At 65.6% G+C, this 228451-nt stretch carries 211 protein-coding genes, 1 tRNA gene and 7 pseudogenes (2 of these 219 only partly in view); 111 read left to right on the forward strand and 108 right to left on the reverse strand.

Annotated features, from left to right (window positions below):
- Nucleotides 1-746, forward strand: partial view of an HFX_2341 family transcriptional regulator domain-containing protein gene (locus tag EA472_RS01175; protein ID WP_124189687.1) — the 3' portion only. 79 nt of this gene lie to the left of the window's left edge; the window shows 746 of its 825 coding nt (coding positions 80-825); the start codon falls outside the window, past its left edge; it ends in the stop codon at nt 744-746.
- Between the two features lie 36 nt (nt 747-782).
- Here the strand turns inward: EA472_RS01175 and EA472_RS01180 are convergent, their stop codons facing one another.
- Complete coding sequence (locus EA472_RS01180) at nt 783-1391, reverse strand: hypothetical protein (RefSeq protein ID WP_124189688.1); 609 nt, start codon at nt 1389-1391, stop codon at nt 783-785.
- Nucleotides 1392-1573: 182 nt separating this feature from the next.
- On the opposite strand from EA472_RS01180, the gene EA472_RS01185 reads away from it, so the two are divergent.
- Nucleotides 1574-2761 (forward strand): 3-dehydroquinate synthase II, encoded by a 1188-nt coding sequence (locus tag EA472_RS01185; RefSeq protein WP_124189689.1) that lies wholly within the window; start codon nt 1574-1576, stop codon nt 2759-2761.
- A gap of 19 nt (nt 2762-2780) precedes the next feature.
- On the opposite strand, the gene EA472_RS01190 is transcribed toward EA472_RS01185, so the two are convergent.
- The 3 genes from EA472_RS01190 to EA472_RS01200 form a co-directional block, all read right to left on the reverse strand.
- A complete protein-coding gene (locus EA472_RS01190; protein ID WP_124189690.1) occupies nt 2781-3236 on the reverse strand; it encodes a zinc ribbon domain-containing protein in 456 nt (151 codons plus the stop codon).
- Between the two features lie 61 nt (nt 3237-3297).
- On the reverse strand, nt 3298-3903 hold the full coding sequence (locus tag EA472_RS01195) for a hypothetical protein (protein WP_124189691.1): 606 nt from the start codon (nt 3901-3903) through the stop codon (nt 3298-3300).
- Nucleotides 3904-4028: 125 nt separating this feature from the next.
- The gene (locus tag EA472_RS01200; protein ID WP_124189692.1) at nt 4029-5678 is read right to left on the reverse strand and encodes a hydroxysqualene dehydroxylase; all 1650 of its coding nucleotides are present in this window, start codon (nt 5676-5678) and stop codon (nt 4029-4031) included.
- Between the two features lie 151 nt (nt 5679-5829).
- On the opposite strand from EA472_RS01200, the gene EA472_RS01205 reads away from it, so the two are divergent.
- Complete coding sequence (locus tag EA472_RS01205) at nt 5830-6882, forward strand: phytoene/squalene synthase family protein (protein ID WP_124189693.1); 1053 nt, start codon at nt 5830-5832, stop codon at nt 6880-6882.
- 96 nt (nt 6883-6978) lie between these two features.
- On the opposite strand, the gene EA472_RS01210 is transcribed toward EA472_RS01205, so the two are convergent.
- From EA472_RS01210 to EA472_RS01220, 3 genes are all read right to left on the reverse strand, one after another.
- Complete coding sequence (locus EA472_RS01210; protein WP_124189694.1) at nt 6979-8184, reverse strand: MFS transporter; 1206 nt, start codon at nt 8182-8184, stop codon at nt 6979-6981.
- Nucleotides 8185-8360: 176 nt separating this feature from the next.
- The gene (locus EA472_RS01215; protein WP_124189695.1) at nt 8361-9041 is read right to left on the reverse strand and encodes a type I 3-dehydroquinate dehydratase; all 681 of its coding nucleotides are present in this window, start codon (nt 9039-9041) and stop codon (nt 8361-8363) included.
- Between the two features lie 134 nt (nt 9042-9175).
- Nucleotides 9176-10156 (reverse strand): transcription initiation factor IIB, encoded by a 981-nt coding sequence (locus EA472_RS01220; protein WP_124189696.1) that lies wholly within the window; start codon nt 10154-10156, stop codon nt 9176-9178.
- A gap of 220 nt (nt 10157-10376) precedes the next feature.
- On the opposite strand from EA472_RS01220, the gene EA472_RS01225 reads away from it, so the two are divergent.
- The 3 genes from EA472_RS01225 (at nt 10377) to EA472_RS01235 (ending at nt 12134) form a co-directional block, all read left to right on the forward strand.
- Complete coding sequence (locus EA472_RS01225; RefSeq protein WP_124189983.1) at nt 10377-10904, forward strand: DUF84 family protein; 528 nt, start codon at nt 10377-10379, stop codon at nt 10902-10904.
- 228 nt (nt 10905-11132) lie between these two features.
- On the forward strand, nt 11133-11366 hold the full coding sequence (locus EA472_RS01230; protein ID WP_124189697.1) for a DUF7123 family protein: 234 nt from the start codon (nt 11133-11135) through the stop codon (nt 11364-11366).
- A gap of 117 nt (nt 11367-11483) precedes the next feature.
- Nucleotides 11484-12134, forward strand: coding sequence for an HAD family hydrolase (locus EA472_RS01235; RefSeq protein WP_124189698.1), 651 nt, complete (start codon nt 11484-11486; stop codon nt 12132-12134).
- Nucleotides 12135-12205: 71 nt separating this feature from the next.
- Here the strand turns inward: EA472_RS01235 and EA472_RS01240 are convergent, their stop codons facing one another.
- The 4 genes from EA472_RS01240 to EA472_RS01255 all read right to left on the reverse strand — a co-directional run bounded on the left by EA472_RS01240 (nt 12206) and on the right by EA472_RS01255 (nt 16124).
- Complete coding sequence (locus tag EA472_RS01240) at nt 12206-12823, reverse strand: winged helix-turn-helix transcriptional regulator (RefSeq protein ID WP_124189699.1); 618 nt, start codon at nt 12821-12823, stop codon at nt 12206-12208.
- Between the two features lie 322 nt (nt 12824-13145).
- Nucleotides 13146-14321 (reverse strand): SPFH domain-containing protein, encoded by a 1176-nt coding sequence (locus EA472_RS01245; protein ID WP_124189700.1) that lies wholly within the window; start codon nt 14319-14321, stop codon nt 13146-13148.
- A 90-nt stretch (nt 14322-14411) separates the two neighbouring features.
- On the reverse strand, nt 14412-14993 hold the full coding sequence (locus EA472_RS01250; RefSeq protein ID WP_124189701.1) for an NfeD family protein: 582 nt from the start codon (nt 14991-14993) through the stop codon (nt 14412-14414).
- A 159-nt stretch (nt 14994-15152) separates the two neighbouring features.
- Nucleotides 15153-16124, reverse strand: a complete 972-nt coding sequence (locus tag EA472_RS01255) for a sugar phosphate nucleotidyltransferase (RefSeq protein ID WP_124189702.1) — start codon at nt 16122-16124, stop codon at nt 15153-15155.
- Between the two features lie 153 nt (nt 16125-16277).
- On the opposite strand from EA472_RS01255, the gene EA472_RS01260 reads away from it, so the two are divergent.
- The 3 genes from EA472_RS01260 to EA472_RS01270 all read left to right on the forward strand — a co-directional run bounded on the left by EA472_RS01260 (nt 16278) and on the right by EA472_RS01270 (nt 18330).
- Nucleotides 16278-16568 carry a transcriptional regulator gene (locus tag EA472_RS01260; protein WP_124189703.1) on the forward strand — a complete coding sequence of 97 codons (291 nt, stop codon included), beginning with the start codon at nt 16278-16280 and terminating at the stop codon, nt 16566-16568.
- 241 nt (nt 16569-16809) lie between these two features.
- Entirely contained in the window at nt 16810-17172 is a 363-nt protein-coding gene (locus EA472_RS01265) for a DUF7344 domain-containing protein (protein WP_124189704.1), read from the forward strand.
- A gap of 75 nt (nt 17173-17247) precedes the next feature.
- A complete protein-coding gene (locus EA472_RS01270) occupies nt 17248-18330 on the forward strand; it encodes a saccharopine dehydrogenase family protein (RefSeq protein ID WP_124189705.1) in 1083 nt (360 codons plus the stop codon).
- Between the two features lie 115 nt (nt 18331-18445).
- On the opposite strand, the gene EA472_RS01275 is transcribed toward EA472_RS01270, so the two are convergent.
- The 4 genes from EA472_RS01275 to EA472_RS01290 are packed head-to-tail and all read right to left on the reverse strand — an operon-like array spanning nt 18446 to nt 22679.
- Entirely contained in the window at nt 18446-19345 is a 900-nt protein-coding gene (locus tag EA472_RS01275; RefSeq protein ID WP_124189706.1) for an aminotransferase class IV, read from the reverse strand.
- Nucleotides 19338-20126, reverse strand: a complete 789-nt coding sequence (locus EA472_RS01280) for an anthranilate synthase component II (protein ID WP_124189707.1) — start codon at nt 20124-20126, stop codon at nt 19338-19340. The genes EA472_RS01275 and EA472_RS01280 overlap by 8 nt, the downstream gene beginning before the upstream one ends.
- Complete coding sequence (pabB, locus tag EA472_RS01285) at nt 20119-21801, reverse strand: aminodeoxychorismate synthase, component I (RefSeq protein ID WP_124189708.1); 1683 nt, start codon at nt 21799-21801, stop codon at nt 20119-20121. Before pabB ends, EA472_RS01280 begins: the two co-directional genes overlap by 8 nt.
- Nucleotides 21802-21848: 47 nt before the next feature.
- Entirely contained in the window at nt 21849-22679 is an 831-nt protein-coding gene (locus EA472_RS01290; RefSeq protein WP_124189709.1) for a DUF7847 domain-containing protein, read from the reverse strand.
- Between the two features lie 319 nt (nt 22680-22998).
- Between EA472_RS01290 and EA472_RS01295 the strand changes: the two genes are divergently transcribed.
- A complete protein-coding gene (locus tag EA472_RS01295; RefSeq protein WP_124189710.1) occupies nt 22999-23445 on the forward strand; it encodes a GtrA family protein in 447 nt (148 codons plus the stop codon).
- A gap of 66 nt (nt 23446-23511) precedes the next feature.
- Nucleotides 23512-23586 (forward strand) — tRNA-Met (locus tag EA472_RS01300).
- A 460-nt stretch (nt 23587-24046) separates the two neighbouring features.
- Here EA472_RS01300 and EA472_RS01305 read toward each other — a convergent pair.
- On the reverse strand, nt 24047-24271 hold the full coding sequence (locus tag EA472_RS01305; RefSeq protein ID WP_124189711.1) for a hypothetical protein: 225 nt from the start codon (nt 24269-24271) through the stop codon (nt 24047-24049).
- 83 nt (nt 24272-24354) lie between these two features.
- Nucleotides 24355-26160 (reverse strand): SagB/ThcOx family dehydrogenase, encoded by a 1806-nt coding sequence (locus tag EA472_RS22860; RefSeq protein ID WP_243637742.1) that lies wholly within the window; start codon nt 26158-26160, stop codon nt 24355-24357.
- 81 nt (nt 26161-26241) lie between these two features.
- Between EA472_RS22860 and EA472_RS01320 the strand changes: the two genes are divergently transcribed.
- Nucleotides 26242-28302, forward strand: coding sequence for a MutS-related protein (locus EA472_RS01320; protein ID WP_124189712.1), 2061 nt, complete (start codon nt 26242-26244; stop codon nt 28300-28302).
- A 30-nt stretch (nt 28303-28332) separates the two neighbouring features.
- Here the strand turns inward: EA472_RS01320 and EA472_RS01325 are convergent, their stop codons facing one another.
- Nucleotides 28333-34341: a DUF6531 domain-containing protein gene (locus EA472_RS01325; protein ID WP_124189713.1), complete on the reverse strand. Its 6009-nt coding sequence runs from the start codon at nt 34339-34341 to the stop codon at nt 28333-28335.
- 6 nt (nt 34342-34347) lie between these two features.
- A complete protein-coding gene (locus EA472_RS01330; protein WP_124189714.1) occupies nt 34348-36867 on the reverse strand; it encodes a hypothetical protein in 2520 nt (839 codons plus the stop codon).
- A gap of 175 nt (nt 36868-37042) precedes the next feature.
- Between EA472_RS01330 and EA472_RS01335 the strand changes: the two genes are divergently transcribed.
- Complete coding sequence (locus EA472_RS01335) at nt 37043-37210, forward strand: DUF1059 domain-containing protein (RefSeq protein WP_124189715.1); 168 nt, start codon at nt 37043-37045, stop codon at nt 37208-37210.
- Nucleotides 37211-37259: 49 nt separating this feature from the next.
- Nucleotides 37260-38390 carry an ORC1-type DNA replication protein gene (locus EA472_RS01340; protein WP_124189716.1) on the forward strand — a complete coding sequence of 377 codons (1131 nt, stop codon included), beginning with the start codon at nt 37260-37262 and terminating at the stop codon, nt 38388-38390.
- Between the two features lie 131 nt (nt 38391-38521).
- On the opposite strand, the gene EA472_RS01345 is transcribed toward EA472_RS01340, so the two are convergent.
- From EA472_RS01345 to EA472_RS01355, 3 genes are all read right to left on the reverse strand, one after another.
- The gene (locus EA472_RS01345; protein WP_124189717.1) at nt 38522-39682 is read right to left on the reverse strand and encodes a site-2 protease family protein; all 1161 of its coding nucleotides are present in this window, start codon (nt 39680-39682) and stop codon (nt 38522-38524) included.
- 206 nt (nt 39683-39888) lie between these two features.
- Nucleotides 39889-40128, reverse strand: coding sequence for a DUF7123 family protein (locus tag EA472_RS01350; RefSeq protein WP_124189718.1), 240 nt, complete (start codon nt 40126-40128; stop codon nt 39889-39891).
- A gap of 275 nt (nt 40129-40403) precedes the next feature.
- The gene (locus tag EA472_RS01355; protein WP_124189719.1) at nt 40404-41252 is read right to left on the reverse strand and encodes a molybdopterin synthase; all 849 of its coding nucleotides are present in this window, start codon (nt 41250-41252) and stop codon (nt 40404-40406) included.
- 277 nt (nt 41253-41529) lie between these two features.
- Between EA472_RS01355 and pyrH the strand changes: the two genes are divergently transcribed.
- From pyrH to EA472_RS01375, 4 genes are all read left to right on the forward strand, one after another.
- Nucleotides 41530-42255, forward strand: coding sequence for a UMP kinase (pyrH, locus tag EA472_RS01360; RefSeq protein ID WP_124189720.1), 726 nt, complete (start codon nt 41530-41532; stop codon nt 42253-42255).
- A complete protein-coding gene (gene lysS, locus EA472_RS01365) occupies nt 42252-43952 on the forward strand; it encodes a lysine--tRNA ligase (RefSeq protein WP_124189721.1) in 1701 nt (566 codons plus the stop codon). The genes pyrH and lysS overlap by 4 nt, the downstream gene beginning before the upstream one ends.
- Before the next feature lie 130 nt (nt 43953-44082).
- On the forward strand, nt 44083-45915 hold the full coding sequence (locus tag EA472_RS01370) for a site-2 protease family protein (RefSeq protein WP_124189722.1): 1833 nt from the start codon (nt 44083-44085) through the stop codon (nt 45913-45915).
- Nucleotides 45916-46188: 273 nt separating this feature from the next.
- Nucleotides 46189-47391: an inorganic phosphate transporter gene (locus EA472_RS01375; protein WP_124189723.1), complete on the forward strand. Its 1203-nt coding sequence runs from the start codon at nt 46189-46191 to the stop codon at nt 47389-47391.
- A gap of 80 nt (nt 47392-47471) precedes the next feature.
- Here EA472_RS01375 and EA472_RS01380 read toward each other — a convergent pair.
- The 3 genes and pseudogenes from EA472_RS01380 to EA472_RS01390 form a co-directional block, all read right to left on the reverse strand.
- Nucleotides 47472-48783: pseudogene (locus EA472_RS01380) on the reverse strand (RNA-guided endonuclease InsQ/TnpB family protein).
- 145 nt (nt 48784-48928) lie between these two features.
- Nucleotides 48929-49360 carry a universal stress protein gene (locus EA472_RS01385; RefSeq protein WP_124189724.1) on the reverse strand — a complete coding sequence of 144 codons (432 nt, stop codon included), beginning with the start codon at nt 49358-49360 and terminating at the stop codon, nt 48929-48931.
- 92 nt (nt 49361-49452) lie between these two features.
- Entirely contained in the window at nt 49453-49977 is a 525-nt protein-coding gene (locus tag EA472_RS01390) for a PadR family transcriptional regulator (RefSeq protein ID WP_124189725.1), read from the reverse strand.
- 172 nt (nt 49978-50149) lie between these two features.
- Here EA472_RS01390 and EA472_RS01395 point away from each other — a divergent pair, with 172 nt between their 5' ends.
- A complete protein-coding gene (locus EA472_RS01395; RefSeq protein ID WP_124189726.1) occupies nt 50150-51649 on the forward strand; it encodes a heme-binding protein in 1500 nt (499 codons plus the stop codon).
- A gap of 49 nt (nt 51650-51698) precedes the next feature.
- On the opposite strand, the gene EA472_RS22315 is transcribed toward EA472_RS01395, so the two are convergent.
- From EA472_RS22315 to EA472_RS01405, 3 genes are all read right to left on the reverse strand, one after another.
- Nucleotides 51699-51872: a hypothetical protein gene (locus EA472_RS22315; RefSeq protein WP_165874789.1), complete on the reverse strand. Its 174-nt coding sequence runs from the start codon at nt 51870-51872 to the stop codon at nt 51699-51701.
- 187 nt (nt 51873-52059) lie between these two features.
- Nucleotides 52060-52443 carry a DUF5611 family protein gene (locus EA472_RS01400; RefSeq protein WP_124189727.1) on the reverse strand — a complete coding sequence of 128 codons (384 nt, stop codon included), beginning with the start codon at nt 52441-52443 and terminating at the stop codon, nt 52060-52062.
- 140 nt (nt 52444-52583) lie between these two features.
- Complete coding sequence (locus EA472_RS01405) at nt 52584-53525, reverse strand: DUF7093 family protein (protein WP_124189728.1); 942 nt, start codon at nt 53523-53525, stop codon at nt 52584-52586.
- Between the two features lie 164 nt (nt 53526-53689).
- Between EA472_RS01405 and EA472_RS01410 the strand changes: the two genes are divergently transcribed.
- The 9 genes from EA472_RS01410 to argS all read left to right on the forward strand — a co-directional run bounded on the left by EA472_RS01410 (nt 53690) and on the right by argS (nt 63421).
- Nucleotides 53690-53989, forward strand: a complete 300-nt coding sequence (locus EA472_RS01410; protein WP_124189729.1) for a DUF6432 family protein — start codon at nt 53690-53692, stop codon at nt 53987-53989.
- Nucleotides 53990-54110: 121 nt separating this feature from the next.
- Nucleotides 54111-55229 (forward strand): CAF17-like 4Fe-4S cluster assembly/insertion protein YgfZ, encoded by a 1119-nt coding sequence (gene ygfZ, locus EA472_RS01415; protein WP_124189730.1) that lies wholly within the window; start codon nt 54111-54113, stop codon nt 55227-55229.
- 197 nt (nt 55230-55426) lie between these two features.
- Nucleotides 55427-55750 (forward strand): HalOD1 output domain-containing protein, encoded by a 324-nt coding sequence (locus EA472_RS01420; RefSeq protein ID WP_124189731.1) that lies wholly within the window; start codon nt 55427-55429, stop codon nt 55748-55750.
- A gap of 153 nt (nt 55751-55903) precedes the next feature.
- On the forward strand, nt 55904-56860 hold the full coding sequence (locus EA472_RS01425; RefSeq protein WP_124189732.1) for a succinylglutamate desuccinylase/aspartoacylase family protein: 957 nt from the start codon (nt 55904-55906) through the stop codon (nt 56858-56860).
- Between the two features lies 1 nt (nt 56861).
- Entirely contained in the window at nt 56862-57965 is a 1104-nt protein-coding gene (locus tag EA472_RS01430; RefSeq protein ID WP_124189733.1) for a pyridoxal-phosphate dependent enzyme, read from the forward strand.
- A gap of 193 nt (nt 57966-58158) precedes the next feature.
- The gene (locus EA472_RS01435) at nt 58159-59910 is read left to right on the forward strand and encodes a glycoside hydrolase family 3 protein (RefSeq protein ID WP_124189734.1); all 1752 of its coding nucleotides are present in this window, start codon (nt 58159-58161) and stop codon (nt 59908-59910) included.
- A 147-nt stretch (nt 59911-60057) separates the two neighbouring features.
- Entirely contained in the window at nt 60058-60594 is a 537-nt protein-coding gene (locus EA472_RS01440) for an NUDIX domain-containing protein (protein ID WP_124189735.1), read from the forward strand.
- A 159-nt stretch (nt 60595-60753) separates the two neighbouring features.
- The gene (locus EA472_RS01445) at nt 60754-61593 is read left to right on the forward strand and encodes a DUF7344 domain-containing protein (protein WP_124189736.1); all 840 of its coding nucleotides are present in this window, start codon (nt 60754-60756) and stop codon (nt 61591-61593) included.
- Between the two features lie 40 nt (nt 61594-61633).
- Nucleotides 61634-63421: an arginine--tRNA ligase gene (argS, locus tag EA472_RS01450; RefSeq protein ID WP_124189737.1), complete on the forward strand. Its 1788-nt coding sequence runs from the start codon at nt 61634-61636 to the stop codon at nt 63419-63421.
- A 177-nt stretch (nt 63422-63598) separates the two neighbouring features.
- Here argS and EA472_RS01455 read toward each other — a convergent pair whose 3' ends face one another.
- Both EA472_RS01455 and minD read right to left on the reverse strand, forming a co-directional pair.
- Nucleotides 63599-64111 carry a hypothetical protein gene (locus tag EA472_RS01455; protein WP_124189738.1) on the reverse strand — a complete coding sequence of 171 codons (513 nt, stop codon included), beginning with the start codon at nt 64109-64111 and terminating at the stop codon, nt 63599-63601.
- A 346-nt stretch (nt 64112-64457) separates the two neighbouring features.
- Nucleotides 64458-65378: a MinD/ParA family ATP-binding protein gene (minD, locus tag EA472_RS01460; protein WP_124189739.1), complete on the reverse strand. Its 921-nt coding sequence runs from the start codon at nt 65376-65378 to the stop codon at nt 64458-64460.
- 157 nt (nt 65379-65535) lie between these two features.
- Between minD and prf1 the strand changes: the two genes are divergently transcribed.
- Nucleotides 65536-66795 (forward strand): peptide chain release factor aRF-1, encoded by a 1260-nt coding sequence (prf1, locus tag EA472_RS01465; protein ID WP_124189740.1) that lies wholly within the window; start codon nt 65536-65538, stop codon nt 66793-66795.
- 184 nt (nt 66796-66979) lie between these two features.
- Here the strand turns inward: prf1 and EA472_RS01470 are convergent, their stop codons facing one another.
- The gene (locus EA472_RS01470; RefSeq protein WP_124189741.1) at nt 66980-67225 is read right to left on the reverse strand and encodes a PRC-barrel domain containing protein; all 246 of its coding nucleotides are present in this window, start codon (nt 67223-67225) and stop codon (nt 66980-66982) included.
- 237 nt (nt 67226-67462) lie between these two features.
- On the opposite strand from EA472_RS01470, the gene EA472_RS01475 reads away from it, so the two are divergent.
- Nucleotides 67463-68218, forward strand: a complete 756-nt coding sequence (locus EA472_RS01475) for a hypothetical protein (RefSeq protein WP_124189742.1) — start codon at nt 67463-67465, stop codon at nt 68216-68218.
- 79 nt (nt 68219-68297) lie between these two features.
- Here the strand turns inward: EA472_RS01475 and EA472_RS01480 are convergent, their stop codons facing one another.
- The 3 genes from EA472_RS01480 to EA472_RS01490 form a co-directional block, all read right to left on the reverse strand.
- Nucleotides 68298-68624, reverse strand: a complete 327-nt coding sequence (locus tag EA472_RS01480; RefSeq protein WP_124189743.1) for a DUF7577 domain-containing protein — start codon at nt 68622-68624, stop codon at nt 68298-68300.
- A gap of 74 nt (nt 68625-68698) precedes the next feature.
- Entirely contained in the window at nt 68699-69598 is a 900-nt protein-coding gene (locus tag EA472_RS01485; RefSeq protein ID WP_124189744.1) for an acyltransferase, read from the reverse strand.
- Between the two features lie 102 nt (nt 69599-69700).
- On the reverse strand, nt 69701-69910 hold the full coding sequence (locus EA472_RS01490) for a hypothetical protein (RefSeq protein ID WP_124189745.1): 210 nt from the start codon (nt 69908-69910) through the stop codon (nt 69701-69703).
- A gap of 145 nt (nt 69911-70055) precedes the next feature.
- On the opposite strand from EA472_RS01490, the gene EA472_RS01495 reads away from it, so the two are divergent.
- Nucleotides 70056-71111 carry an aldo/keto reductase gene (locus EA472_RS01495; protein ID WP_124189746.1) on the forward strand — a complete coding sequence of 352 codons (1056 nt, stop codon included), beginning with the start codon at nt 70056-70058 and terminating at the stop codon, nt 71109-71111.
- Nucleotides 71112-71186: 75 nt separating this feature from the next.
- Here the strand turns inward: EA472_RS01495 and EA472_RS01500 are convergent, their stop codons facing one another.
- Together EA472_RS01500 and EA472_RS01505 are read right to left on the reverse strand one after the other, a co-directional pair.
- Nucleotides 71187-72869 (reverse strand): sensor histidine kinase, encoded by a 1683-nt coding sequence (locus tag EA472_RS01500; RefSeq protein WP_124189747.1) that lies wholly within the window; start codon nt 72867-72869, stop codon nt 71187-71189.
- 471 nt (nt 72870-73340) lie between these two features.
- A complete protein-coding gene (locus EA472_RS01505; protein WP_124189748.1) occupies nt 73341-74123 on the reverse strand; it encodes an SDR family oxidoreductase in 783 nt (260 codons plus the stop codon).
- A gap of 85 nt (nt 74124-74208) precedes the next feature.
- On the opposite strand from EA472_RS01505, the gene EA472_RS01510 reads away from it, so the two are divergent.
- Together EA472_RS01510 and EA472_RS01515 are read left to right on the forward strand one after the other, a co-directional pair.
- Nucleotides 74209-74892 (forward strand): helix-turn-helix domain-containing protein, encoded by a 684-nt coding sequence (locus tag EA472_RS01510; protein WP_124189749.1) that lies wholly within the window; start codon nt 74209-74211, stop codon nt 74890-74892.
- Between the two features lie 87 nt (nt 74893-74979).
- Complete coding sequence (locus EA472_RS01515) at nt 74980-75438, forward strand: NUDIX hydrolase (protein ID WP_124189750.1); 459 nt, start codon at nt 74980-74982, stop codon at nt 75436-75438.
- 21 nt (nt 75439-75459) lie between these two features.
- On the opposite strand, the gene EA472_RS01520 is transcribed toward EA472_RS01515, so the two are convergent.
- Nucleotides 75460-76902, reverse strand: coding sequence for a DUF402 domain-containing protein (locus tag EA472_RS01520; protein ID WP_124189751.1), 1443 nt, complete (start codon nt 76900-76902; stop codon nt 75460-75462).
- A complete protein-coding gene (locus EA472_RS01525) occupies nt 76899-77273 on the reverse strand; it encodes a DUF7532 family protein (RefSeq protein WP_124189752.1) in 375 nt (124 codons plus the stop codon). The genes EA472_RS01520 and EA472_RS01525 overlap by 4 nt, the downstream gene beginning before the upstream one ends.
- A gap of 154 nt (nt 77274-77427) precedes the next feature.
- Here EA472_RS01525 and EA472_RS01530 point away from each other — a divergent pair, with 154 nt between their 5' ends.
- Nucleotides 77428-78435 carry a PrsW family intramembrane metalloprotease gene (locus EA472_RS01530; protein ID WP_124189753.1) on the forward strand — a complete coding sequence of 336 codons (1008 nt, stop codon included), beginning with the start codon at nt 77428-77430 and terminating at the stop codon, nt 78433-78435.
- 211 nt (nt 78436-78646) lie between these two features.
- Here the strand turns inward: EA472_RS01530 and EA472_RS01535 are convergent, their stop codons facing one another.
- Nucleotides 78647-79960: an MATE family efflux transporter gene (locus EA472_RS01535; RefSeq protein WP_124189984.1), complete on the reverse strand. Its 1314-nt coding sequence runs from the start codon at nt 79958-79960 to the stop codon at nt 78647-78649.
- 238 nt (nt 79961-80198) lie between these two features.
- On the opposite strand from EA472_RS01535, the gene EA472_RS01540 reads away from it, so the two are divergent.
- Nucleotides 80199-80606 carry a hypothetical protein gene (locus EA472_RS01540; RefSeq protein ID WP_124189754.1) on the forward strand — a complete coding sequence of 136 codons (408 nt, stop codon included), beginning with the start codon at nt 80199-80201 and terminating at the stop codon, nt 80604-80606.
- Between the two features lie 152 nt (nt 80607-80758).
- The gene (locus tag EA472_RS01545) at nt 80759-81817 is read left to right on the forward strand and encodes a sensor histidine kinase (protein ID WP_243637743.1); all 1059 of its coding nucleotides are present in this window, start codon (nt 80759-80761) and stop codon (nt 81815-81817) included.
- A gap of 61 nt (nt 81818-81878) precedes the next feature.
- Here EA472_RS01545 and EA472_RS01550 read toward each other — a convergent pair whose 3' ends face one another.
- Complete coding sequence (locus EA472_RS01550) at nt 81879-82904, reverse strand: BtrH N-terminal domain-containing protein (protein WP_124189755.1); 1026 nt, start codon at nt 82902-82904, stop codon at nt 81879-81881.
- Nucleotides 82905-83435: 531 nt separating this feature from the next.
- Between EA472_RS01550 and EA472_RS01555 the strand changes: the two genes are divergently transcribed.
- Nucleotides 83436-83900 carry a universal stress protein gene (locus EA472_RS01555; protein WP_124189756.1) on the forward strand — a complete coding sequence of 155 codons (465 nt, stop codon included), beginning with the start codon at nt 83436-83438 and terminating at the stop codon, nt 83898-83900.
- A 172-nt stretch (nt 83901-84072) separates the two neighbouring features.
- On the opposite strand, the gene EA472_RS01560 is transcribed toward EA472_RS01555, so the two are convergent.
- Complete coding sequence (locus EA472_RS01560; protein WP_124189757.1) at nt 84073-84813, reverse strand: SDR family oxidoreductase; 741 nt, start codon at nt 84811-84813, stop codon at nt 84073-84075.
- Nucleotides 84814-85066: 253 nt separating this feature from the next.
- Between EA472_RS01560 and EA472_RS01565 the strand changes: the two genes are divergently transcribed.
- Nucleotides 85067-85975: an HFX_2341 family transcriptional regulator gene (locus EA472_RS01565; protein WP_124189758.1), complete on the forward strand. Its 909-nt coding sequence runs from the start codon at nt 85067-85069 to the stop codon at nt 85973-85975.
- Between the two features lie 3 nt (nt 85976-85978).
- Nucleotides 85979-86554, forward strand: a complete 576-nt coding sequence (locus EA472_RS01570) for a hypothetical protein (protein WP_124189759.1) — start codon at nt 85979-85981, stop codon at nt 86552-86554.
- 121 nt (nt 86555-86675) lie between these two features.
- Here the strand turns inward: EA472_RS01570 and EA472_RS01575 are convergent, their stop codons facing one another.
- The 4 genes from EA472_RS01575 to EA472_RS01590 all read right to left on the reverse strand — a co-directional run bounded on the left by EA472_RS01575 (nt 86676) and on the right by EA472_RS01590 (nt 90531).
- The gene (locus tag EA472_RS01575) at nt 86676-87752 is read right to left on the reverse strand and encodes a hypothetical protein (RefSeq protein ID WP_124189760.1); all 1077 of its coding nucleotides are present in this window, start codon (nt 87750-87752) and stop codon (nt 86676-86678) included.
- A gap of 62 nt (nt 87753-87814) precedes the next feature.
- Entirely contained in the window at nt 87815-89488 is a 1674-nt protein-coding gene (locus EA472_RS01580) for an ABC1 kinase family protein (protein WP_124189761.1), read from the reverse strand.
- Nucleotides 89489-89554: 66 nt separating this feature from the next.
- Nucleotides 89555-89989 (reverse strand): Hsp20/alpha crystallin family protein, encoded by a 435-nt coding sequence (locus tag EA472_RS01585; protein ID WP_124189762.1) that lies wholly within the window; start codon nt 89987-89989, stop codon nt 89555-89557.
- 167 nt (nt 89990-90156) lie between these two features.
- Nucleotides 90157-90531, reverse strand: a complete 375-nt coding sequence (locus tag EA472_RS01590) for a hypothetical protein (RefSeq protein WP_124189763.1) — start codon at nt 90529-90531, stop codon at nt 90157-90159.
- Nucleotides 90532-90628: 97 nt separating this feature from the next.
- Between EA472_RS01590 and EA472_RS01595 the strand changes: the two genes are divergently transcribed.
- Entirely contained in the window at nt 90629-91915 is a 1287-nt protein-coding gene (locus EA472_RS01595; protein ID WP_124189764.1) for a molybdopterin molybdotransferase MoeA, read from the forward strand.
- Between the two features lie 17 nt (nt 91916-91932).
- Here the strand turns inward: EA472_RS01595 and EA472_RS01600 are convergent, their stop codons facing one another.
- The 5 genes from EA472_RS01600 to EA472_RS01620 form a co-directional block, all read right to left on the reverse strand.
- Nucleotides 91933-92361, reverse strand: coding sequence for an SHOCT domain-containing protein (locus EA472_RS01600; protein ID WP_124189765.1), 429 nt, complete (start codon nt 92359-92361; stop codon nt 91933-91935).
- 85 nt (nt 92362-92446) lie between these two features.
- Nucleotides 92447-92791, reverse strand: coding sequence for a hypothetical protein (locus EA472_RS01605; protein WP_124189766.1), 345 nt, complete (start codon nt 92789-92791; stop codon nt 92447-92449).
- Complete coding sequence (locus EA472_RS01610; protein ID WP_124189767.1) at nt 92784-93671, reverse strand: hypothetical protein; 888 nt, start codon at nt 93669-93671, stop codon at nt 92784-92786. The genes EA472_RS01605 and EA472_RS01610 overlap by 8 nt, the downstream gene beginning before the upstream one ends.
- Before the next feature lie 20 nt (nt 93672-93691).
- Nucleotides 93692-94375, reverse strand: a complete 684-nt coding sequence (locus EA472_RS01615; protein ID WP_124189768.1) for a TetR/AcrR family transcriptional regulator — start codon at nt 94373-94375, stop codon at nt 93692-93694.
- 52 nt (nt 94376-94427) lie between these two features.
- On the reverse strand, nt 94428-94706 hold the full coding sequence (locus EA472_RS01620) for a hypothetical protein (RefSeq protein ID WP_124189769.1): 279 nt from the start codon (nt 94704-94706) through the stop codon (nt 94428-94430).
- A 171-nt stretch (nt 94707-94877) separates the two neighbouring features.
- Between EA472_RS01620 and EA472_RS01625 the strand changes: the two genes are divergently transcribed.
- Together EA472_RS01625 and EA472_RS01630 are read left to right on the forward strand one after the other, a co-directional pair.
- Nucleotides 94878-95273: a 30S ribosomal protein S6e gene (locus tag EA472_RS01625; protein ID WP_124189770.1), complete on the forward strand. Its 396-nt coding sequence runs from the start codon at nt 94878-94880 to the stop codon at nt 95271-95273.
- 24 nt (nt 95274-95297) lie between these two features.
- Nucleotides 95298-95735: a DUF7112 family protein gene (locus tag EA472_RS01630; protein ID WP_124189771.1), complete on the forward strand. Its 438-nt coding sequence runs from the start codon at nt 95298-95300 to the stop codon at nt 95733-95735.
- A 72-nt stretch (nt 95736-95807) separates the two neighbouring features.
- Here EA472_RS01630 and EA472_RS01635 read toward each other — a convergent pair whose 3' ends face one another.
- Nucleotides 95808-96299 (reverse strand): helix-turn-helix transcriptional regulator, encoded by a 492-nt coding sequence (locus EA472_RS01635; protein WP_124189772.1) that lies wholly within the window; start codon nt 96297-96299, stop codon nt 95808-95810.
- A gap of 446 nt (nt 96300-96745) precedes the next feature.
- Between EA472_RS01635 and EA472_RS01640 the strand changes: the two genes are divergently transcribed.
- From EA472_RS01640 to solA, 3 genes are all read left to right on the forward strand, one after another.
- Nucleotides 96746-97189 (forward strand): DUF5807 family protein, encoded by a 444-nt coding sequence (locus EA472_RS01640; protein WP_124189773.1) that lies wholly within the window; start codon nt 96746-96748, stop codon nt 97187-97189.
- A 134-nt stretch (nt 97190-97323) separates the two neighbouring features.
- Nucleotides 97324-97725: a hypothetical protein gene (locus EA472_RS01645; RefSeq protein WP_124189774.1), complete on the forward strand. Its 402-nt coding sequence runs from the start codon at nt 97324-97326 to the stop codon at nt 97723-97725.
- A 35-nt stretch (nt 97726-97760) separates the two neighbouring features.
- Nucleotides 97761-98891, forward strand: a complete 1131-nt coding sequence (gene solA / locus EA472_RS01650) for an N-methyl-L-tryptophan oxidase (protein WP_124189775.1) — start codon at nt 97761-97763, stop codon at nt 98889-98891.
- A gap of 67 nt (nt 98892-98958) precedes the next feature.
- On the opposite strand, the gene EA472_RS01655 is transcribed toward solA, so the two are convergent.
- Together EA472_RS01655 and EA472_RS01660 are read right to left on the reverse strand one after the other, a co-directional pair.
- Entirely contained in the window at nt 98959-99879 is a 921-nt protein-coding gene (locus EA472_RS01655) for a TIGR03571 family LLM class oxidoreductase (RefSeq protein ID WP_124189776.1), read from the reverse strand.
- 246 nt (nt 99880-100125) lie between these two features.
- On the reverse strand, nt 100126-102093 hold the full coding sequence (locus EA472_RS01660) for an aconitate hydratase (RefSeq protein WP_124189777.1): 1968 nt from the start codon (nt 102091-102093) through the stop codon (nt 100126-100128).
- 213 nt (nt 102094-102306) lie between these two features.
- Here EA472_RS01660 and EA472_RS01665 point away from each other — a divergent pair, with 213 nt between their 5' ends.
- The 6 genes from EA472_RS01665 (at nt 102307) to EA472_RS01690 (ending at nt 106314) form a co-directional block, all read left to right on the forward strand.
- Nucleotides 102307-102789: a deoxyuridine 5'-triphosphate nucleotidohydrolase gene (locus tag EA472_RS01665; RefSeq protein ID WP_124189778.1), complete on the forward strand. Its 483-nt coding sequence runs from the start codon at nt 102307-102309 to the stop codon at nt 102787-102789.
- A gap of 231 nt (nt 102790-103020) precedes the next feature.
- The gene (locus EA472_RS01670) at nt 103021-103575 is read left to right on the forward strand and encodes a metal-dependent hydrolase (RefSeq protein WP_124189779.1); all 555 of its coding nucleotides are present in this window, start codon (nt 103021-103023) and stop codon (nt 103573-103575) included.
- Nucleotides 103576-103707: 132 nt separating this feature from the next.
- Entirely contained in the window at nt 103708-104172 is a 465-nt protein-coding gene (locus EA472_RS01675; RefSeq protein ID WP_124189780.1) for a CopD family protein, read from the forward strand.
- A gap of 196 nt (nt 104173-104368) precedes the next feature.
- Nucleotides 104369-104803 carry a hypothetical protein gene (locus tag EA472_RS01680; protein WP_207891108.1) on the forward strand — a complete coding sequence of 145 codons (435 nt, stop codon included), beginning with the start codon at nt 104369-104371 and terminating at the stop codon, nt 104801-104803.
- 73 nt (nt 104804-104876) lie between these two features.
- On the forward strand, nt 104877-105776 hold the full coding sequence (gene gnd, locus EA472_RS01685; RefSeq protein ID WP_124189782.1) for a phosphogluconate dehydrogenase (NAD(+)-dependent, decarboxylating): 900 nt from the start codon (nt 104877-104879) through the stop codon (nt 105774-105776).
- Between the two features lie 232 nt (nt 105777-106008).
- A complete protein-coding gene (locus EA472_RS01690) occupies nt 106009-106314 on the forward strand; it encodes a HalOD1 output domain-containing protein (RefSeq protein ID WP_124189783.1) in 306 nt (101 codons plus the stop codon).
- 237 nt (nt 106315-106551) lie between these two features.
- Here the strand turns inward: EA472_RS01690 and EA472_RS01695 are convergent, their stop codons facing one another.
- The 4 genes from EA472_RS01695 to EA472_RS01715 all read right to left on the reverse strand — a co-directional run bounded on the left by EA472_RS01695 (nt 106552) and on the right by EA472_RS01715 (nt 114027).
- Nucleotides 106552-110397, reverse strand: coding sequence for an Eco57I restriction-modification methylase domain-containing protein (locus EA472_RS01695; protein ID WP_124189784.1), 3846 nt, complete (start codon nt 110395-110397; stop codon nt 106552-106554).
- Nucleotides 110398-110596: 199 nt separating this feature from the next.
- Nucleotides 110597-110983 (reverse strand): pyridoxamine 5'-phosphate oxidase family protein, encoded by a 387-nt coding sequence (locus EA472_RS01700; protein WP_124189785.1) that lies wholly within the window; start codon nt 110981-110983, stop codon nt 110597-110599.
- Nucleotides 110984-111058: 75 nt separating this feature from the next.
- On the reverse strand, nt 111059-111787 hold the full coding sequence (locus tag EA472_RS01705) for a glycosyltransferase (protein WP_124189786.1): 729 nt from the start codon (nt 111785-111787) through the stop codon (nt 111059-111061).
- Between the two features lie 650 nt (nt 111788-112437).
- Nucleotides 112438-114027, reverse strand: a complete 1590-nt coding sequence (locus tag EA472_RS01715) for an HTTM domain-containing protein (protein WP_124189788.1) — start codon at nt 114025-114027, stop codon at nt 112438-112440.
- Between the two features lie 472 nt (nt 114028-114499).
- Here EA472_RS01715 and EA472_RS01720 point away from each other — a divergent pair, with 472 nt between their 5' ends.
- Together EA472_RS01720 and EA472_RS01725 are read left to right on the forward strand one after the other, a co-directional pair.
- A complete protein-coding gene (locus EA472_RS01720; protein WP_124189789.1) occupies nt 114500-115546 on the forward strand; it encodes an NAD(P)/FAD-dependent oxidoreductase in 1047 nt (348 codons plus the stop codon).
- A gap of 260 nt (nt 115547-115806) precedes the next feature.
- On the forward strand, nt 115807-116895 hold the full coding sequence (locus tag EA472_RS01725) for a Vms1/Ankzf1 family peptidyl-tRNA hydrolase (protein ID WP_124189790.1): 1089 nt from the start codon (nt 115807-115809) through the stop codon (nt 116893-116895).
- 159 nt (nt 116896-117054) lie between these two features.
- Here the strand turns inward: EA472_RS01725 and EA472_RS01730 are convergent, their stop codons facing one another.
- Nucleotides 117055-117699, reverse strand: coding sequence for a metal-dependent hydrolase (locus EA472_RS01730; protein WP_124189791.1), 645 nt, complete (start codon nt 117697-117699; stop codon nt 117055-117057).
- A 162-nt stretch (nt 117700-117861) separates the two neighbouring features.
- On the opposite strand from EA472_RS01730, the gene EA472_RS01735 reads away from it, so the two are divergent.
- Both EA472_RS01735 and EA472_RS01740 read left to right on the forward strand, forming a co-directional pair.
- Complete coding sequence (locus EA472_RS01735; RefSeq protein ID WP_124189792.1) at nt 117862-119142, forward strand: hypothetical protein; 1281 nt, start codon at nt 117862-117864, stop codon at nt 119140-119142.
- 224 nt (nt 119143-119366) lie between these two features.
- Nucleotides 119367-119699 carry a DUF5789 family protein gene (locus EA472_RS01740; protein ID WP_124189793.1) on the forward strand — a complete coding sequence of 111 codons (333 nt, stop codon included), beginning with the start codon at nt 119367-119369 and terminating at the stop codon, nt 119697-119699.
- Nucleotides 119700-119855: 156 nt separating this feature from the next.
- Here EA472_RS01740 and EA472_RS22320 read toward each other — a convergent pair whose 3' ends face one another.
- The 9 genes and pseudogenes from EA472_RS22320 to EA472_RS01780 all read right to left on the reverse strand — a co-directional run.
- Nucleotides 119856-120017 carry a hypothetical protein gene (locus EA472_RS22320; protein ID WP_165874790.1) on the reverse strand — a complete coding sequence of 54 codons (162 nt, stop codon included), beginning with the start codon at nt 120015-120017 and terminating at the stop codon, nt 119856-119858.
- A 125-nt stretch (nt 120018-120142) separates the two neighbouring features.
- Complete coding sequence (locus EA472_RS01745; RefSeq protein WP_124189794.1) at nt 120143-121108, reverse strand: transcription initiation factor IIB; 966 nt, start codon at nt 121106-121108, stop codon at nt 120143-120145.
- Between the two features lie 306 nt (nt 121109-121414).
- Nucleotides 121415-121609, reverse strand: coding sequence for a cold-shock protein (locus EA472_RS01750; RefSeq protein WP_097009945.1), 195 nt, complete (start codon nt 121607-121609; stop codon nt 121415-121417).
- A 172-nt stretch (nt 121610-121781) separates the two neighbouring features.
- Entirely contained in the window at nt 121782-122606 is an 825-nt protein-coding gene (locus tag EA472_RS01755; RefSeq protein ID WP_124189795.1) for a TrmB family transcriptional regulator, read from the reverse strand.
- A gap of 515 nt (nt 122607-123121) precedes the next feature.
- On the reverse strand, nt 123122-123451 hold the full coding sequence (locus tag EA472_RS01760) for a hypothetical protein (protein WP_124189796.1): 330 nt from the start codon (nt 123449-123451) through the stop codon (nt 123122-123124).
- 161 nt (nt 123452-123612) lie between these two features.
- Nucleotides 123613-124827, reverse strand: a complete 1215-nt coding sequence (locus EA472_RS01765; protein ID WP_124189797.1) for an MFS transporter — start codon at nt 124825-124827, stop codon at nt 123613-123615.
- Between the two features lie 115 nt (nt 124828-124942).
- On the reverse strand, nt 124943-125674 hold the full coding sequence (locus EA472_RS01770; protein ID WP_124189798.1) for a hypothetical protein: 732 nt from the start codon (nt 125672-125674) through the stop codon (nt 124943-124945).
- Between the two features lie 307 nt (nt 125675-125981).
- Complete coding sequence (locus EA472_RS01775) at nt 125982-126263, reverse strand: hypothetical protein (RefSeq protein WP_207891114.1); 282 nt, start codon at nt 126261-126263, stop codon at nt 125982-125984.
- A 10-nt stretch (nt 126264-126273) separates the two neighbouring features.
- Nucleotides 126274-126385 (reverse strand): annotated as a pseudogene (locus EA472_RS01780) (IS5/IS1182 family transposase); the annotation flags it as partial.
- Between the two features lie 338 nt (nt 126386-126723).
- On the opposite strand from EA472_RS01780, the gene EA472_RS01785 reads away from it, so the two are divergent.
- Entirely contained in the window at nt 126724-127923 is a 1200-nt protein-coding gene (locus EA472_RS01785; RefSeq protein WP_124189799.1) for a hypothetical protein, read from the forward strand.
- A gap of 493 nt (nt 127924-128416) precedes the next feature.
- Here EA472_RS01785 and EA472_RS01790 read toward each other — a convergent pair whose 3' ends face one another.
- Nucleotides 128417-129010, reverse strand: a complete 594-nt coding sequence (locus tag EA472_RS01790) for a class I SAM-dependent methyltransferase (RefSeq protein ID WP_243637744.1) — start codon at nt 129008-129010, stop codon at nt 128417-128419.
- A 496-nt stretch (nt 129011-129506) separates the two neighbouring features.
- On the opposite strand from EA472_RS01790, the pseudogene EA472_RS01800 reads away from it, so the two are divergent.
- Nucleotides 129507-129663, forward strand: a pseudogene (locus EA472_RS01800) (IS5/IS1182 family transposase); the annotation flags it as partial.
- Between the two features lie 483 nt (nt 129664-130146).
- On the opposite strand, the gene EA472_RS01805 reads toward EA472_RS01800, so the two are convergent.
- Nucleotides 130147-130917: a methyltransferase domain-containing protein gene (locus tag EA472_RS01805; RefSeq protein ID WP_124189801.1), complete on the reverse strand. Its 771-nt coding sequence runs from the start codon at nt 130915-130917 to the stop codon at nt 130147-130149.
- Nucleotides 130918-130927: 10 nt separating this feature from the next.
- A complete protein-coding gene (locus tag EA472_RS01810) occupies nt 130928-131101 on the reverse strand; it encodes a DUF1059 domain-containing protein (RefSeq protein WP_124189802.1) in 174 nt (57 codons plus the stop codon).
- A 552-nt stretch (nt 131102-131653) separates the two neighbouring features.
- On the opposite strand from EA472_RS01810, the gene EA472_RS01815 reads away from it, so the two are divergent.
- The gene (locus EA472_RS01815) at nt 131654-131911 is read left to right on the forward strand and encodes a hypothetical protein (RefSeq protein ID WP_243637745.1); all 258 of its coding nucleotides are present in this window, start codon (nt 131654-131656) and stop codon (nt 131909-131911) included.
- 132 nt (nt 131912-132043) lie between these two features.
- Here EA472_RS01815 and EA472_RS01820 read toward each other — a convergent pair whose 3' ends face one another.
- Nucleotides 132044-132271, reverse strand: coding sequence for a hypothetical protein (locus EA472_RS01820; protein WP_124189803.1), 228 nt, complete (start codon nt 132269-132271; stop codon nt 132044-132046).
- Between EA472_RS01820 and EA472_RS23205 the strand changes: the two genes are divergently transcribed.
- Both EA472_RS23205 and EA472_RS01825 read left to right on the forward strand, forming a co-directional pair.
- Nucleotides 132261-132392, forward strand: a complete 132-nt coding sequence (locus EA472_RS23205) for a hypothetical protein (RefSeq protein ID WP_279387166.1) — start codon at nt 132261-132263, stop codon at nt 132390-132392. The genes EA472_RS01820 and EA472_RS23205 overlap by 11 nt on opposite strands.
- Nucleotides 132393-133067: 675 nt before the next feature.
- Nucleotides 133068-133856: a hypothetical protein gene (locus EA472_RS01825; protein WP_243637746.1), complete on the forward strand. Its 789-nt coding sequence runs from the start codon at nt 133068-133070 to the stop codon at nt 133854-133856.
- Nucleotides 133857-134163: 307 nt separating this feature from the next.
- Here EA472_RS01825 and EA472_RS22865 read toward each other — a convergent pair whose 3' ends face one another.
- The 5 genes from EA472_RS22865 to EA472_RS01850 form a co-directional block, all read right to left on the reverse strand.
- Nucleotides 134164-138252 carry a hypothetical protein gene (locus tag EA472_RS22865; RefSeq protein WP_243637747.1) on the reverse strand — a complete coding sequence of 1363 codons (4089 nt, stop codon included), beginning with the start codon at nt 138250-138252 and terminating at the stop codon, nt 134164-134166.
- Nucleotides 138253-138495: 243 nt separating this feature from the next.
- Complete coding sequence (locus tag EA472_RS01835; RefSeq protein WP_124189804.1) at nt 138496-139263, reverse strand: LamB/YcsF family protein; 768 nt, start codon at nt 139261-139263, stop codon at nt 138496-138498.
- Nucleotides 139264-139418: 155 nt separating this feature from the next.
- Nucleotides 139419-139667, reverse strand: a complete 249-nt coding sequence (locus EA472_RS01840; RefSeq protein WP_124189805.1) for an acetyl-CoA carboxylase — start codon at nt 139665-139667, stop codon at nt 139419-139421.
- A gap of 182 nt (nt 139668-139849) precedes the next feature.
- A complete protein-coding gene (locus EA472_RS01845; RefSeq protein ID WP_124189806.1) occupies nt 139850-140821 on the reverse strand; it encodes a 5-oxoprolinase subunit C family protein in 972 nt (323 codons plus the stop codon).
- Nucleotides 140818-141720, reverse strand: a complete 903-nt coding sequence (locus tag EA472_RS01850) for a 5-oxoprolinase subunit B family protein (RefSeq protein ID WP_124189807.1) — start codon at nt 141718-141720, stop codon at nt 140818-140820. Before EA472_RS01850 ends, EA472_RS01845 begins: the two co-directional genes overlap by 4 nt.
- A 379-nt stretch (nt 141721-142099) precedes the next feature.
- Here EA472_RS01850 and EA472_RS01855 point away from each other — a divergent pair, with 379 nt between their 5' ends.
- The 4 genes from EA472_RS01855 to EA472_RS01870 are packed head-to-tail and all read left to right on the forward strand — an operon-like array spanning nt 142100 to nt 146504.
- Nucleotides 142100-142711, forward strand: a complete 612-nt coding sequence (locus tag EA472_RS01855; RefSeq protein ID WP_124189808.1) for a CoxG family protein — start codon at nt 142100-142102, stop codon at nt 142709-142711.
- A 34-nt stretch (nt 142712-142745) separates the two neighbouring features.
- A complete protein-coding gene (locus EA472_RS01860) occupies nt 142746-143240 on the forward strand; it encodes a (2Fe-2S)-binding protein (protein ID WP_124189809.1) in 495 nt (164 codons plus the stop codon).
- A gap of 1 nt (nt 143241) precedes the next feature.
- Complete coding sequence (locus EA472_RS01865) at nt 143242-145605, forward strand: xanthine dehydrogenase family protein molybdopterin-binding subunit (protein ID WP_124189810.1); 2364 nt, start codon at nt 143242-143244, stop codon at nt 145603-145605.
- Nucleotides 145605-146504 carry an FAD binding domain-containing protein gene (locus tag EA472_RS01870; protein WP_124189811.1) on the forward strand — a complete coding sequence of 300 codons (900 nt, stop codon included), beginning with the start codon at nt 145605-145607 and terminating at the stop codon, nt 146502-146504. Before EA472_RS01865 ends, EA472_RS01870 begins: the two co-directional genes overlap by 1 nt.
- A gap of 52 nt (nt 146505-146556) precedes the next feature.
- Here the strand turns inward: EA472_RS01870 and EA472_RS01875 are convergent, their stop codons facing one another.
- The 3 genes from EA472_RS01875 to EA472_RS01885 form a co-directional block, all read right to left on the reverse strand.
- Nucleotides 146557-147102: a desampylase gene (locus EA472_RS01875; protein WP_394341335.1), complete on the reverse strand. Its 546-nt coding sequence runs from the start codon at nt 147100-147102 to the stop codon at nt 146557-146559.
- Nucleotides 147099-148187 (reverse strand): ABC transporter substrate-binding protein, encoded by a 1089-nt coding sequence (locus EA472_RS01880; RefSeq protein ID WP_124189812.1) that lies wholly within the window; start codon nt 148185-148187, stop codon nt 147099-147101. The genes EA472_RS01875 and EA472_RS01880 overlap by 4 nt, the downstream gene beginning before the upstream one ends.
- A gap of 112 nt (nt 148188-148299) precedes the next feature.
- Nucleotides 148300-149028, reverse strand: coding sequence for a helix-turn-helix domain-containing protein (locus EA472_RS01885; RefSeq protein WP_124189813.1), 729 nt, complete (start codon nt 149026-149028; stop codon nt 148300-148302).
- A gap of 88 nt (nt 149029-149116) precedes the next feature.
- Here EA472_RS01885 and EA472_RS01890 point away from each other — a divergent pair, with 88 nt between their 5' ends.
- Nucleotides 149117-150526, forward strand: coding sequence for a cytochrome P450 (locus EA472_RS01890; protein WP_124189814.1), 1410 nt, complete (start codon nt 149117-149119; stop codon nt 150524-150526).
- Nucleotides 150527-150571: 45 nt separating this feature from the next.
- Here EA472_RS01890 and EA472_RS01895 read toward each other — a convergent pair whose 3' ends face one another.
- The 4 genes from EA472_RS01895 to EA472_RS01910 all read right to left on the reverse strand — a co-directional run bounded on the left by EA472_RS01895 (nt 150572) and on the right by EA472_RS01910 (nt 154183).
- Nucleotides 150572-151231: a hypothetical protein gene (locus EA472_RS01895; RefSeq protein ID WP_243637748.1), complete on the reverse strand. Its 660-nt coding sequence runs from the start codon at nt 151229-151231 to the stop codon at nt 150572-150574.
- Between the two features lie 147 nt (nt 151232-151378).
- Nucleotides 151379-152125, reverse strand: a complete 747-nt coding sequence (locus EA472_RS01900; RefSeq protein ID WP_124189815.1) for an SDR family oxidoreductase — start codon at nt 152123-152125, stop codon at nt 151379-151381.
- Between the two features lie 83 nt (nt 152126-152208).
- Entirely contained in the window at nt 152209-152517 is a 309-nt protein-coding gene (locus tag EA472_RS01905; RefSeq protein ID WP_124189816.1) for a hypothetical protein, read from the reverse strand.
- A 94-nt stretch (nt 152518-152611) separates the two neighbouring features.
- Nucleotides 152612-154183, reverse strand: a complete 1572-nt coding sequence (locus EA472_RS01910) for a carboxypeptidase M32 (protein WP_124189817.1) — start codon at nt 154181-154183, stop codon at nt 152612-152614.
- Nucleotides 154184-154447: 264 nt separating this feature from the next.
- Here EA472_RS01910 and EA472_RS01915 point away from each other — a divergent pair, with 264 nt between their 5' ends.
- The 3 genes from EA472_RS01915 to EA472_RS01920 all read left to right on the forward strand — a co-directional run bounded on the left by EA472_RS01915 (nt 154448) and on the right by EA472_RS01920 (nt 156173).
- Nucleotides 154448-154804 carry a hypothetical protein gene (locus EA472_RS01915; RefSeq protein ID WP_124189818.1) on the forward strand — a complete coding sequence of 119 codons (357 nt, stop codon included), beginning with the start codon at nt 154448-154450 and terminating at the stop codon, nt 154802-154804.
- Nucleotides 154805-154874: 70 nt separating this feature from the next.
- Nucleotides 154875-155045, forward strand: a complete 171-nt coding sequence (locus EA472_RS22325) for a hypothetical protein (protein WP_165874791.1) — start codon at nt 154875-154877, stop codon at nt 155043-155045.
- A gap of 123 nt (nt 155046-155168) precedes the next feature.
- The gene (locus EA472_RS01920; protein WP_124189819.1) at nt 155169-156173 is read left to right on the forward strand and encodes a DUF7351 domain-containing protein; all 1005 of its coding nucleotides are present in this window, start codon (nt 155169-155171) and stop codon (nt 156171-156173) included.
- Between the two features lie 42 nt (nt 156174-156215).
- Here EA472_RS01920 and EA472_RS01925 read toward each other — a convergent pair whose 3' ends face one another.
- Nucleotides 156216-157193 carry a hypothetical protein gene (locus EA472_RS01925; protein ID WP_124189820.1) on the reverse strand — a complete coding sequence of 326 codons (978 nt, stop codon included), beginning with the start codon at nt 157191-157193 and terminating at the stop codon, nt 156216-156218.
- Nucleotides 157194-157459: 266 nt separating this feature from the next.
- On the opposite strand from EA472_RS01925, the gene EA472_RS01930 reads away from it, so the two are divergent.
- Nucleotides 157460-157894, forward strand: coding sequence for an ester cyclase (locus EA472_RS01930; RefSeq protein ID WP_124189821.1), 435 nt, complete (start codon nt 157460-157462; stop codon nt 157892-157894).
- 203 nt (nt 157895-158097) lie between these two features.
- Here the strand turns inward: EA472_RS01930 and EA472_RS01935 are convergent, their stop codons facing one another.
- The 4 genes from EA472_RS01935 to ubaA all read right to left on the reverse strand — a co-directional run bounded on the left by EA472_RS01935 (nt 158098) and on the right by ubaA (nt 166421).
- Nucleotides 158098-162858 (reverse strand): outer membrane protein assembly factor BamB family protein, encoded by a 4761-nt coding sequence (locus tag EA472_RS01935; protein ID WP_124189822.1) that lies wholly within the window; start codon nt 162856-162858, stop codon nt 158098-158100.
- Nucleotides 162851-164152: a GLUG motif-containing protein gene (locus tag EA472_RS01940; RefSeq protein WP_124189823.1), complete on the reverse strand. Its 1302-nt coding sequence runs from the start codon at nt 164150-164152 to the stop codon at nt 162851-162853. The genes EA472_RS01935 and EA472_RS01940 overlap by 8 nt, the downstream gene beginning before the upstream one ends.
- Nucleotides 164153-164302: 150 nt before the next feature.
- Complete coding sequence (locus EA472_RS01945) at nt 164303-165388, reverse strand: M20 family metallopeptidase (RefSeq protein ID WP_124189824.1); 1086 nt, start codon at nt 165386-165388, stop codon at nt 164303-164305.
- A gap of 184 nt (nt 165389-165572) precedes the next feature.
- Complete coding sequence (gene ubaA, locus EA472_RS01950; protein WP_124189825.1) at nt 165573-166421, reverse strand: SAMP-activating enzyme E1; 849 nt, start codon at nt 166419-166421, stop codon at nt 165573-165575.
- A 224-nt stretch (nt 166422-166645) separates the two neighbouring features.
- Here ubaA and EA472_RS01955 point away from each other — a divergent pair, with 224 nt between their 5' ends.
- From EA472_RS01955 to EA472_RS01965, 4 genes are all read left to right on the forward strand, one after another.
- Entirely contained in the window at nt 166646-166831 is a 186-nt protein-coding gene (locus EA472_RS01955) for an HVO_0416 family zinc finger protein (RefSeq protein ID WP_124189826.1), read from the forward strand.
- Between the two features lie 138 nt (nt 166832-166969).
- The gene (locus EA472_RS22330; protein ID WP_165874792.1) at nt 166970-167128 is read left to right on the forward strand and encodes a DUF7563 family protein; all 159 of its coding nucleotides are present in this window, start codon (nt 166970-166972) and stop codon (nt 167126-167128) included.
- Between the two features lie 74 nt (nt 167129-167202).
- Complete coding sequence (locus EA472_RS01960; RefSeq protein WP_124189827.1) at nt 167203-169104, forward strand: UvrD-helicase domain-containing protein; 1902 nt, start codon at nt 167203-167205, stop codon at nt 169102-169104.
- On the forward strand, nt 169101-170252 hold the full coding sequence (locus EA472_RS01965) for a M24 family metallopeptidase (RefSeq protein WP_124189828.1): 1152 nt from the start codon (nt 169101-169103) through the stop codon (nt 170250-170252). The genes EA472_RS01960 and EA472_RS01965 overlap by 4 nt, the downstream gene beginning before the upstream one ends.
- 67 nt (nt 170253-170319) lie before the next feature.
- Here EA472_RS01965 and EA472_RS01970 read toward each other — a convergent pair whose 3' ends face one another.
- Both EA472_RS01970 and EA472_RS01975 read right to left on the reverse strand, forming a co-directional pair.
- On the reverse strand, nt 170320-171393 hold the full coding sequence (locus tag EA472_RS01970; RefSeq protein ID WP_124189829.1) for a hypothetical protein: 1074 nt from the start codon (nt 171391-171393) through the stop codon (nt 170320-170322).
- A 74-nt stretch (nt 171394-171467) separates the two neighbouring features.
- A complete protein-coding gene (locus tag EA472_RS01975) occupies nt 171468-171713 on the reverse strand; it encodes a DUF7533 family protein (RefSeq protein ID WP_124189830.1) in 246 nt (81 codons plus the stop codon).
- A 128-nt stretch (nt 171714-171841) separates the two neighbouring features.
- Between EA472_RS01975 and EA472_RS01980 the strand changes: the two genes are divergently transcribed.
- Nucleotides 171842-172444 carry a riboflavin synthase gene (locus EA472_RS01980; protein WP_124189831.1) on the forward strand — a complete coding sequence of 201 codons (603 nt, stop codon included), beginning with the start codon at nt 171842-171844 and terminating at the stop codon, nt 172442-172444.
- A gap of 48 nt (nt 172445-172492) precedes the next feature.
- Here the strand turns inward: EA472_RS01980 and EA472_RS01985 are convergent, their stop codons facing one another.
- From EA472_RS01985 to EA472_RS01995, 3 genes are all read right to left on the reverse strand, one after another.
- Nucleotides 172493-173203 carry a hypothetical protein gene (locus EA472_RS01985; protein ID WP_124189832.1) on the reverse strand — a complete coding sequence of 237 codons (711 nt, stop codon included), beginning with the start codon at nt 173201-173203 and terminating at the stop codon, nt 172493-172495.
- 159 nt (nt 173204-173362) lie between these two features.
- On the reverse strand, nt 173363-174940 hold the full coding sequence (locus tag EA472_RS01990; protein WP_124189833.1) for a sodium:solute symporter family protein: 1578 nt from the start codon (nt 174938-174940) through the stop codon (nt 173363-173365).
- Nucleotides 174937-175206 carry a DUF3311 domain-containing protein gene (locus tag EA472_RS01995; protein ID WP_124189834.1) on the reverse strand — a complete coding sequence of 90 codons (270 nt, stop codon included), beginning with the start codon at nt 175204-175206 and terminating at the stop codon, nt 174937-174939. Before EA472_RS01995 ends, EA472_RS01990 begins: the two co-directional genes overlap by 4 nt.
- Before the next feature lie 174 nt (nt 175207-175380).
- Here EA472_RS01995 and EA472_RS02000 point away from each other — a divergent pair, with 174 nt between their 5' ends.
- On the forward strand, nt 175381-176355 hold the full coding sequence (locus EA472_RS02000) for an ArsR/SmtB family transcription factor (RefSeq protein ID WP_124189835.1): 975 nt from the start codon (nt 175381-175383) through the stop codon (nt 176353-176355).
- Between the two features lie 192 nt (nt 176356-176547).
- A complete protein-coding gene (gene dnaG / locus EA472_RS02005; protein ID WP_124189836.1) occupies nt 176548-177876 on the forward strand; it encodes a DNA primase DnaG in 1329 nt (442 codons plus the stop codon).
- A gap of 4 nt (nt 177877-177880) precedes the next feature.
- Here the strand turns inward: dnaG and EA472_RS02010 are convergent, their stop codons facing one another.
- Nucleotides 177881-179212, reverse strand: coding sequence for a DUF92 domain-containing protein (locus EA472_RS02010; RefSeq protein WP_124189837.1), 1332 nt, complete (start codon nt 179210-179212; stop codon nt 177881-177883).
- Between the two features lie 159 nt (nt 179213-179371).
- Between EA472_RS02010 and EA472_RS02015 the strand changes: the two genes are divergently transcribed.
- Nucleotides 179372-179977, forward strand: coding sequence for an undecaprenyl diphosphate synthase family protein (locus EA472_RS02015; protein ID WP_124189838.1), 606 nt, complete (start codon nt 179372-179374; stop codon nt 179975-179977).
- A gap of 159 nt (nt 179978-180136) precedes the next feature.
- Complete coding sequence (locus EA472_RS02020) at nt 180137-180922, forward strand: hypothetical protein (RefSeq protein ID WP_343205497.1); 786 nt, start codon at nt 180137-180139, stop codon at nt 180920-180922.
- Between the two features lie 38 nt (nt 180923-180960).
- Here EA472_RS02020 and uppS read toward each other — a convergent pair whose 3' ends face one another.
- The gene (gene uppS / locus EA472_RS02025) at nt 180961-181944 is read right to left on the reverse strand and encodes a polyprenyl diphosphate synthase (RefSeq protein ID WP_124189840.1); all 984 of its coding nucleotides are present in this window, start codon (nt 181942-181944) and stop codon (nt 180961-180963) included.
- A gap of 126 nt (nt 181945-182070) precedes the next feature.
- Here uppS and EA472_RS02030 point away from each other — a divergent pair, with 126 nt between their 5' ends.
- The 8 genes from EA472_RS02030 to EA472_RS02065 all read left to right on the forward strand — a co-directional run bounded on the left by EA472_RS02030 (nt 182071) and on the right by EA472_RS02065 (nt 194371).
- Entirely contained in the window at nt 182071-182487 is a 417-nt protein-coding gene (locus EA472_RS02030; RefSeq protein ID WP_124189841.1) for a DUF5778 family protein, read from the forward strand.
- Nucleotides 182488-182682: 195 nt separating this feature from the next.
- Nucleotides 182683-184020, forward strand: coding sequence for a Trk system potassium transporter TrkA (gene trkA, locus EA472_RS02035; RefSeq protein WP_124189842.1), 1338 nt, complete (start codon nt 182683-182685; stop codon nt 184018-184020).
- A gap of 151 nt (nt 184021-184171) precedes the next feature.
- A complete protein-coding gene (locus EA472_RS02040; protein ID WP_124189843.1) occupies nt 184172-184465 on the forward strand; it encodes a DUF7518 family protein in 294 nt (97 codons plus the stop codon).
- 86 nt (nt 184466-184551) lie between these two features.
- Nucleotides 184552-188124: a chromosome segregation protein SMC gene (gene smc, locus EA472_RS02045; protein WP_124189844.1), complete on the forward strand. Its 3573-nt coding sequence runs from the start codon at nt 184552-184554 to the stop codon at nt 188122-188124.
- Nucleotides 188125-188311: 187 nt separating this feature from the next.
- Nucleotides 188312-189451: a segregation/condensation protein A gene (locus EA472_RS02050; protein ID WP_207891110.1), complete on the forward strand. Its 1140-nt coding sequence runs from the start codon at nt 188312-188314 to the stop codon at nt 189449-189451.
- 131 nt (nt 189452-189582) lie between these two features.
- Nucleotides 189583-190083: a hypothetical protein gene (locus EA472_RS02055; protein WP_124189845.1), complete on the forward strand. Its 501-nt coding sequence runs from the start codon at nt 189583-189585 to the stop codon at nt 190081-190083.
- A 184-nt stretch (nt 190084-190267) separates the two neighbouring features.
- On the forward strand, nt 190268-191725 hold the full coding sequence (locus EA472_RS02060; RefSeq protein ID WP_124189846.1) for an MATE family efflux transporter: 1458 nt from the start codon (nt 190268-190270) through the stop codon (nt 191723-191725).
- A 69-nt stretch (nt 191726-191794) separates the two neighbouring features.
- On the forward strand, nt 191795-194371 hold the full coding sequence (locus tag EA472_RS02065) for a heavy metal translocating P-type ATPase (protein WP_124189847.1): 2577 nt from the start codon (nt 191795-191797) through the stop codon (nt 194369-194371).
- Nucleotides 194372-194458: 87 nt separating this feature from the next.
- Here the strand turns inward: EA472_RS02065 and EA472_RS02070 are convergent, their stop codons facing one another.
- Entirely contained in the window at nt 194459-195157 is a 699-nt protein-coding gene (locus EA472_RS02070; protein ID WP_124189848.1) for a phosphoribosyltransferase, read from the reverse strand.
- A 204-nt stretch (nt 195158-195361) separates the two neighbouring features.
- Between EA472_RS02070 and EA472_RS02075 the strand changes: the two genes are divergently transcribed.
- From EA472_RS02075 to EA472_RS02105, 7 genes and pseudogenes are all read left to right on the forward strand, one after another.
- A complete protein-coding gene (locus EA472_RS02075; RefSeq protein ID WP_124189849.1) occupies nt 195362-195916 on the forward strand; it encodes a hypothetical protein in 555 nt (184 codons plus the stop codon).
- 138 nt (nt 195917-196054) lie between these two features.
- Entirely contained in the window at nt 196055-197491 is a 1437-nt protein-coding gene (gene thiC, locus EA472_RS02080) for a phosphomethylpyrimidine synthase ThiC (RefSeq protein ID WP_124189850.1), read from the forward strand.
- Between the two features lie 60 nt (nt 197492-197551).
- Nucleotides 197552-198451 (forward strand): PhzF family phenazine biosynthesis protein, encoded by a 900-nt coding sequence (locus tag EA472_RS02085; protein WP_124189851.1) that lies wholly within the window; start codon nt 197552-197554, stop codon nt 198449-198451.
- A gap of 279 nt (nt 198452-198730) precedes the next feature.
- The gene (ppsA, locus tag EA472_RS02090; RefSeq protein WP_124189852.1) at nt 198731-201064 is read left to right on the forward strand and encodes a phosphoenolpyruvate synthase; all 2334 of its coding nucleotides are present in this window, start codon (nt 198731-198733) and stop codon (nt 201062-201064) included.
- A gap of 129 nt (nt 201065-201193) precedes the next feature.
- Nucleotides 201194-202279, forward strand: a complete 1086-nt coding sequence (gene mfnA / locus EA472_RS02095) for a tyrosine decarboxylase MfnA (protein ID WP_124189853.1) — start codon at nt 201194-201196, stop codon at nt 202277-202279.
- Nucleotides 202280-202284: 5 nt separating this feature from the next.
- On the forward strand, nt 202285-202620 hold the full coding sequence (locus EA472_RS02100) for a hypothetical protein (RefSeq protein WP_124189854.1): 336 nt from the start codon (nt 202285-202287) through the stop codon (nt 202618-202620).
- A 27-nt stretch (nt 202621-202647) separates the two neighbouring features.
- Nucleotides 202648-202860 (forward strand): annotated as a pseudogene (locus tag EA472_RS02105) (magnesium transporter); the annotation flags it as partial.
- Between the two features lie 234 nt (nt 202861-203094).
- Here the strand turns inward: EA472_RS02105 and EA472_RS02110 are convergent.
- Entirely contained in the window at nt 203095-204462 is a 1368-nt protein-coding gene (locus EA472_RS02110; RefSeq protein ID WP_124189855.1) for a sodium-dependent transporter, read from the reverse strand.
- 251 nt (nt 204463-204713) lie between these two features.
- Between EA472_RS02110 and metG the strand changes: the two genes are divergently transcribed.
- Nucleotides 204714-206837: a methionine--tRNA ligase gene (gene metG, locus EA472_RS02115; RefSeq protein ID WP_124189856.1), complete on the forward strand. Its 2124-nt coding sequence runs from the start codon at nt 204714-204716 to the stop codon at nt 206835-206837.
- Between the two features lie 277 nt (nt 206838-207114).
- Here the strand turns inward: metG and EA472_RS02120 are convergent, their stop codons facing one another.
- Nucleotides 207115-209220, reverse strand: coding sequence for a serine hydrolase domain-containing protein (locus EA472_RS02120; RefSeq protein ID WP_124189857.1), 2106 nt, complete (start codon nt 209218-209220; stop codon nt 207115-207117).
- A gap of 81 nt (nt 209221-209301) precedes the next feature.
- On the opposite strand from EA472_RS02120, the gene EA472_RS02125 reads away from it, so the two are divergent.
- The gene (locus tag EA472_RS02125) at nt 209302-210219 is read left to right on the forward strand and encodes a winged helix-turn-helix domain-containing protein (RefSeq protein ID WP_124189858.1); all 918 of its coding nucleotides are present in this window, start codon (nt 209302-209304) and stop codon (nt 210217-210219) included.
- 124 nt (nt 210220-210343) lie between these two features.
- Here EA472_RS02125 and EA472_RS02130 read toward each other — a convergent pair whose 3' ends face one another.
- Nucleotides 210344-210631, reverse strand: a complete 288-nt coding sequence (locus EA472_RS02130) for a GYD domain-containing protein (RefSeq protein ID WP_124189859.1) — start codon at nt 210629-210631, stop codon at nt 210344-210346.
- A 166-nt stretch (nt 210632-210797) separates the two neighbouring features.
- On the opposite strand from EA472_RS02130, the pseudogene EA472_RS23365 reads away from it, so the two are divergent.
- Nucleotides 210798-210932 (forward strand): annotated as a pseudogene (locus EA472_RS23365) (pyruvate kinase); the annotation flags it as partial.
- On the opposite strand, the pseudogene EA472_RS22870 reads toward EA472_RS23365, so the two are convergent.
- The 3 genes and pseudogenes from EA472_RS22870 to EA472_RS02150 form a co-directional block, all read right to left on the reverse strand.
- A pseudogene (locus tag EA472_RS22870) lies at nt 210910-211008 on the reverse strand (GYD domain-containing protein); the annotation flags it as partial. The pseudogenes EA472_RS23365 and EA472_RS22870 sit on opposite strands and share 23 nt — an antisense overlap.
- Before the next feature lie 30 nt (nt 211009-211038).
- Nucleotides 211039-211863: pseudogene (locus EA472_RS02145) on the reverse strand (IS5 family transposase).
- Nucleotides 211864-211970: 107 nt separating this feature from the next.
- On the reverse strand, nt 211971-212327 hold the full coding sequence (locus EA472_RS02150) for a hypothetical protein (RefSeq protein WP_124189860.1): 357 nt from the start codon (nt 212325-212327) through the stop codon (nt 211971-211973).
- Between the two features lie 242 nt (nt 212328-212569).
- Between EA472_RS02150 and EA472_RS02155 the strand changes: the two genes are divergently transcribed.
- The 4 genes from EA472_RS02155 (at nt 212570) to EA472_RS02170 (ending at nt 216674) form a co-directional block, all read left to right on the forward strand.
- Nucleotides 212570-213247 (forward strand): hypothetical protein, encoded by a 678-nt coding sequence (locus EA472_RS02155; RefSeq protein WP_124189861.1) that lies wholly within the window; start codon nt 212570-212572, stop codon nt 213245-213247.
- 299 nt (nt 213248-213546) lie between these two features.
- Nucleotides 213547-215304: a pyruvate kinase gene (gene pyk, locus EA472_RS02160; RefSeq protein ID WP_124189862.1), complete on the forward strand. Its 1758-nt coding sequence runs from the start codon at nt 213547-213549 to the stop codon at nt 215302-215304.
- Nucleotides 215305-215357: 53 nt separating this feature from the next.
- Nucleotides 215358-215885 carry a DUF7312 domain-containing protein gene (locus tag EA472_RS02165; RefSeq protein ID WP_124189863.1) on the forward strand — a complete coding sequence of 176 codons (528 nt, stop codon included), beginning with the start codon at nt 215358-215360 and terminating at the stop codon, nt 215883-215885.
- A gap of 99 nt (nt 215886-215984) precedes the next feature.
- A complete protein-coding gene (locus tag EA472_RS02170) occupies nt 215985-216674 on the forward strand; it encodes a hypothetical protein (protein ID WP_124189864.1) in 690 nt (229 codons plus the stop codon).
- Nucleotides 216675-216698: 24 nt separating this feature from the next.
- Here EA472_RS02170 and EA472_RS22875 read toward each other — a convergent pair whose 3' ends face one another.
- Entirely contained in the window at nt 216699-216872 is a 174-nt protein-coding gene (locus EA472_RS22875; RefSeq protein ID WP_243637749.1) for a DUF892 family protein, read from the reverse strand.
- 137 nt (nt 216873-217009) lie between these two features.
- Between EA472_RS22875 and EA472_RS02180 the strand changes: the two genes are divergently transcribed.
- Complete coding sequence (locus EA472_RS02180) at nt 217010-217813, forward strand: shikimate dehydrogenase (RefSeq protein WP_124189992.1); 804 nt, start codon at nt 217010-217012, stop codon at nt 217811-217813.
- 138 nt (nt 217814-217951) lie between these two features.
- Nucleotides 217952-218680 (forward strand): helix-hairpin-helix domain-containing protein, encoded by a 729-nt coding sequence (locus EA472_RS02185; protein ID WP_124189866.1) that lies wholly within the window; start codon nt 217952-217954, stop codon nt 218678-218680.
- Between the two features lie 39 nt (nt 218681-218719).
- On the opposite strand, the gene EA472_RS02190 is transcribed toward EA472_RS02185, so the two are convergent.
- On the reverse strand, nt 218720-218986 hold the full coding sequence (locus EA472_RS02190; protein ID WP_124189867.1) for an HAH_0734 family protein: 267 nt from the start codon (nt 218984-218986) through the stop codon (nt 218720-218722).
- Between the two features lie 268 nt (nt 218987-219254).
- Between EA472_RS02190 and EA472_RS02195 the strand changes: the two genes are divergently transcribed.
- Genes EA472_RS02195 through EA472_RS02215 form a run of 5 tightly spaced genes read left to right on the forward strand, consistent with a single transcriptional unit; the run spans nt 219255 to nt 221465 of the window.
- A complete protein-coding gene (locus tag EA472_RS02195; protein WP_124189868.1) occupies nt 219255-219536 on the forward strand; it encodes a 50S ribosomal protein L44e in 282 nt (93 codons plus the stop codon).
- Between the two features lie 5 nt (nt 219537-219541).
- Nucleotides 219542-219715 (forward strand): 30S ribosomal protein S27e, encoded by a 174-nt coding sequence (locus tag EA472_RS02200; protein WP_117364935.1) that lies wholly within the window; start codon nt 219542-219544, stop codon nt 219713-219715.
- Nucleotides 219712-220512 carry a translation initiation factor IF-2 subunit alpha gene (locus tag EA472_RS02205; protein ID WP_124189869.1) on the forward strand — a complete coding sequence of 267 codons (801 nt, stop codon included), beginning with the start codon at nt 219712-219714 and terminating at the stop codon, nt 220510-220512. Before EA472_RS02200 ends, EA472_RS02205 begins: the two co-directional genes overlap by 4 nt.
- On the forward strand, nt 220509-220688 hold the full coding sequence (locus EA472_RS02210; protein ID WP_124189870.1) for an RNA-protein complex protein Nop10: 180 nt from the start codon (nt 220509-220511) through the stop codon (nt 220686-220688). Before EA472_RS02205 ends, EA472_RS02210 begins: the two co-directional genes overlap by 4 nt.
- A 6-nt stretch (nt 220689-220694) precedes the next feature.
- Complete coding sequence (locus tag EA472_RS02215; protein WP_124189871.1) at nt 220695-221465, forward strand: proteasome assembly chaperone family protein; 771 nt, start codon at nt 220695-220697, stop codon at nt 221463-221465.
- A gap of 120 nt (nt 221466-221585) precedes the next feature.
- On the opposite strand, the gene EA472_RS02220 is transcribed toward EA472_RS02215, so the two are convergent.
- Entirely contained in the window at nt 221586-222365 is a 780-nt protein-coding gene (locus EA472_RS02220) for a DUF7839 domain-containing protein (RefSeq protein WP_124189872.1), read from the reverse strand.
- Nucleotides 222366-222613: 248 nt separating this feature from the next.
- Between EA472_RS02220 and EA472_RS02225 the strand changes: the two genes are divergently transcribed.
- Nucleotides 222614-223852: a digeranylgeranylglycerophospholipid reductase gene (locus EA472_RS02225; RefSeq protein WP_124189873.1), complete on the forward strand. Its 1239-nt coding sequence runs from the start codon at nt 222614-222616 to the stop codon at nt 223850-223852.
- A gap of 75 nt (nt 223853-223927) precedes the next feature.
- On the opposite strand, the gene EA472_RS02230 is transcribed toward EA472_RS02225, so the two are convergent.
- Complete coding sequence (locus EA472_RS02230) at nt 223928-224554, reverse strand: cysteine hydrolase family protein (protein ID WP_124189874.1); 627 nt, start codon at nt 224552-224554, stop codon at nt 223928-223930.
- 294 nt (nt 224555-224848) lie between these two features.
- Nucleotides 224849-225589, reverse strand: coding sequence for an SDR family NAD(P)-dependent oxidoreductase (locus EA472_RS02235; protein WP_124189875.1), 741 nt, complete (start codon nt 225587-225589; stop codon nt 224849-224851).
- A gap of 315 nt (nt 225590-225904) precedes the next feature.
- Here EA472_RS02235 and EA472_RS02240 point away from each other — a divergent pair, with 315 nt between their 5' ends.
- Nucleotides 225905-226363, forward strand: coding sequence for a universal stress protein (locus EA472_RS02240; protein WP_124189876.1), 459 nt, complete (start codon nt 225905-225907; stop codon nt 226361-226363).
- 147 nt (nt 226364-226510) lie between these two features.
- Here EA472_RS02240 and EA472_RS02245 read toward each other — a convergent pair whose 3' ends face one another.
- Nucleotides 226511-226927, reverse strand: coding sequence for a hypothetical protein (locus EA472_RS02245; protein WP_124189877.1), 417 nt, complete (start codon nt 226925-226927; stop codon nt 226511-226513).
- Nucleotides 226928-227065: 138 nt separating this feature from the next.
- Here EA472_RS02245 and EA472_RS02250 point away from each other — a divergent pair, with 138 nt between their 5' ends.
- Both EA472_RS02250 and EA472_RS02255 read left to right on the forward strand, forming a co-directional pair.
- On the forward strand, nt 227066-228043 hold the full coding sequence (locus EA472_RS02250; protein WP_124189878.1) for an ROK family protein: 978 nt from the start codon (nt 227066-227068) through the stop codon (nt 228041-228043).
- Between the two features lie 85 nt (nt 228044-228128).
- Nucleotides 228129-228451, forward strand: partial view of an LVIVD repeat-containing protein gene (locus EA472_RS02255; protein WP_124189879.1) — the 5' portion only. 1237 nt of this gene lie beyond the right edge of the window; 323 of the gene's 1560 nt are visible here — the first part of the coding sequence; it begins with the start codon at nt 228129-228131; its stop codon lies beyond the right edge, outside the window.

A 228451-nucleotide genomic window follows, 5' to 3' on the forward strand; every position in this document is an offset into this window, starting at 1 on the left:
GAGCCGACCTCGTCTACCTGCTCGAGGACGAAAGCGCGCCCGCGGAACCCGACTATCACGAGGAGCTCCGCGAGGAACTCGAGTCGATCGTCCCCGAGGTGAGACGTCACAGCTGCGATCTGACGGACGTTTACGCCGTCCTCGGCGCGGTGACGACGATCGCGTCCGAACACGCGGCGGACAACGTCTACGTCAACGTCTCGGGCGCGGGGACGATTCCCGCGATCGGGGCGACGATCGCGTGCATGGACGTCTCGACGGACGCGCGTCCGTACTACGTCGAGCCGGAGACGTACGCCCACGACGGACGGGACGAACCGGCGTCGGCCGGCGTCGAGGAGACCGCCGAAATCCCGATCTATCCCATCGATTCGCCGACGCCCGATCAGGTCGCGATCATGGAGTTTCTCGCGGAACCGACCGCCTGGGACGGCTTTCACGACGACCGCACGTCGCCGCCGAAAAAGAAGGACCTCATCGAGTACGCCAGGGACCGAAACCTCTCGTTCATGGCCGACCGACGGCCGCCGGAGGAACGGGCCGGCGAGGACAAGGGCGCGTTTCGCGTCCTCGACGCCCACGTCCTCGAGCCTCTGTGCGACGACGGCTACGTCACGATCGAGACCGTCGGTCGCCGCCGAGTCGTCGAGCTCACCGAGCGCGGAGCGAACGCCTACCGCGCGTTCAGACACAAACTGACTCGGCTCGGCTCGCGCGACGACGGCGGCGAAGCCGACCGTCGGTAGCGGCTTCGCGCTCGACGATTCCGAACGTCGGCGTCGCTAGCGCTTCTCGCTTCCCACCGAAGGAGCCACCGGCTCGTCACGAACCCGCGCGTACAGCGTCGTCCCTAGCCGGGCGAGCTCGAGGTCGGCCTCGAGTCTGTCGGCGTGCGCTCGCAGCTCGGCTTCGTCGAACGCCAGCCGACCGTCCGTCGAGCGCTCGTGCGAACGGACCGCTCGTCCGAGCAACCACGGGGCGGCATCGGCGAGGTACGAGCCCGGAAAATCGAGACCGGGACGGCCGCGTTCGACCGCGGCGAGGAGCTCGCTTGCGACGATGAGGGTTCGGCGGAGGGACCGAACGTCGTCCGCGTCAGCGGGTGGGGCCAGGTGGCTCGCGATGTCGCAGTCCGCTTCGACGACGTCCTCGTAGCCGACGTCGAACGCGGCGGCGATCCGGTCGCGGGTGAGCGTCTCACCGCGGCCGCGACGGCTCGCGAGCCGACACGCACCGAGGACGGCCGCGGTGCGACCGTACTCGAGCGCCGCCAGTTCTCCCGCGTGGTCGTATGCGGCCCGGGCGACGTCGGCGACGTCCTCGACTCCGAGGCGACGGGCCGCTCGCTCGATCGTCAGTGCGTCACGCGGTTCGTTTCGGCGCTGACCCATACGGAACGATAGCGGCCGGTGTATATTATTCGCTATCGAGAAAGTGTCGTTACTATCGATACTAACGTTACTAGTGGGAATTTCGAATTCGACGGGATGGTTCCGTCCGCACACGGCGGAGCCGTCGATTCGGGGCTGTCCGATTCGCCACGTTCAAGCCGGTCCCCTTCGACGGTCGAGATATGAGCCGATCCGTTTGGATTAAAGCCGACGACGCAGTCGGCGACTGGGACGATCGACGGGCGCGGATCACCGCCGCGCTCGAGGCGGGCGTAGACTGGGTACTGGTCGACGAAGCCGACGTCTCCCGGGTGCGCGAGCTGGGTGAGATCAACGTCGCGGCGTTTCGAACCGACGGCGACGTCACGCTCGTCGACGACGCCGAGGGTGACGAAAACGGGAACGCGAGAGCGGACGCCGTCGTCGTCGGCAAAGACGGCGAGGGCGACGGAACGATCGAGTTTCCGGACGACCTCTCGGGGTCGGCAGACCTCTCGACGCTCCGACGGGAAGGGACAGACGACCTCGAGCGCGGCGCGTACGTCCACATTCTGGGCAAACAGTACGAAGGGTTCGCGGAGGCCGCAGCGACGGCGGCCGACCACACGATCGTCATCGGCGAGGACTGGACGATCATCCCGCTCGAGAACCTGATCGCCCGCATCGGCGAGGAGACCGACCTCGTGGCGGGCGTGACGAGCGCCGAGGAAGCCAAGACCGCGTTCGAGACGCTCGAAATCGGTGCCGACGCGGTGTTGCTCGACTCGGACGATCCGGACGAGATTCGCGAAACCGTCGAGGTACGCGACCAGGCCGAACGCGAATCGCTGGACCTCGAGTACGCGGAGGTGCTCGACGTCGAACAGATCGGAAGCGCCGACCGCGTCTGCGTCGACACCGGCAGCCTGCTCGAACACGACGAGGGGATGCTCGTCGGTTCGATGGCCCGCGGTCTCGTCTTCGTCCACGCCGAGACGGCCGAGTCGCCGTACGTCGCCTCGCGGCCGTTTCGGGTCAACGCCGGGGCGGTCCACGCGTACGTCCGAACCCCGGACGGCGGCACGAAGTACCTCTCGGAGCTACAGAGCGGCGACGAGGTGCAGGTCGTCGACACGAACGGCAACACCCGCGAAGCGATCGTCGGCCGCGTCAAAATCGAAAAGCGGCCGATGTTCCGGATCGCCCTCGAGACCGACGACGGCGACCAGATCGAGACGCTGTTGCAGAACGCCGAGACGATCAAGGTCGCGACCGCGGCGGGACGGACGGCGGTGACCGATCTCGAAGCGGGAGACGAACTGCTGCTGTACTACGAGGACACGGCCCGTCACTTCGGCGAGGCCGTCGAAGAGAGCATCATCGAGAAGTAACGACGCGCCCCGGTCGCGATCAGTTTCTGGCTTCGGCCGGACCCGCAGTCGGCTCGGATTCGCCCGGTTCCTCGGGCTCTTCCGGCTCGAGTCGGGTCGTACACCAGTGACAGAACGAGAGGTCCTCGTCGAGTTCCTTGCCGCAGTGGGGACAGGACGGCCCGTCAGCCGAATCCCCGTTCGATCCCGGTGGGAACCCGAGCGCGCGGAAGGTGGCGTCGATCGCCGCGAAGAGGACGATAAACGAGAGCACGAACTGCCCCATCGTGTCGATCTCGCTGGCGACGAACTCCATACTTTCGGTGAGCGAACCGACCGCGGCGATCTCGTTCGGCGGCGGCAAAAAGAGCACGACGGCGGTGAAATACAGCCCGGAGAACACCAGCATCCGGAGCCAGTCCTTGATGAGAGCGTGGCCCGCACCCGGCAGGAGCACCGAAAGACCGGCCGCGGCGAGTGCACGGAGCCATGTCATACGTATACGCTAGGAGAGCCGACTGGTTAACATTCCGATTTTGAAGCCACCGTCCAGCCGATCACCGATCGCGCTCGCTGACCAGCAGCGAGCCACAGCGGACGCACTCGAGTCGTACCGTCGACCCGTCTCCACCCCCGACGTCGGTCGGCGTCGTCTCTCCCACCAGCTCCCCGTCGCAGTTCGGACACCACTCGAGAAAGAGCCGAAGCGCGGTCAGCACGATCCGCCGCTCCCGCGATTCGAGCGTCTCCCAGGTCGGGTCCGACTCCTCGAGCACCGCGGTCGACGCGAGATCCGCGAGGAACGCGCCGTCGGACGGCCAGCACCCGACCCGGTCGCGACCGCGGGTCGCGGCGAACCCCTCGTCGGTCACCTCGAGTGCGAGCCGGTCGGAACGGCCGTCCAGGCGAGTCGCCAACTCCGTCAGTCGACTGTTCGTCTCGCGGATCTCGCGCATGCGGTCGTGCCACGCGGTCCGAAACGTCGACTCGAGCCGGAGGCCGTCGTTCCCGCCGACGACGGCGCTCGTCGAGCGCAACAGCGCCTCCGCGTCGATAGCCGAGTCGGGCTTCCCAGCCGGTTCGGACGGCGTCTGCGGCGGATCCGGTCCGACCTCTGCGGATCGCCCCCATCCGCGGATCGACTCGAGGACGGTCGATGCCATGGCGTACATACGTCGTCGATCCGACGGACCTACTCATTGGTATGAAGTGATTACCGGGTGTGTCCCGACGGCTCGCGGTCGCGTTCGTACCGGTTCGGTCGCGGACGCGACGCGAGCGGCGTCGGTCAAAAGAGGGACCTGAGCGCGCTGTATCCCGACCACACGGTCGGCGACACCGCGCCGGGATGCGGGAATCCGCCGCGGTAAATCAGTTCGTCCACGCGCTGGAGGCCTTCGATGCTTCGCGGAAGCGTCAGTTGCCAGAGCCGGCAGGGCTCGGCCGACCAGTCCGAGCGGGCGAGGATCGCGTTGACGGCCCGCCGTGCGGCCTCGTTGGCCGACTCCATGCAGGCGAGTTCGCTGTTCGTTCGGGCGTAGTCGGTAGCGACCGTCAGATTTTCGGCGGCGGTCGCCGGTTCGGGACGGTGTTTGAGCGAACCGACGCTGTTGATGAAAAGCGGTTCGCGGTTTCCATCGACGGTACCGTCCTCGCCGAACGTGATCGCGGGATCGAGACACCAGTCCCGGACCAGGTCGGCCGAAAACCCCACGCCGCGGTCGGCCGCGAGGTGTCGCTCGAGTTGTGCGAGCACTTCGGTTTTGATCTCGTCGCGGGTGCACTCCCGCGCGGGTTTGTCGTAGACGATCCCCGGATCGTTCCAGTTCGAAACGCACACCGAGAGGATACCCTCGACGCCCTCGTGATCGTCGAAATCGTAGCCGTCCCAGAACTGCCGCTGTGAGATGGTCGTGATGGCCCACGGCGAATCGTAGTAGATGCCGTGGCCGTGGACGAGGTCGACGTCCTCCTCGAGGTAGAACTGGATCCCGTTCATCCACGCCTCGTCGAGGTGGGAAACGCCGGCGACCGACGGCGCGGCCGCCTCGAGTTCCGGCGTCAACAGCGATTCGAGGACGCCAAGCGGCAGCCCGACGACGTAGTACTCCGCGGTGATGGTGCGTTCGGTACCCCCGTCGTCGACTCGAACGCCGGTGACGACCTCGCCGTCGCTCTCGATGGCCGTGACGGGCGTGTTCGGTCGAAAATCGACGCCTAGCGACTCGAGGTAGGTCGTCCAGGGATCGATCCAGACGTCGCTGGTCGGTCCGTTGAGCACCAGATCGGACTCCTTGGACTCGTCGAACATCCCCTGGAGCAACTGGAGGTAGATTCGCCCCATCGTGCGGGTGCTCGCTCGCCTCGGCTGGAGGGCGACGAACGACTGCGAGAGGCCGTACGCGAGGTTCTGCCTGTACTTGTGAGACATTCGGTCGGCGTCGATGAACTCCCACCAGCTCACTTCGTCCAGTTCGCCGGCGAGTCGCTCCTCGGAGCACGTCAACAGCTGTCCGATCCGGTTGAGAAAGTACGCCTTCTCGTCTCCGGACACTTCCGGACCGCCGAACAGGTTGGACGTCGCGGTCCGAAATCCGCCGATCGTGGTCGGGACGTTCGTCGACATCGTCCACTGTCGCTCGGCGCTTGCCTGCAGGACTTCGGTCGTCTCGACGAGGTTGTCGAGCACCGATCCGTCGTCGAACGGGATCCGCGACATCGTGTCGGTGACGTGCTGGTAAAAGCCCGGGAAAAACCGAAAGCCGTGCTCGGCGGGCAACGGCGTCGCACAGGAACTGCAGGGGCCGGGAAAGCTGCGCGCCTTCCCGCCCATTCGATCTCCCGACTCGTACACGGTAACGGAGACGCCGCGCTCTGCGAGTTCGTGTGCCGCACTCAGCCCCCCGACGCCACCGCCCAGTACTGCTACCTCGACCATTCTTTCACCGGCGTCCGTTCGAGTACCATCGATCGGTCACCGAAATGACTTCGTGAGAGTGGTATAATCTTTTCGAAGTACTATACTTTAGATTCTTATGAGATAGAGCATTTTATGTTGGAGTGGTTGTGATGTTGAAGGGAAATCGCGCATGGACGGAAGAACGAACCCTCTCGCTTCGGTAGCCGCGGACGACCGGAAGTGGTGTCACGAGACCGTCGGCTCGGTATCCAGAACGTTCGCGATCAGCATCGAGCTGCTCGAGGAGCCGATGTCGACGACGCTCTGTGTCGGCTACCTCCTCTGTCGAATCGCCGACACCGTCGAGGACGAATCGACCCTTTCGGCCGAGGAGAAGAGTCGGCTCCTCTCGACGTACCGACGGGCGCTCGATCCGGCCGACCCGTCGACGACAGCGGCGTTCGCCCGTTCGATCGAATCCGTCGTCAGCGAACCGGACGGCGACGACTGGTATCTGGTGGCCAACGCGGAGCGCGTGGTCCGCACGTACGAGAGCTTTCCGCCGGGCGCGAGAGACGCGATCACGCCGCCCGTACTCGAGCTCGTTGCGGGGATGGGGGCGTTCGTGAAACGCCACGCCGACGAAGCGGGAGTTCGGATTCAGACGGAGGCCGAACTCGAGGAGTACTGTTACTACGTCGCCGGCGTCATCGGCCGGCTGATCACCAACCTGCAGCTCTGGAACGGCGACGTCGACGGCCGTCCCGAGCGGATGCGAGAACTCTCGGAGTCTTGCGGACAGCTCTTGCAGCTCGTGAACATCGCGAAAGACGTCCACGCGGACTACGTCGACGAGGGAAACGTCTACCTCCCCGCCAGCTGGCTGGCCGACGTCGGCGTCTCCCAGGAGAATCTGCTCGCGGACGGCAACGAATCCGACGTGGTCGCCGTCGTCGAACGGACGGTCGAGCGCGCCAGGGGATACGTCGACGACGGACAGCGCTGGCTCGAGGCGCTCGGCGCGAACGACGAATCGATGCTGAAAGCCTGTACGGTCCCGTTTTTGCTCGCGGTCGCGACTCTGCGTGAACTCTCCGAACGTCCCGAAGCGGTCCTCACCGACGGCGGCGTGAAAATCTCGCGGACGGAGGTGATGACCATCGTGGCCTCGGTCACGACCGACTTCGACCGGTCGTCGATCGGCCCGCTGCGCGAGTCGGTCCGCCGCGGCGAGCTGACCTGAAATCGCTTCGACTGGAACGCCCGTCCGGATCGCCGTCCGGCTCCGGTGTGATCGCGAACCGGACAGCGTACCGACGTGCGGTTTCGGCAGTCCGTCTCAGTCGGCGTCCGGCATCCGAACCGTGAACGCGACGACGAGCGCGACGATCCCGGCGAGGACGAAATACCCCTCGTCGAAGTAGCCGTAGTCGGCGATCACGCCGAAGAGAACCGGCCCGCCGGAGGCGAGCGTCAGCGTGATGGTTTTGACGGTTCCGAGCCCGGTTCCCTTCACCTCGTTCGAGAACGAATCGGCGAGATACGGCTGCGTGACCGCGCCCGAACCGAGCATCGTGCTCACGAGTGCAGTGACGCCGACGAGGAGCCAGACGTTGTCGACGAACGGGAGGAGGGCAAATCCCGCGACCGGCGGGACGAGGATGGCGATGAGCGAGACTCGCGCGCCGATGCGATCGTAGGCAGCGCCGGCGAGCGGCTTGATTATCACGCCCGCCGCGAAGAAGGATCCGAAGAGGAGGCTCGCGACCGACGGCGAGAGTCCCTTCTCGGTCGTCAGGTACGTTGGATAGAACGCCGTGAACGACTGCCAGATGAAAAAGTAGAGAAACAGGATGACGGTCATGTACGCCATCGCCGGCGTGCGAAACTCCGGCAGAACGTCGAGCGCGTCGCGAAGCGATCCGGCACCGGCCGGCCGGTCCGTTCCGTCCCGATCGGGAAGGACGACCGAGAGGCCGATTCCGGCGAGGACCAACAGCGGAATCATGAAGCCGAGCCCGGCCTGCCAGGCGATCGCCACGGCGAGTACGGTTGCGATCGGTGGGAACACGGTCTGGCCGACGTCCGCCGTCGCCATCGTCAACCCGAGCGCGCTCCCGAGTCGCTCGGTGTAGAGACTCGAGAGAAACGTGATCCGGGCGATGGGATACAGCGACGAACCCAGCCCCCACAGCGCCGTTGCGAGAAACAGAACGAGCGGCGTGGGGGCGGTGATGACCAGCGCGAGCGACACCGCGACGACGATCACGCTCCCCGCCATGATCGTGCGTTCGTCGTATTTGTCCGCGAGCACGCCGCCGGGTAGCTGGCCGACGGACGCAAAGAGCCACAGGACGCTTACCAGTAGGCCTGCGGCCGTGAGGCTCAGTCCGTGAACGGTCTGGAGGTACGGGATGATGACCGGGAGAACCATCCGGCTTCCCATGAGCAGTCCCCAGCCGATCGCGATCGTCGAAAGCGAGATTCCCCGCCCGTCTCCCCACACCGCCTGCAGTTCCCGCCCGACGACTGTCCGGACCTTCATCGAAAGTGCGACCGAGCGTCGGTTCCACGGGGTCAAAGCGCTGGTTTTCCCACCAGTATTTTCCTCCTTTACTCCCAATGAGCGATCGACAACCGCGATCGACGACGGCCCCTTCGACGAACGGACGATCTGGAGCAGGGCGTCGAATTGGACGGACCGCAGTTCCGTACTCGAGGTTACTCGAGGTCCGCGACCAGCCGCGAGAGCGTCTCGAGATCGTACTGGCCGGGTGCGGTCGCCTCGTCGGGGTCGACGGGCGCGTAGCCGATCGTCGAGCCGTAGACGGGCGCGACCGCACGGGTGTGGCTGCCGGCCTCGCCCATCGCCATCGTCGCGACCGTCCGTCCGTCCGACGCGAGCCGGTGGGTGACCGCAAGCAGCGCGAGCGTGTCGGCTCGCGTCTCGGCCGTCACGGCGAGCTTTCCGACGTCCGCGCGCTCGCAGGCGTCCGAGAGGGTGTCGAGCAACTCGATCTCGTCGGGCGTCCCCTCGAAGTCGTGGGCGGAGGCGACGACCGAGACGTCGCGGTCGCGCGCCGCCGCGCGGAGTTCCGTCGCCGCGCCGGAACGCAGCGACTCGAGTTCGACGTCGACCGCCTCGACGGCGTCGACCGCGAGAGCGTCCTCCAGGACCGCGAGGCGCTCGTCGTCGTCGCCGTCCCACTCGCCGCCCTCCCAGACGGCGCGGTTGGTGACCAGAATCGGCAACTCACCGTCGTAGGCCCGAAGCTCTGCGAGCGGGTCGGCGGCGAGGTCCATCCGGAACTCCACGGCGTCGGCGTGTTCGCGAGCGGCGGACTCGTCGGAGAGATTCGCGGTCGCGGCGACGAGAACGAACGAGTCGAAATCCAGACCCATAGCTGTGCGACTCGAGGACGGGGAGTCGAAAAACGGTGTCGCTTCGTCGGCTGCGTCGAACGGTCCGTCGTACGGCGGTACCGCCACACCCCAGGCCCGTCACGTGTGGCGGGAAACGGGTACAGCGGTCCGTCTCAGGCGACGCCGAGGGTCTCTTCGGCCTCGAGCAGCTCGTGGTAGCGGTTCCGAATGGTGACTTCGGAGATGTCCGCGACGTCCGAGACGGCGGCCTGGGTGGTCTTCTCGTTGGTCAGCAGGGCGGCGGCGTACACCGCTGCGGCGGCGAGGCCGACCGGCGACTTGCCGCTGTGGACGCCCTTTTCCTTGGCGTTCTGGAGGAGACCCCGCGCGCGGTGTTCGGCCTCGTCCGAGAGCTCGAGTCCCGAGGCGAACCGGGGAACGTAGCTCTCGGGGTCGGCGGGCTGGACCTCGAGGCCGAGTTCGCGGACCACGTAGCGGTACGTGCGGGCGATCTCGTTTTTCTCGACGCGGGAGACGTCGGCGATCTCGTCGAGCGAGCGAGGGACGCCGGCCTGGCGGGCGGCGGCGTAGACGCACGCGGTCGAGACGCCCTCGATCGAGCGGCCGGGCAACAGATCCTCGTCGAGCGCGCGCCGGTAGATGACCGATGCGGTCTCGCGGACGTTGGTCGGCAGGCCGAGCGCCGAGGCCATGCGGTCGATCTCGCCGAGGGCCTGCTTCAGGTTGCGCTCTTTGGAGTCGCGGGTGCGAAAGCGCTCGTTCCACTTGCGAAGACGCTGCATCTTCTCTCGCTGGCGCGATCCCAGCGAGTTACCGTAGGCGTCCTTGTTGCGCCAGTCGATGTTCGTCGACAGCCCCTTGTCGTGCATCGTGTTCGTCGTGGGCGCACCCACGCGGGACTTCTCGTTCTTCTCGGCGGCGTCGAACGCCCGCCACTCGGGGCCGCGATCGACAGAGTCCTCTTCGACGACGAGGCCGCACTCCTCGCAGACGGTTTCGCCGTGTTCGTCGTCGACGACGAGGTTTCCCGCGCACTCGGGGCACGCGAGGTCGTTCTGTTCGCTCTCGGTCCGTTCGGCCGTCCGTTCGGGTTCGCTACGTCGTACTCTCGTGTTCGATGGTGCGTTGGTCATACGATGGCATACGCTGTCCGGACGAGGGGGCCGCAAAAGCCCGGACAGATTCGTTATCTACTGCGTTCCTAGACTCGAGATATAAGGGTTTCGGAATCGGAATCGAACATCGCCCGAAAACCGGTATTTCGGAAGATCTGGCATGATAATCCAAAACATTCAAGCGTGGGACTGCGCCGCACATCGTGAGCCCCAAATGCGTACCGGCCGTACGCGGACCGTGAAGTTCGCGGTCGGTAGCTCGAACCCGGTCAAAGTCGACGCTGTCGAGCGAGCGCTCGCGCGGTACGATCCGACGGTGATCGCCGTTCCCGTAGACTCGGGCGTCGCCGAACAGCCGCGGTCGATCGCCGAAACCGTCGACGGTGCCGTCACTCGCGCCCGGCGGGCGCTCGAGAGCGTCGAGACGACGTGCGACTACGGCGTCGGACTCGAGGGCGGCGTCGCTCGTTACGAGGACGTTCCCGGTCGCTACCTGATCATGTGGGCTGCGATCACGGACGGCGATCGACTGGAACGGGCGAGCGGTCCGTCCCTCCGGCTTCCCGACGAAATTGCGGTCAGACTCGAGGAGGGGGCCGAACTCGGGCCGGTAATCGACGACGCGCTCGGAACGGACGGGGTGGCTCGAGGCGACGGTGCCGCGGGCGTGTTCACCGACGGGCTCACCGATCGGACGACGGCGCTCAGCCAGGCGGTCGCCTGCGCGTTCGGCCCATTTCGCACGCCGCACTACGACGGCTCCTGACTCGTCGGCGTTCGGTTTTTCGCGAACGAGCCGCCGATCAATCCCGGCTTTCCTCCGAAACGGTCACGAATTCCTGACACTCGTCAGTTCGGAAGGATTAACCGGTCGTACCAAGACGAGGTTTCCGCGGGTTTATTGTCGGATTACTCGGCGTGAAAATCGCAAGAAGGCGGCGCGTTAACCGCACGTACCAAACCCCCTAAGGGCGATCCGGTCGTCCGTTCGGGTATGAGCACTGCAACGACGCCCGACCTCACGACCAAACAGCGCCAGATTCTCCGATACCTGCGCCAGAACGCGGCGACGAAGACCTACTTCAAGTCCCGCCTCATCGGCAAGGAGCTCGGAATGACGGCCAAAGAGGTGGGCTCGAACATTACAGCGCTCCAGGAAGGCGACTACGACATCGAGATCGAAAAGTGGGGATACTCCTCCAGTACGACCTGGAAGGTCGACGCCTAGAGCCGTCGGTTTACAATTTCCTTCGCGGCGGATTCCGCGACGTTGCGGTCGGCGGCCGCGTTCTCGGCCGACCACAGTCGACAGAATATTCACCACACAGCTGCATCGTCCCGACGAATGACACCGCCGATTCTCTTCGACATGGACGGGATCGTCCTCGAGGGGCCACGCACGCCCCAGGAGGTGTACGCGAGCGCCGCCCACGACGCGCTCTCGGAACTCGAGGTCGAACCCACCGTCGAGCAACGTCGGGATTTCGAACGACACGACCTCGAGACGATCGCCAACCGTTGCGACGAACTCGAAATCGATCCCGCACGGTTCTGGGACCTGCGCGAGCGGTACGCGTCCGAGCGAACGCACGACCGGATCCAGTCGGGTGACCGAGGGCGGTACGACGACGTCGACGCGATCGGCGACCTCGCCCGCCACACCACGATCGCGCTCGTGACTAACAACCGCCACCGGACGGCGACGTTCGTCGACGACCACTTCGGGCTCGAGTTCGACGCCGTTCGCGGACGCGATCCGACGTTCGAGGGATTCAGGCGCCGAAAGCCGGACCCCTACTACATCGAGGAGACGCTCGTCGAACTCGGGACCGACGAGGGCATCTACGTCGGCGACTCCGAGTCGGACGTCGTGGCGGGACGGGCGGCCGGCCTCGAGACCGCGTTCGTCCGCCGACCCCACAACGCAGATCTCGAGTGTTCGGTCGAGGCGACCTACGAGATCGAGTCGCTCCGGGAGTTGCTCGAACTCGTCTAGCGGGCGAGTGCCGGAGCCGTCGTTCGGCGTAGATTCGACACCGCAGTGGTCGTGGCGTCCCCGAGGGTTTCCTACCCGTTGTACTCGAGGAACTGATCCGCGTTCTGGGCGAGTTCGATCGCGCGCTCGCCGAAGGAGTCGGCGTGACGAACGACGAGCAACAGAACGGTCTCCGGCTGCTCGAGCGCGTAGCCGTCCTCCCGCGAGAGGAGTCCGGCCTCCTCGAGTTCGTTCGCGTACTTGCTGACGGTGGGCGCGGAGACGTCGAGTGCGTCCGCGAGGTCGCCGGCGCTCGCGTTCGGATCGGAGAGAAGCGTCATCAACATCCCTCGGGGCGTATCGCGACGGAGGTATCCCAGCGCCTGCTTTTCGAACTCGTCGAAGCGTCCGGTGGGGACGAATCGCTTGTAATCCCCGTCGCGATAGCGTTCGATAACGCCGAGGTCTTCGAGGCGTCGGAGGTGGTGTTGGGTCTCGCCGGTGCCGAGCTGGAGGTCGTCTCGAATCTTCGAGAAGTGGGCACCGGGAGTCGTCGAGAGGTATCCGGCGATCGCGTCGCGGGCGTCGCTTTCGCCCGCGTCGGCGGATGCCGACTCGGAAAAGCCTGCGATCGGCGTGGCAGCGCCGAGGGCTGCGAATCGGCGCAGGGTCGCTCGTTTGTCGTCGTCGACCCCGTCGGACGGTGTCATGTCTACCTACCGTTCGAAAAGAGGCGGTGGGTAAAACAGGTTTCGCTCCAGTTCGTTTAGCGGTAACAGAAACTCGCGGTTCCTTACGAGTGTCGGCGTAGATCGGCAACAGCGTCGCCGACGGCGTCGTCGACGACGCTCCTGGCCACTCGGCTTTCGGCTCGCCTCGTCGAACTCGAGGCTCTCGAGTCGAGAGGACAGCCGACGATGGGAACCGGCGCGAACGAATCGGCGATTCCGTCGGGACGAGTCGCGTCAGAGTCGACGGGCGGTACGGTATCGGCCGAAAAGCGAGAGGGGGGATCCGAAGCGACGTGTCGCGTCAGTTCGTCGAGTCGTCGTCGTCACCGAGGGCCGCGTCGGTGCCGCCGTCCGTCTGTCCCTGGAAGTCCTGATCCATCTCCTCGATGACCTCTTCGGGATCGGATATCGTCGCCGGATCCTCGCCTTCCTTGATCGCCTGTGCCTCCTGTTCCATCGCCTCGACGTCCATCTCGGCTTCCTGGTCGATTTCGCCGATGATCTCGGCGATGTCGTCGAGACCGATCAGTTCGCGCGTCTCCTCGTCGAACTCGAGGCTCTCGAGCTGGTCGCCGTCTTCTTTGACGTCGCTGCCCGAGAGGTGCTTGCCGTAGCGGCCGACCATCGACGTCAGCTCCTGGGGCAGGACGAACGTCGTCGACTCGCTCTGGCCGATCTCGGTCAGCGCGTCCATTCCCTTATCGATGACTGCCCGTTCGCCCATCGACTCGGCCGATCGAGCGCGCAGCACGGTCGAGATGGCGTCACCCTGGGCCTCGAGGATCTGGCTCTGTTTCTCACCCTGGGCGCGGATGATCTCACTCTGTTTGTCACCTTCGGCCTTCTCGACAGCGCTGCGGCGTTCACCCTGGGCCTCGAGAATCATCGCCCGGCGTTTGCGCTCGGCGGACGTCTGTTGTTCCATCGCGCGCTGGACGTCCTTCGAGGGGTTCACCTCGCGGACCTCGACGCTCTCGACGCGGATGCCCCACTCGTCGGTGGGTTCGTCGAGCTCCTGGCGGATCTTGGCGTTGATCTCCTGGCGCTTGTTCAGCGTGTCGTCCAGTTCCATGTCGCCAAGCACCGCCCGCAGCGTCGTCTGGGCGAGGTTGGAGACGGCCTTCTTGTAGTCGTCGACCTCGAGGAACGCCTTCTTGGCGTCCATCACCTTGATGTAAACGACGGCGTCGGCGGTCACCGGCGAGTTGTCTCGCGTGATCGCTTCCTGTCGGGGGACGTCTAACGTCTGCGTTCGCATGTCGAACCGATAGGTGTTCGAAACGAACGGTGGAACGAAATTGATCCCCGGCTCGAGGAGTTTGCGGTACTCCCCAAAGACGGTGAGGGCGCGTTTTTCGTACGCGTCGACGATCTCGATCGCGCTGAGTAACGCGGCGATGACGACGACCAGGACGAGCGCACCGATGAACAACAGTGCACCGCCCGTGGTCTGCATGGGCAGCAGTTCTAGGACCATAACTCGTTCTTGTGGCGGTGACGGGAAAAACGTTCCCTTACCTGAACGACATGTGAACGACAGAATTCCCACGACCGACGACAGGCGACCTCAGCTCGATTTTTCGGTTTCGCGTTCGGTCGTCGGCTCCACCGACTCGTCGTCGTCAGCGTCGGCGTCGGAGGCTGCGCCTTCTGCGAGTGCGCGATCGATGTCGTCCTCGCCGAGCGACTCGAGCGACTCGACGGTCAACACGTTCCCGCCACCGGGGTCGAGGACGATGATCTCCTCGCCCTCGTCGATCGTTCCGCTGGTCGTTCGCGCGCTGTAGTAGGGAGCGAACCCGCCTTCGTCGAGCTTCACCTCTCCCTCGCGCGTCGTGATCGTCTCGGTAGCGTAGCCGGTCGAGCCGGCCAGGGAGCCGGAATCTTTCGTCTGGGCGGTTCCCTTCCCCCCGTAGAAGTCGAACTCGCGGTAGACGTACGTGGCGACGAGCCCGACGAGAAGCGTCAGCGCCGCTAGAACGAACGGGCTAGCGGCCGGCGGAAAGAGCACGCCGACCAGGCCCGCGCCGACCAGCGCGACGCCGATGACGATGAGGTGTGCACCCGGCGAGAGGGCCTCGAGCGCCATCAAAATGAGCCCCGCCGTCAGGAGGACCAGCGGCATGTTCCCGAAGAGGACATCGAGCATAGTCGACGGTTAGGGCTCTGCCCGATTAAATGTTTACTCGACGGTCGTATCAGCTTTGTTCCAGCCAGACGTTGACCGAACGGATACTGTTTCGTGTCGAATCCGAACGGGGTCGAACGGATGGCGTTCCACGCCGAGCGCGGACGACGAGACGACGGATCAGGGCGATCCGTTCGTGATTGTCGTGTGCGCGCCGATCAGCGCACCGGCGAGGTCCAGTTCCTCGAGGTGGGTTCCCTCGTCGATGATCGAGCGCCTGATGTCGCCGTTTCTGACCGTCGCATCCGGAAAGATCACCGCGTGATCGAGGGTCGTCTCCGCTACGGTGACGCCGTCCATGACGTGAACGTTCTCGCCGATCGTTGCGTTTTCGAGGATGGCGGAGTCGGAGACGAGCGAGTTACCCTCGAGGTGCCACGAGACCGCGTCCAGGTAACTTTCCGGGGTGCCGATGTCGAACCAGGCTCCCTCGAACGTGTAGGCGTACGTCGGTTCGCGGTTCTGGAGCCACTGGACGAACCAGCCGGGTTCGTCGGGATTGTTGCCCTCTTCGAGGTACGTCGGGAGCAACGAGAGCGAATCGCGGGGAAACGCGTAACAGGCGATCGAGACGAGCGTGCTCTTGGGATCGTCCGGCTTCTCCTGGAAGTCGACGACGCGGTCGCCCTCGAGTTCGACCAGTCCGTACGATTTCGCCTTCTCTCGCGAGCCGACGTCGTAGGCGGCGAGCGTCGGTGCGTCCACTTCCCGAAAGTAGTCCAAAAAGTCGGAGACGGCGAAGCTAATGAGGTTGTCACCGGCGATCACCAGCAGGTCGTCGTCGACGTCCTCGCGGTCGATCAACTGTGCGAGCGCGCCGACGACGCCGAACTTGTCGTCTTCCTCCGACGTCTCCTCGATCGAGAGGCGGGGTTTGTCGAACTCGCTCTCCGCCAGGTGCGCCTCGAAATCGGCGGCAAAACGCTCGTTGGTGCTGACGTATACCTCGTCGATCCGTTCGTCGGTCTCGAGTTCCGCGAAGATCCGGTCGATGACGGTCGACTCGCCGATGGGGAGAAACATCTTCGGCCGGTGCTTCGTGATCGGCCACATTCTGGTCGCATACCCGCCTGCAAGAACGACGGCTTTCATGCCCTCGCGTTCACCTCGGTGCGGTAAGTCACTTCCCCTTTCATTCGAGTCGAATCAGTTATTACGAAAACGAAGAACGTACACGATTCAAACGCTGTCGACGAACCCGATTCCGTCCAACAGGGTAATGTTCGGGGCAGTCCCAGATCGGATATGCGAGAAGCCGACGAAACGACGCGAACGCGACTGACCGAGGCGCTGCGCTCGGAGCCGGCGTCGCCGGGCGAACTCGCGACCCGGTTCGACCTGACGCCCCACGCGGTCGTCGACCACGTCGAACACGTCGCACGATCGGTCGACGGAACCGACGAACAGTTGCTGGTCGCCCCGCCGACGTGTCGCGACTGCGGGTTCGACGAGTTCGACCGCCTGCTGAACATTCCGTCGCGATGTCCCTCCTGTAAGAGCGAATCGGTTTCCGAGCCGACGTTTACCATCGAGTGACGCGTCCGGGAGACGCGACGGCTCGCTGAGGTTTGTGACGCTCCGGCGAACGACAGTACCCCGAGCCGGACAGTCAGCAAAACTGGCATCCGTGCGGGATTTCGATACTAATATTTATCGTGGAGGCGAGAACTCGGTAGAACCCCTCGAGCAGGTACCGCCGCCCGCACCGACGGACGTCGATTCTCGTCTCAGCCTCCGACTGCCCGCCACCTGTGACTCGGGGGACCCAAGGATACGAATGACTACCTCGTCCGATTCCGGATTCGACTGCGCCGAGTTCGCACTCACGGTTCTCGACTGGCTCGACGACCGCGAGACCCCGTCCGAGAGCGTCGACGCGACGCTCGAACTGCTCGCGAACGAGCGTCGGCGGCTGTTCCTTCAAGTGATGCGAACCTACGGAGAGCCCCTGACGCTGCCGGACGTCGCCGAAGAGGTTGCGGTGCGAGAGACCGGCTCGAGCGTCACGGAGCTGTCGGCCGAACGCGTCGCGAACGTCTACATCTCGCTCTATCACGACCACCTGCCGCGACTCGTCGACACGAACCTGCTCGAGTACGATCAGGAGCGAGACCTCGTCTCGCCGGTCGCGATCGACTGAGACGCGACTCCGTTCGCGGCGTATCGTCCCGTACGTCTGACGGAGATTTAACACGGCGAGCGATCAACGACGGGTATGGATTCCCTTCTCGTCTACGGCTCCTACGGCTACACCGGTAGGCTGATCGTCAGCGAAGCCGTCTCGCGGGGGGGATCGCCGGTCGTCGCGGGTCGAAACGGCGAGTCGGTGAGACGGCAGGCCGGCGCGCTCGGCCTCGATTCCCGGACGTTCGATCTCGAATCCGCCGATCTCGTCGACTCTCTCGCGGAGTTCGACGCCGTGTTGAACTGCGCGGGGCCGTTCGTCGAGACGGCCGTTCCGATGGTCGAGGCCTGCCTCGAAGTCGAGGTGGACTACCTGGACGTCACCGGCGAGTTCCCGGTGTTCCAGCGGCTCACGGGGTACGACGAAGCGGCCCGCGACGCCGGGATCACGCTGTTGCCCGGCGTCGGCTTCGACGTCGTTCCGACGGACTGTCTGGCGGCGTTTCTCCACGAGCAGCTTCCGTCGGCCGACCGGCTCGTCCTGGCCGTCAGCGGGTCGGGCACTCCCTCGAGCGGAACGGCACGCTCGTTGCTCGAGATCGCGGGAGACGGCGGCGTCGTTCGGCGGAACGGCCGGCTCGTCGAGGTGCCGGCGGCGTTTCGGTCCCGCGAGATCGACTTCGGCGACGGACCGGAACACGCCGTGACGATCCCCCTCGGCGACGTCGTCACCGCGGCGGAGAGTACGGGGATCGGATCGATCGAAGTGTACGCGGCCATGCCGCCGTGGGCCGCGCGGGCGATGTCCGCCGTGGATTCGCTCGGACGACTGCTCGAGGCGAGTCCCGTCGAACGAGCGGTTTCACGCCTGATCGACGCGGTTCTCGACGGACCCGACGATCGCGAGCGGAGAGAATCGAGCATCGACGTCTGGGGAGAGGTCAGCGAAAGCGAGTCGGACGGACGCCGCGTGCGTGCGACGATGCGAACGCCGAACCCGTACGCGCTGACCGCGGAAACTGCGGCCGTCGCCGCCCAGCGGGTGGTAGACCGACGATCCAGGGACGACCGCGTACCGCCGGGATTCCAGACGCCGGCGACCGCGTTCGGATCCGAGTTCGCCCTCGAGTTCGGGGGCGTCGAGCGGACGGTGCTCGAGACGCCGGACGACTGATCGGGAGGGACGCCGGGAGTCGACTCCAGCGGAACCCGCCGTTTCTCCCGATCGCCGCCGCCTCGACGAGTGGTCGGAGATCGCGGAGGGGGTCAACGGACGGCGATCGGGAACGCTATCGACGGTAGCACGTCGTCTCGACGTACTCGTCGTACAGCCGCGAGAGGCGATCGGTGATCGGTCCACCGCCGATCGATCGTCCGTCGATCGCGGCGACCGGACGAAGCTCCCAGGTTCGGTTCGTGAGGAACGCCTCGTCGGCCTCGAGAACGTCGTCGAGTTCGTACCGCCCTTCCTCGGTCGGGACGTCCGCCGCCTCGGCCAGTTCGAGGACCGTCTCGCGGGTGATCCCCGGCAGCACGGGACCGTCGATCGACGGCGTGTGCAGTCGACCGTCGTCGACGAAAAACAGGTTGCTGGTCGCGCCCTCGGCGACGCCCCCCTCGAGATCGAACATGAGTGCTTCGTCCGCGTCGCTCGCGTCGCCCGCGGATCCGGACGCCGCGAGTTCGATCCGAGCCAGAATGCCGTTCAGATAGTTGTGGGTCTTCGCGGCGGAGGGAATCGCCTCGTCGGGAATCCGGCGGATCTCGACGGAGCGAACGGTCGCCGGCCCGTCCCAGACGGGACTCCCCTCGAGCCCGCCGCGAGGAAGCGGTCTGACGACGATCACGACGGTGGGATCGACCTCGGGACGGGGCGTCAACTTCCCCGGCTGGACGCCGCGGGTGATCGACAGGCGCACGTACGCGTCAGTGAGGTCGTTCGCCGCGAGCGTCTCGTCGATCCGTTCGCGCAGGTCGTCGAGCGAAACGCCGTGTGCGAGCGAGAGCGCCTCGCAGGTTCGCTCGAGCCGCGCCGCGTGGGCGTCCCACTCGAGGATCGTCCCGCCGTAGGCTCGCATGGTCTCGAACGCGCCGTCGCCGTAGCGAAAGCCGCGGTCGTCGACGCTGACCGTCGCCTCCGTGGCTGGAACGACCTCGCCGTCGACGTGGTAGTATCGCTCGTCAGTCACGGTCGTCTCCGTCCGACTCGTTCGCCCGACGGTTGCGCTCGATCGACGGTTCGCCGCCTTCCTCGCGGTTGCTCGACGGGCCGGCGCTCTCGGTTCGTGCCAGTCGACAGAAGTTCGCGATCATCCGCTTTCCCACCTCGAGCGAGATGTCCTCTCCGCGGCGGGGTCGTTCGCTCGCGTCGGACTCTCCGTCCGCGCGGCGAGCGGCGGTCTCCCCGTCCCGGCGACGCGTCAGGATGCTCTCGGGGTGGAACTGGACCCCGACGTGAGGTTTCTCGCGGTGGCGAACGGCCATCAACACGCCGCGCTCGTCGACCGTCCGGGCGGTCTCCTCGAGCGAGTCGGGCAGATCGCGGCGTTCGACGGCCAGCGAGTGATAGCGCCCGACCTGAAATCGTGAGGGTAACCCCGCGAAGAGCCCGTCGCCGTCGTGGCCGACGACCGACGGTTTCCCGTGGACGACCTCGGGGGCGTGGACGACCCGCGATCCGTTCGCCGCACAGAGGGCCTGGTGACCCAGGCAGACGCCCAGCGTCGGATACGACGTTCGTTCGAACAGCGGAATCGAGATTCCCGCTTCCTGGGGCGTTCCCGGGCCGGGAGAAACGACGACTCCCGTCGGATCGAGGTCGCGGACGGCCGCGAGATCGACCTCGTCGTTTCGGCGGACGATCACCTCGTCCGCGACCTCGCCGACGTACTGGACGAGGTTGTAGGCGAACGAGTCGTAATTGTCGACGACGAGGATCCTGGTCGGCGCGGGTTCGTCGGCGTCACTCATTCGACTCACCACCGCGACGGTCGCTCGAGGTCGGCGTCGAATCGCCCCGCTCGACGGTCGCTCCGCCTCTCGCATCGTCCGAACCGGCCGCCGGTTCGTCGGCGGAGTCGCGGGACCGCTCGTCGGGTCCAGCCTCGAGGCCCATGCCGGCCCGCTCACCGAGCGCCTCGTCGACCGCGGTCAGCAGCGCTCGCGCCTTGTCGAGCGTTTCCTCGTACTCGCGTTCGGGCTCGGAGTCGTGGACGATGCCGGCGCCGACCCGGAGGTGGTACTCGTCGTCGTGGCGGACGAGCGTTCGGATGACGATGTTGAGCGTCGCGCGGCCGTCGAAGCCGAAGATGCCGACGCTTCCGGTGTATGGCCCGCGACGGGTCGCTTCCAGTTCGTCGATGATCTCCATCGTCCGCGGCTTCGGCGCGCCGGTGATCGTCCCGCCCGGAAAGACAGCGGCGACGACGTCGGCGAGCGTCGCCGTCGAACGCAGCCGCCCGGTCACGTTCGAAACGAGGTGCATCACCTCGGAGTAGCGGTCGATGCGGCGGTACTCGTCCACCTCGACGGAGCCGAACGCACAGACTTTGCCGAGATCGTTTCGCTCGAGGTCGACCAGCATCGCGTGTTCGGCGCGCTCTTTCTCGTCGGCGAGTAAGTCCGCCTCGAGTTCGTCGTCCGCGGCCGGCGTCTCGCCGCGGGGCCGGGTTCCCGCGATCGGTTCCGTCCGAACGAACGCGCCGTCTCGCTCGAGCAGCAGTTCCGGGCTGGCGCTCACCAGGTCGACGGCGCGAAACTCGAGCAGACACGAGTACGGCGCGGGATTGACGCGCCGCAGGGCGTCGTAGGCGGCGACCGGGTGGACCGCAGCGGGAGCGACGAGCCGCTGGGAGACGTTCGTCTGAAACGTGTCGCCGTCCCGGACGTACGCTTTCACCCGCCGCACCCGGTCCGCGAACGCCTCGCGACCGCAGTCGCTTTCGAACGTCGCCTCGGCGGTTCTGACCGGCGGATCGCCGACGTCGACGTCCCCCTCGAGCACACGTTCGGCGAGCTCGAGCGCGCGGTGTCGGCCGCGTTCGTAGGCCGCCCGTAGCTCGGCGGTCGCCTCGTCGTCGCCGGGTAGCTGGAGTCGCGGACAGGCCGTAATTCGCAGTTCGACCGTTCCGTCCGTCGGCTCCGCCCAGGACGCGAGACGGTCGTAGACGGCGACCTCGAGCCGGGGGAGATCGCGATCGTCGACCGCGGAGTCGGGGAGGTCCTCGAGTTCCCGCGCCACGTCGTAGGAGAGCCAGCCGATCGCACCGCAGGGATAGGGGACGTCGCAGTCGCCGCGAGCGAGGCGTTCTCCCGCGAGCAATCCCTCGAGTGCGCCGAGCGTCGGCGAGCCGTCCCGGTCGCGCGCGACCGCCTCGGCCCCGACGGAGAGGCGCTCGACCGGATCGACGCCGAAGTGTCCCCAGCCGGGCTGGCCGCCGGTCGTCTCGAGAAACGCACCGTCCCGGTCGGCTTCGCGCGCCCGCCGGTACGCGACGAACGGATCGTCGACGGGTACCCGGACCTCGACGGGGATGCGAACGAACCGGGACGGTGCGGCGTCGTCGGTCTCCGACGGGTTCTCGAGGGCGTCTCGGGCGGCGGCTCGAAACGACTCGAGCGTCGTGACGACCCGCGAATCGTGCATGTGTCAGGTGAGGCGGTCGGAGCCTAATCCTCTTGCGGTTTCGGCGGTCAGCGGCGGCCCGGCGTCGGGCTCGAACGTGGCGAGTCGTCCAGACCGGTGACGGATCGATAGAAGAGCACCGAGTACACGAGAAAGACGGTACCGAAGAGCGTGCCGACGACGACCGTGGCGGCGGTTCCGACGAGCGCGGGCCCGAGATCCAGCGCCGGCGCGGGTTCGCCGGGAGTCGGTTGCGGAAACGTCGAGAGCATGATCGCGACGTACGCCACACCCATCACCATCCCGCCGACGAACAGGATCGCGAAGTAGCCGAGCACTTGCTTGAGATTGGTTCTGACGACGTCGACGCTTCGTTTCAGGCTCTCGAACGCTCGCGCACCCTCGATGACGATCGCGTGGCCGTAAAACTGAAAGAGCGCGACCACGGCGAGAAAGAGGAGCGCGATCAGGAGATAGGCGAGGCCGACGACGATCAGCCCCGACGCGCCGCCGTTCGTCAGGACGATGCCGAACACTCCCACGAAGACGATCAGAATCGAGACGACGCCGAAGACGATCGAGATGCCGACGAACACCAGGTACGCACCCAGCATCGAGAGGTAGAACGCCTTTCCGTGTTCGAGGAACCGGCCGAACGACGTCGCTCCGGACGTCGCCGCGTCGTTGGCGATGGCGATCGCACCGCCGAATAAAAACGGCAGCACGAACACGAACAGGCCGCTCATGCCGATCGAGACGAGCGACGAAACGATCGGATCGAACGTCTGTGCGAACAGCTGTGGCGTCTGGAGGATCGCGATCAGCAGCGGCGGAACGAACAGGACCGGCTGGTCGCGGAGGAGTCCGGGCGTACGCTTGAGGGACCTAATGACAGCCATAATGTATCTTCGGACAGCGAACATAAGTGTGTTTGCAAACCTCTGGCTGAAGAAAATCGTCGCATTCGATCCTCGGGCGGCCGGTAGACGACCGGTCGCTGGAGAAGCGACGAACCGCCGGTTTCAACGCGTTTTTCGGTGGTGGCGAGCGTACCGGGACGTAGATGGACCGATCGAGTCAGTCACGGACTGCCGCGCGTTCGACGCGATGCACGACGCGACGATGGCAGCGGCGGGCCCGACTCGCGAAAACGGTTACTCGAGGCGACGTCCGCGAAACGACTCCCCTCGAGTCAGAATCCCGACGAACGCAGAACCGATGATCGACTCCGTACTCGAGGCGGTGCAGCTTCGAACCCGTGCGTTGCTGTCGACGACCCGGTTCACCCAGTTCGCCGGCGTCGGCGTCGCCGGTGCGACGGTCGACAACGTCGTGCTCGTGGCGCTGGTCGAGCTAGCTGGACTCGAGCCGTTCGTCGCCAAGATACTCTCCTGGGAGCTGTCGATCGTCGTCATCTTCGCGATCAACGAGCGCTGGACGTTCTCGAACTTCGGCGCGGTTGGGCCTCGAGCGCTCGGAAAACGGTTTCTGCGCTCGAACGCGGTTCGGTTCGCCGGCTTTCTGGTCACGCTGTCCGTGCTGACGATGCTGGTGTACGGCTTCGGCGTCTGGTACCTGGCCGCGAACCTGATCGGACTCGTGATCGGGTTCTTCGTCAACTACACCTGCGAGAGTCTCTACACCTGGAAGGTACACCGTGACTAACGGGAGGTACCCCCACACTGTACCCGAATCACAACCCTTAACTACCGTACTGGGTTACGATGTGATAGCGGGATGGGATAGCCAGGAGATTCCGGCGGGCTCATAACCCGCAGACCGGTAGTTCAAATCTACCTCCCGCTATACTTCTGCCGCGAGCAAACGCGCGAGCGGCAGGAATAGTACGAGTAGAGTTGAGCCAGACGAGACGCGCACAGCGCCAGCGAGCACGTCTCGGCGTGGTTCAACTCTACCTCCCGCTACTTTTCAGGGATTCAACGACGAACGAAGAGCGGACCGAACCGCAACTCGAGGGCTTCGAGACGGACGACCCGTCCGAGGCGGCGGATCACTTTTTCCGTCGGCTCGGGGTTTCCGCCGGAGAACGTCACCGACCTCGAGTCCGGTCGTCGACCCAGGCGACGATCTGAACGAAACCACATTCAGTACGGCGAAAGCGCCGACCGCGTCGTCAGTGCGGTCGAGAATCTGGAGACGAACTCGCGAACAAACTCGTAGAGACGACCGACGAACTCACGAACGAACAGTTCGAAGACGCGGAGTTCGGAGAGGAAGTCGGTTACCGACGCCGAACCTTCGGTCGCTACGCCGGTTTCGAACCCGACGCTCCGCCGCCACGAAGCACTTTCACGACGCCCTGGGCGGCCAGTCCGATCACGGTCCACTTCCAGGCGAGGACGGCGACGCCGAGCAGGACGAGCCCGCGCGTTCGTCGGCCGCGGGCGAACGCCCGCTTGGCTTCGGCCAGCACCGAGATGACGGTCAGCGATCGAGTCGCTTTCGATCCCAGCAGTTTCTTGAGCACCATATCTGACCTTGCGGAGTCGACTGGAAAACGGGTCGGCCGGAGGGCGCAAGGTCGAGTCCGACCGAGCGACGGGTACGATCCGATCAGGCGGGCCGTCCGATCGTGTAGAGGAACATCGGCGTCTGGCCCTCGCTGCGCGGCGCGAAGAAGTCCGAGACGAGGTCGTCGTAAAACGTCAGTCCGGTCCCGCCGAGGGCCCGGTGGGCGTAGGTCGCGAGGTAAAGCCGTCCCGCCGTGACCGCCGCCTCGAGCTGGGCGATCCGGTAGCCCCGGTCGCCGTAGGCGTCGACGATTTCCTCGAGATCCGAGAGGAAGTAGAGACAGACCGCCGCGTCGCCACCGAGGCGCTGATCCAGCGCGAGGTGGCTCGCCTCCTGACGAAACTCCCCCGACCGGAGTCGTTCGAGTTCGCCGGCCGCGGGGTGGTAGTGGTAGGTGCCGGACTCGAGTCCGTCGACGCCGGTGACGATCAGATACGGGTCGACGAACGAGAGCGGCGGTTGGTTCTCGCTGCTGACGTGTTGCTTTTCCGAGGACTCGCTCCGCTCGTCCTCGCGGCTCGCGGATTCACCGCTCGCTTCATCGGCCACCTCACTTCGTTCGGGTCCCGCAACTCCCGCTCGCTTTTCCGAGGGCTCGCTCCGCTCGCCCTCGCGGCTCGCGTGTCCCGCAACTCCCGCTCGCTTTTCCGAGGGCTCGCTCCGCTCGCCCTCGCGGCTCGCGTGTCCCGCAACTCCCGCTCGCTTTTCCGAGGGCTCGCTCCGCTCGCCCTCGCGGCGCACGTCCATCGGAACCCCGCGAACGGCCCGGTCGAGCACGGTCGACAGTTTGCGGAAGCTGATCGGATCGCGGTCGTACTCCCGGCAGGAGCCCCGGTGACGGATCGTCTCGTGGAGCGGTCGGCTCGAGGCCGTCTCGGCGTCGACCGGCTCGAGGGAAATCCGTTCGCCGTCGCCGCCGGCTCTGATTCCGACGGTGGGGACGCCCGTCGACGTGTCGGTTCGCCACGATCGCACGGCGGAGCCGTCCTCGAGCCGACCGGCGCGCCAGGCCCCGTGAATGCGCGGAAACGACTTTTCGTTCGGCGACAGGGGTGCGGTGTCCGGATCGATCGGGTCGAGTTCGGGCGCGTCGAACGCGGCGGCTCCGTCGGAGTCGCGCCCGACGGGAACGATCTCGAGCGGCGCTTCTCGCTCGGGATCGACGCCCAGGAGGGTCGCGACCCGTTCGTCCGCGAACCCGGTGACGATCTCCGCGCGGTAGTCGAGGGCGTGTGCGACCGCGAGCAGGTTGGCGAGCGTCGTCCCCGAGTCCCACCACGCGTGACGAAACGTGCGGTCCTCGTACTTCCAGGCGTTTCGCCACCACGTCGAGGTCGCGACGATCGACAGCGGCGCGTTCGCGACGTCGTCGTGGTTCGTCGCCGCCGCGAGCAGGGACCGGTACTCGCCGGTCCTGAGCACGTCCAGCGAGAGCGTCTGCGGATCGAAGTGGTAGACCCCTGCCTCGAGTCCGTCGAGAGCTGTGCAGACGACGTAGAGGTCGACGTGGTAGAGCGCGCCGGTGGTCGCCGCGGCCCGGAACGCGACCGACCGACCGCCGACGTCGAACGTTTTCGTGATCCCCGCCGCGTAGTAACAGAGGCACGTCAGCGCCTCAAGGTCGGGTCGTCCGCGCCTCGGCGAACCGTCGGACGTCGGCTCGGCGACCGCCGCGAGCGCCGGCTGCTGTGGCGGGCGAATTCGGTCGGCCATCGCGACCGTCGGGAGATCGAGGTACTCCTTGGAGGGCGTCGGTTTGTTCTCGAAGTCGAGTCCGCGACCCCCCGCTCGAACGCTTCTGGGGGAGTGTTTCGTCCGGTCGTGGTATTCGAGGGCGTCGTTGGGCATGCTCGAGGGTAGCACGCGGAAGGCGAAAAAGCCGGGCGGGAACTTTTTCTCGCTGCGGTTTGATACGCCGCTCGAGAAGAGATGGATCTCGAGTCGATCCCGGGCGTCGGGGAGAAGACCGCGCGGGCGCTGGCCGAACTCGACGACCCCGAGCGAGCGCTTCGGACGGGCGACGTGGCGGCGATCGCGGACGCGCCGGGGATCAGCCAGGGGCGCGCGGCCCGCATCGCACGCGGAGCGATCCGGCGCGAGCACGACGATCCGGGCGGCTTCCTCGCGACCGATCGCGCCCGCGAGGTCTACCGCGAACTCCTCGGCCTGCTCACCGAGCGGACTGTCACGGAGTACGCGGCCCAGCGACTCGAGACGATCTATCCGAGTCGACGACGGTCGCGAATCGAGGAGGTTCGGGAGTTCGCCCGCGGAGCGCTCGAGCGCGAGCCCGAACCCGACGTGCTGGCCGCGCTCGAGGACGTCGAACCGCTCGAACGACCGAACGATGTCCGCGTGCGCGAGCGCTGTCTGGCGACGACCGACGCCGAGCGCTACTCGGCCGCCCGCGAGGCGATTCCCGAACTCTCCGTCGAAGTGGTCGAAGACGCCCAGGGGCTGGCCGAACTCGCCCGCGGCTACTCGACCGTGGTCGCGCTCGACGAGTCGTTCGCCGGCGTGACGGTCGAGGGGGACGTGCGGGTGAGACCCGACGCGCTGGAGAATCCCGCGGAGATCGTTCCCGAGCGGCCGCTCTCGTTTTTCGCCCGAAACCGAACCCGGATCGCCGCCGCGATCGAGGTTCACAGAGCCGCCGAACTCGAGGTCGGAGGCGACTGTGACCTCGACGCCCTCGAGGACGCACTTACCCGGCTCGAAGACGACGGGACCGTCGCCGGCGACGCGGAACTCGATCGGCTCGCGGCCGCGGCGGACGACCTCGACGCGGCCGTCGGGACGGCCGAGAGCGTCGCGAACGACCACCTTCGGGAGGCGATCCGCGAGGAGGACGTGACGATCGAGGGATCTGACCTGCTCTCGCTGGTCGAACGCGGAGCGGGCGTCGACTCCCTGCTCTCTCGGGAGCTTTCCGACGAGTACGCGGCGGCCGTCGACGCCGCCCGCGAACACCTGATCGACGCCCTCGACCTCGAGAGCGGGGAGGCCGAGATCGCGCGCCGGATCTTCGGCGACGAGCCGACGTTTCCGGTCGAACGGGACGAGAACGCGCTGGGGCGGTTGCGCGAGGAGCTGACCGCCGCCAGGGAGCGCCGCGCCGGTCGGCTCAAACGCGACCTCGCGGAGGAGCTGGCCGGTCAGCGAGGGCCGGTTCGCCGTCTCGTCCGCGCCGCGCTCGAGCTGGACGTCGAACTCGCGATTTCCCGGTTCGCGGCCGACTTCGACTGTGCGATGCCGGCGTTCGTCCCGGACGACACCGACGGAGACGACAGCGGCGACGAATCGGGGATCGAAACCGGATTCGCGATCGAGGCCGGTCGGTCCCCGCTTCTGGACGAGCCGCTCGAGGCGATCGATCCGGTCGACTACGAGGTCTCGGGAGTCACCCTGCTGTCGGGCGTCAACAGCGGCGGGAAGACGTCGACGCTCGATCTGGTCGCGAGCGTCGTCGTCCTCGCGCACATGGGGTTGCCGGTTCCCGCGGACCGGGTTCGGCTGCACCGGTTCGACGCGCTTCACTACCACGCGAAGACCCAGGGGACGCTCGATGCGGGCGCGTTCGAGTCGACGGTCCGGGAGTTCGCGGCGCTCGCGGAACGCGGCGCGGGCTCGCTCGTCCTCGTGGACGAACTCGAGAGCATCACCGAACCCGGCGCGTCGGCGAAGATCATCGCCGGAATCCTCGAGGCGCTGTCGGAAAACGGCGCGACCGCGGTGTTCGTCTCACACCTCGCCGAAGAGATTCGCCAGATGGCCGACTACGACGTCACCGTCGACGGCATCGAGGCCGTCGGGCTGGTCGACGGCGAACTCGAGGTGAACCGTTCGCCGGTGAAAGACCACCTCGCGCGGTCGACGCCGGAGCTGATCGTCGAAAAGCTGGCGACCGACGCCGTCGCGGCCAACGGCGGCGAGGTTCCCGGCGAGTCGGCTCCGCAGTTTTACGACCGGTTGCTCGAGAAATTCGAGTGAGCGGGCGGTCGATCGCCGGGTTCGTCGACCTCACCACATCCACTCGTCGTACTGACGGCCGAGCGCGCCGCCCGCCTCGTGGCCGGCGATGCCGCCCCCGACCGCGCCCGCGCCGATGATACCGAACCCGACGACAACACCCACGCCACCGGTCAACACGCCCGCGCCGATCGCAACGCCGACGAGCGCGCCGGCAGCTTTTCCGCCGATCCACCCGCCGGCGAGGCCGCCGATGTGCGCTCCACCGACTTCGCCGCGTCGTTCGACGGGCGTCGACCAGGTTTCGTGAACGCCCCAGCCGGCACCGCCTACCGACAGTGCGCCGCCGGCGAACCGTACTCGCGAATCCGCCATCGCCCGTGAGACGAGGGTTTGGTTCATCGTCGCGCTGCTGAGACCGACCCGGTGCGTCGCCTGCGCGCGGCCCAGTCCCCGCTCGTCCACGTACCACTGCCGTCGCCCCTGGAAGGTATTCGGATCGTGTCCGGCCCGACGAATTTTCGCATTGCTGGAGAGAACCTCGTCGAACAGTTCCGCGGAGGCTCGAGCGGGCTGTGGCGATCGGGCCCGAATGTCCGCTTTGATGTTGTTCCGTCGCATGGAGAGGTACAGCGACTCCCCCGTCGAGAACCGCCCGCCGCTCCAGAGCCGGCGTTGCTCCGTCGCGAGGCCCTCGAGCTGATCTGCGTACCGTCCTCTGAACGTAGCGGTGTTGTACACCCCTCGGCCCGTGTTCGCCGCAAGATCGGCCGACAGAGTCGCTTCGGTGGAGGAAAACCAGCGATCGGGACCGAACTGTCCGTCCGTTCCGTCGGCTCCGACGTCTATCGACGGTCCCGGGTCGACCTCACCGACTCCCGCTCCGGTTCGACTCGAGACCACGTCGTCGCTCAGAAAGCCGTCGCCGCGCTCTGCGTCCGCGGCGTCGTCGGCGGGGGTGCTCCAGTGGTCCTCCGAGGATTTGTACCCCCAGACGTCGGTCATGGCCATCGGCGCGTGCCGGGCGTAGGCGTACTGGTTCGTTCCGTCGGCGAAGCCGGCAGGGTCGCGCTGGAGGAACCGACCCAGCTCCGGATGGAGCACCCGAGACGGCAACACGTACAGTCCGTCCGTCGTCTCGAGATAGCCTCGAAACCCCAACGGCGCGGGCCAGGCGCCGTCTTGCTCCCGAACGCTCCCGAACGGGTCGTACGTTCGGCGAGCGGACAGGCCGTCGTCCGAACCGGTGACGTCGACCCATCCCAGAACGGTTCCGCCGAGGTCCGATACCGGGACGTAATCCCTGTCCCCCGTCGAAACCTGGCACGGGCCCGATCGCCCGGGGACGACGTGTGTCTCGGGATCGAGAGTGCCCGGCGCATGCCACCCGAGAGTGCGTTCGCCGGCGTACACGAGTCGCCGATCCCTTCCGGGCTCGTTCCACGCGAGCATCCGCCCGAGCGGACCGTATTCGAACGTCGTCGTCTCGCCGGATGCGGTCACCGCCGCGAGCCGACCGCGGGCGTCGTACGTGTACTCCATCGCGGAGTCTCCCAGCAGGTTACCCGTACGATCGTACGTCACGTTCGCCGACCCAACATGGTCGTACCGATTGTACGGACCGACGTCGTAGTTCGTCGTTTCCGAGGAGCCGGCGGACGTGGTGCTGACCGATTTCCGGTTCGTGTTGTCGTCGAGGTCGTACTCGAGGAGATGGTCGGGAAGTCCCGACGGCGCTGGTTCGAGGTCGGACTCGAGTTCCTGGCCATCTCCGTCGAGATCTGCGGGGTCGCTCGCCGACTCGAGCGACGAGACGTCCACGAGTTCGACGTCGGCGTACTCCGACGTGGCCGTCTGGCGCCGTCTACCGTCGAACGAGCTCAAACGGAGTCGTCCGTCGAACTGTTCGACCGTACACTCGCGTCTCGGACCGAACAGCCGGCGCTCGCGAAGGATCGCGTCGTCGTCGATCGTCCAGTCCGCTCCGACGGGAAGCCCCCTCGAGTTGTGGGTGACGTCGACGTCGACGCCGTCCAGCGCGAGCGTTTCGACCCATCCGCCCACGTGATTTGCCGAGAGCAGCGATCTGATCGACTGTCGCGTCCCGTCGCCGGGGTAGGCGCTTCCGGCCGCGGTCTGTTCGACCGACTCGAGTACGCCGGCGGGGCTGTATCCGTACTCGATCCGCCGTCCGCCCGGGTACGTGAGCGCAGAGAGCCGGTCCGCGTCGTCGTACGCCATCTCCACTCGGCGCCCGTCCACCTCCTCCGAGCGAAGTCGGCCGAGAGAGTCGTACGTGCGGGTTACGGTCGCGACGTCGTTGCTCGCCCGTTCGAGAGCGCCGTGGGGCGTGTAGGTGAACTCCGTTTCTCCGACGGTCTCGGGCTCGTACCCCGGATCGTCCGAAGGTGGCTCGAACCCCTCGAGGTCCGGCCTCTCGGTCTCGAGATCGCCGCCGGGCGTGTACTCCCGGTGAAAGACGACGCCGTTTTCGTCCGTTTCGCGAACGGGGAGTCCCTCACCGTCGTACTCCAGCTCTCGTCGATCGTCGCCCCGTTCGACGGCGGTTCGGCGGCCGAGCGCGTCTCGCTCGACGTCGGTTCGGTTCCCGAGCGGGTCGACGACGCCGACGATCGCGCCGGCGGGGTCGCGCTCGTAGACCGTCCGGACGTCGTCGATCTCCGCCGCGACGATTCGTCCGAACGCGTCCCGTTCGATCGTCCGTTCGGTTCCGGCCTCGTCCACCTCCAGGACGGTCTCTCCGCGGCTGTCGTACGCCACGCTGCGGCTGTTTCCGGCTTCGTCGGTTCGTTCGATCGGACGACCCTGATCGTCGAATCGGATCCGCGTCCGGGCGACGCGGGTCACCGCGGATCCGTCGTTGGCCGAGCCGGTTCGTTCGACCGTGGTCTCGAGTCGCCGGTTCGCGTCGTCGATGTCACGAGTCGTAACCGTTCCGTCGGCGTCGCGGAGTTCGATCCGACGCCCGAGCGCGTCGTAGTCGAACGTGCGCTCCGCGCCGGTGGGATCGACGGTCCGCTGCAGTCGGCCGCGGTCGTCGTAGAACCGCGCCGTCGAGAGCGATCGATCGTCGGCGGCGTCGTCGCCGGGCACGAACAGGTGTCGGTGACGTTCGACGAGACGACCGAGGGCGTCGTACTCGTACGTGTCTCGGGTCCAGCGGATCGGCCCGTCTCCGTCGGGCGACGAACCGACGAGACGCTCGTCCAGCACGTGACCGGCGGCGTCGAAGGCCGCAACTCGACGCTCGTTACCGTCGGGGTCGCGGACGACCGCCCGACGGCCGAACGCGTCGTACTCGTAGGCGGTCGTCGCCCCCCGTCCGTCGGTCCGCTCGAGCGGATCGCCCGCCGAGTTGTACCGAACTGTCCGCACCGACTCGGACGGCGTATCCGCCGCTCGAACCGTCGCCGTCTTTCGCAGTCGGGCATCGTACTCGTACGCCGTATCCGTCCCCCGCCAGTCGCGCTCGCGCCGTAGCCGCCCCGAGGGACCGAACGAGCGGGTTCGGACGTCCCTTCGTTCATCCTCGCCGGTTCCCCGTGTCTCCTCGGTCAGCCTTCCGTAGGCGTCGTGGTCGAACGTCCGAACCAGCGGCCCGTTCGGATGGCGTTCGCCGTCGGCGTCGAGGAGTTGCTCGACGATCCGGACGAGACGCCGCTGGTCGTCGTACTCGTACTCGACGGTCGCGCGCTCGTCGGTTTTGCCGATCACCGGTCCGGTGATTCGCTCGGGAGTGTCGAAGGGGGTGAACGACCGGTCGATCGTCGCGCCGTACGGGCCGACCGTTCGCGTCTTCCGTCCGAGCTCGTCGACCTGAAAGGTCGTTTCGAGCCCGATCCCGTCCGGATCGTGGACGATCCGGCTGACGAATCCCGACCGGAGTTCGTCGTCGAAGTAGTCGAATCGAACGTGGACGCCTCCCTGGTGAAGGTCCACCAGCCGTCCGTCGTCGTAGTCGAACTCGATCGGCTGCGGAGAGATCTCCGACCCGTCCGGCCGCTCGACGTCCGGCAGCACGATCGACGACAGGTTCCCCGAATCGTCGTACTCGTAGCTCGTCGTTCCGACCCGCTGGTCGGGGAGTTCGTTCCCCTCGAGCGTCGCGTAGTAAGGGCCGCGAACGGCCGAGACTCGCCGTCCCGAAACCTGCGTTCGATCCGCGTACTCGTACGTCGTGACGATTCGCCGATTCTCGTCGACGTCGGGCCGCGGATGGCGGACGACCCGCAGCAGGTTCCCGAACGCGAGTTGCTCGCCGGGCGTCGCGCCGTCGGTCGATCCGCCGTGAACGTCGGCGTAGCGTTCGCGCTCGTAGACGTACTCGGTTCGACGACCGTCAGCAAGCGTCTCCGCGATCCGGCGGGCGTCCTCGTCGTACCGGTACGTCGACTCGAGGACCTCGAGATCCGACGACTCGACGGCGCGTTCGCGCCGCCGAACCACGTTCCCCTGTCGATTGAACTCGTGAACGACGTCGTGGCCGTTCGGATAGGTTACGCGGGTCCATCGGCGCGGAACGTTTACCGGATCCTCGGCCGGATCCACCTCGTGTTCCTCGACGATTCCGTACTCGTACTCGTACTCGCCGCCGTTGGCGAACTGGCCGACCACGCGGTTGTACCCCCACGTCCCCGGCTGCTGGCCGTACCTGTTTTCCACGACGGTCCGGCCGCGGGCGTTGACGATCTCCTCGAGGTTGTGCTGTAACTGCGGCGGTCGGTCGGGACCCGAGTACCGGTAGTCGGTCGTCGAGACGCGGTCGCCGAGGTGGAGGTCGACCTCCTCCAGGTCGCCGTTGTCGGTGTACGCGAAGTGAACGCGCCGCTCGCCGACCTCGTCGATCAACCATCGGATTCTGGCTCGTTCGTCGTACTGGAACCGAAGCGACTTGCCGACGGGATCGACGACGCGTTCGAGCCGTCCCGCGGCGTCGTACTCGAACGTCAGTTCGTTCCCGTTGGGATCGACGATCCGATCGGCGTAGCGATCCTCGTTGTAGTAGTACCTGAGACCCTCGACCGTCTCGAGAACGTACGTTCCTCCCCGCTTCTCGAGACGGTCGAAGTAGCCGTCGGGCGGGTCGAAGGTCGCGTCCTGCCACTCCTCGAGCGGCGGAAGGTCGCCGGACGGCTCGTCGATGCGCTGGACGTAGGGGTCCTCTCTGAGCGTTCCGGTCGATCGGTACACCACGTTGCGCCAGTTTCCGTCGTCGTCGAGTTCGCGCTCTTCGCGAAGCCAGAGGTTGTAGTTGTGGTCCCAGTTGTGCCCGAGCGGTCCGTCGTACGTCGCACCGCTCAGGTAGGTGCGGGTAAACGACAGGGCGAGTCCGCGTCCGGCGAGTTCGAGATCCGTCACCCGATGGAAAAACTGGCCGCTGGCCAGCAAGAGCGGATCGCCGCCCGTTTTCGACCGCTCGGTGGATGCGGTACCCTGACCGTCGGAGTCGGGGGCCGGTTCGTCTTCGGATTCGTCCGCGCCGATCGCGGTCGAAGCGGATTCGGAATCCGAGGCGTGCTCGTCGAGTTCGCCGTCGTCGCCGTCGACGGGACCGACACCCTGCTCCGAACGCATGGCTTCCGTCGCCTCTTCGGCCTGATCCGCGACCTGCCACCCGTACCCCTCCCCCTCCTCGGTGGAGAGGAGCTCGCGCACCCTGTCCGCCTTTCCGGGCCAGACGTTGTCCGCGAACTCGGTACCAACGCTCCGATCGATCTCGACGACGTGCTGAATAATCAGGTCGTGCTCGCCGAGCTGTTCGCGGATCCATCGGTACATCTCGTCCTCGGTGAACTGCCCCTGTTCGAGCGCCTCGGCGGCGCTAACGAGGAATTTGTAGACGATCACCCGCGCGAAGAGCCGTCCCCGTTCGTCCTGTGGTCCCATCGGTTCCCCGTCGACCAGCATCTCGCCCTGGAGATAGGACCAGAGCAGGTACGGAGCCGCCTCCTCCGGGTCGACCTCCTCGCCTTTTTCGCCGTCTTCGTCGAGTTCGTAGAACGTCCCGTCCTCCGGGGAATAGTGGTATCCACTCGACATTCGGCTTCACTCGCGTTCCTCCGACGGCGCGCGCTCTCGAACTTCCTCGACCGTCCGGGTGAGCGCCTTCCGTTTGCGATCGATTGCGCTCCGGAGCGGCTGGTCACAGATTTCCTGGCGCTCCAGCAGACGCTCGAGTTCCTGCAGCTGTGCGTCCAGGTCGGCGATCGCGGATTCCAGCGTCTCCGGCTCACCGGTCTCGACCTCCTCGCGGTCGCCACAGTCGAGTCGGTCTTCGACTCGCTCGAGCCCCTCCTCGAGGCGTTCGAGCGCCGCCGTCAGCTCCTTTCGAGTCGGACCACCGGGGTGATCCTCGGTGGTCGTCCGGTTGAGCATCGACAGCTTTCGACGGTTGATCTCGGTCTCGTCGAATCCCGTCTCGCGAGCGATTCGTTCGGTATCGCGCTCGAGTACCGCTTCGCGCGTGACTCGTTCGGGAGCGACCCCGATCGCCTCGCTCAGCGCACCGACCAGCTCCGGCGCGTCGTCCAGGGCCGGTTCCGAGAACTTCCCGGAGACGGCCTGGTGCTCCCGTGCGGTCTCGTACAGCCGGGTCACGGGATACTCAGATTCGGCCGCCGTCGTCGGCCGCGACCGACGGCCGTGGCCGGAGACGCCGCGAAGGAGCGCGCCGCGGGTCACGTCGGTGCTAACCGCATTTGCTTCCTGGACGCTCATCAGCCCGGCCTTTCGGGCCACGGCCGCCTGCTTCGTCTCGGAGACCAGGTCGGCGATGGAGGTCGGTGCGGCGTCGGTCTGTGCGGCCGTTCGCTCGCTCTCGTCGACGATCCCGCCCCTGCGGAGATCCGGCGCGTGCAGGTGACGGTCGGGATCCAGAAGCGGGTGGTTCAGCTCGAAACCGTAATTCGGATCCAGTTCGACGTCGAGGTACTCCTTCGGTTGCGGAATCTCCACGCTGTCGTACACCAACTGCTGTGTGTCGGTCGGTTCTTTTCCCGGACAGCAACAGACGCCGCGAGTGGTGAGCAGCAGTTCCTTGGTTGGCTCCCCGGTCGCGGTCTCTTCCTCCGAGATCAGGTGGATCTTGGCCGTCACCTGCGCTTTGGCGTGTTCTTCGTTCGTCGGTTCGTCCGGCGTTCGTCGGTTCCACGACGAATCGATTCCGTGATCCGCCGTACTCGTCGCCGACGCCTCGAGTCTGATCCACTCGCCGTCGTCTGCCACCTGTACGTCGATCGACCCGTTCTCGGCGGTCGAATCGAGGATCTCGTAGCCGCCGTCGGCCGCCTCGGTGTCGATCCGATACTCGTCGAATCCCTGCTCGTCGGGACGCCAGGTCACCGCGTCCGATTCCTCCATCTCGTAGACGGCGTACTCGTGATAGCCGCCCCAGGTGCTGTCGAACTCCTTTTTGTACGAGAGAACCTCCTCGGCTTGTCCGCTGTCGATGTGACCCTCGTCCGGCGGTGGAAGCTCCACGTGGGGGCCATCGACGACGGTGGTCTCGGTGTCGTGGGCCGTATTCTCCGTCTCCTGGAAGTGAGCCGTATCTAGCCTGACGGAGACGCAGAGTTCGTCGACGTCCTCTGGTTTGTTGACGACCAGGAAGATTTCCTGGACGCCGTCGATACCGCGAGGTCCGCGGACGAAGCCGCTCTGTGGCGCTTTCGTGTACGGGCGAGGCAACACGAAAAACAGGGCTCGGTTCGTTCCGAGGTGGTAGCTGTCGAAGAGGTGGTGGACCTGGCTCAGCTGGGTCGTGTGAGAGTACGTTTCGCGGCGCTCTCGACCGCGCTCTGACGTTCGGAGGCGAGCCTCCTGTTCCTGACCCATGCGTTTGGTGCCCTCTTTTTTCCGGTCGTCCCTCGAGAATCCGAGCCCGCCACCGCCCTTATCGCCGACGGATGCTTCCGCCTGAAACGACGTGCTCGAGCCCATGTCGACGTCGAGAACTTCGATCGACTCCGTGGTGCCTGCGTCCTTGCGGACGTTGACCGTCTCCAGGGATCGCGTGACCTGCTGGTCCGTCTCGGAGACCATATCGTAGAGCCGTCGCTTCTTCGGCTGGTAATCCATGATGTACGGTTTCTCCACGGTGGTACCTCCCGCGTTCTCCCCGTCGTCCGCTCCGTCCTCACCGTTTTCCTCGTCAGTCTCTCCGTCCTCACCGTTCTTCCCGTCGGTTTTCTCGCCCTCACCGTTCTCCTCGTCGCCCGCTCCGACGGTCACCTGAATGAGCGCCCCCGTACACCGGTAGTACTCCTCGAGTTTCGTTTGAAAGTCGTCGGCGACGTCCACGTCGAGGTCCTCCCAGTCGATCTCGCCTTCGATCTCCTCGTCTTTCGGCTGATAGCCGGTCAGCGTGCTGGTCAGCTTCAGGTACACTACCTCTCTCCCCGGGAAATCCTGGAACTCCTCGTCCGGCGTGTACGAGTACAGGGCGAGCGAGGATTGCCACTTCGGCGGGGCGTCGCCGTCACAAACGTCGAGAGACAGCATGTCGTCGGTCACGCACCGTCGTTTCCACTGGACGTCCGTCGGATGGTTGAGACCCATTTTCACCATGACGCACAGATAGCTAAACTAGAGACAATTATAATTTTCTATATTTATTCTCGTCAATGTATTCGGCTGGGCAGGTTGACTCAGAGTTATAGAGGGCAGAAAGTTCACCGGACCGTCGGGAGTACCTCAGTATGCAAGTGAAACCACTTCCCGGCGACGAGTGGATTGTCACGTTATGCCATACCAGTACGAGTGTTCGAACGGCGACTGTCGGTTTCTCGTTCGCTCGAGCAGCAGCGAGGAGGTGCATCGGCTCGTCCGGGCCCACGTTCGAACGGTTCATCGAGGACGCATCGCGTCGGTCGACCTCGAACGCGAGATCGAGCGCGTCGAACTCGCCTGACGGCGGAGGCGGCGAACAACTAAGTAGCTTGGACAGCGTGGTGAAAGTGATGGCAGACGACCCCGACGGGGGGATGTTGTCGTGGGACGAGTCCGTGTTCCGAAACGAACACGTCTTCGAAATCGATTACGTTCCCGAGACGTTCAAACACCGCGAGGGCCAGACCGAGAGTCTAACGTACGCGCTGCGCCCGGCAGTGCGGGGGTCGAGACCGCTCAACGTGATGGTTCGCGGACCGCCCGGGACCGGCAAGACGACGGCGATCCAGAAGCTGTTCGACGAGGTCGGTGCCCAGACCAGCGAGGTTCGGACGATCCGCGTCAACTGTCAGGTGAACGCGACCCGATACTCGGTGTTCTCGCGGCTGTTCGAGGGAACGTTCGATTACGAACCGCCCTCGTCGGGAATCTCGTTCAAGAAGCTGTTCGGCCAGATCGCGGAGAAACTCGTCGAGGAAGACAGGGTGCTCGTCGTCGCCCTCGACGACGTCAACTACCTCTTTTACGAGAACGAGGCCTCCGACACGCTCTACTCGCTGTTGCGCGCCCACGAGGAACATCCCGGTGCGAAGATCGGCGTCATCGTCGTCTCCTCCGATCCGGCACTCGACGTCATCGACGAACTCGACTCGCGGGTTCAGAGCGTCTTCCGACCCGAGGACGTCTACTTCCCGGTCTACGACGAGCCGGAGATCGTCGATATCCTCGACGAACGGGTGCGCCGCGGCTTCCACGACGGCGTCATCGCTCGGGACACCCTCGAGTACGTCGCCGAACTCACCGCCGAGAGCGGCGACCTCCGCGTCGGGATCGACCTGCTGCGACGGGCCGGCCTGAACGCGGAGATGCGAGCCAGCCGAACCGTCGAGCGAGGAGACGTCGAGGAGGCCTACGAGAAATCGAAATATCTCTCGCTGTCGCGGTCGCTCTCCGGCCTCGCGGACACCGAACGGACGCTCCTCGAGGTGATCGCCAACCACGACGGCGGTCAGGCCGGAGACGTCTACGAGGTCTTTCACGAGCGGACCGATCTCGGCTACACGCGGTACTCGGAGGTCGTCAACAAACTCGACCAACTCGGGCTGATCGACGCGGAGTACGCCGAGGTCGACGGCCGCGGACGCTCGCGGTCGCTGACACTCTCGTACGAGAAAGACGCGATCCTGGATCGACTCGAGTGAGCTGAGCGTCCGGAGGCGGAACGGAACGCTGCGCGCTCGCTGTGATCTCGCCTCGAGCGGTCCGCGTGGACGGAGTCCGAGGATCGCCCGCAGGGGCCGACAGCGCTTCGCGGCTCGTCGTTTCGCTTCGGTCAGTCGACGATGGCGATCGGGACGGTCATGAAACAGAGGAGGCCCAGGCCGAAGGTGACGATTCCGAGCGCAAACCGGCCAGGGCCGAGCCGGTCGTCGTCGACCGGGTGTGCGGGACCGACGGTCGCGAGCACCGCGGTAAAGATGCCCCAGACCGCCCAGATGAGGACCGAGTTGCCGCTGTGTCCGCTCACGTAGTAGAGGTAGACCGCGAGCCCGAACAGCCCGCCCGGAACGAGCGCCGCGATCGTCTCCTGGTACTCGCTGGTCATCGCCCGCAGGATGTGACCGCCGTCGAGCTGGCCGACCGGGATCATGTTGAGGAACGTGACGAACATGCCGACCCAGCCGCCGATGACGACCGGGTTGACCGCGGTCGCCGGATCGTCGCGGTACAGCGGCTGATCGACGGCCGCAGCCAGCATCTCGAGCAGCGGCGGATAGCCGAGCTGGATCTGAATCGCGTCCGGGTCCTGGACGACGGTCTCCGGGGCGGTGACCGGCGGCAGGTGCAGGCCGACGACGGTGACCGCGACCGTCGCGACGAGGCCGGCGAGCGGGCCGGCGACGCCGATGTCGAACAGCGCCTTCCGGTCGGGCATCCGTCCGTTCATCTTGATCACCGCACCCATCGTTCCGATCAGCGTCGGCACCGGGATGAAATACGGGAGTGAGGCGTCGACGTCGTGGTAGCGACTCATCGCGTAGTGGCCCATCTCGTGGACGCCGAGAACGCCCAGGATCGCGACGGTAAACGGCCACGCGCGCCACATTTCGGTCGGATTCGCGATCGGGTCGATGTGATACCACATCGATCCGGCGAACAGCGTCGACACGACCGTCAGCAACAGGAGGACGACGTTGGTCCAGGGGATGCCGTCGACGCCGACGCTGTGCGGTTCGGCGACCAGAACGAACTCGCCGTGACGTCTGGTTAACCGCGGTTCGTAGCCGCACTCGTGAAACGTCGCCCACAGCTCGTCGGTCACCCGCTGTGGCACGTCCAGCGGGTCGCCGTAGTAGACCAGTCGTTCCCCGCCGTCTTCGATCCGCGTCTCGTACACCGCAAACACCGACTCGATGCGCTCGAGCGGCGGTCCGGCCTCGAGAGCGTCGGCTTCGTTCGACGCGTCGTCACCGGACGGTTCGACGTCGTCCATCACCCGTGAGTCACTCCACGCTCATATTTACGTTCGCTGGAACCAGCACGTGTCGTCGCGACCTCACTTCGTCGCTCGAAGAAACGCGTACGCCGACGAAGCCGCGGGGACGGGCGGCGTCGACGGCAGATCTGTCGTCGAATCGGGGCGAGTGCGTTCGAAATTCGCGCGGACGTCGAGGCGTTCGACCGACGGGAGGGCGTCGGCTACGCGGGCTCGACGCGCCACGTCGTCGCGCTCGTGTACGACCACTTCTCGATCTCGAGGTCGGTGGCGGACTCGGAGAGTTTGACCATCAGCGCGCCGATCTCCTTGGGCGACATGCCGACGTCGTCGGCGATGAACTTCCCTTTGAAGTACAGTTCGCCGTCTTCGGCGCGTTCGCGGAGGTATCGTTTCAGGCGACGTTCCTTGCTTTCCGTGGAGGGTTGTGCTGATGTACTCATCGACGTCGCACCCTTGTGGCGAGAATATGTTATAAAGAGGGGACGGTTAGCGAAATTTCGGTTACGTTCAGCGATCCGGCCGGTAATGAATCTTTTACCCACATTTATGAAATAGTTTACTGGGCGTTCATACCTCAGCAGACGTTTTAAAGTCGAATCTAACGCATTATTTCCATTCTGATGTTCGGATTTTAACACAGTCTTCCAGTCCAAAGTATCGTTGTATTCTATGCTAAGTGTGAATGAATAACCTGCTCCGGACGTAAATTTATCGCTCAGGAGCGGTCGTGAACCCAGAACTCGTCCGCAACCGTCACCTCTTTTTTGAACAGCGGCACCTCGTCTTTCAGCCGGTTGATGCCGTCTTCGACCGTCCGAAAGGCCTCCTCGCGGTGTCCGGCGAGGACGACGACGAAGACGATGTCCTCGCCGTCTTCGACGATACCCGTTCGGTGATAGAGTTCGACGGCGAAGACCCCGTCACGTTCCTCGAGTTCCGCCTCGAGCGAATTCATCCGTTCGTCGGCGACGCCTTCGTACTTCTCGAACTCGAGGTACTCGGTTCGCTCGTCGTCCTCACTGTCTTTCGCGCGCACACGGCCTGTGAACGTCGCGATGGCACCGGCGCGGTCGGCGCGCGAGGATCGCTTGATTCGGGCGACGAGCGACTCGAGCGTCTCGTACGGTTCGGCGCGCTCGAGGGCATCGACGAGCGAGACGTCCTCGAGATCCGCGGCGGCGTCGACGGCGGCGAGAACGCGTTCGGAGTCCGCGTCGTCGGGATGAGACGTCTCTGCATCCGGTCCGACGACGATCGTCGGCTGTCGCAATCCCGGGACGCCGGCGACGACCGCGTAGTCGCAATCGATCGCCAGCCGATCGAGGGCGTTCTCGACGGTCAGCCCCGTGCCGTTTGCGGCCCAGTCGCCGTCCGCACCGAGGTCGTACGTGACGTCGCCGCCGACGGTCGTCGACTCGCGGACCTGCGTTCCGTCCGCAATCGTGGCGTCGTACCTGACGACGCCGACGCGGCCCGCACCGGAGAGTCGGTCGACCACCTGATCAACGACGTGTTCGAACGCGTCACCCCGCGCGTCGTGGTTGACGATACCGAGTACGTGCATACGTCTGACAAGGCCGGGTCACACTTTGTACCTGTCGCCGCCGGCAGGCGAACGGCGCCGTATCCTCGCGGGTCGGACGGTTCGGTGTGGCGCTGGACCGTCGGACGGTCGCGGTTGCGCCGGAACCGACGGACGCCAGTCCCTGTTACGAACCGTTTCGCGCGGAGTATGCGTCGCTGACCGCTCGTAGTTCATCCCCTCACACGAGTGAAAGAGGGGCGCTCGGGCCGGCCAGTTGGCAACCCTTAAGATAGCAACCCGGTTACACCGGATTAGCATGAAAGTGGTCGTCTCTATCGGCGGGAGCGTGCTCGTTCCGGAACCCGGCGCACATCGGGTCGCAGAGCACGCCGCCGTCGTCGAAAGCCTCGTCGCGGACGGCTGTCGCGTGGGCGCAGTCGTCGGGGGCGGCGGCGTCGCTCGGGAGTACATCGGTGCCGCTCGAAACCTCGGCGCGAACGAGATCGAACTCGATCAGCTCGGAATCGACGTCACTCGACTCAACGCGCGATTGCTCATCGCCGCCCTCGGCGAGGAGTCGGTGACCGCGCCCGCGCTCGACTACGAGGAAGCCGGCGAGGCGCTCCGCCAGGGGAACGTCTCCGTCATGGGCGGCGTCGCGCCGGCACAGACGACCGACGCCGTCGGGGCGGCCCTCGCGGAGTACGTCGACGCCGACCTGCTCGTGTACGCGACCAGCGTTCCGGGCGTCTACAGCGCCGATCCCAACGAGGACGAGGAGGCGACCAAGTACGACGAACTCTCGGCCGCGGAGCTCGTCGACGTCATCGCCGGCCTCGAGATGAACGCCGGCGCGTCTGCGCCGGTCGACCTGCTCGCGGCGAAGATCATCGAGCGATCGGGAATGCGAACGATCGTGCTGGACGGCACCGATCCCGAACGCATCTCCCGTGCGGTCCGCTACGGGGAACACGACGGAACCGACATCATCCCCGACGGCGTCGGCGAGGATCCGACGTACTGGGCGGAACAGGAGCGATGAGCGACGAACCGACCGCCGACACCGATCGTGAAAGCGTCGACGAATCGGCCGACGCGAGTCCGTACACGCTCCAGCGCGACGACGACGAACACCGCGCGTTCTGGGCCGACGCCGTGGCGGACCGCGTCGAGGCGCGCGATCCGGAGGAGCCGATCGTCGTCAAAGGCGGTATCTCGCCGTCGGGCGTCCCACACCTCGGCAACGTCAACGAACTCATGCGCGGCTACTACGTCGCCGAGGTGCTGCGCGAGCGCGGTCACGACGTTCGCCAGGTGTTCACCGCCGACGACCGCGATCCGCTGCGAAAGCTTCCCCGCACGCTCTGTGACCTCGAGGGGGAACTCGTCGACCTCGGCGAAGTCGACGCGGGCGCGCTCGGACGCAACCTCGGCGCGCCGTACACCGACATTCCCGATCCGTTCGGCTGCTGTGACTCCTACGGCGACCACTTCTCGACGCTCATCGCGGACAGCGCCGACGCCGTCGACGTGCCGATCGAACTCGTCTCGAACACCGAGCTGTACGAGTCGGGCGAACTCGAAGACGTCACGCGCTTCGTCCTCGAGAATCGCGACCGCGCCCGCGAGGTGCTGAGCGAGTACCAGGACAAAGTCGACGCGTCGTACGTCCCGTTCAATCCGATCTGCGAGGAGTGTGGCAAGATCACCGAGACCGTCACGGACGTCGATCTCGGGGTCGAGCCCGCGACCGTCGCGTATCGCTGTACCGACATGGACGCCGGCGACCGCACCGTCGACGGCTGCGGCCACGAGGGAACCGCGACGCTGCGCGAGGGAAAACTCCCCTGGCGGTTCGAGTGGCCCGCCCAATGGAAGGTACTCGGCGTCGATTTCGAGCCGTTCGGCAAGGACCACGCCGAAGGCTCCTGGCCCAGCGGTCAAGACGTCGCGCGCAACGTCCTCGAGATCGAGCCGCCCGTCCCGATGGTCTACGAGTGGTTCACTCTCGAGGGCGAGCCCTTCTCCTCGTCGGCGGGAAACGTCATCCTCGTCACGGACGTCCTCGAGCTGATCGAGCCGGCGGTGTTGCGTTACTTTTTCGCGAAAGATCCGGCGAAGGCGCGGGACTTCAGCATCGAGCGCCTCGACCAGCTCGTCGACGAGTTCGACCGACTCGAGGCGATCTACTTCGACGAAATCGAGGCCGACGAGGACGAGACGGCGTTCGCAAAGCGGGTGTACCCGCTGCTCGTCGACGAGCCGAGAGCGGAGCGAGTCCGACTCCCCTACACGTTCGCGGCCGTCCTCGGGATGACCGACGATCCCGCCCTGCGCGAGGAGATCGCCCGTCGCGAGGGACACGTTCCCGACGACGCACCCGAGTGGGCGGTCGAGGGAGCGCTTGCCCGCGTCGAGCGGGCCCGAACCTGGGCGCGACGGACGGAAAACGAGTTCGACTACGAACTCAAGCGGACGGAGATTCCCGACCACGACTTCGATCCCGCGACGGAGGCTGCACTCGCGGAGCTCGCGGAGTTCATCGAGGCGGGCCACGGTCCCGAGGAGATCCAGGGCGAAATTTACGAGACGGCAAAGCGCTACGACGTCGACGTCGGCGAGTTCTTCGGAGCCGGCTACCGGCTGTTCTTCGACGAAAAACAGGGACCGAAACTCGGTCCCTTCCTCGCGAAGGTCGACCGCGAGTTCGTCGTCGACCGACTGCGCCGAGAACGGTGACCCGCCGACGGAAGGTAGCGACCGGCGCTCGAGCCCGAACGATCGATTCGCGGCCGACCGTTGGCTCCCGGTCGACGAACCGGACGGCCAGACAAAAGCCATTTGAGAACGCCCCTCCGAGTATTCACCGATGGTAGCCGGTTCCCTCGCGTTCGTTTCGGTCCCCGAACTCTTCGGATCGGAGACGCTGACGTGGGTCGTCGTCGGTCTGATGGTCTACTGGTTCGGAATTATCGCCCTCCGGAACGCGAACCTCCTGCCGGAGTTCGTCGGCACTCAGGGACCGATCCTGACGTTCCACACCCAACGCGGCCGCGAGTTCCTCGACTGGCTGTCGGGACCAAAGCGGTTCTGGCGGGCGTGGGCCAACCTCGGCATCGGAATCGCCCTCGTCGTGATGGTCGCGATGTTCGTCTTCCTGCTGTTTGCGGCGATCGGTGCGCTCACCTCGCCCCAGCCGGCGACGTCCGTCCAGCAGCCACGCAACGTGCTCGTCATTCCGGGCGTCAACGACTTCCTTCCGCTCTCTGCGACGCCGGGAATCGTCTTCGGCTTGCTCGTCGGACTCGTCGTCCACGAGGGCGGACACGGGCTGTTGTGTCGCGTCGAAGACATCGACATCGAGTCGATGGGCGTCGCGATGCTCGCGATCATCCCGATCGGCGCGTTCGTCGAGCCCGACCAGGAAAGCAGCAGAGACGCCTCTCGAGGGGGCCAGACGCGGATGTTCGCTGCCGGCGTCACGAACAACTTCGCGATCACGATCGTCGCGTTCGCCCTGCTATTTGGACCGGTCGCGGGATCGATCGCCGTCGCACCGGGGGCGGCCGTCGGCGGCGTCGCACCCGACTCTCCGGCCGCCGAAGCGGGAATCGAGCCGAACGACCGCATCACCGCGATCGACGGCGAGCCGGTCGAAGACAACGACGCGCTCACCGAACGGGTCGAGGCCGCCGAGGGCGACCAGCTCGAGGTCGAACTCGACGGCGACCGGACGGTTTCGGTGGACCGGTCGTTACTCGTCACCGCGGCGATCGGAGACGGCGTGGCCGGGCTGGACGCCGGGGATACGATCGTCGCCGTCGACGGACAAGAAGTCGCCACCGAATCCGAGCTCCTCGAGGCCGTCGGCGAGAGCGAGACGACGACGCTGACGGTCGAGAGCGACGACGGAACCGACGAACGTGAGGTGCCGATCGGCGCGCTCGTCAGGATCGCCGACGACGGCCCGCTCGCCGAAAGCGGCGCGCCCGTCGACGGACACCTGGTGATCACGGCGTTCGACGGCGAGCGAACGCCGTCACAGCAGGCGTTGAACGACCGCCTGGCCGAGACCGACCCCGGCGACGAGGTCACCGTCGCCGGCTACCTCGACGGCGAACGCGTCGAGTACGACGTGGTCCTCGGCGAGCGCAGCCAGGTGACCGGCGGCGGAACCGTCGGCTTCTACTCCGTGTCGGGCATCACCGGCTTCTCGGCCGAAACGCTCGGCGTGCAGCTGTATCCCGCCGAGGCGTACCTCTCGGTGCTCGGCGGCGACGGCGACGACGTCGGCGCGTTCGCCGACTCGTTCCTCGGCAAGATCGGCTTCGCGCTGTTGCTTCCGATCGCGGGCGTTCTCGAGGTGTTGCCGTACAACTTCGCGGGCTTTACCGGCGGCATCGAGAACTTCTATCAGGTCGAGGGATCGCTGTCCGTCCTCGGCGACTGGACCGTCTTCGCGGCCGCGAACCTGCTGTTCTGGACCGGCTGGATCAACGTCCAGCTCGGGTTTTTCAACTGCATTCCGGCGTTCCCGCTCGACGGCGGCCACATCCTCCGGACGAGCACTGAGGCGATCGTCTCGCGGCTCCCGATCGAGGCGACTCGCGGAATGGTCCGCGTAGTCACGACGACGGTCGGGGTGACGATGCTCGTCAGCTTCCTCGCGATGCTGTTCGCGCCGGGGCTGCTCGCCGGGTAGAGGTCGGCGGTACTCGCTCGCATCGGTCTGGCGTTACCGCGTACGATCGACCGACTGACGGGACGCGGGCTCCGAAACTGACCGGCAACGATCCGCAGTAATCGGTGCCAACGCGACCGGCCGTCCGCCGACGCCGCGTGAAACGACCCGTGGATATTCGTCGGTTCCCGTCGAACGAGGAGTGATGGCAAGTTCGGCGGGTCGAAAATCGGTCAGGGCCAGGATCGCGAGCGCGCGCTTCGTGGCGGAACCGACCGGAGCCAGCTTGTATCGATGAGCCTGGTGTTCTGGATCCTCGTCGGGCTCTCGACGGCGACCGGACTGTTCATGGCGTGGTCGCTCGGTGCGAACAGCAACTCGCCGCCGTTCGCTCCCGCAATCGGCGCGAACGCCGTCTCGACGATGCAAGCAGCCTTCCTGATCGGAATCCTGGCGGCGGCCGGCGCGGTAACGCAGGGCGGGAGCATCTCCGAGACGGTCGGCGCGGATCTCGTCACGGGGGTGACGATCACGCCGCTGGCCGCGACGACGGGGCTGCTCGTCGCGGCGTCGTTTATGACCCTGGGCGTCTACTCGGGGTATCCGGTGCCGGCGGCGTTCGCGACGACCGGCGCGATGGTCGGCGTCGGTCTCTCGCTGGGCGGGGGCCCCGCGTTCGAGACGTACCGACGAATCGGAACGTTCTGGGCGCTCGTTCCCCCCTCGTCGGGAGGGATCGCGTTTCTCACGGCCACGCTTCTCCGGCGAGAAGACATTCCCGAAACGATCGGCGTTCCACTGCTGGCGGCCGTCGTCGCGGCGATCGTCGCACACGTCCGACTGGGGGTGATTCCACACCCCGAGCGGCCCCAGGGATCGATCGCGGAACTCGTCGCCCTCGCGGTCGAGAGTCCGACCGTCGCCGGAGTCGATCCGGTTGCGGTCGTCGTCACCGTCGTCTTCGCCGCCGTCGGATTTCAGTCCATTCGTCGGCGAATGGAGGCGTCGATCGATCGAGGAATCCGGACGTTTCTGCTCGTCCTCGGTGCGATCGTCGCGTTCAGCAGCGGCGGTAGTCAGGTCGGGCTCGCAACCGGCCCGCTCGAGGAGCTGTACGGGATCGAGCTCGGACTGCCGGGAATCGTTCTGTTGACGATCGGAGCGACGGGGATTCTGGCGGGAGCGTGGACCGGAGCGCCGCGGTTGTTACAGGCGACCTCCCGCGAGTACGCACAGTTGGGCGTTCGACGCTCGATCGCGGCGCTCGTTCCGGGGTTCATCATCGCACAGACGGCGATCGCACTCGGCATTCCGATTTCGTTCAACAACATCATCATCTCGGGCGTGATCGGAAGCGGCCTCGCAGCCGGTACCGCCGGCGTCTCGAGGCGGAAGATCGGGGTGACGATCGCCTTCTGGCTACTCACGCTGGGAAGCTCGATCCTGATCGGATTCGGGCTCTACCGCCTGCTCTCGACGGTTCTCGGTATCAGCTAAGCCGAGCTGAACGAACCCGAACCGTCACCGATTGACATCCTCCTCCGCCTGAAGGCGGAGGAATCCCGAGCGTTGGGATATTACGGTTTGCAGACTCCCTGCTCTCTCGTTTTGAACGATCCGCTCTCGCGGTCGAACAGGAAGACTCCGGGCTGTGCCAACCAGCCGTTACTCATATCCCCCGTCGGGGGACTCTGAGTTATCTTTCTGCGAATGTTCACCGCACCGTTCACGTCTGCGTTTATCGTCGTCTCGCACGACTCACATACGTACAGACCACGCTCCACGCGGTTCGCATCTCGAATCTGCCCGCACCACGAACACGTCTTGCTCGTGTTCTCCTCGTCCACTCGGTCAACGAGGATACCATGTTCCTCGGCCTTGTATTCGAGTAGACGGGCAAATCGGTCGAACTCCCATCCGTGCAGTTTCTTATTCCCCGACGCACCCCAGTTCCGCGAGTCGCCGTTCTCGTCTTCGCGGATGTCGCTAAGGTCGCCAACCGCTATCTTCTCCACACCTTCCTCGACACACCGTTGCACGATGTGCTTGCTGAGGGCGTGGAAGAAGTGATCTTTGCGCCGGGAGAGTTTCCGCCGAACCTTCCGCGCACGTTTCGATGGCCCGGTCTCGCCCTCCGTCCGGTACTCCTCGCGGGTGAAGTAGTGTTTGTCCTCTTTCAGCGTGTTCCCCGGATACAACTCCGAGGGGCCATCCTCGTAGTCGATGGCGAGATAGTTGCTGATGCCGAGGTCGATGCCTGCCGTGTTGTCGCCGGGAGCGTCCTCAATAGGAATCTTTTTCTTGCAGACGAGGTGCAGTTTTCACTCGTCGCCGTTCCAGACGGCACGCACTTGTTGGATGTTCTCGACTTCTACGTCGGGCCGGGTTTCGTACTCGGCGAGGATGAAGTCAGATCGACCGTCTTTCAGATTCCAGCCTTTCGAGAGGCGGAGTTGACCGTGTTTGGCGTCGTGCTTAATGCCTTTCTGTTTCCACGTCACGGTGGAGCGTGGGTGTCGGTCGCCCCGTTTTCGGTAGCCAGGTGGATTGTTGCCGTCGTCGGAGTTGTACCAGCCATTGAACGCCTCAGCAAGTTCTTCGAGAACTCGCTGTGCTCAATGAGCGAAGCTCATTGGCATCACGAGACGGCTTCGCCGTCTCGAACGAACTTGACTGAGAATGTAGGTCACTATAGCGTTCGTGGTCTTTCAACTTCGATTTGAGTTCGGCTTCATCGGGTATCTCACCGTCTTCATCCCATCGGCCTTGGATATAGTAGCGTCCGACGTTCCACAGTTTCGAGGCGGAGAACCCGCACTGGTCAAGGTCGCCACGAACCTGCGAGTGGTTCGTGATGCTTGCGACGTAGGTACGAGTTGTCTCCAGCATCGTACTGCGTTCATAACTTGTTATGAGTCATAGAGTAGGAAATCCTATGTTTGGCGTGGAATATCCAGCCCTACCAGTGTCGGTAGAATATGTCACTGGGTGACGGCGCGTATCCACGGCCCGAAGGCCGTGGTATTGCGCCTGTTCAGCGTATAACCGTCACCGGAACCGGCGCTTCGCCGACGACGGCGGTCGCGACGGTGCCGAGCAGCCGACGGAGCGCGCCGGTCATCGGCTCGCCGTGAGCGCCCATAACCACGTGGTCGACGTCCGTAGCGTCGACGTACGCGAGGATCGTCTCCGCCGGCTGACCGGTCTCGACGACCGTCTCGACCGTTCGGTCCACCGAGGCCGCCCGATCGCGAGCGCGCTCGATCAGTCGGTCGCCGCGATCGCGCGCCTCCGCGATCCGGGTTTCGTCCGGCTCCAGAACGTCGCTTTCGCTCATGCTCGCGTCGAGCGGCGTCACGACGTTCAACACGGTGACGCGACAGTCGAAGACGGCGAGCGCGTGCTCGAGCGCGTCGAACGCCAGCGGCGAGCCGTCGAGCGGGACGAGAACGTGTGATGGAACCACGTCCGTCGTTCGACGGACGGACTCTTGTATCTCACGTCGGCACCGAGTACACCCGTCGTCTCGAGAAGCGAGCGGGAACCGATCGACGATAGCTACTCGTCCTGATCGATTCCGTGGCGCTCGTAGAACTCTTCGGGGGAGTCCTCGATGCGCTCGAACTCGGTGTCGAAGTAGTCCTCGTGGTGGCGGACGACCTGCTCGACGATCCACTCGCTGAACGGTTCGTCGAAGTGCCACTCGCCCTCGAGGCGCGGAATTTCGAACCTGTCGTCGGTGGAAAACGCCGCGTAGACGTGGAAAAAGCCGAGGATCACGTCCGCGAAGTCGCTCGCTTTCTCGGAGCCTTTCTCGCGGCGGTCGGCCAGTTCCGTTCGCCCGTCGTCGGTCAACTCGAAGTACTTCCGGTCGGGTTCGTCCTCGCGCTCGATCCGTCTGGCCCAGCCTTTCTCTTCGAACTTGTAGAGGATGGGGTAGACCGAGCCGTACGATGGTTCCCAGTGACCGCCGCTGATCTCACGGATTTCCTTTAGAATCTCGTAGCCGTACCGCGGTTTCTCCTCGAGCAACTCGAGGACGAGGTAGGCGATGAGTCCTTTCGGCGGCCCACTTTTCCGCATGTGATCCGTGATTTAAACGGACGTACGTAAAGGGTTTCGGTCGTCGTACCACGCCCCGATCCGCGGATCGGTGCACGAATCCGTTCGGCCGAACTCGCGTCCGTCGGTCGGGCGATCGGTTCCCGCGCTCGAAACCCGGTCCTTCTTGGGGTCGCCACCCCAACCGACGGACATGGACCGTCGGACACCACCGCAGACCGAAGAGGGCTGGTACGTCCTCCACGATTTCCGGTCGATCGACTGGGACGCCTGGCGAAACGCTCCGGAGCACCGACGCTCGCGAGCGATCGACGAGGGCGTCGACTACCTTGCAGCGACGGAGCGACTCGAGGACGCGGACGACGGAGACTCGGCGACGTTCTCGGTGCTCGGTCACAAGGCCGATCTGCTCGTGTTGCACCTGCGACCGACGCTCGCCGACCTCGACGCGCTCGAGCGGCGGTTCGAGCACACCGAACTCGCCGCCTTCACCGAACGGACCGATTCGTACCTCTCGGTGACGGAAGTCTCCGGCTACATGTCCCAGGACTACTTCGACGAGGACGGCGAGGTCGAGGATACGGGACTGAAACGGTACATCGAATCGCGCCTGGAACCCGAGATTCCCGACGCGGAGTTCGTCAGCTTCTACCCGATGAGCAAGCGTCGCGGCCCCGACCACAACTGGTACGACCTTCCCTTCGACGAGCGTGCGGACCACCTCTCGAGTCACGGCGAGATCGGCCGCGAGTACGCGGGTCGGGTCACGCAGATCATCTCCGGCAGCATCGGCCTCGACGACTTCGAGTGGGGAGTGACGCTGTTCGCCGACGACCCGACCGACGTCAAAGAGCTGCTCTACGAGATGCGCTTCGATCCCTCGAGTTCCCGGTTCGCGGAGTTCGGCCGCTTCCTCTCGGCTCGTCGGTTCCCGCCCGAAAATCTCGGTGCCTTCCTCGCGGGCGAGGACGTTCCCCAGGAGTCCGCACATCCACACGGGTCGAGCGAGCGCGGTCACGGACGGTCGCACGGCCACGGCGACGACGGCAGCCACCACGACCACGGCTCCGACAGTCACCACGGCGACGACGAGGACGACGGCGTCCGTAGCGAACTCGAGGGGATCGGCGTCTACGCCGGAAAGCCACACGGCGAGGACGTCCACGCGGTCGTGCTCTACTCCGCCGCCGACCCCGACGAGCTGTTCGAGGAGGTCGACGGCCTGCGGACGAACTTCGATCACTACGACACGCACGTGAAGACGGCCGTCTACGAGCCGAGCGAGGGCGGCGACGACGCCGAAACGGCGGTCGTCAGCCTCTGGGAGACCGACCGCGCCGCGAACACGGCCGCCGGATTCCTCGCCGACCTGCCCGACGTCGTTCGCCAGGCGGGCGACGACGAGGGCGACTCCTGGGGAACGATGGGGATGTTCTACACCGTCGAATCCGAACACCGAACCGACTTCGTCGACACGTTCGGCGACGTCGCCGGGCTGCTCGCCGACATGGACGGCCACCGCAAGACGGACCTGCTGGTCAACCGCGAGAACGAAGACGACATGTTCATCGCCAGCCGGTGGGACTCCCGCGAGGATGCCATGGCCTTTTTCCGCAGCGACGCGTTCTCCGAGACCGTCGAGTTCGGCCGGGACGTCCTCGCCGACCGGCCACGACACGTCTTTCTCGCCTGATCGGCTCCGCTCACGCGACTCGAGGTGCGGCGTTTCTCCCGATTCTCGACTACGACAGCTCGTCGTAGAAGAAGTAGCCCGCCACGCCCGCCAGCCCGAGCGCGAGGGTGACGTACGGCCAGTTGCCGGCTTCCTCGCCCGTCAGGTAGGCGTGACCCGTGACGAAGATGGCGAACCCGACGTGGGCGACCGCCGTCGCGAACAGGAACGCGGTGAGGTCCATCCTACTCGAGGGATTCGACGAGAGCCAGATAGCCGTTTCGGACCGAGGTGGTCGGTCCGGCCACTCGCGCACCCGATACCGGCCGGGAGGGACGGTCGGTCCAACCCGCGACGGCAACCCGACTCGACGATGGGCAGGCAGTCCATCGAACGGCGTCGCTCGCGATAGCCCGCAGCCCAAGGGGATGTTAGAAGTCGTGATCCGGATCGTCTTCGACCGAGCGTTTCATCGAGTCGCGACGCGCTTTCGCGTCCCGTCCGGTCGCCTCGAGCAGGAAGTCGTTTTTCGCGTCGACGGCATCGCCGGCCGCCTCGAGTTCGTCCGGCCCGAGTTCGGTCGGATCGCGTTCGTAGAACTGGACGGCCAGTTTGTCCTTCTTGCCGGAGTACTCGACGGCACCGACGACGATCTTCTCGAAGACCGGGTTGTCCGGTTCGCCGATCACGTAGAGGTCACTTCCTTTGAACTCCGTGGTGTCGGTGATCGGACCGAAGTAGTCCTCGATCGTCGACTCCATGTCCGGGATTCGCTCCTCGAGATATTCACCGCGACGCATCTTGTACTCCTTCATGGATTGGAGATACACGGCGGGGTGTTTACCTCTTTTCATAGCCGATGTTGTGGATACTCGACACGATCGGTGACGAGGCGGATCGAACCAGACCGGGCGTGAAAACGAGCGGAAGGCGAGAGAGCCGAACGCGGGCGGGTTCACCGGAGCGGACGCTCGCCCAGGTAGCCTTTCCGACAGTCGGGACAGATATCGCCGGCGCGAAGCGAGCCGCGGTCGTCGCCGGCGACGAACTCACAGCGCGGACAGTAGAACTCGGTCGGTTCGTCCGCGCGACCGCTTCCGTTTTCGCCCGGCGTCGGTACCGAGCCGGCGCGTTCGATGCCGGAGCCGGACGCGGAGTCGTCGTCGGTCTCGGAATCGACGACGCCGTTTGCGGCGTTCAGGATCTCCGATTCGGTCGCGACCGCCTCGGCACCCGTCGACGAGTCCACGGCCGACTCGTCGTGCTCGAGAACGATCGCGTCGTCCTCGACCGGTTCGTCCTCGACGGGACCGTCGTCCGCCTCGGGCCACGAGGCGGGTTCGTCGACGGCGTCTTCCGGCGAGCCGACGTCGTCGGAGTCGGGCCACTCGCCGTGATCGCGGTCGTCGGCCGCGTCCGAGTCGCCGGGTGAGACGGTACTCGAGTCGCCGTCGTCTTCGAGAATCTCGCCGTCGTCGGTGATCGGATCGCCAGCGTCGTCGGTCGGGACGTCGACGTCGTCGGGATCAGTCGCCCGATCCGACGCGGGCTGTGCGTCGGTCGGTTCGGCGTCGACGACGACGGCGTCCGATTCGGCCGCATCGGAATCGGCCGCGTGGGGGTCGGCCGCGTCGGAATCGGGGGACGCGCCGACGTGTTCGGGAGGCGATTCGGATTCGGCGTCGAGAGTGGAATCGTCGGGGCGGGGATCGCCGTCCGGTCCGGTGACGATGCTCGTCACCTCGGTGTTCTCGCTGATGACGTTTCGTTGGCCACAGCGGAGACACTCTTCGTACTCCTGGACGGTGACGACGACCTCGCTGCCCCGTTCTTCGCGCTCGCGTTCGACTTCGGACTCGCCGTAGTCGTGTCCGAGCAGCGAACATCGCAGGACCATTGTGACACCGTACCCAGTCAGGCCATAAAAAACGTACCGCCTACGTCGTCCGTCCGTCTGACAGCGTCCCGACGTCTCGAGGCGGTGGCGTCGGATCCGATTTCGCCGTACGGATCGGTGTGAACGGCAAACGTCAAATCCCGGGTCGTCGAATGGTGAGACGGATGAGAGCGAAGCGGGAGTATCGAGACCGGGAGCGAACGGAGGTGGCGGTGCTCGATGCGCTCGTCGACCGGTCCGAGGAGGGGATGACCGTCTTCGAACTTCGTGCCGCCGTCGAAGCCGAGATCGACGACCTCGAGGACGCCCTGGCGCGGCTGAAGACGGACGGGCTGATCGTCGTCGAATCGGACGGCGACCGAACGACGATCAAACCCGACGAGCGCGTCGTCCCGAGCGATCCGTCCGAGACGGACGCCGAGCGGTCGATCGGCGAGTGGCTTCGCGAGCGGTTTCCCTTTTGAGTCGCCCTGCTGCCCGTCAGTTTCCCCTCAACCGCGATCGGTCGACGGTCGTGCCTGTCCGTCGGTACCGCAGACCGTGTGAATCGAAACGCCTGATACGCGCAGGCGACTGTGTCCAGCTATGACCGTCATCGAATCCGTTCACGAGGACCACGGCGCGACGTTCGGTGTGCGGGGTGGCCGAACGATCGTCGAACACTTCGGCCGGCCCGACCGGGCCCACCGAGCGGTCCGAAACGGGGTCGGGCTGATCGAACACGCCTACGGCGTCGTCGTCGTCGAGGGAGAGGACCGACTCGAGTACGTGGACAACGTCGTCTCGAATCGGGTTCCCGCGGAGGACGGGCGGGGATGTTACGCGCTGGTACTCGATCCCCAGGGCGGCATCGAGATCGAACTTTCCATCTACAACGCGGGCGAACGGCTGTTGCTGTTCGTCCCGCCCGGGACGGCCGAAGCGCTCGCCGAGGACTGGTCCGAGAAGGTGTTCATCCAGGACGTCGAGATTTCGGTCGCGACCGACGAGTACGCGACCTTCGGCGTCCACGGCCCCCAGGCGACGGAGAAGGTTGCCAGCGTCCTCAACGGAGCGGCGGCCCCGGACGACCGGTTCTCGTTCGTGCGCGGAACCATGGGGGACGCGGGAGTGACGGTGATCCGAACGGACGCGCTCACCGGCGAGGAGAGCTACGACGTGATCTGCGGGTCGGGAGACGCCGAGGCCGTCTACGACGTCCTGTTGAATCAGGGGTTGAACGCTGCCCCGTTCGGCTATCGAACCTGGGAGAGTCTCGCGCTCGAGGCCGGTACGCCGCTGTTCGAGACGGAACTGGAGGGACGCATCCCAAACGTGCTCGGACTTCGAGCCGCGCTCGACTTCGAGAAGGGGTGTTACGTCGGCCAGGAGGTCGTCTCCCGCGTCGAGAACCGCGGTCGGCCGAGCAAGCGGCTGGTCGGACTCACGCTCGAACCCGACCGCGACGAGAGCAGCGGGGACGCATCGTCGGTCCCCGCGTCGGGTGCAGCCGTCTTCGACGGCGACTCGACCGTGGGTACGGTCACCCGCGCCGGCGAGAGCGAACTGCTGGGGGACGTGATCGCGCTCGCTGTCGTCGAGTACGGCCTCGAGGCCGAGGCGGTGTCGGTTCGCGTCGACGGCGAGGAACTGCCCGCGGCGATCGTCGACCTCCCGTTCGTCGCCGGCTCCGATCGATCCGGTCGGCTTCCCGACTACCAGTGACAGTCACCGATCGAGTGTTGTACTTTCGCGGTCACTCGAGAGAAATCGTCACTGGTTCGTCAACTACCATTCGCGCTCGTTTGACGAGCGCGGTTTGCGTGTGATCCCAACCGACACGTCGCAATCGGGTGAATTGTCGAGGGTTTCCAAAGCTACTAGGACCAAACGCTAATTCCGTTGCAAACGGTTTGTAATACATGCAACATAATACAGACGACGGCACGATTCCCGACGGCGGTACCGTCGTTCGGTTCGAGTACGACGATTCGACGACGCCGACGCAGGGAATCGTGAACGGGATGGCGGCGCTCGAGGGCGTTCCCGCCACCGAGATCGCGCCGCTGTACGATCGGATTCGGACGGAGGCGATGAACGAGCTCCTCGAGCACGCCCAGTCGGTCGACGGCTACGTCGGCATCGAGTTCACGCTCGAGGGGTACACGGTCGTCGTGACCAGCGACGAACGGATCGCGATTTACGAGGAGGATCCGGTGACGAGAGAGCCGGGAACGGAGCCGTGACGGAAGACGAACCGCGTCGATCCGACCGCCGTCGCCGGCGAGCCGCGCGCTCGATGCGACGCGACCGGATCCCGTCACGGCGACGACCCGTTCGGGTTCGATTCACCGAGCGCAAAGGAAGGTATAAAGACGAACCGGTCCGTCGTCAGTGACATGACGACGCTCGGAACGGCGAGCGCGGAACCCGGCGAGATCGATACGGGCCGACTCGAGGTCGGCGAAACCCGAGACGGCAGCCCGTTCGGTCTCCCCGTCGCCGTGGTCAACGGCGTGGAACCGGGGAAGACGCTCTACCTCCAGGCTGCGAGCGACGGCGACGAGTTGAACGGCATCGGCGTAATCCGGCACGTCGTTCCGCAACTCGATCCCGCGGAACTCTCCGGGACGATCCTGATCGTTGGGATCGTCAACTACCACGGGTTTCAGGTCGCAGAGCACCGGAATCCGATCGACGACACCAAGCTGAACCGCACCTACCCTGGGAACGAAAACGGGACCTCGAGCGAGCGAATCGCCGCCGCGACGTTCGAGGCCGCAACCCGCGCGGATCTGATTCTCGACCTCCACCAGGGATCGACGAGCCGGATGATCGACGAAGTCCGAGTCAGGTGCGGAACGCGCCACCGACTCCACGACGACTGCCTCGAACTCGCCAAAGCGTTCGGCTGCGGGTACGTTCTCGATCAGAAGGGACCGAACGGCCAGCTCGCCCGCGCTGCCCCGGACGAGGGGATCCCCACCGTCGATCCCGAACTCGGCGGCTGCGTCGGCTGGGACGACTCGAGCATTCGACTCGGCGTCGAGGGCGTCTTCAACGTGCTCAGGTACTACGGCTTTCTCCCGGAGGCGGTCGAGCCCTCCCCCCAGACGCGGGCGAACGGGTTCGAACAGTACGGCGCACCCTGTGGCGGGCTCGTGACGATGGTCCCGGACCTCGGCGACGAGGTTTCGACGGGCGAGACGATCTTCGAGGTGACGACGCCCTTCGGCGAGCGAAAGGCGACGATCACCGCCGACAGCGACGGCATCCTCTGGCGAACGCGCCGACTGCCCCAGGTGGCGACGGGCGAGTACGTCTGTTCGGTCGGCACCGACGTCGACACCTTCTGACATGGCGTCCGATCTCCGCTGTGCGACCTGCGAGCGGACCTACCCCGCGGGTCCCGACGAACCCTGGCGGTGCGAGTGCGGTGCCCCCCTCGAGTTCGTCGAGCGGCCGTATCCGGAGGGGGAGCCGCTGCCGCTGTCGAAACTCGACACCCGGGACGGTCTGTGGACGTTCTTCGAGTTCCTCCCGATCGAACGACACGTGACGTTCCACGAAGGGTTCACACCGCTCGTGGACGCACCCGCGTGGGGCGCGCGATTCAAACTCGAGTACGTGTTTCCGACCGGCTCGTTCAAAGATCGGGGTGCGACGACGACGCTCTCGCGGGCGGTCGAACTCGGCGTCGACCGGGTCATCGAGGATTCCTCCGGAAACGCGGGCGCGGCGATCGCGACCTACGCCGCGCGTGCCGGTCTCGAGGCGGACGTCTACGTCCCCGAGAGCGTCAAGCAGTCGAAACTGATGACGATCCAGCGGGCCGACGCCCGTCCGGTCTGCATCGAGGGAGACAGACAGGACGCGACGGCGGCCTGTATCGAGGCCGTCGAAGCCGGCGAGGGGTGGTACGCGAGCCACGCCTGGAACCCGGCGTTCTACGCGGGCACGATGACGTTCGCCTTCGAAGTCGCGGCCCAGTGCGCCTGGAGCGCTCCGGACGCGATCGTGCTCCCGATCGGTCACGGAACGCTCTTTCTCGGCGCGTATCGGGGCTTTTCGCTGCTGAACGAGGCGGGTATCGTCGACGGAATGCCGCGTCTCCTCGGCGCACAGGCGGCGGGTCACGCCCCCATCGTCGAGGCGCTGGGCGGCGAGACGGTCGACGAAAACGGCGACGGAACCGAGATCGCCGACGGGATCAAGATCGCCGCGCCCGCCCGGCGCGACGAGATTCTGGCGGCGATCGATCGGACCGACGGCGACGCGATCGCCCTCGGCGGCGATCCCATCGAGAGCGCGCTCGATCGACTCCACCGGGGCGGATTCTACGTCGAGCCGACGTGTGCGGTCGCTCCCGCGGCACTCGAGCGCTACCGCGAGGCGGGCGTCCTCGAGCCCGACGACGACGTCGTCGTTCCGCTGACGGGGAGCGGACTGAAGACGCTCTGACGCGCGTCGGCGGTGTCGGTCCCGTTGTCTCCGACGCGACGGTTCGATCGCCGAACGGTCCTCGACCGCCCAGAAACGACGGATCGAACGGCTGGCGGCCGCCACTGACGCGAAGTACTCTGTCGATCGACATTAAGTGTTTAGTGCTGAAATATATCCTTTGTATCAAAGTACGTGGCGGTGGAGATATCCAATGGCAGACCGAACCCATCCGACACGACGTCGCGTCATCGAAGGACTGGCAGCCACCGGCATCGCAGCGTCCGTCTCCGGCGTCGCTGCCGGCTCGACCGACGGAGCGAGTCCGAGCGGCGCGATCGACGGCTACCTCGAGCAGCTGTCGATCGAAGAGAAGATCGGCCAGCTGGTGATGGTGACGACCCGGGGGCTCACCGATCCACACGAGTTGCCGCCCCAGGAGACCAAGACGGCGATTCAGAACCTCAACGTCGGCTCGGCCATCATCTACAACCAGACGTCGCCGGCGTACGCCGCCGCGTACAACAACGTCCTCCAGGAGTGGGCGATGGAGGCCGATCCGGAGATTCCGCTGTTGATCTCCGCCGACTTCGAGTACGGATCCGAGCACAACATCGACGTGGGTGGAACGACGCACCCGCGAAAGATGGGACTCGCGGCCTCCGGGTCGACGGACAACGCCGCGACGTCCGCGGAGATCACCGCCGAGGAGATCCGTTCGATGGGGTTCACCTGGAACTTCGATCCGGGAGCGGACGTCAACACCAACCCCGCCAATCCGGTCATCGGCATTCGGTCGTACGGAAGCGAACCCGAGACCGTCGCCGAGTTCACGGAGGCGCAGGTCGAAGCCTACCAGGACAACGACGTCCTGGCGACGCCGAAACACTTCCCCGGCCACGGCGACACGGACCACGACTCGCACTACGACCTGCCGATCGTCACCTACGACGAAGCGACGCTTCGCGACGTTCACCTCCCGCCGTTTCAGGCGGCGATCGACGCGGGCGCGGGCGCGATCATGACCGCCCACGTCATCGTGGAGGCCATCGACGACCAGCGACCCGCCACGCTCTCGCCGGCCGTCCTGACCGGCCTCCTTCGGGACGAGATGGGATTCGACGGCATCGTCGTGACCGACGCCATGTCCATGGACGCCATCGAGGATCACTGGGGAACGAGCGACGGCGCTCGCATGGCCATCGAGGCCGGCGCGGACGTCATCATGGCGACGGGCACCTGGGAGGACCAGGTCGACACCTACGACGCGCTGTATCAGGCCTACAGCGACGGCGAACTGACCGAAGAACGGATCGACGAATCCGTCAGACGGGTTCTCGAGGCCAAGTTCGAGTACGGCGTCATGGACGACTACCTCGTCGATCCCGAAGACGCGATCGCGACGGTCGGCCAGCGAAGTCACCGCGAGACGGCCGCGGATCTCGCACGGGACGGCATCACGCTGATCTACAACGACGGCGTGCTCCCGCTCGATCCGTCGCCGAACGAGACGATCCTCGTCGCGGGCGTCGAGGACCTGGTGACGATCCGGGAAGCGGTCGAGAGCGAAACCGACGCGACGACGCTCCAGCTGGCGGCGAGTTCGCACGACCCGACGCCGACGGAGGCCGACAACGCGGCCGCACTCGCCGCCGACGCGGACGTCGCGATCGTCCAGACGTACTCGCAGGCGACGATTCCGGACGGCCAGCTCGCCGTCCTCGAGTCGGTCGCGAACACGGGAACGCCGGTCGTCGGGCTGTCGACCGGGCTCCCCTACGACGTCGGCTCGTATCCGAACGCGGTCGACGCCGCGATCGCCTCCTACGCGATCGAACGCTGGCAGAGCCGAAACGCCACGGCGCTCGAGGCCGCCGTTTCCGTCCTCTTTGGCGCACAACCCGGCGGACAGCTTCCCGTCCCCATCGGGGATCAGTACGACGTCGGACACGGCGAAACGTACTGAAACGGACCGGTGGACGCCGATACCCGTGTAACCCCTGAACGGTCGCGGTTGCACCGGGAACTCGGTACAACAGACCGCACGAGCGAAGCCGACACCGCCGGGTCGGTTCGATACCTTTTGGACGGTCACCGCCGAACGGTCGGGTAGATGGTCAGCCGACCGCCTCAGTACTGCCCGCACTGTGGAACTCGCCTCGAGACGACCACCGTCGAAGCCCGCGACCGCAAACGGTGTCCCTCCTGCGACGACGTGATCTGGCACAATCCGGTGCCCTGCGCTGGCGTCGCCGTCGTCGATCGCAGCGAGCTCGAGCCGTCGATTCTCTGCGTCAAGCGGGCCGTTCCGCCCGGCGTCGGCGAGTGGACGCTTCCCGGCGGCCACATGGAGATTGGCGAGGATCCCGACGAAGCGGCCGCGCGCGAACTCGCCGAGGAGACCGGCGTGACGGTCGATCCCGACGCCCTCGAAATTCTCGATGCGACGGCGTTACCGCCCCGGGGAGGCAAGCACGTCACGATGATCCACTACGTCGTCGACCGCGAGGAAACCCGGGGGACGCCGACGGCCGGCAGCGATGCGCAAACGGCGCGGTTCTGGACGCCGTCGGAGTTCGACGCCACCGACGAACTCTTCCGACCGATTCACGAAGATCGGTTTCGGGACGTGGCCGACCGATTCGCGTAGTACACCGAAGCGCCGGACGATGCGTCGGACGCTTTCGCTTCTCACGTTCGTGTGCGAGTCGAAACTGTCTGTCTCGCAGACATTTGCCGATAACATTTAACATATTGGCGCGTGTTGCCAATAACCACACTTATTCGGCTCGGTATCCGATCCATTATCATGAAATCCCACGAGGAACGAGTCGTTCGGGTACTCTCCGATCCCGTCAATCGAGCCGTTCTCGATATCGTCGACGAGGCGACGAATCCGGTGACGCTCAGCGAGATCGCCGAGCGCCTCGTGTCGGAGGACGCAGCTATCTGCGAAGCGGCCGCGTACACCGATCGGCTGGACGACCGTCGACTCACGCTTCACCACGACCGACTGCCGAAACTCGACGAGGCCGGGCTGCTCGAGTACGACGCCGACGAGCGGGTGGTCACCGACGCGTCCGCGGAACGCGACGCCCAGTGGCGCGAACTCGAGGTGATCGACGAACTGCTCGCTCGAGTCGGCGGCGACGAGCGAACGACGCCGGAGATCGGACTTCTGGAGGGACGCGACGCGATCTTCGAGTACGGACGGGAGCTGGCCGAGAGGACCGAGGAGGAGCTGTTTCTCATCTACACCTCCGACGAGTTGCTCGGTCCGGACTGCCTCCCGGATGCGGAGAACGCGATCGGACGCGGCGTCGACTTCTACGCCGGCGGGACGGCACGGAGCGTGCGCCGGTTCTTCCGAGAGCACCTCCCGAACGCGACGGTGTGGGAGCCACAGCTCGACTGGATGAACGATCGAACGAAGTCGACCGCGCTGAGCCGGCTCATCGTGTCGGATCGAAAGCGGGTCGCCGTCGGTCTCTGGAACGAACGCGGGGAAACGAAACGCGAAGTCGGCCTGATCGGCGAGGGACGGGACAATCCGCTGGTGGTCCTGGTGCGCGAGCTGCTCGGACCCCGGCTCGATCACCTCGATTACCAGAGCGACGCGTTTCTCGGCGACCTCCCGTTCGAAACGTGAACCCGACATTCCTTTAGTTCCCCCCTGAATACGGGCGGGTATGTTCCTCTCTCTACGCACGGAAGTCGAGGACGCCCTCGAGGAGGCGCTCTCGACACTCGAGTTCCCCACCGACGATCTCGGGATCGAAGAACCGCCGGAGGACGTCGAGAGCGTCCTGGCCTCGAGCGTGGCGTTTCGCCTCGCCGGCGAGGCGGGCGCGCCGCCGCCGGCGATCGCGGGTCGAATCGCGGACGAGATCGACGTCGACGATCTCGCGTCCGTCTCTGCGGTAGAGACGCAGGGGCCCTACCTCAACTTCCTGCCGAGCGATTCGTACTTCGCGGGAACGCTCGAGGCGGCCACCGACGCCGAGTACGGCGCGCTCGACGACCGCGAGGAGTCAGTCGTCGTCGAACACACGAGCGCGAACCCGACGGGGCCGGTCCACGTCGGGCGGGCGCGAAACCCGATCATCGGCGACGCTATCTCCAATCTCCTCGAGTACGCCGGCTACGACGTCGACCGCCACTACTACGTCAACGACGCCGGCCGGCAGATGGCGGTGTTCACGTGGGCCTACGAGACGTTCGACGAGGACGATCTCGAGGACGAGCCGGCACGCGACCGGATCGAGTACGACCTCGTTCGGTACTACCGCAAGGGGAACGCGTTCCTCGAGAACGCGTCGGAGCCGGAGGCCGCAGCCGCCGAAGCCGAGATCGAGTCGATCATGCAGGGGCTCGAGCGCGGCGACGAAGCGACCTACGAGCGGGTCAGCGACGTCGTCGACCAGGTGCTGTCGGGCATGCGGGAGTGTCTCGCGCGCCTCCCCGCCGAGTTCGACGAGTTCGTCAAGGAGACGCGTTTTATGCGCAACGGCGACACCGACGACCTCGTCGCCCGTCTCAAGGAACTCGACGAGGCCGTCTACGAAGAGGACGCCTGGCAGCTGGATCTCGAAGAACGGGGGATCGACAAGAACCTGGTCTTCCTGCGGTCGGACGGCACCTCGCTGTACGCCACGCGCGACCTCGCCCACCACGAGTGGAAGTTCGAAAACTACGATCGCGCGGTGACGGTCCTCGGCGAGGACCACAAGCTCCAGGCCAGACAGCTCCGGACGACGCTCGAACTGCTGGGCAACGACACCGACGAGCTTCGACAGGTGCTGTACTCCTACGTCAACCTTCCCGAGGGAAAGATGTCGACGCGCCGCGGGACGGGCGTCGACCTGGACGACCTGCTCGACGAGGCGATCGACCGAGCGCGCAGAGAGGTCGAAACCCGGCTGGACGATCGGATCCGCGACGACGATCTGGACGACGCGGACATCGAGCGCATCGCCCACCAGGTCGGCATCGGCGCGGTCCGGTACGACGTCGTCTCGAAGCAGCCGACGAAAGCGATCACCTTCGAGTGGGAACGCGCGCTCGACTTCGAGGCCCAGTCCGCGCCGTACGTTCAGTACGTCCACGCACGCTGCTGTGGCATTCTCGAGGAGGCGGGCCTCGATCCCGACGTCGATCTCACCGAACAGGACGTCGAACTCGAGTCACTCGACGCCGGATTGCTCGAGACGCCCGCCGAACGGGACCTGCTCGAGACGATCGCGCGGTTTCCGGCGGTGGTCGACGAAGCCGCCGACGACCTGGAACCGCACCGGGTGGCGACGTTCACGCGGGAGTTCGCCGATCGGTTCAACGCGTTCTACCGCGAGTGTCCGGTGCTCGGAGACGACGTCGGGTCCGACCGACGCGACGCGCGACTGGCGCTCGTGGCGGCGTCCAGACACACGATCGCGAACGCGCTGTCTATCCTGGGCGTGGCCGCACCCCGGTCGATGTGACGATCGGCTCGAAAACGGTGCGACGGTGCGACCGGACCTGCGGTTAGCCCGATGTCGCGGGCGGCTCAGTCGCTCGCGGATAGTCCGCACTCGAGACGTCCGTCTGCCGGACGTGTCGAGCATCGTCGACGGGAACGGAGGTCGAGCCGCCGACAGTTCGAGGCGGACGAGAAGCGGCTACTCTTTCGTCTCGAGGACCTTCTTCGCGAGTTCGTCCCTCGAGATCTCGCCCTCGAGGTAGTCGAGCGCCCAGCCGACGTCGACGAACAGCCCGAGCACGTGCGCACCGTCGCGCTCGAGGTAGAGTTCGATGGTCTCGACCTCGTCTTTGAACCGGTCGGGGTCCGAGATCGCGTACGCGAGGTCGTGTGCGACTTCCTCGAGTTCGGCGTACAGCTCGTCGGTATCGGTGGTCTCGGTCTGGACGACGACGCCGATGCTGTTGCCCTCGCGTTCGACCTGCGTGATGGTCACTTTCTCGCTGCCGGTTTCGACGTCGCCGTCGAAGCCGGGAATGTCGTCGTCGCCGTCACCGTCGTCGTAGCCATCGTCACCGTCGTCACCGCCGTCGTAGCCGTCGTCTCCGTCGTCATCGTCGTCGATCTCTTCGCCGGTTTCTGTACTGGAACAGCCCGCGAGCACGGTAGCGAGCGCGGCTCCACTGCCAAGGAGGATTTTTCGTCGCTCCATGGTCGAGCGGTCGAGAGACGACCGGATTAGTAATTAGCTCGTACCTCCGGAGTCGTTGATCAGCCGTCGTCGTTCGTTCTTTCAACAGTGTTTCAGAAGAATTGATGTCTGATACGCCGGAATTTTCGAGTTACGGCGATCGATCGGCGAACCGGCGTTCGGAATCGATTACTTTCCGGAATCGACGATCGTTCGGACTCGAGGGTAGTCACAGCTTTCGAAAGAAATCGGGAGTACGGACGGCGTACCGGCGAGGCCAATCGGTGCCTACCGATCCGTTAGCCGGTCTCCACCGCCGCGACGAGCGGGGGTCAGCCGTCGACGAACGACGCGGTCGCCGGACGGGCTACGACGGATCGGATTCGGCTTCCGTGATCGCACTCGAGACGTCGTCGTGGGCCGCTTCGGTCTCGGAGGTGTCCGGGGATCGGTCCGCGTGGGGTGTCGCATCGACCGCCGCGTCGCCGGCGTCCTCGGAGGTCGCATCGACCGCCGCGTCGTCGGGCGTCGCATCGACTGCTGAGCCGTCCGCGTCGTCGGCCGACTGATCGGGAATCTCGATCCCGGCGAGGTCGGCCGCGAGCCGACGGTAGGAATCGGACGCGGGGCTGTCCGGATCGTAGACGACCAGCGGCGTTCCGGCGTAGACGCTCTCGCGGGAGGTCGGATCCTCGGGAACCGTCCCGAGCAACGGCACGCCCAGCCTGTCGGCGATCTCCTCGTAACTGACGTCGCTGTCCGGATGCGTCCGGGTCACGACGAGCCCGGCGAGATCGCCGCCGGCGCGGTCCGTCAACTCGACGGTCTTCTGGGAGTCCTGGACGGCGGCGGGTTCGGGAGTGGAGACGACGACGACGGCGTCTGCGAGGCCGAGCGGGAGGACGGTCTCGTGGCTGATGCCGGCACCGACGTCGAGAAAGACGAAGTCGTACGTCGAGCGAAGCTCCGAGACGGCCTCCCGAAGCCCTTCGGGCGAGGTCTCGGCGTACTCGTCGAGGTCGGTTCCGCTGGGAACGGCGACGATGTTGTCGGCGAGGCGGTAAGTCGCGTCCTCGATCGACACGTCGCCGGCCAGCACGTCGTGCAGGGTCGTCGCGTCGGGAGTCAGGCTGACGAATCCGGCCAGGTTCGCCATGCCGAGGTCCGTGTCGACGATGGCGACGCGCTCGCCTGCCAGCGCGAGCGCCGTCCCGAGGTTCACCGTCGTCGTCGTCTTCCCGACACCGCCCTTTCCGCTCGCGATAGCATAGACAGTCTCGTGGGACATACTCGAATACTGTCCGGACAGTGGAACGGCAACACCGTGAATCTTACCCCCGTTTGCGGTCGGACGACGGGATTCGTCGGCGAGCCCGAATCGACGGCGGTCCGCGATTCGACGGCGTTCAAAGAATACTTAGCTACAGCACCGTTTTGTACGGCCAATGAGCCAGGAGGGCGAGCAGGAGCAGTCCGACCGGAAGAAATACGAGTTCCGGAAGGTCATCGAGGATCTCACGAACTACGAGGGGTCCGGAACGCAGCTCGTGACGATCTACGTTCCGGAGGACCGACAGGTCAGCGACGTCGTCCAGCACGTGACCCAGGAACACAGCGAGGCGGCCAACATCAAGTCCAAGCAGACCCGAACCAACGTTCAGGACGCGTTGACGAGCATCAAGGATCGGCTGCGGTACTACGACACGTATCCGCCGGAGAACGGGATGGTGCTGTTCTCCGGGGCCGTCGACTCCGGCGGCGGCCAGACCGATATGGTCACCAGGGTACTCGAGAGCCCGCCCCAGCCGGTCGAATCCTTCCGGTACCACTGCGACTCCGACTTCCTGACGGAGCCACTCGAGGAGATGCTCGCGGACAAGGGACTGTACGGCTTGGTCGTCCTCGATCGTCGCGAGGCGAACGTCGGCTGGCTGAAGGGGAAACGCATCGAACCCGTCAAGTCGGCCTCGTCGCTCGTCCCCGGCAAGCAGCGAAAGGGTGGCCAGTCCGCACAACGATTCGCCCGCCTGCGCCTCGAGGCGATCGACAACTTCTATCAGGAGGTCGCGGGGATGGCAAACGACCTCTTCGTCCCGAAACGCCACGACCTCGACGGCATCCTCGTCGGCGGTCCCTCCCCGACGAAAGACGAGTTCCTCGACGGCGACTACCTCCACCACGAGATCCAGGACAAGGTGCTCGGCAAGTTCGACGTCGCCTACACCGACGAGTCGGGGCTGAAGGATCTGGTCGACAACGCCGAAGACGCCCTCGCCGACGCGGAGGTGATGAAGGACAAACGACAGATGGAGGAGTTCTTCGAGGAACTCAACGCGGGCGAGCTCGCGACGTACGGCTTCGAGCAGACCCGCCGAAACCTGATGATGGGCGCGGTCGACCGGCTGCTGATCAGCGAGGACCTGCGTAAGGACGTCGTCAGCTACGACTGCGAGGAGTGTGGAAACACCGACCGCGAGGTCATCGATCGGCGCAAGTTCACGCCCGAGCACACCTGCAGCGAGTGCGAAAGCGAGGTCGAGGCGACCGACGAGGACCGCGAGGACGCCATCGATCACCTGATCGAAATCGCAGAACAGCGCGGGACCGAAACCAAGTTCATCTCCACCGACTTCGAGAAGGGCGAACAGCTCTACGACGCCTTCGGCGGCTTCGCCGGCCTGTTGCGCTACTCGACCGGCGTCTAGACGTCCTGCTCGACGGATCGCTCTCCCGACGCGACCTCGGTCGACGATCGCTCCTCCCGCGCTATCCGCTCAGTGCGCGTTGCGATAGTCCGCGAACTCCTGGCGCAGTTCGCCGCCTCGAGCGACGACGACCCGACTGTTTCCCGCTCGCGGTTCTCGGAGGGGCCGCCGGTCGACGACGAGATCAGAGCATTCCGCGGAGGTAGACCGCGTCGTCGGTGATCTCGAGAACGCTCCCTTCGTCCAGCGGATGGGTTTCCTCGGTGACGGTTCCCCAGCCCAGTTTCGCCCTGACGGTGTCCACGAGTCCCGGATCGGGATCGACGTACGCGCGGCGCTCTTCGACCGCGACGAGGATGCCGACCTCGGTCCCGTCGGCGTTCAACACGCGTTTCCCCTCGTCCGCTTCGGTGAACGTTTCTCTCGTCATTCGTTCGCTCGTCTCCACTCCCCGCGACGCGTCGGATCGACGTCCCGAACGGCGACGAACGGACGATCCGAGCATAAACCGCCGAAATCGTTTCGGCCGTTCACCAGTTCGTTACTGCGCCTCGAGTCGTCGCTACGTCGGTAATTTCCGCTTTCTCGCTCGTCATCGAACGACGGAAACGGAGCGAGCGGGACAACAGAAGGGTTATGCCGGTAGTAACGTATTACCACTCGATCAATGGACGATTCCCCGTCCCTCTTCGCATCGCTCGACGACCCCCGCATCACGGAGCAGTTCTGCCGGCGGCTCCGACGACCGGCCGGCAACGTGTATCTCCTCGGCGTGGTCCACGACCACCCGGCGAGCGTCGCGCGCGTCGAGCGCGTCCTCGAGGCGGTCGATCCGGACGTGCTGGCGCTCGAGTTGCCGCCGGCGGCCGTCCCGCTGTACCGGGCGTACGCCGCCGACGAGGGAGCCGACGGCTCCCCCCGGTTCGGCGGCGAGATGAGCGCGGCGATCGGCGCAGCGGCGGGTGCGGACGTCGTCGGCATCGACGCGCCAAACTGGTCGTTTCTCCGGCGGCTCGTGACCCGGCTGGTCGCGGACCGGGTCTCGCCCGCGACCGCGCGGCGGCTCGTCTCGAGCGTCGGCGGCGCGACGCGTGAGGCGCTCGCCTGTCGCGTCGCGGCGACGTTAACCCACGCGACGTCGATGACCGTCGCGCGCGACGATCCGATCGAGTACGACTGCTCGCACACCGACCCGCCGGCGGAGCAGGCCGCACACGAACGTTCGCACGTCGCAACCGTCCAGGCGCTGCTCGGAAGCGTCGAGACGGACGGCACCGCGCTTTCGTACCGCGACGAGACCCGCGAGCGCTGTATGGTCGACAGGCTGCGGGAGCACGAAGCGGGAGGCGATCTCGTCGCCGTGGTCGGCGTCGATCACCTCGATCGGCTCGAGGAGGCCCTGTCCGAGCCCGATCGCGAGTGAGACGGGGGATCTCCGACGGCGAACGGGCGCGTTCTGCCGGTTCGGGAGCGGTACGGTCACCGCTTCGCGACGGTCGTTCTCAGTGACGAAGCGTGGACACGCAGTGCCAGCAGTAGGTGAACGTCTGATCCGCCGCGTTGCGCGCGCTGCAGTGGGGACAGCGAATCGTCTCGCCGTCGAGGTCGCGAGCGTCCCGGGGTGGCGGATCGACCCCGGGGACGTCGTCCGTCGCTCGCGGGTACCGGTCCGGCCCCGGTGCCGACTGGGACCGCGCGCGGTTGGGGTCGGCGAACGAGGGCGAACTCGTTCCCTCGCCGTCGTCGCGGCGGGCGTACACGTAGTACAGTACCAGATGGAGGAGGGCGAACAGGACCACGTAGCCGACGAGCCAACCCCAGAGCTCCATCACCGTGTCATACGTTCGCAAGACACTTGGGTGTTCCCCGATTCAGCGAACGCGAAGGGTCAGCGTCGGGTGAATTAGTGGGGCGGCTGAAGGTCGCGCTCGAACTCGTCGAAGACGTCGAGGTCGTCCGGCAGATCGTACTCGAGGCGGCGTTGATCCTGTCTGTTGACGCCCGCCTCCTCGAGCGGGGTCGCGACCGACTCCCAGCCGGGTTTGATCTTGACGCTCCGAGCCGGCATGCCGACCGCGATGTGGTGGGCGGGGATGTCGTGTTGAACGACGCCGCGCGCACCGACGATAGCGTTTTCGCCGACCTTGTTTCCGGCCCGAACCATCGAGTCGTACGTCAGCCTGACGTCGTCTTCGACGATGGTGTGGTAGTTTCGGACCGCGGTCTGGTCGACGACGTCGTGGTCGTGGCTGTAGACGTGGACGCCGTCGGAGATCGACACCCGATCGCCGATCGTCAGCCTTCCGCGGTCGTCGAGGTGAACGTCGTCGTGGACGACCGCGTTGTCCCCGATCGTGATGTTGTGGCCGTACGTGAACGTGATTCCCTTGAAAAAGCGGCAGTTCTCTCCGCAGTCGGCAAAGAGGTGATCCGCGAGCATTCGTCGAAACCGGAGGGCGAACTCCACGTTGTCCGCGATCGGGAGGCTGTCGAACTGCCGCCAGAGCCACTGGAGGTGCTTCGACCGTCTGAACTCGTCCTCGTCCTTTTCGGCGTAGTACTCGCTCTCTAACGTGGTGTTACAGGGATCGTAACTCTGCAGACGCACTTTCGTCGCCGCCGAAACCGACGCACCGTCCTGCCAGCGGTCGTACGCCTCCCTGTCTCCGGAGAGGTCGATCAGGACGTCCTCGACGACCGAACAGGTGTCCTCGCCGCTCGAGAGCCGCCGGTCGACCTCGTCGATGAACTCGCGCATACCCGTCTCCGCATCCTCGGGGAGAGAGACGTACCGCTTTGTCATACTCGAGGTATTGCCCGCGGAGTTGATAGGGGTTCGGTTGTGCGTCCGGCTTGCCGGTCCCGAGCGGAAGCGTTCGACGCGGACCGGGGCCGCGATCAGGTGTCAGGGATCGGCCGACTGCCACCGCGAGAACAGCAACGCGGGCAGCGCGATCGACCCGATCACCAGCAACACCGCCACGACGCCCGTGCCGACGGTGAGACGATCGGGCTCGACCGTCAACCGCCACATCACGACGGGCACGAGTACGGCGACGGCGAGTACGACGGCGACCAGGACGCGTCCGATCGGCCGCCCGCGAGCGTCGTCCATGCACGGACTAGTCAATCGGCGACCAAGAGCGCACCGATCGTTCCACGTTCGAAGCTGCCGGGATCGAGTCGAATCGCCGAACCCGTTCGGAACGTCCGCTCGCCCGTTCCGTACGCCATAAGTCGTCGCGCTACGAAGGGGGCGTATGCAATACCGCGAACTGGGCGACTCCGGCGTCGAAGTCAGCGAGGTCGGCTTCGGCGCGTGGGTCGTCGGCACCGACTGGTGGGGCGACCGAACGGAAGAGGACGCGATCGAGATGATCCGCCACGCCGTCGACCGGGGGATAACGTACTTCGACACCGGCGACGTCTACGGCCACGGTCGAAGCGAGGAACTGATCGGGGAGGCCCTGTCGGACGTTCGCGACGAGGTGACGATCGCTACCAAAGTCGGCTACGACTTCTACAACAACCCGCAGGCCGGCCACGGCGAACTCCCCAAGGAGATGGATCCCGACTACCTGCGAGAAGCCGTCGAGAGGAGCCTCGAGCGCCTGGGCGTCGACTCCGTCGACGTCCTCCAGTTGCACAACGCCAACGTCGAGGAGATCACGCCCGACGTCCTCGAGTTGCTCGACGAACTCGAAGAGGAGGGGACAATCGAGGCGAGGGGCCTCGCGCTCGGTCCCTCGATCGGCTGGCTCGCGGAGGGCGACTTCGCGATCGAAGAAGCGTTCGACTCGGTCCAGCTCGTCTGGAACGTGCTCGAACAGGAGGTCGGCAACCACTTCCTCGAGACGGTCGACGAGACCGGCTCTTCGACGAGCCTGATTCCGCGCGTCCCTCACTCCTCGGGAATTTTGAACGAGCAGGTGACGCCCGACACCGAACTCGGCGAGGGAGATCACCGCGGGTTCCGTCCCGACGAGTGGTACGAAACCGGCTGGGAGAAACTCGAGAAACTACGGTTTTTGGAACGCGACGGCGAGCGGACGATGGGACAGGCTTCGATCGCGTGGCTGCTCTCGCACGATCCGGTCGCGACCGTCACGCCGACGTTCCGGACGACCGACGACGTCGACGAGTGGGCGGCGGCGAGCGACGTGGCGAAACTCACGGACGACGAGATGGACCGGGTCGACGAACTGTACCGGAACGACTTCGACATCGATCGCGACGACGGCATGGACGCGCTCCGATCGTCGGTCGACGGCGCGGATATCGAATCCGCCGGTCTCGACAAGCTCGCGGCGGACTGACGACGGCGCGGCGGTTCGTCCGGCCGACCTCGTCGGCGGCCGAATTCGCGGTACAACTGTTTTCGACGGACGCGGTCACTCCTCGGCGACGGGCACCGAAAGCGTCACGAGCGCGCCGCCTCCGTCGTGCTCCGAGATCGAGAGTCGTCCGTCCGAGAGCGTCGCCGTCCACTCGGCGATCCAGAGGCCGAGCCCGCTACCGTGATCGAGGGGCGTCTCGGTCAGGTTGTGGAGAACTCGGCGCTCGACGTCGGGAATCCCGGATCCGTCGTCGCGGACCGAGAGGTGGACGCTGTCTGCAGTTCGGTCGATCCGAACGGCCACCTGCGGCACGTCGGAGTCGTTGTGGTCGACGGCGTTCTCGAGGAGGTTCTCGAGCGTCGCCTCGAGTAGCATCTCGGACGCGACGGTCGCCCGGATCGGCTCGTCGGGAACCGCCATCTCGAACGTCGCGTCGGGGTACGTCGATCGAACGTCGTCGAGGACGCGACGGACGACGGTCGAAACGGACACGACCTCGCGTGCACCCGAGGCGGTGATCGTCCGCTCGAGCGTTCGGGCCTTGTCGCTGAGGTCGACCACCTGCATGGCGCTCTCTCTGGCCGCGTCGATGTGTTCGGCCGTCGGCTCGGTCGCCGTCTCGGCGGCCGAATCGAGGTGGCCGACGACCAGCGAGAGCTCGTTTCGAACGTTGTGCTGGAGAACGCGGTTGAGGACGCTGATCCGTTGTTCGCGCTCGACGAGGTCGGTCACGTCGTCGAAGTAGATGATGCGACCGGTCCGCCGGTCGAACCGATCGGTGAGCGTCGTCGATCGTCGTCGGTAGATGCGCGTTCGTCCCTCCGTCCGGACGACGAACTCTCCGTCCCCGCTCGCGAGCGTCTCGGGGAGCGAACCGTCGCTGCCGTCGGGAAGGACGTCCGCGATCGGATCACCGATCTCGGGATCGTCGAGGACGCGCCTCCCGACGTCGTTGACGTCGACGACGGTGTCGGTTCGGTCGACCACGATCACCGCGTCGTCGAGCTCCTCGACGAGTTTGTCCCTCGCGACCGGCCGGAGATCGAGGAGGTCGAAGTGAAAGAGTGCGACCGCGAACGTCCCACCCGAGATGGTCAGTGCGGTCGTCGTGAAATCGATGGTCGACCCCGTCTCGGTGACGACGTTGACGACCACGTTCGTCGCCAGCGGAACGACCCCACCGATCATCAGCAGAGCCGACTGCTTTCGGTAGATCGCGCCGGACCGAACGAAAACGAAGGCCAACATCGCGAGCCCAGCGCCGACGAGCGCGTAGGAGTAAAACAGGTTGAGCCAGAAGAGCGCGCCGGGCTCGAACGCCACGACCGAGGCACCGTTGGCTCGCACCACGGTCGTCGAACGCCAGAAGTATCCGTGGAGCGGATTGGTGAACATGGCGACCAGCGTGAGCGCGGGAACGACCGAAAGCGCCGCGTACACCCGCTTCGAGAACCACTCGGTCTTGCCGGCGTAGGTCGTCGCAACGACGAAGTACGCGACGGGGACGAGCACGGTTCCGGGGTACCGGATCCGGTTCCAGAGGTACACCGACTCGGGGTTCGTGGCACCGATGCTCAACCCGTACGGCAACGCCCACGCCGCGGCACCGCCCAGTAACACCGCGAGCGGCCACGCCATCGGATTGGGTCGGTGACGTATCGCCTCGAGCGCGACCACGAGCGCGAGCGCTCCGCTGGTGAGAACGACAATCACCGGAACCGAAACCACCCACTCCATGACAGTATCACATCCCTGACTCTACTTAAGTCCGTATGAAATATCGGACCGATATTCCAAAGGAGAGGCGACAAACGTCAGTTGTTTATCGTTCTCCGCATTCACAAACGCAGATATTTGAACATACTTGTAGTTATACTGTCACCCGGGAGGCGCAGGTAGCGCCGAACCCGAGCAGGCAGATTCCCGCGCCGACGTCCGCATCGGCACCTCGAGGATTCGGCTTGGACCTCCCGAATTCGGCGTCCACGCGTCTTTCATTTCTCCGATCCGATCGCCGTCGAGATCGGTGCGCACGGACGTCGCGGACGAGCGCCGCCCGAAGCCGGCGAACCGTCGCCGCAGACCGCGTCGGCCGCCGTGACCCTCGAGTCGGCTCCGCCGCCGCGTCGGACGAGCTGCTGTCCGCCGGCTCCGGGACATCCGCATACCGTTCGCGATTGCACCCGGACGCGGGCCCGATGGCCCGTGTCAGGAATCGAGTCGGCGGGATAGCCAGGCCTCCCACGAGACGGTACCGACCGCGCGGTCCGGGCACGTCGCCTCGCCGTTGCGAAACGCGGCGGCAGCGGAGCCCGGGACGGGAAGTCGGACGATCGGTCGGCCCAGCCCCTTCGCCTCGCGGTATGCACTGGCGAGCTCGCGGACGGTTCGAACCTCGGGGCCGCCGACGGGCGGCACCCGGCCGGCGGGCTCGAGCGTCGCCCGTTCGCAGATCGCGGCGGCGACCTCCCCCACGTCGACGGGCTGGATCCGGACGGCCGTCGGTAGCGGCCAGATCGGCAGCCGCGAAACCGTCTCGAGCAACTCGAATGCGAACGAGTGAAACTGCGTGGCGCGAACGATCGTCGAGGGAACCGGACGCTCCTCGACGAGTCGTTCGGCCTCGCGTTTGTGCTCGTAGTAACTGAGCGGAATCCGGTCGACGCCGACGATCGAGACGTAACAGACGTTCGAGACTCCCTCGGCAGCGGCCGCCTCGAGGAGCCGTTCGGTTCCGCGGACGTCGACCGCCTCGCTGTCGCCGCGAGGGGCTGACGCCGCGTGGACGACGACGTCGACGCCCTCGAGGGCCTCCGGAAGGCCGGTTCCGTCGGCCAGGTCGAGTTCGACCCACTCGACGCCGTCGGCAGCCGACCGGGGCGATCGACTGGCTGCGCGAACGTCGTGGCCGGCCTCGACGAGCCGAGGGCGCAACGCCCGTCCGAGCGTTCCGGTCGCTCCCGTCAACAGCGTTCGCACGGGATCGGACATCGCGTACTAGTCGGTTCCGGGGCGACGTATCGCTGGTCCCGGATCCGTCTGGAGGATTTAAGTCGACTGCGGCGAGCGTTCCCGTATGAAACGCGTCGGGCTGACTCTCGATGCCGCTGGACGCGAAGCCGAGATCCACCCGATGTACGACGTGCTCGTCGGCGCGACCGAAGTCGAGCGAGCGACCGCGATGCACTGGAACGTCGCCGGAGACGAACTCGGGATCGTGCACTACGTCGAGGGAGATATCGAGACGTTTCGGGAGCACCTCGAGCGGATACCGGAGGTCCTCGATTACGCGCTCGCGCCGGCGGGGAGCGACGCCTTCTACGCGTACGTCAGGGACGCGACGACGGAACCGCTCCGGGAACTGATCGACGCCGTCTCGCGGAGTCCGGTCGTGGTCGTTCCGCCCGTCGAGTACGGCGACGGCGTGGTCTCGTGTACGGTGTTCGGTCCCGCAGCGGAGATCCAGACGGCCCTCGACGACGTTCCGGAGCCGGTCGAGGCGACCGTCACGGCGGTCGGCGGTATGACAGCCGTCCCCGGCGTGCTCGAGTCGGTACTCACCGACCGCCAGCGCGAGGCGCTCGAGGCCGCGCTCTCGCTTGGATACTACGCGGTCCCCCGCGAGGCGAGCCACGAGGACGTCGCGGAGGAGATCGGGTGTGCGCCGAGTACCGCCGCCGAACACCTTCGAAAGGGCGAATCCAGGGTGATCCGGTCGGCGCTCGCCGAACCGCCGTCGCGCCGCGGCGGTCGCCGGTGAGTGCGCCGCTCGACCGATATACCCTTAATCACCTAAAATGACCTTGCGGATACGCTTTTACGTGGCGACGGTGTGAGACTAAGTATCATGGGAGACGTCACGTACGTCCGGAAAGCGTGCGCCTACGTCACTCGAGGGACGGGCGAGTTGCTCGTCTTCGAGGGGCCGGGCCACGACGGCTTGCAGATCCCAAAGGGGACGCTCGAGCCGGGAGAGTCGCCGAGGGAGGGGCTGTTTCGCGAGGTGTGCGAAGAGAGCGGACTCGCAACGTTGAGCGCGACGCGTCACCTGTCGACCGACGTCTGGACCAGGCGTCGCCGCCCGCCCAAACGCTACGTTCGGAACTTCTTTCACTCGAGGGTTCACGAACCGCGCGATCGGTGGATCCACACGGTGACCGACGGCGGCGACGAAGACGGTTCCGAGTTCGAACTGTTCTGGATCGATCCGTCGACGCCGCGGGAGTTCGCTCTCGACCTCGACGACTACGTTCACCTGCTCCCGGCGGCCGACGCCGCGGACGAACTCGCGACGGCGTCGGACTGAGTTCGTTGCGACCGCCTCCGACTATTCCGAGAGCGCCCGTTCGACCGCCGTCGCGACGCTTCGAGCCTTCTCGGCCAGGTTCTCGGCGACGAGTTCGTCCGCGACTGCGGCCTCGAGTTCCGCCCGATCGACGATTTCGACGGTTCCGTCCGGTCGCTTGATCACGTCCACGTAGAGGTCGACGTACCGGATCGTCTCGGGGAACAGTTCGACGGGCGTACAGACGTTGACGTACGTCCCCTTCGCGGAGCCGTCGGCGCTCCGGTAGGTCGTCGGGTACCACCAGCGGCCCTCGCGAAACTTGGTCACCGCGACGTCGCCGTCCTCCTTCGGAACGTCGAGCGCGTCGTACGTCCCGCCGCCGCGCATCGACCGCTCGAGGGTGATCCGGCCGTCCGGATCCCGATCGGTGACGTCGCCGTACCCGAGCGAGATCAGCCGGCCGTCGGGTTTGCCGTGGCCGATCTCGAGGCGGTCGCCGGTCGTCGGCCCGAACTGACGCGAGACGGCGTCGAACGGAAAGTCGTCGGATCCGTCGGACACCGGGGCGGCGTCGGCGGAGCCACACACCGCCTCGGCGAAGTCGACGGCGGCGCTCGCGGCCCGATCGGCCGCCTTCGTCCGGTGGTGGCCCGGCATCGTCGTTTCGACGGCGCGCCGCGCGTCGTCGAGCGCGAAGCGAGACTCGCGGCCGAACCAGAGCCACGCCGTCCGACCCGGTGCGACGAGGCGAGCCGGTTCGGACGGCGCCTCCGGCGCGTCCTCGAGCGCCGACTCGAGTTCCTCGGCTCGCTCGACGGCTCGCTCGAGCGCGCGTCCCATCGTCTCGAGGTCCGCGTCGGTCGCCGCGGATCGCCAGCGCAGCCCCCAGCCGGACGGAACGTCGGTCGAGAGCAGGTCGGTCATGCCGACGAGTTCGTCGGCGCGCTCGCCCCGGAGCGCCGCCGAGACGCCGGTCCGGTCGCGCGAGAGAAAACAGAGGCCGCTCTCGACCTCGAGCGTCGGCTCGACCAGCGGCCGATCGTCGTCCCACGGCGGCGCGGGTTCGCGAACCTGCACCCGGTACCGGTCGCCCTCGTCGACGTAGCCGTCGACGTCGTCGTACCGGAGATAGCCGCGCCGACCGCCGCCGAGGTCGACCGCGGCGCCGCTGCCGCCGGCCGCCTCGAGCACCTCGGCGTCGAAGACCGCCCCACGTGGAGCGTCCGCCGTCCACCGGAAGGTGTCGACGCCGACGTTCTCGAGTTCGTCCGCGACCGACTCGACCGCGTCGGGAGCGCCGGAGACCTCGAGCCCCTGGCGGTCGCGGGTCGTCTCGATCCGGACGTCGGCCGGGACCGACTCGAACGACCGATCGAACCGCTCGCGGATCGGTTCGGAGGCCTGGACCGTCTCGAAGCCGTTCTCCTCGATCCAGCGGGTGATCGCCGTGGCGTAGATGCCCCGGATTCGAACGGTCGTCATAGGAGGTCGCGGTCGGGCGCGAACCTGACCCTGTCGTGGATCGTCGGCCCGAGCGTCAGTTCCACGGTGTCGTTGGACAGCAGCCGGCCGTCCTCGACGTAGACCCCCCACGTGTCGAACCGGAGCCAGCCGCGCATCTCGTCCGCGTGGGTCGTCAGGTCGAGCGACTCGACGGCGTGTTTCGGATACGTCGCGCTCGAGTGGGCCATCTCCATGTCGGAGTAGACCGTCTCGCGTTCGTCGAAAAAGGCCTCGAGCGCAGCCGCGTCCTCCTCGACGGCCTCGACGACCGCCCGCGAGGCGGCCCGGAGCTCCTCCGTCTCCAGACCGACGTCGCGAAGCGCCCGCTGAGTTCGCTGGTCGAAGTGCATACGCCCACGTTGGAGCGGGGCCCCTTTGTGGATTCCGAGTCGACTCGAGCGGACGCGAGCGGCGGTTCGAAACGCGAGGATCGGCGTCGGAGCGGGGACTCGTTCACGCTCGCGACGGCGAACGCTTACCGGTCAGGAGACCGTACCGGTTCGCATGAAACGCAGGCGGGACCCCGTCGAGCGTGCCGACAAGGAGTCGACCGACCTCTACGACGTCTCGACGTGGGAGCCGCGATCCGCGCTGGATCTATTCGCGTACGCCATCTACAGCGCCATCAGCTACGGCTTTCGCGCCATCGTGCTCGCGGTCGCGCTCGCGATCACCCTCCTGTTGCTCGTCCAGCCGGCGATCCTCGTCGCGGAGCGGCCGCTGCTGGGAATCTTCTTCGGACTGTCGGTCGTTCCGGCGGCGCTGCTCGCCGGATTCATCTGGTACACGGACATCACCTCGAACGAACCGCTTGGACTGCTCGTGGCGACGTTCGTACTGGCAGTGCTGTTCGCGACGTTCGCCGCGGTGGTCAACTCCGTCACCCGGCCCTGGTTCGAGGCGATCCCGATCGTGGGAACGGTGCTCTTTTTCTTCCTGATCGTCGGTCCCGTCGAGGAGGCCGTGAAACTGCTCGCCGTGCGGGTCTTCGCCTACAGGAGCGACACGTTCGACGCGGTCATCGACGGCGCGGTGTACGGAGCGATCGCCGGTCTCGGGTTCGCCGCGATCGAAAACGCCATCTACATCGCCGGAACGGTCGCGGAGGCCCAGGCGGGCGTGTTCACCGCGGCGACCGGCATCGCGACGGTTCGCGCGCTCGTCGGTCCCGGACACGTCATCTACTCCGCGATCGCGGGCTACTACCTCGGACTCGCGAAGTTCAATCCGCAGTACGCCGGTCCGCTGGTCGTCAAAGGATTACTGGTCGCTTCCATCGTTCACGCGATCTACAATACGACGGTCGGGATCGTCCCGGGCGCAGTCGCCTCGCTGTATCCCGTCTCCCCGGAGCTCGCCTTCGTCGGGTACGTGATCGCGTTCGACCTCGCGATCGGCTACTACCTCTACCGGAAGATCGCGCGCTACCGCAGAACCTACAGCGCGGTCAGAGACGACCTGGACGAGCCGGGGTTGCCGGAGGAAACCGAGTTCGATCCGCCGATGCGGTGATCGGCGACGCTCGCGGTCGCTCGAGCGTTCGTCGGAACGGACTGGCCTTTCGTCGATCGGCTGAGAACGCCCGGGGAGACGTTGGCAACGGTTGGATGACCGGTAACGTGTTTACCCCCCCACTCCCCGAGCAAGTAGAGACACGGGCCCCAGGATATTAACATTTTCCAACGTTTCTGGCACCGATCGAGACAGCTACTGGACAACCCCGTTACTCGTCTCCACTGGCGCTCCCGCGCTCGCGCATCATCGACGCACCGCGCTCGAGCCAGTTTCGTCGGAGGTAGACGCCGCCGACGACGACGTTCCGCCAGGCGAAGTCCGCCACGATAGCGACGTAGGCGGCGACGACGCCGTACCCGAAGTGGACGCCGAAGACGTACGTGATGCCGAGGAAGAAAAACAGCGCGCCCGTGACCTTGGCCACGAACGGCGGACGGCTCTCGCTCCCGCCGCGGAGCGAACCCGCGAGGACGACGTAACAGGCGATGAGCACCGTCGAGACGGCGTACGCTCGAGCGAAGTCGACGGCGTAGTCGATGGTCTCGGGATCTCGGGTGAACGCGAGGACGATCCACTCCGCCCCGACGAACAGGACGGCTCCGAGCCCGCCGACGGTGACGACCGCGAGTGCGGCCGCCGCGAGGCCGTCGAAAAACGCGTCGTCCGGCTTTCCCTGGCCGAGCGACTGACCGCTGATGATGTTCGCGGCGACGCCGTAACCGCGGGCGAGCGGCGAGGAGACCTGCTGGTACACTCGCCGCCCGATGTGGTAGGCGGCGTTGACCTCGGTGCCGAACGCGAGCAGGATCGCGTTGAACGGAAACTCGGCGACGAGTTCGGTGATCCCCTCCGAAACGCGCGGTGCGCTGATGACGATCAACTGCTTCGCGATGACGAACCGACGAGGGCGAACGAACGCGAGCTCCGATCGGGGGCTGTGGATGACGGCGAGAAACGTCGCCGCAGCGAGCAGATCGGAAAACGCCGTCGCGACGGCGATGCCGACGATCGAGAGGTCGGGAAACGGCCCCACGCCGAGCGCCAGGCAGACCGTGAGAACGATGTTGAGGGCGTTCGCTCCCGCGTTGACGTACATCGGGGTGCGCGTATCGCCGGTCCCCTGGATCGCTCGCGCGGCGATCATCGTCACGTGAAACGCCGGCGCGGAGATCATGATCACAGCGAGGTAGAGCCCGCCGAGCCGGACGGTCTCTCGCTCCGCGCCGAGGATCTCGAGCGCCCAGTAGCTGCCGACGAGCCCGAAGACGACGAACGGAACCGCCGCGATCAGTCCGAGGACGAGCGCCTGCGTCACGGCCTCGTTGCGGTTTGCCTCGTCGCCGCTTCCCGTATCCTGACTCGAGAGGGCGATCGCCCCGTCGCCGATCCCCAGTCCGAGCCACAGCGGCAGACGGCCGTAGATGTCCGCGAGCCCCACCGCGGCGACGGCGGCGGGCGAAAACAGCCCCGCGACGACGATGTCCGTCGTCCGCATCAGCGTCCGGAGCACCTGCTCGGCCATGACGGGCCACGAGAGATCGAAGACCCGCCGCCAGACGGCGATCGTGCGCGCCCGAAGCGACGGATCGTCGGGAAGAGTCACCGGACGACGATACGGTCGTCCGCCGTTTGTACCTTGAGAAAGCGGTCAGCTGGACCCGGCGGACGTCGCGACGGGCCGACGACGAGAGAGCGACGATTCGGTCGTCCGGCGGAGAGATAACCAGAAGGCACTTTTCGACCGCGCCTGGAGGCTCAGTATGAAGCGCCGGACCCTCCTCACGGCGTTCGGTTGCGTCGCGGTCGGTATCCCGGGCTGTCTCGCCGGCGAGAGCGACGAGGATCACCCGCCCGAGTGTCCGACCACGCACACCGTCTCGGTCGTCGCCGTCGAGAACGTCTCCGGCGGCGAATCCGTTTACGACGCCGAATCCGACGGATTTACCGAGGTCGAAACGATCGCAGAGGCGCTCGAGACGGCGGACGCGGTCGTCGAAGACGGCGACGCGGTCGACGCCTACGACCTCTCGTACGATTCGGACGACGTCCTCGCCAGAAACGGCACGACGACCGAAAACAACGACGTCCAGGATCGCCTCTCGGAGTTTCCGTTCGTCGAGTACGAGGATCGAACGTACCACCTCGCCTGGGAGGAAGTCGTCTGCTGATCGCCCGCCACGGCTCGGGGCGGGTACGCGAGCGGTCGGTTGATGCGGAGTCGCGGGTCGACTCGAGGTCGGGCGGAATCCGTCTCGATCGACCGATGACCGTCGAGGCGACCTGCCGTCGGCCGATCGCGCAGTCGCAATAATGAAGTACCGTGCATCGTAGACGAGGACACGACGAACGGGGATTCGGGGGGATCACCGAAAGCGGAGAACGGGTGGCGCTCGAGACGATTCCGTTACACTCGACGAATCTCCTCACCGTCCTCGACGAAAACGGCATCATTCAGTACGAGAGCCCCTCGATCGAACGCATTTACGGGTTCGACCAGAACGACCTCGTCGGCGAACAGGTCGCGGACTACTTCCACCCGGAGGATCGCGACCGGATCGTCGAGGCGTTCCAGCTCGTCGTCGCCAGCGAGGAGTACGCGGTCGAGGCCGTCGAGTACCGACACGAGCGAGCCGACGGAACGTACTGCTGGGTCGAATCGATCGCCTCCGCGAATCCGACGCCCGACGGGTTCTACGTCGTCAACACGCGCGATATCTCCGACCAGCGCGAGCGGGAAGCGGAGTTGAGACGCAAGAACGAACGACTGTTGGAGTTCGCGAAGATCGTCTCACACGACCTGCGAAATCCGCTCAACGTCGCTCAGGGGTCGACCGAACTGGCGCGAACGGAGTGCGAGAGCGAGCACCTCGACGCGATCGAATGGGCACACGACCGCATGGAGGTGCTGATCGACGATATTCTGACGCTCGCTCGGACTGGAAATCAGATCGACGATCTCGAACCGGTCTCTCTCGCGGCGCTGACCCGCGAGTGCTGGCGACAGGTGATGACGAACGACGCGACGCTCGTCGTCGAAACCGAGCGGACGATCCGCGCCGATCCGTACCGGCTGCAGCAGTTGTTGGAAAATCTCGTTCGAAACGCGATCGAACACGGCGGTCGTCGAACGACGGTCACCGTAGGCGACCTTCCGAATCGAGACGGGTTTTACGTCGCGGACGACGGGCAGGGGATCCCGAAGTCGGCGCGAAACGCCGTCTTCGAAACCGGCTACTCGACGTCCGAGAACGGAGCCGGCCTCGGACTGCGCATCGTCGAGCAGATCGCTCTCACACACGGGTGGGATATTTCGCTGACCGAAAGCGACGCGGGCGGCGCACGGTTCGAATTCACCGGCGTCGAGTTCGACCGGTCGTAGGCGTCTCGCGTTCGTCAGTTCGAGCGCTCGTCGGCAACGCACGACGGTCGAAACTCGCGCATCACGCCGACTCGAGCGCCGCGAGCAAGTCCTCGTACAGCCGCTGTTCGCGGTCCGCGAGGTCGTGGACCGTCTCGGCGACGTCGGTCAACGTCGGACCCATACGCTCGGTATCCGGACGCTCGCTCGCCGCTTTGAGCGTCTCCCCGGCGTCCGTCCAGTCGGCGGCGATGGCGTTCATCCGCTCCGTCGCGTCGGCGGGGAGCGCCGGCCCCGACCCGTCGAGTGACTCGAGAAAGTCGGCGTACAGCTGTCGGAACGCGCCGCCGCCGGTTCCTCTGCGTTCGACGTTCTGATAGGCAAAGCGGACGCTCCACTGCGGATCGTCGAACTCGACCCAGGACGGGAGTTCGTCGGCGAACCGCCTGACACCCGCGAGTCCCTGGGTGCCGAAGTTACCGTCGGGCCCGGTTGCCCGATCCGCATCGAGCATGGTTCGAGCCATCTCGGCGACGGCGTCAGGCGCGGCTTCCTCGAGCGACCGGCCGGGCTCGGGATCAGTGACGACGAGGTGACGGTTCGAGAGCGGAACTCCGTGCGTCGAGTTCATCGCCTGCCGAAGTCGCTCGAGGGGAACCCGCTGGCGCTCGTCGAACTCGGTGTCGGAGAGCACGGCGGTGTCGCCGCCGTCCTCGAGGCCGACACAGAGCACCGAGTGGGGCCCGAAGTGGGTGTCGCTCCCGAAGTAATCGAGGTAGTAGATGTCCGTAAAGACCATCACCGGATCGCCGGCCGCGAGGGAATCGCGGAGCCGTCGACGGACCGTCCGCCAGCCCTCCCCCTCGTGGCGGTCGACGCCGATCTCGAGCAGGTCGAAGAACGTCTCCTCGATTCGCGGCGGTCGGCCGATGAATCCGCGGTGAGGGCTCTCGGGCAGCTCGAAGTAAGTGAATCCGAGCCCGGCGGCCAGCCCGAAACACGTCTCCTCGTCGCACCCCCAGCCGTAGTGGGTGGCGAGGTTGCGAAGCGACGTCGATCCGCAGTGACGGCCGGTTCCGTGGGAATACTCGGCAATCGTCGCGTCCATGTGGAGTCGTGACGGCGACGGCTCAAGAACGGCACGGAAGGGGCGATCCGCTCGTCGGGTGCGAGTTGACGTTGCGTCGGGGAAAGGGTCGAACGCGGATCGACGTCGTCACGGCAAGAGACGTGAGCGGATCGATCGGGGGCGTGCAGAACCGGTTCGTAATCGTCGTCGGTCCCGATCGACTTCTCCACCCGGTCGAAAACGGGGTCGGAAACCGACTCCCGCCGGGACCGAGTGCTCGGTGAGTGTATAGTAGCTACGGAAAGTCGGTGCGCATCCGATCGCGAGACGGCGGAATGGTCGGTGTACAAACAGCTTCAGTTGTTACGATCGGATCGACGATTCGGCGACCGTGGCCGCTGCACCGTTCCCGGCGTGACGGATCCAGCGGTCGTCTCGCCGTGATCGCAAACGTCGAAAGAGTTGCCGATCCACCGGGCATTCGGGCGATCCGACCATATCCGTTTCGAGTGTTCCCAACTCGTCCGAGCCGTGCGGAAATTTAAGCAGGAAACGACCGTACTACCAGCCATGACGGACCACGTTCTCGTACCCGTCGACGACTCCGACCGATCGACCCAGGCGCTCGAGTTCGCGTGCCGGGAGTATCCCGACGCCACGATCACGGCGTTGCACGTGGTCGATCCCGGCGACTTCCACGCCGCGGTCGGGCCCGAAGGCGGCGCGATGGCGGACCACGACGAAATGCAGAAACGCTACGAAAATCGGGCCGAATCAATCCTCGAAGACGCTCGCGAACTCGCCGCCGAGTACGGTTGCGACCTCGAGACGGAATACCAGATCGGCGGCGTCTCCGGATCGATCGTCGAGTACACCGACATCTCTCGATCGATCGTCGAGTACGCCGACGAACACGACGTCGACCTCATCGCGATCGGTAGTCACGGCCGAGCGGGCGCGAGTCGCATTCTGCTCGGCAGCGTCGCGGAGACCGTCGCCCGTCGGTCGCCGGTTCCGGTCGCGATCGTCCGGTAACGTCTCGAGAACTGCGCCCGGACCGAGCGGTCGGGAGGGTGAAAGTTCTCCAGCGGTTTACCCGAAATGCGGCGCGCCCGTAAGGTGAGCTACCGACTCCCCCGTGATATCCGCGTTCTGTCGCCGCCTTTCGGGTTTCGAGGGAGGTCTCACCGCCCGATGTTTCGGGCGCTCAGTACTCTTCGAGGCTGTTCCCATCGGGCGTTGCAACGAACCTGTCACCGTTTTCCCCCTTTCCGGCCGCGAGTTGGATGCCCGGTTCGGTCATGACGCTCGCCGACTCGTGGTCGAGTTCATCGGCTATTTGCGAACGAGATGAAGTAACGACGCCCCCGCCGGGAGGTTTGAACGTGAGCGATTCGACACCAGTCCCGTCCAGTTCGAGCGATACCGTTTCGTGAAATCCCTCGAGCCCCCACTTGGACGTGACGTATGGCGCTCGCCCCGGGACGCCTTCTTCTCCCCTCCCCGACGAAATGTGAATGACCCGTCCCGATCCTTGCTCGAGCATGGGCTCGAGCGCCGCTTTTGTCACGAGAAACAGACCCCGAAGGTTCGTATCCAGGATCGCATCCCAGATATCGATCGGAATGTCGACGACGTGGTTAGTGTCGGCTTCCCCGGTAATCGTGTGTTGGGTTAAAGCGGCGTTGTTAACGACGACGTCTATGGTTCCGAACCGATCGATCGTGGTATCGATCGTATTCGTCACGTCATCCCACTGTTGAATGTCGCCGGCGATCGGGACCGCTCGCCCCGGACCGTCCATCGAATCGGCCGCTTCTCGCAAGCGACCCTCGGTTCGTGCGGTGCAAATTACGGTCGCACCTTCGTCGACGAACCCCTCGGCCATTGCTTTGCCCAGTCCCGCGCTTGCGCCGGTCACGACGATAACCGTGTTCTCCAATCGCATGGTAGTGGCGTGATAAGGCCTTTCTCTAGCGTATTAAACGTGTGTGAAAAGTTCCGGCTCGAGACCGTTGAATCAAGCAACGAACAGTCGAACCAACGGAAAGACGTGTTGGAGGCGAATCGATAACACTGCGGTCCACAATCGACGGTATAATTCGTCCTTCCCAGAAGTGAGAAGTCGGCCGAGTTGGCGCAGATAGATAGCGTTCCGCTGGATCAACACTGTTACGGCGTCTTCCTCGCAATAGGGACGTATGCAAACCCACATCGTTCCGGTCGGCTTCGACTACGACCGGCTGATCGCGCCGCTCGTTCGCGATCAGATCGACGTCGACAGCGTCATCCTCCTCGAGGGAGCCGTCGGAAGCGAGGCCAACGTCGAGTACTCCCGCCACCTCTCGAAGAAACTCGAGACGGACTTTCGGAATTTGCTGGGCGCAGAGACCGACCGGTTCGTCCTGGAGGACGTCTACGACTACGACGAGGCCTTCGAACAGGCGTACGACCTCATCACCGTCGAACTCGACCAGGGCAACGAGGTGTGGGTCAACGTCGCCGCGATGCCGCGAACGGTGAGTTTCGCGTTCGCAAACGCCGCCCACTCGCTGATGGTCGAACGCGAGGACGAGCGCGAGCAGATTCACACGTACTACACGGCACCCGAGAAGTACCTCGAAACCGAACTCGCGGAGGAACTTCGCGAGCAGATCGCCTTACTCGAGGACCTCGAGGGCGGTCCGGACCCGGAGACGGTCGACGGCGACCGGATCGAACGCCGCCTCGAGAGTGCCCTCGACCTGCTCTCGGAGTTCGACGAGCGGGGAACGACGATCGGGGCGAAAGAGATCGACGGTCGCCACATCGTCGAGTTGCCCGTGGCGTCGTTTTCGAACGTCAAACCCTTCGAGGAGCTCATCCTCTACAAGCTGGGCGAAGACGGCGAGTTCGCTTCCGTCTCGGAGCTCGCCGAATCGCTCGCGCGCGAGCTCAACGAGGAGTACACCGACAGCTTCCGATCGAAGGTCATCTACAACGTCGATCGGCTGGGTCCGGGCGGCAAGGGCTACATCGAGCGCGAGGAGCGCGGCAAGTCCTACCGGACGCGACTCTCCCGAATCGGCGAACTGTGGGTTCGGGCGCACTCGGACAACGATCGGACGTAACCGATGTCCCCGGCTCCGGCACCGACGGACGCCGCTATTCTGTGGATCGCCGGCCTGGGCGTCGTCGTCCTCGCGGGCCTTCTCGTCGGCTGGCGCAGGCGGACGACGGGAAGTCGGCGCGCGCTCGCGAACGAACTCGACGATCGCTTGGCGGAGTCGATTCCGACCGGAACGGCGTCGCACCTCGAGCGATCGCCAACCGTTCGCCGGCTGGCGGTCGCAGACGTCGATGTCGAGGACGGATCGACCGAGACGTTCGTTCCCGTCGTCCGCGTCGCCCTCGGAACGAGCGATCGGCCCGGAACCGAACTCGCCCTGGAGTACGTCGCCGAAGTGATCGAGACGATCCACCCCGTTTTCCGGGAGCGAGACGAACGCGTCGACCGATACGACGTGGAGTTCACCTTCGGCCCCGGGGGCCTGGTCGTCTCCGGGGAGTGCCGTCGCGTCTCCGTCCCTGCCGATCTGGCCGACCGGCTTCTCGAGGACGAGCGCTATCGCGCGTTCGACCTTCACCGGGACGTCGACCGCGACGACGGCGAGACGGCGACGCTGTGGGGACGGTGTCTCGAATACTGACGAGCGCAGGCTCGCGCCGCGCGGAACGGCGACGACGACTCGCATCGCGGCGTCACCCTCGAGACCGCCCGGCCGGTCGGCCGTCCGACCCGCGGATCGCGGTCGACGCGACCTCGGACGACTACCACCGGAAGCCGACGGGGTCGGCCGGCGGCTCGAGCGGACTCGAGGGTAACCCGTCGCCGACGGTCGGATCGTTGAAAGCCCGCGGCGCGACGTCGTTCGGCCCGTCCGGGTAACGAAGCGACGCGAGCAACTGGAGCTGGCCGCGGCCGACGCCGAGTTCGAACTGCCCGCCGCCGTACAGCCGAATACCGCGTTCGTCGCAGTGGGCGATGGTTTCGAACAGCGACTCGAGGGAGCCGAACCGGGACGGTTTGACGTTGAGCCAGCCCGGCTCCCACGGGAGCGCCTCGACGTCCTCGAGGCCGTGGATCGGCGCGTCCCAGGCGACGCGCTCTCGCACGTCCGGCCGATCCAGCAGCGGTTCGGTCTCGTCGGTCAGGGCGGGGTCCTCGACGACTGCGTCCGGGAACGACTCGAGGACGAGGTCGTACAGCGCCGGATCGGCGGGAACGTCGACCTCGGTCCCCTCGTACTGTCCCTTGAGGTCGAGGATGCGAACGGCGTCGGTTCCGACGGACTCGTGGATGGCGTCGACGAGCGCGTCGTCCCAGTCGGGCGTCGGATCGAGTTTGAATCCGATATCGGGCACCCGTTCGCGAAGGCGCTCGAGGCGCTCGACCGTCGGCGGATCGCCCAGGCGGGTGCTGGCGACGAACCGGACGGACTCGAGCGTCCGGTCCAGGTGACTCGCGAGATCGGACTCGGCCTGCCGGAGGGCGAGGTCGAGCGCCGCGCTCTCGAGTCCCCACCGGCGGTAGTTCCGAAAGACCTCGCGGTCGGGATCGCCCGCGGGAAAGAGGTCGATTTCTTCGAGGCGCTTCGAGAACGTTTCGAGCGTGTACTCGCCGGTCAGATCGGGGAGACCGACCCGGGCCAGCGCGTCGTGTTCGTCGGCCTCGTACGTGACGTCTTCCCCGATCCCCGTCACCTCGTCGCCCGATCCGCCCGCCGGTCCGACGAGCGCGATCTCCGTCGTGACGCGCGTGAACTCGCTCGAGGTCTCCCGCTCCCGGCGATCGGTCGAAACCGACTCGATCTCGAGCGGGAGGTCCGCGATCCGATCGTCGTACATAGCGGATACTCGCGGGCCAGCGAGAAGAGCGTTTCACCGGGGCGGAACTCCGCGGACGACGGTCACTCCTCGCGACGCTGGCGCTGGCGCAGGTTCTGTCGCGTGAACTGCGGTTTCACGCGCGTCGCCCGTCGGGTGCGGAAGCTGCGGTAGAGCTGGATCGTCACGATCACCGAAAACGCCGCCGCGACGATCGACGCCTGCGGCGCCTCGAGCGCGTAGAGAACGCCCATCGAGAACAGCGACATCGTGAGCAACATGCCGTAGATCAGCCGCTTTGCGAGCTTGTCGAAGACGTTCTCCGAGTCTTCGACGCCGATGCGGACGAAGAGGTCCTCGCGGTCGAGGCGGTCGAGCGCTCGTTCGGCTTTCGGGGTGATCCGCGTCAGGGACTCGCCGGTTCGCCTGAGCTGTTCGCCGGTTTCCGAGAGATACTGTTTGATGGACTCCTCGCGGTAGCCCTGTTCGGTGAGGTAATCGGTCGCGGTCGCGATGAAATCGAAGTCCGGATCGAGGGTGACGCAGACCCCCTCGACGACGGTGGCGACCCGGAGGACGAGCGCGAGGTTCTTCGGCAGCCGAAAGGGAAAGACGTAGATGGAGTCCTCGATCTGGCCGACGATCTGGTTGATGCGGTACTGCTCGACGTCTTCGCCCCTGGCGTCCTGGATGGCGATCTCCATCACTTCGGCCATCACCGCCCGGTCGGCCTCGGGCGAAAGCGTCCCGATTTCGACCAGCACGTCGAGGATGGCGTCGATGTCCTGGTTGGCGACCGCCACGTAGAACTCGACGATCTTGTCCTGGACGAACTCGTCGACCCGACCGGACATCCCGAAGTCGTAGAAGACGATCCGGCCGTCGTCGGTCACGGCGAGGTTCCCCGGGTGGGGATCGGCGTGGAAGACGCCGTCGTCGACGATCATCTGCAGGTAGGATCGCTCGAGGTTCTCGGCGATCTTCGTCCGGTCGATTCCGCGCCGTTCGAGTTCCTCGACGTCGTTGATCTTCGTCCCCTCGACGTACTCCATCGTGAGCACGCGCCGACAGGAGTGGCTCTCGATAACCGACGGGATGACGAACCGGTCGTCGTCCGTGAAGTTCGAGCGGATTTCGGTCAGCATCTCCGCCTCGCGCTCGTAGTCCATCTCCTCGCGGATCGTCTTCGAAAACTCGTCGGCCAGGTTCTCGAGCGAGAACGACCGGGATTCGTCGACGAAGTACAGCAAGAGCGGAAGCGACCAGTGGATGACCCGCAGGTCGGCCTCGACGAGCTCCTCGACGCCCGGCCGGCGCACCTTCACCGCGACCTCGCGAGTGCCGTCCGGACTCGTCGCGGTCGATCCGTCCCCGTCACCGGGATCGAAATCGCTCGCGGCTTCGTCTGCGATCCGGGCGCGGTACACCTGTCCCAGGCTCGCGCCGCTGATCGCCTCGGTGTCGAACGCCTCGAATCGGTCGTCGACGGGGCCGAGTTCCTCCTCGAGTACGCGCTTCGCGCCGGCCCACTCGGCCGGCGGCACGTCGTCTTGCAGCGCCGAGAGCACGTCGATGTACGCCGGCGGCAACACGTCCGGGCGGGCCGACAGCAGCTGGCCGAGCTTGATGAACGTCGGACCGAGCGTCAACAGCGACTCGAGCAACACCTCCGCGCGGTGGCGGTGGGTCTCGTGGTCGACCCGCCGCGATCGACCGAACAGCAGGAACCGGCGGCGATCGCGGGCGTAGGCGAGCAACAGCGGGAGGAACTGCCACGCGACCAGGACGAACCGCTTGTACGCGCGGAGTGAAGCCAGTCTCGTTCACCTCGGTTCGGTACGCTCCTCGTCGTCGGCCGGTCGGCCGTCACCGGCGCCCTCGCGGTCGTCACGTCCGGACGACGAGCGGTCGACGACGTCGATCGTCGTCTCCCCGTCGGTCGACCGCTTCGGAACCGTCACCTCGAGGACGCCGCGGTCGACGGAGACGTCCGTCTCCTCGGCGAGCGCGTCGTCCGGAAGCGGTACCGACAGATCCAGAAAGACCGACCGGTTCTCCTCGAGGTAGCGGTAGTCGTCCGAGAGGTCCTTTTCGCGCTTTGCATCGATCGAGAGACGGCCGTCCTCGATCGAGAGGTCGAGCGAGTCGGCGGTCACTCCCGGTACGTCGAGTACGAGCAGGTAGGCGTCCTCGCTCTCGAGGAGATCGAAAAAGACGTCTTCGGAGAGCTCCCGCAGCGCGTCGCGCAGCGTTGACATGGATACAGGTTCGAACGCCGATACGAAAAAGCCCGCGGTAGCGGTGAGGCCGCGGAGCGGAATCGACGCTCGTGCGACCGGGTTCCCGGCGGGTTGACGTGTGACGGATCCGTCACGGTAATCCACCGCAGTCCGCCCGTTCTCGTCGACGGTGACTCGACGACCGATCACGAACCGAGGACGTCTCTGGCGACCGCCGCAACCAGCAGCACGCAGACGACGACCATCACGCCCTGGGAGGTGGCCGCGACGACCGAGTCGACGGAGCCGCCGGTTGCGAGCGCGATCACGTCCGGAATTCCCCGGGCCGAGCCGAGGATTCCGAGGACCGCCAGCGCACCGATGCCGTAGGTCGTGAGTTCCGGTCGATCGAAGCGTCGACCTGCGGTGCCGAGCCCGACGAACACGACGCCGAAAAACGCCGGAATGAGCGCCGTGACGCTGGCGAAGTCGGTGAGGGCGTACGCGCCCAGTCCGAGGACGACGAGGACGGCTCCGAGAACGATCCCGCTCGCGGGGGTGATCCGATCGGTATCTGCCATATCCCTGTATTTTCGTCGACGTGTGAACTATCTTTGGCTCGCGCGTCGAAACCAACCGATCCCCACGCTTTTTGCGCATGCCGAACCCAGTCAGGGTATGAAAGGAGCCGACAGCGAGCGCACCGACGCCGGGTTCAAAGTCCGGACGCCGGTCGACGAGGCGCGCGCGATCCTCAGGAACGCGGTCGCGCCGTCCGACGACGCGTCCGAATCGGGGCCCGTCGGTTCGCCGAAAACCGGAATCGAGTCCGTCGACCTCGAGCGGGCCGACGGCCGCGTGCTGGCCAACCCGGTCGCGTCGGCGCGAAACGTCCCCCACTACAGGCGGGCGGCGATGGACGGCTACGCCGTTCGGGCCGAGGACACCTTCGGCGCGAGCGATCGCTCGCCGGCCGTGCTTCGAACCGCCCGAGACGACGGTCTCGATCCGGGAACCGCCGTCCGGGTTCACACCGGAAGCGCCCTGCCGGACGGCGCGGACGCGGTCGTGATGATCGAGCGGGTGACGGAACTCGAGGCGACCGGCGAACTCGAGGTGGCCGACGCGGTGGCCGAAGGCGAGAACGTCGCGCCGGTCGGCGAGGACGTCGAGGCGGACCAGCACCTCTACGACGCGGGCCACCGGCTTCGGCCCTCCGACCTCGGTCTCCTCCGATCGGCCGGCTACGCCCGGGTTTCGGTCGCAAAGCAGCCGACGGTGGGCGTGATTCCGACCGGCGAGGAGCTCGTCGACGGCGATCCGGGACCCGGCGAGGTGATCGAAACGAACGGGCTCACCGTCTCACAGCTGGTCGAACGCTGGGGCGGGACGGCGACCTACCGCGACGTCGTCACCGACGATCCGGAGGCGCTCCGGGTCGCGATCCAGCGCGATCTGACGAAAGACGTCGTGGTCACGACCGGCGGCTCGTCGGTGGGCGAGCGCGACCTCCTGCCGGAGGTGATCGACGTCCTGGGCGAGGTGCTCGTCCACGGAGTCGGGCTCAAACCCGGTCACCCTGTCTGTCTCGGCGTCGTCGAGGAGACGCCGGTTCTCGCGCTTCCCGGCTATCCGGTCGCGTGCATCGTCAACGCCGTCCAGTTTCTCAGACCCGCGCTTCGGTGGCTCGAGGGGGCGACGCCCGAAGCGCATCCGACGACGAGCGCACGACTCGAACGAAAGATTCCCAGCGAGCCGGGCACCCGCACGTTCGCCCGCGTGCAGCTCGAGGATCGCGACGGGGACGACGAGCCGCAGTTCGCGGCGATCCCGACCCGCGCGAGCGGCTCGGGCGTGCTCTCGAGCGTCGCGCTCGCGGACGGCTGGGTCGTCGTCGACGACGATCGCGAGGGGATCCCGGCCGGCGAGACGGTCGACGTCGAGAACTGGGAGCCGACGGCGTGAGGTGGCGAAGCGACGAGCTATCGTCGATCTCGACTCGTCTCCCGCGAGGCGTCGGACTCGAACCGATCGTACCGACTGCTCGAGCCGTCGGACTCGAGCAGTCGATCGAGTTCGCGCTCGAGTTCGGCCTCGTCGATCTCCCCGTCGACGTACCGTTCGCGCAGGCGATCCCGCGGATCGGTCGTGGCGGTTCGCCGCTCGCGGTCGGTCGACGAGCGGGCGGTGCGCTCGGCGTCCGTCCGGTCGTCGCGGTCGCGAAACAGCGAGACCAGTCCGACGATCGCGAGCACGCAGACGGCCGCGACGACGGCCATCACGACCAGCGAAACGACGGTCGCGACGACCGAGAAGACGATCCCGACGATCGTCGCGACGACGCTCAGGACCAGTATCACGAGCGCGAGCGCGGCGAGTCCCTTGAGGAGAAGCGTGCCGAGACGTCCCATACGGAAGGTACGGTCGGAGGAACCAAAAATCTCACCACGGTCAGCTACCCGCGCTGGACGGATGCGACGAGGACGCGACGGGTGATCAGGAGTCGTTCGAGCGGGGCTCGTCCGGCGGCGTCGCGGTCGGCTCGGTTCGGTCGGAGAGGCCGATGAGGTAGACGTCGAGGAGACAGACGAGCACCACCGCGAGCGGAACGGCGACGTCGACGTAGTTGACGGCGTCGAACTGCAACGCGGTGACGACGAACGGTTGGCCGGGCTCGAACGCGCCAGCGAGCGTTCGGGCGCTCAGAGCGCCGAGTGCGAGGACGTAGAGTGCGAACCAGATCGCGCCCCGTTTCCACAGCCCGAGATAGCAGTGCCCGAACCCGGCGGCCAGCGCCGACAGCGGATACGCCACCCAGATCGGGCGCGTCAGTTCACCCATCGTCGCACTCTCCGTGCTGGAACGGAATCCTCGTTGCCCACTCGAGGCGGGCGACGGGCGACCGCTCGTCGCGACTCGTCTCGAACGGGCGGTCGCGGTTCAGTCGCTCGATCGCCTCCCGCGCCCGCTCGAGGTGTCGCTCGCGTTCGCTCGAGGGCGTTCGCCGAGAGCGGTCGTCCCCGACCCGTTCGGAGTCGTCGACCGGAGCCGACGGCGGTGCACCCGACAGAATCCGCGTGACGTCCCGTCGCGACACCTCGCCGGTGGACGGATCGGCCGCGAGCGCGGTCGCCAGCGCGCGACCGTATCGTTCGATCGCCGCGCGGGTTTCGTCGGACGAGCCGACCGCCGCCGCGCCGAGTTCCCCCGCCGTCCCGACGAGCGTCCCGGTCGGCGCGAACTCGGCGTCCGCGTGGGTCGATTCGTTCGCCGCGCTCGCCAGTAGCTGCGTGGCGAGCTTCGTCGAGCCGCCGGTCAGCACCCGATACAGCTCGAGCGATCGGTCGGCTGGAACCGGCGCATCGGCGAGCCGTTCGTACGCGTCGGCGTGCAGGTAGTCGCTCGCCAGCACGGCGGCGTCGCGGACCGTCGGTCGGTCGTACCGATCGCTCGTCAAGAGATCGAGACGGATCGTCACGTATCCCTCGAACGCCGAGACGGCGTTCGCGACCGGCTCGACGATGTGGCTCACTTCCGTCTCGGAGAGCTCCGGTGCAGTGCGTCCGCCGAGTTGGCCGGCGAGCGTACAGAGGGCGACGGGGAGGGACCGATCGCGCGGGGACAGCGCTTCGGTGACGATCGTTCGGACCGACGGCGAGAGCTGCGTGAACGACCGGTCGAGAGGGGCGAAATCGTCGTGGATTGCGGTGTGTTCGCTCATGGGGGCGGGCTGGTTGGTAGTTACGGGCCGGTGGAGTCGTCGACGTCAGAGCCGATCGGATCGACGGCGTCTCGAAACGACGGACCGTCGTTCGGCGGCCGCTCGGTCGGGAACGAGACGCCGTCGACGAGGAGTTCGTCGATAATCCGGGCGATCGTCGCCGAACGCACGGCGTCGAGGTAATCGCCGCGGTCGAGGGTGAGCTGTCGGACCCGAGCGCCGTCGATCGCCGCGATCAACAGCGCAGCCGTCTCTTCGGAGTCGTGGTCGACGAACTGACCGTCGTCGACGCCCGCGTTCAGGATGTCCTCGAGCGTCGACCGCAGTCGGTCGTCGATCTTGCGCAACTGTTCGCGGTAGCGGCTGTTGTACGGCGCCTGCGTCCGAAGTTCGAGCATCGCGGCGTGAAACGATCGGCGATCGTCTTCGTCCGATCCGTAGAGGTACCAGTCGAGAAACGTCGCCAACCGCTCGATCGGCGGCCGGTCGTCGAACCCCGCGGCCCGCTCGTCGAACTGCTCGAGCAGGTACTCGAGAAAGTCGACGACGATGTCCTCTTTGGAGTCGTAGTGATAGAACAGCAATGACTTGCTCCTGTCGGTCCTGTCGGCGATGTCCTGGGTGGTGAGGTCGGTGTAGCCACGTTCACAGAGCGCCTGGTAGGTCGCGTCCATGATCGCGTTCCGAACGTCGGCGGCCGTCACTACTGACTCATTGGTCAGTGGCGGATAAAAGGCATTTCGTTGCCGGTGATTGTCACTTCTTGAATCGCCGCACGCCGAACTGGTCGTACGCACCGTATGCGACCTCGAGCGAGCCGATCCACCAGTTCCACCGGTCGACGGGAGTGCCGTCGGGTGCGTCGGCTAGTTCCGCGACGACGACGTCGTTCGTGAGCGGAACGCCGACGTCGTCGGCGTATTTCCCCGAGTCCGCGAGGTCGACGGCCTGGCGGACGACGACGCGGGATTCGCCGTCGGTTCCGCCGAACTCCGCGCGCAGTCGGGTCTCGAGTCGTCCGGGATCGATGAACACGACCGACCGTACGACGGACCCGTACTTGACTGTTGTAGCGCCGACCGGACGCGGTGATCGCGGCCCGACCGGACGCTCCGGACGGAGGTTCTCGAGCGAACGCCGCGAACGACGGCGGAACCGTCGGCGGGAAACGATGTTCTTTTGAGCGACGGCCGTCTCCCGTCGACCATGGCAAGTTTCACTGTCGTCGTCGGCGATCCGGATTCGGGGTCGTCGTACCAGCTCGAAGCGGAAGAACAGGACGCAAACCGGTTCATCGGCAAGGCGATCGGCGAAGAAGTCGACGGCGGTGCGGTCGGTCTCGACGGCTACACGCTCCAGATTACCGGCGGCTCCGACGACGCCGGTCGTCCTCTCAACGGCGACGTGGCCGGCGCGAGCCTGAACGAGGTGCTGATGGAGGGACGCCAGACCGGCTACCGGCCCTCGCGCGACGGCGAGCGCCGACGAATCACGGTCCGAGGCCGCGAGATCTCCGACGTCGTGGCACAGATCAACACCTCGATCGTCGAGCGCGGAAGCGCCGACGTCGAGGAGCTGCTTGGCGACGCCGACGACGAGTAACCGAACGCGATTTTCCCACATCCGATGGCAGACAGAGTTTCGAGCGATCATCCGTCAGTTCGAACGGTTCGCGCGACGTGTACCGAAACGTCGACCGACAGCGCACTCGAGATACCGGCCGACGAGAGCGACGCGATTCCGGTCGAGGAGGTCGTCAGGTTCGTCCTCGACGGCGAGGAGTGCTTCGGCCGAGCGACGCGTTCGCTGGGGAACGACGGGCTCACGGTCTACGGCGTCTACGAGACGCCCGACGCGGCCAGAGATCCGGGTTCCGCCCCGAACCGGCTCACCGACTGGATCGACGCCGAAGACGTCCGGACCGGCGGTTCGATCCTGGTCGACGTCGTCGAGCCCGATTTCCTCTACGGGCTCCGCACGCCGGGTGAGACGGCGTACTACGACGCCTACGAACCGCCGAGCGAGAGTTTGAGCGAGATCGCGAGGAGTCTCGAAGATCGCTGATCGGCCGCCTCCCTCGAGTTCGCCCGGCCGGAAACCGATTCGCACCGACGGTGAAAGCGCCGATCGACGGGTTCAGCGACGCGAGAGGAACGCGTACAGGAGGAGTCCGAACGCCAGATGCTGGATCATCGACTGTTCGATCGTCGACGCAACGTACTCCTCGTCGGCGATCGAGTACTCCTTCGTCCGAACTTTGGCGTGCATCGACAGCACGTCGTCCGCTTTCAACTCGTGAAGCGACGGGTAGATCGTCCCGGGGCTGAGCGTGGTGTCGAAAAACCGGGTCAGATCCGAGATGAGTTCCTCGCCGTGCGTCTCTTCGCGCAACGCGATGAGCATCAGGAGCACTTCCTCGAGGTTCTCCTTGACGATCTCCTCGTCGAATTCGACCTCGTCGGTCGGGAGCGTTTCCGTCACCTGATCGATCAGTTCGCCGAGTTCGCGTTCGACCGCCTCGACGGACCCGTCTGTTTCACCGAGGGAGCCCGATTCCGACGCGTCTTCCGTCGCTGCCCTCGAGAGTTCCTCGAGTACGGATTCCGTGGTAATTGCATCGTTGTGCATTGACGATCACTGATAGGGGGGTTTTCGTGAACGGACGCCTTCTCGTCACCCGCCAGCGGGGAAGAACCGAGAGGCCTATTCACGACTACTGGATTTCTGGCACTACCACCTATTAAACGACAGGGTGCTGCCCAGAACGTTCAGTAATAAATAAAGTATCTCGAGAGAACATAATAACGAATCGACGGACAGAAAAAACACACCGCCAGCAAACAGCGCAGCAATATTGAACATTGATCAACAAATCTGGCTCGAAATATATTGATTGGCCACAAGTGATGTAATTTCGAGGTTATGCATACTTGTTTTGGCCAAACGGCCGGACGAACAACCAGTTTTACAATGTCCAGGAGCGACAGCCAATGCTAATTATCGATCGCCCGGAGCAGATTTTCGGTGACGTGCGAACGACGGTCTTTTCCCTCCTCGAGCGGCAATTTGGACGTATGACGACCCCACGAGAGGAGTTTCTGGCTGGCGAGCGACTCGACGACGTCGCCCTCTATCTGGCCGACTCGTACGTCTCCGACGATCGACTCGAGCGGTTCGGCACTCGCGTCGACGACGGCGTTCTCATCGTCGTCGACGGCGAGCGCGGACGAAACGCGTTTCGTGCCGCGACCGGAACCGGGGCGATGGAGTTCGCTCAGTCCGCGATGGGACTCGAGGGGATCGTCGACGACGAGCTAACGGATGGGCAGTGTCCGGAGGCACCCGGCGACGACGATCACGAGGTGCAGTTCGTCTTCGCGTTCGCGGAGGAACGAAACGAGGACGTCGGCGGCATCTACGCCGAGGGGGACGTCGTCCACGCCTACGCCCGGTGTTCGTGTGGAACCGCGTACTCCGATCGGTGGAACGTCGCGCCGGCGGAGCGTCAGCGGTCGTAGCGAACCGCGACGCAAGCGGGGTGTGGACGTCAGCGCGGCGAACCGAACCCGTCGTCGCCGGGACGCGGTCGCCGGAACTCCTCCCCGGCAATCGCCCCGAAAAACACGATTGTCCGGATCGTCGTCGCAAACCTGTGAGCACCGACCCCGACGAACTCGAACTCACAGACGCCGAAGAACAGTCGCTGCACGACCTGCAGCTTGGAATCGAGTATCTCTATTGTGCGTACGGATCGCTGCTCGAGTTCCACCACCAGCTGGGCCACGCGATGGATCGGATGGACGACGCCGAGAGCGCGCTTCGCGACGACGGTCACGAGAGGTGGGCCGACGAGCTTCGAGACGACCACCTGCCCGCGGGGACGATCAGCGACCAGTGGACGTTCGAACTCGTCGAGAAGTTCTCCCACGAGTTCCTCGACGACGTCGACGCGTTCGAACGAACGGTGCGAGGCGAACTCGCTGACGGCGTCGATCACGTGACCGAACGCCGTCGGAAACGCCGGCTGCGCGAGCGGGCACGACGAGACGAGTAACAAGGGTTTTCGAAGAGCCGACCGTAGCCCCCCGCATGAGCGAACGGTACGACGCGATCGTACTCGGGGTCGGCGGGATGGGGAGCGCGACGGTCGCACACCTGGCGACGCGCGGCGTCGACGTCCTGGGCCTCGAGCGGTACGACGTCCCACACGCCTACGGCTCCTCGCACGGCATCACGCGCACCTTTCGACTCGCCTACGCCGAAGATCCGGCCTACGTCCCGCTGTTGCGACGGGCGGAGACGCTCTGGCGCGACCTCGAGGACGAACACGACCGACAGCTGCTCTACCGGACCGGCTCCGTCGACGCCGGACCGCCGTCAGATTGGCTCGTGGAGGGCTCGATGCGCTCCTGTGAGGAACACGACCTCGAGTTCGAACGCCTCTCGAGCGACGACCTCGCAGAGCGGTTTCCGGGCTTTCGGTTGCCCGAGGAGTACGAGGCGATCTACCAGCCCGACGGCGGCTTTCTCCGACCCGAGGAGTGCACCGTTGCACACGTCGATCGCGCACACCGCGCCGGTGCGACGATCCGCGCGCGCGAGCGAGTCGTCGACTGGCGACCGACCGACGGCGGCATCCGGGTCGAAACCGACCACGGCGCGTACGAGGCCGACCGGCTCGTGATCACCGCGGGACCGTGGGCCGCCAACTTCGTCGACGTCCTCGAGGGGATCGCGGTCCCCGAACGGCAGGTGGTCACGTGGCTCCAGCCGAACGAGCCAGACTACTTCGAACCCGAGCGATTTCCCGTCTGGAATCTCGGTACCTCCGACGGCCGGTTTTACGGCTTTCCCGTCTTCGGCGTTCCCGGATTCAAGTTCGGCCGGTATCACCACCGCGAGGAGTCCGTCAACCCCGACGCGTTCGAACACGAGCCCACCCAGGCCGACGAGCGACTGCTCAGGCAGTTCGCCCGCGAGTACTTTCCGGACGGGGCCGGCCCGACGATGCGCATGGAAACCTGCCTGTTCACCAACACGCCGGACGGTCACTTCGTCCTCGACACCCTCCCCGAGCACCCGCAGGTCGCCGTCGGTGCCGGCTTCTCCGGCCACGGGTTCAAGTTCGCCAGCGTGATCGGCGAGATCCTGGCCGACCTCGCACTCGAGGGCGAGACCGACCACGACGTCGACGCGTTCTCGATCGATCGATTCGAGTGAGCGACGTCGCGGGCCGACAGAGCGGTCCGGGTGAGCGTCGTCGGTCGAATCCCGAACGGAACCGGCGTCAGCGCTCGTCGAGGATCTCGTCCGCGAACGTCGTCAGGGCACGCTCGGGGTCGTCGCCCTCGAAGCCGACGATGACGTGATCGAGTCCGTACTCCTCGAGCCGGCGGAAGTAGCCGCGAACCCACTCGACGCCCGCGCGGTAGCCGAGGTGCAACGGCTCCGGTTCGGCAGCCGGATCGTCGGCGAAGGCGAGTCGGACGGCGATGACGAACGGTTTCTCGCCCGCCAGTTCGCGCCAGTCGGCGAGGTAGCTCTCGAGCGTTCGTTCGGGCAGGTGATAGAAGAGCCAGCCGTCGCCGCGGTCGGCGATCCACTCGCGGGACTGACGCGAGTTGCCGGTCGGCAACAGGGGGATCGTTCCGGCGGTCGGCTTCGGAACGACGTCGAGGTCGCCCGCCAGTACACCCCATTCGCCCTCGAGTTCGGGAAACTCCTCGCGCCAGCACGCCTCGACGGCGTCGAAGCGCTCGCGAAAGATCGCGCCGCGATCGTCCCGGTCGACGCCGAAGGCGGGATACTCCGGGTCGCGATCGCCCGAGGCGACGCCGAGGACGAGCCGGCCGTCCGAGAGCCGATCGACCGTCGCGGCCGACTTCGCGACGTGGATCGGGTGTCTGAGCGTCAGCACGACGCTCGCGGTTCCCAGTGCGACGTCGTCGGTGTGGGCGGCGACGTGAGAGAGCCACGGCCAGACGTCGTAGGTCTGGCCCGCGTCGCCGAATCGCGGCCAGAACGTCGGTACGTCACGCGTCCAGAGCGCGTCGAAACCGACCGCTTCCGCGCGCTTTGCGAGTTCGACCTCCGCGACGGGATCGGGCGTCGATCGATTCGTCCCGGTCAGCGGAAAGACGGCACCGACGGTCAGTCCTTCGCGGTCGAACAGCCGCCGGTAGCCCGCGTTCTCGCGTCCGGAAGGCATTCGCTCGAGCTACCGACCGGATCGACAAGTCGCTGTCGCTGTCGGCTTCGTTCGAAGGCCGACGACTCGACAACCGTTTCGCCTCGGTCGACCACAGAGAACCGCTCGAGACCCATCGCCGTCGGGTACTGACGGCGTCGAAAAATATCGAAAACGGACGGGGTCGTCGGAGGTTTGTCGTTCCGACGCGCCGGTGCAACCCGAACGGCTCGCGGTTGCGCCGACAACGACGTTCGACAGTCCGTCTCAGTCGTCGGCCGGTGCCGCGCCGCTTTCCTCGGCCTGTTCTTTCGTCCAGGCGAGCTTGCCGCCGGCGGCGAGGATGTCGCGTTCGCGCTCGGAGGCGTCGAGCGTCGCGGTGTACTCCTCGTCGCCCACGCGGACCGTGAACTCCTCCTGGCCGCTGGTGACCGCCTCGTAGACATCGTCGACGATCTCGATCTCGTCGCCCTGGTCGATCGACTCGTAGGTGTCCTCGTCGATCGTCAGCGGCACGATGCCGAAGTTGAAGAGGTTGGCGCGGTGAATGCGCGCGAAGCTCTGTGCGAGGACGCCCTCGATGCCGAGGTACATCGGACAGAGCGCGGCGTGCTCGCGCGAGGAGCCCTGGCCGTAGTTCTCGCCGGCGACGAGGAAGCCGCCGCCGGCCTCGAGCGCGCGCTCGGCGAAGGTGTCGTCGACGCGGCTGAGGGTGAACTCGGAGAGTTTGGGGACGTTCGACCGGTACATCAGGATGTCCTGGGTCGCCGGGATGATGTGGTCGGTCGTGATGTTGTCCGCCATCTTGAGCAGCGCCTCGCCCGAGATGTCGGAGCCGAGCTGGTCGCGGATCGGCACGTCGCCGATGTTCGGCCCCTTGATGAGTTCGTCGTCGACGGCCTCGTCGGGCGCGATGAGGTCGGTCTTGGAGCCGTCGTACTCGTCGGGGAGTTCGACGCCGGGGTCCTCGAGGTCGTCGAGTTCGTCCGCGAGGTCGCGCGGATCGACGATCTCGCCGGCGAGCGCGGCGGCGGCGGCGACCTCGGGCGAACAGAGGTAGACGTTGTCGTCCTCGATTCCCGAGCGACCCTCGAAGTTGCGGTTGAACGTTCGCAGCGAGACGGAGTCCGAAGCGGGCACGTGGCCGATGCCGATACACGCGCCGCAGGTGGCCTCGGAGAAGTTGACGCCGGCAGCCATCAGCTCGGCGACCCAGCCCTCGCGGGCGAGCATCTCGGAGGCCTGCTTCGAGCCGGGCGCGATGATCGTCTCGGTCTCCATCGAGGTTTCCCGGCCCTCGAGCATCTTTGCGACGGGGAGGATGTCCTCGTAGCCGCCGTTCGTACAGGAGCCGACGATGACCTGCTCGACGGACTCGCCTGCGACCTCGCGGACGGGCACGACGTTGTCCGGCATCGACGGCGTCGCGATCAGCGGCTCGAGGTCGGAGAGGTCGACGACGATCTCGTCGTCGTACTCGGCGTCGTCGTCGGGCTGGAGCTCGACGTACTCGTCGCCGCGACCGACGCGCTCTAAGTAGTCCTCGGTCCGTTCGTCGGTCGGGAAGATCGACGTCGTCGCACCGAGTTCCGTGCCCATGTTGGTGATCGTCATCCGCTCGGGCGCGGTCAGCGTCTCGACGCCGGGGCCGGTGTACTCGAGGATCTTGCCGACGCCGCCTTTGACGGAGAGGCGTCGAAGCATCTCGAGGATGACGTCCTTGGCGGTGGCCCACTCGGGGAGTTCGCCCTCGAGGCGGACGCTGACGACTTCGGGCATCTCGATGTAGTAGGGAGCGCCGCCCATCGCGACGGTGACGTCGATGCCGCCCGCGCCGATGGCGAGCTGACCGAGGCCGCCGGGCGTCGGGGTGTGGGAGTCGGACCCGAGAAGCGTCTTCCCCGGTGCCGCGAAGTTCTCGCGGTGGACGTTGTGGCAGATACCGTTGCCGGGGCGAGAGAAATACGCGCCGTAGGTGCCCGCGGCGGAGCGAAGAAAGCGGTGGTCGTCCGTGTTCTTGAAGTCAAACTGATACGTCTGGTGATCGCAGTACTGCGCCGCGATCTCGGTCTGGACCTCGTCCAGTCCCATCGCTTCGAACTGGAGCCAGACCATCGTCCCGGTCGTGTCCTGGGTGAGGACCTGATCGATCTCGATCCCGATCTCCTCGCCGGTTTCGAGGTCGCCCTCGACGAGGTGATCGTCGAGAATCTTCTCGGTGAGAGTCTGTCCCATAGCACCTGAAACTCGGCCGGCCGTCCTGATAAATCCAGCGTGTTACTATGACGATCAACCGTGTTAATTGCGACCATTACGGTAGTGTTCGAGCAATTCTTGCCGATCGACCGCGACGCCGTCGCCGTGCTCGCGCCGGGACGTTCCGGCGAGTCGAATCCGAGCCGAACGGATACGCTTTTCTCGACACCACCCCCTGTTGGGGACACCGCAATGTTCCGTTCCGGTGCGTTCGTCGCCGACCACGTCTCGCCGACGACCGACGACCAGGTCCAGCCCAACGGCGTCGATCTGACGCTCGACGTCGTCTTCGAGCAGCTCGAGCCGGGGCGAATCGGCCGCGACGGCAAGCAGATCGGCGACCGCGTCGCCCGCCCGCTCGAGGAACTCGAGATGAAAGATCCCGACACCTACTACCTGCCGACGGGCGCGTACATCGCCCGCTACGGCGAGCGGATCGCGATCCCGGAGGGACACGTCGGCTTCGTCTACCCGCGCTCGTCGCTGATGCGAAACTCCTGTATGCTCAACACGGCCGTCTGGGACGCGGGCTACGAGGGCCGCGGCGAGGGACTGTTACAGGTCCACCACGACGTCGAGATCGAACGCGGCGCCCGGATCGCCCAGCTCGTCTTCGCCGAAGCCGACCACGAGGACGTCTACGACGGCAGCTATCAGGGCGAGAACCTCGAGTGACGTGTCACCCCGGTCACGTCGCGTTCGTCTCGGACGGTCTCCCGTACCGACGTCTCGAGCGACCGCCGAACGGCTCGTCGCGCTCGGGAAACGACCGACGCCGGTCAGGATCGAGCGGGCGCGATCTCGAACCCGACTCGCCGCCCTCGGTCGAACCGGAACGGTGCGGTTCGGCGTCTCGCTTTTTGTCCGCGGGATCGAACTGACGGGTATGCCCGGTGAGCCCACTGCATGATGGCGACCACGCACGTCTTCGTCGGGCTCGCGGCCGTCGCCCCGATTGCGTACGCCGCGCCGGAGCTGTCGACGCCGCTCGCCGCCGGAGCGATCCTCGGCGGTCTCGCGCCGGATCTCGACCTGGTCTTCGAGCACCGTCGAACGTGTCACTTCCCGGTCGTCGGCGTCGCGGTCGCCGCCGTCGCCGTCGGGGTTGCGCTCGTCGCACCGTCTCCGTTCGCGGTCGCTCTCGCGGCATTCGCCGCCGTCGCCTGGATCCACGCCGCGAGCGACGCCATCGGCGGCGGCCCGGAGATGGACCCCTGGAACGATCGGACCGAGCGGGCGGTCTACGATCACGTTCGCGGTCGCTGGATCCGCCCGCGACGCTGGATTCGCTACGACGGCGCACCCGAGGACGCCGCAATCGCGACGGCGTTTGCCGTGCCCGCCCTGCTGGTCTTCGACGGCTGGGTGACGGCCGCCGTGATCGTCGGGCTCGCGACGTCGTTCGTCTACGCACTGGTTCGTCGTCGGCTGGTCGCGTGGACGCCGGAGTGGCTCGAGTGAGACCGCGACGATCCACGGGTTCGCCGCGTCTCGAGGCGAGCGTTCGTCCGTCGGTCGACCGGTCGGATCGCGTGACGGTCGCAGTCGGCTGCAAGTCGGAACGCTGATACCATCGCCCGCCAAGCGACGGACATGGTCGATACGTTCCTCGTCCAGACGACGCACCTGGTGTTTGCGGCCATCTGGGCCGGCAGCGTCTTCTACGTCGCGTTCGTCGTGTTGCCGCTCGCTCGAGACGGCGCGTTCAACACGACGAAGCCGCTCGAGGTCATCTCCGGAAAGCTGACGACCATCTCGCGCGTGAGCGCGCTGGTCCTGTTGCTCACCGGCGGCCACCTCGCGGGAACGCGGTACACGAGCGAGAGTCTGATCGAGACGACCAACGGCCAGCTCGTCCTCGTCATGGTCGCACTCTGGCTCCTCCTGGCCGCGCTGGTCGAGATCGGATCGAAACGACTCGAATCCGGACTCAACGGGAAGAAGCTCCGTGAACCCGCAGCCGACGCGCTGGGACTGTACCGGACGGCGGCGGTCGTCGCCGTTTCGTTGCTCGTCGTTGCCGGCGCGATTACGACTAACGTCCAGGCGCTGCTGTGATTCGACCGTGACCGTCGCGGACGCCCCATTGCAACGCCTCGAGCGCCACCCTTCGCCGGGAACACGCCTCGAATGCGAGGTCTCCAAACCCGCCTACTCGTTCGTCGACGAACGTATGATTTCCGGCCAACACGTCAACGGAAACCGAACATTCTTGCGAAAGATACTTAATCGGTTACTGTAACGTACTCCCATGATGCTCAGGGGGAAAGACATGGCGCTCTCGCTTTTGGCCGTCGGCACGGCGGCGGTCGCCGGCTACGTGCTTCGCTCGAGTCGAACGCGAACGGGCGATTCGCGCTCGAAGGCGGACCTCGGCGCACGGATCGTCGCCCGCGAGGAGATTCCCGCCGACGCGACCGTCGTCGACGCCTCGTCGCGACGACTCGAAGAGATTCCCGGCGCGCGACGCGCCATCGAACGGGCGGTTCGAAACGGCGCACGCGAGGAGTGGGAGCACGTTACGCTCGAGCGAAGCGGTGCCTGGTCGGTCGTCGACGCGGTCCGCGGCTCGCTGCCGTACTACGACGGCACCGACGGGGAGTACAACGGCGTCTACGTCCGCTACGAGGATCGGTTTCTCGTCCTGGACGCCATCGGCTGGGCGCGCCTCGAAGACCCCCTCTACTGACGCGTTTCTCCACGCCGGCCGATCGGCCGGGAAAATCACAACCACTACCTCGGTTCCCCCGCGAGCTATCGATATGCAACTGGGCGTAATCGGACTCGGACGGATGGGCCAGATCGTCGTCGACCGCGTTCTCGAGGCGGGAACCGACGTCGTGGCGTTCGACCTCGACGCGGAGGCCGTCGCGACGGCGGCCGACGCCGGTGCCGAACCGGCGGACTCGATCGCTGACTTCGTCGATCGGCTGGGCGAGACAAAGCGGATCTGGCTGATGGTTCCCGCCGGCGAGGCGGTGGACGCGACCCTCGAGGAACTCGAGGCCCACCTCGACGCGGACGACGTCGTCGTCGACGGCGGCAACTCCTACTTCGAGGACACCGTTCGTCGCGCCGAGTCGTGTCCCGCGGCCTACCTCGACTGTGGTACCTCCGGCGGACCGGCGGGTGCAGACCTCGGCTTCTCGCTGATGATCGGCGGCCCCGAGTGGGCGTACGACGAACTCGAGCCGGTGTTCGACGCGGTCGCGACCGGCCCGGACGGTCACGAGCGGATGGGACCGTCGGGATCCGGCCACTACGTCAAGATGGTGCACAACGGCGTCGAGTACGCGCTGATGCAGGCCTACGGCGAAGGGTTCGAACTGCTCGCCGAGGGGCGGTACGACCTCGACCTCGAGGCCGTCGCCTCGGTCTGGAACAACGGCGCGGTGATCCGGTCGTGGCTGCTCGAGCTGTGCGAGGAAGCCTTCCGTGAGGAAGGGTCGGACCTCGGCGACGTCGCCGACCGAATCGAAGGCGGATCGACCGGCACCTGGACGGTTCGGGAAGGACTCGAACAGGAGGTTCCGCTGCCGCTGATCTATACGGCCCTCGGCGAGCGGTTCGGCTCGCGCGCAGACGACGGCCGGTTCTCGCGACGGCTCGCGAATCGGCTTCGGTACGGGTTCGGCCGCCACGAGGTTCCGCGCAGGGAGTGACGGAGAGACCGACTGAGCGGTGCAGCGTCCGCGTGCGAACGCGACCCGAACCGACCGCGACGTCGGACCACAACACGTATATCGATCCCTGCCGAAGCCGGGACTGACGTCGCCGTTCCGGGAGCGGCCGCCGATCGGAACGAGTCCGCGGGTCGAACTGTTCTTTCCTCGTGGGAACCGGGGCTGGAATATTGAGGTATCTTCTTTACTACCGCTCTCGAGACCACCAGTTATGAACTCTCACTCCGCGTCGACGACGGTAACCCAGGAACGGTCGCCGAGTATGGCCGTCGTCGACCTCGTCGCCCGGGTGGAGGGCGTCGATCCGATCGAGCTCGATCCGCTGTACGGATCGATCGATCCGGACGTTCTGGATTCGCTCTGTGCGTCGAGCAACGGATTCGACACGCTCGAGTTCGTCTACGCCGGACGAACGATCACGATCGAACGGACGGAGGACGGACTCAGGATCTCGGTCGCGGACTCCGTCGTTGGGACCGACGCGGTCGGCGTGGCCGACACCGAGTCGTCGACGTGACGCGGGACGGACCGCCGTTCCGACGAATTGGTGCAACAGCGAGCCGCCTCGAGATCGCGCGATTCGAAACGCGAAGCGTCTCATCACGACGCGGGAGTGAAGCTGCCGCGAGGTCCGCGAATCCGAGGAGTCGCTCGATCGCGAATCGCCGCGATTTCGAACGAACTCGAGGCGCACGGTCTGTTCGGCCCGTAGGCGGACCGCGATCCCGCCGGAACTGGCGGACGGCGGTCCGTATCAGCCGTCGGCGTCGTGCCGACCGAACTCCCGATAGACGAGGGCGCGCTCGCGCGCCGACAACCCGTAGAGCGAACAGACGCGATCGTGGATCGTTCGGTCGACGACCGCGAGGCGGTCGTCCAGGTTCGCCGCGCGCTCGCGATCGTCGACGTACGCCTCGAGATCTGCCGCGACGTCCTCGAGTCGAGGGAGCGCGATCGCACGTAGCCGATCGATCGGGGCGATCGTTCTCGTCGCCGCCGCTCTGTAGTTCGCGAAGCCGTCGGCGCGCTCGACCGCGTACGGGACGAACGCCTCGAGAAGCGTCGCGAGGTCGTCGTCCGCGTCGGCGATCGCGAGCGCGGGGATCGGATCCGTCTCCGCGTATCCCCACCGGTCGGTGTCCCGGTCGCGGCCCGGTTTGTATCGAAGGCGCGCCGAGACGACGACCGTCGATCCGTCGCGTCCGACGTCGACCGATCCGATCCGCAGGTTCGGCCACGCATCGGTCGTCACGGTGAGAGACGGACCACGCCTTTCGTTCGGATCCGCGACGCGGCTCGAGAGGTCGCCGAGCGTCGGCCCGTCGTCGTACTCGTCGAGGTACGGGCCGATCGTTTCGGGGATCGCGTTTCGCTCGGCCGTCCCCGCGAGCCGTTCGTCGACCGCCGCGACGAGTTCGTCGTCCGGTCCGCCGTCCATCGCGATCGGAAACGACTCGAACGTCGACTGGTTGATCTGGGGAAACACCGATCGGTAAGCCGCGTGTTTGTAGTGGTGGTAGTAGTTCAAAAGCGGCGAGGAGAGCGCGCCGAGAACGTGTTTGTACGCGTCGATCGATCCCGACTCGAGGCGGACGGTGTAGACCGACTTGATCGTCGCCAGCCCGTCCGGATCGTACGTCCCGATCAGCGAGTCGCTCGTCTGTCTGAAGGCGAGCTTCGGGCTGCGGTACCGGCGTTCGTCCTTTTCGATGGCTGCGGGATCGACGTACCGGAGTTCGCTCTCGTCGACGTCGTACCGGCGGATCGCGCTTCCCGGCGCGATCGGTCGACGATCCGCGGCGGGCTCGTCGCGAAGAAACGCCGCCCGCTTGCTCACCTCCTCCCCGCGAGCGAGGTCGGCGACGGCCGAAAGCGGCGGGTGGTCGTCGATTCGATCCAGCACGTCGCGCGTCGTCTCGTCGAGGTGGATCAGAAACCGATGCGCCGGCTGTCGCTCGAAGACGCCCACCGGAACGCCGGTCGTCCGCAGCGAACGAAGATCGGTCGCGTCGGTCGCGTCCACGCAGGCAACCTCACCGCTCTCGCGTCCGCCGCCGATCAGGATCGCGACCCCCGCCTCGACGCCGTCGAAGGCCGCGCCGACGCGGGCGATGCGCGACGGGGGCGCGTGCTCGAGGACGAACCTCCGGATCGGCCCGGCCTGCTCGCGCGCCAGGATCGAATCGGGCACCACGATCCCGACGCGACCGTCGCGGGCCAGCCGGATCGCCCGCTCGTAGAAGGCGACGTAGAGGTCGAACTGCCCCTCGGTCGCCTCGAAGGTCGCCTCGAGGTAGGATCGAAGCGCCGAATCCATCGCCGCGCTGACGTTCGCTCGACCCGCCGTCGCCACCCACGGCGGATTGCCGACGACGGCGTCGAACTCCGGCGGCGCGTCCGGAACCGCGCTGTCGGACGCGTCGGGAAACGCGAGCGGCCAGTGGAAATACCGGTCCGACTCGGCTCGTCGTCGAGCCGTCTCGAACCACTCCGTCTCCGCCAGCCGACGCCAGCGATCGTCGTCGGTCAGCGCATCCGACAGCCGGTCGATCGCGTCGGCCGGAACGCCGGTGCCGGCTCGCCCCCCGCTCGTCTCGGCCCGTTCCGCGAACGCGCGCGTCGTCTGGACGTCCGCGATCGCCTCGAGGCGCTCCCTGAGTCGATCCCGCGCGTCGTCGGTATCGTGCGAACGGTCGAACTGGCGTCCGCCGTTCGAATCGCCGGGCGACTTCTCCCGAACCGACACCTCGAGGCGTTCGAGTAGCTCCCGGTCGGCCCCGACGAGGGCGTTGCCCGCCTTTACGTGACGCTCGAGCGCCGACGCCACCGTCTCGTCGCCGCCGGCCCGCAACCACATCGACGTCCGCGCCAGGTCGACCGCGACCGGATCGAGGTCGACGCCGTAGACGCAACGCGCCGTGACGCGGCGACGCACTCGGCCGAGACTGCCGTCGGCGAGCGACTCGAGTCCCCCTCGTGCCGCGTGGCGCTCCCGAGCGACGACGAGCGCACGCGTGAGGCGGTCGACCGCGCGCTCGAGGAAGTAGCCACAGCCCGCGGCGGGATCGAGAACTCGCAGTTCGAGGAGTTCCTCGGCGAAGGCGTCGACGTACCCCGGTTCGCCGGGCGAGCGGTCGAGTTCGCGACGAATCTCCTCGATCTCGGGGTCCAGGGTGTGTTCGACGACGTACGCGACGACCGGATCGGGCGTGTAGTACGAGCCGGTTCGCTTTCGATCGGTCGACGCCGGCGTCAGGTACGCCCCGCCCGCGTCGACGCGCCGGTCGGTCCCGTCGTCGGCCGAGCGTTCGATGGCAGCGCGTGCGATCGGATACTCGTCGTCCCCCAGCGCACGCGATTCGTCCGCGAACTCGATCCGATACTCGAGCAGCCGTTCGTAGACGGTCCCGAGGTGTCGCGTCTCGAGCGAGGAGTAGTCGCGAAATCCGGGCTCGTCAGCGTCTGAGCCGTCGGTCAGGACGGCGACGGCCCAATCGAGCGCGTCGTCGTCGACCCTCGAGAGGGGGTCCCGGTCCACGGGTTCGGGCGCGGACGGCCCGTCGCCGGATTCGACCGACCCGCACCGGACGCCGCGAGCGTACAGGTCGACGACGAGTCGGTAACACGCACGCAACGCTCGGTCGTACGTCCGCTCGAGCGGGCCGTCGGCGCGCCGCCCGGAACCGCCACCGGCGTCGTCCAGGGGATCACCGCTCTCGAGATCGGCGGCCGCGGGATCGGTTCCCACAGCTTCGACGTTCCCCCGGCGCTCGAGGTCGTCGCGAGCGAGGACGCAGACCGCCCGGCAGCACCGTCGGCGGAGGTCGTCGACGACCGCGCGATCGGCGACGGAGCGCTCGTCGGCGGCGACCTCGAGGAGCGGCGGTCCGCTCGAATTTCGAAACGCGACGCGGCCGAACAGGCAGTAAAAGTACCTGAACCCCGTCGAATCTCCGGTTTCGAGGATCTCCTCGAGGTCGATCTCGAGGTGTGCGTCGAACCGGCGTCCCGGACGATCGCCGTAGAGTCGCCACCGCTTCCCGTCGGTGAGCACGCCCCAGCGTGCGGGCGACTCGCGGAGGAACTCGGCCATACGCGTACTCGGGTTCTCGAACCCGCGCTCGCCCGTCGAATCCTGAGCCTCGAGCGAGCGCCCCCACCGACGCACGTCCGCGACGACGAGGTCGGGTCGATCGTCGCGACCGGCGGTTCGCGGGTCGTCCGCGCGGACTTCGTCGGCGGTCGACGGGTCGTCACCGGGACCGTCGGCCAGCGGGCGACCGGAGTCGCTTTCGGTACCGACGATCGCGTACGGCGGCCGGCTCCGCGGCCGATCGGACGGCGGGTCAGACTCGAGCCGATCGAACTCGAAGCCGAGCGCCCGGCCCACCGGCTCGACGAGCGACGCCGAAAGTTCGGACGCGGTCCGGTTCGGCGCGTCCGTGCGTTCGCGCTCCCAGACGGCGGCAACCGACTCGTAGGCGTCCCGGAGGTCCCGCTCGTCGGCCGCGTTCCAGGCGACCGTTTCGGGGAGTCGGCGCTCGAGAACGGCGTCCGAGAACAGCCCGCGGTTACGACAGCAGTCGGGAACAGACGACATCGATCACGGGAGCGTCGCGACGGCGGTTCGCCGGCGCGGGCGAGAGGGACGGTCGACTGGGGACGGTTCGGATCGACTCGAGCGCATCGGCACGCCGACTACTAGCTCGGCCTGAATGTATAGTCTTTTCGCGGCCGGACGTCGCGCCGGTGTCGACGCGTCGAGCGATCGGCGCGGACGCGGCGCTTGGCGCGTCCGGTCAGTACGTCCGGTACGTCGTCGACCCGACCTCGATCCGGACGAGCGTATTCTCCTCGTAGGCGTCGGACCGAACGCCGTACTTCTCGTTGATGCGCCGTCTGGCCGCCGCGGTTCGCTCCTCGTCGTCGACGACCCGTGCGGATCCGAGCATCGTCACCGTCCACCGCGGGTCGCCGCCGTCGTCGGCCTGGACGGAGAGGGCGACTCGCGGATTGTCCCGGACGTTCGCGAGCTTTCGCCCCGTGGTTACGACCTCGACGACGCCGTCGTCGTACCGGAACCAGACCGGCGCGACGTGAGGTCGTCCCTCGAGACAGGTGCCGAGGTGGGCCATCAACGGCTCGCTCTCGAGCAGTCGCTCGGCTTCCGGCGGAACGTTCGACACGGGTGATCGTCGCCGTCGAACGACAAAAGTCGTCGCCCTGGTCGTGCGGGACGGGGTCGGAATCGACCCGCGAGCTCAGATCCGATCGCTCGTCCGCTCGTTCGCACGCAGTCGCTGGGCGTCCAGGCTGACGTAGTGAGCGAGCGTTCCGGTCAGCCCGTCCTCGGCGATTCGACGGCCCGAACTCTCGACCAACACCCGCGGACAGTACCCCGTCGGATACCGCGCGCCCAGCGCCCGGCTGAACGACGTGTCCTCGTTCGGCACGTCCGGAAAGCCACCGCGTTCCTCGAACGCCCGGCGGTGGACGAAGCAGTTGAATCCCGGCAGAATCGGTCGCTCGAGCCGGGAAAACCAGTGGTTGATCGTCACCTCCATCAGCTTCGCCCGGCGGGGTCCGGCGATCCGACAGTACGAACTCGCCGCCGCGAGCCCGTTGGCCTCGACGAAGCCGAGCAGGTGCGTCAGGTAACTCGCCCGAACGCGCGTGTCGGCGTCGACGAACGCGAGCCACTCCCCGCTCGCGTAGTCCGCGCCGAGGTTTCGCGACGCGGCGATGCTCGAATCCGGGCCCGAGAGCACCGTCGCGTCGTACTCGCGGGCGACGTGGCGCGTGTCGTCGCTCGAGTCGCCGTCGACGACGACGATCTCGTACTCGTATCCGGTATCGAGATCGGTGAGGCTGGCGAGCGCGCCGCGAAGGTACGCCGCCTCGTCTTTCGCCGGCACGACGAAGCTCACGTCGGGTTTCGGCGTCTCCGCGGCGTCCCCACCGTCCGCGTCGATCGACTCGCCGGCGTCCATGCAGCCGACTCGAGACCCCGAACGCCCTTAAGTGCTGACCATTCCCCACTGAGTCGGCGAACGGACCTGTGAGGTGGCCTCGCATCGTCCAAGCTATATCATGAACATTTATGTATGATCGATTCGTAGCGACCGGTACAGATGTCGGTCGTACGCCTCGCTGTACGCTAATTCCTTTTCCGACGAGCATCAGCCGCCGAACATTCGACTCCGACCGACATGCACACCCAACACACCACCCCACGACCCGACCCGTCTTCCGACCAGCCGACGCCTCGAACACAGTCGATCACGTCGTTCGATGGACGACCTGCGAGCGCTCGAGCCCCGGCGACGTTCTCCGCGCGAAACACCGACCGCCTTCGGAATCTCGTCGACGAGTTCAACGCCGGATTCGTCGCTTCGGGTAGGGAGGACGACTCGACGTAGCTCACGTTCCCGCGATCAAAACCGTCTTTGGACCGCCGGGCGTAGACTCGAGCGGCCGATGACGACGCACCCGCTCCGAGCCGGACTCGGCATCCGGTGAGGACGAGCCCTATGAGTGCCGAGGCCACCGGTCTACTCGGGATACTTGTACCACCACCGACTTTGCGATTGGTTCCACCGTTCACGAACGGCCGGTCGCCAGCGTTGATCGCTGAGATTCCTCACTCCGGTGGATCGATCGCTTTCGGCTCGTTGTCGCCACAGCCGTGGGAGTAGATCGGCCGAATCTCTCGAGCGCGCTCGTCGGGTTCGTCGATCGTCTCGAGTGTCACGTCCTCGACGACGTAGTACATGTTGACGTGGGAGAGTGCTTCGCCGTGGTCTTCCGCCCAGGTTTCACACAGGTGTTCCGCGAGCGTTTCGGAGACGATATCGTCGGGACCGCCGCGTCTGACGCTGTTCATGTAGAAGCGTTCCCGGTAGGTGCCGAACTGCTTCTGGAGTTCGTCGTGGGGTCTCTCGTAGGTCAGCGGACGCTCGTTGTACGCGTCGACCGTCTCGCCGCCTTCGGTTTCGGCCGGGAAGACGTAGTATCGGTCGACGGTTCGCGGATGGGGTGCGAAGACGGTCCACTCGGGCTGGGAGACGCGGATCGCGTCGGCCCTGTCGTCGATGCGCTCTTTCGGACCGTCCTCCTCGTCGACCGACTGGGCGACGGGCAGGTGAGCCAGCGCCGGTACGACCAGCAGCGAGACGACCGCGACGACCAGTGCGAGGGTGTAGACGGTCGTCCTGACGTGGCCGAGGGTCTCCGAGTCGATCCGGGCGCGGGGGAGTCGAGATCCGAGCCGCTCGAGTTCGGTTCGGGCGTGGACGAGTCGGAACCGCTCGAGTGAGACGGAGCGGACGAGGGCCTCGAGTCGGTCCCAGACGGGCGTCTGCAGGAACAGGAGCAGGCCGGCGATGGCGACGTACGGGAACGCGCCGATCCGAACGGTGATCGCGAACGATGCGTGGCCGGCGAGGAACATGGCGACGAAGAGCGTGCGTGCGTTCCCCCGGAGGAGGACGAGCAACCAGGCGAACAGCATCATGTAGTACCACGTCATCCCGCCGTACTGCAGGAGCGTCGGGACGTTTCGCATACCGTCGCCGAGGAGGAAGGTCGTGTTGTCGAGTCCCATGATGAGCGGGGTGGCCTCCCCGCCGGTCCACAGCGCGGATTCGCGCTTGTGGTAGCCGTTGAGGACGTACATGTAGACGATCTGGGCCAGGATCGCCGCGGACGCGAGACTCGCAACCGTCGGTCTCGGCGGCGCGTCGGCGTGGAGGGCGTCGACCGACCACCGTTCACCCAGCGGCAGGAAGATCGCCCAGAACAGCAACATTCGAAACAGCGTGTCAGCGAAGCTGAGAACCAGCGGATTGTGGTGATCCAGCGAGACGACGAGCAGAAACGAGAGGACGATCGCGACCCTCGTCCTGTAGCCGACGATCAGCTGTACCGCGACCAGTATCGTGAGGACGAACAGCGCGGCGATCACCGTCGGATCCGTCGTGAAGTAGTAGATCGAAAACGCGTTGTCAGCCGTCATCTCCGTGGCCACGGACTGCGGGACGACGCCCGACTCCGTGTAGAAGAACGTGAAGTTCCGAGCGCGAAGGAGGACGTCCGCGACGATGAGTAATCCGGCGGCGATCCGAAACGCGGCGAGCGCCCGGGTATCGATTCGAACCGCCCCGAGATCGACGTACGTGGCCTCGCGTAGGTGGCCTCGAGTACGCCTCGAGATCGTCCGGAGCGGATTCATGTCCGGTGTGATGCAGTCCTACTCACAACAGTATGGACCATATACGTTGGTTCACGGCAGCTGTCCGATCGTCGCGTCTCGAGCGTCGACGCCGGGTCGTCCGATCGGAAGACGCCGGTCCAGCGATCGAACGCAAGCGAGGCGTACAGCTGACGTAGACGGTAACTACGGAGACGGTTGTCCGGGAAATCGGGACGACAGGTCGGATGACAACAGTCAGCCTCATTCGTCCCGGGTCACTTTCGCATCGCGAGGAGCCAGGCCATATATTTCCGCAAATCGGGCGCGTTTTCGTCGGTTGCAACCTCGACGAAGAGACGCACACTGTAGCCGGAGCGTTCGAGCGGGTCGCCGACTGGCCCGAAGACGTCACGCCGCCGTCCGAGCGACTCGCGCGGGAACGGACTGCGCGAGGGCGACCGCTTTCGAGCGCGAGCCCTAGACAGTTGCCCCAGCGGTTCGTACGTCGCGTATGGAGATTGGGATCATCGGCGCCGGTGCAGCGGGTGCGGCCGCGACGTACGCCATCCAGCGAGACGCCCCGAACGCTCGGTGTACGGTACTCGAGAAGTCCGGCGGCGTCTGCGGGCGGGCGGCGACGCGACGGGCGGACGGGCGATGCTACGACTACGGAGCGAACTACCTGAAAGACGACGACGATCGCGTCGTCTCGCTGGTGACCGAACGACTCGAGAGCGACGGTCTCGTCTCGGTCGACGAGCCGATACACGTCTTCGACGAGGACGGAACCGTCGACGAAGGCCGGGAGACGGACGAGCGGAAGTTGACCTATCGAACGGGCATCACGCAACTCGCGAAGCGACTGTTCGCCGAGACGGACGCGACGGTAAACCGGAACACACGGATTACCGGAATCAGCCGCGACGGGGACCGGTGGCGACTGACCGACGCCGACGGCGGACAGTGGGGAGCGTACGATCGGCTGCTCTGTACGCCGCCGGCCCCGCAGACGGCGCGACTCGTCCGCGACGCGGACTGGGACGACGACCGACGCGACGCCATCATCGAGGCCGCCGAAGCCGTCGAGTACCGGACGATCCTGACCGCCGTCCTCGGCTACGAGTTCGAACTCGAGGTGCCCTACTACGCGCTCGTCAACGTCGACAAGGGACACGAGATCGGCTGGATCGCACGAGAGGAGTGCAAGCCCGGTCGCGTTCCCGACGGAGAGTCGATCCTGATCGTTCAGGCGAACGATCGGTGGTCGGTCGAACGGTACGACGACGATCCGACCGAGATCGTCGCGGCGCTCGCCCGACTGACCGCCGACGTCGTAGACGACGATCGACTCGAAAAGCCAGCGTGGACGGATTTCCAGGGATGGCGGTACGCACAGCCCGAAAACGGAGTCGATCGGGGTCCGGTCGAGTCGGCCGAACGCGAGGGACTGTACTGCCTCGGTGACTGGGTCGCCGGCGAGGGGCGACTCCACGCCGCCGTTCGGAACGGACTGGAAACCGGCGAACGGGTCGCTCACTCGCTCGGAAGAGACGACTGAACGACACAGCGGCGTCACTTGCCGACCGCGACTCGCCGGAACGATCGGCGTGCGAGACTCCCACGCTCGGCCTCTCGAGTGGGATCGATTTTCCCATTGCGTCCGTTGGCACTCGACGCCACGCGGCGAACCCTGACAGCGCCGGCAGACGCCTCAACACCGCCAGGGCCGTAGCCGCGGCAACCGCCGCTCACACCGCAGTTCGACCGGAACCGCGGCCGGTGGGCGGACCGACCACCACGTTCGCCGAGACGATCTCCATGCCCCTCGACGACTACGAACTCCACGAGCGACTCGATCGACTCTCGGACGCCCGCGCGGATCGGGACGTCCTCGTCACGCTCGCCGTTCCGGCCGACGGGACGATCGGCGAGGCTCGCCAGCCCGTCGAAACCGACTACGCCGAAGCGACCCAGCTCGACGAACGGTCCTTTCCCCGGCCGCTCGTCGACGCGCTGGAAGCGGCTCGGAGCCGCCTGAACGAGTACGACGAGCTCCCGGAGAACGGGATCGCGCTCTACGCGGGAGAGGTCAACGGCGAGCTCGTCACGGTGGTCTTCGACGAGCTGTCGGTGCCGATCGAGGAGTCGGCGTACGAACACGCCAACGCGTTCGACCTCGAGCCGCTCGAGTCCGTCACGGAACCCGACCGGAGTCACGGCCTGCTCGTCGTCGAGCGCGGCGGGGCGGCGCTCGGGCGGCTCGACGACGACGGCGTCGACTCGATCGACGCGTTCGACAGCGACGTGCCGGGCAAATCGAGCGCGGGCGGACAGTCCGCCGAGCGGTTCGAGCGCGACCGCGAGCGCCGAAAGCGCGAGTTCTTCGACGCGGTCGCCGATCGGGCCGAACGAGCGTTTCTCGACGACGGAGACGGCGTCGACTCGGTCCTCCTCGGCGGAACGACGGGAACCGTCGAATCGTTTCGCGAGGAGGCCGACCTCGACCACCGTCTCGAGCAACGGCTCGAGGGACCGTTCGCCGTCGAGTACGCCAGCGAGCAGGGGCTCAGACAGCTCGCCTCGAAAGCCGAAGACGTCGTCGACGAGCGCGACCGGCGGGACGTTCGGCAGACGCTCGAGGCGTTCTTCGACGGCCTGCGCGACGACGAGACGCCCGTCGCCTACGGCGCGAGCGAGGTCGACGACGCGCTCGAGTACGACGCCGTCGAGACGCTGTTGCTCTCGACGAGCGTCGACGGCGAGCGGATCCGGACCCTCGGCGATCGGGCGTCGGATCAGGGCGGCGAGACGGTCGTCGTTCCGGACGACTTCCCGGACGGGAACCGGTTCGCCGAGGCGTTCGACGGGGTCGGCGCGCTGTTGCGCTTTCCGATCGGGAACGGGTGACGGCGGACGCGACCACCGCAACCCGGAAGCCGTCGTTCCCGAGCGCGTCGGCGTCGTTCGCGGTTCCCGGCGTCCCGCTCGCCCCCTTCGTCCTCCCCCGTCTCGAGCGGACGCGGTGATCGCGGTGATCGCCGATTCGCGAGGGGAGTACGATGGCGGTCACCGACTATCGTCGTCGATGCGCTCGAGATCCGACGCTTCGATCGGCAGCAACCGCTCCGGGAGACGGTCGAGGACGGGGTCGGGAACGCACACGAGAATCCACTCGGCGACCGCGACGAGCGGTTTTCGCACGAGCGCGTACCCCGCCGAGATCGCGAGCAATCCGAGAACGACGCTCCGGACGACGCCGTCGAAGACTGCGAGAGAAGGGACGGCCAGCGCGACGGCGAGAACGAGGTCCTCCGGAGCACCGTCGTAGCGAACCCAGCGTCTGGGCTCGATCCACCGTCCGTGGTAGTGGCTGTAAACGGCCCGATCGGACGTCTCGAGCCAGGGTTTAAGCTCGAGACCGCCGCCGAACGCGTCCATCGCCGAGTGCAAGGCGGCCGCGAAGAGGAAGACCGCGACGGCGACGGTCTCCGGGACCGGAACGATCCACGCGACGGCCGCCGCGGGAACGGCGAGCAGCCAGTAGTAGACGGGGAAGTGAAGCGTCCGCCGGTGACCGGCGTAGAGATCGAGATCGGGAAAGAGCCCACCGACGATCGCGGCGACGGCGACGACGACCGCAAGCTCGGGCGCGACGGCCGCGAGCGGAGCGACGAGCGCGAGGGCTCCGAGCGCGTGAGTCGTGGCCATCATGACAGTGACGCGGTTAGGAACGGGAGCCACATATGGTCGTCGCGTCGGGCGATCGATCGCCGGTGCAAGCCCTGCCCTTTACTCGAGCCCGATCGTACGGATCGTCCGAATCGTCGCGACAGCCGGCGGCGACCGCCGCGAGCGCCGTCCACTCACCCACCGATGTCCCGCACCCCGACCCGCGCGTTCCACGGCGAGCGATCGAACGCCTACCTCTCCTGGCTCGCGATCGCCGTCGTCGCGGTGGTCGGCGGCCACGCACTTCTCGACGGCCGCGTTCACGACGTTCTGTTCGCCGCGACCGTCGTGGCGGTCGCGCTGGTTCCCGCGGTCGCACTCGAGTCGAAACGCGCCGCCCTCCCGTGGGAGGTGACGGCGGTCACGGTCGTGCCGCTGCTCGCGGCTGCGATCGCGCCCACGTTCTGGAGCCGACAGCTCGTTCTCTACGCCGGCGCCGGGGCGCTCGCGCTCGCGCTCACCCTCGAAGTACACGCGCTGACGGAGATCCGACTCGAGCGCTGGGTCGCCGTCGCCGTCGTCACGATGGTGTCGGCGTCGATCGCGGCCGCGTGGGCGATGGCGACGTGGCTGTGGGACCTCGTCGCCGGGACCGCCGTCCTGGCGAGCAACACCGAAGTGATGTGGCTCCTGCTCGCCGCGACCGTGACGGGATTGTCGGCGGGCGTCTGCTTCGACCTGTACTACCGGCACTTCCCGGGCGAGGAACTCGTCTCGGCACCCGTCGACGGCATCGCGGAGAACGCGTTCGCGATCGAAGCCGGCATCGACGGCCGACCGTCCCTCGAGCGTCGACTTCCGATTTCCGGACGCACGCAGTGCGGGCTCGTCCAGGTACTCCGATTCGGGATGATCGCGATGGTCGGCTACGGCGCGGTCACGCTGGATTCGGGCGTCGTCGTCAACGCGGCCGCAATGCTCGGCGTGACGTTCGTGCCGACCCTGCTCCGACGGCGGTACGAGATCCCGTTCGATTCGGGGCTCACGCTCTGGATCACGTTCGTGGTCTTCATGCACGCGATCGGTTCGTTCTACGTGTACGATCGATCGTTCTGGTGGCACAACGTGACCCATCCGCTCTCGGCGACGCTCGTCGGCGCGGTCGGATACGTGGCGGTTCGGGTCGCGGACGAACACCGCGACGAGATACACCTGCCGCCGGAACTGACGCCGGCGTTCGTCGTGGTCTTCGTCGTTGCGTTCGGGGTCTTCTGGGAGATCGGCGAGTTCGGGTTCGACCTCGTCGCCGATCGCACCGGTCTCCAGATGCCGCTGGCTCAGCACGGACTCGACGACACGATGTCGGATATCCTGTTCAACGCGATCGGCGCGATTGTCGTCGCTCGCTGGGGGCTGGCGTACCTCACCGACGTCACGGACGCCGTGACGGATCGCCTCGAGGCATGGTCGGTTCTCGATGGGTGACGGACTGGAGGCGGTAGACGCTCGATCCGAAATGCAACGGCCACCTCCATGCCCTGACGGCGTGGAATCGGGCCAGTGGATTTCCGGCTGATGTGACGTTCGAGGGTCCACCCCGCACTCGACGGGAACCGACAGCTTCGCGGAAAATCTGTGGTAGCGGTTCGGCGAAGAACGGATCGACGGCTGGCCACAGCGTTATCCCGCTCGCCGCACTAACCCGGAGGATGGCGGACGACAAAACTGCACGAGACCAACGAACGGACGACGAAGAACGACGCCAGCGAGAGCGAGGGCTTCGAGAGGCGCGCGACCGCGCAGACGAACCCGAACCGATTGACGCCGAATCCAACGAACAGCTCGGCGAGCTGGACGAGCGACTCGAAACGCACGAGTATCCGACGACCATGGACGAACTGGTCAGTGCCTACAGCGATATCGAGATCGAGACGCAGGGGGGATCGAAAACCGTAGCGGAGGTCCTCGCTCCGATCGACAACGAATCGTACGAATCCGTCGACGACGTTCGGAATCGGATACGGGGACTGGTTCATCGGTGATGGGATCGTCCCCCGCGACCTGCATCCGGCCGAATTCGACCCCGTCACCCGAGATCGATGCTCCGCGTTTTTGCGCCCGGAGACTCGATTCTCCCGCCCACCGGTCCCTTCACAACGGATGGGGAACGTCGACGTCCCCGCAACGGACGTGACCCGCTATTCTTCGGCGACGTCGATCGAGCGGTAGATTTCGGACCGCAACTCCGACGCCTTCTCTTCCCCGATGACCTCGCTCTCTTCGATCTCGTCTATGAGTTCGACGATCGCATCGCAGAGCCGCTTCGGATGGTCGATCCGTGTATCGGGTTCGTCGTCCATACGCTCCGTTCCGCATCGAGAGTATTCAACGAACGGGGTGCACGAGCAGTTCGACCATTCGTCTCGGTGGACTCCCGGAACGAGAACGAGTCGCGGCGGTCGTTCACGTCCGGACCGGTGCGTCGTCACCGGTGGTCCATCGTCTCGAGTTGCTCCGGGTACCGATTCCGGATCGTCACTTCGGTGACCTGCGCGACGGCCGCCACCTCGCGCTGGGTGTTCCGTTCGTGACAGAGCAACGAAGCCGCGTAAATCGCGGCTGCGGCCCACCCCGTCGGGGACTTGCCCGAAAGAAGTCCCCTGTCCGTGGTGACGCTGATGATTTCGATGGCTTTCGTCTCGACGGCCTCGCTCGCGTCGAGTTCGGAACAAAATCTGGGAACGTACTCCCGCGGATCGACCGGTTCCAGTTCCAGGTCGAGACGTTGGGAGACGTGCCGATACGTCCGTCCGATCTCTTTTCGTTCGACACGCGACACCTCGGCAACTTCCTCGAGACTCCGTGAAATTCCCTCCGTACGGCAGGCGGCGTAGAGACAGCCGGTAGCGACGCCCTCGATCGACCGGCCGCGAATCAGATCCTCGGCGAGCGCGCGGCGGTAGATGACGCTCGCCACCTCGCGGGCCGAACGCGGAACGCCGAGTGCACTCGCCATTCGGTCGATTTCGCCGAGAGCGTGCTGGAGGTTGCGCTCACCGGCATCTTTCGTTCGGATGCGCTCTTGCCACGTACGAAGCCGGCGCATCTGATCGCGCTTGTCGGCGGACAGGGAACGTCCGGCGGCGTCCGTATTCTTCCAGTCTATCTGCGTGGTGAGTCCCTTGTCGTGCATCGTCCGCGTGATCGGGGAACCGACCCGGGATTTGCTCCGGCGTTCGGACTGATTGAACGCTCGCCACTCTGGACCACGGTCGATATTAGGCGTCTCGACGACCAAGCCGCAGTGATTACAGACGAACTCTCCCCGATCGTCGCTCTTGATGAGGGTCTCCGACTCGCACTCAGTACACACCCGTTCCGGATTCGGTTCCCGCGCGCGTCGTTTCGCTTCGGATTCGCGCTCTCGCCGACGGACGGGTCTGGTTGTCACGTGTCGTCTCTCGGTTCGCACGTTCTTAAGGCCTCGCCGGCTCGGTGAGGAAAACGGGTTCGACGGCGGGTCTCAGACGGATTATCGCGCAGGGCTGCGGCTGAGACGAACTGCTGGACGCGACTACCGGTGCAACCACGACCGTCGGACGGTCCCACCGGTACATCGTCACAGCAGTCCGTACGAAACGTCGTCCGTGATTTGCGATCCGTTCGATCAGCGGGTGGTACTCTTCGCGTTACGGTGACGACTCGTCAAAAATGAAATCCCGTTCGGCGTCGCCTCGTAGCGACGGTCAGAATCGGTTTAGTTGCGGACGACGTTCGTCGCGCGGGGGCCCTTGGGAGCCTGTTCGATGTCGAATTCGATCTCGGTGCCCTCTTCGAGGTCCGGTCCGCCGACATCTTCCATGTGGAAGAATACGTCGTCGTCCGCGTCGTCCGTCGAAATGAAACCGTAGCCGCCTGTGTCGTTGAAGAAATCAACGTTACCTTTCGCCATTACAAACAAACGTACGATCGAACCACGGATAAGACTTGCGAGGGGCGTGGTACCACGATCGCGGTCGTCGGACGCGGATCGAGTTCCGCGACCGATCGAATCGTCGCTCGCGTCCGTTATCTCCTCGAGTACCGTAGCCGTGCGATCGGTCACGACCGAGTCGCGTCGGCCGTTAGGGCTGACTCGTTCCCGGATCGTTTGCGGCGGTCAGTCCCGACGATACTAACCGGCGAAGAAGCACGACGATTCCGTTTTCGAGCCCGTTCGCGAAAACCGCCCGTTCGCTCTGCTTGCCGTTATCGGCCTGTGGATAGTATGTGCCGATCAGCAGCGTCGTTCGATCGACGAGCAGGATTCGACTGATCGCAACCTCGTGATCGAACTCCGCACCGGTAAGCCAGTCCAGTCCGGATTCGAACGTACGAACGTTGGGGAGTTCCGTTCCGAGTCGCTCGGTGATCGCCTCCGTTTGACCACCGAGAAGGATCGAGAGGTCCCGATCGTTCGCCTCTCGAAGGCCGTCGAACAGCGATTCCGACATGATCTCCTCGTCGACGACGAGAAGCGCAATTTCCGACTCCGCGTCGTCGATGAGATCGAGCATTCGCGTCTCGATCGCCTCGTTTCCCATCAGCGACCACACTTCCTGGAGCTGGTCGTCGTCTTCGGTCTTTCGAACGCTGGTGTTCTCGAGGTACGTCTCCAGCGTCTCGATGCGGTTGTCGTATTTCTGTCGAAGCGTCTGCGTCGCCTCGTTGATATCGACCGCTCGAAACCGCTGGGGGCTCGAGTGTTGCACTTCGACGAGGCCCTCCGACTCCAGTACGCGGATCGCATCGTACACTCGCGTCCGTGGAACCTCGGAGATGTCGTGTATCTCCTTGGCCGTCCCGGTCGAGAGTTGCGTCAGCGCCATAAAGCAGCGCGCTTCGTACTCTTTGAGTCCGAGGTCCTGCAATAAACTAACCGCCTCCGAAATGATTTCGTCCTGTGTCATGGCCCAACCACGAGTTCGGTCGTCCGAACGTGCGAGATTGAGCACCGAGCGGCAAAAGGATTGTGTGACGGCTCGTCGTTCCATCCATTTCGATCGGCAAGAGCTTTCACCCAGATCATCACACAAGGTACTTGTGGGTAGACGCGCTACCCGTACCTGGCGCGCTCCGTCACGGCCCAACCACGGCGGAGCGTGTCATTTAGTACGTTCCGGTCCCCCGTTTCGAGGAGCGTTCGCTGCAGACGATACTCGACACCGTTCGAGTACTCGATCGATCTCTCGGTACCGGATCGACCAGCACGCAGCCGGAAGGCCACACCTCGAGGGACGCGGTTTTACCCCGCGACCGGCGTTCGCGGATCAGAAAAGCCCCCGTCACCGGGAGTGTGTACCGTTGTCCACCAGTCGGACCAGGGGAGGTTTTCGAGGTTCGAGACTGCGTTCACCGACAAGCCCCACCCTCGACGTGCCGGAGGTGCGCCCGGTGAGGGAGTGGACCCGCCGATCGCGGCCCCTCAGCGGCGGGGCGTGCTACCACAGTCGCGAAGTTCCTCCCGATGAACGTGAAGCACCTCGAGGAGCGGTCGGATGGCCTCGAACTGAGGTCCCCGTTCTACGGCGTTTCCGTCGCCTTCCCACTCGATAAATCCGTAATCGGCTAATTTGGGAAGGTGGACGTGCTGCCGTTGAAGTCGATCGCCGGAGACGACGATCGTCTCGTCCGGTGACGAATCGGAGTACGGCGACGTCTCGGATCGTGCGTCCGTCTTCAGCAGGGCGAACAACAGCTCCCGTCGCTGGTCGTCCGCTAACGCATCGAACAGCCGATCGACTTGGTGGCTCATCGTGGAAACAGTAAGGATCCTCGTCCTCTTGTATCCCAAACATATTCACGACGATCCGGGTTTTGATTAATCGGGTGACACAGAACAGCGGTCGATCGATCCAGCCGGGACTTCGCGAGCCGTCGCCGGGCTCTCCCTCGAGCGACGGCCCGCGCCGTCGGTCAGTATCGATCGAGAACGGCGTACGCGACCGGAACCGCAAGCGCCGCGAACGCCGCGAGCACGAGGAACATGACGGCGGGCGTGGAGTAGGTGAGGACGAATCCGGAGACGGCGGCGCCGGCCGCGCCGATGCCGAAGATGCCGGCGAACACGAATCCGAACGAGAGCCCCCTGACCGACGGCGGCGAGTGTTCCGCGACGCTCGCCTGCATGAACGGCTGGAGGCCGAACAGGAACAACCCGAGGAGCACGCTGACCGCGATCAGCGGGACGGGACCCGCTTCGACGGCGGGAACGTAGAGCACGGCCAGCACGGCGAGCGAGAGGAAGACGACGAGGACGCCGCGTTCCGGGCGAATCCGATCGCTGATCCGACCCGCGGCGTACTGGCTGGCGACGCCGACGAGCAACAGCCCCGAGTAGAGGTACTGATCGGGGTCGATCGATCGGTCGCCGACGGCGACCGGCTCGAAGACGGCGAAGCCGGCGAGCAGTTCGGGAAGAAACGTGAGGATACCCCGGTAATACAGTCCCTCGAGCACGTAGAGGACGAACACGAAAGCGAACGCGCCGACGAACAGCGTTCTGGTGTCGTCGATCAACGTTCGACGAAGTGAGACGTCGTCCGGTTCCCCGTCGCCGTCCGCAGCGTCCTCGGCCCCGCTTTCGTCCGGGTTCGAAACGAGGACGACCGGAATCGTGACGATTGCGGGGATCGTAAGCGCCAGGGCGACAATCCGCCAGTCGAAAAACAGCAGCAGTACGATGGTGGCGAGCGGGCCGAGCGCGATGCCGACGTTACCGGCCATCCCGTGGTAGCCGAGCGCCGTTCCACGCCGCGAGACGCCGGTGCTGATCAGCGACAGACCGGCCGGGTGGTAGACGCTCGCGGCCACCCCCCAGAGCACCAGCGAGAGCGCCAGGACGATCGGATCCCGCGCGAGGCTCAGCGCGACGAACGACGCCGCCATCCCGACGACGCTGAACAGGATGAGCCGTCTCGAGCCGCGACGGTCGGCGAGCACGCCACCGGGAAGCGCACCGATCCCGTAGATGCCGTATCCGAGGGCGACGACGAGCCCGATTTCGGCCGGCGTCAGCCCGAACTCGACGAGCCAGATCGGGATGAACACGGGAATCGAGAGCTCGAACACGTGGACTGCGGCGTGGGCGAGCATCGTAATCGTCACGATCTGGCGCTCGTCACCGTCCATGTACCTCGGGTGGTTAGGACGATAGACGGGATACTCTTTCGACTCCGGCACCGTTCGGCCCGGTCCGCGGCTTCGGTCGTCGAGTCACGAACCCGCGCGATACCCCCGTCGACCGTCAGATCGCGGGCGAGTTGAATCGGGGGAGGCCGGGCGAGAGCAGGTAGCCGCCGGTAGCAAGCGCGCCGAGTCCGAGCATCACCCCGTACAGGATCCACCAACCGGTGCTCCACTCGAGGTCGATCCACCGCTCGTAGACGTGGGCCACGTTCCGAAAGCAGATCGCCGCGGGAATCGCGGCGACGGCGAGTACCAGGCTCTCCTCGCGCGTTCGACCGGGCAGGTACTCGAGGACGAATCCCAGGTCGCCGACGATCGGAAGCTGCGGGAGCAACTCGGCGGCGACGATCGCCAGGACGCCGTCCTCGCCCACGTCCGTCGGATGGCTGACGAAGACGGCCGCGAGGAAAATGACGACCGGCACCGACGCGAGCGAGAGTCCCGCGAGCTTCAGCGCCCGCCACCAGTCGTTCGCCTCGTAGCGGCGCGCGTACGTGAACGTCGCCAGCGACGGCGACTCGTACGGATACGTCAGCCGGTTCCACAGCGCCGGAAGCCCGCTCCGAAGGACGTACAGCGTCCGCAGGACGTACGTGACGATCAGCCCCAGCTCGAGCGCGACGAGCGTCGCGTTGAAAGCCGCGTTGCCGGTCGCTGGACGGCCGCCGAACAGCAGGAACGAGACGACCGCGAGCGCGACCAGCACGGCGTGCAGGACGAACATCGATCCAGCCAGACCCGCCCCGGCGCGGGCGCACGATTCGAACACGGCCGCCCTTTCGTCGGTCATCACCCGAGTATAGCCTGGTCGTAGCGACCGCTTGACTGTTGTGACTGTCGGGACGATTGCCGGTGACGGTCGGGGGCTTCCCGTCGACGACGATCGAGTCGACTCGCACACTCGGTGCGTCGCTCGAGAAGATGACCCGAAAGCGGTGTATCCGATGTTCGGAGCCGTCAACCGGAGTTCGACGGGCCGGGAGCGCCGGTCGACGGCCGGTGTTTCGCGTTTACTCCGTAATCGCGACGGTCTGAAGGTACTGATTCTCGACGATTGCGGTCCCATCCGTCGCGCGATTGTACCGACTCATGACGGTCTAGAGGTCGTCCAGGAGGGCCTGTCGTTCGGCGGGATCGATGGTCTCGAGCGCTCGAATCGTCGGGCCGAAGTGCGTGCTGAACACCGCCACAGCGTGGTCGATCGACCGATAGTACTGGCGCGTCGTCCGTCGAGTGTTCGCAGTCGACCGAACGCCCGCACCGAGTAGTTCCTCGACTCCCTCGGTCGTTCCCCAGCGAAGGGGAGACTGAACGCCGGGTGGTGGAGGGGCGTACTCGGCGTGCACGGCGAACCAGTCACCGCTCCACCCCTCCGACATCGGGCTCGCTAACGTGTATCCAGCGGGTGAACCCGCCGCTGGCGGGCTCGCCCGCGTGCTTCCCAACGCTTGTTGGCTAGCTCACGACATTTCTCAACGAAGTCGAGGAGATCGATCTCCATACCAAGCTCGATCTCCTCGCCTTCGACCGTCTAACCCGTGATATCGGCCGATAAGATCGCTATTCGATACGACACTTAAACGTAATCTTATGGGATCCAATTTAGTGTGAGTAAAGAAATAGTAATTCTTAATGAATATCCTCAGCATATACTTGTATTACTCCGCTTCTCTCAAAATGGATTCTCGACAAATCGTTGCTCTCATCACCCCTTTACTTATTTATTCTAGGCCATTAATTATTCTATTTCAGATAAGCTAAGAAAATATTAATACCAATATAGTTGTTCGGCAAATATGTATGTCAGATTGATCTGACAACAGCAGCAGACGGCGCACCGTGCTGAAAGGAGTCGGAACGCTCACTGCCGTTCTGGCGACCCCCGCAGTGACGGGCTCCGCAGTTGGAGCGACCAAGGACGACTCGGCCGCAGTGAAAGGATCCGACGAGAAACTCCCCGAGCCGATTGCACGTCAGATCGCGAAGTATCGTGTTGCACACAACAGCACGCGTGAACACTTTGCAGAGTTCGATCCGGAGGGACTCGTCAAACCGGAACTGTTCTACTCGGTCTCCGAGGCCGGATCGTACAGACCTGCCGCCTGGGTATATCCGATCGAATCCGACGGAGAAGAAGTCGGACACGTAGCGGTGAGCGCGCAACCGGACTCACCCGGAATTATCCGGTCCAGCACGCAGCCCGCACCACAGACCCGACTGTGGAACAACCGAACGCTCAGAAGTGAGGCCGGCGGTGATGAGATACGGTTCATCTATAATAACCCGATGAGCTTCGGGGTTGAGGTGTCGTCGGCGAATGTCGCAAGCGCCGAGGATGGAAAGTCGGCGTTCGTCGACCTGAAGCACGAACACACGGCGTTGATCGACGCCGTCGCGAAACCGGAATCGGTAACCCAAACCGACAAAGCGGCGACCATCGATCGAAGGGGCCTGAAAGAGGCCGTCAAAGAAGGTGAACGGATCACGGGTAGCGTGCTCTCCTCGGAAAGCATCAGCAGCGATGTCCCGAATTGGGATGCGGATGACTGTCGTCCCCCTTGGGTTGGTTGTGTTCCAGCTGCCTCTGCAATGTGTATTGGAACCCACGAGTCGGTATCCAACTACTGTGACCTGATGTGGGAACTCAACGATCTGCTAGATACCGACAGTGACGGCAATACGTATCCCTTTGACTTTGACGGTATTGAGGACTACGATTCCTCGTACAGTGCCTCGAATACCTATTACGGTCGCCGTTCGGAGATCAAAGATCAGATCGATTCGGGGAACCCCTGTGTGCTAAGCCACTTCTTCGAGATTGACATAGACAAAGGCGATGTTAGTAGTCCAAGCGATCTTCAAGACGAAGCAGTTGGCCATGCCGAAACCGTCCATGAGTACGAAGAAGGCGACGACCCCTGGTATGATCCGACGGAACCCACGCTGTACGTGACCACTTACGACACGTACGGGGGCACCAGCGAGTTCTCCTTGAGTAGTTCAACCGTCCTGTACCTCGTGCAGTCGATCGAACCGTAAGCACACCGAAATCGAGGTCACAATCTTTTGTACTCTACAAAGCCGTTAGTAGAGACATCCGCTTGCTGAGTTGAGACCAAACAAACAGAGCGGGCGGAAGTGAAATCCACGAAGACCAGCTTCTGAACGGTCCCGTCAGCATCTCACCAACGCGCGTTTACGCTCGACCTCCGGGGCGAACGCTGAGGCCGAGTGAACGGATATTTCGAGATACGTATTCGAATATTTGGGTAGCACTCACACAACCCGCGGACTGCCAGAAGCCTCTCTTCGACTATTGAACGGCTATCTCAATGGATGTCGCCGTAGACGTCGAGTTCTCGCCGACACGAGACCTATCATTAAATTTGGGAAATAGTCGGATATCACCCCTCTCGTCCAGTGAAAATGCGAATTCGAGAGACGATTAGAACATCGAAAATTCGAAATGACCGAACGATATCGACAAATCTAGCCGCACTGGTGCTGATTACGCCTATAACTAGTGAGTGGTTCAGGGACGATCTCCCGTGGACGGATTACAACGACCGAAGACGAGTTCGACCGGTACAACCAACACCCACTCGATTTGGACCCGGAGAATCTCGAAATCGGCTCGAGAAAGGACGCCGCTAACGTCGAGCGGTCGACTATCGACCAGCGTCGGAAAAACGTCGTTGAATCGCTCGTAGAGTGGAGAAATGAGATCGCTTGCTGTCGAGGGGGCGATGACACAGAGTCTACCTCCCGGAGCGAGCACCCGCTGTATCTCGTCGAGGACGGCCATCTGGTGGTCCTCCTCAAACAGTTCGAGCGTGAAGCTTACGAGAACAGCGTCGAAACTGTTGGAGTCAAACGGTAACGCCAGCGCATCACCACAGATGACCGCAGACCGGGAATCATCGTCAAGACGCTCGGTAGTTATCCGACACATCTGCTCTGCAATGTCGATACCGACGACGGTGCCGTCGGAGCCAACAGCGTTCTGTAGCGTGCCCAATCCACGACCGGTTCCACAGCCGATGTCGAGAACGTGGTCGTCTGGGGAGACGTTGAGGAAGTCGATCCCGCATCGTCGTAGACGCCCTTGAAAGGGATCGACGATCACATCGTAGTACCGGCTAAGCGCATTGTACCACGCTTTGCTATCCTGGACGTTGCGTGTCCGTGTCCCTATCACTGACCTGTGTGTTCTTCTGATCCGCGAGAAAGTCTCCGGAAGAGATAGATGAGAACGAACGCAATCCCTCCGGTAATCAGCCCAGCGATAAGCAGCACGAGTACGATAAGGACGGTGGGGATGGCAATGTTACCAACTAGGACTGATAGAACCAAGCGGGGTCTTACAGCGATGGGCATCAAATGTAGATTCGCGTTCACCTTATTTATGTTTTATACTTGTTCGATAGAATTACCATGTCTGTCAGACTAATCTCGGCACTGTCCGGAGACAGCTGTTGTCCGCAATGCTTTCTAACTCAAGCTTTGTCGAACCCGATCGCCGACGATTGTTTGAGGAACGGATCCACGTGCTGTGTTGTATAGCGATCTAATCAGCTAATATCACGGGTTAGACGGTCGAAGGCGAGGAGATCGAGCTTGGTATGGAGATCGATCTCCTCGACTTCGTTGAGAAATGTCGTGAGCTAGCCAAACAAGCGTTGGAAAACACGCGGGCTCGTCCGCTGGAAACACGTTGTATTGGACTGTCTTCGGTTGGAAGAAGACCACAGCTATCGGGAAACGCCGAACCGGCTGGAAATGTGGGTTCCATAAGATTGTCCTCATGTTCGCCATCATCAACATAGAAAAGCTCAGTGAGCTCCTCTAATCACCATTCAGCAGCTATTCAACAAAGCACCTTTTTGGTTCTCCGTTACGTCCGTATACGCGGTTTCGTCCATGCTCTCATCTCCGCTCGCGAGCGATTCGATCGCGAGCCCTACGCCCGCTCGTTCCCGTGAGTCGCTCGGGAAACCGGGAGATCGCTCGAGAAGACGTTGTGTGTTACACGGTAGCAGTCAGCATAACAGTGTCGGATCGACCCGGCGTATTCTCCGCCGGGACGGTCACCTCCGAGGGCGACCGGTATCGAGGCGATCGGACCGCATCTGGACGAACGAGTAGATCCGATCCTCAGACTCGTCCGGGGCGTTCGTCGCTGCGGTCGGTCGGGACGAAGACGCGTTCGATCCTTCGTCGCGTGGATCCGGTCAGAAATGCGTGTAACGCGTCCCACCGGCGTTAACGCTTTTCGGCGCGAAGTGAGATGCTCTTTACCCCGTACTCGTTACACGCGTTCGTCGCCCGATCGGAGACGAACCGATACTGGGGGTTCTCTCTGATTTCGACCGCGTCGAACCCCGCTCGTTCTACCATTTCCCGGTAGTTATCGATCTGCTCCGCTCCGCCGATACACGCCGCCCAGAGGTCGGCGTTCGATTTGATGCTCTCCGGCATCTGGCTCTCGCTGATGATGTCCGAGAGCGCGATCCGTCCACCCGACTCGAGCACGCGGTAGGCCTCTTCGAACACACGGTCTTTCGACGCAGAGAGATTGATCACACCGTTCAAGATGACCGCGTCGAACGACGCATCGTCGAACGGAAGGTCCTCGATGGTACCACGCTCTATGGTGACGTTGTGAAACATCCCTTCGTTCGCGAGTCGTCGGGCATTTTCGAGCTGTTCGTCGGTCATGTCCACGCCCGTGACCGAGCCGGTCTCGGTCACCCGTACGGCGGCGACGAACGCGTCCATACCCGATCCGCTACCGAGATCGAGAACCGACTCTCCCGGCGCGAGAGCGGCTAAATCGAAGTGGTACCCGACCCCCGCAAACGAATCGATCGCCGCCTGCGGAACGTAAGCGAGGTCGTCGGAATCGTAGCCGAGGCGCTCTACCAGATCCTGGCCCATTTCGAAGTGGAACTCGCCGTCCGGCGTCTCCGCGACGTCCCGATAGACCGCTTTCACTTCGCGCTCGAGTTTGCTGACGTCAAGTGATTTCGACATTCTGATCCCTTTATACGGTCTGTAGATGGTCGTCCTGCAGTTCCTCGTCGGTAAACTCCTGTCCGTGGACCTCTTTCATGTGTTTTCGTGCCAGTTCGACCGCCTCTTCTTCGTTCTCCGATTGGATGATGAATCGACACGTATCCGATACCGACTCGCAATCGAGTTTGTGTGCTTTTGTCACGTTGAGTCACCTCTGACCGTCTTCGCTCACCGGTGACCGAGGGGGTAAGCCGCCGACCCTCCCGTTCGTCGAACGGTGATCGTACTCAGTATCATGTTCAATGTTACCAAGCACCTATATCCGTACCACAGAAGATTGCTTAACCGTTTCCGACGAAAGATATTCATATACGGACCGGAGAGTCCGACGTTCCTGGGAGTAGTGGGGCCGGATACCTCGGCGGAGTACGAACGGTTCGGGCGTGAGAAACCATCGGAGGGGAAAACGGTGGCGTTCGCCGTCCGTGATCCGCCTCGAGTCGGACCACGATACGGCGGTCAGTGGTTGGCACGCGCTTTGACCACCCCCGTGAACCGCCCCGGCGTCGAGTGGTTCGAGACGAGTCGCGTCAGTACGCGAGAGTGAAGCTTCCGCGAGGTTCGCGAACACCTTGGATTGTCGATCGACCTCGACCACGGAGAAATCGCTGGCGGCCGCACTCGAGGTACTCGGCCGGATTCGCCCGAACGATAAAGCGCGCCCCATCTATGGCAGGCGCGAGATGGAAGCCATGTGAACAGGTACCTCCTCCCGATGAACGAGCCTCAATCTGCTTCCGACGGCGTCGTCGAGGACAGCGAGACGTACCGTCACGACGAACACGGGTGCGTCGAAGTCACCGGAATCTGGCACCGAACCCGCCGCCTCGAGACGACGCGCGACGTCGACCGCCGGAACACGATCGTCGTCCGCTTCGTACCCGGCGCGGACGGACGCTGGATCGACGAACTCGCGGAGCCGTTAGACGACTTTCTCGACGAGATCGACTGACTCCCGCGGCCGTTTTCGCCAGTTGAGGATCGCGTGCAATCTCGAGTCGGTCCGTTCGCACGCCGACCGAGTCCCCACGGCGCAGTCGATCGTGACGTCGTCGGTAGCAGAACGGACCCCGCCGAGCGCCCGTTACTCCGATTCGCCGTGGGCGCGAGCCTCGAGGGCGAGCATGCCGACGGCGGCGACGCAGTCGGGACAGCAGACCTTCGTGACGGCAGCGTACCGTCCCTCGAGTGCGGAACAGGGCTCGCTCGAGAGGCGGATCACCCGCTCGCCGGGTACGGGGTCGCCGCAGCGGTCGCAGACGGGGTCGGCGAGGTCGTCGGCGCTCGCGGCGGGGTCGGTCGTGGAACTCATCGGCGGCGTCCCCTCGGGCGTCGCGGTCGGCTTCGGCGTTCCAGGTATCGGCTCCGGCATCGCAAGCGTCGACTCCGGCGTGGGCGCGAGTTCCTCGGGACTCGAGTCGGCCTCGAGATGAAAAGCGCGCGAGTCGGACTCGAGCGGTCGCTGGATCGGCGTCGTGGCTGATCGATGGCGATACTTCGTCGTCGTGCGAGACCTTTTTGTCTCGGTGGCAGTAACGAAAGCATGGCAGCCAAACGTCGTGTGTTTGGAAGCCACCGTCTCGGGTGTTGCAGCACCCGGGGCATTTCGTACGCATGCCCCCGCGCTTGCGTTTCTGGAGCGCGATGGCTTCCATCCTGACAGACGCACTGAACGATAATATAATTACTGGAACGCGCTGAAGGAATCGAAAGCGCGGTGTCGGCGATGTCGTCGTCCCAGACTACTATCGCTCGAGGATCCGTGGAGCTGATTCTACGCTCTTCCGTAGGAGAGTGTTGGTCCAGTTGTGTTGCTTGTCTGCGTGATTGAGATCTACATGTAGAGCGGTTCTTGATCGATGACCCAGTTCATAGCACTCAGCTCAGAATCGCAAGACAGCGATCCATCAACAATGTTCTACACAAGAGCGATCAACAAAGTGCTACACAAGAGCGTTTTATGAAAATAAATTGACGGATGCGTCACACGAGCATGTGCATTTGAATAAGCATACAGTTTGATCATCACGAATTGTGACCGTCTCATTCGAACAAATATCACAAGTTAATGAAATAAGATTAATAATATCAGGGCAATACATCTGTATATGAAACGACGGGTCGTGATCGGAGGAGTGACAATCCTGCTGGTGTTTGTCGTGGTTGGCTCCCTGTTTGTGCTCCCGTTAAGCGTTGATCAGACAGACGGTCCAGTGGAGATGGGTTCGTCCGAGACATTCGTTTCCTCGGGAGAAATATGGGTTGATAGCGATGAGCTACTTGTGAAACACAATGTCACGGTCCTTGAGGAAAATGAAGCCCATGGCACGTTCGAAACCAGCAACGGAACCATCGAAACCGTATCCGCTAACGGAACGATCTACAAAAAATACGAGACAAGCATCGACGATAAGGACTGGGTGGAACAAAGGGAGCCGACCGATGCAGAAAAAGTACACTTCGGACAGCATCAGGACAGAGTCGTCATGATTACCAAAGAAAACAGAACTCAAACCGATCCCTTGGGCATGCAGTTTATTTTTGATCAGATCAGATACCTGGCGACCTTGCCCGAATACGACCGCGTCGATGAGGAGGCCGATCGAGTTGTCTATGAACCAACCTCGGCGTGGACCGAAGATGCCGCAGGGGAGATGATCCACGTCACGCCGGAGGCGGGTGAACTCAGCGTCGACACAGAAACGGGCGTCCTCCGGGAGGCATCACTACAATACGAGGGTACGGATGTATCATCCTACGGTGAATATCTGCTTCGGACAGGCGAATCAGCAGAAATCCGTGTCGAATACGAGTACGAGCCGGATACCGATGTCGAGGACATCGAAGCACCTGACTGGGTAACAGAGTGTGTCAAGAACGATCGTTGTGAGTTCTGACCGGACGGCTCCGGTGAATCACTAGACTGCGGCAACTCAGCATGAAAAACCACGTTACTCGAGGCCTCACACCGGAGCGATCGTGACTGCACCATAGAGGAATCCGGCGGTAACGAACCGATTGACAAATCTCAGGGAGTCAGTGAGACAACACATCCCAACTCTGTATGGCGATTCACCAACGTCGACCGGACTATATTGACGCTCCTCACCGCCCTGGTCCGATCCCGAGCATCAACACTCCGCTCGAGACACCAGTACCGACCCCATGTCAGGCCGGCTCCTAGTAAACGGCACGGTTCTTGTATTACCCCTCACAAATCTCTAACTCATCGCCGGTGTCAACACTCCTGATTCCAAAGGGAAGCGTTACGACTGCTTCGTCGGATTCGTCGTCCACGACTGTGATCTCAAGATCGTATGATCCGGTCGAGTTGAAAGCTAGATCTCGGGTGAGATCGATGTTGACGTCCGGCGGGAACTCGATCGGTTCGTCTGTGATTTCGCCGACTAGCTTACCATCGACCTCCTTGAGATCGTCTCGTCTTGCGAACTCGACTTCACCTTCAGAGATGCCATCCTCGCCAGAAATTTCGATTTCGAGGCGGATGTCACCACCAGATTCGTCAGACCTGTTGGCGAGCGAAAATTCGAGGTCAGTGAAGGATCCTGTCTCGACAACAGAGGGAGTCATGATCTCGAGATCGACCGCGGTCTGAATAACAACCTGATCGCCGCCGATGGCTGCAGGCGGCCGCTCGCTTCGCTGTTCGTTCCGTATCAGGACCTCAAGGAACTCGGGAATCGAGTCTTCCTCGAACGATTCATGATAACAACACCAGCCATCCATTCCGCTTTGTGTCAACCCAAGTTCCTTCCCCGCTTCCGTGACGTCCACCGACGAAAAGCTAGTTTCGATCGGATCGATGTCCGCAATTTCGCTGACGTAGGCCCAAGAGTCGTTGAGGCCGTCCTGGGTCTTGCCTAAGAGTCCACCGCCAGTGTTTACGAACTCCGCAATATCTTCTTGCCGGTCAATGAGCGCCTGGTTCTCGCTGTTAACAAGGCCGTTGTTGATCTGGTCCGTACTGCTGACGATCCCGATCATCGCATACCCATCGAAATCGACATTACGAATATTGTCGCTTTCATTGACGAATGTCACCGGTTCGTCAACGCGTGAATCGTTCCCGACGTCGCCTTCCCAGTAGTCGACGATATCTGGATTACTATCGGTATTACCACCGAGCACGAGGATACCCTCGCCATCGTTCGTAACACTATCCAAGATCGATTCGACCATCTTAGCGTGTTCCTCCGGCGGGCCGTGACTGCTCGACCCTGGAGTCAGCTCCGAATCAAGACCCATCAAAATCACAGGGCCGCCAGTAACTTGCCCTTCGACGGTGAGTGTTCGGCGGTCGCTTTCGATACAGACTGGCTCTGGATCGTCGGACAAATAAAAACTCGGACCGTATGCGCCGACATCCAGATTTCTAGCGTCAAGGGGTTCCGAGACATCGATATCCGTCGACGTGCTGTATCCGACGACACCCTTCGCAAGTGTTTCCGAAAGCAGGGATTCGGGTGCAATAGGTGTGTCCTGGGTCAATGAATCACCAGCCGACCAGAACGCCGCGAGTTCGACGCCGGCACTGCCGCTTGTGCCCGCGCCAGCAAGTCCACGTGCGGCGCGGTAAGTCATAACCGGGCCCGGAAGGGCAGCGGAGATCACCCCATTTGCGAATATTTCAAAGCTCTCGCCAAGGAGATTCGCGACGACTTCCTCAGTCGTATCACCCACCGTGTTGAACTCCGATGTCGATGTGAAGTTACTAACCCCGGTTTTTTCTGCGAGTTCACCCTCGACCTCGACGTCCAGGACGAATTCGCCGATGTCACTAAACACCCGGTCTATTGACACTAACTCAAGGGCTCTCGACGACGGATCACAGTCCGTCGTCGATGTTATAATCAGGTCGAACTCTTCATCGACGGATCCATCAGCGAAATCCTCCTCACTGTAGTCCCTCTGGATTGGCGCGCTAATAAGGTCCCCCTCGTCTGCGATATTTCCGTCTTTATCATATACTGCGACGAGTTCACCTTCTGGCCCCGGATCCGCGCTCATTACGACGGATACATCACCGGTTGTAAGGGATCTGCTCTGCCAGTGTGCGGAAAACGTCGCGGGGATACGGAAAACCCTCGTATCATCATCGAGGTCGTCCGGAACCCAGTCCGGAATGCCGTCACTGACGCCTGGCAGCCAACTCCCAAAGGCCGCATCGTTGTACGCGTACTCTAAGGGGTACAACACGGGAGAGTCATCGTTCATACAGGTTTCCGGCAGTAGTTCCAGCGAACTGTTTTCTTGACTGGGGTCGTAAACTTCTCCGCCACTCTCGGTCAGAGTCGGCAACAGGATCTGGAACCAGAATTGGTCCTCAGGGTCCGTCGATTCGACCGAAAGACCAGAAGATACCCGCTGGCCCGCGTTCAATTGAGTCTGTTCAGATCTGATCTCACGTGCTACCTCATTGATTCCAGCCAACCTCCCAATTGTATCTGGTGTATCAAAATCGACGAGGTTGTCTGAAACACCCTCCGGTACGTTGAACACGTCGACATTGGACAGCCCAGCCGTGGTTCTCAGTGTGATGGATTCCGAACCAGGATTGGAGACATCAAACAGTTCTGTGAAATTCTTCGGCAGATCATCGCCGGATTCTGAGCTCAGGTCGATCGTGATATGATCACCGATCTCCACGCGCGAATCCGTCGATTCGAACTCTATCGCGTCGATATCCTTCGACGCTTCGAACCTGACGAACGTTTCTTCTACAGTTTCCTCGGGTTCTGCCAGTGGTTCGGGAAGAATTATCGTTCCGTCAAGCTCTCTCCCCGCACCACCGACACCACCCTCGTCGAATTCAGTCAACTGGAAGAGAGAAAACCCACTAGCCAACGCAAAATAATGGTAGCTGGTGGGCGTTTCGTTGACGAGGATCGTTCTGACCTGCTCGAACGTTCCGTTGACCTGACGCTGGAGCGTCAGATCCTGTGGGTTATCAATTTCGTCCCTATCCACAGAGAAGCAAAACCGAACGGTCTCCGGTTCGTCTTGCTCAAAATCATTCACAATCTCGAACCCACCGTCGTCAATTGAGTCGTATGCGTCTGGAAGTGCAGGATCATCGATCGTTATGTCCGGATCGATAGTAAATTCGACCGTCCCGACGGACTCCCGCCGGACCGACAGAGAGAGCATGCGGATCGATTCATCCTCGTTGATAGGAATGTTCGGCAGGTCCGCAATAATCGCCCCTTGATCATCGAGTTCAGAGGAAACGACTTCGACAGGGGGGTCATCCGAAACATCGAGGTTGAGGTCATCCTCTGAGCGCGGTGGCCACGGTGCGATCGCAAGCTTGTTGCCTACAAACCGATTGTTTTCTTGGATCGGTTGCGTATCAACATCAGCGAGTTCGGAGTCGTCGTTGACGACGAGGAGACCCACGTAATTGTCCAGAAAGAGGTTCTCTCCATCAGAACCGCCCAGTGAGACTTCTTCTGTATCTGGGTTAGTCCGTAGTTGGACCCCAGCCCCTTTCAGTGCCTTATCCCCTTCTTTACGAACGAGTTCGTCGGTGCCGAGAACAATGTTATTAGATAGGCTGATCGTTTCATCATAACCCCGCCCGATGTCGATTCCAACTGTGTCGGTGTCGATATCAAACCCTTCAATTGTGACATCGGAAGCATGAACCTCGATGCTGCCCTCAAGTAAGGGTTGAGTATTGAATTCTGGGACCTCTATATACTCGGTAACGTTACTACTACCGTCTACCGTTGCATTCCCCCTTGTCGCTGTGATTAGTCGATTGGCATCTCCCGTGATGGCCGGGGTTGCGTTCCCACGGGCAGCAACGTACAATCGCTCTACTTCGCCTTCGATCTCCGGACTGGAATTACCCTTCGATTCCACGAAAACAGTCTCATAGGATCCTGCTACAGTGGGTTGGGCGGTACCAGTCGTGGTGAGAATCAGGTTGTCACCTTCTCCGATTATTTCCTCTGAGGAATTTCCGCTCTCTTTTACCGCGATAGTCTCGGTTCCCGAAAACATCCGTGTCCGAGAGTCAGATTCCGCTCGCAAAGTGAGTGAATCTGTGTTGATTTCCACATTCTCTCGGAAGAGAGTCTCCAATCCGACTTCGATAGTGTGGCCCTCCTCAGCCTCATCTACAGCAGATTGTATCGAATCGTACGTATCGTCAGCATCTCTATTCTTGACTTTGTCTCTCTGGTTATTCGGGTTTCGTGACAATCCATGAACGGGTGCCGATAAGGCCGTGACAGTACCAAGTCCGGCGATGAAGTGACGTCGTCTCATATTTCTGGGATTTATTAATTGTTATTAGTTGTATTGATCGAATGGTTCAGCAAATTCATTTTAGTAATCTTCAGTATTAAACACATATAAACGTATTATAATATAATTTTTGGTTCTGTGAATCACTAGACTGTGGTGACTTTAGGTGAAAAAATAGTCGCTCGAGACGTCACGCTGCACCGATCGTGACTGCGGTCTCGAGCCCGCTGAGGCCGTCTTGCAACTCGATTCGAGCGTCCCGAGTCAGTCCGCGACGACCGCGGGCAGACCGGCGAGTTCGACGTCGTGGTCGTCGATTCGCTCGTGGATCGCCTCGAGCAGTTCGACGGCGTTGGGGTTGTCGCCGTGGATGCAGATGCTGTCGGCGGGGACCGAGATCTCCTCGCCGTTTGCGGCCTCGACGACGCCCTCGGTGGCGATGGAGACGAACCGGTCGGCGACGAGGTCGGGGTCGCGGTCCGACAGCTCCTGTTCGACGATCAGCGATCGGTCGGCCCGGTAGTCGAGGTCGACGTACCCCTCGAAGACGGCCCGCAGGCCGTCGACCTCCTGGGCGACCTCGTAGATGTTCATGTCCGTCGCGAGGTAGATGAGGTCCTCGTCGACCTCGAGCATTCCCTCCATGACGGCCCGGGCGTGCTCGGGGCTCTCCGAGAGCATCGAGTACATCGCGCCGTGGGGTTTGACGTGCTGGACCGAGGTTCCGTGGCGGCGGGCGAACGCCGTGAGCGCGCCGAGCTGGTAGATGACGTAGTCGCGGACCTCCTCGGGGCTCGCGTCCATCTTCCGGCGGCCGAATCCCATCTTATCGGGGAGGCCGGGGTGGACGCCGATACCGACGTCGTGGTCTGCGGCCAGTTCGACCGTCTCGCGCATCACGTGCGGATCGCCCGCGTGGTAGCCCCCGGCGACGTTCGCGGACGTCACGTAGGGCATGACCTCGGCGTCGTTTCCCATCGACCAGTTGCCGAAGCTCTCGCCCATGTCGCAGTTGATGTCGATCTCGACCATGTGTGCAACTCCGTCGCACGGCCCGATATAGGTTGTGTGCGGGTCGCACCCGGCGCTCCAGTCGCTCGAGACTCATCACGCATCGAGCCGTTCGACCGCGGATCGGAGTCGGGGATGGGTCGAACGGGAAAAAGCGGCGGATCGCTCGAGCGCGATCACTCCACTTCGATCTCGACGATGGCCTGGTCGGCTTCGATCTCGGATTCGTCCTCGACGTGGAACTCCCCGACGGTGCCGGCCTGGTCGGCTTCGATCTCGTGGAAGTTCTTCATCACCTCCACGAGGCCGATCGTGTCGCCGGCCTCGACGCTGTCTCCTGGTTCGACGAACGGTGCTTCTTCGGGATCCGAACGTCGGTAGAAGACGCCCGGCATTGGTGAGTTGACGGTGGTGGTCTGGGACATTGTGATTTCGGAGCCGCGTTACCACGGCGTGCTGTGTGGCGTGTGGACGAGTGTCGTATCCATCCGATCCGTACGACGTCCGCACTCATACGTGTTGGCTCGAGACGGCCACCTCGTCCGCGTTCGAGTCGGTTCGATCGCGGACGCTCGAGTCGGCTCGATCCTCGCTGGGGGCGACCCGCTCATCCGTCGATCACGGACCGAATCTCCGCGAGGCGCTCGCTCCGACGCCGTCGCGCGTCGATCGCCTCCTCGACGTCGACCGACTCGAACGAGACGGTCTTGTGGGTCTGGCGCTGGGCCAGCAGTCCCCGATCGGCGCTGATGACGGTGCCGACGGTGGCGTAGCCGCCGCCAGTTACCGCGTCCTGCATGAGGACGATCGGCTGCTGGGGAACCTGAATCGAGCCGATCGGGTAGCCGAGGTCGACGACGTTCGACGGATCGGTGCCGGCACCGAACGGCTGGTCGCGCTCTTCGAACTCGAGGTCCGGTCCCTCGAGGCGGTAGCCGACGCGGTCGGCCTCCGCGGAGACGGTCCACTCGGCGGAACAGAGCGTCTCCCTGGCCTCGTCGGTGAGCCGGTAGCTGGTCAGACCGACGACGATCCGGACGGTGTCCTCGTCGGCGTAGTCGGGGACGTACTCCGCGGGCAGTCGCGTGCCGACCAGGTCGGCGCTGCCGTTCGCGGGGTCGCCGATCGGGAGTTCGTCGCCCGCCTCGAGTCCGCGGCCTTCGTGACCGCCGATGCCGACCAGCGTGTACGTCGACCGGCTCCCCATCACCTCGGGAACGTCGACGCCGCCGGCGACGGCGAGGTACGCGCGAGCGCCGTCGGTCGCGAACTGGACATCGAGTTCGTCGCCCGCATCCACGGCGACGGTCTCCCAGGTGCCAATCGGATCACCGTTCAACTCCGGCGACATGTCGGCACCGGTGATCGCGATCACGGCGTCGTCGTCGAACGTGGCCGTGATTCCCTGGTAGGTCATTTCGACGGTCGCGGCGTCGCCGTCGTTGCCGACGAGGTAGTTCGCGACCGTGTGGGCGTACTCGTCCATCGCCCCCGACGGCGGCATGCCGATGTGGTAGTGTCCCGTCCGGCCGAGGTCCTGGACGGTGCTCGCGATTCCGCCCTCGCGAATTTCGATCATTCGATTACCTCCGTGAGCCGCTCGTTGTACTCGTGTGGCGACTCGAAGAACTCCTCCGGCGAGAAGCGCACCCGCTCGTAGGTGTACTCGTACGTGCCGGCTTCGACCTGCTCGCGGATCTCGTCGTAGGTCTCGCGGTCGATGCGGCGGTAGTTCAGGATGTCGCCGGGGTTGGGAAACACCATCGAGTCGCCGAAGTCGGGCAGCGACTGGTCGACGTCCAGCACCTCGATGGGCGTCCGCCCGTACAGCTGGTAGCCGCCCGCACCCTGGACCGGGTAGATGACCGAGAACGCGCCCCCGAAGCCGACCGCGCGACTCGGCGTGTCGGTGCGGGGCTCGACGTACTTCGGCACCTCGAGCTGTTCGCTGCGGGGCACCATCTGGAAACACCACGGGAGTCCGGGGACGAACCCGACCATCGTCACCATGTGCGGCGCGCCGACGAACGCGTCGAGAAACGCCTCCACGGAGTCGTAGCCGTTGATCCGCGCGGAGTACTCGAGGTCGGTCGAGTCGGCGTCCTGGTGGCGGTCCCGAAACTCCATGAGCGTCTCGTGGGTCCACGGATCCTGGAAGAGGACGGGGACGTCGATCAGCCGCGTCTCCCACTCGTACTCCTCGAGGTCGAGTTCGGCCTCGAGTTCGCGAAGCTCCGCGATGAGGTCGTCCGGGTGGATCACCTCGGGATCGATGCGGAGCATGTAGGAGGCGTTGGCGGGACAGTTCTCGACGACGCCCTCGATGTCGCGTTCGGCCACCTGCTGGGTGATCGCCATCGCCTTGAAGTTCGCGGTGAAGCTCATCGCTTCCGCGAGCTCGACGAACACGTGATCGTCCGCGCCGTACTCGTAGCGGGGCTCGGGAAGGTCTACTGGTTTGATCCGTTCGTTCGCCATGCCGTACGATACCAAATCAGAGTTAGCTATGAATAGGTATTGGTGAGCGTTCGAGACTATTCAGTCAGTTTCGGATTCGATACCAGAATCCCACAAGTCAATGAATCTCATGCAAACCAATCGAACTGCGTCCGGACCGCCGTTCGGCAACGTCGACCCGCGACCGCCCGGACGGCCGCTGCTCGCGACCCGAACCGCGGACCCGACTCCGTCCGACTCGAAAATCGAACTCGAGAACAGTGTATCGAAGACGAGACGGTACGTTTGGACGGAAATTATCGAAAACGCACACATTCTTCCAGCCCTGGTCGACATTCAAGATAGTTTTTTACCCGCTCGAACCGACTTCCTGTGTTGTGGTGACAATTCCCAATATCCCATGAGATTCGACGGGACGTTCGAACTCGAGGACGCGTCGACGGAGGCGGTCTGGCTCGCGCTGTCCGATCCGGTGATGATCGAGCGGTCGCTGCCGGGCTGTGAGTTCCTGCTCGAGGTCGACGGCGACGAGAACTTCGACGAGCTTCGCGAGCGGGCGGACGCGATCGAGGAGCAACCGCCCACGCTGCCCGAGGCGACGCCGGAGGAGGTCGCCGAGCGCGCCTTCGAGGAGGGCCAGACGTACGCGGCGCTGATGGAACTGGGCGTCGGCGGCGTCAAACCGAGTTTCGAGACGACGGTGACGATCGCCGAACGGGAGTTCCCCCGGATGGCGACGACCGGAGAGGGGTCGGCCGCCAACAGCTCGTTCGAGATGTCGGCGTGGATGGAACTCGCGGAGACCGACGACGGCGTCGCCGTCGAATGGGAGGCCGAGGCCGACGTCTTCGGCAAGATCGCACAGCTGGGCGGTCGCGTCATCAACCCGGTCGCCAACCGTCTCGTCAACCAGTTCTTCGACGACGTCGCCACCCGGCTGCGCGAGGTAGAGGACGCAGACGACGAGGGCGACCGAACTCGCCTCAGGGATCGAATCAGGGACGCGCTATGAGCGCCGGATCACCGACGATCGGAGGACGAACGCTATGACCACGGACACACACGAGATCACGCTCACGGTCAACGGAACGACACGAGAACTGCGCGTCGAACCTCGGACGCTGCTGATACACGCGCTCCGGGACGAGCTGGGGTATACGGGACCCAAGGTCGGCTGCGAGACCACCCTCTGTGGAGCCTGTACCGTCCACGTCGACGGGAAGCCGGTCAAGTCGTGTACGATGCTGGCCGTCCAGGCCGACGGTGCCGACGTGACCACGGTCGAGGGGCTCGGCGAGGCTGACGAGCTTCACCCGCTTCAGACGGCGTTCCAGGAGGAACACGGGCTGCAGTGTGGCTACTGTACGCCCGGCATGCTGCTGACGGCGCTTTCGCTGCTCGAGGACGAGCCCGACCCGACGCGGGCGGAGATCAGGGAGGCGCTCGAGGGGAACCTCTGTCGGTGCACCGGCTATCAGAACATCGTCGACGCCGTCGAGACGGCCGCCGCGCGGATGAACGCGGCCGAGGGGGCCGACTGAGATGGCGTCGGAACCGAACGCCGAGAGCGTCTTCGGCTCGTCGGTCGAGCGCCGCGAGGACGTCGGTCTGTTGACGGGCGACGCCGAATTCACGGACGACAAGCTTCAGGACGCCGCCCACGTCGCGATCCTGCGCAGCCAGTTCGCCCACGCGACGATCGAGGAGATCGACGTTAGCGCCGCCGAGGAGCGCGACGGCGTGCTCGCGGTCTACACCGGAGCTGACGTCGAGGAAAGCGGCGTTCCGAACGATATCCCGACCGCGTGGATGCTTCCCGGGCTCGTGACCCCGCAGTACCGCATCATGGCGACTGACAAGGTACGCCACACCGGCGACGCCCTCGCCGCGGTGGTCGCCGAGGACCGCTACGCGGCCTACGACGCCCTCGACGACGTCGACGTGACGTACGACCGGCTCGAGGCGGTCACGAGGCCCGACGAGGCGGTCGAGTCCGACGTGACCGTCCACGAGGAAGCGCCCGACAACGTCGCGTTCGACTTCGAACTCGGGGACGCCGACGCCGTCGACGAGGCCTTCGAGGCGGCCGACCACGTCGCGAGCGTCGACCTCGAGCAGCCGCGCATCATCCCGAACGCCGTCGAACCGCGTGCCGCCGCCGCGTCCTACGACCCCTCGAGCGACGAGCTGACGGTGTGGATGACGTCACAGAACCCCCATCTCCACCGGGTGCTCATGTCGACGGCGACGCTCGGTCACCCCGAGCACAAGCTGCGGATCGTCGCCCCGGAAGTTGGCGGGGGCTTCGGCAGCAAGATCTACCACTACCCCGACGAGGCGATCACCGCCTGGTGTGCGAAACAGCTCGGCGGCTCGGTCAAGTGGCAGGCGACGCGAACCCAGAGCTACGCGACCGACTGCCACGGGCGCGATCACGTCACCGAGGCCGAACTCGCGCTCGATTCCGACGGCACCATCCGCGGACTGCGCGTCGAAACGCACGCGGGTCTGGGCGCACACCTCTCGCAGTTCGCCACGGCGACGCCGTCGTACCTCTACGCGACCATCCTCTCGAGCGAGTACGCCATTCCGGCGATCCACTGCCGCGTGATCGGCGCGTTCACGAACACGACGCCGGTCGACGCCTACCGCGGCGCGGGCCGCGCGGAGGGAATCTACGTCACCGAGCGGATCGTCGACGTCGCGGCGAGGGAACTCGACCTCGACCCGGTCGAGGTTCGTCGGACGAACCTGATCCCGCCCGAGGAGTTCCCCTACGAGACCGCGGTCGCGCTCGTCTACGACAGCGGCGAGTACGAGGAGGCGATGGACCGCGCGCTCGAGCTGATCGACTACGAAGGCGTCCGCGAGCGCCAGGAGAAACTCCGCGAGGGGGGACGGTACCTCGGGGTCGGCGTCGCGAACTTCGTGGAGTCGGCGGGGCTCTCGCCGTCGAAGGCCGCCGGCGAACTCGGCGCGCAGGCCGGCGGCTGGGAGGCCGGCGTCGTCCGCTTTCACCCGTCCGGTACCGTCTCGGTCGCCGTGGGAACGGCCGACCAGGGCCAGGGTCACCGCACGACGCTCGCCCAGGTCGCGGCGGCGGAACTCGGCGTCCCGGTCGACGACGTCGAGGTCGTCGAGGGCGACACCGACGAGGTCCCCCAGGGGATGGGGACCTACGGCAGCCGGAGCGGTCCCGTCGGCGGCGGCGCTGTCGCCCAGAGCGGCCGCAAGGTCGTCGAGAAAGCTCGATCGATCGCCGCCCACAAGCTCGAGGCGAGCGAGGACGACGTCGAGTTCGACGACGGAACGTTCCACGTCGTGGGCGCGCCGGATCGATCGATCTCGATTCAGGAACTCGCCTACGCGGCCTACCTCGGCCACGACATCCCCGACGAGATGGAGCCCGGACTCGAGGCGACGTCGTACTACGATCCGGAGAACTTCACGTTTCCGTTCGGAACCCACGCCGCGGTCGTCGAGGTCGACCCGGACACCGGCGAGGTCGAGTTCCACCGCTACGTCGCGGTCGACGACTGCGGCGAGCAGATCAACCCGATGATCGTCGAGGGCCAGGTCCACGGCGGAATCGCACAGGGGATCGGCGCGGCGCTCTCCGAGGCGGCGAACTACGACGACAACGGGACGCTCGTCTCGGGCTCGATGAACGAGTACGCGCTCCCGCGGTCCGACAGCTTGCCGGAGTACGAAACCGACAGCACCGTCACGCCGAGCCCGCACAACCCGATCGGTGTCAAAGGCGTCGGCGAGTCGGCGACGATCGGCGCGACGCCGGCCGTCGTCAACGCCGTCGTCGACGCGCTCGAGCCGTTCGGCGTCGACCACCTCGACATGCCGCTGACGGACGAAACCGTCTGGACGGCGATCGACGGGGGTGAGCGCTGATGTACCCGGCATCCTTCGAGTACGTCGCGGTCGACAGCGCCGAGGAAGCGATCGACTCGCTCGCCGAGCACGGGGACCGAGAGGTCACGCTGCTGGCGGGCGGACACAGCCTCCTGCCGATGATGAAGTCCGGACTGGCTTCCCCGGAGGTCGTCGTCGACCTCGGCGGCGTCGACGCGCTCTCCGGCATCGAACGCGGCGACGACGCGACCCGGATCAACGCGATGACCGAGTACGCCGCGGTGGCCGACGACGAGGGGCTGTGGAGCGATAATCCGGTCGTCCCGGAGGCCGCCGCCGCGATCGGGGACGTGCAGGTGCGAAACGTGGGGACCGTCGGCGGTAACGTCGCCCACTCCGACCCCGCGGCCGACCTTCCCGCGGCGATGCTCGCGGCCGACGCGACGATCCACGCGCTCGGCCCCGACGGCGAGCGCGAGATCCCCGCGGCCGATTTCTTCCAGGCGATGTTCACGACCGCGCTCGCGGACGGCGAGCTCCTCACCGCGATCGACGTCCCCCACCTCGGATCGGACGACGCCGCCGCCTACGTCAAGAAGGCGAGCCCCTCCTCGGGATACGCGCTGGTCGGCGTCGCCGTCGTGCTCGAGACCGACGGGGAGGAGATCGCCGACGCGCGGGTCGCCGCCAACGGCGCGTTCGACCACGCGATGGCCCTCGAGCCGGTCGAGGAGGAACTCGTCGGCGGATCGCTCGACGACGAGTCGCTGCCCGAACGCGCGGCCGGACGGGCCACCGACGACGTCGAGTCGTACCTGGTGCTCGACGACGAGCAGGCTTCGAGCGAGTACCGGGCGCACCTGCTCGAGGTTTACGCCGAGCGCGCCCTCGAGACGGCGATCGACCGCGTCGGCGACGGTTCGAACGCCGACGGCTGATCGAGCGGCAGTCGTCCCGTCTCAGCCCGGGACCGACTTACCGCAGACCGGTTCACTCGAGGACGAGTCGCTCGCGTTCGAACGTCCCTTCGTCGCCGTTGCCGGCGACGCAGCTGGCTCCGGCGTCGTCACCGTCGCTGATACTCGCCTCGTCCTCGTCGTTCGACCTCGCGCCGCCACCGCCGCCCGAGCGCCAGCGCCACGAACCGAGTTCGAACGGCTCGAGCGAGGCGATCAGGTACGATCGATCGGGCCAGGTCGCCTTCGCGGCGTCCGTCGCGCTCGGACGCGGCGGGCCGGTCGGGTGCGAGTGGTAGAAGCCGACGATCTCCTCGCCTCGTTCCTCGAGTCGATCGAAGATCGACAGCTGTCGCTCGGGATCGATCCGGTAGCGCGTCCGCGGCGTCTCCGCGACGTTCGCGGCGGGGTACTGCGACCGAACGCGGCTGCGCTCGTCGCCGAACTCGCCGCCGAGGACGCCACAAATCTCCCGTGGCCGTCCGTCTCGAGCCCGTTCGACGATCGCGTCCCGGACCGAGGCGGAGACGACGAGCGTCGGCGTCTCGGGATCGATCGACGGATCCGAGTCGCCCGTCACGGTTCCGGACCGCCCGTCGCGTCCCGCTTGTGGCCACCCTCCGGTCCGGGAGTCGCGTTCACGGCGGCGACGTCGTCGAGCCGATCGAACGGGACGGCGACCTCCGCGAGCGGCGCGCTCGAGTCGGCACCGTCGGTCGAGTTCCCGTCGACGCCGTCGCTGGCTCCGATCCCCTCGAACAGCGTCGGCTGGACGATCCGCGCCAGGACCTCGAGCGCGTCGACCAGCCGCGGTCCGGGACGATTGAGGTAGTGGTTCCCGTCCATCGCCCAGACGCGCCCCGCTCGAACGGCAGCGAGGTCGGTCCAGCCGTCGCGATCGACGAGGTCGCGTCTGTTTTCGGCGATCTGTGCGAGCGAGAATCCGCAGGGTGCGACGATCACGACCTCCGGATCGTACTCGCGGATCTCGTCCCACTCGCGCGGTCGCGACCGCTCGCCGACGTCGGCCAGCCCGTACTCGCCTCCGGCCCAGCCGACGAGTTCGGCGGTCCAGTGGCCGGCGATCATGACCGGATCGGTCCAGTCGAAGATCGCGACTCGCGGCCGGTCGTCGGCGTCGAGCGCCGCCGTCCGTGAGCGAACGCGATCGATGCGGGTCTCGAGTTCCCCGCGAACCACCCGTGCGCGCTCGAGTCGATCCGTCGCTCGTCCGACCCGTTCGACGTCGGAGAGCACGTCGTCGACGGTGTGGGGATCGGTCGTCAGGATCTCGGGCTCGACGAATCCGGACGCGGCCCGCGCGCTCGAGGCGCGACGCTCCGCGGCGATCCGCTCGACGGCCTCCTCGACGATCACCTCGTCGACCGCACAGACGTCGCACGCGTCCTGCGTGACGATCAGCTCCGGCTCGACGGCGGCGAGGGTTTCGACGTCGACGTCGTAGACGCCGCCGTCCGCGGCCGCCTCGAGCACCTGCCGGTCGATCTCGCCGCTTTCGGCGTCCGCGTCGACTCGCGAGCGGGTGATCGACGGCAGCGACTCGACGCCGGGCGGATAGTCGCACTCGTGGGAGACGCCGACCGGCTCGAGGCCGAGCGCCGCGACGGTCTCGGTCGCGGCGGGCAGCGTCGTGACGATTCGCATGGTCGACGGTAGGGAGCGAGACGACAAAAACGCCGCCCCCGATCGGTTCCCCAACCCGATCGTCTCCGACCGGTCGAAACGGCGTCGCTCGATCCGCCGAGGTCGAGCGTCCTCACTCGAATCCGTCGGAACCGGCCGATGGGGTCGCCTCGACTCGTTCGGGACGGCGATCCGTCCCGCCGTGACGATCGACGACCCGACGCATCAGCTCTCGTTCGGCCCGCCTGAGCAGCATCGACGCCGAACTCTCGGCGCACTCGAGCGCGCTCGCGACGTCCGCGAGCGCCGCCCCGCGGGGGACGTCGTAGTAACCGAGTTCGAGCGCCGCGCGAACGGCCTCGCGCTGGCGGTCGGTGAGCGCGCCGGCCATCGTCGCGCCCCGCCGATCGTAGGTTCCGACCTCGACCACGGTCACCTCGACGTCGGCGGGCAGCTCCTCGAGAACCCCCTGGACGTCGCCGCCGTCCCCGACGATCGTCATCCGCATCGCCGCCTCGTCGTCGAACCGGACCGGAGGAACGACCACCAGCTGGCGGTCGGCGAACGCGGCCCGCCAGGCCCGGTCCTCCGGGCGGGTCTCCTGGCAGGCCCAGACGTGGATCGACTCGTCGTCGATCGGCGCGATCCGGTACTCCCGGATCGACTCCACGCCGGCCAGCGCCGCGCGGTATCGCTCCCTGTCGGCCTCGACGTAGAACAGCTCGTACTCGAGTCCCTCGTCGGGGACGACGTTCCACGTGAGCAGCTCCTCGTAGCGAACGGCGTCCTCGGTGCGGATGAACTCCTGCATCGGGTGGAGCATCCAGTCGGGCTGGCGAAGCCGAACGTCGACGTACTTCATCCGATAGGCGTCGGTACGTTCTCGAGTACATAAATTCCCTAGGAGCTTCGACCGAAGGGGAATCCGCGAGACGCCCGAAGGGAAACCCATGACGTCACGACGAACGGCCGTCGGCGACGACGCCGCGATCGAACGCGGCGACGGGGTTCCCCCGCGACCGCTCGAGGAGTATCCGCTCCCGCCGGGGCCGGACGGCTATCCGCTCGTCGGCAACACGCTCTCGGTCGTCCGCGATCCGTTCGCGTTCTACGACGAACTCGCGACGCACGGCGACGTCGTTCGCTACCGGGTCGCCGGGCGGACGTTCACCGCGCTGTTGCACCCGGACTACGTCGAGCGCGTGCTGGTGTCGGAACCCGGCCGGTTCGAGCGGTACGTCTTCGCCGACCTCGGGTTCGATATCGGCACGGAGGGACTGCTGATGACCGACGGGACGCAGTGGAAGCGCCAGCGCCGGCTCCTCCAGCCCGCGTTCACGATCGATCGCATCGAGACGTACGCCGAGACGATGGTCGAGTGCGCCGAGCGGACCGCCGACTCCTGGATCGACGGCAGCGAGGTGGCGCTGAACAGCGAGTTCTCCGAGTTGACGCTTCGCATTCTCGCGAAGGCGCTGTTCGACGTCGAAGTCGATCCAGCGACGGACGGCGAGGTAATCGCTCGGGCCGCCCGGGCGATCAACGAGCGCGTCAACGCCCGGAACCTGTCGACGTTTCTCCCGCAGTGGGTGCCGCTGCCCGCGAACCGGCGCTACGAGCGGACGATGCGCGCGTACCGCGAGCAGGTCGACGCGCTGATCGATCGACGTCGGAGCGCCGACTCGAGCGGAGAGGCCGACGATCTGCTCTCGATCATGCTTCGCGCGAGCGACGATCGCGGCGGGACGCTCTCGGAGACCGAGGTGCGCGACAACCTCGTCACGTTCCTGTTCGCCGGCCACGAGACCAGTTCGCTCGCCCTCACGTACGCGCTCATGCTGCTGGCCCGCCACGACGACGTCGCGGCCACACTCCGCGCGGAACTCGAGGAGGTGATCGGCGACGAGCGGCCGACGGCCGCCCACGTCCCGGAACTCGAGTACGCCGACGCGGTGCTCACCGAAGCGATGCGACTGTACCCGCCGGCGTACATCCTCTTTCGAAAAGCGACCGACGACGCCGTTATCGGCGGCTACCGGATTCCGGCGGGGACGATCCTGACGCTTCCCCAGTTTCACCTGCACGTCGACGACCGGTTCTACGACGACCCCGAGGAGTTCAGGCCGGAACGCTGGCTCGACGACGACCGCGACCGCCCGGAGTACGCGTACTTCCCCTTCGGCGGCGGGCCGCGCCACTGCATCGGCATGCGATTTGCGACCCTCGAGATGACGCTGATCGTCGCGGTCCTGTTGTGCCGGTTCGACTTCGAACTCTCGAGCGAACCGGATCCGGAGCCGTCGGCCGCGGCAACGCTCCAGCCCGAGAACGACGTCCGCGTGCGGGTTCGCCGGCGGTAGACGTCTCCGGTGTCACAGCGGAGTGGAAAAATTGGGACCGAAGCGTTACCGCTCGCCGTCCGCGCCGAAGTCACGGCCGTCGTCCGCGTCGTTCCCGCGGTCGTCCTCGTCGTCCTCACGGCCGCCGACGCGAGTCTCGCCGTCACCGATCTCCTTTCGCTCGCCGACGTCCCGATCGCCGCTCTCGAGTTCGTCCGCGACGTGGTCGTCGTCCTCGCGATCCTCGACTTCGATCTCGAACTCCTCGATCCCGTCGTCGGCCGGGTACTCGGCGACGTCGAACTCGTCGGTTGCGAGCTCCCGCCCGTCGACTCCGACGCTTCCCTCGTCGATCTCGATGACGACACCCTCGTGATCCGCCGAGCGCCCGAGGAGCCGGTTCGCACCCGATTCCACCTCCCGGTTGACCGACCAGGCGAACCGCAGCACCGACTCGAGTTCGGTGCTCGCCCGCCGCGTCCCCGGCTCGGCCGACAGCTCGCCCAGGCTCCGGGCTCCCTCGGGGTGGAGGTACTGGATCGGGTGATCGGTCGGCACCTCCCGGAGGTCGACGTCGAACGACCAGAGGTACGGCAACAGCTGAACGGCGTATCCCTTCGGTTTCGGTGCTCTGCGCCCGGCCGCGGTGAGGACGGTAGCGATCGCCGTCGTCCCCGAATCGGTGTCGTAGTAGACGCCGGGAAGGCCCGGAACTGAGACGCGCATACTCGAGCGGTCGAACCCGTCGGGGGTGAGTCTAGAGCCGGCAGTGCCAGCCCGCTTTTATACCGTTGCGGCGGTCGCAAGCGGATCCGACCGACAGAACTGGCCGCTTCTCGGCCACACCGGAGGCTACCCGCGAACCCGATCCCCTCAGAAGTTGTCGGCGAACTTGTCGCGGCGGTTCACGTCGAGTTCGCTCACGCTCGAGCCTTCCCTGCTCGCGGCGAAGGCGATCACCTCCGCGACCTCCTCGGGTTCGGTCACCTCGCCCTCCTCGAACGCCTTGGCGAACGTCGAGCCGCTCGTCGTCTCGAACTCCGAGCGAACCTCGGCCGGGTTGACGACCGAGACGCCGACGCCGGCGTCGCCGACCTGCGCGGCGACGCTCTTTGCGAACCCGCGGACCCACCACTTCGACGCGGCGTAGACGGGGTTGAACGAGCGGGGGTACTTCCCCGCGAAACTGCCGACGAAGATCAGGTGGCCGCTTCGCTCGCGAACGTGTGGGATCGCCGCCCGCGTCGCGTAGAAGACGCCGTCGACGTTCGTCTCCTGGATCGTCTCGTACTCGTCGGTCGACATCGCCTCGACCTCGCTTCCCCGCGAGAGCCCCGCGTTGTTCACCAGCACGTCGATCCCGCCGAAGGCGTCGACGGTTTCGTCGATCAGCGCGTCGACCTGCGTTTCCTCCCGGACGTTCGTCGGGACCGCGAGCGCGTCCGCGTCGTGCTCGCGCTCGAGTTCGTCCGCGAGTTCCGCCAGCCGATCCTCGCTGCGGGCCGCGAGGACGACGCTTGCACCGTCCGCGGCGAGCGCTCGAGCGGTCGCCGCGCCGATGCCCGAACTCGCGCCGGTGACGATCGCGACCTGTTCTTCGAACCGTCTCGTCGCTGTCATCGGTGTCGAATCCTGCGTCGTCCACGACCGTCGGTGTTTCGCTTGTGGCGTTCAAGACGCGAACTGGCGGGTGAAAGACGGGACTAGAGACGTACCGATTCGATCACGCCGAGGGTGCGGATCGTAGCGGCGACGACGACGAGGACCACGCCGACGAACCAGAGCCACTCGCTCGAGAGCGGTCCGTCGCCGTCGTCGTCGGGGAGCGGCATCGATCGGGTGAGCGCTCCGGTCGCGTATATCGCCCCGCCGATCGCGAGCAGGACGCCGGCGACTCCCTCTCGCGACGCTCCGAGCCGTCCGGACGGCGCACCGGCCAGAACGCCGTCGACAGCGATCGCACACCCCCACCAGACCATCGCGAGGCCGTACAGCACGTGTACTCGTCTCATGCACCTTCGTTCGTGTTTTGTTACTAATTATTCTTCTGGGAACGTATCGTGCAACGGGAAGAGTACGCAGGGCGTGTCAGCCTCGAGCGCCGAATCAGTACTCCTCGAGGTCGTACAGCTCGCCGTACTTCGACTCGACGTACTCGAGGAAGTAGTCGGCGGTGAACGCCTCGCCGGTCGCGCGCTCGATCAGTTCGGGCGTGGTGTAGCGCTTGCCGTGCTGGTGGACGTTCTCGCGGAGCCAGCCGTTGAGGTCGTCGAACTCGCCCTCTCGAATGTCGTCCTCGAACGGGCCGAGTTCGGCCTCGGCGGCGGCGTACAGCTGTGCGGCGAGGACGGAGCCGAGCGAGTACGTCGGGAAGTAGCCGAACGAGCCGTGGGACCAGTGGATGTCCTGCAGGCAGCCCTCCGCGTCGGTCTCGGGTCGGACGCCGAGGTACTCCTCGTACTTGTCGTTCCAGACCTCGGGCACGTCCTCGACGTCGAGGTCGCCGCTAACGAGCGCGCGTTCGATCTCGAAGCGGATCACGATGTGGAGGTGGTAGGTGAGTTCGTCCGCCTCGACGCGGATGAGGTTGTCGTCGTACACCTGGTTGGCCGATTCGTAGGCCCCCTCGGGCGTGACGTCCTCGAGTTCCGGGAATCGCTCCCGGGCGATCGGCAGGAAGTGCTCCCAGAAGGGCCGGGACCGGCCGACGTGGTTCTCCCAGAGGCGAGACTGGGACTCGTGGACCGAGAGGTCGCGGGCCTCGCCGAGCGGCGTGGCGTAGCCCTCGTCGGGGAGCCCGAGCGTGTAGTTGGCGTGGCCGAACTCGTGGATCGTCGAGGTGATCGATCCCAGCAGATCCTCGGGTTCGAAACGCGTCGTCACGCGGGCGTCGAACTGGGTGCCCGACGAGAACGGATGAGGCGCGGTGTCGAGACGACCCCGGCTCCAGTCGTAGCCCAGCGAGTCGAGGACGTCGCGGGCGAGCGCCTCCTGGTCGTCGTCGTCGAACGAGCCGGCGAAGGCGTCGGTCTCGAGGTCGACCTCGTCGTCGGACTGCGTCCGACTGCCGGAGGCGCGTCGCGCCTCCCTGCTCTCGTCGATCGCGTCGATCAGCGGGACGAGTCGGTCGCGCAGACGCTCGAGCACCCGCTCTGCGGTCTCCAGGTCGATGTAGGGTTCGTACTCCGAAAACAGCACCTCGTAGGGGTCGGCGTCGGGATCGACGTGTTCGGCGTACTCCCGTTTCAACTCGACGAGTTCCTCGAGCACCGGCGCGAACGTCTCGAAGTCGTCGTTCGCTTTGGCTTCTTTCCACTTCGGGTGGGCGTTCGTAGTCGCCGTCGAGATCCGCTCGACGAGTTCTCCGGGAACGCTCGTCTCGCGATCGTACTGGCGGCGGACTTCGCGGACGACCGCGGATCGTTCGTCCGGGAGGTCGGCCGACTCGAGTTCGGCGAGTAACTCGCCGGTCTCGTCGGCGGTCAGCAGTTCGTGGCTGATCGAAGAGAGCGTCGACAGCTGCTGTGCGCGGGCCGGCGTTCCCTCGTCCGGCATCACGACCTCCTGGTCCCACCGGAGGATGCCGGCCGCGTTCGAGACGTTCGAAATGCGCTCGACGCGCGATTCGAACTCCTCGTAGGTCCCGCTCGATTCGCTCTGGGCGTGCTCACTCGCCATTTCCTTGCGGTATCACGCGAACGGGTATCAACCTCGTGGTTCCGGACGATTGACCCCTGTCGTTTCGGCCCACAGATTCGTCGCGGTGGCCCTTCGAAACCGGTCGGGTCGGCGTCACGCTCGCGTCGTTGTCCGACGACTGATACGGCCATTCGCGACGGGGCGGGCTCGAGACGCCCGCGTTCGGGCGAGTGCCGATTTCGGTACGAGGCGGGTGGACTGTGCAAGCCGGAGACTGTTCGTTCCCGCTGACGTTTCGTCGGTATGGTCCTTGCAACGGCAGTCGTGTTCGTCGTGAGCTTACTCATCGGTGCGCTCGGCATCTACGTCGGTGCGCGCGCCATCGTCGGAGCCGGCGACTACGATCACGCGATCGTCACCGCCCTGATCGGGGCGATCGTCTGGGCGGTCGTCGGCTTCTTCGTCGGCTGGATACCGCTTTTGGGTCCGCTTCTTGCCCTGCTTGCGTACGTCGCGGTGATCAACGTCCGGTATCCCGGCGACTGGACGGCCGCGGCGATGATCGCCCTCGTCGCGTGGGTGACGGTCCTGATCGCGCTGTACGCGCTGGCCGTGATCGGCGTCACCGGCTTCGACGCGGTCGGCGTTCCGGGCGTCTAGCGGCTCGTCGACGCCGCCGATACGCTCCGAGCGGACAAGAGTTATCAATCCTGGGCCACGAACTCCGACGATGGGATTCTTCGAGAAGCTCGGGCGCAAGGTCGGCGAGTTCACCCACGAAGCCAAACGGGCGGCCGACGAGGAAGCGGGCTACGAGTGTCTGAGCTGTGACGAACGGTTCCACACGGACAGAGAGACCTGTCCGGCGTGCGAGAGCGACGACGTGGTCGCGCTCGAGTGATCGTCCCTCGTCTGCCGACCGGCCGTCGCTTCCTCCGCCACGGACCCCTGCGGATAACGGACCGTTGCTCGAGTCGGCGCCCGTACCGAGTAACGTTTTACATCCGGAGGAGTATCGTCGACTATGACTGCTGGGGCAGCCGACGAACCGACGACGCTGTCGCCGGACGACGCGTTCGCCGTACTGGGCAACGAAACGCGCTTCGAGATCATACGAACGCTGTGGGAACAGTACGAACCCGACGATCCGGCCAACGTGGTCAAGTTCTCGGACCTGTACGACGGGGACGCCGCGGTCACGTTCTCGGAGCTGTACGACGGCGTCGGCTACGGTGACACCGGAAACTTCAACTACCACCTCGAGCAGCTCACCGACCACTTCGTTCGCAGGACGGATGCCGGGTACGAACTCACCGAAGCCGGCTTCGAAATCGCTCGCGCGGTCGTCGCGGGCACGGTTCGCGAACATCCGCGTTTCGACGCCACGGAGGTCGACGCTAACTGTCCCCGATGTGACGCACCCGTCGTCGTCGACTACGAAAATCACCACGTGAGCGCGGCGTGTAGCCGCTGTTCGGGAATCTGGCAAAACGCCGACGGCGAGGACGGTGTGCTGTTTACGTTCTCGTTTCCGCCGACGGGACTGTCGAACCGAACGCCCCAGGACGCCTTCCACGCTGCGCTCGCGTTCAACCTCAACCGGATCCGTTCGTTTATCGACGGCGTCTGTCCCGACTGCTCGAGCGTGGTCGAGGAGTCGCTCGACGTCTGCGAGGATCACGACCCCGGCGACCGGGGCGGCTGTCCGCGGTGTCACCGTCAGCACGCGATCGAAGTGTCCGAGGTCTGCCACGGCTGCAAATCGGTCGCCCGCGGACCGCTCTCGATTGCGATCCTCGCTCATCCGACCGTCACGTCGTTCTACCACGATCACGGAATCGAACACCGGTTCGCATCGTGGGAGACGTTTCGGCGCGGACAGTCCGTCGAGGTGGCGATCGTCGACGACGATCCGCTCCGCAGTCGCGTCACCGTTCCGTGCGAGGACGACAGGCTTCGACTGACCCTCGACGAGTCGCTCTCGGTCGTCGAGGCGATCCGGGAAACGTCGTCCGTTCGCAGCTACTGATGGGGCGTGGCCGGCGAACGACCGATCGGTCGGCGAGTGGAGTTAACTCGGCGCGCTCGGCGTCGGTTCTCCTTCGGTGCGGTCGGACACCGGCGTCGGTTCGGTCTCGTTTTCGGCCTTCTCGAGCAGGTCGGTGAACGCGCTCGAGCGGTCGGCGATGTAGTCCATCGTCTCGCTGTCCGGCGTTTGTCCCTCGGCTTCGACGAGGTAGGTCGTGATCACGACCGTCTTGATCCACGGCGAGAGGAGCCCGAAGTAGCCGATCGCGACGACCCCGCCGACCACGAGCCAGACGGCGATCTCGAGGATCGTTCCGAATCCGCCGAGCGCCCCCGACAGCACGGCCAGCGCGCCGACGAACGCGAGTGCGACGGCGTGCATGCCGAGTACGATCAGGAGCGTCGAGCCGAGCACGGGCTTCCAGGTCTTCCCGTAGAGGACGAGACCGTCGCGGGCGGCCGTCCAGGTGCCTTTCTCCTCGTGCAAGAACATGTGCGCCAGGATCGCCTGATCGATGTACGACGCCGCCAGCCCGATGGCCCGCGTCGCGATCGTCATCAGTTGCCGCAACGCCGGCACGAACTCCGCCAGTCGCCCGATCGAGGCGACGGCTCTGTTGAACTGCTTGATCACCGTCTTGATCACCTGATCGACGGCGAACAGCGCGCTGGCTTCGACGAATCGATCCATCACCTGCTGTTTGCCGAACCGAAGCTGGTCGTCCGGAACGTCGCCCGTGTCCACGGCGTGTGCGATAACGGCGATGTGACCGGCCGTGACCAGATAGAGGACGTACCGCCGGATCAGCGCCACGAACCCGCCGAACACCACCGTCGCGAGCAAGAGCAGTACCAGACCGACCGCCCCCGAGACGCCCATCGATCCGAACAGAATCCAGAGCACCAGGCCGAACCAGCCGACCGCGAGCAGTGCGAACGCCGCGCCGACCGCGAACCGCACCGCGACCCACGGCAGCGTCTTCAGGAAGATACTCGTCGCCTTGCCGAAGTGTAGTACCATCGCCGCAGTTTTTCTCCCCTCCATATATTAATGTTTCCTCGACCGATCTGTACTATTATACAGTATGGAATCTTATGGTTTCCGGGGAACAACACGACCGACGTGATTGTCCGTTCTAACCTGGCTTTCGCTTCGGCCGGCCGTCAGCTCTCGATCCGTGGGATTTCGGTTTCGGTTCCGACTTCATCTCGACCGCTCGTCGATCGTACTGTATTCTCCTACAGATTACGCTTATTGTCGTCTCGAGTGAACGCCCACTGATATCGATGACGACGAACGATCCGCGACCGAAGACCGAGCCCGCTCGCTCGCTGCTTCAGGACGTCTGGAGTGCAGGGGACGTGAGGCTGATCGACGAACTGGTGACAGCGGACTACGTCCACACGGATCCGTTGCTCCCGGAATCGCTCGAGGGTCCGAAAGCGCTCGCGGGATGGGTCGAAACTGTCCGGAAAGGGACGCCCGACATAGCGAAGACGATCTGCGAGACACACGTCGACGGCGACGCGGTGATCGTGACGTACCTCGCGAGGGGGACCCACCGGGGAGAGATCATGGGAATCGAACCGACGGGCAGATCGATCGAAGTCGACGGCATCTGCGTCTTCCGAGTCAGTGACGGCAGACTCTCGGAGTGTACGGACGTGTGGGATGCGTTCGGCCTCTTCGATCAGCTCGGAACGTTTCCGCCGCTCCGGTAGGTGCCTCGAGCGGCCGGCGACGACCGAGCATCGGCCTCGGCGACCCGCGGCTTTTGGTGTTACTTCCGCGTCGAAATCACTGCCGGGCGCGGTACTCCCGTCGGTTCTCCGTCTTTCTTCGCTCCCGCTCGGCGGCGTTCGCTCGGTCGCCGATCGCCGCAGTCGTCCCGGCGTCGACGAGAGAAGGGGACGGAACGCCGGCGTTACTCGTTGCGACGAAGCGCCACCACCGCGGCGACCAGCAGCGAGACGACGGCGACCGCCGCGCCGAAACCGGACACGTCGTCGGTCGAGTCGTCGTCTCCCTGCGACGGTTCGCCGTCCGTTTCACTTCCGTCGTCCGCGTGACCGTCACCGCGCTCCGCGTCCGGTTCGCCGTCTTCCTCGGTAGCGTCGTCGTCCGTCGAGGCGTCGGTCTCGTCGGCGTCGGAACCGTCGTCCGAAGGGGGCGTTCCGCCGCTTCCGGAACCGGTCGATCCGCCGCTACCACCCCCGGTGGACGGTGAACCGCTCGCTTCTTCCTCGACGGAGACCGTTCGAGTTGCGGACGCTTCGTTACCCGCTTCGTCGACGACGGTGAGTTCGACCGTGATAGACTCGCCGTCGACGAGGTCCGACACTTCGACGACGGCCTCGTCGGACGTGAGCCGGACGTCGGTACGCTCGTCGGGGACGTCGACGTCGATCCGCGTTTCGGAGACGTCGATCGCCGAAATCACGGGGGAGTACTCGAACGTGACCGCCACCGGACCGTGATCGGCCTCGAGCGATGCCCCCGGATCGACGGTTACGCGCTCGATCTCCGGCGGTTCGTCGTCGGTCCCCGCCACCGCGAACTGGCTGAAGCCGTCGACGGTCGCGAGCAGTTCGTTCGTATCCCCGTCGAACTCGGTCTCGAGCGCCTCGAACTCGGCGTCGCCGTCCCCGGATCGAACGATCTCGAGTTCGTCGGGGTCGAACGAGTTCAGAAGGGTGGTATCGAGGTCCGCGATCGGAATGCGGACCGTCGCTTCGTCGAGTTCGTCGGCGGCGAGTCCGATGTCGCGAACGTCGAGGTAGCCGTCGGCGAGGCGGTTCGCGTCGAGTTCGGTGCCCGCCGGCGGCGTGGTGCTGGCGGAGACGACCGCCTCCCGCTCCGTGTCGTCGTCGATCGCCGCTTCGTCGCCGACGAGATCGAACGCGGCCGCCACGTCTGTCGGATCGACCTCGGCCTCGCCCGCGTCGATCACGTAGCCGGTGATCGTCGACTCGAGGGTCGCCTCGACAGCGTTCCCCGCGTCGTCGGTCCCCGTCGCGGCGATCGTAACCGTCGTATCGGCGTCGCCGACCGATCCGCCGTCGAAATCGATCAGCAGCTCGTCGTCTTCGTCCTCGAGTCCGTCTGGAATCGCGCTCGCCTCGGGCGTGCGGTCCTCGATGCCGTCGCCGTCGGCTTCGATCTCGAGATCCGTCAGGTCGAACGGTTGATCGGCCTCGATCGTGAGCGTCGCCTCGCTCTCCGTGAGATTCGCCACGGCCAGCCGTAACTCGGGAGCGGTCGTGTCGATCGTTACCGTCTCGCCCGTCTCGTCGACGGCGTTTCCGGCTTCGTCGGCGACGGTTGCGATCACCGTGTAGTCGCCGTCGGCGACGACGCTCTCGGCGGCGATCGTCGCCGCGAACGTTCCACCGTGGGCGACGCCGTCGTCGACGGTTTTCGTCCGGGTGAACGACGTGAAGTCCGCGCTGACGCCCAGTTCGATCTCGCTGACGTTCGCGTCGCCCGGATCGACCTCGACGTTCACGACCAGTTCGTCGTTCGTCAGCGCCGGATCGGCACCGATCGCCGTAATCTCGGGCGGTTCGGCCGTGTCGTCGCCGTGAACGGTGATCGGTGCGCTGTACTCCGCATCCGACGCCGAAACGACGAGATCGTACTCGCCGGGATCGGTCGGAGCCGCGACGGTAAACGATCTCGTGACCGATTCGCTCCCGTCGATCGTGACGGTTTTCTCGTCGGTGACTCCCGCCAGCGTGACTCCGACGTCCTCCGTTCCGGCGGCGGACCCGACGTTCACGACCTCGACGTCGACGGTGATCGATTCGCCGGGTTCGACGCGATCCGCCTCCGGATCGACGGACGAGATGGTGAACTGGTCGCCGTCCGACGATCCGTCGCCCGGTGAATCGTCGTCGCCGGATCCTCGGTCGTGGTGTCCGAGCGTCCCGTGACGCACCCGCGAGTCCTCGCTCGAGCCGTCGCCGTCAGCGGCCAGCGCGTAGAGCGTTCCGTCGTAGCTCCCGACGTAGACGGTGCCGTCGACCACCGTCGGCGACGAGTAGACCCAGTTTCCGGTCTCGACGCGCCACGATATCGTTCCGTCCGCCGCATCCAGCCCGTAGACGCTCCCGTCGTAGCTTCCGACGTAGACGATACCGTCGGCGACGGTCGCCGACGACTCGGTTCCCCACGCCGGCCCGTCAATGACTCCGGTCCACTCCTGGCTGCCGTCATCGGCGTCCAGCGCGTACCAGAGCTCGCGATCGAAGTTGTAGTCGTAACTGCTCGCGTACACGACGCCATCCGCGACCGTCGGCGAGGAGGTGACTCGGTAAGCCGTGACGTACGTCCACCGTTCGGTGCCGTCCTGCGCGTCGAGCGCGTAGACGGTGAAATCGTTGCTCCCGACGTAGACGGTGTCGTCGACCACCGTCGGCGAGGAGAAGACGTCCCCGCCGGTCTCGTGGCTCCAGCGCTCGGTGCCGTTCTCGGCGTCTATCGCGTAGACGCGATCGTCGTTACTGCCGACGTAGACGGTGTCGTCGACCACCGTCGGCGACGATCGAACCGGTCCGCCGGTCCCGTAGCTCCAGCGCTCGATGCCGTTCTCGGCGTCTATCGCGTAAACCTGGCCGTCGTCGCTCCCCACGAACACCGCGCCGTCGGCGACCGTCGGCGAAGAGAAGACGTCGTCGCCAGTCTCGTGGCTCCAGCGCTCGGTGCCGTCCTCGGCGTCTATCGCGTAGACGCGATCGTCGTTACTGCCGACGTAGACGGTGTCGTCGACCACCGTCGGCGAGGAGAAGACGTCCCCGCCGGTCTCGTGGCTCCAGCGCTCGGTGCCGTTCTCGACGTCTATCGCGTAGACGCGATCGTCGAGACTCCCCACGTACGCGGTGCCCCCGACGACCGTCGGCGACGAGTACACGCCGTCGCCAGTGCCGTACGTCCACACCTCGTCGGTCACCGTGACGGTCCGCGTGATCTCGACCGTTCCGCCCTCGGCGTCTTCGATCTCGAGGCGGACGGTGGCGTGACCGGTTTCGTCGAATGCGTGCGTGATGACGGGCTCGTCGGTCGAGACGTCGACCTCGCCGTCGCCGGTGAAGTCCCACCGGTAGTCGACGATCTCGCCGTCCGGCGCGTTCGAGTCGCCGGCGTCGAACGCGATCGGCTCGCCCGCGAGCGGCCTCTCGGGCTCGTGGTCGAAGACGGCGATCCGCTCCTCGAGAGCGTAAAGCGTGTTGCCGAAGTCGAGTCCGTAGTAGATCGCCCCACCGACGACTTCCGGCGCGGCGGACGGACGGTCGTCGGTGTGAGTGAGACTCCACTGAGTGAGTCCCGTCGCCCCGTCGAACGCCTCGACGATCGCGTCGCCCGACTCGCTTCGAGACGCGACGTACGCGGTTCCACCGTGGGCGGAGATTCTCGGCGAGTCCCGTTCGACGCTCCACAGCACCGAACCGTCGTCGCCGTCCAGCGCCACGACCTCGTCGTTCCCTCGCGCGTACACGGTCCCATCGTCGAAGTCGTGAACGTGGACGCCGTCCGCGCTCCAGATCTCCTCCCCCGTCTCGACGTCGACGGCGTAGGATTCGGTTCCGGCACCGACGTACACCGTCGCTCCGTCGACGATCGGCGATCCGGTAACGTAATCGCTCGCGGAGAAGGCCCACTCCTCGGTTCCCGTTTCGAGGTCGATCGCGTACAGCGTTTCGTCGCTACTCCCGACGAACACCGTCCCGTCCGAGACCGTCGGATCCGAGTGGACGAAGTCGGAGGGATCGTCGAACTCCCACTTCTTTTCGCCGGTCTCGGCGTCGATGCCGTATACGCTCAGCGGAACGCTCCAGCCTCTCGTCCCGACGACGACCGTTCCGTCGGACACCGCGGGTCTCGTTCGCACTTGCCCTTCGGCGTCGAACGCCCACCGCTCGTCGCCGGTCTCGGCGTCGACCGCGGTCACGTTGCCGTCGCTCAGCCCGACGTAGATCGTTCCGTCAGACACCGTCCCGGCGGCGTGAGGTTCGTGCGAAAGCTGGGTCGACCACAGCGTTTCGCCGGTCGATTCGTCGACGGCGTACAGCGCGCCGCTGTTGTGGCCGCTCGTCGTCACGTACGCGACGCCGTCCGCGACGTCAGGCGGATACGGCGAGTGGCTCGTCTCGACGTTCCACCGTTCGTCCGGTCGGTCCGCGACGTACTCCTCGGCCGTCGGCGTCTCGACGTCGTAACTCGCGCCGTGTTCGTCGCCGATCGCGTCGACCGTCGCCTCGAGCGTCCACTCGCCGTCCGCGACGACCGTCACGGTGACGGTCGCGACGGTGAGCGCGTCGCCGTTCGACTCGAGCGCCTCGTCCCCGTAGACGACGTCCGTGCCGGCGGACGAGCCGTCCGTCGAGACCGGCTCCGCCGTCTCGAACAGGGGGTCGCCCGTCGGTTCGACGGCGGTGATCTCGACGAGGTCCGTACTGGACACCTCGACGTCGGTCGAGTAGGCACCGACGTCGTCGACGTTTTCGACCTGGATCTCGAACGTGATCGATTCGCCCGCTTCGACGTCGGTGTCGTCGGCGGTGATCGTCACCGTTGCGCCCTCGTCCGCGACCGCGGCCGCGGTGCTCCCGACGAGGACGGCGACCATTACCGCGAGCGTCAGCAGCGTCGCCCGTCGAATCGCCGAACGGGATACCGGCTCACGCATCGCCGTCACCTTCCGTCACCCGCTCGTACAGCGCGGCGACGTCGTCGTCGGTCACCGTCCCCGGATCTTCGCCGGCGAAATCGAACTTCTCGGGATTCGTCGTGACCACCTCGTCCTCGAGGTGGCGATGCAGGGCCTGAACGTCGGCGACCGTCGACTCGCCGTCGCCGTTGACGTCCTCGTAGAGGCCGTCGCCGTCGAGGTCCCGCGGCGGCTGCTCGAACGGGCCGATAGGATCGAGGACGTCTTCCGGCGGACGGGGGATCGGGAAGTCGTCGACCACGACCGTCCAGTCGGCGTCGAAGTCGAACGCCGGCATGGTATCGTCGCCCCACGGCGCGGGCGCGATTCCGAGCATGTCGTCCGTCTCGAGCCCCACGACGTCGTTTTCGGACCCCGATTCGTCACCGATTCCCGTCACGTTCAGCTCCGAATCGTAGTACGAGTCCGTGACGATCCCGTCGTTCGATCCGACGAGTCCGCCGAAGTCGTAGTCGCCGGTGACGATCCCCGACGCGTACGACTCCGTGATTTCACCCAGATTGTTCCCGACCAACCCACCGATCATCGTCGAGCCGTACTGGTCCTCCCCGTCGACGGCTCCCGTCGCGAAACAGCGGGTGATCTCGCCGCTCGAGTGTCCGACGAGTCCGCCCACCTGGTTTCGTCCGGTGACGCTCTGGTTTTTCACGCCGACGTTCTCGAGGGTGCCGTCCGGCCTGAGTTCGGCGAACAGGCCGATGAGGTCGTCACCCGTTCCCGTCCGCTCTACGAACGCGTCCGAGATCACGTGACCGTTTCCGTCGAACGCGCCCGAAAACCCCGATCCCGGACCGCCGATCGGATCCCATCCGTCGCCGTCGTTTGCGGATTCCCCGGCACGTTCGTCGTATCCGTCCGTCTCCGCGTCCAGATCCGCGACGAGTTCGAAGTGAGCGTCGGGATCGTACCGGACGTCGTGAAGGTGCTCCCACGTTTCGATCCGGTACGGACTCTCCTGCGTTCCGCTCCCGCCCGCGAACGTTGCGCCGGCGACGCCGCTGAACCCGACGACGACGCCGGCAAGGCCGACCCCGACGCTCGAGAGCATCGTCCGTCGCGAGACGGATCGCACGAGTTCGCCTCGCCGGTCGATTTCTCCGTCTGTACGGTCCCCGTCGGAGTTCGTCGCTCGTTGCTCGTCACGTCGTCTATCGAGCCGTCGACCGCTCGCCGGCGCTCCGGCGTCTCCGTCGCGTACGGCGTCACGTTTCGACCGGCGTCTGGCTCGTTCGTCCGTTCTCTCCTCGGTCATCACCCACAGTATTAACTATCGTAATATAGTAATTTTCAGCATTTTATTATAGTAGGAATCGAGACATTTCGAGTTCGTCGGACGGAGGACGGATTCAACGCGGGCTGGCCGCCTTTCGGACCCCGACAGAATCACCTCGCGAGCCGGAGATTACCGCGGCCAGCGTTCGGCCACGCGCCGGTACGTCTCGGAGCACCGCTCGAGGACGGTCACCGAGACGCTCTCGTCGTCGGTGTGTGCCTCGCCCGGCTCGGAGGGACCACAGACGACGCACTCGGTGCCCGCCGCCGAGAGCCATCCAGCGTCGGTCGCGTGGGGTTTCGTCACGAGCGACGGCGATCCAGACTGGGCGGCGTCCGCGGCGTCCAGGACGGTGTCAGCGAAGGCGTCGTCGTCGCAGCGCATCGGCGGGAGATCCTGATCGACGATCCACTCGACGCCCTCGATCGATTCGACGCGCTCGAGCGGCGCTCGCTCGCCCGGCACCGTCCGTTCGTCGACGGTCAGTTCACAGCGGGCGGGGACAACGTTCATCGCCGTCCCGCCCTCGATCTCGGTGACGACGACGCTCCCCTCGATCGTCTCCCCCGCGACCTCGAGCGACGGCGGCTCGATGCCCCGGACCAGCGAGACGACGTCGGTCGCACGGTAGATGGCGTTCTCCCCCGCATCGACCTCGCTCGCGTGGGCGGCCGCGCCGCTGGCGACGATCGTGCTCCCGCGACGTCCCTTGTGGGCGACGACGACGTCCGTGACGTCCGGGCCGGAGTAGTTCGTCGATCCCTCCCCGACGACGGCGTAGTCGGGTGCGAATCCCTCGTCGATGGCGTGGCGCGCGCCGACGCCGCCGACCTCCTCGCCGACGAAGCTCGCGAAGACGAGTTCGCCGGCCGGATCGACGTCGCGGAAGGCGACCATCGCGGCCGCGACGGCCCCTTTCATGTCCGCCGCCCCGCGCCCGTAGAGGCGATCGCCGCGACGTTCGACGACGTACTTTCCAGTGTCTGCGATCCGTTGGGGCGGTGCCGGCTCGACGACGTCGTGGTGGCCGACGAGCGCGAGCGTCTCCCCGCCGGAACCGCGGCGGGCGATCACGTTGCCCGCGCCGTCTCGCGTCACGTCAGCGTCGGTCTCGCGGTCCAGCCACTCCTCGACGTAGTTGCCCGCGAGCGTCTCGTCCTCGTGGCTCGGGATCGCCACGAGGTCGCGGGTCAGTTCGACTACCTCGGATGTCATGGGGACGGCTTCGGCCGCGAGCGTGTTCATTGCATCGACCGGCGGCGCGCTCGCCGGCTCTCGATTGCACCGACTGCGGGAGAACTGCACCAGCTGCGGGAGGACTGCACCAACTGCGGGAGGACTCGACCACCGTTTTTCAGGGCGACTGGACGAGCCGCTGCGTTCCACCGCCGCCTCGAGATCAGTCCGCGGTGAGCGAACAGGTTCCCTCGTAGCTCACGTCGTCGACGGAGTCGATGGCGGGGTCGTCGCCGCAGACGGGACACGCCGGATTCGATCGCATCTCGACCGTCTCGAAGGTCATGTCCATCGCGTCGTACATGAGGAGTCGGCCCTCGAGCAGTTCGCCCTTCTCGAGGAGGTACTTGACGACCTCGGTGGCCTGGATGCAGCCGACGGTGCCGGGGAGGACGCCGAGGACGCCGGTCGTCGCACAGTCGGGGACGGTGCCGGGCTCCGGAGCCTCGGGAAAGAGACAGCGGTAACACGGTCGATCGGCCGTCGAGTCCGCCCCGTCGCTTCGGTCGTTGGTGAACGTCGTCACCTGTCCTTCGAACCGGTAGATCGCGCCGTGAGAGAGCGGCGTCTCGGTGAGCACGCAGTGGTCGTTGAGCAGGTACCGCGTCGCGAAGTTGTCGCTGGCGTCGAGGACGACGTCGTAGTCGGCGACCAGTTCGTCGACGTTCTCCGGCGCGAGCCGATGCTCGTGGGTCTCGACGTCGACGTCGGGGTTCAACGCCGCGACGTAGTCGGCCGCGCTCTCGACTTTCGGGCGGCCGACGTCGCCGTCGCCGTGGACGATCTGACGCTGGAGGTTCGATCGCTCGACGGCGTCGTCGTCGACGATACCGAGTCGGCCGATGCCGGCGGCCGCGAGGTACTGGATCGCCGGCGATCCGAGCCCGCCCGCCCCGACGACGAGAACGGAGCCGTCGAGCAGTCGCTTCTGTCCCTCCGGACCGATCTCGTCCATGATCACGTGTCTCGAGTAGCGATCGAGCTGGGTCGCGTCGAGGCGCAAATCGCTCATACGTGACGTTGGATCGAGACCGAGAAAAATCCGCGGTTCGGTCGACGAGGCCCGGAGACGACGAGCCGTCGGCGACGGGGTAACGGAAGCTGTCCGCCCTCCGATCGTGTTAGTATGCACCCGATCGTGTTCCTACACACCCGGTCGTGTTACTATGGACCACGATTCCGGCAGCGTTTCCGGCGACCCAACGATTTAATACTGTGCTGTGCGATACCATACCTATGGCATCCTCACCCAACGGTGCCGACGACGACGTTTTCGACCAATTCCTCACTGACCGCGGTCACACCGTCGAACGTGTCGGGTGGGAACGAGAGTATAACAAAAAGCAGTGTCCCGACTGTGGCGGCCTCCACGAGACGTCCGCCACGACCTGTACCGTCTGCGGGTGGGAACCGACGGCCTAACGTCTCGAGGAGCCGCCTTTTCGACGGGAGATTCGTCCGATCGGTACGATCCGTCGCTCGCACAGTCGACTATTTTCAACGTCCGACGTGCGATACAATTATATCCCCTTACTTCCCAACACAATATCGGAGATATCAATGCCGACATGCCAGAACTGTGGCTCGTTCGTGACGGACGCGTACGCCCGCGTGTTCACCCCCAGTGACGTCGACGATCCCCGCGTCTGTCCCGACTGTGAGGACAAGATTCGCGACGGCGCGGACGTTCGAACGGCCCGCTCGCCGCGAAATCCGTGAGCGTCCGTTTCGACGTCGAGCGTATCAACGAAAACCCACGTCACTTATGGGTATCGCGCCCCTGAACAGCTATAATGGCTACTACGGAGACGAAGGTGACCCGGCTGTTCGGTGGTCCGGGAAGCGGGAAGACGACAGCGCTTCTCGACCACGTCGAAGAGATCTTAGAGCAGGATGGCGTTACGTTCCGGGACATCCTCGTCGTTTCGTACACGCGGGCTGCCGCACAGGAGGTTCGCGAACGACTCGCCGATCGCCTCGACGAGAGCCCACGAGCGCTACAGGGCAACGTCTGTACGATGCACGCGAAAGCGTACGATCTTCTCGATCTCTCCCGCGGCGACGTTATCGGCGAATCCGACAAGGAGGAGTTCTGTGATAACTACGGCCTCGAGTTCGAAGACGAGTACAGCGGTGCCGGTCGCCGGACCGCACGGTCGACGACGATCGGTAACAAGATCATCGCCACGAGCCAGTGGCTCCAGCGGACGCGCCGGGAGGTTTCCGACTGGTACGACGTTCCCTTCCAGTGGGACGTCGAGGAGGTTCGGCTCCCGCCGGAGATCGACCCCAACGCACAGGAGGGCAACAAGTACACGCCGACCTGGCCCAGCGACGACGACCGGATCGACGTTCCCGAAGCGATCCGCGCCTGGCGCACGTACAAGGGCGAACAGGGGAAGATCGGCTTCGCGGACATGCTCGAGCGCGTCAAGCAGCGGTCGCTGCTGCCGAACGTCGACTACCTGGTGATCGACGAGTTCCAGGACATTACCACCCTCCAGTACGACGTCTACGAGGAGTGGAAACCGCACATGACGGAGGTGCTAATCGCCGGCGACGACGATCAGGTCGTCTACTCCTGGCAGGGTGCCGATCCCGCGCTCTTGCTCGACGAGGAGGTCGACGAGGACGTTATTCTTCCGAACTCTTACCGCCTGCCGTCGAACGTACTCAACGCGGTCAACCGGGAGATCCGTCACATCGACCACCGCCAGGACAAGGATCTCAACCCGCGCAAGGAGGGTGGTTCGGTCGAAGCTCACCGGAACGCCTCGATGCTCGATCTCGTCAGGTTGGTCCGTCGAACCCTCGCCGCCGGCGACGGGACGATCATGGTCCTGTTCCGGGCGCGCTACCAGATGTTCCAGTTCATCGACGAGTTCATCACCGAGGGCGTACCATTTACCGCCCTGACCGACCAGCGGATGTGGACCGACCGGCTCACCCAGTACGTCCGCGCCGTCGAGGCGATCGACGCCGGCGAGGACGTCACCGGTCTCCAGGCCCGCCGGCTGGCGGACATGCTCCAGGAGTCCGCGTTCGGCAGCAACGAGCGCGACGACCTCTTCGACGCGATCGACGATCTCCAGGAGGAGGCCGGTATCGACGACCTCCAGGAACTGACGGTTCCCGCGGCGGTCGTCGAGGACCACGCGCCGTTTATGCCGGGCCCCGCGTCGGCGTCCGACATGGTCCGAAAGGTGACCAACTTCCAGAAAAAGAGCGTCCGGGCGTACTTCGCGATCGGCGAGTACGCGGGGATGGACACCGATCGCGTCCGCGTCGGCACCATTCACTCCGCCAAGGGTCGGGAAGCCGATCACGTCGTCGTCGCGACCGACCTCACCGAGAAGGTCGTCGAGCAGATGGTCGCGACCATCGAGGATCGAGAGACGAACGACGTCCCGAGCGACGGCGGCACGGACGGTGCCGTGACCGGACCCAACGGCGAGGAGTTCACGAAGACGACGTCGCCCGTTCCCGTGCTCACGGACAACGAGCGCCGAGTCTTCTACGTCGGCATGTCCCGGGCCCGCGAACGCCTCGTCCTCCTTGAGAATCTGGTCGACGGCGCACCGACGCTTCCGATCGACGTCCTGCTCAACAACCGGATCACCGAGACGGATCTCGAGGAGCTCGTCGAGCAGGCCCAACAGCCCGACGGTCCCGAGGTCGAAGCCGAAGCGCCGTGACCGACGGGCCGGCCTCCCGCGGCGACGGTCCCCCCGCCGTCCGCACGCACCTCGAGGCGATCCTCTCGGTCGAACTCGAGGATCGAAACGCCTCGGCGTTCGTCCACGCCGGATCGGCGGACGAGCCGGCCGTGGCGTACTGTCTCGCCGCGTCCGAACGCGCTCCGGTGGCGGTCGGCGCGGATCGAGCGAGCTCCGCCGTCGCCTACGACGGCGACGACTGGCTCGTTCGCTCGTCCGATCGGTCCCGCTCCGACGACGGCCGTCCCGCGGATCGGCTCGCGGCCGACCTCGCCGACCGAGTGACAGGTGAAACCGTGCTGACTCCGGCGTACGTTCCACACGACGCCGCGCTCTACCTCGAGGATCGGGGCCTTTCGCTCGCCTCGAGCGATGTCCTCGAGCGCGCACGGGCGACGAAGACGGACGCCGAACGTGACCGGATCGAGAGCGTTCAGCGGGCGGCCGGCGCTGGAGTTCGACGCGCGGCCGCGTTGCTCGCCGACGCGGCGATCGCGGACGGCGCGTCGACCGGGGACGGCTCGGCGGCCGGCGGTCGTCGACTCGTCCTCGACGGCCGGGAGCTGACGCCCCGTCGCCTCGACCGCGCGATCGACGAAGCGATCGTCGCGGCCGGGGCGTACCCCGCTGGAACCACCGTCGTCGAGCCCGGTTCCGACGGCGTTCTCCGGCCGGGCGAGCCGATCGTTCTCGCGGTCGCCCCGCGCGGTCCCGACGGCTATCGCGGCGGCCTCGTTCGAACGCTGGTCGTCGAGAGCGACGGCGGCCGGGAACGACGCGCCCACGTGGCGATCACCCAGGCGTTCCGGTCGGCTCGAACGATGCTCGCCGCCGGAACCGAGTCCGTCACCGCCGTCGAGGCCGACCTCGAGGCCGAAATCCGGGCGTTCGGCGAGGACGGCCCGATCGAAACGCGGGCGTCGGGAATCGGGCTCGAGCCCCGCGAACGACCGATCGACGGGGGCGACGAGATCGGGCCGGGCAGTCTCGTCCGCCTCGAGGCGGCGGTTCGCGTCGACGACGACCGATGGATTCGACTGGCCGACGTCGTCTCGAAACGCGAGGAGAACGCCGACCGACTCGACGCGCCGTCGCGATCGCTCGTTCCCGAGAACCTGCTCGAGTAGTCGGGCCTACGGCGATTCACACGAACCGTCGTCCGGCGGTCTCCGGTCGTCCGCACGACAGACCGTATCAGCTACCGGCGTCGTTACGATCGTACGCCGTCGTGCGCTCCTCGTCGAGGACGAACGGACCCTCCTCGGGCGTTAGCTTGGTCACGGTCGCCGCGCGGAAGACGTACGAGGTGAGGACGGCGTACGGCGCGAGCGAAATCGTGTACGCGAGGCTGATAAACACCGACAGCGGCGTGTAGCCGAGGACGGTAACGGTCGGAAAGAGCCCGCTGTCGAGCGCGAGTAACACGTACGTGTTGAACACGATGATCGGGAGCGAGACGGTCAGCAGCGTCGTCGAGAGATTCGAGAGCTCGAGTTTGTAATAAAGCGTCTTGAAGTACTCACGACAGACCATCAGCGTCCGTAGCGTGTCCATGATCTCCTCGACGATCTCGCGCTCTTGGGCACCGAGTTGATCGTCGTACTCGGTGAGGATCCGCCGCGACTGGTAGAGCTGCCAGGACGAATCGTAGTTCAACCCCGTGAGGAGCTCGTCGCTCGAGCCGTTCGGGACGAGCGCGAGCGTCCGCAGTACTTCCTCCGTATTTTCGTGGATGTCGGACCGAAGGCGGTCGAGCTCCTCGCGGTAGCCCTCGCTCGTGCCGCTTTCGAGTCGCTGTAGCTCGTCGGCGCGGTCTTTGATCGACCGGAGGACGACCGCGGTGAACTGTCCCGGGCGCGCCGGACTCACCTCGACGGTTCCCTCCTCCTCGATCCGGCCCTGGAAGTCGATCGTCGTCTCGAGTCGGCGGGTCTGATCACCGAGCGACGTGAGCTCCTGGGAGATACCCACGGCGGCGATCGAGACGACGATCGACACGAGCAGGATCGTTCCGCTCAGGAGCGTGTTGAACACGGTCTGGACCACCGTCGTCTCCGAGAGCAACTCCTGGTACTCGATCGGCCAGACGCCGCCCATCACGAGCAACACGGCGAAGACGCTCGCGAGCAACGAGATCGCGACGTGCTCGCGGTCGCCCTCGAAGAGCACCCACCGTTTGATTCGCTGAGCGCCCGTCCGCTCGACCGAGCCGTCGGAGAACTCGACGCGATTCCGGACGGACTGTCGTATCCACTCACCGTCTACCATCGGCGGTTCCACAGGGCCCACGAGTAAATATCCTCCCTCGGCTACTGCGGCGTCGACAGGTTCGCGCGCGCCGCTCAGCGCTCGTCGGCGTCCGACGGTTCGTTCGCGTCGACCGATCCCGTGAGACGGCTCGCGACGACCTCGCGTGGACTCGGGAGACTGAGCCGGCGTTGGACGACGACGAGCGCGATCGACAATCCGAGGAGGATCGCGCCGGTCACCGGCTCGCCCCGAACGAGCAGGAACTCGAGGCCGGCGAGGGCGGCCGGAATCGCGAAGACGAGAACGCCCGCAAGCTTGATCGTGTCGATGATACCCATCCCTCTCCCGTAGCGCGGGCAGGGGCAAAAACGCGGCGACCGCCGCGGTGTCGAAGGGATCGTCGTCACGGAACCGTGATCCATGTCGGACTCGGAACGCCTTTAGCACCGCGTCGTCAGGATTTCGTATGTTCACGGGAATCGTCGAGGAGACGGGCGAGATCGTCGCCCGCGACAGGACCGCGGACGGACTTCGACTCCGCGTTCGGGCGGACGAGATCGCCACCGGACTGGAGCGCGGCCAGAGCATCAGCGTCAGCGGCGCGTGTCTCACCGTCGAACGGTACGCGGAGGGCGAGTGGTTCGAGGTCTTTCTCGCGACCGAAACCGTCGACCGGACGTACCTCGGGGAACTCGCGGTCGGCGACGCGGTCAACTTAGAGCGGGCGATGCCGGCGGACGGTCGTTTCGACGGCCACGTCGTCCAGGGCCACGTCGACGCGGTCGCGACGGTTTCGAGCGTTGAATCGGTGGACGAAGACTGGTTCTTCGCGTTCGAACTGCCGTCGGGGTACGACCGCTACGTCGTCGAGAAGGGATCGATCACTCTCGACGGAATCAGCCTGACCGTCGCGGACCTCGAGTCGGACGGCCGCGTCACCGTCGCGATCATCCCCACGACCTACGAACTGACGACGCTCTCGGAGAAGTCGCCCGGCGATCCGGTCCACCTCGAGGTCGACGTCCTCGCGAAGTACGTCGAACGTCTGCTCGAGGCCCGCTTCGAGTAGGGACCCCGTCGCGAATCGTCGCTCTCCTGTCCCCGAGCCCGCCCGGAGTCAGTCGTCGTCCGGGCCGTCACCGCCGCCGATCTCCACGTTTCCGACGAACTCCGAGATCGTCTCGCGGTCGCGCTCCGGATCGATCGCGAGCGTCGCCTCGGTCGCCTCCCGGATCGGTTCCTCGAGCGGAAGGGTTCCGCCGGCGACGCCGTAGGTGTGGTCGGTCGGCCAGACGGCGACGTGGGCCTCCGCCCGAATTCGGTCGCCGTCGTCCGCGGACCCGCCGCGGTTTCCGGCGATCCGCTCGCTCGAGTCGGCCGCGGACGGATCGTCCGTTTCGCCGGCGGATGGCACGGCCCCGCCCCCGTCACGTCCGTACCGGCCGATCGGGAAGGTAACGTCGTAGATCCGCCAGCGTCCCGCCGCGCCGTTCGGCCCCTCGAACTCGAGTTCGTCCCGTTTGCCCGCGACGCTCGCGCCGCGGTTCTCGAGTAAGTCGACGAACTGCGTGCCGGCCTCGTCGGCCGCCCTCGAACGAAACGCGGCCGGCGAGACGCCGACGGACGACAGCGACGGCGAGAACGTCAGATCCACGATGAACAACGATCGCGGGGGAAACTCGTTCTGCCCGCTCGCCTCGATCGCGGGGTCGGTCGGTTCGTACAGCGTCGTCTCGGCGGAGATCGTCGCGAGGAGGACGCTCGTCTCTCCGGACTGGCGTCCAGAGACTCGCCACGAGTCGGCGAGCGACTCCGGCAGGTGGGTCATCGCACGCGGATAGGCGGCCGTCGCTTTTCGATGTGGCGGTCGGCGACGGTTCGGCGTGACGGGTACGATCGTCGGGGGTCGAGTGGGCCGACGATCGAGTGGACCGACAGCCCCACGACGGGAGGATTGTTCGAGACGCTTCGACCGAACTGAAACGGATCAGTCCGCACTCAGCCCGTCGAAGTAAATCGTCCGTCGCTCCTCGGCCGCCGGCGTCGTGACCAGCGAGACGCCGACGGTGACGACGAGCCCGAGCCCCATCCCGACGAGACCCGCCGTCCAGCCGAGGTACGCATCGCGGAAGACGGTCGTCACCAGGAGGATTAGCGTCGGCTCGAGGCCGGCGACGACCGGTCCGACCAGCGCGAGCTCGCCGAGGACCGACCCGACCAGTTCGATCGCCGCGACGACCGAGCCGACGAACAGGGTCGTCAGGTAAAACAGCTGGCTGGCGAGGATTCCCGCCGTGATCCCGGCTCGCGTCGTCTTCCGCCAGTAGAGCGCGATCAGCACGGGCAGGGCGAGCTGTGCGAATCCGCTGAACGCCGCGTCCCCGAGTTCGAACAGTGTCGCGGGGGTGAGAAGGCTCGCGCCGAGCGCGGCGGTGGCGAAGATGACGACCCCGACGCGCGCGAGCAGGTCTTCGCGACGCTCGGAGAGACTCCGATCGACGAACGGCCGGTAGAGATCCCGCGTGAAGTACGACGAGCCCGACAGCAGCATCGAGTCCGACGAGGACATCATCGCGGCCATCGCCCCGGCGATGACCAGCGCGGCGAACCAGCCCGGCGTAAACGCCGCCAGCACCGCCGGGAGGACGTTCCCGCCCTCCGGGACCGCGACGTCGAGTCCGCGGGCCCACGCGCCCAGCATGAACGACGGGATGAACAGCAGAACACAGAGGATCGGCCAGAGCGCGAATGATCGCTTCAACACCGTGCGCGATCCCGCCGCGAAAAAGCGCTGGTTCACCTGCGGAAACATCGCCACGCCGAAACCGATCACGATCGCCGTCGAGAGCATCCACTGGACCGTGTAGTGGTCGCTCCCCAGCGCGAGGTGCTGTGCCGCCTCGGCCTCGAGCGCCGCGGTCGCCGCCCCCGGTCCGCCGACGACGGCGAGCACCCAGATCATCGCCACCCAGGTCGTCACGAGCATGAACGCTCCCTGGAGGGTGTCGGTCCAGGCGATTCCGCGCATCCCGGCGACGACGACGTAGAGGATCATGAACGCCGTGATCAGCCCGGCTCCGACGGCGTAGGGGACGGCTCCCTCGGTCAACGCCTGGAGGGCGGTGCCCGCGCCGACCTGCTGGAGCATCACGTACGGGAACAGCCAGAGCAGGCTCACGCCGGCGACGACGCCCCGGAGCCGCCTCGAGGCGAATCGATCGCCGAGCATCTCCCCGAGCGTGACGTACTCGTATCGCTGCCCGAGCAGCCACTGTTTGTAGCCGATGACGTACCAGAGAATCGCGAAGATGATGCCGTCCATCAGCCCCATCACGAGCACCCACTCGGGCCCTTCGTGGTAGGCGACGTTCGGGCCGGCGAAGAACGTAAACGCCGACAGCAGGGTCGCGAACGTCGTAAAGAGGAGGACGATCGTTCCGAACGTCCGACTCGCGAGGTAGAAGTCCTCGGCGGTCCGATCGGTCATCCGGTAGGCGACGAGTCCGATCGCGAGCGCGAGCAGGAGGTAGCCGACGATGATCCCGACCTGCAGCGTGAGCGTCACGGTTGATCACCGCCGGATCGAACCGACCGTCGATCCGTTTCGCCGCCCGTCGGGGCCGACGTCGAATCGGTTTCGATGCCGATCCCCCAGGCGCGGGTTGCAAACAGCCAGAAGACGGCCGACGCCAGCACCATCCAGCCGACGTGCCACCACAGCCACAGCGGGAGGCCGGCGACGACCGTCCCGTCGCCCCACAGGAACCACGGAATCGCGAGTCCGCAGAGTACGATCCCGACCGCGATCCAGACGAGTCGGCGACTGCGCATACCGGTGGTCGGAACGGGCCGTGTGTAACTCTTGCTGTTCGACGCCCACAATTGAAGAATTTCGGTCTTCAACCCCATTGCAGTCCGCTCCGGCCGGTTATCGGTAGGTAAAATCGCTCTTTCACGTAGGAAAAAGCGTATAGGGGTCGGACAGAGAGTGTACAGTATCCTGACATGGCCCGTCTGTTTCCCTTCCGCTCCGAGACGACCGCCCGGGACGGGCAACCCCGCGTCGTCGATCTCGAGGGCGAGGACGCCGACGCAGTGTTCAGCGCCCTCTCGTCGACGACGGCCCGACGGATCTACGCGCGACTCGACGAGGAACCTGGAACGCCCAGTGACGTCGCCGACGCCATCGACTCCTCGATCCAGAACGTCCGCTACCACCTCGAGAACCTGGAGGAGGCCGGACTCGTCGAGGTCGTCGACACGTGGTACTCCTCGCGCGGCAACGAGATGAGCGTCTACGCGACGACGGACGGACCGCTGATCGTGACGAGCGACGAGTCGACGGCGAGTCAGCTGAAGACGGCGATTTCGCGGCTGATCGGCGGGATCGGCGCGCTCGCCGGCGGGAGCCTTCTGGTTCAGTACGGCGTCGGCCGCTGGCTCGATCCAGCGGCCGTGGGGACGACCGAGGACGCGACACCGTCGACCGCCGAGGAACCGACGCCGACGGCGGCCGACGATCCGGACGACGACTACCTGGTCGGCGACGACGCGGCAGACGATCCGGTTGACGCCCCCGACGAGGAACCCGACGCCGAGACGGAGCCGGGGATGGCCGGCGTCGAGGAGGAGGAAGACGCCGATGAACCCGACGACGACGCCGTGGACGACCTCGAAGCCGACGACGACGTGGACGACACAGCGGGCGACGAACCCGTCGAGGAGCCGGAAGCGGTCGACGACGAGGCCGTCGACGACTCCGACGCGGCGGATCTGGACGCGGCGGACGACGTCGAACTCGAGGGGGCGAGAGCCGACGATTCGGCCGAACCCTACGCCGTCGATCCGAGCGCGGACGGCGGCACCGAGGCCGTTGACGCGATGACGACGCTGCCGCCCGGGTTGCTGTTCTTTCTCGGCGGACTGGTCGTCTTGCTCGCAGTGACGGCGTACTGGTACTGGTACCGCCCGGTGTACTGATCGTCCGGCGTCGGTCGTTCGAACGGCGACCGCCTTCCGTTCGTCCGCTCGAGCGCCGCGCGGTTTCCGACCTCGCGGCCGACTTCGCCCTCCGAGGTCAACAGCTATTTGCCACTCACGACCCAATTTCTACGTAACCGGTCTCTGTGCGCGGGTTCCGCGTCACCGCCCCTCCCCGGGGACAGATCTCCCATGGAAGATACGACGAAATACCTCATTCACGCAGACGTCGCGGCCGACGGGGTCGTCGAGCGGAGCGACGTTGTCGGCGCGATTTTCGGGCAGACCGAGGGTCTGCTCGGCGACGAACTCGATCTCCGCGATCTCCGCCAGTCGCAGAAAGTCGGCCGCATCGACGTCGAAATCGCGAGCACCAACGGAAACTCACGCGGCCACCTCACCATCGCGACCAGCCTCGACAAAGTCGAAACCGCCACGCTCGCCGCCTCGCTCGAGACGATCACCCGCGTCGGCCCCTGTCGCGCCGACCTCGAGGTGACCGAGATCGAAGACGTCCGCGCGGCCAAACGCAAGGAGGTCGTCGACCGCGCGAAGGAACTCCTTCGGACGGGGTTCGACGACACCGTGATGTCCTCCGAAGAGATCCTCACGGAGGTTCGCCAGCACGTTCGCGTCGAGGACGTCACCGAGTACGAGGGACTCCCCGCCGGTCCGCGCGTGACCGACAGCGACGCGATCATCATCGTCGAGGGACGATCCGACGTGCTCACGCTGCTCAAGTACGGCGTCAAAAACGCCATCGCCGTCGAGGGGACGAACGTTCCCGACGCGGTCGCCGAACTCACCCGCCACCGAACCGTCACCGCCTTCCTCGACGGCGACCGCGGCGGCGACCTCATCCTCGAGGAGCTCTCGCAGGTCGGCGACGTGGATTACGTGGCCTTCGCCCCGTCGGGCGAGTCCGTCGAGGAACTCGACCACCACCAGCTGTTCGCCGCGTTGCGAAACAAGGTGCCCTACGACAGCGTCTCGGGATCGAACGAACCCCGCGAGGTCGTCGCCGCGACCGACGGCAGCGCGACGCCGGCACCCCCCCTAACGCGATCCGGTGCGGCCTCGACGGCCGACGCCGTCGACGACCGCACGAACGGGCCGGTCGCCGCGGACCCGAGCCCGAGTGCGCACGCTGACGAGCGCGGGGAATCGCCGACGAGTACCGACCTCGCCGACGAACCCGAGGTGACGTCCGAGCCGGAAACCGTCTACGAGCACGCGGCCGAGATCGTCCGCGGGGGGACCGACCGCGTCCGGTTCGTCGGCGACGACGGGAGCGCGATCGAGGAGGCCGCAGCCAGCGAGGCCTACGACACGCTCGCGGGGCTCGAGTCGGTTCCGGAAACGGTGGTCCTCGACGGGATCCTCAGCCAGCGCCTGCTGGATCTGGCCGCAGACCGCGGCGTCGGTCGGATCGTGGCGCGTTCGCTCGGCCAGTTCACCAAGCGGCCGACCGGCGTCCGAATTCACGCGATCGACGACGTCGCCGACGAACCGCCGGAGTGACGGCTCAGCCGAGTACGGCGAACGAGAGGACGAGCAGCGCACAGACGAGCGCCCCCGAGAGCGTCGCCAGGAAGTTGACGCCCTGATTGCCGAGGACGCTCCCCTCGAGCGTCGCACCGAGGAGGCTGTCGACGGTCATGCCGACGAAGCCGGCGGCGACGATGACGCCAGCGCCGACGGCGTCGACCTCGGGAAACAGCACGTAGGAGATGGCGGCGACGATCGCCGCACCCGCGAGGCCGGCGATCTCGCCCTGCCAGGTGACGCCGCCGTCGGTTCCCGGCTCGACGGGCTCGAGCGTCGTAATCAGCCGGGGTTTCTCGAAGACGCTGCCGATCTCGCTCGAGAGCGTGTCGCTCATCGCGGTGGCCACGGAGCCAGCGAACGCGAACAGAAACAGCGCCGGATCGAGGCTGGCGGGGAGGAGGCCGGCCGAACTGGCGGCGTAGCCGAGGACGGCGGCGAGGGCGACGGCGGCGTTGCCGAGGACGTTGCCCGTTCCGCGAGCGCCGTTGTTGTCCTCGGCGACGCCGAGGTCTTCCTTTCGGTCGTACCTGAACTTCGTCGAGAGGCCGCCGAGCGCGAAGAAGGCGATGAGCACGACGAACCAGCCGTACCCGCCCAGCACGATCGTCACCAGCCCGAGCAACACGCCGGTCAACATGCCCGCGATCGACGCCGTATCGAGAGCGTACGACGCGTACCCGAGTGCGATCGTGACGGCGAGTGCGCCGACGATCTCGAACTGGCCGATCGCGGGCTCGAGCTCCGCGAGCAGCCACAGCAGGAATCCGACCGAGAGCATCACGACCGGGTCGTCGTACAGCAACAGCACGTCTCGAAGCAGGGCCGCGAGGAGAGCTCCGCTCGCGGCGAGAAAGACGATCGACGGCACGAGGGGGGCGAGGTCGACGCCCGCGATCGCGAGCGTTCCGGCCTGTCCGGCGATTCCCGCCGCCGTCGCGACCAGACAGAAGACGGTGACGACGGCGACTTCGTGGTCGATCCGTGATCGGGCGAACTGCTCGGCGACGTTGCCGTAGCCGACCAGCAGGACGGTGCCGACGAACACCGCGATCGACATAGATGTCGACACGGCGACGAGTCCGAGCGCGATCCCGGCGAGGACGAACGTGATCAGTCCGTAGAGCCGACCGTCCTCGTAGTCGCCGGGGTAGGCGAGGAGGTCGAACAGGGGCCCGTCGGTCACGGCGAACGCACCGAGCAACGTCGCTCCCGCCAGGACGGCTCCGACCGTCGGTCCGAACAGCGGTACGGCGAGCGAGAGCGTACAGAGTGCCGCGAAGACGACGGCTCGCCGGACGGGTGTTGTCACGATACCGGTGTCTTTCTGTGGGGGTTACTTGAAGGTTCCCGAACCCGCTCCATCGCCTATTTCGTTCGATGTGGCCACTCTACCGACGGTTCGTTCGAATCGAACGAACCGAGTCGTCGTCCCGTAACCTGTATAGTATCGGATCTGGAACTCGAATCCGTGGGACTGTACGAACGGTATCTCGCACGTCGAATTCGTCGCCACGAGGCCGATCCGCCCGACCACGTCGCACTCGTCATCACCGAACGCGACCTCCTCGAGGCCGGAGCCTACGAGACGCTCGTCGACTGTTTCGCCTGGGCGTTCGAGTACGCGTCCAGGGTGACCGTCTACGTGAGCGTCCTCGACACCGAGGCGGTGCCGACGCTGCGCCGCGAACTCGAGGGCCTCGACGCGCCGCGGGAGGTCGCGGTTCGCGGACCCGACGACCGAACCCGGGCCGACGCGCCGATCCAGATCGGGATCGGACTCGGCGGCAAACACGAGTTCACGAGCGCCGTTCAGACGCTCGCCGAGAGCGTCGACGAGGGCGAACTCGCACCGGAGGAGATCGACGACGAACGGGTCGAAGAGCACCTCGTCTTTCCGGCCGAACCCGATCTCGTCATCAAGACCGGGGCCGAACGACTCTCGGATTTCATGATCTGGCAGTCGGTCTACTCGGAGCTGTACTTCACCGACGTCAACTGGCGGGACTTCCGCAAGCGGGACTTTCTCCGAGCGGTACGGGAGTACTGCAATCGGTCGCGCCGATTCGGCCGGTGAGATCCGACATCCGGGCCGGTCGATCGGTTCGCCACTCGAGTCCCGTTCGGCCGGGTCGGCGACGGCGGAGGATCCGAAGCCAGTAACGCCGTTCCCCGGAACGAGCGGTCGGACGACACCGACCCGGCACGTGCAGCGAAAACGAGGGGCGTCTCCGCGGTGACGGATCAGGTACGACGGACGATGTTCGCTGCCTTCGCGCCGCCGGTCGACTCCGAAACGGTGCTCGTCGCGATCCTCGTCGCGGCCGTCACGGTCGTCCACCTCCTGCCCGACGAACTCCCGGATTCCGCGGGCCTCCCGCGACGATACCTGCTCTCGCTGACCGGCGGCGTCTCGATCGTCTACGCGTTCGTCCACCTGTTTCCCGAACTCGACGAGCGTCGGGACGCCCTCGAGGGCGTCTCGGTGCTCGTCTGGTCGCTCGCGGCCCACCACGTCTACGCGATCGCGTTCGTCGGGCTAGCGCTGTTTTACGGCCTCGAGCGGCTGGCGACGGTCTCGCGGGACCGCGAGGTCGACCGCCGGCTGGAACCGCTCTCCGAGGACCCGATCTTCTGGGTCCACGTCGGCAGCTTCGCCGTCTACAACGCGTTCATCGGCTACGCGCTCGTCCGCGGGGAGACGGGTGCGGACAACGTCGCGCTGTTCGGAGTCGCGATGGCGCTGCACCTGTTCGGCAACGACGAGGCAATGGAGCAACACCACCGCGAGCTGTACGCCCGATTCGGCAAGTGGATCCTCGCGGGCTCGGTCGTCGTCGGCGCGGCCGCCGGCGCACTCTATGCGATCGGTGACGTCGCGTTCGCGACCCTCCTGGCGTTGCTGACCGGCGGCATCGTCTTCAACGCGATCAAGGACGAACTACCCCGGACCCGCGAGAGCCGGTTCTGGCCCTTCGCTGCGGGATCGGTCGGCTACGGCGTGCTGTTGCTGATTCTCTAGCGGAGAACGCGCCCCGAGATCTCCGCTCGTCTCGTCCGTCAGTCGGCCGCCCGCCCGCCCGAGTCGAGGCCGTCGACGCTCTGTCCCGCGGACGTGCCGGCGTCATCGGCCCCGTCAGCGCGTTCGATCTCCTCGAGGTCGGAGCGCTCGGCGGTCGGCAGCGAGTCGCGAAAGCGCTCGACGACGGACCGGGCCTCCGGAAGGTCCGGCTCGCTCACGGCGGCGAGCAAGGCGAGCGCACGGCGGGCGCGGGTCCGTCGCCAGGATTCCTCGCGGTGTTCGTAGGTCCGAATACCGCGCAGGAAGTCGGTCTTCGAGAACTCCGGCCAGTAGGGCGTACAGAAAAAGACCGCCGCCTCGTTGCCGTTCGCGTGCCACGGCAGGAAGTTCGAGGTTCGCTCGTCGCCGCCGGTTCGGATGATCAGATCGACGTCCCGAACGGGTTGGTCGTACAGCCGGTTTTCGATCGTTTCGACGTCGATTTCCTCGGGTTCGATCTCTCCAGAGTCGACGTCGGTTGCGACCCCCCGCGTCGCCTCGAGCAGCCGCGAGCGGCCGCCGTAGGCGAGCGCGATGTTGAGGACGAACCGATCGTAGTCGGCGGTTTGCGCTTCCGCGTAGGCGACCGCTTCCGTGACGCGGTCGGGCAGTCGCGCCGTCTCGCCGATCGCCCGAATGGAGACTTCGTTCTCGTGGACGCGGTCGGCGTCGGCGAACTCCCTGAGTTTCTCACAGAGCAGATCGAAAAGCGGCTCGTTTTCCTCGGCCGGTCGATCGAAGTTCTCCGTAGAGAACGTATAGAGCGTCAGCTCCTCGACGCCGACGTCCTGGCACCACTCGAGGATGCGTTCGGTCGTTTCGGCACCCGCGCGGTGGCCGTCGTGGGCGTCCCCGCCGCGTCGACGGGCGTACCGACGGTTACCGTCCTGGATCACTGCGACGTGGGTCGGCGCACCGGATATCTCTCGCGAGAGCAGGCGTTCGTAAGCAGCGTCGACGCGCTGGCGGAGCCACTGCTTCATCGGTCGATTCGACGGTATCGACGACTATGTGTCTTGTGTGTCACTCTCCGACAGTGAGACGAGCCGACACGCAGATCCGGCGTGGAATCGTGACGGCTATCCGTCCGGACGGCCTCGAGTCCGGCAATGACCGACGCGAACGCGAGTCCGATCGACGAGGACCTCTATCGACGAACGAAAGCGCTGCTCGAGCCCGGCGAGATCGAACTCAACGCGGCGATCGTCCACACCGACTACGACGGCAGCGAGGACGTCCAGATGATGCAGGCGACGATCGACGTCGGCGACATCGTCGCGGAACACGCCGGGTACGATCCGAAAGACTGCTACGTCTACTCCGGAAACGACGACCCAGACTTCTCCTCGAACCAGCACCAGGGGCTGACCCTCGAGGACGAGTCGTTCGTCTGGGAGTGCCAACAACTCCTCCGAGAGGGGAGTTTCGACGTCGTCGTCTACTACGAGGCAAGTGCCGACCACGAGGCGATCCTGGAGGACGTGCGGGAACTGGGTTACGAGGTAACGGGCGTCGAAGGATCGTAGCCGGAATCCGAACGATTCTCGCCGCGTCCGGGCCGAATTCGGTCTCGAGTCGGAGCGGAACTGGCTCGCAAACCGAAGACGGCGGGCGCGAATCGAGACACAATCCACTTACTTCGGCGAGTCGTACGACAGGACGATGGTCCCGATTCGCCGTAATCAATCTTCGAATCGCCCCCTTCTGCAGGTGATCGGCCGGTGCACGTGATCGTCGTCGGCGCGGGCGAGGTCGGAACCAACATCGCGAGCGCGCTCGAGGCAGACCACGACGTGGTGGTCGTCGACCGGGACGCCGACCGGGTCGAGTCGATCACCTACACGCTCGACGTGCTGGCGATACGCGGCGACGGGACGTCGATCGACGTCCTCGAGCAGGCCGGACTCGAGGAGGCAGACATGGTGATCGGGAGCACCGACGGTGACGAGACGAACGTCGTCGTCTGCGGCGCGGCAAAGACCGTCGACGATCCGTTCACGATCGCCCGCGTCAAGAAGACGGACCTGCTGCGGACGTGGGAGCGTTCGGAGGAGGCGTTCGGCGTCGATTTCATGGTCTGTACCGATCTGGAAACCGCCCAGACGGTCGTCGACATCGCCAGCCTGCCCGACGCGCGCGACGTCGACAGCTTTGCAAACGGGCTCGTTCGGATGGCCGAACTCGAGATCGACCCCGAGAGTCCGGTCGCCGGCGAGACCGTCGCCGAAGCCGATCGGTTCGAGTCGTTGACGTTCGCGGCGATCATCCGCGACGACGACGTCATCGTTCCGAAAGGGGAGACGGTGATCGAAGCGAACGACGACGTCGTCGTCATCGGCTCCGTCGAGAGCGTCCGCGCCTTCGCCGCGAGCCTGACGCCGACGCCGACGCTCGAAGAGGCCGACGAAATCGTCATCGTGGGCGGCAGCGAGATCGGCTACCAGACGGCCCGGCTGTTCGAATCGGACGGTCTCGAGCCGCGACTCGTCGAACGCGACCACGACCGGGCCAGAGAACTCGCCGAGCGACTGCCCCGAACGCTCGTCCTCGAGAGCGACGCGACCGACATCGACTTTCTGGTTCGCGAGCACGTCGACGAGTCGGACATCGTCGTCGCCGCACTCGACAGCGACGAGAAGAACCTCCTCGTCTCCCTGCTGGCGAAACGAATCGGCGTCGAACGAACGATCGGGATCGTCGAGGCTGGCGAGTACGTCGACCTCTTCGAGACGGTCGGCATCGACGTCGCGGTCAACCCTCGTCTCGTGACCGCCGAGGAGATCACCCGGTTCACCCGCGAACGGCGCACCGAGAACCTCGCCATCCTCGAGCACGACCGGGCCGAGGTCCTCGAGATCGAAGTCGACCGGGACAGCCTCCTGTTCGGAAACCGGATCCGAAACGTTACGTCACAGCTGCCGGACGGGGTCGTCATCGGGGCGGTCACCCGCGACGGGGAACTGATTACGCCCCGCGGGGAGACGGTCCTCGAACTCGGCGACCACGTCGTCGTCTTCGTCGACACCGACGTGCTCGACGAGGTCGCGGCCGCGCTCTAGGTCTCGCACCGGAGAGCGTCATCGGTTCCCGCTGCTCCAGGGTTCACGGCACGCGACCGCGCAACGAGGGCGGCCGCGACACGGAAAACCTGCCAGCGAGGCTAGCTGTGTCTGACGTACGTTTATGTGTCAGGGTACGTCCCTAGAGCGTATGTCGAACAACCGCGTCGAGCAGCTCGAATCGACGGTCGCGGAACTCGAGTCGACGGTGGACGGATTGACGAACGAGCTCATCGAAGCGAAAGAGCGCATCCGCGTGCTCGAGGCCGAACTCGATGCCGAGTCGCCGACGCGCGTTCCGGAGCGTCGCGACGGTGAAGCGGACGAAACGACCGCAGAAGAGACGACCCAGGAGGCCGAACCGGACGACGTCGCGGAGGCGACGGCCGGCGCGGCCGGTGACGAAGCGGAAGACTCAGGTAGCGACGACATTATTGTCGCATAACCGCAGGGGACGCGCTCGAGCGTGGGGCGAATCGGTCCGTCGCCCCGACGATCGCGCCCACCCGAGGACGGAGGCTCGAGGAGAGAATGTACATCAAGGCAGTCGTTCTGGACAACTTCAAGAGCTTCGGTCGAAAGACGAAGATCCCGTTCTACGAGGATTTCACGGTCGTCACCGGACCGAACGGCTCCGGAAAATCGAACATCATCGACGCCGTACTCTTCGCGCTCGGGCTCGCCCGAACCCGGGGGATTCGCGCGGAGAAGCTGACCGACCTGATCTACAATCCGGGCCACGAGGACGACTCTTCGACCGGCGGTCCGCGCGAGGCGACGGTGGAAGTCGTCCTCGACAACGGCGACGGGGCCCTCGAGCGATCGCAGATCGTCAACGCCGCCGGCAGCGAGGACGTCGGCGACGTCGACGAGATCCGCATCCGACGCCGGGTGAAAGAGACCGACGACAACTACTACTCCTACTACTACCTCAACGATCGCTCGGTGAATCTCTCGGACATCCAGGATCTCCTCGCGCAGGCCGGCGTCACCCCCGAGGGGTACAACGTCGTCATGCAGGGCGACGTCACCGAGATCATCAACATGACGCCCCACGCCCGTCGGGAGATCATCGACGAGATCGCCGGCGTCGCCGAGTTCGACGCGAAGAAGGCGGACGCCTTCGACGAACTCGAGATCGTCGAAGAGCGGATCGACGAGGCCGAACTCCGCATCGAGGAGAAACGCGAGCGTCTCGCCCAACTCGAAGACGAGCGTCAGACCGCCCTCCGATACCGCCGGCTCCGCCGCGAGAAAGAGGTGTACGAGGGCTACCGGAAGGCGAGCGAACTCGAGGAGAAACGCGACGAACTCGCGGCCGCGACCGAGCGGGTCGACGACCTCGAGGACGAACTCGAGACGCTCCGGCGAGAGCTCGATCAGCGCCAGGGTGCGGTCGTTCGCCTGCAGGAGGACCTCGAGGACCTCAACGCCGAGATCGAGCGCAAGGGCGAGGACGAACAGCTCCGGATCAAAAGCGAGATCGAGGAGATCAAAGGTGACATCTCCCGGCTCGAAGACCGCATCGAGGCCAGCGAGGAACAGATCGCCGACGCCGAGTCCGACCGGCGCGAGGCGTTCGTCCAGATCGACCGCAAACAAGAGCGCATCGAGGAGCTCCAGTCGGAGATGCGCGAACACAAACTCAAGAAGGCCTCGATCACGGCCGAGATCCAGGAGCGCGAGACGAAACGGGACGAACTGGAAGCCGAGATCGAGGCGGTCGACACCGAGTTCGACGAACTCAAAGCCGACCTCGCGGATCGCAAGGACGACCTCGAGCAGGCCAAAACGGAAAAGAACGACCTCCAGCGCGAGCAGGACCGCCTGCTCGACGAGGCGCGTCGACGATCGAACGCGATCAGCGAGACCGAGCGCACGATCGAAGAAAAACGCGAGGCGATTCCCGAGCTCGAGAGCCAGCGGGCCGACCTCGAACGCGAGCTCGAGAAGGCAGAGAAGAACCGCGAGAACATCGCGGGCGTCGTCGAGGACCTGAAAGGCGAGAAGCGCCGCCTCCAGTCGGAGATCGACGACGTCGACGACGACCTCCAGGCGAAACAACAGGAGTACGCGGAACTGGAGGCGAACGCGGGCGAAAGCGGGGACTCCTCGTTCGGCCGCGCGGTGACGACGATCCTCAACGCCGGAATCGACGGCGTCCACGGCGCGGTCGCCCAGCTGGGCAGCGTGCCCGGGGAGTACGCCGTCGCCTGCGAAACCGCGGCGGGCGGCCGACTGGCAAACGTCGTGGTCGACGACGACGTCGTCGGTCAGCAGTGTATCGACCACCTCAAATCGCGCAACGCCGGTCGCGCGACCTTCCTGCCGCTGACCGAGATGAGCCGGCGCGGACTGCCGAAGGCGCCGTCGGATCCGGGCGTCGTCGGATTCGCCGCCGATCTCGTCGACTTCGACGACCAGTACGCCGGCGTCTTCTCGTACGTGCTCGGTGACACGCTGGTCGTCGAGGACCTCGAGACCGCCCGCGCGTACATGGGCGACTACCGGATGGTGACGCTCGACGGCGACCTCGTCGAAAAGAGCGGCGCGATGACCGGCGGCTCCGGCAGCGGCTCGCGGTACTCGTTTACCGGCGGCGGCGAAGGGCAACTCGAGCGCGTCGCCAAACAGATCACGGCGCTGCAGGACGAACGCGACTCCCTCCGGTCGGAGCTGCGCGACGTCGAAGGGCGCCTCGACGACGCCCGCGATCGAAAGACGGACGCGAGCGACGAGGTCCGCTCGATCGAAAGCGAGATCGACGCGCTGGACGAGCGTGCGGAATCGCTCGAGGCCGAGATCGACTCGCTCGAGGCCGAGATTTCGGAACTCCGCGAGGAGCGGGAGTCGGTCGACGAGCGGATGAACGACATCTCCGAGCGGATCGAGGAGCGAACCGAGCGGATCGAGGCGATCGAGGCCGACATCGACGACCTCGAAGCGGAGCTCGCGGCGTCGAAGATCCCGGAACTCACGGCGGAGATCGAGGACCTCGAAGACGAGATCGACGAGCGCGAGGACCGGATCGACGACATCGACGCCGCGCTCAACGAACTCGGCCTGGAAAAGGAGTACGCCGAGGACGCGATCGAGGACCTCCACGACGACATCGAGGCGGCCCAGAACCGGACGGCCGAACACGAAGAGCGCATCGAGGAGTGCGAGGAGGCCATCGAGGACAGACGCGAGACGCTCGAGGAAAAGCGCGAGGCCGTCGCCGACCTGGAGGAGGAGCTGACGGAGCTGAAAGCCGAGCGAAGCGAGCTGAAAGCGGAACTCGCCGACGCGCGGACGAAACGCGACGCCCAGCAGGATCGCGTCAACGCCGTCGAGAGCAAACTCGAGGGCGAACGCGAGCGCGCGGACGACCTCGAGTGGGAGATCGAGAGCCTCGAGGACGAGGTCGGCGCGTACGACCCCGAGGACGTGCCGGACCACGAGACCGTCCTCGAGATGATCGAGCTACTCGAGACGGACATGGAAGCGATGGAGCCGGTCAACATGCTCGCGATCGACGAGTACGACGACGTTCGCTCCGATCTGGACGATCTCGAGGACGGACGCGACACCCTGGTCGAGGAGGCCGAGGGGATCCGCGACCGGATCGAGCAGTACGAATCCCAGAAGAAACGGACGTTCATGGACGCCTACGAGGCGATCTCGAGTCACTTCACCGAGATCTTCGAGAAGCTCTCGGAGGGAACCGGAACGCTTCACCTCGAGAACGAGGCGGACCCGTTCGACGGCGGGCTGACGATGAAAGCCCAGCCCGGTGACAAGCCGATCCAGCGCCTCGACGCGATGTCCGGCGGAGAGAAGTCGCTGACCGCGCTCGCATTTATCTTCGCGATCCAGCGACACAACCCCGCGCCGTTTTACGCGCTCGACGAGGTAGACGCGTTCCTCGACGCGGTCAACGCCGAACGGATCGGCGAGATGGTCGAGGAACTGGCGGATCGGGCGCAGTTCGTCGTCGTCTCACACCGTTCGGCGATGCTCGATCGCTCGCAGCGGGCGATCGGCGTCACGATGCAACAGGACAACGTGAGCGCGGTGACCGGGATCGATCTGAGTAGTGAGGAGGTGCCTGCTGATGACTAACGAGGAGAGCGAGGCGCGAAGCGCCTTGGAAATGGCGAGCGAGGAGCGCAGCGACCCGCGAGCCGCCGAGGATCCGACGGCGACGACGGGTTCCTCGGAAAGCCGAGCGGGGAACGACGTGACCCGCGAGGAACCCGAGGGGCCAACGGCGACGACGGGTTCCTCGGAAAGCCGAGCGGGGAACGACGTGACCCGCGAGGAACCCGAGGGGCCAACGGCGACGACGGGTTCCTCGGAAAGCCGAGCGGGGAACGACGTGACCCGCGAGGAACCCGAGGGGCCAACGGCGACGACGGGTTCCTCGGAAAGCCGAGCGGGGAACGACGTGACCCGCGAGGAACCCGAGGAGTTCTATCAGGAGGTTCGAACCGACGGCGGCGACGACATCCCGCTGCACATCGCCGGTCACGAGGACCGCGAGCCGCCGGGAGCAAAGAGCGGCGGGGCCGGCGAGACGGTGCTCGAGTTTTCGGAGGACGGGACGGACTCGAGCGCCGACGCCGGAGCCGGGGACGACGACGCGGACGACGAGGAGGTCGAGCCGGTCGAACTGCTCGTCCAGCTCGCCAAGGACGGCGAGATCGATCCGTGGGACATCGACGTCGTTCGGGTGACGGACAAGTTCCTCGAGGCGCTAGACGACGCGGACCTGCGGACCTCGGGGCGGGCGCTGTTCTACGCGAGCGTCCTGTTGCGGATGAAAAGCGACGAGCTGTTCGCCCCGGACGAGCCGGACGAAGAGGAGCTACCGCCCTGGGAGGCACCGTTCGCCGACGACGGGGCGGACGCCGAAAGCGAGCACCCGCCGGGGTTCGATCCGATCGAGAGCCTCGAGGCGGAGATGGAGCGCCGCCTCGAGCGCAAGCAGGCCCGCGGAAAGCCCGAGACGCTGGACGAACTGGTTCGCGAGCTTCGAACGGCCGAACGCGGCACCTGGTGGAAGGAGTCGCGCAGTTACGACACGAGCGACTCCCCGCGCGGGTACGACCGCGGCGTCCAGGAGCTGAGTTACCACGCGGAGGATCAGTTTCGCGTCGACGACGAGCCGACCAGCGACGACGTCACCCACACGACCCACGAGGAGGACATCGAGACCGTCATCGACGACGTCGAAGCGGTTCTCGAGGAACAGTACGAAAACGGACGCGACGAGGTGCTGTACGCCGAGGTCGACGAGGTGGGCGGCACGCGCGTGATGACGTACCTCGCGTTGTTGTTTCTCGCCCACCGCGGCCGCGTCACGCTCGAGCAGGACGAACTGTTCGGCGACCTCTGGATTCAGCGGCCGACGCTCGAGGCGGAGCCGAAGGAAGCGGTCGCAGACTGACGTCCCGGTGTCGGAAAGCGATCGCCGTCCATTACGGATTGCCGTCCCGACGCCCCGACGCTCGCCGGAACGAGTCGTCGCCGAACGCGCGCCGAAAGGATTATTTTCCGCTCGCCAGTGTGACAAGACGAATGACACGACCGGCTCGCAGTCACAGCGCCGGCGAGGGGCTTCGACGCGTCGCGGACCACCTCGGGTTCGCGCTGTTGTGGTGCTGGATCCTCGTCTCGATGTTTTTCGTCCCGGCGCTGCTCGGCTACTGGTGGCTCGGGACGATTCTGTTTCTGCTCGGACTGATCGTCTGCTGGCAGGCGGCCGAGGCCACTCGCGATCCGGTGTACGCGATCGGAACGCGTCGCGAGGTTCGAACCGGCCGCGTCGAGGACGATCGCGTCGACTGCGACGAGTGCGGTCGCTCGGCGCGCGGCGGCGAGTACCGCCGGTACGAGCGCCGACGCGTCCTGTTCGGAACGACGATCGCGGTGCTCGAGTCGGGCGAGAACGTCTACTGCGAGGCGTGTTCGATCGATCCGCGCGACCGAGACGGTCGCGAAGTCGAGTCGACCCTCGAGTCCGGAATGGGCGTCGGCTCGCCAGTCTCCGACGCCGAACGCGAGGGCGATCGGCGATAGGTCGGCGTCCGAGCGCCTCGTAGACGTCGCTGCCGCCGGTTACGTCGATGATCGTGCCCTCGCGTTGCGGAACGGACCCGGAAACGGTCGGATTCTCGTCGATCGCTGAGAGCGCGCCCGAATCATTGGTCATCGATATCACATATCACAAGCGATCAAATACGTCGGGTTACATTACACTGTCATGCCCTCCAGCGGCGAGTCCGACGCGGGGAACCTGACCGACGGCTCCCTCGTTCGGCCGATGTTCGTGCTGGCCTGGCCGCTCGTGGTCATCCAGCTCCTGCAGGTCGCCTACAACGTCGGCGACACCTTCTGGCTGGGCGCGCTCTCGCCCGATGCGGTCGGCGCGGTCAGCCTCGCGTTTCCCCTGTTGTTCCTGCTGATCGCCGTCGGCGCGGGCTTTACGACGGCCGGTGCGATCCTCATCGCCCAGCACACGGGCGCCAAAAGCGGTGAGGGTGGCCTGATCGCGGGTCAGACGCTCTCGTTCGTCTCGCTTCTCGCGATCGTCCTCGGGATCGTCGGCTACCTGGCGACCGATCCGATGCTCGCGCTCCTTCCCGCCGACGCGGACACGGAGGCGGCGATCGTGCCGCTGGCGGCCGACTACCTGCGGATCTTCTTCCTCGGGCTCCCGTTCGTGTTCGGCTTTTTCGTCTTCGTCGCGCTCATGCGGGGGTACGGTAACACGTACGCGCCGATGCGGGTGATGGTCGTCAGCGTCGTGATCAACCTCGCGATCGACCCGTTGCTCATCTTCGGCGTCGGCCCCCTGCCACGCCTCGAGGTCGCCGGCGCGGCGGTCGCGACCGTCATCTCGCGGGGCGCGGCGACGGCGATCGGGTTCTACGTCCTCTACTACACGGACGTCGGCCCGGAGATGGAGGCGAGTCACTTCGTACCGCGACTGGAGTACGTCTCCGAGATCGTCCGACTCGGCGTTCCGACGGCGATCGAGCAGTCGATGACGGCGCTGGCGATGGTCGCGATGACCGCGATCGTCGTGACCTTCCCGCCGGCGGTCGTCGCGGCCTACGGCCTCGGCAACCGGCTCATCTCGCTGGCGTTCCTGCCGGCGCTCGGGATGGGGCAGGCGATGGACTCGATCGTCGGTCAGAACCTCGGTGCCGACAGGCCGGACCGGGCGGAGTCGGCGACCTGGATCGGCGCCGCCGTGGTCGGCGCGATCATGGCCGTGGCGGGTCTGATCGCGTTTCTCTTCCCGGAGCCGTTCGTCTCGGTGTTTCTCACTGCCGAGGCCGAAGGGCGGGCGGCGACGATCGAGTACGGGGTGACGTACCTCCGGTTCGCCGCGTTCGCGTTCGTCTTCATGGGCGTGATGCAGGTCGTCCTCGGCGCGTTCCGCGGCGCGGGCAACACGAAGACGGCGCTCGTGTTCGCCGTTCTCGGCCTGTGGATCGTCCGGATCCCGGCGACGTACTACCTGATCTTCGTCGCCGGCTGGGGGACGACCGGCATCTGGGCGGGCGTCGTCGTCGGCGACGTCGTCGGCGCGATCACTGCCCTCGCCTGGTTCACTCGGGGCACCTGGAAGGAATCGATCGTCGACGACGCGGACGACGGAAGCGGGACCGACGACGGTCCGCCGGGACCCGAAAGCGAGTCGGTCGCGGAGTGATCGTCCGCCGTTCGACCGCGGCCGTCGTCCCCGAAAACGCATTACCTTCTTCGGACCGACGGAGTGAACGTGGAACGCGAGCGCTCGAGCGACGATCGGTGTCACCTCTGTGGAACGACCGTCGGAGCCTCGGCGTCGGCGCTCGAGACGGCGGCCGGCGACGTCGTCTGTTCGCCGGGCTGTCGGGACGTCGCGGCGTCGCTTCCGCCGGTCGGCGACGGCGGGGCTGCAACGGACGTCGCGGCGAGTGCGTCCGCTGGGACGGACGCCTCGCCGAACTCGCTCGTTCGCACGTACGTCCGGATCGACGGCATGTACTCCGCGACGTGCGAGGCGTTTCTCGAGTCGGTCGCCGAGCGCCGGGACGGCGTCGAATCCGCCAGCGCGAGCTACGTCACCGAAGCCGTCACGATCGACCACGATCCCGACCGCACCTCGGCGACGGAGCTTCGAGACGCGCTGACCGGGCTCGGATACACGGCGTACCTGCGCGAGGAGGCGGCGGGCGGCGACGACTCGAGCGGCGGCACGCGACGGTCCAGGGAGATGTCGGGGCTACGAAAGCGCCGGTCGGACGACGCACTGGAGTTTCGGTACGTCGTCGGCGTCGTCTTCGGCACGTTCTTGCTCGTTCCGTACGTGGCGGTTTTCTACCCGGTCTTTCTCTCGTCGTACTCCAACTGGGGCGTGTTGCGCTACTACGACGAGGCGTTCGCGAGCCTCGACGGGCTGGTGTTTCTCCCAGTGTTTTTCGTCGTCACCGGGCTCGTCCTCTATCTCACGGGGTTGCCGCTGTTGCGCGGCGCGTACGTTAGCCTCAGGCTCCGTCGCCCGAACGCGCACCTGCTCGCCGCCCTCACGATCGTCGCCGCCTACGCGTACGGGACGCTCTCGATCGCGCGCGGCGACATCGACGTCTACTACGATCTGACCGTCGTGGTCGCCGCCCTCGTCATGGCGGCGATCTTCGCGGAAGCGACGATCAAACGCGAGGCGACCGGCCGGCTCACCGAACTCACTTCGCTCGAGGTGGACGAGGGTCGACTGCTCGCGGACGACGGATCGACGCGGTCGGTGCCGGTCGACGACCTGGCGGCCGGCGACCGGGTGCTCGTTCGGGCGGGCGAGCGGGTTCCGATCGACGGCATCCTGCGGGCGAGCGCGTGCACGGTCGACGAGGCGGTCGTCACCGGCGAGTCGTTGCCGGTTTCGAAGGAACCGGGCGAGGCGGTCGTCGGTGGCTCCGTGGTGACGGACGGGAGCGCGATCGTCGCCGTGGACGACGATTCGACAGGCGGCATCGACCGCCTCGCGCGGTCGGTCTGGGACGTCCAGAGCGCGGATCACGGCGACTCGCGGCGGGCGGATGCGCTCGCGGCGACGCTGACCCCGATCGTGCTCGGGACGGCGATCCTCGTCGGCGCGGGTCGGTACGCTCTCGGCGACACCCTGCTCGACGTCTGGTCGGCGGTTCTCCTGACGGTCGTGGTCGCGAGCCCGTGGGCGCTCGCGCTCGCGGTTCCCGCCTCCGTCGCGGCGAGTCTTCGCGAAGCCAGCGAGCGCGGACTCGTCGTCTTCGACGAGACGGTGTTCGAGCGGCTTCGCGACGTCGACGTCGTCGTCTTCGACAAGACGGGAACGCTCACGACCGGCGAGATGACCGTGCTCGAGGCCGACGCGCCCGCCGACCTCCTTCGGGACGCCGCCGCCGTCGAGCGCAGGTCCGGCCATCCGGTCGCGCGAGCCCTTACCGACGCGTTCGGGACGGAGCGACGGGAAGAGCCGTCGGACGACTCGGTTCGATCCGACGGGGGATCGGACTCGAGCGCGGACGAGTTCGACGCGAGCGAGGGCGGCGCGAACGCGGGCGGAACGCGATCGAGTGTGGACGACGCCCGATCGCAGCCGACGGTTCGCGAGTTCCGGAGTCACGCGAACGGCGTCGAGGGCGTCGTCGACGGTCGACGGATCCTCGTCGGTCATCCATCGCTCTTTCGCGGGTGCGGCTGGTCGCTTTCCGAGGAGCTGGCCGCTCGCGTTCGCCGTGTACGAGACGACGGCCGGCTTCCGATCGTCGTCGGTCGCGACGGGAGAGCCGACGGCGTCGTGGTCGTCGGGGACGAACCCAGGGCGGGCTGGGACGAGACGATCGCGAGCATCGGCGAGCGCGACAGGACGGTGGTCGTCCTGACGGGCGACGACGAATCGGCGGCCGAGCGGTTCGCCGAACATCCGGACGTCGATCGGCTGTTCGCTCGCGTGCCGCCGGGAGGCAAGCGGGCGGCGATTCGACGGCTCAAGACGGAGGGGAGCGTGGCGATGGTCGGCGACGGGACCAACGACGCGCCGGCGCTCGCCGAGGCGGATCTCGGCATCTCGCTCGGGAGCGCCACGGCGCTCGCGGCTGACGCGGCCGACGTCGCGACGCTCGAGGACGATCTCGCGGCCGTCGAGCGATCGTTCCGGCTGGCGAGTGCGGCGCGCCGGCGATTTAGACGAACGCTGGGGCTTGCGCTTTCGTACAACGCCGTCGTCCTCCCGATCGCCGCGGTGGGCGCGTTGAACCCGCTGTTCGCGACCGGGGCAGCCGTCGGCTGTGCGGCGGTCGTCGCCGCGAACGCGTCGCGGCCGCTCGTCGACGAGTGACGTCCGAGCGAGCGCGGTTTCGTTCCCGCGAGGGTGCGTTTCGATCCGCCCGAGCGCGTTTATTCGCGAGGCGATGGCGGAGGTCGGTCAGCCCTCGAGCAGCGTCCACTCGTCGGGGCCGCGAGCCGCGACGACGTTTCGGCGCTCCATCTCCGCGAGCACCTCGGGGATCCGGTCCGGCTGGGCGATCTCCATCTCGATACGCTCGATGCCGTGGTACTCGGCGAGGAAGTGGCGGATCTCGTCTTTCGTGAACGTCTCCTGGTCGGCTCGCTCCATCGCGCCCGAGATCAGATCGACCATGTCCTCGATGAAGTTCCAGGGGTAGACGATCCACGTCCACTCCTCGAGTTGTTCGCCGACGTAATCCGGCTCGAACTCGCTGGTCCGGAGCAACTGCAGCGTCGCGGTGCGAACTTCGCCGGCGTCGCGGTCGTCGACGTACTCGTAGGCGCGGCTGATCGAGCCGCCGGTGTCCGCGATGTCGTCGATGACGAGGACGTCCTTTCCCTCGACGCTGCCTTCGGGCATCGGATATCGGACGGTCGGCTCGCCCGTCTTCTCGGCCGTACCGACGTAGTGTTCCATCTTCAGGCTCGTCAGGTCGTCGAGCCCCAGGAAATCGCAGAGACACCGTCCCGCGAACCAGCCGCCCCGCGCCAGCGCGACGATGACGTCGGGTTCGAACTCGTCGCGACGAACTTCGTCGCTGACGTCCCGACACAGGCCGTAAATGTACTCCCAGTTCGTGATCGTACAGTCGAAGTCGTCCGGTAGATCGGACATCTGGTGGCCACCTACTCGAGAAACTGGCGGCGATCACAATAAGTGGGCTGATGGGGAGTGTCGTAACGAGTGGTCGGTGAACCCACAGACGAGTCGTCGTTTCACCGGCAACGATTTACCACAGTCCCTACGAAACGGCGGTCTCGACGCCGTGCGATCCGCCAGCAAGTATTTCTCACCGTTGACCGAACTCCCGAGCGATCGATGGCTTCCACGCGAAACTACGACCGACTCCTCGAGTTCGAGAACGTCGTCGGCGTCGACTACGACGAAACCGAGCGGCGGGTTACGGTGTTCGTTTCGGACGACACACGGATATCCGCGGAGGACGTTCGCACCCGTCTCGCGGAGCCGGACGGCGTCGAGGTTCGCTTCGTCGATCCGTCGACCGGCGAGGCCGCGCCGTCGCGTCAGCCGTCTCTCGATCCCGTCATTTCGTCGGCGTTCGCGACCGCCTCGCTGTCGCTCGAGTCCGCGTCGATCGACGGCGACCCGAGTCCGGGCGAATCGATCGAGGTCTCCGTGACCGTCCGCGCCGAGCCCGGGACGTACTGGCTCTCGATCGACGCGGTCCGGGCGGACTCCCCCGAATCCGATCGATCGAAACGCGGCGACGACGATCCCGCGATCGTCTCCGTCTCGGGACGAACCGACTCCCCGGGACGGGCGGTCGTGACCCTCCCCGTTTCCGTCCCCGACGAGACGACCGGACCGGTTTCCGTGCGGATCTGCGGCGGCCCGCTCGACGACCTCGAGTGAGTTCCGTTCAGTTTTCGACCCGAGAGATCGAACGCGAGCGACGCACTCCGTCGTCTCACCGACGTTTCGTCCGATTCGCGTCCGATCCGGGACCGATACCGGCATTATTTATAACTCGATGGTATAACTTAGTTATTGATGGCGAACACGCAGATCGCAGCCGCTCGAGCGGGACGAATCACCGAGGAGATGCACCGCGTCGCAGAACGCGAGAACCGCGACCCCGAGTTCGTTCGCGAACGGGTCGCCGACGGGCAAGCCGTGATTCCGGCGAACCGGAACCACGACGCGCTGGATCCGATGATCATCGGCCGGGAGTTCGCGACGAAAGTCAACGCCAACATCGGGAACAGCGAGACGACCAGCGACCTCGAGACGGAACTCGAAAAACTCCACGCAGCGGTCCACTACGGCGCGGATACGGTGATGGATCTGGGTACGGGAAGCGACCTGGACGATATTCGCGAAACGCACGTCGACCACTCGCCGGTGCCGCTCGGCACCGTGCCGCTGTACGAGGCGGTCAAGCGGGCCGGGAGTCCCGAGGACCTGACGACGGACCTGTTGCTCGAGGTCATCGAAAAGCAGGCCGAGCAGGGCGTCGACTACATGACGATCCACGCGGGCATCCTCGCGGAGCATCTTGCGCTGACCGACGGCCGAAAGACGGGGATCGTCTCCCGCGGCGGCTCGATCGTGGCGAAGTGGATGGAAGAACGAGGCGAGCAGAATCCCCTGTTTCAGGTGTACGACGAGATCTGCGAGATCTTCGCCGAACACGACGTGACGTTCAGTCTCGGGGACAGCCTCAGGCCGGGGAGCCTCGCCGACGCCTGCGACGAGGCCCAGTACGCCGAACTCGACACGCTGGGTGAACTGACGCGTCGCGCGTGGGAGTACGACGTTCAGGTGATGGTCGAGGGTCCCGGCCACGTCCCGATGCACAGAGTCGCGGAGAACGTCGAGCGCCAGCAGGAGGTCTGCGACGGCGCGCCGTTTTACGTGCTCGGGCCGCTCGTGACCGACATCGCGCCGGGCTACGACCACATCACGAGCGCGATCGGCGCGGCGATGGCGGCGCAGGCGGGAGCGGCGATGCTCTGTTACGTCACCCCGAAAGAACACCTCGGCCTCCCCGAGGAGGACGACGTCCGCGAGGGGCTGGCGGCGTACCGGATCGCCGCCCACGCGGGAGACGTCGCGAACGAACGACCGGGCGCTCGAGACTGGGACGACGCGCTCTCGGAGGCTCGATACGAGTTCGACTGGCGCGAGCAGTTCCGGCTCGCGCTCGATCCCGATCGCGCCCGCGACTACCACGACCAGACGCTGCCCGGCGACAACTACAAGGAGGCGCGCTTTTGCTCGATGTGCGGTGTCGACTTCTGTTCGATGCGGATCGATCAGGATGCGCGCGACGTCGAGGACGGCGAGATGACCCGTCTCGAGACGAAGACGGACCTCGAGTCCTCGTCCGCGGCGGAGGTCAACCTGCCGCCCGTCGGCACCCACGACTCGCCGTCGACGGTCGACGCGGACGGCGAGTCGGCTCTCGAGGGGGCGAGCGACGACTGACGGCGATCGAGGTCGCGTGTCAGTGAAAAGAGCGAATAGCCCCCCGCGTCACGTCCCCGTATGAACACGACCCGGATCGTTCAGGTCGACGCGTTCACCGACGAACCGTGTACGGGAAACCCGGCCGGCGTCGTCCCGGACGCCGACGGACTCTCGAGCTACCAGATGCAGACCATCGCGAGCGAGATGGCCCTGAGCGAGACGGCGTTCCTGCGGACGAGCGACGAGGCCGACCGCGGAATTCGGTATTTCACGCCCGCACAGGAGGTCGACCTCTGCGGGCACGCGACGATCGGCTCGTTCGCGTTCCTCCACGACGAGGGCCTCGAGCCGGGAACGACGACGCTCGAGACGAACGTCGGCGTCCTCGAGATCGAGGTCGCGGACGACGGGGCCGTCTGGATGACCCAGGACGCGCCGACGATCCGCGAGGTCGACGTCGGCTACAGCCGCGTGGCCGACGCGCTCGGGGTCGAGCGTGCGGCGCTCGAGGGGGCGAGCGACGACCTCCCGCTTGCGGTCGCCTCGACCGGCCTCCCGTTTCTGGTCGTCCCGATCACGTACCTCTCCGATCTCGGCAACGCGACTCCGGAGATGGCGGCGATCGAGCACCTCACCGACGCGGTCGACGCCACCGGAATCTACCTCTGTACCTTCGACGCGCTCGAGGCGGAGTCGACACTTCACGGACGGATGTTCGCGCCGGGAGCCGGGGTCCCCGAAGACCCCGTCACGGGCACGGCAAGCGGCGCCGTCGGCGCGTACCTCGATCACTTCGGCGCGTTCGACGACGACATGCCCGACGAACTCCGCCTCGAGCAGGGTCACTACGTCGACCGACCGGGACTGGTTCGCGTCAGGGTCGGCGACGCCGTCCAGGTCGGCGGCCGCGGCGTCACCGTCCTCGACGGCTCGCTGCTCGTTCCCGACGACGAGGACGACGACATCCTCGAGGCCTGACCGCCGTCGCGGTCGGATCGCGTCCTGTCGCGATCGCTCCCGACGAGTACCCGGTTTCGAACTCGAGCGGGACGATCGGTGACATCCCTCGAACGGCCGCGCGAAACGGACAGTATTTCCTGCAATATGCCATTCGTCAAATATAATCGGATTCACCGAAAGCGCTCGCTGTACGGCGAAATTCACCGTTCGTCACAGAACATCATTCGATCGTGAGTTGTGATTTGTGGCGATTATTCGCAACCTTCTTTAGCTACTCACTAGTCCACGCAAATAGAGATGGCTGTACTCTGGCTGGACGAGATCAGTGCCGGCGACCTCGAGACGGTCGGCGGGAAAGGTGCTTCCCTCGGTGAACTCACGGGCGCGGGCCTGCCCGTCCCCCCGGGCTTCGTGGTGACGGCCGGAACCTACCGGTCGTTCATCGAGGAGGCCGAAATCGACGACGAGCTGTTCGAGGTCGTCGACGTCGATGCCGACGACTCGAGCGCGCTCGCGACGGCCGCGGACCGCGCCCAGGAGCTGATCCTCGAGACGCCGTTTCCCGAAGACCTGCGCGAGGAGATTCTCGCCGCCTATCACGAGGTGGGCGACGGGGAGGCGTTCGTCGCGGTCCGCTCGTCCGCGACAGCCGAAGACCTGCCCGACGCGTCGTTCGCGGGCCAACAGGAGACGTTCCTGAACGTCACCGAAGCGCAGTTGCTCGACCGCGTCCGGGAGTGCTGGGCGTCGCTGTTCACCCAGCGGGCGATCTACTACCGCCAGGAGCAGGGGTTCGACCACGCCACGGTCAACATCGCGGTCGTCGTCCAGCAGATGGTCGACGCCGAAAAGTCCGGTGTGATGTTCACCAGCCACCCCTCGACGGGCGATCCGACGATGATCATCGAAGCCGCCTGGGGACTCGGCGAAGCCGTCGTCTCCGGAGCCGTCTCGCCGGATAACTACGTCGTTCCCCGTGACGAGGACGACGTCGACGTCACCGTCGCGGAAAAGAAGGTGATGCACGTCAAAGACGAAGAGACCGGCGAAACCGTCGAGCGCGAGGTGCCAGACGAGAAACGGGAGGCCCGCGTGATCGACGACGAGGACATCGATCAGCTCGTCAAACTCGGTGAGCGAGTCGAGGACCACTACGGCGAACCCCAGGACGTCGAGTGGGCCATGGTCGACGGCGACGTGTTCATGCTCCAGTCGCGCCCGATCACCACGATCGACGAAACCGACGCCGCCGACGCAACCGAGGACTCGCTCGACGTCACCGGCGACCCCGCGACGGGCGTCACCGACGGCAGCGGCGTCCAGACCGCCGCCGACGCCTCCGATCGCGACGACTCCGGCGAGATCCTCGTCGACGGACTCGGCTCGAGTCCCGGTATCGTCAGCGGTCCGGCCAAGATCGTCAAGAAGCTCGACGACCTCGCGAAAGTCAGCGAGGGTGACATCATCGTCACCGAGATGACGATGCCCGACATGGTTCCCGCGATGAAACGCGCCTCGGGGATCGTCACCGACGAGGGCGGCATGACCAGCCACGCCGCGATCGTCTCCCGCGAACTCGGCGTCCCCGCGATCGTCGGGACGACGAACGCGACGACCGTCCTCGAGGACGGCCAGGTCGTCACCCTGGACGGCGAGAAGGGGGCCGTCCTCGAGGGGACGGAGGTCGAACCCGACGAGGAGACCGAGCCCGTCGAGGAGGTTCGCCCGCAGTCGCCGGTCAAGCCGATGACCGCGACGGAGGTGAAAGTCAACGTCTCGATCCCCGAAGCCGCCGAGCGCGCGGCGGCGACGGGTGCCGACGGCGTCGGCCTCCTTCGAACGGAGCACATGATCCTCTCGCTGAATCGGACGCCGGAGAAGTACATCGAGGAACACGGCGCGGACGCCTACACCAACGAACTCGTCGAGGGAATCCGCAGCGTCGCCGACGAGTTCTACCCGCGGCCGGTCCGCGTCCGAACCCTCGACGCGCCGACCGACGAGTTCCGCCAGCTCGAGGGCGGCGAGGACGAACCCGAAGAGCACAACCCGATGCTCGGCTACCGCGGCATCCGTCGATCGCTCGACCGGACCGACGTCTTCGGCCACGAACTCGAGGCGTTCCGTCGGCTCTACGACCTCGGGTACGACAACGTCGAGATCATGTTTCCGCTGGTCAACGACGCGGAAGACGTCTACCGCGCCAAACGCCGGATGACCGAGGCCGGCATCGATCCGGACAAGCGCAAGTGGGGCGTCATGATCGAGACGCCGGCCTCGGCGCTGTGCGTCGAGGAGATGGCCGCGACCGGCATCGACTTCGCTTCCTTCGGCACGAACGATCTCACCCAGTACACGCTGGCTGTCGACCGCAACAACGAGAACGTCGCCGACCGGTTCGACGAGCTTCACCCCGGCGTTTTGCGGCTCATCGGCGACGTCATCGAAACGTGTCGCGAACACGACGTCGCCACGAGCATCTGCGGCCAGGCCGGCTCGAAACCCGACATGGTCCAGTTCCTGGTCAACGAGGGCGTCAGTTCGATCTCCGCGAACATCGACGCCGTCCGCGACGTCCAGCACGAAGTCAAACGCGTCGAGCAGAAGCTGCTGCTCGAGTCGGTTCGCTGATCATCGGTTCCTCCAACAGCGTCGTTCGGTTCGGCTGCGCCGACTCGTTCGCGCGATGGGCGAGACGCGGACGGCTCTGTGCCTCGCGTAAACGCAACGCATAAACAGCCGACCGTCAACACACCTGATATGCAGATCGAGCCGCAGGCGTTCGACCGGGTGCTGTCGTCGATGTGTACGGAGCCCCACCCGGTGGCGCGCGAGGCGGCCGAACGGTTTCTCGCGACCAACCCCGGCGATCCGGGGACGTATCCGACCGTCTCGGCGCTCGAGGACGAGGCGATCGAACGGCTCGGCGAGATCGCCGGGCTGGACGAGCCGGCGGGGTACGTCGCGAGCGGCGGTACGGAGGCGAACGTCCAGGCCGTCCGGATCGCCCGCGAGCGCGCCGACTCCAGCCGTCCGAACGTCGTCATGCCCGAGTCCGGCCACTTCAGCTTCCGGAAGGCCGCGGACGTCCTCGGCGTCGAGCTCCGGATCGTGCCGACGGACGACCGCCACCGGGCGACCGTCGAGGCCGTCCGTGCCACCGTGGACGACGACACCGCGCTGGTGATCGGCGTCGCGGGAACGACGGAGTACGGCCGCGTCGACCCGATCCCGGAACTCGGCGAGATCGCCCGATCGGTCGACGCGATGTTTCACGTCGACGCCGCCTGGGGCGGGTTCGTGCTGCCGTTTACCGACTACGAGTGGCACTTCGGGCACGCGCCGGTCGACACGATGTCGATCGATCCGCACAAGATGGGCCAGGCCGCGGTTCCCGCCGGCGGCCTGCTCGTTCGCTCGCCCGAGTTACTCGACGAACTCGCCGTCGACACGCCGTACCTCGAGTCGACGTCGCAGGCGACGCTCACCGGGACGCGATCGGGGGCGGGCGTCGCGAGCGCCGTCGCGGCGATGGACGAACTGTGGCCCGCGGGATACCGACGGCAGTACGTCCGCTCTCAGAACAACGCGGAGTGGCTCGCCGACGCGCTGAAAAAACGGGGCTACGCGGTCGTCGAGCCGTCGCTCCCGCTGGTCGCGGCCGACGTCGACCGCGGGACGTTCGAGGCGCTGCGCGCGAAGGGGTGGCGGCTCTCCCGGACCGCCGCCGACGAACTCCGAATCGTCTGCATGCCACACGTCACCCGGACGATGCTCGCGTCGTTCGTCGGCGACCTCGATCGGCTCGAGGTTCGCGCGAGCGTCCCGGTCGCGAGCGACGACTGATCGCGATGGCGATCGATCGCATCGACGTCGTCGCGTTCGCCGGACTCGTTCTGCTCGCGGCGGCCTCGAGAGCGCTCGAGGTCCTCCTCGTCGCGGCGGCGCTGGGCGGCTTTCTGCTCTCGCTTTCGGTCTGGCGGCTCTACGGCGGCCGCCCCTGGGAGGCGCTGGGGTGGCTCTCGTGGGTCGGCGCGGCGGTGACGATCGTTCTCGATCCCGGCGGACTCACGTTTCTGGTCGCGTTCGGCGGATTCGGCCTGGTCGGCGGCTGTCTCCTCGCCGGCGGACGGCTGGGTCTCTTTCCGGACGTCTGGAGCGTCGAGGAGTCGCCGATCGAGGAGTGACGAGCGTTCACATTCGACCGCAACGGATACGCCGTCGAACTGGCGACGGTCGTCTTCGTCGGTCTCCTGACCGTCTGTATCGTCGCCTCGATCGTCGGCTACGTCATCCCGTGGCTGATGCACAAGATCGGATTCGACCCGGCGGCGGCGTCCGACCCGCTGATCACGACCGTCAAGGACGTCACCGCGTTGCTCATCTACTTCGGGCTGGCGGCGGTCCTGCTCGCCGAACTGCTGTAAGGTCCGCCGAACGCTCGCCCGCCGGCGTTCGCGGGCGTGACAGGGTGACGCGGCCGGGAGCGTCGTCGCGTTCGACGGCCGAAACCCAACAGGCGTTGGCGATACGCTTTTTCCCGTCTCGAGGGTACCAGTGGTGCGGAATTCGACGGCGAAGTCATCTCACACCGGTTCCGGGCTGGAAGGTCCCGGGACCGTTCCTGCTTCCACGCGCTCGAGCGTCGGCGCTCGAGACAGTTAGCGATCGGCCAGCCACTCGCTGAACGGTCCGGTCAGGAACTCGGCGTAGTCGAGGACACCGAGCACCAGGGCGACGAACAGGACGAGGACGACCGGAATCCGGACCGCCCAGATCCACGCGGTTCCGTACGATCCGAGGTCGCCGATTCCGCGTCCCAGTTCGTCGATCGCGAGCGACGACAGCGACCAGCCGACGAGGATCATCAACAGGAGCCCGCCGAGCACCAGCAGGATCTGGTCGGCGAACAGGTCGAACAGGTCGAGCAGGACGAGGTCGTACGCCGACGGGATTCCGAGCAGGAACATGCCGCCACCGATGAGCGCCGCCGCGGTCATCCGATCGAGGTTTCGCTCGTCGATCGCGTAGGAGACGACGACTTCCATCAGGCTGATCGCACTCGAGAGGGCGGCGATCGCCACGGTGGCGAAGAACACCGCGCCGATCAGCCAGCCGAACGTCAGGTCGCCGAAGGCGGCCGCCAGCGAGACGAAGATCGCCCCCGCACCGGGATCGGCCGGATCGACGCCCGCGGTGAAGAGGATGGGAAAGACGATCAGCCCGGTGACGAACGCGATCGCGGTGTCCAAGCCGATGACGATCGCGCCGTCCTCCGCGAGATTTCTGTTCTCTCCGAGATACGAGGCGTAGGTGATCATCACGCCCATCCCGAGCGAGAGCGTGAAAAACGCCTGTCCGGCGGCGGCTGGGAGGATGCTCGTCCAGTTCTCGGCGATGACGCTCCACTCCGGCGAGAGGTAGTACGCGTATGCGTCGCCGGCCCCCTCGAGGGTGGCCGCGTAGATCGCCAGCCCGACCGTGATGACGATGATCGCTGGAACCAGGACCTTCACCGCGAGTTCGATCCCGCGCTGGATGCCCATCCCCACGATGAGGATCACCGCGGCCATGAAGATCGCGTGGAGGACGATCGCGTCGAGCCCGCTCGCGAGGGTGACGAACTGCGCTTCGGCCTCGCCGGCGTCGGCGAGGTAGCCGTCCTGCAGTCCGAGGATCGTGTACCTGATCGTCCAGCCGGCGACGACGCTGTAGTACGAGAGGATGACGAACCCCGTCGCGATGAAGATCCAGCCGACGTACTGCCACGCGCCGCTGCCGAGTTCCCTGAGCGCGCCGACGGGATTTCGCTCCGTGTACCGGCCGACGACGAACTCGACCAGCATCGCGGGAAATCCGACCGCGACGATGAACACCAGGTAGATCACCAAGAACGCGGCACCGCCTTCCTGGCCCACCTGGAACGGAAACCGCCAGATGTTCCCGAGACCGACCGCGCTGCCGACCGCCGCGAAGATGAACCCGATGCGCGTTGCCCACGCTTCCCGTGGAATGTCGACGGAGCTCATGTCCGCCGCAACCACGCAGTGTGGCAAAATATCACGTGACCGTCCGCTCGAGTAATCGTCGTTTTCGGATCGTAGTCCGACGATACGACGAGACCGGACCGGAAGCGCCTGCACGGAGTACGCCGCCCGAACAGCCCCGCGAGCGTCGGGTTGCTCGAGCGACCGCACCGATCGACGGCGCGTCTCGGGTTCGGCCCCGCCCGCGATCGAAAACCGGCGGGTTTTACGCCCGCCACCGACACATCGTACGTATGAGCAACGACGAGTTTCCGACGGACCGTCCGGCCGTGGTGACCTGCGGGTTGCCCTACGCCAACGGCGACCTCCACATCGGACACCTCCGCGGATACATCGGCGCGGACGCGTTCAATCGCGCGTTGAAGACGCTCGGTCAGCAGACGGCGTACGTCTGCGGTTCGGACATGCACGGCACGCCGGTCGCCGTCAACGCCGAACAGCAGGGCGTCGATCCCGCGGAGTTCGCGCTCGACTGGCACCGCCAGTACGAGGAGACGTTCCCGCAGTTCAACGTCGAGTTCGACAACTACGGTCACACCCACGACGAGACCAACACCGAACTGACGAAAGAGATCGTCCGGACGCTGGACGAGGAGGGCCACGTCTACGAAAAGGAGATCCAAGTCGCGTACGACCCCGAGGCCGATCAGTACCTCCCCGATCGCTACGTCGAGGGAACCTGTCCGTACTGCGGCGAGAAGGCCCGCGGCGACGAGTGCGACGAGGGCTGTCAGCGCCATCTGGAGCCCGGCGAAGTCGAGAATCCGGTGAGTTCGATCACGGGTAATCCGGCCGAGTACCGAGAGCGCGCACACAAGTTCTTCGAGGTCTCGGCGTTCGAGGAGTACCTCACCGAGTTCCTCGACGGCCTCGAGGGAACGTCGAACGCGCGCAACCAGCCCCGCCAGTGGATCGAAGACGGACTGCAGGACTGGTGTATCACCCGCGACATGGACTGGGGGATCGACTACCCCGGCGACGCGGACGACGAGACCGGAAGCGATCTCGTCCTCTACGTCTGGGTCGACGCACCCATCGAGTACATCTCCTCGACGAAGCAGTACACCGAGCGAGTGGGTGCCGACGAGTACGACTGGGAACGGGTCTGGACGGAAGAAGGCGACATCGTCCACGTCATCGGCCGCGACATCATCCAGCACCACACCATCTTCTGGCCCGCGATGCTCGAGGGTGCCGGCTACAACGCGCCGCGAGCCGTCGCGGCGACGGGTTTCATCACGATCAACGGCAAGGGGCTTTCGACCAGTCGAAACCGGGCGATCTGGGCGAACGAGTACCTCGAGGAGGGCTTTCATCCCGACCTCCTGCGGTACTACCTGACGACGACCGGCGGCCTCCAGCAGGACGTCGACTTCTCGTGGAACGCGTTCCAGGAGAAGGTCAACGGCGAACTCGTCGGCACCGTCGGTAACTTCTGGTACCGCTCGCTGCTGTTTGCCTACCGGAACTACGAGGGAACCCCCGAGGAAGCCGTCTCGGCGGAGGTCCGCGAGCGGATCGAAGGTGCCATCGGCGACGTCCGCGAGAGCGTCAACGAGTACGATCTGCGTGGAATCGGCCGGGCCGCCACCCGGCTCGCGCAGTTCGGCAACGAGTACATCCAGCGCAACGAGCCCTGGAAGCTCACGGACGACGACCCCGAGCGAGCCGCACAGGTCATTCGCGACTGCGTCCAGATCGCCAAAGCCGTCGCCGTCTTGCTCGAGCCGATCACCCCCGACAAATCCCAGCGCTTGTGGGAACAGATCGGCGAGGACGGCGACGTCGCGGACGTCCACCTCGAGGACGCCCTCGAGACCCCGCCACGAAACTTCGACGAGCCGGGCGAACTCTTCGCGAAGATCGAAGACGACCGCGTCGACGAGTTGAACGAGAAACTCGAAGAGCGGATCGCGGCCGCCACGGACGGGGACGTGGACGACGGAACCGAAAGCGACGACACCGATGCGGACGAATCCGACGATATGACCGATTCGGAATCCGAAACGGAGACGGACGACCTCGAGCCCCTGCTCGAGGATCGCATCAGCTTCGACGACTTTCAGGAGCTCGATATCCGCGTCGGCCGCATCGAGGCGGCCGAGGGGATCGAGGGCGCGGACGACCTCGCGCGCCTCGAGGTCGACGTCGGCTTCGAGACGCGGCAGGTGGTCGCCGGCATCAAGCAGCTACACGACCTCTCCGAACTGCCCGGCCAGAAGTGCGTCCTGCTCGTCAACATGGAGCCCGCCGAACTGTTCGGCGTCGAGAGCAACGGCATGATCCTCGCCGCCGGCGACGAAGCGGACCTGCTGACGACCCACGGCGACGCCGCGGTCGGCGAGAAGGTCCGGTAGCGGACTCGTCTGAATTGCCCTTCGAAAAATTTCTCGCACCCGTTACGGCCACCGGTCTGACAGGTCGGTGTCGTTTCTGTTGTACCTGCTTCGATCGACCGCCCGACCGGTAGCGATGCGCGATCACCAACACGCATTGGCAGTGCTTATTTAATCACCAACACACATTGGTAGTACTTATTTGAAAATCGCCGTCCACGTCACACGTGAGGTCCTGATCCAGAAACTCCCCCCATTCCATCCTGGATCGCGGACCTCTCCACCACCACACCATCGGTCACGAGGGGATGCGAAGCAGGTTCCAGTACCACAGCAGCCAGCAGAAGCCGATCGCGCTGGCGACTACCAGCGCGTAGTGGAGCCTCGAGAGCCGACTCCAGTAGCCGTCGCGCCAGGCGACGACGGCGTACCCCGCCGACGCGACGGCACCGCCGGCGCCGAGCAGCCCCAGGACGGCGACGAGGTCGTACGCGAGCGGCGGATCGCTCAACAGCGTGTGTGGGTACAGAACCAGCAGGGCGATCACCGCGGCGACGAAGCCGAACAGACAGGCGATCGCGCCGCCGGCAATCCAGCGCGCACGCGCCGGTCCGCCGGCGGGCAGCGGGAGCGCCGGCGGCGACCGGGACGTTGCGGCGTCGGACGTCTCGGTAGCGTCGGATGGCGATCCCCGATCCGACGATTCCACTCTCGACGACGAATCGGCGTCAGGCTCCGCGACGGTACTCGAGTCGCCGCCGAACCGTCGCCACCCCCACGACAGCGGCCAGGCGGCCAGTCCGGAGAGCATTCCGAGCGTCGTCGCGCCCACGAGCCCGCCGTGGACCGCGAGCGACTCGTGACGCGCGATCCGTTCGTACGCGTGAAAGCCCGTAAAGAGGTGGGTTACCGCGCCGCCGTCGTCGCGAAACGCCAGCGTCCCGGTTCCGTCGGCCTCGTCGAAGACGAGCGGCTCCCGTTCGATCCACCGGGTCGTTCCGCCGCCGGCGTCGGTAACGAGGTAGCCGTCGTCGACCGAGACGTCGATCTGGCCGGCCTGTAGCGTCGACGACAGTCGGGCGTGTGTCGACTCGGCGATCCGCACGCCGCGGTACGTTCCGACGAGGTCGTCCGCCCGCCGTGGCGGACCGTCCGGCTCGGTCTCGAGCGACGGTTCGGCGTCGGTTCTCGGAACGAACTCCTCGAAGAACGCCTCGAGAACGTCGGCGTTCGCCGCGCCACCGGTGTTCGTGTTGTACGCGAGAAACAGCCCGAGGTCGTACTCCGGGACCAACACCAGGTAGCTGTAGAAACCGGGTACCATCCCGTCGTGGTGGAGGATCCGAACGCCGCGTCGCTCGTCCTCGAGCAGCCCGAAGGCGATGCCGGGAACCGCGTCGTGGTGGGTGAACCACCGGTCCAGCGCGGCGTCGACGGACTCGGGCTCGAGGATCCGCCCGCCGTCGACGGCCCCGTCGCCCAGCAGGGCCCACAGGAACTGCGCGACGTCGGTCGCCGTCGCGACCGCCGCGCCCGCGGGTGCGATCTCGAGGCCGAGTTCGGGAGCCTCTTCGACCCCGCCCCCGAAGGACGTGTACCCCTTCGAGACGACGATCTCGTCTGGGGCGGGCTGCTCGAACGTGGCGGACGTCATCGACAGCGGCTCGAACAGCGACTCCTCGGCGTACGCTTCGAAGCTCGTTCCGGCGACGTCGGCGACGAGCTGTCCCGCGAGCGCGGTGCCGTAGTTCGAGTACGACGCGATCTCTCCGGGCGGTCGAACCCGCTCCGGTCGTTCTTCGTCCAGCACCTCGGCGAGCGGCCGCCGCGCTTCGGGATCGGTGACCCAGGTTCCCCGAAACCGCTCCTCGAAGCCCGCGGTGTGGGTCGCGAGGTGGGAGACGGTGATCGGCTCGTCGTACGCGTCGGGGATCGAGACGGACTCGAGGGGGTTCCGGACGTCCTCGCCGGGGTCGATTCGGCCGTCCTCGATCAGCTGCATCGTGGCGGCCCAGACGAGCGGCTTGGAGACCGAACCGATCCGGAAGGCCGTCTCGCCGGCGTCGACCGTGGTTCCCTCGGCGCGGTCGGCGTCGCCGAATCCGCGCGCGAGTTCGACGCCGTCGCTTCGGACGACGGCCATCGACGCGCCGACGACGTCGTGGTCGTCGAGCAGGTCCGGGACGGTCTCGTCGACGAACTCCTCGAGTCCCTCGAGGTCGACGTCGGAGGGCGTCGCATCGGTCGCGCTTCGCGTCTCGGGCGACGGAGCCGGTCGGCTCGTCGTCGCGTGCTCGGAGCCGGTTTCGGCGCGATCGCTCCGGGGAAGCGAGCCCGCGAGCGACGCCGCACCGAGGAGGGCCGATCCCGAGAGGATTCGTCTGCGGGGTAGTCGTCTCGACATCGATGGCGTCCGTGCGTTCCAGCGGGATCGACATATGTATTTGGAGCAATAGTTTACTCCCGATATCGGGCGGTGTCCTCGATGACGAATCGACGCGCGGATTCGAACGGGCGGGCCGGCGCGAACGACCGACCCGCCGACCCGTTCAAGGCGCTCGGCAACGAGACGCGTCTGGAGATCCTTCGAACGCTCTACGAGCGGATGCAGGGCGACGAGGCTCCGCTCTCGTATTCGGCGTTGCGCGATCGCGTCGGCGTCGCGGACAAGGGCAACTTCAACTATCACCTCCGCCAGCTCGACGGCCGATTCCTCGAGGACGACGGCGACGGCTACCGGCTCACGTTCGCGGGCTTCGAGATCGCGAAAGTGATCGACGTCGACGCCTGGCGGTCCCACGAGGCGTGTGGGCCAGTGGTGCTCGAGGACGGGAGCGAACGCGGTACCGTCTGCGATTCCGACGGCGGGGACGAGTCGCTCACGGCGGTCTACGAGGACAGCGTCGTGAAGATCCGACGCGGCGACGAGACGCTGTCCGCCCACGCGGTCCGTCCCGCCGGCGCGACAGACCGGGGGATGGCGATGGACGCGCTCCTCGACGTGGCGTCGACCCTCTGGCAGCACACGATCGAGTCCATCCTCGAGGGGATCTGTCCGTACTGTCACGCGACGGTCGAGCGCCGGCTCGCGATCGACGAGTCGTCCGCGTGGGTCCATTCGTTTCGCGCGACGTGCACGACGTGTGGTCCGCTGGGCGGTTCGCACGTCGCCATCGCCGCGGTCGTTCATCCGGCGGTGATCTCGTTCTGCTGGGAGCGCGGCGTCGACGTCACGACGCGACCGCACTGGGAGCTGCCGTTCGTCGACGACGCCGCGGTGACGGTCGCCAGCGAGGAGCCGACACGACTGCGAGTCGACGTGGAACTCGAGGGCGACCGACTCGAAGTACTGCTCGACGAGACGGTTTCCGTCGTCGGGACGAACCGCCGTGAAAAGCGGTGATCACGACGTCCGAGCGACGGTCGGTGCTCGAGACGTCAGGCGCGGGCGTCGGTCCGGACGCTCGAGCGGCGACCGCGAGCGACCGGTTTCCGACCGACGTCGTCTCCGGCGGGAGACGCTTCGCTCAGATCTCGTCGACCAGTTGCGCGAAGTCGTCGGTGTCGACCACCGACATCGTCTGGGCGTCGAGCCCGTGGCGGTGCAGCGTCAGCGCCGACTTGAACGCTCCGTCCCGGTCTCCCGCCTCGAAGATGATGAGAAAGTCGTGGTGGCCGAGGACGGCGTAGGAGTCGATCAGTTCGGCGTCGTGGTCCTCGAATTCGGTTCTGATCTCACCCCAGATCGACGCCAGCTCCTGGGTGTTCTGGACGTCTCGTCCCTCGAGTTCGACGAGCGACGCGTACGTGGGCATGGGCTCGCTACGACGGGCCGACGGAAAACGATTGACGTGGCAACGGACGGGTCCCGGCGCTCGCGGTTGGCCGACGCCTCGGACGCGCTCGACCACCGGTAAAAATTCGTACTCGATTTCGAGTAAGTCCTGTACCTTTTTGCCCGTGCTCGCGCTACCCCGAGCCATGAGAAAGGCGAAAATCGTCTGTACCCTCGGGCCGGCCTCGAGCGATCGGGACGCGATCCGGGAGCTGGCCGAGGCCGGGATGTCCGTCGCTCGGTTGAACGCGAGCCATGGAAGTCGTGTTCGCCGAGAAGCGCGTACGAATCCACGAGTTCGGCCTCGTGTTCCTCGAACTCCGTCTGTATCTCGCCCCAGATCGAGACAAGTTCCTGCTACTTTGTTGAATAGCAGCTGAATGGTAGTTAGAGTGGCTCACAGAGCGTTTCGATGTTGATGATGGCGAACATAAGGACGATCTCAGGGAACTGTCGATACCAGCCCAGCGCTCGCACGGCGTCGCCGAGCGAGCGCTTCGTAGTCGAGTAGGAAGTTTCGGCCATCCAGCGCTGAGAGTAGTCTTTTCCCCGAATAAGCGCGTTATGACCTACCGTAAGCGGTCTCGATCCGCGTTGTAAGATGAGCGGATCGACACCGAGGGCGTAGAACTCGTATTTCGTGATCCAGTTGTGGAAGGCTTTGTCCGCCGCTACAGACAGCAGGTCGTCCGCGTTTCGGCGGACGACCTGCGGCCCGGTCTTGGTATCGTGTTTCCACCGGGCTGAGATATGGACGTCAAGAACAGCGAGCGACTCTCTATCGGTTAATGTCGTCACTTTCAGTGTCTGTACGTTACTTCCAGACCGTTGGCGATAGTACGACGAAGCGGCGCGTCGGTCGAAGAACGTACTGTCAAGCGTTACATGGCCAGACTGCGAGTGTTGCTACGCTGAAACGCGCAGCAACGCCCGCCACACTCACATTTTCAGCCGATCAAACGACTTGTAGATCGTGTTGTAGTCCGGCAACTCGTCCCGTTCAAGGCCAAGTACGTCACGAATCTCAGCCATATACTTCAGCCGGTTCGGCGTTTCACGGTAGCTGTGACTCTCTTCGAGCCGAAAACAGTGCAGAACGACGTGCACCCAGCGGGCGAACCCGCCGCTGGCGGGCTCGCCCGCGTGCTTCCTCAACGCTTGTTTGACTAGGTCCCGACACTGCTCAACGAAGTCGAGGAGATCGATTTCCATGGACAGAGTCGAATTCCTCGACTTCACCCTTCTAACCCGCGATATCGGCTGATTCAATCGCTATTCAACAGAGCACTTGAACAGGTACCGTGTCAAGTAGTACCGGTTCACGGGCTACCGTCCGATCGAAGCGCGGCGATCCGTTTGCCGGTGGGCGTCGGTCCACCGTCTCCATATTTTTTGAACAGGATCGTCTCCACGCAGATCCACATCAGAGTGCCGATGATGCCCACAAACGCGAACGATGGTGCGATATCGGTCCCGGTCACCAATAGGGCAAGCATCACGGTCCCAACGCCGACGGTTACGATCCACCCCGCCATGACGACCATCCCTAAAGCCGTCCTCGAGACCGCAGCCGGAGCTTTACTGACATCGAAGAGTCCGATGGTGCCCACGATCACCATCGCGACAGCGAACGGTAACGTGACGGCGAACCCAGAACTGATGGCATTCCAAACCATGTAGTTGGGTTTGTCAATGGGAAAAATAAGCGTTTGCACCGTCCGATATTTATGAAGATGGTGCTATTGGTGTTAAATAATTGATATAGAGATCGTAGTTTCGGCCGTATCGTTTCGTTAGCCATAGTATATTGACATGGAACACAAGTATACACGATATAATGTAATTTGTCCACGATAACATTGACATAATTGGACTAAACGAAAAGGTTATATTTATGCTTATAAATGTATGATTTGCAATGGTTCAAGATAGATATGAACTCGTCAGCCGTCGAAGCGTATTTAAGACCGCAACACAGGCGCTCGTCGCCACCTCGATTTTCGCCACGGGTGCGAAGGCCACCGATTCAGAAACCGACGACGAGGTCTACGACGAATCGGTCGGGATTAGTTTGGATGAGGACAAGCTAGTCTACGACGAATCGAATGACCTCAGCCTAGAAACGCACGAGGAAACGGAGTCCGTCGATCTCGACGAAAGCGTCCGCTCAACCGTCGATGCACTGAACGAAGCACGCGAAGACGGAGAGGTCACCTTTGAGGAGCGCGATGGCGAAGTGTGGGTCGTCTCGGACGGCATGGAATCCGACGAGGCTAGTGTGTTGTGTGGGACGAACGACTACACAAGCGGTTCGACCTCGCGGGGCCCCTACCACGTGCTGAAGCTTGACGATGGGCTTTCACGGGACGTGGCCGCACTGATGGCCGCAGGTGCCGCAGCGGGGGTGATCGCGACGAAGATCTCCGCATCGATTGGAGCCGTCCCGGTAGCAGTCGTCTCCATGATCGCCGGTATCCTCTCCGGCCTCGGCGCACTGCTGATCCATGAGAATAACGATGGCTGTGGAGTCAAGATTCGCCACTACCCACACCTTCCAGAGGTACCTGGTGTCGGGATTACGTTCCGCCCACAGTAATCCGGGCGACGCCCCTCAGTTCGTTCCACCAGCTTGGTTCGGCCAGGATTTTCCACGTGTTCGTGATGGTGACGATTACTCAGAGACACAGTCCGAGGGACGTGTAAGACGGTGTTGACAGACAAGAGGGTGTGAGAAGCTACGACGGACCAACGGAAAACGATTGACGTGGCAACGGACGGGTCCCGGCGCTCGCGGTTGGCCGACGCCTCGGACGCGCTCGAGCGCCAGTAAAAAATTCGTACTCGATTTCGAGTAAGTCCTGTACCTTTTTGCCCGTGCTCGCGCTACCCCGAGCCATGAGAAAGGCGAAAATCGTCTGTACCCTCGGGCCGGCCTCGAGCGATCGGGACGCGATTCGGGAGCTGGCCGAGGCCGGGATGTCCGTCGCTCGGTTGAACGCGAGCCACGGAAGTCGTGAGGACCGGGCCGCCCTGATCGAGCGCGTCCGCGCGGTCGACGAGGATCGATCGGAACCCGTCGCGGTCATGCTCGATATGCAGGGCCCCGAGATTCGAACCGCACCGCTGGCGGAAGGGGAGACGGTTACGCTCGAGTCCGACGCCGAGATCGAATTCGTCGAGGGGGAGACGGCTACCCCCGAGAGGGTCGGTCTCTCGATGGCCATCGACGCCGTCTCGAGGGGGGACAGAATTCTCCTCGACGACGGCCTGATCGAGACGACCGTGCTCGAACGAGAGGGCGAGACGGTCCGGGCGCGCGTCGACACCGGCGGCGAACTGGGCGGTCGCAAGGGCGTGAACGTGCCCGGCGTCGACCTCGACCTCGACATCGTCACCGAAAAAGACCGCGCCGACCTCGAACTCGCCGCGGAGAAGTCGGTCGACTTCGTCGCCGCGAGCTTCGTGCGAGACGCCGAGGACGTCTACGAGGTCAGTGAAGTGCTCGAGGGATTCGGCGCGGAGATTCCGATCGTCTCGAAGATCGAACGCGCCGGCGCGGTGGACAACTTAGACGAGATCATCGAGGCCTCGGACGGGATCATGGTCGCCAGGGGTGACCTCGGCGTCGAGTGTCCGATGGAGGACGTCCCGATGATCCAAAAACGGATCATCCGCCGGTGTCGCGAGGCGGGGCTGCCCGTCATCACGGCGACGGAGATGCTGGACTCGATGGTCCACGCCCGCCGGCCGACGCGTGCGGAAGCCTCGGACGTCGCGAACGCCGTCCTCGACGGCACCGACGCGGTCATGCTCTCGGCCGAGACGGCGATCGGCGACCACCCCGCCGCGGTCGTCGACGCCATGGACAGCATCGTCCGCGAGGTCGAAGGGTCCGAGGAGTACGCCGAGTTGCTCGAACAACGAGTCCCCACCGCGGGCGAGGCGCGAACGGACGCGCTCGCGCGCTCGGCGCGGTTTCTGGCCCGCGACATCGACGCCGACGCGGTCGTCGCCGCGACGGAGTCCGGCTACACCGCGCTGAAGACGGCGAAGTATCGTCCCGGCGTTCCCGTCGTCGCCTCGACGCAGAGCCACCGCGTTCGACGGCGGCTCGCGCTCTCGTGGGGCGTGACGCCGCTGTACGCCGAAGTGTCCGACCAGGGAGCCGACGCCGTCGTCGAAAAGGCGGTCCAGGCGGCGCTCGACGCGGGCGTCGCCGAGAGCGGCGACACCGTCGTCGTCCTCTGTGGCATGATGACGGAACTCGAGGGGGCGAGCACGACGAACATGCTGAAAGTCCACGTCGCCGCGGAGGCGCTGACGACCGGACGGGTCGTCGTCGACGGTCGAGCGACCGGCCCTCTCACCCGGACCGAAACCGGCGACCTCGCCGACGTTCCCGACGGGGCGATCCTCGCGCTCCCGGCCGACTTCGACGAGGAGTTCGCGGGCGATCTGACGAAGATCGGCGGCATCGTCAACGCCCAGCGCGGCATGACCGGCTACCCGGCCCTGGTCGCGAGGGAGATGGACATCCCGATGATCAGCGGCGCGACCGTCGAGGACGCCGAAGACGGCGAGACGGTCACGCTCGACGCCGAACGCGGCGTCGTCTACGGCGGCGATACCGGCGGCCGAACCGACGGGGCCTGAACGGGGAGACGCACGACCGCGCTTTTTTGACGTCCCGTCCGCTACGGTCGAGTATGGCAGACGACGCGTCCGGCTCCGACCCCGATCCTTCGTCCCCGTCGGATCAGGACGAGCCGGACGGACGAACGGACGACTCGAGCGCTTCCGACGACGACGACTCCGAGTGGCAGTGGGGGACGACAGACGCAGCCGCGGCGTCGTCGGAGTCCGCGGATCGAAACGCGGGGGACTCGTCCCGGAGGAGTACCGACGCGAACGCCGATGCCGGCGACGCGCCTCGAGTCGCGAGCGGCGGAGACGACGCCGACGGGTCCGTGGACGCGACTGACCGAGGAACGACGGCCGCGGACTCCGACCCGGAGCGCGATCGCATCCCGCTCGACCTCTCTGGCGGACGGGACGGCCCCGAATCCGACGACGCTGACGAACCCGAAGCGGAGGAGGACGATCCGTACGCACCCGAACCGAGTTCGACTCCGATCGAAGCCGGCGATCCCTCCCTCGAGAACGCGCTGTTCGTCCTGCTGGGTGCGATCGCGATGATCCTCGTCGTGGTTCGCCTGCTTGCGATTCCGCTGTGAGCCGGGACCGACGTTCGGTCCGGGCGCTGACGCGCCGACGAACGCGTCGAACTAGTCGACACAGCTATACGTTTTCCGCGTGATACGTTCCGACGAGTCATGCACTCGGCCCAGGCGGTTCTCGACCGACGCGCCGACGGGACGCCGTTCGAGGAACTCGCCCGCGCGTTCCGCGAGTACGACCGCTGGACCGGGGACGATCCCCGCCTGCTCGTCGCCGAGGCCGCGGTCGCGACGACCGGCCGTCGGTTCGTCGACGGTATCGTCCCGGCCGTCTCCCGGTTTCGCGACGCGTTCGTGCGAACCGGCCGCCTCGCTACGCTTTCCGACCTCGCCGCGCTCGAACCCGACCATCAGGACCTGGTCGACGCCGTCGGGACGGGCCGGGCGCGTCACGTGCTGTGTGCGACCGCGACCGTCCTCTCGGAGCGGCCCGAAGCGGACGACCTCGAGGCGCTCCGGGGTTGGGCCGCCGAGGCCGACCAGTACGCCCACGACGAGGACCCGATCGGCTCGATCGCCGGCGTCGGCCCCTCGAGCTTCCAGTACCTCAGACAGCTCGCCGGGATCGACGCGGCGCGTCCCGACCCGACGCTCGCTCGGTTCGTCGACGCCGTCGACGCGGAACTCGAGTCGGCGGCGCTTTCGACGGCGACCGGCCGCCGGACGATCGTCTCCTGCGAGTGGCTGTCGCTCGTCTCGACGTACACCCCGCTCGAGATCGATCGGATCGCCTGGTGGGTTCGAACCGACGAGGAGGAACGCCGGGCCGTTCTCGACGTTCGGTGACCGCCGTCGCAGACGCCGCGAGCGCTAGATCTCTGTCAGCTCCTGGAGTTCGGCGAGACCGTTCTCGGCTTCGATCTTCGTCGTCTCGAGCAGTTCGACGACCTCCGGCGGGAGCTCCATCCGGTCGGCAAGCGCCAGCAGCGTCTCTAGTCTGGTGATCTCGATTCGCTCGATCGCGCGTCCGAGCTCCGCCTCCACGAGGTCGCACTCGAGGTGGACAGCTCTCGGAGTCGCCGGACGAAGAAGTCTCGATCGGACACCGGGACCGACGCCGATCACCGCGAAAGATGGCATCGATTATGGGGCTCCCGCGACGACTGGCGGACGACATGGCTATGGACGTCTTCGGGCTGCTCGGAAACCCGGTCGGTCACTCGCTGTCGCCGCCGATGCACGAGGCCGCCTACGACGAACTCGATCTCGAGGCGCGGTACGTCACGTTCGAACCCGCGGTCGACGACATCGAGGCGGCCATCGATGGCGCGGCGGCGCTCGGGATCGCCGGCGTGAACGTGACGATCCCGTTCAAACGGGACGTGCTCGAGGTCGTCGAACCGGACGACCTCGCGTCGCGGATCGGCGCGGTGAACACGATCGATTTCACGGGGGCGGGTGCGCCGACCGGGCACAACACCGACGCGGCCGGCGCGCTGCGTGCTCTGTCCGATCACGACGTGGCGGTCGACGGCGCGCGCGCGGTCGTCGTCGGCGCCGGCGGCGCCGGTCGGGCGATCTCGTTCGGGCTCGCGGACGCCGGCGCGACCGTCGAAATCGCAAACCGGACCGAGTCGACGGCACACGACCTCGCGTCCGAGGTCTCCGGTGCGACGGGGCACGGCCTCGAGGACCTCGAGACGCTGCTCGCCGACGCGGACGTGCTGGTGAACGCGACGAGCGTCGGGATGGAAGCGGACGCCACGCCGGTTCCGGCCGACGCGCTCCACGGCGACCTCGCGGTGATGGACGCGGTCTATCGCCCCCTCGAGACGCGGCTGCTCTCGGACGCCGCGAGCGCGGGCGCGACGACGGTCGACGGCGCGTGGATGTTGCTCTATCAGGGCGTCGAAGCGTTCGAACTGTGGACCGGTGAAACGGCTCCGGTGGCGGCGATGAACGACGCGCTCCGGTCGCGACTCTGATCGGCGAGGCCGCCGGGCGGACGGATCGATTCGACGACGAGCGAACGTCATCGACCCCGTGGCCCGGGAACTCGATTTCGGCTCGTACGCGTATCGTATTGGACGAATTTAAGTGCAGGAGACGAGTATATCGTCGCAATGGGAATCCTCCAAAAGCTGAAGTCGCTGCTGGGACTCGAGGATTCGAGTTCGCAACGGCGGGGGGCTCGAGAGGTCGGCGTCACCGTCGAGCGCGAGCGCTCGAGCGACGACGAGGCGTCGGAGCGCGTCCGCGATGCGCCGGCGTCCGCCCGTCTCGACGAGGACTCGAGCGAGCCCGACGAAACCGAAGACGGAGAGAGCGAACCCGACGCTGCGGCCGACGAGGAGCCGGCCGCGGCCGGAACCGAGGCGGCCGGCTCGACGGACTCGCTGGTCGATCCCGCAGAAGACCCCGACCGGGCCGCCGAACCGGCCGAAGCGACGGGTCCTGCGGAGACGGACGCCGCGCCGACGGAGGAAAAGACCGTCGACGAAGGGGCGGATCACGTCGACTCCGTCGAGGATGACGTCACCGGGGACGCCGACGCGGAGGACGTCCTCGAGGGCGCGGCCGAGTCGGACGACGGGGACGAATCGGACGACGAAGACGAATCGGATGACGACGACGAAGTCGACGAGACGGACGAATCCGAACCGGCGGACGGCGACGGGGAGCCGGTCAACTCGATCAAGGGCATCGGACCGGCCTACGCCGACCGGCTCGCGGACGCCGGCGTCGAGACCGTCGCAGACCTCGCGGGAGCCGACGCGGCGGAACTGGCCGAGCAAACGGACGTCTCGGAGAAGCGAATCCAGGGCTGGATCGACCGGGCCGAGGTCCGGTGATGGAACTCTCCGTTCGATGAAAACGGCGTCGTGACGGGTCTACACTGCCAGGTCGGCGTTCGCCCGAACGACGTCGACGTCGTCGGCGTCGACGTGATCGACGTCGAGGAAGTGCGGGACGTAGTTTCGTTTCTCGTAGTCTTCGTACTCGTCTTCGTCGCCGACGGTACACCACAGCTGGACCTCCTCGGGGCCGTGCCACTCCCCGTTTCGGTTGATGCCGAAACAGACCACTCGCTCCCCGTCGTACTCGATGATCGCCCCCGCGCGGATTCCGGGGTCCCCGTAGATGATGAGCTGTTTCATACGCGAGCGTTCTCGGGAGAGGGGATTAAACGCTTCGAAGGCGCACACGCGGGCTCGAGGTCCAACCCGTCCCCGCTCGAGTGCCGGGGCTCGTGACGACGAGCGAGTCGAGTTTGGATCGCAAGCGTCTCCAGTTGTCCTCGCTGGGACGGCGCTTCTCTCCGGCTACCGCGCGACTCGAGCGCCCGGCCCGGTTCGATCGTCGGTCCGACGGCGAACCAAACGGGTTTTAAACGGCGCTGTCTAAGCCCACCTCAAGTGAGATAACATGCAGATGCCACGCCGCTTCAACACGTACTGTCCGCACTGTCACGAACACCACGAACACGAGGTCGAGAAGGTCCGGACCGGCCGCTCCTCGGGTATGAAGTGGGACGCTCGTCGAACCCGACGGAACACGGCCGTCATCGGCAACGCCGGTCGTTTCTCGAAGGTGCCCGGCGGCGACAAGCCGACCAAGAAGACCGACCTCAAGTACCGCTGCAACGAGTGCGGCAAGGCCCACCTCCGAGAGGGATGGCGAACCGGTCGACTCGAGTTCCAGGAGTGATTTCCATGGCAGGAAACTTCTACAGCGTTCGCTGCGGTGACTGCGAGAACGAACAGACCGTCTTCGGCAAGGCCTCGACGGAGGTCGCCTGCGCCGTCTGCGGAACGACGCTCGCGCGACCGACCGGCGGCAAAGCCGAGATCGAACACGAGATCGTCGAGACAGTCGAATCACGATGAAATACAGCGGCTGGCCCAACCCCGGCGAACTCGTCGTCGGCAAGATCGACGAGATCGAGGACTTCGGCGTCTTCGTCGATCTCGAGGAGTACGAGGACAAACGCGGCCTCATCCACATTTCCGAAGTCGCGAGCGGCTGGATCAAGAACGTCCGCGACCACGTCCGCGAGGGCCAGATCGTCGTCTGCAAGGTTCTCGACGTCGACGAGGGCCACGAACAGATCGATCTCTCGCTCAAGGACGTCAACGACCACCAGCGCTCCGAGAAGATCCAGCAGTGGAAAAACGAACAGAAGGCCGATAACTGGATGGATCTGGCCGTCGGCGAGGGGATCGGCGACGAGGAGTACACCGCGATCGCAAACGAACTGATCGGCGCTCACGGGAGCCTCTACGAGGGGTTCAAGCAGGCCGCGATCCACGGCGAGGAGGCCCTCTCCGAGACCGACCTCTCGGGCGACGAGATCGACGCAATCGTCGAAACCGCCCGCGAGAACGTCTCCGTGCCGTACGTCAACGTTACCGGCTACGTCGATCTCGAGAACCCATCGCCGTCCGGCGTCGACGGCATCCGCGAGGCGCTCGAGGCCGGCGAAGGTAACGGCAGCGTCCCCGAGGAGGTCGACCTCGAGGTTAGCTACGTCGGCGCGCCGGAGTACCGCATCGAGGTGCAAGCGCCGAACTACAAGACCGCCGAGTCCCACCTCGAGGAAAGCGCCGACCGGGCGATCGCCGCCATCGAGGACCACGGGGGCACCGGCGAGTTCCACCGCGAGCGTCGAACCGACGACGAATGAAATCCGACATCCGGGTGTGTTCGGCGTGGCGCGAGCGACACGATCGCCCGGTGTATACGCTTTCTCGAACCTGTCCGGTCTGTGGCGACGAGGCCGAAAACAGCGCCCCGGCCCCGTTCGATCCGAACGATTCGTACGGCGAGTACCGACGCGCTCTTAAACGTCGCAGTCGCTGATACGGTATGGACGAACTCGAGATCGACGCGGTTGCCGAGGTCGACCTGGGCGACCCCGTCTTCGTCGAGGGATTACCGGGCGTCGGCCACGTCGGAAAGCTCGCCGTCGACCACCTGCTCGAGGAACTGGAGGGCGAGAGCACGCTCGTCCGTCGAATCTACTCGCGGGAGTTTCCGCCACAGGTGAGCATCGAGGACGGCGTCTCGGAGCTGACCTGCAGCGAAGTCTACGCCGTGACCGTGCCCGAGGGCCGGGATCTGCTTCTGTTGACGGGCGACCATCAGGCCCAGACCAACGAGGGCCACTACCTGCTGACCGACGCCTTCCTCGACGTCGCCGAGGAGTTCGGCGCGTCGGAGGTGTACGCCCTGGGTGGCGTCCCGACCGGGGAACTCATCGACGAGTACGCCGTCATCGGCGCGGTCAGCCACGAGTCGATGCTCGAGGGGCTCGAGGAGGCCGGCGTCGAGTTCCGCGAGGACGAACCCGCGGGCGGCATCGTCGGCGTCTCGGGACTCCTGCTCGGACTCGGCGAGCGCCGGGGCTTCGAGGCGGCCTGTCTGATGGGCGAGACCAGCGGCTACCTGGTCGATCCCAAAAGCGCCCGCGCCGTACTCGAGGTGCTCGAGGAGCGCCTCGACATCGATCTCGGCTACGAGTCGCTCGACGAACGCGCCGACGAGATGGAGGACGTCATCGGCAAGATCCAGGAGATGGAACAGCAACAACAGAGCATGGAGATGCCGACGGACGACGATCTGCGGTACATCGGCTGACGCGTTTTCGATCGTCTTTCCCGCCGACGTCGTCACCGAGTGAGCGGACGCCGTCGATCAGGTGGGACGGCGAGTGGAGAAATTACGAGGCGAAAACCCACGGCGATAGCCGCGGATAGCTCATCCCTCGAGCACTTCGTAGGAGACGTCGGCGTCGCGCAGCGCGTCGGTGACGTGGCCGACGGCGTCGGTCGTGACGACGGCGCTCACCTCGAGGCCGTGTTCGGCGGCGTCGGCGGCGACGTCTCCGACGGCGAACCTGAGGTCGGGTTCGACGTCCGCCTGGCGGCAGGCGACGACGGCCTCGACCCCGGTCGCGGCGACGAGATCGGCGTCGGCACAGACGGTACGGACGGTCTCGGTCTCGATCGCCCGGCTGCCGCCGGTTCGGACCGTCGGCACCTGGAGAACGGTGACGGTTCCCGGCTCGAGTTCCATGATCCCCTCGAAGCTGGTGACGCCGACGTCGGTTCCGGCCGCCGCGTCGGTCGTCGCGATTCCGGTTGCGGGTCCGTCGTCGCCGGGAGTGGCGTGTAACAGACCGTTTTCGACCGACAGCGAGACGGTCTCGCCTTCCTCGACGTCGTCGGTGGCGACGTAGGCGTCCTCGCTCATCGCGCCGAGAACGTCTCCGGTGACGTGGTCGGCGAACCGGCGGACGTCGTCGGCGGCGCGAAAGAGCCAGTCGACGCCCTCCCGGGTGACCCGGTAGCGCGACCGTCCCTCCTTCTCGACGAATCCCTCGTCGACGAGTTCGCGGATGTACTCGCTGACCGCCTGGCTCGTGACGCCGACCTCCTCGGCGATCTCCCCCTGGCTGACGGCGGGCTGGCGCTCCGCGATCTGGACCAGGATTCGAAATCGCGTGGCGGCCCGCTTGTTGTCGAGGACGTCGACCATGTGGATGTCTTTTCTCGACGACGGCAAAAAGGTACCCGGTCGGTCTCCGTCTCGCGCCCGCGGACGGAGAGCGCACAAAGAGCCAAGGGGCGCACGCACGTCCGTACGAGTACCACGCGGCTGGCGAATCGATTCGGTTCGACGGATCGAGAGCCGGTGGGAGACGCACATGACCGATAATAATAGACGCGACGAACTCACGACGACGACTGAACAAACTCATTAGGGTTCGATACAGTCTCGAGTGCATGAACGACCGCTACGACGTGGTGATCGCCGGTGCCGGTCCGGCAGGTGCCCAGTGCGCGCGCGACCTCGCCGCCAGAGGGTACGACGTCGTCGTCCTGGAGACGGAGTCCGAAGACGAGTTCCCGCGACAGAGCAACAAATCGACCGCAGGGACGTTCCCGTCGATGATGGCTTCGTTCGGAATTCCCGACGACGTCGTCATGCAATACACCGACAGCGTCGTCCTCGAGTCGCCGACCGACTACTACGTGCGCGAACAGCCCGGCGCGGTCCTCGAGTTCGCGGACTTCAAACGGTTTCTGGTCGCTGACGGGACGGAAGACGGCGCCGAGTACCGCTTCGACGCGCGCGTAACAGCGCCGATCACGGAGAGCGGCGAGATCGTCGGCGTCAGATACAACGGCGACGAGGAGGTCTACGGAGAGATCGTCGTCGACGCGACGGGGCCGGCGGCACCGCTGGCGAAGAAACTCGACGTCGTCGATCTCAAACGCGAGAACCACGCGATCGGAATCGAGTACGAGTTCGAAGGGATCGACGTCGATCGCCCGGGTTTCGCGGACCTCCACGACGCGATGATGCTCCGGCTCGATCACGCTATCGCGCCCGGGGGCTACTCGTGGATCTTCCACACCGGCGAGGACACCGCCAAGGTAGGACTCTGTTACATCCAGAACGACGTCCACCAGCGCTACGCCCGCGAGAGTTTCACCATCGACGACTACCTCGACCACTGGCTCGAGACCGACCCCCGGTTTCGGAACGCCGAGCGGCTCGAGGGGAAACAACACCGCGGCTCGGCGCACATTCAGCCGCCAGGGAAGATGCACACCGACCGGTTCATGGCCATCGGCGATACGGTTCCGACGGTCGATCCGCTCTGGGGCGAGGGGATCAACAAGTGCATGCAGTCGGGACGGATGGCGGCCGCCGCGGCCGACAGCTGCCTGAAACACGGCGACCTCGAGCCGACCGCGGAGAACCTCGAGGTGTACGAGACGCTCTGGCACCGCGAGGTCGCCCCGAACGTCCGAACGCGGCTGTGGATGACGAAACTCCTCTACTTCGCCGAGAACGACCGCTACGACGAGCTCATGCGGGATCTGAACGACTTCGACGACCGGACGCTCGCGAGGGCGAACCGCGGAAGCCTCGCGGCCATCGCGAAGCTGCTCAAACCGGGCGACGTCCCCATGCTGGGCAGGCTGGCCGCTCACGAGTTCGGAATCGGTCGGTAGTCGGCCGCGGCGTCCGCGCTCGGCGGCCCGTTCGGTCACGCGCCGGTGAGTTCGCCCCCTCGGATGCGCGGTCGGTCAGTCCTCTCGGATGCACAGTAGTTCAGCCGCCCGAACGATCGTCGCGAACTCGCCTTCGAGGTGGGCCAGCGCGCTTCGGTGTACCGTCTCCGCGTCGAACGTGTTTCCGTCGTACGTCCGTTCGAACGTCGCGGTGGCGTCCGCGACGACGATCACGTCGAACCCGCGATTCTCTCCCATCCGCGCGGTCGTCGAGACGCAGTGATCGGTCGTCAGCCCCACGAGCACGAGCGTCTCGAGTTCGCGCTCGCGCAGCCACGGCTCGAGGTCGGTGTCGACGAACGCGCCGTTGACCGCCTTGACGAACGTCGGCTCGTCCTCGCGGGGAGCAAGCTCCGATTTGAACGCGACGCCGGGTCCATCCGGGTGTAGCGGCGACTCCGGTTCGGTGGACTCGTGGCGGACGTGGATCACGGGGCGGTCGGTTTCGCGCCACCGCGCGAGCAGCGTCGCCGCCCGCCGTTCGGCGTCCGGGTTGTTTCGCACGCCCCAGGACGGATCGTCGAACCCCTGCTGGAAGTCGATCGAAAGCAAGACGGCGTTCTCGAGCGACCGTCCGTCGGCGAAGTCGATCGATCGGTCGTGGTCGGTGGGAGTCGATCGGCTCCGGTCAGCGTTCGTCATGGGAACCGAACCGTGGCGACCGTCTCGTCTCGAGCGCGCGTGATCCACCGGCTCGGCGAACGCTGGCCGGTCGGTGGCAACGGAGTTTCGGGCTCGTTCATTACGATCGTGTCGATATTCTACCAATGAACATCCAGCAGTTATATAAATTTCTCACCTCGACGTCGCGACCGGACGTGCGCTCGAGTGGGAATCGGTGGCGGTCCAGTCGACGCGCGGACGAACTGCCTCCATCAGTTCCCCGCGAACGCGATCAGCCGGCGTTCCGCCGGTACGACGGAACAGCGGACCGTATCAGACGTCTTCGGGGAGCCAGCCGCCGTCGACCTCGACGTTCTCGCCGCTGACGTACTCGTTGTCCGGATCGAGGAAGAAATACAGCGGGCGGACCAAATCCTCGAACTGCGCGGGTCGTCCGCGCGGTAACGTCTCGGGAAACTCCGCCGAGTTCTCGACGACGTACGGCGAGATCGCGTTCACGGTAATGCCGTCGTCGCGCGTGTCCGCCGCGAGCATCCGCGTGAACATCAACACGCCCGCTTTCGCGACGAAGTACGGGAAGTTCTTCGGATTCACGAGCCCTCGATCGGCCGAGGCGTAACCGACGTTGACGATCCGGCCGTCGCCGGCCTCGCGCATCGCGGGCACCGCTCGTTTCGAGCAGAGGTAGGTACCGTTGAGGTTGGTCTCGAGCACCCGGTTCCACCGCTCGAACGACAGTTCCTCCCAGTGGATCGGCGCGAAGTCGCCGACGTTGTTGACGAGGACGTCGACTGTTCCCAGCTCGGCCTCGACCGTCGCGAAGATGCCGTCGACGCTCTCCGGGTCGGTGACGTCCCCCTGGACCGTCGTGGCGTCGCTCGCGCCGCGTTCGCGGGCCTCGTCGGCGACCTCGCGGGCCTCGTCGGCGCTCGTGTGGTAGTGGACGGCCGTCTTCGCGCCGCAGTCGGCCGTCGCCAGCAACAGTTCGCGACCGACGCCGCCGGCGCTGCCCGTGACGAGCACCGTCCGTCCCTCGAGATCGGGTTCGCGCATACGTCCTTCTCGCCGAGCGCGTGGAAAAATCGCTCGGTGCCGCCGTCCATCGAATCCACTCGTTCACGTCGCGTGGCTCGTTCAGCCGTGGACTCGACGGACAACTCACCCCCGACGGGAGTGCTCTCCCGCCGCGGCGAACCCGCATCTCACCGTACCGTGGAGACGTGGGGACGCGCATTAGCGCGGGAAGGAATCCGTCGAGTGAGCCACGCGGAAATCTTCGAGCAGCGTGGCCGAGAGGACGGTAATACCGACCCCTATTCCGACGAGAAAAGTCACGAATTTAAGTGGGGTGGAGCCGATAGCCGAGGTATGACACTGCAGACTGTCCTGCTCGCCGTCGGACCGGGAGACGTCGAACGAAGCGACGAACTGGCCGAGGCGGTCGTCGAAGTCGCCCAGCCGGCCGACGCGTCGGTGGTGCTGGCGCACGTGTTCACCGATTCGGAGTACGACGAGGTGGTCACCCGCCTCGAGTTCGACGCCAGCAGAGACGAGATCGACGCCGACGAGGTCGCGATGCGACACTCGACGATCCGAAACCTCCAGTCGATTCTCGACGAGTCCGACGTCGACTACGAGATCCGTGGCGCGGTCGGCGACCACGGGCCGTCGATCGTCGACCTCGCGACGGCGGTCGACGCCGATCGGGTCGTCGTCGGCGGCCGACGCCGATCGCCGACCGGGAAGGCGGTGTTCGGATCGACCGCCCAGGAGGTCCTGCTGTCGGCACCCTGTCCCGTCACGTTCGTCCGCAGCAGCGACGAGTGATCGGTCGCGCCGCGGACTGGTTCGGACGAAGTGTGAACTGGTTCGGACGAGCCGCTGTCGACCGTCTTCGGTCGACCACGAACGACACGCGACTGCGGCGGTAGACGGCGACACCAGCCCGTCTCAGCTCACGCCGGCGCGGGAATCTCACCGTTTTGCGCTGCGTTTCCAGGTGCGCTCCTGTCGGCGCTCGCGGACGTGTCGCTCCCCGTCTGCGAGTTCGTGACGGACGCGGTGCTCGAGCGAGACCGTCTCGGCGAGCAGCGTCTCCTGGAAGTCCTCGAGAACGTCGTACGACCAGCGATCGCCGTCGACGACGCCGTGCGGGAGGAGTTCACAGCGGACGGCGTTCGCCAGCTCGTCGTGGCCGGTGTCCCTGAGCAGCGATTCGGCCTCGGCCAGGTGGTCCATCCCGTGTCCGGTCGCGTGGTGAAACTCGAGAAGACTCCCCTGAGCTCGCAGGAGCCACTCGAGGGCGAGTTCGACCTCGTGCAGCGCCTCGCACTCGTCGTCCGTGAGCGAGGGAACGGGCCGGTCGGCGGTCGATGAGTCGTCGGTCGCCATACGTAATGATTGGTGCACGTTAACACGTATGTGTGTCGCCGTCGTTCAGCGGTCTCGAGGGTCAGCTGTACTGATACGTCGCGGACGCCGGCGTCCGATCTGTGTAGTTAAGTGCGACGACGGCCGTGTTTCAGACACATGGTCTACTACGCGGGCGTCGATCTCGGCGCGACGAACGTCCGGACCGTCGTCGCCGAGAGCGACGGAACGACGATCGGGTCGAGTCACAACGCGACGCCGCGGGGTCCGACCGGGATCGACGTGACCGAAGGCGTCCTCGAGACGCTCCGGGAGGCGTGTACCGAAGCCGGCGTCGGTCCGGAAGACGTCACCGCGGCCGGAATCGGCTCCATCGGTCCGCTCGACCTCGCCGAGGGCGCGGTGATCGATCCCGCGAACCTGCCCGATTCGATCGACCGGATCCCCCTGACCGGACCGATCGGGAAGCTGATCGACGACGACGAGGTCTACCTTCACAACGATACGAACGCGGGCGTCATCGGCGAGCGGTTTCACGCCCGGCGAAATCCGGACGACATGGTTTATCTCACGATCTCGTCGGGGATCGGCGCCGGCGTCTGCTGTGACGGCCACATCGTGGACGGCTGGGACGGCAACGTCGGCGAGGTTGGCCACTGCGTCGTCGACCCGCGCGGTCGCCTGACCTGCGGTTGCGGGCGGGAGGGCCACTGGGAGGCCTACTGCTCGGGCAACGGGATCCCCGACTACGCCCGACTGCTCGCCGAGGACGATCCGACGATCTCGACGCGGCTTCCGCTAGACGATCCCGAGTTCACGGCGAGAGACGTCTTCGAACTGGCCGGCGAGGACGAACTCGCGGACTACGTGATCGACCAGTTGGCTCACTGGAACGCCATCGGCCTCGCCAACGTGATCCACTCGTTCGCACCCATCGTCGTCTCGCTGGGCGGGGCCGTCGCGCTGTACAACGAGGAACTCGTCGTCGATCCCCTCCGCGAGCGCGTCCCGGAGATGATCATGGCGAACGTCCCGGAGATCCGCGTCACCGACCTCGGCGACGACGTCGTCCTCGAAGGGGCGCTCGCGAGCGCGCTGACGGAGGGGACGGGAGACCGCGCTCGCTACGGTGTCTAGTCGGCTCCGCGGCCAACCGGCGCGGCCGATTCACCGCGTGCCAGCCCACCCCACGCTATTTATCCGTTCGTTTCCTGGTAGCCGTATGCAGCGGAGACCGTTCCTCCGGCGGAGTCTCGCGGCTCCGATCGCCCTGTCCGTTCCCCCCGTGGCGTCGTACACCACGTCCGCGTCGGCTCGGGCCGGCCCACCCGACTCGGACGGGTACGAACCGCTCGGACGCGTCGATATCGAGGGTGCGGCCGAGGCGGTCGTCGGCGACGACGGCACCACCGTCTACGTGGCCGCCACCACCGGCTTCGCGACCGTCGACGTGAGCGACCCCGGAGAACCCGAGATACTCGCCGAGGAACGCGATCTCCGCGTCGAAGGCGCGCCGCTGCTCGAGGTCCTCGACGTCAAGGTCGA

This window comes from Natrarchaeobius oligotrophus (assembly GCF_003841465.1).
GTDB classification, from domain to species: Archaea; Halobacteriota; Halobacteria; order Halobacteriales; family Natrialbaceae; genus Natrarchaeobius; species Natrarchaeobius oligotrophus.

Excerpts from the sequence above, each read along its gene's own strand:
- EA472_RS01825 (WP_243637746.1), top strand. The coding sequence starts at position 133,068 with ATGAAACGACGGGTCGTGATCGGAGGAGTGACAATCCTGCTGGTGTTT.
- EA472_RS02190 (WP_124189867.1), bottom strand. The coding sequence starts at position 218,986 with ATGAAACAGCTCATCATCTACGGGGACCCCGGAATCCGCGCGGGGGCG.
- EA472_RS01345 (WP_124189717.1), bottom strand. The coding sequence starts at position 39,682 with ATGGACGACGTCGAACCGTCCGGTGACGACGCGTCGAACGAAGCCGAC.
- EA472_RS01720 (WP_124189789.1), top strand. The coding sequence starts at position 114,500 with ATGGAGATTGGGATCATCGGCGCCGGTGCAGCGGGTGCGGCCGCGACG.
- EA472_RS02235 (WP_124189875.1), bottom strand. The coding sequence starts at position 225,589 with ATGCGCGAACCCGATCTCGAGGGACGGACGGTGCTCGTCACGGGCAGC.
- EA472_RS01750 (WP_097009945.1), bottom strand. The coding sequence starts at position 121,609 with ATGGCGAAAGGTAACGTTGATTTCTTCAACGACACAGGCGGCTACGGT.
- EA472_RS02195 (WP_124189868.1), top strand. The coding sequence starts at position 219,255 with ATGCAGATGCCACGCCGCTTCAACACGTACTGTCCGCACTGTCACGAA.
- EA472_RS02130 (WP_124189859.1), bottom strand. The coding sequence starts at position 210,631 with ATGCCCACGTACGCGTCGCTCGTCGAACTCGAGGGACGAGACGTCCAG.
- EA472_RS01305 (WP_124189711.1), bottom strand. The coding sequence starts at position 24,271 with ATGGTGCTCAAGAAACTGCTGGGATCGAAAGCGACTCGATCGCTGACC.
- EA472_RS01625 (WP_124189770.1), top strand. The coding sequence starts at position 94,878 with ATGGCAAGTTTCACTGTCGTCGTCGGCGATCCGGATTCGGGGTCGTCG.
- EA472_RS01500 (WP_124189747.1), bottom strand. The coding sequence starts at position 72,869 with ATGGAGTGGGTGGTTTCGGTTCCGGTGATTGTCGTTCTCACCAGCGGA.
- EA472_RS01290 (WP_124189709.1), bottom strand. The coding sequence starts at position 22,679 with ATGGCTGTCATTAGGTCCCTCAAGCGTACGCCCGGACTCCTCCGCGAC.
- EA472_RS02165 (WP_124189863.1), top strand. The coding sequence starts at position 215,358 with ATGGCAGACGACGCGTCCGGCTCCGACCCCGATCCTTCGTCCCCGTCG.
- EA472_RS02085 (WP_124189851.1), top strand. The coding sequence starts at position 197,552 with ATGAACACGACCCGGATCGTTCAGGTCGACGCGTTCACCGACGAACCG.
- EA472_RS02185 (WP_124189866.1), top strand. The coding sequence starts at position 217,952 with ATGGGAATCCTCCAAAAGCTGAAGTCGCTGCTGGGACTCGAGGATTCG.
- lysS (WP_124189721.1), top strand. The coding sequence starts at position 42,252 with ATGAGCGACGAACCGACCGCCGACACCGATCGTGAAAGCGTCGACGAA.
- ygfZ (WP_124189730.1), top strand. The coding sequence starts at position 54,111 with ATGACCGTCATCGAATCCGTTCACGAGGACCACGGCGCGACGTTCGGT.
- EA472_RS02100 (WP_124189854.1), top strand. The coding sequence starts at position 202,285 with ATGGCGATCGATCGCATCGACGTCGTCGCGTTCGCCGGACTCGTTCTG.
- EA472_RS01560 (WP_124189757.1), bottom strand. The coding sequence starts at position 84,813 with ATGCGATTGGAGAACACGGTTATCGTCGTGACCGGCGCAAGCGCGGGA.
- EA472_RS02180 (WP_124189992.1), top strand. The coding sequence starts at position 217,010 with ATGGACGTCTTCGGGCTGCTCGGAAACCCGGTCGGTCACTCGCTGTCG.
- EA472_RS01835 (WP_124189804.1), bottom strand. The coding sequence starts at position 139,263 with ATGGTCGAGATCGACATCAACTGCGACATGGGCGAGAGCTTCGGCAAC.
- EA472_RS01220 (WP_124189696.1), bottom strand. The coding sequence starts at position 10,156 with ATGACCAACGCACCATCGAACACGAGAGTACGACGTAGCGAACCCGAA.
- EA472_RS01355 (WP_124189719.1), bottom strand. The coding sequence starts at position 41,252 with ATGCACGTACTCGGTATCGTCAACCACGACGCGCGGGGTGACGCGTTC.
- EA472_RS01195 (WP_124189691.1), bottom strand. The coding sequence starts at position 3,903 with ATGGCATCGACCGTCCTCGAGTCGATCCGCGGATGGGGGCGATCCGCA.
- EA472_RS01945 (WP_124189824.1), bottom strand. The coding sequence starts at position 165,388 with ATGACATCCGAGGTAGTCGAACTGACCCGCGACCTCGTGGCGATCCCG.
- EA472_RS22330 (WP_165874792.1), top strand. The coding sequence starts at position 166,970 with ATGCCGACATGCCAGAACTGTGGCTCGTTCGTGACGGACGCGTACGCC.
- EA472_RS02210 (WP_124189870.1), top strand. The coding sequence starts at position 220,509 with ATGAAATCCGACATCCGGGTGTGTTCGGCGTGGCGCGAGCGACACGAT.
- EA472_RS01520 (WP_124189751.1), bottom strand. The coding sequence starts at position 76,902 with ATGACGACCGTTCGAATCCGGGGCATCTACGCCACGGCGATCACCCGC.
- EA472_RS01865 (WP_124189810.1), top strand. The coding sequence starts at position 143,242 with ATGGCGTCGGAACCGAACGCCGAGAGCGTCTTCGGCTCGTCGGTCGAG.
- EA472_RS01295 (WP_124189710.1), top strand. The coding sequence starts at position 22,999 with ATGATCGACTCCGTACTCGAGGCGGTGCAGCTTCGAACCCGTGCGTTG.
- EA472_RS01480 (WP_124189743.1), bottom strand. The coding sequence starts at position 68,624 with ATGGAGCTCTGGGGTTGGCTCGTCGGCTACGTGGTCCTGTTCGCCCTC.
- EA472_RS01440 (WP_124189735.1), top strand. The coding sequence starts at position 60,058 with ATGGTCAGCCGACCGCCTCAGTACTGCCCGCACTGTGGAACTCGCCTC.
- EA472_RS02245 (WP_124189877.1), bottom strand. The coding sequence starts at position 226,927 with ATGGCGACCGACGACTCATCGACCGCCGACCGGCCCGTTCCCTCGCTC.
- ubaA (WP_124189825.1), bottom strand. The coding sequence starts at position 166,421 with ATGAGCGATTTGCGCCTCGACGCGACCCAGCTCGATCGCTACTCGAGA.
- EA472_RS01970 (WP_124189829.1), bottom strand. The coding sequence starts at position 171,393 with ATGGTAGACGGTGAGTGGATACGACAGTCCGTCCGGAATCGCGTCGAG.
- EA472_RS01185 (WP_124189689.1), top strand. The coding sequence starts at position 1,574 with ATGAGCCGATCCGTTTGGATTAAAGCCGACGACGCAGTCGGCGACTGG.
- EA472_RS01635 (WP_124189772.1), bottom strand. The coding sequence starts at position 96,299 with ATGCACAACGATGCAATTACCACGGAATCCGTACTCGAGGAACTCTCG.
- EA472_RS01540 (WP_124189754.1), top strand. The coding sequence starts at position 80,199 with ATGAAGCGCCGGACCCTCCTCACGGCGTTCGGTTGCGTCGCGGTCGGT.
- EA472_RS01395 (WP_124189726.1), top strand. The coding sequence starts at position 50,150 with ATGGACCGTCGGACACCACCGCAGACCGAAGAGGGCTGGTACGTCCTC.
- EA472_RS01235 (WP_124189698.1), top strand. The coding sequence starts at position 11,484 with ATGACACCGCCGATTCTCTTCGACATGGACGGGATCGTCCTCGAGGGG.
- EA472_RS01445 (WP_124189736.1), top strand. The coding sequence starts at position 60,754 with ATGAAATCCCACGAGGAACGAGTCGTTCGGGTACTCTCCGATCCCGTC.
- EA472_RS02225 (WP_124189873.1), top strand. The coding sequence starts at position 222,614 with ATGAACGACCGCTACGACGTGGTGATCGCCGGTGCCGGTCCGGCAGGT.
- EA472_RS01905 (WP_124189816.1), bottom strand. The coding sequence starts at position 152,517 with ATGAGACGAGTACACGTGCTGTACGGCCTCGCGATGGTCTGGTGGGGG.
- EA472_RS01870 (WP_124189811.1), top strand. The coding sequence starts at position 145,605 with ATGTACCCGGCATCCTTCGAGTACGTCGCGGTCGACAGCGCCGAGGAA.
- EA472_RS02170 (WP_124189864.1), top strand. The coding sequence starts at position 215,985 with ATGCACTCGGCCCAGGCGGTTCTCGACCGACGCGCCGACGGGACGCCG.
- EA472_RS01730 (WP_124189791.1), bottom strand. The coding sequence starts at position 117,699 with ATGATGGCCACGACTCACGCGCTCGGAGCCCTCGCGCTCGTCGCTCCG.
- EA472_RS01205 (WP_124189693.1), top strand. The coding sequence starts at position 5,830 with ATGGACGGAAGAACGAACCCTCTCGCTTCGGTAGCCGCGGACGACCGG.
- EA472_RS01770 (WP_124189798.1), bottom strand. The coding sequence starts at position 125,674 with ATGACCGACGAAAGGGCGGCCGTGTTCGAATCGTGCGCCCGCGCCGGG.
- EA472_RS01760 (WP_124189796.1), bottom strand. The coding sequence starts at position 123,451 with ATGAGCCACCAAGTCGATCGGCTGTTCGATGCGTTAGCGGACGACCAG.
- EA472_RS02250 (WP_124189878.1), top strand. The coding sequence starts at position 227,066 with ATGGTCTACTACGCGGGCGTCGATCTCGGCGCGACGAACGTCCGGACC.
- smc (WP_124189844.1), top strand. The coding sequence starts at position 184,552 with ATGTACATCAAGGCAGTCGTTCTGGACAACTTCAAGAGCTTCGGTCGA.
- EA472_RS01605 (WP_124189766.1), bottom strand. The coding sequence starts at position 92,791 with ATGGGTGAACTGACGCGCCCGATCTGGGTGGCGTATCCGCTGTCGGCG.
- dnaG (WP_124189836.1), top strand. The coding sequence starts at position 176,548 with ATGGAAGATACGACGAAATACCTCATTCACGCAGACGTCGCGGCCGAC.
- EA472_RS01630 (WP_124189771.1), top strand. The coding sequence starts at position 95,298 with ATGGCAGACAGAGTTTCGAGCGATCATCCGTCAGTTCGAACGGTTCGC.
- EA472_RS01565 (WP_124189758.1), top strand. The coding sequence starts at position 85,067 with ATGCAAACCCACATCGTTCCGGTCGGCTTCGACTACGACCGGCTGATC.
- EA472_RS01335 (WP_124189715.1), top strand. The coding sequence starts at position 37,043 with ATGCCATACCAGTACGAGTGTTCGAACGGCGACTGTCGGTTTCTCGTT.
- mfnA (WP_124189853.1), top strand. The coding sequence starts at position 201,194 with ATGCAGATCGAGCCGCAGGCGTTCGACCGGGTGCTGTCGTCGATGTGT.
- EA472_RS01325 (WP_124189713.1), bottom strand. The coding sequence starts at position 34,341 with ATGTCGAGTGGATACCACTATTCCCCGGAGGACGGGACGTTCTACGAA.
- EA472_RS01215 (WP_124189695.1), bottom strand. The coding sequence starts at position 9,041 with ATGGGTCTGGATTTCGACTCGTTCGTTCTCGTCGCCGCGACCGCGAAT.
- EA472_RS01270 (WP_124189705.1), top strand. The coding sequence starts at position 17,248 with ATGGATTCCCTTCTCGTCTACGGCTCCTACGGCTACACCGGTAGGCTG.
- EA472_RS01240 (WP_124189699.1), bottom strand. The coding sequence starts at position 12,823 with ATGACACCGTCCGACGGGGTCGACGACGACAAACGAGCGACCCTGCGC.
- EA472_RS02000 (WP_124189835.1), top strand. The coding sequence starts at position 175,381 with ATGGCCCGTCTGTTTCCCTTCCGCTCCGAGACGACCGCCCGGGACGGG.
- EA472_RS01230 (WP_124189697.1), top strand. The coding sequence starts at position 11,133 with ATGAGCACTGCAACGACGCCCGACCTCACGACCAAACAGCGCCAGATT.
- EA472_RS02215 (WP_124189871.1), top strand. The coding sequence starts at position 220,695 with ATGGACGAACTCGAGATCGACGCGGTTGCCGAGGTCGACCTGGGCGAC.
- EA472_RS01705 (WP_124189786.1), bottom strand. The coding sequence starts at position 111,787 with ATGGACGCCGGCGAGTCGATCGACGCGGACGGTGGGGACGCCGCGGAG.
- argS (WP_124189737.1), top strand. The coding sequence starts at position 61,634 with ATGTTCCTCTCTCTACGCACGGAAGTCGAGGACGCCCTCGAGGAGGCG.
- EA472_RS01400 (WP_124189727.1), bottom strand. The coding sequence starts at position 52,443 with ATGAAGGAGTACAAGATGCGTCGCGGTGAATATCTCGAGGAGCGAATC.
- EA472_RS01930 (WP_124189821.1), top strand. The coding sequence starts at position 157,460 with ATGACGACGAACGATCCGCGACCGAAGACCGAGCCCGCTCGCTCGCTG.
- EA472_RS22315 (WP_165874789.1), bottom strand. The coding sequence starts at position 51,872 with ATGGACCTCACCGCGTTCCTGTTCGCGACGGCGGTCGCCCACGTCGGG.
- EA472_RS01475 (WP_124189742.1), top strand. The coding sequence starts at position 67,463 with ATGGACGATTCCCCGTCCCTCTTCGCATCGCTCGACGACCCCCGCATC.
- EA472_RS01995 (WP_124189834.1), bottom strand. The coding sequence starts at position 175,206 with ATGCGCAGTCGCCGACTCGTCTGGATCGCGGTCGGGATCGTACTCTGC.
- EA472_RS01555 (WP_124189756.1), top strand. The coding sequence starts at position 83,436 with ATGACGGACCACGTTCTCGTACCCGTCGACGACTCCGACCGATCGACC.
- ppsA (WP_124189852.1), top strand. The coding sequence starts at position 198,731 with ATGGCTGTACTCTGGCTGGACGAGATCAGTGCCGGCGACCTCGAGACG.
- prf1 (WP_124189740.1), top strand. The coding sequence starts at position 65,536 with ATGAGCCAGGAGGGCGAGCAGGAGCAGTCCGACCGGAAGAAATACGAG.
- EA472_RS01420 (WP_124189731.1), top strand. The coding sequence starts at position 55,427 with ATGCAACATAATACAGACGACGGCACGATTCCCGACGGCGGTACCGTC.
- EA472_RS01190 (WP_124189690.1), bottom strand. The coding sequence starts at position 3,236 with ATGACATGGCTCCGTGCACTCGCCGCGGCCGGTCTTTCGGTGCTCCTG.
- EA472_RS01590 (WP_124189763.1), bottom strand. The coding sequence starts at position 90,531 with ATGGCAGATACCGATCGGATCACCCCCGCGAGCGGGATCGTTCTCGGA.
- EA472_RS01330 (WP_124189714.1), bottom strand. The coding sequence starts at position 36,867 with ATGGTGAAAATGGGTCTCAACCATCCGACGGACGTCCAGTGGAAACGA.
- EA472_RS01880 (WP_124189812.1), bottom strand. The coding sequence starts at position 148,187 with ATGCGAATCGTCACGACGCTGCCCGCCGCGACCGAGACCGTCGCGGCG.
- EA472_RS01665 (WP_124189778.1), top strand. The coding sequence starts at position 102,307 with ATGTTCCGTTCCGGTGCGTTCGTCGCCGACCACGTCTCGCCGACGACC.
- EA472_RS02240 (WP_124189876.1), top strand. The coding sequence starts at position 225,905 with ATGACACTGCAGACTGTCCTGCTCGCCGTCGGACCGGGAGACGTCGAA.
- EA472_RS01855 (WP_124189808.1), top strand. The coding sequence starts at position 142,100 with ATGAGATTCGACGGGACGTTCGAACTCGAGGACGCGTCGACGGAGGCG.
- EA472_RS01210 (WP_124189694.1), bottom strand. The coding sequence starts at position 8,184 with ATGAAGGTCCGGACAGTCGTCGGGCGGGAACTGCAGGCGGTGTGGGGA.
- EA472_RS01765 (WP_124189797.1), bottom strand. The coding sequence starts at position 124,827 with ATGGACGGTGACGAGCGCCAGATCGTGACGATTACGATGCTCGCCCAC.
- pyrH (WP_124189720.1), top strand. The coding sequence starts at position 41,530 with ATGAAAGTGGTCGTCTCTATCGGCGGGAGCGTGCTCGTTCCGGAACCC.
- EA472_RS01245 (WP_124189700.1), bottom strand. The coding sequence starts at position 14,321 with ATGGTCCTAGAACTGCTGCCCATGCAGACCACGGGCGGTGCACTGTTG.
- pabB (WP_124189708.1), bottom strand. The coding sequence starts at position 21,801 with ATGCACGATTCGCGGGTCGTCACGACGCTCGAGTCGTTTCGAGCCGCC.
- EA472_RS01925 (WP_124189820.1), bottom strand. The coding sequence starts at position 157,193 with ATGGTACTACACTTCGGCAAGGCGACGAGTATCTTCCTGAAGACGCTG.
- EA472_RS01985 (WP_124189832.1), bottom strand. The coding sequence starts at position 173,203 with ATGACCCACCTGCCGGAGTCGCTCGCCGACTCGTGGCGAGTCTCTGGA.
- EA472_RS01690 (WP_124189783.1), top strand. The coding sequence starts at position 106,009 with ATGAACTCTCACTCCGCGTCGACGACGGTAACCCAGGAACGGTCGCCG.
- EA472_RS01840 (WP_124189805.1), bottom strand. The coding sequence starts at position 139,667 with ATGTCCCAGACCACCACCGTCAACTCACCAATGCCGGGCGTCTTCTAC.
- EA472_RS01715 (WP_124189788.1), bottom strand. The coding sequence starts at position 114,027 with ATGAATCCGCTCCGGACGATCTCGAGGCGTACTCGAGGCCACCTACGC.
- EA472_RS01375 (WP_124189723.1), top strand. The coding sequence starts at position 46,189 with ATGAGCCTGGTGTTCTGGATCCTCGTCGGGCTCTCGACGGCGACCGGA.
- EA472_RS01805 (WP_124189801.1), bottom strand. The coding sequence starts at position 130,917 with ATGTCGAAATCACTTGACGTCAGCAAACTCGAGCGCGAAGTGAAAGCG.
- EA472_RS01280 (WP_124189707.1), bottom strand. The coding sequence starts at position 20,126 with ATGAGTGACGCCGACGAACCCGCGCCGACCAGGATCCTCGTCGTCGAC.
- EA472_RS02110 (WP_124189855.1), bottom strand. The coding sequence starts at position 204,462 with ATGAGCTCCGTCGACATTCCACGGGAAGCGTGGGCAACGCGCATCGGG.
- EA472_RS01250 (WP_124189701.1), bottom strand. The coding sequence starts at position 14,993 with ATGCTCGATGTCCTCTTCGGGAACATGCCGCTGGTCCTCCTGACGGCG.
- EA472_RS02205 (WP_124189869.1), top strand. The coding sequence starts at position 219,712 with ATGAAATACAGCGGCTGGCCCAACCCCGGCGAACTCGTCGTCGGCAAG.
- EA472_RS01885 (WP_124189813.1), bottom strand. The coding sequence starts at position 149,028 with ATGAAGTACGTCGACGTTCGGCTTCGCCAGCCCGACTGGATGCTCCAC.
- EA472_RS01390 (WP_124189725.1), bottom strand. The coding sequence starts at position 49,977 with ATGCGGAAAAGTGGGCCGCCGAAAGGACTCATCGCCTACCTCGTCCTC.
- EA472_RS01845 (WP_124189806.1), bottom strand. The coding sequence starts at position 140,821 with ATGATCGAAATTCGCGAGGGCGGAATCGCGAGCACCGTCCAGGACCTC.
- EA472_RS01255 (WP_124189702.1), bottom strand. The coding sequence starts at position 16,124 with ATGAAAGCCGTCGTTCTTGCAGGCGGGTATGCGACCAGAATGTGGCCG.
- EA472_RS02200 (WP_117364935.1), top strand. The coding sequence starts at position 219,542 with ATGGCAGGAAACTTCTACAGCGTTCGCTGCGGTGACTGCGAGAACGAA.
- EA472_RS01490 (WP_124189745.1), bottom strand. The coding sequence starts at position 69,910 with ATGGACGACGCTCGCGGGCGGCCGATCGGACGCGTCCTGGTCGCCGTC.
- EA472_RS02150 (WP_124189860.1), bottom strand. The coding sequence starts at position 212,327 with ATGGTTTGGAATGCCATCAGTTCTGGGTTCGCCGTCACGTTACCGTTC.
- EA472_RS01820 (WP_124189803.1), bottom strand. The coding sequence starts at position 132,271 with ATGAGTTCCACGACCGACCCCGCCGCGAGCGCCGACGACCTCGCCGAC.
- EA472_RS01180 (WP_124189688.1), bottom strand. The coding sequence starts at position 1,391 with ATGGGTCAGCGCCGAAACGAACCGCGTGACGCACTGACGATCGAGCGA.
- EA472_RS02220 (WP_124189872.1), bottom strand. The coding sequence starts at position 222,365 with ATGGTCGACGTCCTCGACAACAAGCGGGCCGCCACGCGATTTCGAATC.
- EA472_RS22860 (WP_243637742.1), bottom strand. The coding sequence starts at position 26,160 with ATGCCCAACGACGCCCTCGAATACCACGACCGGACGAAACACTCCCCC.
- EA472_RS02230 (WP_124189874.1), bottom strand. The coding sequence starts at position 224,554 with ATGACGAACGCTGACCGGAGCCGATCGACTCCCACCGACCACGACCGA.
- EA472_RS01735 (WP_124189792.1), top strand. The coding sequence starts at position 117,862 with ATGTCCCGCACCCCGACCCGCGCGTTCCACGGCGAGCGATCGAACGCC.
- EA472_RS01675 (WP_124189780.1), top strand. The coding sequence starts at position 103,708 with ATGGTCGATACGTTCCTCGTCCAGACGACGCACCTGGTGTTTGCGGCC.
- EA472_RS22325 (WP_165874791.1), top strand. The coding sequence starts at position 154,875 with ATGGGATTCTTCGAGAAGCTCGGGCGCAAGGTCGGCGAGTTCACCCAC.
- EA472_RS01455 (WP_124189738.1), bottom strand. The coding sequence starts at position 64,111 with ATGGAGCGACGAAAAATCCTCCTTGGCAGTGGAGCCGCGCTCGCTACC.
- EA472_RS02120 (WP_124189857.1), bottom strand. The coding sequence starts at position 209,220 with ATGTCGAGACGACTACCCCGCAGACGAATCCTCTCGGGATCGGCCCTC.
- metG (WP_124189856.1), top strand. The coding sequence starts at position 204,714 with ATGAGCAACGACGAGTTTCCGACGGACCGTCCGGCCGTGGTGACCTGC.
- EA472_RS02125 (WP_124189858.1), top strand. The coding sequence starts at position 209,302 with ATGACGAATCGACGCGCGGATTCGAACGGGCGGGCCGGCGCGAACGAC.
- EA472_RS02055 (WP_124189845.1), top strand. The coding sequence starts at position 189,583 with ATGACACGACCGGCTCGCAGTCACAGCGCCGGCGAGGGGCTTCGACGC.
- EA472_RS02070 (WP_124189848.1), bottom strand. The coding sequence starts at position 195,157 with ATGTCCGATCTACCGGACGACTTCGACTGTACGATCACGAACTGGGAG.
- EA472_RS01775 (WP_207891114.1), bottom strand. The coding sequence starts at position 126,263 with ATGTCGGAGGGGTGGAGCGGTGACTGGTTCGCCGTGCACGCCGAGTAC.
- EA472_RS01525 (WP_124189752.1), bottom strand. The coding sequence starts at position 77,273 with ATGCACTTCGACCAGCGAACTCAGCGGGCGCTTCGCGACGTCGGTCTG.
- EA472_RS01850 (WP_124189807.1), bottom strand. The coding sequence starts at position 141,720 with ATGGCGAACGAACGGATCAAACCAGTAGACCTTCCCGAGCCCCGCTAC.
- EA472_RS01595 (WP_124189764.1), top strand. The coding sequence starts at position 90,629 with ATGAAAGGAGCCGACAGCGAGCGCACCGACGCCGGGTTCAAAGTCCGG.
- EA472_RS01370 (WP_124189722.1), top strand. The coding sequence starts at position 44,083 with ATGGTAGCCGGTTCCCTCGCGTTCGTTTCGGTCCCCGAACTCTTCGGA.
- EA472_RS01940 (WP_124189823.1), bottom strand. The coding sequence starts at position 164,152 with ATGACCGAGGAGAGAACGGACGAACGAGCCAGACGCCGGTCGAAACGT.
- EA472_RS01535 (WP_124189984.1), bottom strand. The coding sequence starts at position 79,960 with ATGGCCGAGCAGGTGCTCCGGACGCTGATGCGGACGACGGACATCGTC.
- EA472_RS01740 (WP_124189793.1), top strand. The coding sequence starts at position 119,367 with ATGGCGGACGACAAAACTGCACGAGACCAACGAACGGACGACGAAGAA.
- EA472_RS01550 (WP_124189755.1), bottom strand. The coding sequence starts at position 82,904 with ATGGACGCGACGATTGCCGAGTATTCCCACGGAACCGGCCGTCACTGC.
- EA472_RS01425 (WP_124189732.1), top strand. The coding sequence starts at position 55,904 with ATGACGACGCTCGGAACGGCGAGCGCGGAACCCGGCGAGATCGATACG.
- EA472_RS01725 (WP_124189790.1), top strand. The coding sequence starts at position 115,807 with ATGCCCCTCGACGACTACGAACTCCACGAGCGACTCGATCGACTCTCG.
- EA472_RS01890 (WP_124189814.1), top strand. The coding sequence starts at position 149,117 with ATGACGTCACGACGAACGGCCGTCGGCGACGACGCCGCGATCGAACGC.
- EA472_RS01680 (WP_207891108.1), top strand. The coding sequence starts at position 104,369 with ATGCTCAGGGGGAAAGACATGGCGCTCTCGCTTTTGGCCGTCGGCACG.
- EA472_RS01640 (WP_124189773.1), top strand. The coding sequence starts at position 96,746 with ATGACGACCCCACGAGAGGAGTTTCTGGCTGGCGAGCGACTCGACGAC.
- EA472_RS01670 (WP_124189779.1), top strand. The coding sequence starts at position 103,021 with ATGATGGCGACCACGCACGTCTTCGTCGGGCTCGCGGCCGTCGCCCCG.
- uppS (WP_124189840.1), bottom strand. The coding sequence starts at position 181,944 with ATGAAGCAGTGGCTCCGCCAGCGCGTCGACGCTGCTTACGAACGCCTG.
- minD (WP_124189739.1), bottom strand. The coding sequence starts at position 65,378 with ATGTCCCACGAGACTGTCTATGCTATCGCGAGCGGAAAGGGCGGTGTC.
- EA472_RS22865 (WP_243637747.1), bottom strand. The coding sequence starts at position 138,252 with ATGAGACGACGTCACTTCATCGCCGGACTTGGTACTGTCACGGCCTTA.
- EA472_RS01570 (WP_124189759.1), top strand. The coding sequence starts at position 85,979 with ATGTCCCCGGCTCCGGCACCGACGGACGCCGCTATTCTGTGGATCGCC.
- EA472_RS01980 (WP_124189831.1), top strand. The coding sequence starts at position 171,842 with ATGTTCACGGGAATCGTCGAGGAGACGGGCGAGATCGTCGCCCGCGAC.
- EA472_RS01895 (WP_243637748.1), bottom strand. The coding sequence starts at position 151,231 with ATGCGCGTCTCAGTTCCGGGCCTTCCCGGCGTCTACTACGACACCGAT.
- EA472_RS01960 (WP_124189827.1), top strand. The coding sequence starts at position 167,203 with ATGGCTACTACGGAGACGAAGGTGACCCGGCTGTTCGGTGGTCCGGGA.
- EA472_RS01510 (WP_124189749.1), top strand. The coding sequence starts at position 74,209 with ATGAAACGCGTCGGGCTGACTCTCGATGCCGCTGGACGCGAAGCCGAG.
- EA472_RS01260 (WP_124189703.1), top strand. The coding sequence starts at position 16,278 with ATGCGAGAAGCCGACGAAACGACGCGAACGCGACTGACCGAGGCGCTG.
- EA472_RS01265 (WP_124189704.1), top strand. The coding sequence starts at position 16,810 with ATGACTACCTCGTCCGATTCCGGATTCGACTGCGCCGAGTTCGCACTC.
- EA472_RS01610 (WP_124189767.1), bottom strand. The coding sequence starts at position 93,671 with ATGAGCGAACACACCGCAATCCACGACGATTTCGCCCCTCTCGACCGG.
- EA472_RS01350 (WP_124189718.1), bottom strand. The coding sequence starts at position 40,128 with ATGAGTACATCAGCACAACCCTCCACGGAAAGCAAGGAACGTCGCCTG.
- EA472_RS01470 (WP_124189741.1), bottom strand. The coding sequence starts at position 67,225 with ATGACGAGAGAAACGTTCACCGAAGCGGACGAGGGGAAACGCGTGTTG.
- EA472_RS01755 (WP_124189795.1), bottom strand. The coding sequence starts at position 122,606 with ATGACACAGGACGAAATCATTTCGGAGGCGGTTAGTTTATTGCAGGAC.
- EA472_RS01505 (WP_124189748.1), bottom strand. The coding sequence starts at position 74,123 with ATGTCCGATCCCGTGCGAACGCTGTTGACGGGAGCGACCGGAACGCTC.
- EA472_RS02075 (WP_124189849.1), top strand. The coding sequence starts at position 195,362 with ATGGCTTCCACGCGAAACTACGACCGACTCCTCGAGTTCGAGAACGTC.
- EA472_RS01955 (WP_124189826.1), top strand. The coding sequence starts at position 166,646 with ATGGCATCCTCACCCAACGGTGCCGACGACGACGTTTTCGACCAATTC.
- EA472_RS01935 (WP_124189822.1), bottom strand. The coding sequence starts at position 162,858 with ATGCGTGAGCCGGTATCCCGTTCGGCGATTCGACGGGCGACGCTGCTG.
- EA472_RS01920 (WP_124189819.1), top strand. The coding sequence starts at position 155,169 with ATGACTGCTGGGGCAGCCGACGAACCGACGACGCTGTCGCCGGACGAC.
- EA472_RS01405 (WP_124189728.1), bottom strand. The coding sequence starts at position 53,525 with ATGGTCCTGCGATGTTCGCTGCTCGGACACGACTACGGCGAGTCCGAA.
- EA472_RS01660 (WP_124189777.1), bottom strand. The coding sequence starts at position 102,093 with ATGGGACAGACTCTCACCGAGAAGATTCTCGACGATCACCTCGTCGAG.
- EA472_RS01975 (WP_124189830.1), bottom strand. The coding sequence starts at position 171,713 with ATGGGTATCATCGACACGATCAAGCTTGCGGGCGTTCTCGTCTTCGCG.
- EA472_RS02030 (WP_124189841.1), top strand. The coding sequence starts at position 182,071 with ATGACCGACGCGAACGCGAGTCCGATCGACGAGGACCTCTATCGACGA.
- EA472_RS02040 (WP_124189843.1), top strand. The coding sequence starts at position 184,172 with ATGTCGAACAACCGCGTCGAGCAGCTCGAATCGACGGTCGCGGAACTC.
- EA472_RS01495 (WP_124189746.1), top strand. The coding sequence starts at position 70,056 with ATGCAATACCGCGAACTGGGCGACTCCGGCGTCGAAGTCAGCGAGGTC.
- solA (WP_124189775.1), top strand. The coding sequence starts at position 97,761 with ATGAGCGAACGGTACGACGCGATCGTACTCGGGGTCGGCGGGATGGGG.
- EA472_RS01915 (WP_124189818.1), top strand. The coding sequence starts at position 154,448 with ATGGTCCTTGCAACGGCAGTCGTGTTCGTCGTGAGCTTACTCATCGGT.
- EA472_RS01695 (WP_124189784.1), bottom strand. The coding sequence starts at position 110,397 with ATGTCGTCTGTTCCCGACTGCTGTCGTAACCGCGGGCTGTTCTCGGAC.
- EA472_RS02155 (WP_124189861.1), top strand. The coding sequence starts at position 212,570 with ATGGTTCAAGATAGATATGAACTCGTCAGCCGTCGAAGCGTATTTAAG.
- EA472_RS01485 (WP_124189744.1), bottom strand. The coding sequence starts at position 69,598 with ATGACAAAGCGGTACGTCTCTCTCCCCGAGGATGCGGAGACGGGTATG.
- EA472_RS01515 (WP_124189750.1), top strand. The coding sequence starts at position 74,980 with ATGGGAGACGTCACGTACGTCCGGAAAGCGTGCGCCTACGTCACTCGA.
- gnd (WP_124189782.1), top strand. The coding sequence starts at position 104,877 with ATGCAACTGGGCGTAATCGGACTCGGACGGATGGGCCAGATCGTCGTC.
- EA472_RS01900 (WP_124189815.1), bottom strand. The coding sequence starts at position 152,125 with ATGACAGCGACGAGACGGTTCGAAGAACAGGTCGCGATCGTCACCGGC.
- EA472_RS01585 (WP_124189762.1), bottom strand. The coding sequence starts at position 89,989 with ATGTCAACGCTGCGCGACGCGCTGCGGGAGCTCTCCGAAGACGTCTTT.
- EA472_RS01410 (WP_124189729.1), top strand. The coding sequence starts at position 53,690 with ATGAGAGCGAAGCGGGAGTATCGAGACCGGGAGCGAACGGAGGTGGCG.
- EA472_RS01860 (WP_124189809.1), top strand. The coding sequence starts at position 142,746 with ATGACCACGGACACACACGAGATCACGCTCACGGTCAACGGAACGACA.
- EA472_RS01575 (WP_124189760.1), bottom strand. The coding sequence starts at position 87,752 with ATGTACGACGATCGGATCGCGGACCTCCCGCTCGAGATCGAGTCGGTT.
- EA472_RS01655 (WP_124189776.1), bottom strand. The coding sequence starts at position 99,879 with ATGCCTTCCGGACGCGAGAACGCGGGCTACCGGCGGCTGTTCGACCGC.
- EA472_RS01600 (WP_124189765.1), bottom strand. The coding sequence starts at position 92,361 with ATGGGACGTCTCGGCACGCTTCTCCTCAAGGGACTCGCCGCGCTCGCG.
- thiC (WP_124189850.1), top strand. The coding sequence starts at position 196,055 with ATGGCGAACACGCAGATCGCAGCCGCTCGAGCGGGACGAATCACCGAG.
- EA472_RS01200 (WP_124189692.1), bottom strand. The coding sequence starts at position 5,678 with ATGGTCGAGGTAGCAGTACTGGGCGGTGGCGTCGGGGGGCTGAGTGCG.
- EA472_RS01430 (WP_124189733.1), top strand. The coding sequence starts at position 56,862 with ATGGCGTCCGATCTCCGCTGTGCGACCTGCGAGCGGACCTACCCCGCG.
- EA472_RS01340 (WP_124189716.1), top strand. The coding sequence starts at position 37,260 with ATGGCAGACGACCCCGACGGGGGGATGTTGTCGTGGGACGAGTCCGTG.
- EA472_RS02060 (WP_124189846.1), top strand. The coding sequence starts at position 190,268 with ATGCCCTCCAGCGGCGAGTCCGACGCGGGGAACCTGACCGACGGCTCC.
- EA472_RS22320 (WP_165874790.1), bottom strand. The coding sequence starts at position 120,017 with ATGGACGACGAACCCGATACACGGATCGACCATCCGAAGCGGCTCTGC.
- EA472_RS01530 (WP_124189753.1), top strand. The coding sequence starts at position 77,428 with ATGAAACGCAGGCGGGACCCCGTCGAGCGTGCCGACAAGGAGTCGACC.
- EA472_RS01910 (WP_124189817.1), bottom strand. The coding sequence starts at position 154,183 with ATGGCGAGTGAGCACGCCCAGAGCGAATCGAGCGGGACCTACGAGGAG.
- EA472_RS01435 (WP_124189734.1), top strand. The coding sequence starts at position 58,159 with ATGGCAGACCGAACCCATCCGACACGACGTCGCGTCATCGAAGGACTG.
- EA472_RS01320 (WP_124189712.1), top strand. The coding sequence starts at position 26,242 with ATGGATCTCGAGTCGATCCCGGGCGTCGGGGAGAAGACCGCGCGGGCG.
- pyk (WP_124189862.1), top strand. The coding sequence starts at position 213,547 with ATGAGAAAGGCGAAAATCGTCTGTACCCTCGGGCCGGCCTCGAGCGAT.